The sequence below is a fragment of the Ammoniphilus sp. YIM 78166 genome (assembly GCF_004522215.1).
Taxonomy (GTDB): domain Bacteria; phylum Bacillota; class Bacilli; order Aneurinibacillales; family RAOX-1; genus YIM-78166.
This window is the reverse complement of the sequence record NZ_SDLR01000005.1, coordinates 115,344-346,029: the sequence shown is the minus strand read 5'-3', so window position 1 is coordinate 346,029 and position 230,686 is coordinate 115,344. Positions and strand designations below refer to the sequence as shown.

The following is a 230,686-nucleotide window of genomic DNA, read 5'->3' as shown; positions in this document are numbered from 1 at the left end:
CAATTTTAAAACGATGAATGGGAAGCTTCTGCAATTGAGACTAGGTAGTCATCTGAATCGATCACTTCAAGAGGAATGGAAGCAATTTGGAGAAGAAGCCTTTGTCTTTGAAGTGCTTGAGGTGTTAAAAAAGAAAGAGGAAGGCTACTTTGATGCCAAGGATGAGCTCAAAAAGCTGGAGCAAAAATGGTTAGATGAGCTTCAGCCTTATGGGGAACGGGGATATAATCGATGACTTTGGTGTAACTTCTTTATCACAACAGGCGTCTAATATTACGTGATAACGGAATATTGGATCCGGAGGGAATTCTATGCAAATCAAACCCAAATACATAGTAGCTGGATTGCTTGCCAGTTCTCTATTGTTTGCAGGAACTGGGTATACTAAAGCTTTGACCGAAAAAATTACGGCTCGTTTCGCCAATATCCAGCTTATTGTCAATGAGCAAGTCATTCAAACGAAAGCGGAGCCCTTCATTTATAATGGAAATGTGTATGCACCGGTAGCGACTGTTGCCAATATGCTTGGCATTAAGCAAGAATGGGACAATAGTGTTCCCGCCGTACGCTTTTCGACATCTCCTTTAAAACGCGATGAAAACCCGAATTGGGTTGGATATAGCTCAATGGGCGAAGGGATTTACCTGATTTCCATGAAGGAGTGGCCAGGGGAGTACACGCTAGATGATAAGGGGAAAAGAATAAAGATCCCACATACGGCGGAAACAGCCATCACTCATGTTACCCCCTTCTTAAATCTTACGGGACAAAGTTACCCCGAGGAATTTCTTGTAGTAGAAAGTGAAAAAAATGCTCCTCATTCGGTTTATTTTACGGTTTATCAATATCACGAAGGACAAGTAAGAAAAATATACAGCACGAAGCTCGAAGCTTCGAGTACTGAAAGCAACATTCATTTCACTCATGAGGGTGGACATATCGTTTATTTCCACGAATTCGAACATGACCATTTGGTTGATACGCAAGCCTATCGGTGGGATATGAATAAAAGAACTTATCAAAAAGTGAAAAAAATGATTAATGAATAAACCATTTGGGCCACATTTTTACAGATAATCTTCCCCAGAACATATGTTAAGATAAAGTGAGAGTGAAACAATATAAAGAGAAGGTGTAAGAGTGGGGAAGAGAATCGCGATTTATTTAGGTGGATTGGGCATTACATCACTAGGTATGGCCTTGATAATCCTGCCCATGGTCGGAGCTGGACCGTGGGATGCGGTTGCTGTTGGATTGACGAACCATTTTGGCTTTACCGTTGGCATGTGGTCCATTGTGGCTCAGACCATGGTGGTTTTGTTTACAGGGTGGATTGAGAGAAAGCGGCCTTCATTCGGCTCGTTTGTTACGATTGTGATTCGGAGTTGGATGTTAGATGCTTGGATATACCTTGTTTTAAAAGATGTTGATTTTACCTCTTCATGGGAAATGCAATGGATTAGCTTATTCATGGGTGTGACTTTAGCGGGAGTGGGCATGGGAATTTATTTAGAGGCTCGATTCCCTAGGGCGCCTATTGATGGGCTCATGATAGCGTTGCATAACCGATTTGGCTGGACGCTCACGGTTTCACGTACGGTGATTGAATTCTGTGCAGCCTTCTTAGGCTTTTTCCTCGGAGGTCCGATCGGTTTTGGAACGATTGTGGTTGTTTTCTTATTAGGAAAAGTGATTCAGGTTTCCAATCAGCAGACAAAAAAGGTGATGAGCAGGCGGAGAGTGCTTGTTCCCAAGCCATAGACAGGGGGAGGTCAATCACAATAGTGATTGGCCTCTCTTTTTTGCTACTAACATTCGCCACACGGGGACAGGAATGTTAAAATAGAGGATACTACTTATGGTTTAGAAGGTGGACATATGACATCAAACCGAAAACTGTTAGGCCATGTGCGAGTCGAAGGAGGAAAACTCCTGATGATTGATCCCGTTCATTTGGATCAATGGGAGTCTGGGGAATTTGATGAAGACGCATCAACTTATCCGACGTATGGTTACGATGAAGCGAGCCAACTGGCTTTGGCTGGAAAGGAACACGGGACGATTTTCCGTAACTTCGCTGTTCTCACACGTGCTCCCCAAGGGGAAATTCCCGTATACGGCCTATTTGATGAGCAAGGGAAGCTGCTTAGGATCGAGATGGAATTGGTAAAAGAATAATCCAAACAAAACCCAACAGGTAAACGCTGTTGGGTTTTCTCGTTCATATTCAGTTCATAATCGCGATTTATAGTATCCCTAAGAAGAAATTGAGAAATTTTAACAAAATTTCTCCGCGCTTCGTCAAGAACCTGTCCCTACGTTGCAAGGGGCAGTGAAACCGATTCACGATCCGGCTAAGCCAACCGTAACGGTTGTGTTGGGAAGTGAGGTTACGGAAGGGTTGGACTTCACGATACCTTACGAGATTTTCTCGCGGACGGGTGCCTTTAATGTGTATGCTGTGGCTGAGGATACCCAGGTCAAATCCCTAACGAGAGGATTAGATGTTATCCTGCACTATTCTTTTCGGGAAATGGATGAATTACTTTATGACATGCAGTTTGAAGGCAACCCGTTTCCGCTTGAAACCTACCTTCACCTCTTGTTGACTGGTTTATTGGCTGGGTTGGCCGCTTACTATACGGATTGGCGATTATTCAGGAGGGTAAGAACAGAGGAGTTTGACTCTGCGGCTCGAATACAAGGAGGAGAGGTTTGAGAAAAGAGGGGAAACCATGAATCATAACTATCAAACACCTTTGTTACTCAATCGAATGATCAGTTGGGAGCGAGAGTTTGCTAGTCAAGTGAAGTATTTAGAGAACCCAACAGGACTTTTCTTAGGGATTGATTTTCAGGAGAAGCAAGGTTACTTTTGCACACCGGTGGATTCTTTTCCGTTTGCTCGTACAGGAATGGATGGAATACATTACGCGTTATTAACCGATTTTGGCTTTGTCCAAACCTTGGATGAAGCGCCTGTGATACGTATATCACCAATGGATAGAGAGAAAATACGGCTGGTTGCACGGAATCTTTCCGAGTTCTTCTCCTTGCATTTCTTCGATGAGCTGCTGTTGCTAAATGAATTTACGAGCGAAGAGGACTACCTTAAGTGTAAGCGCAAGGAGGAAGAAAAAGATTTACAGTCAGAGTGGTTTGATTATGCACGCTGGAAACGGGAGAAAGCGTTGGTCATGAACGAAGTTCGAGACCAGTTTAAGCTTTCGCCGATTGTAAACGCGTTTCAATACATCCAGGAGATACGATCCGAACGGCAGGCAGGGGTTACGGTAACGACCGAAGATTCTCTAGGTGTACGGTCAATTCTTGCTGGAAAAGAATCGCTGCTTGCTTCTATACGTGATTTACAAGCTTCGGCTTGTTCTGATCGAAGCCTAGTTGAACGCCATGCACATGAACTTATTCGACTGGGACTGGTCCATGAGGCGGAGTCTTTGCTTATTCGTTTGTTGGGCTGATTCGGAAGTATACCCCGCTACCTATTTCGATCAACTTGCATTTCAGGTTGCCGCTAAAGTGGTTTTAGTTGCCGGTAAGAGGGCCTGAGTCGCTGATAACTGAAGAAAGTCGCCGGTAGACCAGGTATTCTCGCCGGCAACCCTTTGTAATTTCAGCCTTTTCATTTCGTCTTATTGTTAGGGGGTGTCTTATGAAAAACTGGCTGATTGTCATTTTTTTAACTTTATCTTTAATAGGATGTAATTCAACTCAAGTAAACCCCGATACGGAAGAATTTAGAGAACCTGAACCGACTGAGTGGGTCCAATACATGAAGCCGGTTCGTGAATATTTATACTATAGAACCCAGGCGGTCGTAAAAGGGGATATTGAGATCCTGTGGACCAGGTACCCGGATTTGAAGAACAATGTAGACCCAAAGACTGGTGTAAATAATGAAATATATGAAGTTGATTCCCTGCGAGCAAGTTTTAACTTGATTGACGCTAATTTTCACCCGGAAAGTTATGAACGAATGAAAATCCAAACAGTAAACGATAGGGAAGTCATTGTTTTGATTCACGGTGGTATTGGATATTTGAGAGAGGATCTTGATGAATCGGGAGGCGGGATATTAATTAAATTGTACATAGAGCATAAAGATAATCAATGGATTGTGGTTAAAACAGACGAGTATCTTATCCATGAATTCAAGGAATGGATAAAGAATAGTGAAGAATAGTAAAGGAGGGATCTGGTCGAGCACATTTAATCGACACTTGTAGCAGGAAAATATGATTTGCGAAGTGAAATTTATGGAGTAATTGCAACGGACACGTCGCTCCATGCCAAATACTGAAGAAAGGTGGTAAACAAACATGTCTAGATTACCACTGGTGCCGATTGAAGGTAGCCCGTTTCAGCAAGCCTTTGAAAATACACCGAAGCTCAGGTCAGCTTTTCTTTTAATGGATGAAGCATTAAAAGAGATTCTTGATCCTGTATTGATGGAACGGATCCGCCTGCGCAGCGCGGCGAACAACCATTGTGAATATTGACAAGGGGTTCAGTATATTGCTCTGGAAGAGCAATGGAGTGAGAGAGAACAAGTGGCTCTTGAATTGACAGACCACATTATGGCTTACCATGGACAACTGCCAGAAGAATTGTATCAAAGAGTAAAGAAGCACTTCACCGATCAAGAGATTATCGCTTTGTTTTGGCAGATCGGCAGCAAAAACGCAGCCAATTGGTTCTTGATAGCCATGCAAATAGAGCAGAATAAGAATTAAGTGTAGGTTCCCTTATTTCAGTTATTAGACAGATTAACATTGCGGATTTTATCCAGCGGTTGGATGCCTTAGGTGGTGCGGTTCTTTTTATCGGGGGATTTTTTAAAATGACCATCTTTTTCAACGCGGCAGTATCTGCTGTGCATTCCCTATTTAAAAACAAACGTCGGCATCTTTCGATTGTGTTGTTGTGGGTTGCCTCGATCGTTTTTGTAAACCTCTTTTTTGAAAACTATACTTTTTATCAAGAAGTAGGAATTGAGGTTAATCAATATTTACTGTATCCTTTCCAACTCCTGATCCCCGGATTCCTGCTTCTCCTCATTATCATTAAGAAGAAGGGTCAAAAATCCACTAAGAAAGAGGAGGGGCGACCATGATAGATCTCCAATAATTATTAAGTGCCCGTGTGATTCCCACCACTCTGCTTCTCGGCGGGGCTTTAGCCAGTCTTCTTTTAATTGGGGTTACGATATTTACCTTCCTACGATCTTTTTTAAAGAGTAAATGAAGTGTATCGGCGGGCAAGCCGTCAAGCGGGAAAAGAAGTGGTATAATCATCCATACAGATTATTATAGTTTGTGGCAAGAAAGGAATGAATGAATGAATATGAATCACGGCTACACGGCAAGGAAAGAAATTCAGGTATTATATTCGGACACCGACATGATGGGGGTCATTTATCATGGCAATTACGTGAAATGGCTGGAACTGGGAAGAACCCAGTTAATTGAAGATGTTGGTTACGATTATTTAGATATGGAACGAGCGGGTTATTATGCCCCTGTTTACAATTTGGAGATTACCTACAAGAAATCTATACGGTATGGGGAGCGTGCCTTCGTCCAAGCTTGGGTCGAAGAAAATCAAGGATTGCGAACCGTTTATGGATTTCAGATTGTGAACGGGGACGAAGAAGTATGTGCAGAGGGTTCCACCACTCACATCTTGGTGAAGAAAGACGGAGATCAATTCAAGCCTGTTAGCTTCAAGAAGGCTTTCCCGGAATGGTTTCAGAAGTATGAAGAGATTAAGAAGCAATCACGGTAGTAGGATCCTATAAAGGTCCCACCATGGCAACGGGCACCGTAACCGCCCTTCATTATATGATCTAATGAGTAGAGAGGGGAAACCCTCTCTATTGTTTTGGTCCGGCGAAAACAAACAAAGTCCTAGGATCACGTCATAGTGATTTCTAGGAATTCTCTACTCATCTTTAAAATATTTTGTCCCGCTGTACCGACGCAATCGGTTGGGCATTATCTTGCTCAGTGGCTTGAAGGGATTCGATGGTTTCTGCCTGATGATTCAGCTTCTCTTGCAATCGGGTATTTTTAAATTGTTGTTGCTGATTTGGTTGTTTACGACCTGGCATTGATATCCTCCTTTCATGAAATGCACGTCCTTCTATAATATAAACGCTGGGAAAGCTTTTATGTAAGATTCGGCTTCCTCATCAAGTAGAGGTCCTTTTATATTCTAAGACTAAAATACTGGCTAGCAGCCAAATACCTCCTCCTATCAGGCCGGCAATAACATCACTGGCATAATGAACGCGGCTTAAGACGCAGCTTAATCCAATTCCTCCCACTAAAAGGATACCAATCAGGAGCACATGCCAGGTGGATTTTCCCTTTTCCTTCAGGTTTAAGTAAAGAAGATAGCATAGTGTTCCGTAAAATGCCAACCCTACCATCGAATGGCCGCTGGGAAAACTGTAGCCATCTGCTTTAACCAGATGTTCGAGACCCGGACGTTCTCGTTTTAATAACATTTTCATCATCCAACTTAAAAGAAAACTCCCAGCCAGTGAACCGGCTAGAACACCTGCAGCCCATCTATCCTTTTGTTTCAGTAAGAGGTAGCCGACTGCAAGAAGCGCGATAGGGATCTCAACATAGGCAGTTCCGATATAATAGAAAACGACCGCAAGTTTTTCAAGGATGGAGTTAGAAGCGTCCTTAAACCAACCTGCGGCCCATTTATCGAAAGCATTGATTTCCTTATCCAAAAGGTCTTCGGTTACTAGGACTAATAAGAAAATTAAAATTAAGAGGGCCATCCATATCCATAATTTTTGTTTTTTTTCACCCAAACAATCATCGCTCCCGTTTTCTATTTTTGTCTTCTTTGTTTGTCACGCTTCTCTCTATTTTTACCTCCCGAAGTGGATTGTAGATGCTTCTTAAAAGTATGTGGTATTATATTGTATGAATTTATCTTCAAGCTAATTAAACGGTAAAAGAAAAGGAGGTGAATAGAGTCATGAACGGTCTAGGTCATACGGTTATGGGTGCTAGCTTTGGTGCTTTCGCCAGCGTCATGACTACAGGTGCAATTGACCTCCAAATGATTGCTATTTCAACTATTTCAGCTTCTTTCGCTGATTTTGATACTGGAAGTAAGGTTAGAAATAAACTGTCCGGGAATCCATTACGAACCAAGATAGCCCTAATTGCTACTGGTTTGGCTAGTACGGTTTATCACTTTTTGCACTCCTATAGTTTGACTTCTTTCAGTGTGTTAGCAAGTATGACTATTGTAATAGTTGGTTTATTTATGAATCATAGGCAAGCTAAGAAAACGTTTATCCATGTTATTGCTAGTGTGATCGGTTTTACTGGGCTTTATTACCATCAATACTGGGTAACCGGCTTAGCGATTTTTATTGCCCTTGCTCCACATGCCGCTCATCGAACGTGGACTCATAGTATTTGGGCCCTGATTGCGATGTATTTTATCTTCGACGGTGCACAAGAGGCTGGGGTAAAGGGAGCGTTAATTGGAGGTATGGCTGGTTACGTTTCTCATATTGTCGCTGATATGTTTACTGTTAATGGTGTGAAGCTATTTTATCCTCTGATCGATAAAAATTTTGGATTTAAGATTATGCATTCCAACCAACTATGGTTACAGTGGGGGATCATTGGTGCTACCATCGTAGCTTTTCTCGGGATTCTATTCATAACCGGAAAATTGGATGCGATTCTAAACCATCCTGTTATTAGAGTGTAAGCAAGGGAGTAAAATTAGACTCTCCCTATTTATCCCTAGCCGCTCTTGTTTGCGGTAAAAATAGGTAGGAAGGACCAACGAATGAAACCTCAATTGACCCTTGGGATCATTAAATCTTTGTGCGGCCAGGTTTCTTTTAAGACGGGAGAGGCATACTACCGGGCTAAAAAAGTGACGTTGACGAAATATGACCCGATTTCTTTCCTATACAATGGGAGGGTACAGGGTAACAGCCTCTTTGATGTACACGTGAAAATGGATCATAACGGGCATGTAGAGGCGGATTGCACCTGTCCTACGCTGGATTCTTATGATAAACACTGCCAACATGTCGCGGCGGTCTTGTTGTCGATCTATGAGCGTCAGCAGGATGGTTGCTTGGGCCCTGCCCCCCATAAGGAGTCGGCTGGAGATCATCAACTTACTGATCGGATGTTGGATTTATTCAGCGAGAGCCTGGCTCCTCAACGCTATTTCCGCCATATTAACGATACGAGACAAAAACTGGATGTAGAGTTTACATGCAGACCCGTAATTTACGCGGATAGGAAGTACTTATTCGGCATTGAGATCAAGGTGGGGCCCAAAAGGCTCTATACCGTAAAGAACATCGGAGATTTTCTCGACCACATCGAGAAAAGAGAGAGCCTGGTATTCTCCAAAAACTTTCAGTATGTTCCTACGCTGCACTGTTTTGAAAAAGAAAACGATGCCGTTATACAGCTGCTAATACAAATCAACGAACAGGAAAAGTTGTTTCGTGAAAGGCCTCAAGCGCAACGGATGCTCATCGTTCCGCCATCCTTCGGGGACTCCCTTCTTCCTTTGCTTGCCAGAGTGCCTAAGGTGCAGGTGAATCATGAGGGGCGGTCGTGGGATGGATTCCAAGTGGTGGAGGAGCCCCTGCCGCTTGTCTTTACATTTGACCAGCTAGAGAACGAAGGCTGTCAATTAAAGGTTGAAGGTTTGAAGAGAATGACAGTGATGGAGGCCTATGGGCTAGTCCTTGTTGATGGGAAACTGGTGAAGCTGCCGACCGATTTAGGCAGGCGACTATCTGAGCTTAAGTTCATGCTCGAAACGTCGGAGTACCCCCACATCCCGATTGCTTCGGAGCAGATCGACCTTTTTATGGAGAAAGTGATTCCAAGTTTGAGGAAGGTTGGTACAATCCAGATCACACCGGCTGTTTCCCATCGGATGGTGCAAACCCCGCTCAAGGCTAAGCTTTATTTAGACCGGGTAAAGGATCGGTTGTTGGCAGGATTAGAGTTTCAATACGGGGACATCGTGATCAATCCACTGGAATCTCGAGATCAGAAAGAGAGCAGAAGCCGTATTCTGGTGCGGGATGGGGAGCAGGAGCAACAAATTTTAGAGTGGATGGAGCGGAGCGCCTTTACCCAGACAGAGGCGGGCTATATCATGCATGACGAAGAAGGGGAATACGACTTTTTGTACCATATCGTTCCTCAGCTGGAGAAGTGGGTCACGGTTTACGCTACCACGGCCGTCAAGATCAGACTCGTGACGGGACACCTGGCCCCAAAGGTCACGGTGAATCTTGCCCCAAATCGTCCCAATTGGCTGGAATTTCACTTTGATATACAGGGGATTGCGGAATCGGACATTCAGCAGTTGTTAATGTGCCTTGAGGAAAAGCGCAAATACTTCCGGTTGACCAACGGTGCGTTATTGCCGTTAGAGAGCCAAGCGTTTGAGGAAATCCGATCCTTCATTGACGAGATGGGAATTCACCATAGGGAGATCAAGGGGACGAAGGCCCTGCTTCCCATCGTCCGCGGCGTTCATTTAATGGAGGCAAACAAACCAGGACAGGCCGTTCAATTCGGGAGATCCTTCCGTCAGCTGTTGGAAAACCTGAGACATCCAGATCATCGGGACTTCCCAGTGCCCCACAGTTTGGAACCCATCCTACGGGAGTATCAGAAGTATGGCTTCCAATGGATGAAAACGCTGGCTCACTATCAGTTCGGAGGGGTTCTGGCTGACGATATGGGGTTGGGGAAAACATTGCAAAGCATCGCTTTTCTCCTCTCCGAGCTTCCCGATATCCGCAAGCAGAAGCGTCCGGCGATCATCGTTTCTCCTGCCTCCCTTGTATACAATTGGCAAAGTGAACTTAAGAAATTTGCACCAGAGATTCGCTCCGTTGTCGTTGACGGGAATGGCGCCGAGCGCATGCGCATCGTTAGGGCGAAATCTCAGGTCGATGTGATGATTACCTCTTACCCGTTGTTGCGCCGGGATATTGAGGCCTATAGCCAGTCATTTTATCACACACTCATCTTAGATGAGGCCCAGGTCTTCAAGAATCACCACACGCAAACGGCGAAAGCGGTCAAGGAATTGAATGCCCAGTATCGATTTGCTCTCTCCGGAACGCCAATCGAGAACCGACTCGAAGAACTTTGGTCTATTTTTGATGTGGTGTTCCCAGCTTTATTTGCCGGAAGAAAGGCGTTCCATGGGTTATCCCGAGAGCGCGTGGCCAAGAGAGTCCGTCCCTTTTTGCTGCGTCGGGTCAAAAGCGACGTGCTTCAGGAGCTGCCAGAAAAAATGGAGTCGCTTCAGGTCACTGAGCTTCTTGCGGAGCAGAAAAAGCTGTATGTGGCTTATTTAGCTCAACTACAACAGGAAACCGTGAAGCACCTGGCGAAGGATTTTCAAAAAAACCGGATCAAAATCCTGGCCGGCTTGACCCGACTCCGCCAGCTCTGTTGCCATCCCGCTCTGTTTGTCGATGGCTACACCGGCAGCTCGGCTAAATTCGAGCAACTGATGGAGATTTTAGCGGAATGTCAAAGTGCCGGCAAGAGAGTTCTCGTCTTTTCCCAGTTTACAGCGATGCTGAGTTTAATTAGTCAAGAATTGGGGAATCAAGGCGTACCGTTTTTCTATCTGGATGGGAAAACCCCTACTGCTGAACGGATGGAACAGTGCAACCGATTTAATCTTGGTGAGCGAGACGTATTCTTGATTTCATTAAAGGCAGGAGGTACAGGGCTAAACCTGACAGGAGCAGATACCGTTATTCTCTACGATCTTTGGTGGAACCCCGCTGTGGAACAGCAAGCCGCCGACCGGGCCCATCGCATCGGGCAAAAGAAGGTGGTACACGTGATTCGCCTGGTCAGTCAAGGGACTGTAGAAGACAAGATGTACGAGCTCCAACAGAAAAAAAAGAACTTGATTGAAGAAGTGATCCAAGAGGGGCATCAGGAGCTTGCTGCCTTGAGCGAGCAGGACATTCGAGAGATTTTGATGATATGAGGTTGGTTGGCCGGTCGTGACACACAATCCCTTATTTCCCCCAAAATAGACACTTTTTCGAGCTAACGGAAATACAATCCTCTATTTGGCAGAAAAATATCAAAAAGGAGCCTCATTTCATATCAGAGGATCTCATGTCCGTAGGCGTCGCATGTCGATCGAGAAATGTAAAATGGAGGCTCATCAGCCTTTTTGCAGAAAAAATGGATCTTGGTTTTTAAGGTTTCTTTAAGGTTTATAGTTTATAATAGCTTTATGTCTAGGAGGTGCAGGATGAAGGTTGTTTTTAATAAATGGTTGTTAAGTTTTTTCGCACTATGTGGGATTATTGTCGGTATCGTTTTTGTTCAGGATTCTGTCATGAGTAAGGAAGCGTCCATTGCCATGGGATCGAGCAAAGTGGCCGCGTATGTCAATGGGGAGTCCATACAGAAAGAACAGCTTTTTAATGAATTGTACAAGCAGGACGGAGAAAGAGTACTAGAGGGATTAATTAGCCAAAAGTTAGTAGAACAAGAGGCCAAGAAATCCAATATCCAAGCAACAGAAGAAGAAGTCAATCAAGAATTGGATAAAATTAAAAGCGAATTAGGCGAGAACTACAACAATGCACTCACAGCAAGTCAAATTACGGAACAGGAACTTAAGGATAATATTGCGCTTAATGTCGTACAGAAAAAAATGTTTGCTGATAAGGTTACTGTTTCTGAAGAAGAAATCAATCAACAACTAGCTCAGTTTCCAAGTGAGATGCAAGAGAGTCAGAAAGAAATGGTCAAAGAGTACCTCCTCAATGGAAAGATACAGGAAGAAGCACAAAAATGGTTGGCAGAAGCACGTTCAAAAGCAAATATCCAAATCTATATGCAAAATTAATCAGGTACCTACCAAACCCGTCACTCAGTTGAGTGACGGGTTTTTTGGTGTGGATGTATTTGAGTTTCAACCCTTTGTTGACAATTTAGCGTTCGGTAACCGAAGCGGATTTGTTTGCTGCCAGGCGTTCGCTACTTGAAGTAATAAGGGTTCTGTATGATGGTCACCAATGAATTGCATGCCCATTGGGAGCCCTTTGCCGTTCAGTCCCATCGGCACGGAGAGACTAGGCATTCCGGTTGCATTGGCAGGAGAAGTAAACGGCATGCAGCGTTTCGTCACGTTTAGATTCAGCTTGACTCCGTCTTTTTCAAAAGAAGGAGGGGAAATCGGAACGGTAGGTCCAGCCAGCACATCGACTTCTGTGAATGCTTTTTTAAGGGCATGGAGGAGTACACGACGTACTTGCTGGGCCCTAAGGTATTGAGGGGCAGACGTCAAGACACCAGACTTAAAAAAGATTCGTACATCCGGGGCATACTCCCGCGAGCGAGTTTGCAGCCAACGATAGTGGTAAGCTGATGCTTCTCCGGTGGTAATGACATATCCCGTATAGGCGGACATCGATAATGCTGGGATGTGGAGCTCTCTTACTTGTGCTCCCAGCTGTTGCAACGTTTGAATCGCGTGTGAGAAGCCTTTCTCGACATCGGGATCTAAGCCTTCTAGGTAGAAGGTAGGGATTCCAATTTTCAGGCCGTTAATGCCTTTATTTAGAAGTTGGGTATAGTCCGGAAGAGGGGCGTGGATGCTTGCAGGGTCCTCGGGATCATAGCCTGCTATGTAGTTGAGCATCAAAGCCAGATCGGGCACCGAACGGGCCATGGGTCCGGCATGATCTAGGGACCAGGCAAGAGGAGTTACTCCCTTAGTGCTAACTAAACCGTAGGTGGGCTTTAAGCCATAGACGCCACACATTGATGCAGGTACTCGAATAGATCCGAATGTATCGAGGGGCCTGAGCCTGGTTTATGGTATACAGGAGGTGCTGTAGATAGGGAAGATCTGCTTCATAGACCGGTATCCCCTGTGCAGCTAAGCCTTGCTCTATCCAACGGGCGTCAAGCATATCGAATCACTCCTCTATATAGGCTACTATCACACTATGAAGTAACGGGAGGAAGGTGCTTATTTATGGAAAATGTAAATGGATTATGATAAGGTAATCCCATCAATCTACTCTATTAAATAGAAACGGTGAGCGTGTGGAAAAAGCGATCATATTAAAAGTGAACAGTGAAGAAGTGAAAAGGATAGGGCAATCAGACGCTAGACTGGGTCAGCTAATCTCATTCATTGGCGATCTGACCATCCCTTTACGGGACAATCGTTTCGAAGCCCTCGTAAAGTCTATTATTGGGCAGCAGCTTTCTGTCAAAGCAGCAGAAACGATCTATACGAGAGTCGAAGCCCTCTGCAAGAGAGTAACGCCTGAATCGATTATTTTAATGGAAGAAACGGAATTGAGGGCCGCTGGACTGTCTAAACCGAAAATTTCTTATGTCAAGGATCTAGCGGAGAAAGTGATGTCGAAGGAAGTGGACTTGTATCACTTGGACCAATTCGGCAATGATACCATCATTCGATTAATGACCCCGATTAAAGGCGTAGGAAAATGGACAGCAGAAATGTTCTTACTCTTTACCTTGGGGCGTATGGACGTTCTGTCGCTTGGAGATGTGGGACTTCAGCGTTCAGCGAAATGGCTATATAACCTTGATAAACAGGAAGACGGCAAGAAGTGTCTAGAGAAGAAGGCATCGCTTTGGTTTCCTTACTATACGGTTGCTTCGTTGTACCTATGGGAGGCGGTCAATAAGGGTTATGTAGATTCGTTTGAATCGCTGGAGGAGATTTCAATGGATGGAACCTCTGTCATTAATTAAAACTTCTTTGGCAAAAAATAAAGAAGCAGAGACGGGTTATGAAAAAGCATAAGGCCAATGGAGGGAAGTCATGAATAGGTCACTTTTATTTGGAGCCTTAGTTCCGCATCCTCCCTTGCTGATACCGGATATTGGTAGGGATGAGCTGGAGCTGATTGCCCAGACCCATGATGCTATGAGAACTATAGCAGCGGAGGTGGCATCCGCAGATCCGGAATTGCTCGTCATTATCTCCCCTCATGGGCCAATGTTTGAGGATGCCGTCACGGTGATGGGAGGTCCATCCTTAAAGGGAAACCTCCAAGCATTTGAATCCCTTGTAGCTATGGAGTTTCCTGCAGACGATCCTCTCGCTATGGCGGTAGTGGAAGAGGCTCAGGCTAGCGGCAGTCCAGTTTTTTTCATGGAGGACGATCTGAAGGATGAGTTTGACGTAGAGATGGAATTAGATTATGGAGCCTTAGTCCCTCTCTATTTCGCCCGAGAAGCGGGTTACGGGGGATCAGTGCTTCATATTTCACCTGGTTTTCTCGATGTAGAGTCCTTATACCGCGTCGGCATCCAAATTGGGAAGTCGCTGAGGGAAAGGGGGATTAGAGCAGTGGTTATCGCAAGCGGGGACAACTCGCATGCCCTTAGCCACGATGCCCCCGAGGGCTTCCGGGAGGAAGGACCAAGGTTCGATTCCATCGTTTCCGCCTGCATAGAGCGTAAATATTGGCTTGAGTTGCTAACCCTCGACCAGGAATTCCGGGAAAAGGCTGCTGAGGATACGATTCCATCGATGGCGCTGATGCTGGGAATGTTTGATGAGATCGAACTCACAGGAAGTGTCATTTCCTATGAGGGGATTACGGGAGTGGGGTATACGGTCGCCAAGATGTCTCCTGGCATAAGAACTGAATCGCTGCTTCCGCAGATCGTCTTCGTTCATCAAAAGAAGATGGAGGCTATCCGTAGCCAGGAATCCTTGCCCGTTCGCCTCGCCCGTTCGGCGTTGGAAACCTATGTGCGGGAACAGAGGGTGGAGGATTCACCAAACCCTCTCGCTCCCATGTTGGCTAAGCCTGCGGGCTGTTTTATTTCAATCAAGCGTCACGGGCAGTTAAGGGGATGCATCGGGACCGTTGACCCCGTTATGGATCATTTGGCTGATGAGATTATTCGTAATGCCATTGAAGCCGGTATGGAAGATGACCGTTTTTTTCCGGTAGAGGAAGAGGAGCTCGACCAGCTGGTCTATTCCGTAGATGTTCTTGGGGAAGAGGAGCATGTTCATGATCTAACACAACTCAATCCGAAAGTATATGGTTTGATTGTGATCCAAGGGGAAAAGAACGCATTGCTTCTTCCTGACCTGGATGGGGTAGAAACCGTAGAAGAACAGATTATGCTTACGAAAGAAAAGGCGGGTATTGGTGCGGATGAAGAAGTAGAATATTACCGATTTAAGGTCGATCGGTACCAATAGGCCAGCTTGGCACGCCGAGGACAAACTTATGAAAGATGACCCGGTATTGAATGCTGATACCGGGTAACTAATCCCTTTTTTGGATGAGTGTCGTGGACCGTTTTTCACATTTAGAGTGCCACTTGGAACGAGACCAAGAGAAGACGGTGGAGATCCGTTCTTTATTATTCCAAACCAGAAATAGGATCCGTGTGACCCCTACAGAAAGAAGGGCCACGATGGCGAATATACCGTATTGTAGAAGTGCCAGCTGGGATGGATTCCAAACGACAACGCAAAACCAAGAGATGAAGAAGCATAAACCGATATCCTCTCGATTTTGTTGAATGAAAATTTTCACCTTTTTTCCGGAAATCCATGAAAAGACTATGATTGTAAATACTGCCATACGTAGACCCTTGATCAGCCAAATGCCCAGTCGACTCCTCATCTATCGTATACCCGCCTCTTCATCCTTTTTTGTTAGTATGTGAAAAATGAAGAGTTTCTACCGGATGCTTCGGCGTGGATTCTAGCTGGGGATCATTCTATGTGAGGATCCCGCATGATTTTGTAAGCATCCTTTATAGCTTCAGATGATCGTACGCTTTTTATATGAAAATCCCCGGCATTAAAGTTGGTGCTTGATCACAGGGTGATCCGGGATACCTGATCGTTTCCCGAGAAAAAGTAAAGAAAATGACTCCATCTTAATTGTATCCATTACGGGATCGGGAGCAACTCATCGAGTATCGTGACCAAACCTCCGAGATTAGCTGGAATGGTTACAGGTACGTGAACAAACGATACCAACTTGTGAGCAAACGCTACTTTTCCGTGAGCAAATCAAAAATTTTGTGAGCATCCGCCCACGACGCGAGAGTGTTCGGGGCCAAATAAGGGTATTGACGAAAAATAAAAGCGGAATTACTTAAAAAATCAGCTTGGAATGAAAGCTTCTAAACCGAATTTCAGATTGCACTTCTAAAAAGTAGATCCAAATCAGTTCATTTCTCGAAAAAACATGAGACCAAACCGCGGATGAAAGGAGATTTTCATTGGAGACGGTGGCCAGGAGGGCATAGCTCTCCTGACCTGGGGGTTTCGTGAGCTAGATGCCCTCTTCATATAAAAAAAGAGCCGAAAATCTATTTTACCTCATAATCGCGGGAAGCATCTGCTTCCCCTGTGATACAAGGGAAACACCCGTCCCAACCACAAATGGAAGTCCCAATGACCCAGATGGGTTCTCCACATTGTTTGCAGCGGGCATCTATTTTCTTGCGCTTTAAATTGGCTTCGAGATTCTTGCTAATCACTTTGGCATTTTCACTGGGGTTGTTTGCGATGTACTTTTTAACAAATGATGAAGTGGAAATAGGAATCATTCGAGCCTCCTGTTTATCCTGATTATTCTTCTACTATTATAAGAGAAATCGTCCGAAACAGTTGGGTTGACTTTACGTCGACCCGTGCATAACGGAGGCTTTGGATGTCAGGGCAAATCAGTCGGAGTGGCTCAAATGCTGGGAGTGCGGCGAGCGTTTCGTGTTTGAACCGGGGGAACAACAATTCTTTAAGATTCGCGGGTTTGACCCTCCGAAGAGATGTCCGGATTGCAGAGAGAAAAAGTGGATGGGGGAAATGGGGATTGATTCATTTTAAGATTAGATGAATTGGAAAAATCAATCGACCCGCTTTCCGTGAGGAAGCATTAGTCCAGGATCTTCTCTTGGATGAGCATTACATCCGCCTCTAGACCTTCTATTTTGTCAGCAGCGATTGCTTGACGTTTTTCGAGTCTTTCCATTCGATTGACAAGGGGAGTTAACATCTCGACTTTGACATCAAATAAATCTGTTTTGACTCCAAGTATATCCCCTTTTAATTCATTTCGGACAACGTCTAGCTTTTGATCTAGTGCGTCAAATTTACGATCAAGTTGACTAATCCTGTGGTCGAGCGAATCAAACTTATTGTCAAGTACGTTAATCCTTTGGTCGAGTGAATCAATCTTATTGTCAAGTTGGTTAATCCTGTGGTCGAGCGAATCAAACTTATTGTCAAGTACGTTAATCCTGTGGTTGAGCGAATCAAACTTATTGTCAAGTACGTTAATCCTGTGGTTGAGCGAATCAAACTTGCTGTCAAGTTCGCCAATCCTATGTTCGAGCTTGATAATCCGATTGTCAAAGCCCACAAACATATGGTTTAGTTCGACAATTTGATGCTCTAATTGATCAAACTTTTGATCCATGGAAACTATTTTTTCAAAAATTTGATTAAGGAGTTTTTCCAAGCCTTCATCAGCCCCTTCTTTGAAAATATCGTACTCTTAATTTATACCACACCAAATGGACAAGGTAAATGTTGTGGGGAGGACGGCTTTTCCAGACATACAGTGGGGAGCATTAACAGTAGTCTAAGTGGAAAAAGTCCATCTAAAGGGTAAAGTTGATAGAACAAAGCATAGTTTACGTGGACTTTTTCCATCTATTTTGTTGTACGCCGCTATAGTCAAGGATTTCAAGGGTAATAAGTGGACTTTTTCCATCAACAGCCATGGCAACCTGCTCCCCACGAGAGATGGGTTAGATATGTCCTGGCGAGGCGTTTAACTTGGAAGGTTCAGTGGCAGAATTTATAGTGGAAATAAACAAAGAAACGGAGCTGTTAGACATGAAGATTACGAAATTTGAAACCTTTATTGTACCGCCGCGCTGGCTATTCTTAAAAATTGAGACAGATGAAGGCATTGTGGGCTGGGGAGAGCCTGTAGTGGAGGGAAAAGCCCATACAGTGCAAACGGCTGTCGAAGAATTGATGGATTATCTGGTCGGTGCTGATCCCTTGCGGATCGAAGATCATTGGCAGGTTATGTATCGCGGGGGCTTTTATCGCGGGGGTCCAATCCTCATGAGCGCGATAGCCGGGATCGACCAGGCTTTATGGGATATTAAGGGCAAGTTCTATAATGCTCCCATCTACCAATTGCTCGGAGGTGCTTGCCGGGATTCGATGCGTGTCTATTCCTGGATTGGCGGAGATCGCCCCAGCGATGTCGGGCAAGCGGCATTGGAGAAAAAGCAAGCGGGCTTCACCGCTATTAAAATGAACGCTACCGAAGAGCTACAATATATTGATACGCATGAAAAAATTGATCAGGTGCTCGAACGGGTCGCAGCAATTCGGGAGGCCGTAGGGCCTTATTTTGGCATCGGTGTAGATTTTCATGGGCGTGTACATAAACCGATGGCAAAAATCCTGGCCAAAGAATTAGAGCCTTACCGCTTGATGTTTATAGAAGAGCCGGTGCTTCCCGAAAATAATGAAGCGCTTCGTGAAATTGCTCGCCATACGAGTACCCCGATCGCGACAGGGGAGCGGATGTTTTCTCGCTGGGATTTCAAAACCCTGCTTGAGGGCGGATGGGTGGATATTATCCAGCCTGACCTGTCCCATGCGGGAGGAATTACGGAATGCAAAAAGATCTTTGCCATGGCCGAAGCCTATGATGTGGCAGTCGCCCCGCATTGTCCGCTTGGCCCCATTGCACTAGCCTCTTGCCTACAGGTAGATGCTACGGCTTACAACGCCTTTATTCAGGAGCAAAGCTTGGGGATTCATTATAATCAAGGAAATGATCTGCTGGATTATGTGCAGGATGCTTCCGTCTTCGCCTATAAGGACGGACACGTTCAAATTCCGCGTGGGCCAGGTTTAGGCATTACGATCAATGAAGACTATGTTCGGAAAATGGCGGAAGAGGGACACCGCTGGAGAAATCCAATCTGGCGCCATAAGGATGGCAGCGTTGCCGAGTGGTAGGTAAAGGAGACTGTAAAAGTCTCTTTTTTTTGGAGATGAGAAAGGGAGCCCACTTTTCGTGGGCCGATTGTTGGTTATTGAGGAACAATAAGCCTTACGATATCGGTTATTACTCGGTTGGGGCTCCACAGATTGTATTCGAAGGTTTCTAGGATCCATAACAGGAGTGCTCCCCCCATAATAACGGAATAGGCGTACAGCTCCTTTTTCTTTTGCTCGCGATGCTTGATGAGCTGAGGTAAATCCAATAGAGTCAAAAGACCAAATACGAGTAGTATACCAGCTACCCTCATATCTATAGTTCCTCCTATTTCATTTTTGTTGTTGTTGGTTCTAGGATTAAGCCTGATCTTCGAATACTTGACTTTACTTCGATGTTCAAGGCAACCTGCTTGAGATGAGTGTCCCAATCGCGTCCCATTTTGCGCCAGGCTTTAGGATGATACCTTCTTACGTCCCGACCAATGCCGAATATATCTGCTCCATGTTCCGCAGATTGACTGAATATTCCTTGGATAGACTTTTTCACCTTGGTTTCGACCAGTTTTTCAACTTGATTCATATTGTCCGGATCAATAAGGTCTTGTCCACCGGTTTGGTCACTGAGATTTCCTTCGATGAAAATTTTCATGCTGACCGTGATTTGGTCATTCTTTACGGAAGTCCGAATGTTGTTCTTCAGGTCGGTTACTTGGTAGGAAAAAAATTCGTCCTCCTGATCCAGAGGGATCGTCATGATGCCATATTTAAATTTTTTAAATACGACGTCGACGCCTAATGTCTCCGTACCTTCGATAAAATCGACCAGCTTATCGCCTTTCATTACAGCAACGTCGGAAAGTTCATAGGTTTCCACTTTTCCGCGGATCTTTTTGGGATTGATCACATCCAAGGTGGGATCGACACCGGGCGAGGTGAGTACATTCATTAAATCGCGGAGTGTCGTCCGCCTGGCATCGATCTGGCGCAGCTCGGAGGTATCGAGAAGGTCGGCAATTGCTTTGGCCGGGACATTCCCCAATTCAATCTTTTGGTTTAAGAGGTCTTCGGCCTTCCCTTTGGTAACGATTATATACGTTCCAGATCGGCTGTCCCTGTCTCTTTCGAACCACGTCAGGACAGGGGAAATTCCTTCCCTAGCCAATTCCTCCCCAAAAACGATAATCTGCATATGTGGCCAGTAGATCCGGCGAGGGGCGATTTGATTCAAGTTTCTCACCGCATCCATTATTGTATTTCCGTTGGCGGATAGACTCCAAGTGGGAAGCTCGGAACCGCCTGAGCCTCCTTGCTTAGATGGTTGTGGCTTGATAACCTGGGCTGTAATCTTATACCCTTGGTCATCCGCTTTATCCACACCGGCTCCAATGACCACTGCGACTTCGTTAAGCTCTTTTTTATCCCAACAGCCGCTTAAGAGGAGCAGAGAACAGAGTAGCAAGATCCATTTTTGCTTCACCTTTTCCCTCCTCCTTGCTGAGGCTTATTAGATGGCATGCGAGAGTTATTGGCGCCTGCGATTTCCTCCGGTCTCTGCTTCATGGCCCACCATGGGAACCGGACAAACAGATCCTTCCAACCTTTGCGATGGAAAGGGGCCACGGGAGAAAGAAAAGGTACACTAAAAGATCGTAGGGAGTTCAAGTGGATAATGATCAGGATTAAGCCGAAAAACAATCCAAAAGCACCCAGCATAGCAGTGAGGGCCAAGACGAAAAACCGCAGAAGCCGTGCCGCGATGGCAAGATTATAGGATGGCGTACAAAAGGATGCAATGGCAGTTATGGATACGGCGATCACCGTACCGGCACCAACTAAGCCAGCTTCGACAGCAGCTTGACCCAAAACTAAGCCACCTACAATGGATACAGCGGAACCAATGGTTTTGGGCAATCGAATTCCGGCTTCCCTTAAGATCTCAAAGGTTATTTCCATCAGAGCCACTTCGATGGCGATGCCAAATGGAACCCCTTCCCGTTGGCCGGTCAGCGCTATGAGCAGAGGGGTCGGGATCATTTCCTGGTGGTAGGTGAGAACGGCCACATAAAAGCCAGGCATGACGATCGACATAATGAAAGTAAACGACCGTAGTATTTTAAGAAAGGAGGCAATATCATACCGCTCATAGTAATCTTCGTTGGAATAGAGAAACATCCCTAAGGTGGAGGGAACAAGTAATCCGATGGGGGTTCCTTCCAAAAGAATCGCGATGCGCCCCTCCAGCAAGCCGGCAGCGATCCGATCCGGCCGTTCCGTATTGAAGATGGTAGGAAAAGGAGTGTAGCTTTTCGAATCCTCGATCATTTCCTCTATATAAAGGGACTCCAGTATTCCGTCAATTTCGATTTGATGAAGACGGTTTAACACTTCTTCCACGATTGCTTGTTGCGCAACGCCTTCGATATGAAGAACAGCAACAGGGGTGTTAGAGAGCTTTCCTATTTGCAATTTTTCGATTCGCAGACGATGGGTATTCAGCCGTCTCCGGACTAATCCAATATTGGTTTGCAGGGTTTCATTGAAGGATTCACGGGGGCCACGCACGACCGATTCATTCGTTGGCTCTGACACCGATCGCCTTTCTCCGCCGCCTGTTCCTGCACAAATCGCTTCCACATGGCTGTCGAGCAACACCAAACTATTCCCTCTCAGCAAGCATTGAATCGCGTCCCCTAGGGTGGAGATGATCTGCATTTGATGGGTAAACAGATCAAACTTGTCGGCATTCAATGGTAAAACGTACCCTTCCGAAGCTAAACGATCCAACTGAATCTGTAACTCCTTGATCACAAATTCATCGATTAGGGCGTTATCGATCAACGTATCTAGGTAAATCACGGCTGCTCGGAGCAGCCCCTTACTGTGTACAGGGCGAACAACCAGGTCGCTTTTGTCTCCGAAGAGAGCGCGGAACAGCTCCGTATTCTCCTCGAGATTAGCGGAAAGCGGTTGATTCAGCTCGGAAGCAAGCATGCCCGTTTGTTGATGTGACCTTTTATTCTTTTTCAATCTTTTATACATGTCGGTTTCCTCCAGGGTGTCCACCGCTGCCGAAACGAAGTCGTGCGGTGACGAGCAGGATCATTGGGATGAGAAAGGCAATGGTGAAGGAGTAATAAGGATACGTATCCTTGAAAAATCTGAAAATCTCCACAAAGCTTTCGCTGTTTAACAAGGCTGTAACAATCATGAGAACCCCAATTGGAACGGATAGGACACGGTAATCGGACAATCTCAGGCATTGGGCTAACCCTAATGTGGTGGCATAAAGAAATAACGTAATCTTGGAAAAGGATCCCATGCTCCACAGCAAAATCCCCAGTAAATCAAGTCTTTGCAGCTCACCGACCTGCATGTCTCGCAGGATCTGAAACGAGGGAAAGGTCAAACCTATGCTTCGCTCGGGACCAAATAGCGCAATCGGTCCGGTTACCGGACCAATAAACATCAGGATCAGAATCACCATGGTAAGCATGCTGAACCTTTTTAGTTTTTTTGTATTAGAAATGTACGGAAAAATCATGCCCAGTACGATAAATGTACTATAGAGCGAAACGAGGCTGAACGTGCCCATCAGCATGGGTTCCGGTCCATACTCCAGGATGGGAAGGAAATTCGCGTAATCCTTATCCTTCTGAGTCATAATCGATGCCATTATTCCAACGGGGATCATGGTAATGAGAAAAATCTGATTCGTTCTCGCCAGTACCTCTAAGCCACTTCGAACCGCATAAACAGCCATGAACACAATGGCCGAAAAATAAACAACAATCGGGGTTCGCGGGGTGATAGCCGATGTGTAGAATTCACCGAAACCGCGTAGCGCCAAAGAGGCATCGTGAAAAAAGTAAAAAACAAAGAGAAGAGCGATGATCTTCCCCAACCATTTTCCCAAAATATCCTCCGAATACTCGATCAAGGTACGCCCCGGAAACAGCTGGGCCAGTCTGGCCACCACATAGCCAATCATTAAGGCGGGCACGAGCGTCAAGAAAAGGGAAAGCCAGCTGTCTTTTCCTGCATGATTCAACAACACTGGGATGAATAAAAGATGTCCCATGATCGTTACACTTGCTACCCCAAGCATGAGGGCCTGGACAGTGGAAATTTTTATTTTTTCCATAAATGCTCCTGAGTTTTAAATTCGATGATTAGCTTTGGTTATTTTATCCAAGGTCCACGATTCTATTACATGAACGAACCTCTGCCTAGAGATGGACATATTCTGGAGTATATATGCTCCACGAACTAGGGGGAAATATGTCTACAATCCAAACCTTTCGCAACCCTGTTTTATCCCTATGGCAATCCGCCATTTCTAAAGCCGGAAAAAACGGGGTTTTCTTAAGCGCCAACGAGAATCGTATGAATCACTTTGTCCAGGTGGCCCAAGCTTGTATGCAAGGTAAAAAGGTGCCCTCATCAGACACCAAGGGAGACATCATTGATGAGTGTCTGAAAATCATTGTGGGTTTAGCCATCGCTGAAATCCATAGAGATGTTAAACGGTATACAGAACTTATGAACGAGTTTCAAATGTCTACCTGCGACCCTGGGTGGCTGGAGACGCTAAAGCTGTACTTGGAATTTAAGAAGCAAAAAGGGACGATACCCTATATTCGCTACCGTCAACTCTCAGATTTTATTATTCCTATTCCGAATACCCTAAAAATAGCCTGTATAGCGGATTGGGGTACCGGTTCACAAGCCGCTGAGTGGCTATTAAAGGAAGTCGTTGCCCATCAACCGGATTTGATCATCCATCTGGGGGACATCTATTATTCGGGCACCATGGATGAGGTCCAAGATCATTTTCTGTCTATCATCCAAAAAGTGGCTGGCAACATCCCTGTTTATACCCTATCTGGCAATCACGATATGTACTCTGGAGGGAAAGGCTATTACTGGTTGCTTAGGGAATTGAATCAGCCAGCCAGCTATTTTTGTTTGAGAAATGATTATTGGCAGTTTTTGGCTATGGATACCGGCTTACACGACAGCAACCCATTTACCATCTCGAATAACGTAACCTACCTGGATCCAAGTGAAGAAATTTGGCATCTTGATAAGTTAAGCACCGCAGGCAAACGCAAAACGATATTGCTGTCCCATCATCAGCTATTTAGCTCTCTTGGTGTGGGAAAGGATGAACTAGGTCAGCCAATTGGCTTTAACCCTAATTTGAAAAGCGCCTTCCACCAAGTGCTTGACCAGGTTTCCTTGTGGTTGTGGGGGCATGAGCACAATCTGATCGTATTCAATCCTTACCTTAATCTAAAGAAAGGCCGTTGTATCGGATCCGGTGCGATTCCCATGATGCTCGAACAAAGACCTTACAAACCCACCCCTAACCTCAACCTGCAGGGGCTAAAACAGCCACCGACCATGAACCTAAAAAAGGCAAAACTAAGTGTCAATCGGGACGGTTTCTATTTCCATGCTTACGCCATGCTTTCCCTTAAAGGTAGTGAGGCCATCATTCGTTACTATCAGGTGAATTCCATTCAGCGAGGTAAGAGTCGTTTCGTGTTTAGTGAGTCATTAGGGCCATAACAGGCTAAATCGTCTATTTTGCAAAAATATAGAATGTCAAAGGAGACAGCCCTGATCGGAGCTGTCTCCTTATTCAATCTTCATGGGAGAGACCTGAATCTAGCGATCACTAGAGATAGCAGGGGCAAAAACAAGCCAGATATGGAAACAAGTATAGGTAAAATATTTTTATGAAAATTACTAATAAAAACGTTGTTTGGACCGTATAGAATGGAGCCGATAACCAGGACGATTCCAAAAGGGAACGTAAGCTTTCGATAATCCTTTAGGTTGATGATTTGATTTAGACCCAGGCAAGTTCCATACAGCAAGATCGTTGCTTTAAAAAAAACCGATAATAACCAAATTCCGGTTACTACGGCTTCTATTCGCTGAATAAAATCCCCTACATTGATTTTTCTAGCTAAAGTGTAAGTTGAATAAATATGTCTTGCTGATGTCTCAACCCCAAGAATGAGGATACTAAAGGTCGCAAGTAAAACCAACAGGCCTCCTCCAATCCATGTCCCCACATAAAATGCTTGTTTTGCTTTAGGTATCCGGTTTACATAAGGGAAAATCATTAATAGAGCCACATTTTGGAGAAACGGGTATCCGATCAATGCATAGATACCTTCAACAATAGGTTTGAAGCCATCCCCCAGAACGGGTTGAATATGTTCGATGTTTATTTCTGGGAGTAGCAAAGCAAATAATATGAAAAAGAGTAATGCAATCCATGGAAAAAAGATCTCTGCCGCTCGGGAAAAGGTTTCTAAACCGAGGGATGCGCCCATAACCACAACGACGACAAACAGGGAAGCAATATAGAGGATAGGAGTTTCTGGAATAATTTGGGTAGCTAGAAAGTCTGACACATTTCTTATCGTACCTGCACCAGTAGTGATAAAAATGATGAGATAATAAATAGAGATCAAGGTTCCGATCCATTTGCCAAATAGTTTTTCATTTATTTCTATTAGCGTCATGTTTGCAAAACATTCGCCCAAACGAGTGTATAACCAGACTAAAACTAATCCGATAGCGAGACAGAGGCTTCCTGCAATCCAGCTATCTTGTTTCGCTGTACCTGCAAGCATGGAAGGAACCACTAAGATATTTCCTCCAAGATTTAACAAGATGGTTAGTAAGGTAAATTGTGAAGGACTTATTTTTCCGTTTTCAACCATATAGAGTCCTATCTCCTTATTCGGTATATGGTTAGTTTAACCAGTTAGGCATTATTTTATGGAATTTGCCGTTGAAACTATTAAAATTTTGTGAAATTAGACATATTGATCGCTTGAAACTTTTATATTAAAGTCAAAATAACAACGTTATTATTTTTGCTGTTGTTGTTTTAATATTTTTTAAACTTCCAATGGATTTAAAGCGTTTTCTTTCTACTAACCTCGCGGAGGAGAGCCCCCAGTGAAAGACCGTACGATCTCATATTCTATCCGATTGATGCTTTTTGGTTTTACTATCACTTCACTGCCTGTTATTTTATTAGGTCTTTTTTTCTATACTCATTCGTCGGGTGTGGTACAAAAGAATGTAAATGCTCAGAAAGAGTTAAGTGTTGCTCAAGTTCAGGCTCATGTTGAACAAATATTAAAGATGGTAGATCACTCCTCAACTCATTTTCTAGGTTCCTACACCGTTCAGGAAGTGATAAACAAACCTTTAGACCCACGTGAATTTAAGTTCTTTAATCAATTGAAATCTGAGCTGAATTATCTGCAGAGGATGGACACGGGCATTTCAGATATCACGTTGTTCAGTACGGCCGGCCATTGGTTCCTCAATAACAAGGGGATCTACCGTTTGAGTGATGTGCTTGATCCGGACTATGTCCATCTGATGAAACACCCTTCTTCATCCCGGTGGCTGGTCCGTGAGAATACCAGGAATGGGTCGTCCACTCAGGCGAGTTGTGGTCAAGAAATCCAGCTCGTGAAAAAACTCCCATTAACGGCTTTCGATCCTGTCGGTATGGCAGTCATTACTATTCCTGCTTGTTCTCTTGTTGATAAGATCTCCTTCGATTCAGAGCACGAATCGCTGCTTTTATGGGACGAAAATCAAAACGTGATTTGGACGCAGGGACGAGGCACCCTGGATACGGCCGTGATTCGTGAGAAGCTCGTCCAACTTACTCCATCTGAGGGACAATTGCCCATTTCGTTGGATAACCAAGAATACACAGCCACCTATCGTAAATCGGATTTTAACGGCTGGACCTACGTATCGCTTGTTCCGAAGGCCCATCTGAATCAACAGTCCCATGGCATTGGCTGGTTTACGCTGTCCTTATGCGCAGTTCTTTTGCTTCTTTTTATTTTCTTGTCCTGGATGGGTTCCAGGCGAATGATGCGACCAATCTTGTCCCTGTATCAGCTGCTTACTGATCAGCTCGAAGAGCCTGCTAAAGCGAAGCACACGGATGAGATTCACGTGATTGGCGACCAGGTTCAACGGCTGTTCCGCACCCAGCAAGAATTGAGAGAACAGCTGCAAGGACAGATCGAGCAGCTTAAAACCTTCTTCATGCTTAAATTGGTTCTGGGCGGGACCCATGAAGAGGAAGTGGCGGAAAGCATGGATCGATTTGGCATCCCCAGCGACTTTTGCCATTTGGCTGTTATGGCAACAGAGATAGAGAGGAAGGATACGTTTTCTCAAGATGAGGACCTGTTCATGTTTGCGGTCAATAAGCTGATCGCTGATCGGCTTCCTCAACATCAGCGTATGCAGCCGATTGTGATTGGCCGTACGCAAATTACCATTATGACTTCTCATGGTGAGCAAGTGGAAGCGTTCCGCCGAGAGCTATTTGCTTTTGCAGAGCAGGTACAAGAAGAAATTAACCAGCATCTGGCGGTTCCGGTTCAGATCGGAATCAGCTTAACGCACCAGCGGTTGAGCCAGATTCCGCGAGCTTATGAAGAGGCGGTAGAAGCCTTGCATTCACGCAAAAGGTTTGGCGAACAAACCATTATTGACTTCGCGGACTTAGGAGAAAATCACCCTCTCCATTATTTTTATCCCTTTGCGCTTCAAAAAGAGCTTTTTGATGCGATTAAGCTGGTGGATGGAGAGGAATCGAAGCGCTTGCTACGTCGGTTAATCGGGGAAATATGCGAGAATAACCCTCATCCTCACGATCGGCAGTTTAATGCCATGAGGCTTTTCATGAATTTAACCACACTGGCTCACAGCTACAACATTCAACCGCTGTTCATCAACGGACAGCAGAACTTGTTCGATGAGTTGTTCTCGCTTGATCTGCCGAACGAGGGGGAGCGTTGGATGCTTGAGTTGCTAATTGAACCGATTTTGATCGGGATCGAAGAACGTACGGAAGTACGCCATCTTCACGTCTCCAAGGAGATGGTGGAAATCATTCATCGTGAATTTGAGACGGATTTATCCATTGAAGCCTGTGCCGAACGGCTGCATTATAACCCTAGCTATTTGAGTACGGTTTTCAAGAAAAGCATGAATGTCCCGTTTAGTGTGTATCTCTCTCAATATCGTCATGAAATGGCGAAAAAATGGCTGATGGAGACGGACATGCCGGTAAAAGTGATAGCCGAAAGGTTGCGCTTTACGAATCCGCAAAATTTTATCCGTTCCTTTCGAAAATGGGAAGGGGTTCCGCCGGGCAAATACCGCGAGCTTCAATCACAAGGTCTACAACTTATGGAGAGTGAGGGGTGAGAAACCAATGTTTCAACAGGGCATGAGAAAGATTTTCGTCATGAGTTGCATCCTGGCTTTGATCCTGGTTTCCGTGGGATGTGGGGGAGAGCAGGCAGAGCGGGACTCCTCCCCAGCGGAAATCTCCATGATGCTGGCGCTTTACAGCAACGAAGTCCCATCTGATCTGCTTCGGCTTGCCCTGGAAGAGAAAACGGGTACAAGCCTAACCCTGAATTGGATACCCGATCCGATTTACTCGGATAAACTGAGATCTGCCTTGACGACAGGCACCCTTCCTATGGTCATCCAAGTCAAAGTGGTTGATCTGCAAAAGCCTGCCGTTGTTGGCGCCATTCGCTCCGGAATGTTTTGGGAGATTGGCCCTTACTTAAATGAGTATCCGAACATCCATCAGTTCATGAATCCCATGATCATGGACAGCGGGGCCTACTACGGGAAGTATTACGGTCTATACTGGGAGTTGCCGATGTCCCGCCAAGGAATCCAATTCCGCAAGGACTGGTTGGTTAAGCTGGGACTCCAGGAGCCCAAAAGCCTTGATGAATTATATCAAGTGTTGAAAGCCTTTACTATTCATGACCCTGACGGGAACGGCAAACATGACACCTATGGGCTGATTGACCGCAATGACTTAGTTTACGGGGCTTTTAAAAACATCGCTACGTATTTTGGCGCTCCCAACCATTGGGGATGGGTGAACGGCAGACTGACCCCAGATTTTATGACCATAGAGTATAGGAATGCGATGAAATTTATGAAGAGGCTTTATGAGGAAGGGATCATAAATCCAGATTTTACGATAACTAGTAAAACGCAGCAGGAAGACCGTTTTGCTTCGGGAGAAGCGGGGATGATGATTTCCAACCTGCTGGTTCTTTCCTCCAACAATCGAGTCAAGAAACAGGATCCTCATGCGGAAGTGGATATCCTTAATCGCATCAAGGGGCCATTAGGAGAGCGGACATGGGGAGGAACGGGTTTGGGGGGGCTGTATTTATTCCCCAAGACCAGTGTCAAGACAGAGACCGAGCTTCGCCAGATCTTGCAATTCTTTGACCAATTGCTTTCTGAGGAGGTCAACAACCTCATCACGTATGGGATAGAGGGACGGCATTACGTGAGGACGGAAGACGGTGCGGCAAAGGTAACGCCCGATACGAGAGACCTTCGGAAGCAAGAAGTGGAGGCCTACAATACCGCCTTTCGCACCTCGGATATCAGGTATCTGACTCAAGGAAGCATGGGTGAGCTTCAAAAGAAGATCTACCGATTGATTGAGGATAACAGGCAAATCGTGGTCCATGATCCTACAAGCGGCCTTCTCTCCCCAACTCGTGCAGAAAGGGGCGAAGCTCTTAGTAGAATCATTACCGAAGCCACGTATGATTTTATCCTGGGTGTCATGAATGAAGAAGGATATGAGCGAGCATTGGAAGAATGGCGAGCCAACGGCGGCGACCGGATCATCGAGGAGATCAATCAGGCGTATCAGGAAAAGATGAAGTAATGACACTCTCTACAGTCTCCATCGGCGGTCTAAGGCCAATAATCATGAGATATCCAACCAGATGATTATAGCAAAAGGAGCACGTGCTATCGATAATAGGGCCAAGGGCGTCCAAAAAGAGGGGAGTGTGCAGAGCGTAATAGAGTAAGAGAATGGTAGATTTATTGAGTGATAGATAACAAGGAGGTTTAATACAACATGCACCAGATCAAGAAAATGATTCGCGTGATACTTTGTCTGCTCTTGCTGGCTACTAATCTTCCCATGGTGGGGAATGTACAGGCAGAGGAAGCGGTTGTTTCATCTGATTACTCCGCCCAGTCTGATAACGCGAATGAAACAGAACTATCGCAAACCCAAACCCAGGCTTTCATTCTTAACGATGATTTCGAAAGCAGAACGCTTGGTGTCACCCCACCTGGGTACAGCTCGCTTCTCGAACAGTCCGAGATCAATAACTTGACAGTAGTGAACACCAAGGATCTCGCATCGAGAACCAATAGCTGGTATTCGCCAACGGAAACGGCACCTGCTTCCAATATTTCGCCGGAAATTGCGGGCAATTCGACGAATGTATTGTGGGTCAATGATAACGCGAATGCAGGTCGTAGAGGAAGCGTGGTCTATGAATTTACTCCGGTAACGGGCCAGACGGGAATCACCGCACAGCTCGATTTCATGGAACCCAAGGTGATCGGCGACTCTTATGCGTTAGAGTTAGTGGACAATAATAACAAACTCGCTCTATCCTTGAATGTCGGGTCTTCTCCCGTCAAAATCGAAGCGAACAAATGGTACACCGTGAAGTATGTGGCCGACATCAACAGCAATACGGCGGACTACTATATTAATGGCGAATACCAAGGCAATGTGAAATTTTCCAATCCCGTAAGCCATATTGCCAAGATTCAAGCCAGAACGGCAGGATCTTCTCTCGGGAGCCTGTATCTCGATAATATTATCGTCTGTGAACAAGCCGTCACTACGCCCCAAAATCTTAAGGCTGAAGGTGCAAACCGCCGTGTGGAGCTGACTTGGAATGCGGCTAGCGGGGTAGACGCTTACAATGTCTATCGCAGCGATGTCAAAGGCGGCGCCTACACCATGATTGCCAGTGGGGTGCCGGGCAACCACTATTCCGATACGGAAGGGTTGACCAACAACCAGTCTTATTATTACAAAGTAACAGCTGTGGGCGCCAACGGGGAAAGTGATTTCTCCAATGAAGCGGAGGGATACCCGAACAGCGTGGAACCCCCAACGGCGGATATCCAAAACTTTAAGGCTGTAGTCAGAGACAGTCAATTGACGTTAACCTGGGACGAGGTGCCTGGTGCCACTTTCTACAAGCTTCAGAGAAGCACTACGCCGAATGGTCCGTTCATCCCGTTGACGAAAGGCGACTCAGATAAGCTTACGGTTACTTCCTATTTGGATACGAAGCTATCCAACGGAACGGAATACTATTATGAGCTTTCGGCAGGAAATGTCGGCGGACTCGGTTCGACCGCGTTGCTGTCCGCTACTCCCGCGGCACCAATAGGCGCCCCTATATTAACAAGTGTCGTACCTGGAAACCACAAGGTGGACTTGGAATGGACCGCTGTTGCCAAGGCAACCCATTACGAGGTGAAACGAAGCTCCGTAAACGGCGGGCCGTATGAAGGGCTGAGCCATGTGAACGGGACAAGCTTCTCGGATACGACAGCGGAGAATGGCATCGTGTATTACTATGTGGTCACGGCGGCTAATACGGAACAGGTCAGCATGATCTCAAATCAGCAACAGGCTAAGCCTTACGTTCCTGTACCTGGTGCACCAAGGAGACCGGTTGGGGTTCAAGCAATGGCGGATGAAGGAAGCGTAAGCCTATCTTGGCCGCGTACAGCTGGTGCCGTTTCCTATCATGTAAAAAGAGCTTCGACAAGCGGCGGTCCCTATAAAACCCTAGCTTCCACACGTGAAACATCGTTTGTGGATGCAAAGGTTACCAATGGAACCACGTACTATTATGTGGTATCTGCCGTGAATCCGAAGGCGGAAAGCCCGGATTCAGAGGAAACCAAGGTTCTTCCTGCCAAAGTGCTTACGGTAGACAAGAACGCAAACGCAGATGGAATCCAAGTTTTCTCCACCGTTCAAGCAGCTGTGAATAGCATCCCGGCGAATAATACGGAAAGAACCGTGATCTATATCGCACCGGGAACGTATACAGAAAAGCTAGTTGTCGATCGACCTTATGTTAGCCTCGTCGGCGCAGGCATGGATAAGACCACCATCACGTATGGAGATTATGCCGGTACCGCGGTGACCCAAGGCAAGCCAGGTCATACTGGAAACACCTTCCTAAGTCAAACGGTGGCCGTCGCGGCAGATTATTTTACCGCAACTAATCTCACGATAGAAAACAGTGCAGGCCCCCGTTCGGAAGTGGCCCAAGCGGTTGCTGTGTCACTCAAGAGCGACATGGCGGTATTTGAATCGGTAAAATTAGTAGGCTACCAAGATACCTTGTATAACGGCTTGAATCCTTCTGGAAAAGGACGCCATTACTTCCGCAACAGCATCATCCAAGGGGATGTTGACTTCATCTTCGGGGAAGCTCCAGCGGTGGTGATGGACAATGTGAAGCTCGTGTTGGTCAGCCACACCGGTGGAGGTGGACATATCACGGCCGGGGCGCAAAGAAATACAACGGACAAAGGGTATGTCTTCCTGAATTCTCAGATCGTAGATGATCCTTCGGCTCGAGGTTTGTATGATCTGGGTCGGGCATGGAAGGATTATGCCAGAGTGAGCTTCATTAATACGTTGATCGATTCGAAAAACTTCCTCGATGCCGGTTGGGCTACATCTTGTGCGGGAAGCTGCAAAGAAAGCTTTTTCTCGGAATATAACAGCTATGGCCCTGGTGCGAAGCCTTACGCGCGACAAATCGCTACCCAACTGACAGGGGAAGAGGCTAGCATGACGATTCCACAAATTTTCGATGGATGGGATCCTTCCATTCCGGTCGTAATGCCGAAGGTTCAGTTGTCACCTGCCATCGTCGTCACATCCTTGACTTTTGATAAAAATACAGCCAACCAAGCTGATTTGGAAGTAACTGTCCAAAACAACGGATATGCTTTAACTCGCATCACGAGCGGTGAAAAGGTACTTCGAGCTTCCGATTATGCGGTTGACGGAAATATGATTACCCTTAAAACGTTTTACTTAGCGCAATTGCCAGAAGGTGAAACCACGCTTCACTTCCACTTTGGCGAGTTCTTGGTACCTGTGACGGTTCATGTCTTGGATACAAGCACAACGGATATCGGCAAACAGACGCTTGGCGTGAATGATGGTTGGGGCTCCTTTACGACGGGAACCACTGGCGGAGCAAATGCCGACCCATCCAACATCCATATCGTGACTAAGCGCAGCGAACTGATTCAAGCCTTAGGCGGAGATAACAGCAAGAATGCTGCCAACGCCACACCAAAGATCATCTACGTGAAAGGCACGATCGATATGAATGTAGATGAGCAAGACCAGCCAGTAGGGAAGGAATATTATCAGGATCCGGCCTATGATTTTGAAGCCTACCTAGCGGCGTATGATCCGGCTGTATGGGGAAGAGATTCCGTACCGACCGGATCGCTGGAAACGGCTCGTGCTGCTTCAGAAAAGAACCAAGGAAAGAATATCCAGATTCATATCGGCTCCAACACGACCCTTGTAGGGTTGCCTGGTTCAAACGCCAAGATTCTTGGCGGAAACCTCATGATTCAAAATGTGGATAATGTCATTATCCGAAACATTCAATTCGAGAACACGTTCGATTATTTCCCGCAATGGGATCCGACGGACGGCAGCACCGGAAACTGGAATGCAGCGTTTGACAGTATTACAGTGAAAGGCGCGACACATATTTGGATTGATCATAATACCTTTACGGATGGCGGTCATCGAGATCGAAACCTGGAGTATTTTGGAAAGCATTACGAACAGTATGACGGTTTTATGGATATTACAAATGCTTCGGATTTAATCACGGTTTCCTATAACTTCTTCCATGACCATGACAAGACTACGCTGGTCGGAGGAAGTGACAGCTATACCGCAGATGCAGGAAAAGAAAGAATCACGTTCCATCACAATTACTATAAGAATGTGACCCAGCGCGCACCACGGGTACGTTACGGTCAAGTTCACCTTTACAATAATCTTTATGAAGCGTCGCAAAATCACGAACAGTACCCTTATCTCTACTCCATTGGAGTCGGACATGAATCGAAGATTTACTCCCAGAATAACTACTTTGCGCTCGCAGAAGGAACACCGGCAACATCCATCGTTCAAGTATGGGGAGGTACTCAATTTACCGACGAAGGATCCGTTGTAAACGGACAGGAAGTCAACCTGGCGGAAGCCCACGGAACATTGAGTCCCGTGAACTGGACACCTACCTTGTATACTTCGATGGATTCAGCAGCCGACGTGCCAAGCATCGTTCAGGCTCAAGCGGGAGCGGGAAAATTACAATCGGGTAAGCAAACAGGGAGCAAGAGTACAAAGTAAAGGTATGCATGGGAACAAACCCCGCTACAAGTTGGCGGGGTTTGTTCTTGTGTTGAATTCCTTTTTCTGTGAAACTCGAGTAAGTGGAAAAAGTCCATCTATTAAGTAAAGATGATAGTAAAATGGTCCTGTTAGTTGGATTTTCTCCATCTATTCTACTTTAGACCTCCTTTATATATGGGTTTCTAGTTTAGTAGGTGGTCTTTTTCCATCTATTCAAGGTTAATCAGACACCTTTAATCTAAATAAGTGGTGTTTTTCCATCTAAATGAGAAAGAACAACGATCAACTCCACTTTCTTAATTAGAGAATGGGGTTGATATTTATTATCTTTTATCTTCCTTTTCAGCTTGCTCTTTCTGATATATGGCCTAGTACAATTCTTCCTCTGTGTAAGTAGCATTTATTGGGATTCTATTAATCACGGGACGAATGGATGGTATTTAAACCATTCTGTTGAGAGAGTGATTGTAAGAACCCCAATCTATTTATAGCTATCTGATCCTTTTTTATATTATTACTGATAATTATAAATTTTTTCTTTTTTGGAGAAGGAATTTCGTCTGAAATGGAGAATATATTAAACTAATAACAAATATTGACACTATTCATATAGGGAAAAAATGTCTAGGAAGGTCCTAAAAATGTTATCAACTGATACCCTGAGAGACCCGAATCTTGTATATTTTGTCGGGAATGGAAGTGTTCCAGTCAATACTGCAGTAGGCCACCTACACCCGCATATCGCTGTAGGGCTCATCATTGATATGCGCTCTTCACAAGTGCTGGATGCACATGTGACCTTGGCCAGCCCCTTAGCTGTTGATTTTATTAAGGCACAAATAATCGGGAGAACGTTTGAACAGGAATTTGATGAGATTATGAATTCAATGGAACGTTATCAGGGCCCAGCTCAAAAGGCCATTCTTGTTGCTTTGCGTTCCGCATATGACCGTTTTCGGAATTACACGCTTAAAATGAACAATTCAATAGGATCCGTTTAACATCAGGGTTTGTTGTATTGGTTACTCCATTGCCTCCCTTATAAGGAGTTAGTGTAAAAGTTACTGATGAGCAAAAGGCCCAACTATCTAGTGGCAGTATGTCCACTAGGCGGTTGGGTCTTTTTGTTTTCTTTCATCTTGAAAGGGGGTGGGATTGGATCAATATCATGGTTGCACAAGGTGTTTTGATGTTAGAAGAATAAGGAGGGTGAATTGATATGAAAAAATGGGTGTCTGGATTACTAGTTACAGTTTTGGCTGCAAGTTTAATTGGTTGCGGAAGCGGGGGGAATTTGTCATCATCGTCGGATTCAGGCGGTTCAACTGCAGGACGGCCGGACTTTTTGAAAATTGGCGGGGGAAGCACGGGTGGGGTATTCTTCGCCGCGGCAAGTGGATTCGCCCAATTGTTTTCTGAAAAGACAGGGAATATAAAGGCTTCTGCCCAAACCACTACCGGTGGTGGGCAAAACATTCTATTGATGGCAGACAAAGAGCTGGACTTAGCCATTGCGGATTCTCTTGTCACGCATCAGGCCTTTCATGGGGAAGAGAGCTTTGAGGGGAAAGCAAACCAAGAGATCCGAGCTATAGCGGGAGTCTATGGAGGATACTTTCAGCAAGTAGTTCATCCGGAAAAAGGCATTGAAACGTTTAAGGATTTTAAAGGGAAAAAAATGGTGGTTGGAGGTCCTAGCAGCGGAACGGAAAACACGACCCGGATTGTTTATGATGCCCACGGCTATAGCTATACCGATCGAAATGATCTGATTCCTGAGTACATTGGGATCTCAGCTGGTGCTGACCAAATGAAAAATAAGCAAGTAGATGGATTGAATGCGCTGGTTCCTTATCCATTCTCAACGTTTGTTGAACTTACTATGACCAATCAGGCAAAAATGATTTCCCTGGAGCCTGAAGCCATTGCAAAATTAACGGCAGGGGAATCGTTCTTTTTGCCCGCAACCATCCCTGCAGGCACTTATCAAAATCAGCCGGAAGACATCCATACCGTCATGCTTCAGGTTATGCTAATTGCACGGGAAGATTTGGATGAGGAATTGATATACGAATTAACCGGGTATATTTTTGACAATCTGGAGTACCTGCAGACACAGCATAATGCATTCAAGGAGCTGACGCTTGAAACCGCTGTCAAGGGGCTATCCATCCCTCTCCATCCTGGTGCTGAACGGTACTATCGTGAAAAGGGCGTTCTAAAGTAAAGGTGAATCTTGTGCCATTAAGGAGGAATGCCAATGAAAAATCCGGATCTGATATCCAGCGAGTTGCAGGAGGAGGTTTCGAAAAAGTATGACACGGAATCGACCTTTAGAAACCCTGCAGGTATCCTCGCAGCAGTAATACTCGCCTTGTCCCTGGCGATGGCTGTTTTTCACCTTTATACCGCGGGTTTTGGTTTGCTGGAAACGATCAGGCAACGTGCCGTTCACTTAATGTTTGTGCTTGCTCTCGTGTTTCTTCTTTATCCTGCTAGGAGAAAATCCAAAACGAACCGCGTTACATGGATGGATATGCTTCTAGCAATGCTTTCTATCATTTCTGTAGGGTACGTAGTGTTCCAGTATAAGGATATTCTGATGCGGGGAGGAATGCCTAATCAAGTAGATATTTTCATGGGCAGCCTCGCAATCGTTCTTGTATTGGAAGCGGTCAGGAGGGCTGTGGGAAAAGAGCTTGCCATCATTGCGATGGTTTTTCTGGCCTATGCTTACTATGGTCCCTACATGCCCGGGATTTTCGCCCATTCAGGTGCAAGTTTTAAGCGTCTTATCGATCATCTGTTTATGATTCCGGAAGGGCTTTTTAGTATCGCTTTAGGGACTTCTGCTACGTATATTGTTTTGTTTATTATTTTCGGAACGTTCCTCGAGCGCAGCGGACTTGGATTATTAATTCAAGACTTAGCTCTTGCTCTGGCGGGGAAGACCATTGGCGGACCAGCTAAAGTTTCGGTAATGACGAGTGCGCTGTTCGGTTCCATTAGCGGAAGTGCGGCCGCTAATGTGGTCACGACAGGAGCTTTTACGATCCCCTTAATGAAGCGAATCGGGTACTCCAGGGAGTTTTCGGGTGCAGTGGAAGCATCGGCTTCCACTGCAGGTCAGCTCATGCCGCCCATTATGGGTTCTGCAGCCTTTATTATGGCGGATTATCTGGGAATCCCCTATTCCACGATCATTCTAGCGGCCGTCATTCCAGTTGCACTTTACTATACGGGTGTATTTACCATGGTTCATCTGCGAGCTAGAAAGTTGGGGTTGAGAGGCTTATCTGCACAGGAACTCCCATTAATAAAGGAGGCATTAAAAGAAAGAGGCCATCTCCTCCTTCCTTTTTTAGCGGTTATCGTCCTGCTGATGATGCAGTATACTCCTTTATTTGTTGGGTTTTGGGGGATTATTCTAACCGTTTTGGTTTCTGCCTTAAGGAAAAATACGCGCATGTCGATTCAGGATATTCGGTGGGCTCTTGAAACTGGTGCTAAACGGACTGTGCCAGTTGCGATTGCCACTGCTAGCGTTGGCTTGGTGATTGGGGTGTCCACCTTGACAGGTGTAGCCTCTGCGCTAGGGAACTACATTTTACACTTTTCGCAAGGAAGCTTGCTCTTGACGCTGATTCTAGTGATGCTTATTTCCATCCTTATGGGGATGGGGTTGCCGACGGTAGCCACGTACGTGCTATTGGCAACGGTTGCTGCCCCAGTTATCGCTAAATTCGATGTCCCCTTGCTGGCCGCTCATTTCTTTGTCTTTTACTTTGGGCTGATGGCAAATGTGACCCCTCCTGTTGCTATTCCGGCTTATGCCGCAGCGGGTCTTTCGGGAGGGAGCCCAAGCCAAACTGGCTGGGAAGCATTAAAGCTAACGCTGCCAGCTTTTATCGTTCCCTATATGTTCGTCTATTCTCCCCAGATCTTATTTGTGGATTACACCTGGATCGGGGTAATATCCATTGGCTTATCGGCTATGACTGGCGTGATTATCCTTTCTTGCGTAATAGAAAATTATCTCGTTGCTCCTTTGTCCAAATGGCAGAGGGTCGTAATGCTTACTGCAGGCTTGTGCATGATCAAGCCGGGACTGCTCACCGATACGTTTGGAATTACCGTATTGCTTTTCATCTATTTTTTACAGCGATTCGAGCTGAATAAAAAAGCTGCAGTAGATATTTATCAAGAATGAAGGAGGAAAGATCATGATTGATGCAAAGACCTTGAAAAATGCGGGTCCCAAAAACAGGCTAAATGGGATCATTGACTGTGATGTTCACCCCCATCCGAAGAGTGTAGATGAAATCAAAGCATATATGCAGCCGCCATGGAGAGATCGCCTGCAGACAGCCAATACCAGAGGGATTTACATGAATCCTATTCATCCGAATCGCTTGGACTCCTTTACTCCGAATGGAGGCTTCCCTTGTTCGGATCCTGATTTCATGCGACAGCAACTACTGGATGAATATGGAATAAATTATGCCATTCTACTCCCGAGGGCTTTTGCCACGATGTATCCAAATCCAGAATTCGCAACAGCTGTTGCAGCCGCTTATAATGACTGGCTGGCAGATGTTTGGCTCGACCATAACAATGCGGATGGAAGATGCAAGGGATCAATCACGGTCGCCCCTCAAGATCCGATGGCAGCAGCAAAAGAGATTGACCGATGGGCTGATCATCCTCATATGGTTCAAGTCATGATCGATGGAGGCTCGAGGGCGCCATACGGGCATCGGCAGTTCTATCCTATATTCGAGGCTTGCGAACGCAACGGGTTACCTCTGGCCCTGCATCCAGGAACCGAAGGCGTGGGAATAAATGATTCTCAGATTAGCGGGTACCCGGCTACCTACATCGAGTGGCATACAGGCTTGATGCTGTCCTTCCAGGCACATCTCATTAGCTTTTTGACCGAAGGAGTCTTTGAGCGCTTTCCCAAACTCAAGCTTGTGCTGGTGGAAGGAGGTTCAGCATGGCTTCCACCTTTACTATGGAGACTAGATTCCGAATGGAAGGGGCTTCGCGAAGAAGTGCCGCGGGTAAAGAAAAAACCGAGCGAATACATTCGCGATCATGTCCGCATCACCTCCCAGCCCATTGAGAGCCCGGAGAAGCCTGAGCATCTCTTACAGATTTTCGAAATGATGGATGCCAAGAATATTCTCATGTTTTCCTCTGATTATCCGCATTGGGACTTTGATTCCCCGAGCCGAGCGTTTCCTAAAATGCCTGAGGATTTGAAACAGAGGATCTTTTTTGAAAATGCAAAGGAATTATATAATCTAGATTAATTGTGGGGGGAAAGGGACTTGAAAGAATATATAGTAGCCACGGTAGAAGAAATTCCTACTGGTGAGAAAAAGCATGTGAAAATTGAGGGAAGGTCCATATGCATCTTTAATGTCAACGGTGATTATTTTGCCTTAAGAAATAGCTGCCCTCATCAAGGTGCCCCTCTCTGTGAAGGGAGCGTCGGAGGGATGACCGTCTGTGAAAGCACAAGTCAGGGCAGTTTGGATCAATTAGTTTTTATCAAGGAAGGGGAGATCCTCCGCTGTCCTTGGCATGGTTGGGAATTTGACATTAAAACGGGAAAATCGATCAACGACCCTCAGAGGTGTCTAGTAAAGACGTATGATGTGAAAGTGCAGTCCCCGCCAGAGACCTTGCAAGCGGAAACCTATCCTGTTATCATCCGTTCGGATTATGTGATTGTAACAATATGAGCTCATATATGAAAGAGGTTCTTCAGGCGATTGAAGAAATCTTGCACTCTTAGACCACGGGAATCCCCTTACAGGGATTCTTTTTTCTGGTTTTTGAATGTAAACCTTGCTATACTATTATTACAAAAAATATTGTAATAAAAAAGGGGGCTCAGATGCGAACACTACACTTAACCTTAGAAGAAGCCCTTGAGATCTGCAAGGCCCTCGCCAATGAGCGCCGGATCACGATCCTGAATCTTCTCAGCGAGGGTCCTCAAAATGTAAACGATCTTTCAGAAGCGCTTGAAATTCCCTTCTCAACAGCAGCCGTCAACATCCAGAAGCTTGAAGATGCCGGATTGATAGCTACGGAGATCGTCCCCGGCCGTGGCAGCCAGAAGGTTAGCTCGAGGAAATATGACCGGATTGTGATCGATCTGCGGCCAGATGAGCCAAGCCATGAGCAGTCCATCCTCATTGACTTGCCTATCGGGGAGTATATTGACTGCGAGGTCGAGCCTACCTGTGGCCTAGTCAGCGAGTCTGGTATTATCGGCATTATGGATGACCCAAGGACTTTCTATGAAACCGAGAGGAAAGAAGCACAGCTGTTATGGTTCCGGGCTGGTTACATTGAATATCGCTTTCCTAACCGGATCCCGTATGGCGCTTTAGCAGAAGAACTTGAATTTTCCGCTGAGATCTGTTCGGAAGCCCCCTATCACAAGCTGGATTGGCCGTCCGATATCACCGTATGGGTCAATCAAGTAGAAATCGGAACATGGACGAGCCCGGGCGATTTTGGAGGAGAAAGAGGCTTCTTGACCCCCCAGTGGTGGCTGACCACCAATACACAATTCGGCTTATTAAAAAGATGGATGGTTAGCAAGCGAGGCACCTTCCTAGACGGGGTTCAGATTTCTAATATTACGCTGGACGATCTGAAAATTGAACATAAGCCTTTTCTATCCATTCGGTTCGGCGTCAAGAAAGACGCGATGAATGTGGGAGGGCTTAACCTATTTGGGCATCGGTTCGGCAACTATGAGCAAGGGATCATTATGAAGATTCGTTATTCTAATAAAGGATGATGAAATATTCAATTATTATATCTTTTTATATAATAATAAGTAGATTATTTTAGAAATCCTCTTGTTTTGGGGATTTTTTCTTTTTTATTATAATAATTATTGAAATAAAACAAGATAGTATGTTACAATAAAATTGTCAAAAACATTCTATTAATTTAGATAAAGGGGGACATTTATGAAGAAACTTAGCGGTCTTTTGGCGTCCATGCTAATCACGGCTTCCTTCCTTACCGCTTGCGGTACGGGCAGTGGGACATCGGGAACACCACAAAATGAAAGCGCTGGCAAGCAAGAGCAAGCCGGAAGTGGTGCATCTGAACCTATTAAGCTCAATTATTGGGTTCCATTCAGCGGCGGCGATGGCGATTTTATGAAGGAAATGGTCAACAAATTCAATCAAGAGAACCCCGACACGAATGTGCAAATCTTGAATTTAAAGAACGAGGAATATTATACAAAATTATCCACGGCCATGGTATCCGGACAGGCACCTGACGTGGCCATTGCCCATACCTCCAAGCTAGCCGAGCTCGTACCAACCGGAAACTTGGAAGTGATGGATACGATTGCCACGGATTTGGACTGGAGCTCATTTAATCCGAACATCCTCCAGGCAACTGTGTTTGATGGCAAGCATATGGCGATTCCGCTCGATACGCATGCTGAAATTATGTTCTATAACAAAAAAATATTAGGGGACGCGGGACTGCTGGATGCCGATGGGAAACCCAAAATGGAGCCTGGTGCTGAAGGGTTCGTGAACTTCTTAAGAGAAATCAAGGCCAAGGCGCCAGCGGACGTGATGCCATTGGCGACCACCTCCAAAGGAAATCAGCCTTATTGGTTATGGTGGACCTTATATAGCCAGATGGGGGGGCAATTGCTGACAGAAGACGGTAAAAAAGCGGACTTTAACAATGAAAAGAGCAAGCAAGCTCTTCAATTTTTAGCTGACCTGGTCAATGAAGACTTATGGCCGAAGAACATTAAGAACGGTGGAGAGATTTTTGCCGCAGGAAAAGGCGCCATCTCTCTCAATGGAGTATGGTCCACCGGAACCTTTGAGAAAAACAAGGACACCTTGGACTTTGCTGCTATTTCCTTCCCACAACTGTATGATCAACCGGCAGCCTGGGGGGATTCTCACACGCTCGTGATCCCTGTACAAAAGAATAAGGATGAGAAAAAAGCGGCAGCAGCGGCGAAATTCGCAAACTGGCTGGCAGACCATGGCGCGATGTGGGCGAAAGCGGGCCATGTGCCAAGCAAAATCACGGTTGCCGAATCCCAAGAGTTTAAGTCTCTCCCGTATCGTTCCGATTATGCCGAAGTGGCCAATGTGGTAGCCTTTTTGCCAAACTCTGATAAGGTAGGGCCCATCAAGGAAATCTTAGTGCCGAACTTCGATAAGCTTATGACCGGGCAGGCAACCGTCGATCAAGTATTAGCAGATGCTGAAAAGCAGGTCAATGAACTACTAGCTAAATAAAATCTGATGAAGGGGCTACTCCATCTGCTAGCCCCTTCTTTTACTAAAAGTAGGGGGTGAGTCTTGTGAATGTCCAACCCGAAGCTTCAAAACAAGAAGTAATGCCAGTTGAGAAAAGGCGAGGAATTCTAAGTGTTTCACTTCGGAATCATATCGCTGCTTGGTTATTCTTGATTCCATATCTCGTGCTGTATGTATGGTTTATGCTGTATCCGATTGTAAAAGGTTTCTATATCAGTCTTCACCAGTGGACGATTGGGAGGGAGCCGGTATTTATTGGCTTGCAGAATTACTCCTATATGTTTAAGGATAAGTACTTTTGGGGGGCTTTGTGGAATACGCTGTATTTTGTTATTCTTTCCACCCCCACGCTTGTCATCGTAGGCCTGCTCCTTGCATTAGTCGTTAATGCGAAAATGAAGGGGACAACGTTTCTTCGCTCTGCATTTTTCTTGCCGCACATCTTATCGATTTCTGTAATCAGTAGCATTTGGGTGTTCATGCTTCAGCCCTATACGGGTTTTGTCAACAGCATGCTGCACAAAATTGGAATTTCTCAGGAAATTTTTTGGCTGGATGATGTTCATTTGGCATGGATTTCGATCCTCATTGCTACGGTTTGGTGGACTGTTGGATTTAATATGGTGCTTTATTTAGCTGGTTTGCAGGAAATTCCCGAAGAATATTACGAAGCTGCGCGAATCGATGGAGCAAACAGTTGGCAATGCTTTTTACATATTACGCTGCCGTCCCTGAAGGGCGTAACGCTATTGATCGTCGTCCTGCAATCAATTGCTTCCTTTAAACTCTTCGGACAGCCCTGGCTGATGACGCAAGGAGGACCAGGCACGGCTACCCGTCCATTGGTTCAGTACATTTACGAGACCGGTTTCCGGAGCAATGAAATGGGCTTATCTGCAGCCATGTCCTACTTCTTGTTTGCTGTTATGATTGTGTTCGCACTTATTCAGTTCAAATTCTTGTCCAAAAAAGACTAAATAGGAAGGAATAGATGCCACATGCAGAAGCAGCGGCTGAGCATCGGAAGACTAGCACTTTATATTATCAGTTATTCCGTTATTATTCTATGGCTCGTACCTATGTTATGGATGGTCTTAACCTCAATCAAGCCGGATGGGTCGCCGGTGACCGTGTTAAGCGCATTGGTCACGCCTCCTTTTTCGCTAGAGAACTTCATTTTTATTACAGAAAGCGCTTCGATTTGGCGATGGACGATCAATAGTGTCTATATCGCTGTCGTCACGACGGTGGCCACCCTCACCGTCACATCACTAGCTGCTTTTGCGCTGTCTAGGATTCCTTTTAAGGGGAAGAAATGGGTGTTTTGGGTCATCATTGCCGGGCTCATGGTTCCAACAGAAGCGACCATTGTTCCGTTATTCTTGATGATGGTAGAAAATGGACTGATCAATTCTTACAGCTCTATTATTTTGCCAAGCATAGCAGCGCCGCTTGGGGTACTGATCCTCAAGCAGTTCTACGATAACATTCCCAAGGAGCTCGTGGAAGCTGCAACGATTGATGGGGCAGGGCTGTTCCGTGTTTACTGGAGCATTTTTCTCCCGCTATCCCGCTCTTCCATGGCGGCTTTAGCCATTTTTACCTTTATCAGTTCATGGAATAACTTCCTGTGGCCTTATCTAGCCATCACTTCGGAGGAAATGATGACGTTGCCGGTGGGCATCCCGTTATTTCAAAGTGCCTATACAGGAGAATTGACTCGGCCAATGGCGGCCAATATGCTGGCCAGCTTACCCGCGCTGATTGTCTTTATCCTGTTCCAAAGACATATTATCAAAGGGATTACCATGACAGGAATCAAGGGGTAACAGAAGGAGAAATGGAGGAGGAAGGATATATGAGGAAGCAGTGGAATTTGAATGGTATGTGGGGTTTTGAAATCGATCCAAAAAATGTAGGGGAAAAAGATCGATGGCATATAAAGGGGTTGCCGGCTGCGAGATCGGTAGACGTCCCGCACATTTGGCAAAGAGAAGGGGGACAATACCTTCATTATAATGGTGCGGCCTGGTACAGCCGAGGCTTCTCTGCTTGCAAGCAAGAGAGCAAGCGACTGATCCTGCACTTTGACGCGGTAGACTACCACACGCGAGTATGGATCAATGGAAACTATGCCGGTGAGCATGAGGGAGGCTTTACTCCTTTTGAGTTCGATATTACGGATCTTCTTTCACCTGAGGGAGAAAATACGCTCGCCGTTCGTGTGTATGACCCACAGGATAACGCGGAAATTCCGATTGGAAAGCAGGGGAGCTGGTATACGCGAGTAAGCGGGATATGGCAATCGGTATTCCTGGAGGAACGTGCGCAGCTTTATGTGCAGGATGTCAGGATCACCCCGGTTGTTGATGAGCAGAAGGCGCACGTCCGAGTGGAGCTCAATACGACACCTTGCGGACAAGAGAAGGTGCACTACGTGGTAAAAGATCACGTGGACCCGAAAGGGGAACTAAATTCAGGAGAGTTTAACTTAGAAGGTTCAGTGGTAGAATTTATTGTGGATATGCCGGAGGCCATTTTGTGGGAGCCTGACCATCCGCACTTATATGAGTTGACCATTGCCATTGAAGGATTAGATCAATCTTCATCAACTTTTGGCATGCGAAAAGTAGAACACCGCGATGGGCTGGTTTGCCTAAACGGAAAGCCAATCTACCTCCGCGGAGCGCTGGATCAGGCGTTTTATCCGGATACGGTTTATGTGGCACCTTCGGATGAATATATCCAAAACGAGATTCGTTTAGCCAAGGAAATGGGCTTTAACCTCTTGCGAAAGCACATTAAAGTAGAGATTCCGCGTTACCTCTATTGGGCTGACCGGATGGGGATGTTGATTTGGGCAGAGCCTCCGAATTACGTGAAATGGACGCCGCAAGGACAGAACCGCTTTAAGAAGGACCTGACGGCCATGATCCGGAGGGATTATAATCATCCATCCATACTGATTTGGTCGATTTATAATGAAGAGTGGGGACTAGAATGGGACCTGGCCAAGGATCCAGCGAAGCAAACGCATGTGGAAGAGCTGTATCAGGAAGTAAAAGAGCTGGATTCTACACGGTTGGTTTGCGATAATTCCGGATGGACGCATGTCAAAACGGATATTAATGATCACCATCGCTACTTTGTCTGCCCGGATCAGTTGGATGCATGGAAAAAAGATTTGGATGAGTTCGTTCTGGGTAATCCGGATCAGAATTTTGTCGGCGGTAGAAAGTCCAATGGTGAGCCGATTATCATTTCTGAATTTGGCATATGGGGGCTTCCGAGTATAGAGAAGCTCAAGCAGCACTATGGAGGAGAGCCCTGGTGGTTCGTTAACCAAGGAGAGGAGTCGCATCAGGAGGATTATAAGAAGCCGACGACGGCGGAAGCGAACTTTTCCAAGTTTGGGTTGGACCGGATCTTCCCAACGTTCGAAGAACTGGCGGTCTCCTCACAAACCCGGATGTTTCGAGCGGTAAAGTCGGTGGTAGAGGAAATGCGCAAACGTCCTGCGATCGCGGGATATGTCGTGACGGAGTTTACCGATATCGAGTGGGAAACGAATGGGTGGCTGGACTACATGCGGAATCCGAAGGAAGGATTCGAGAACCTAAAGGATTTCAACGGTCCCCTAACCGTCATGGTTGATGGGGTAAACCATAATGTATGGTGCGAACAGAATTTCCAAGGTGATATCATCCTTTCAAACCATGACCTCAAAGCTTTCGAGGGGACGATCGAGTGGAGAATAGCAGGAACCGGGCTAAGCGGACAGATTCCGGTTACTGTGCAAGGGGAAGTACATATTCATTTGCAGAAGGCCATATCTTTTAAGGTACCGACAGTCGAGGCTCCAGGATTCTATGAGCTGCATGTAAGTCTTCTCGTGAACGGAGATATATGGGCGAAAAATAGCGAAGAGCTGACCATTTCACCTATGGTAATCAACGGGAAGGAAGGCTTGACCTTAGTACCTTATCAGATGCCTGAATCGTTCGTTCAACAGCTGAGGGCTCAAGGGTGTACCATTGGCGAGTCGTTCGATAAGGAAACGGTCGTTGTCACCAATTGCCTCGATGAAGCGGTTCTCGCGTTTGCTCGTGAAGGCGGACATGTTCTTTTCATGGCTGAGCAGGGCGATCAGCTTACATCAAAGGGACAGTATACCTTCCGTCATCTTCCAGAAGGGGAAAGCTGGCCGAGAGCTTCTTCCTTTAACTACGTGAATCCGAACGAGTTTCCCGGTATTCCACTCCTGCCGGAGATGGGATGGGAAGTGGATGAGCTGATTCCGCATTACGTTGTTCCTTTTCATGATTATAAGATTGCCGGCGGGCGCCGAGCGATTCACTTATTCGGGAACCCCGGACTGGCGGAGTCTTGCGAGATCATCTCCGGGTATTTCCAAGGCTGGATCGGCCAGGTTGGAGGGTCCATTCTTCGCCACCATTACGGCGAGGGTTCAATTACCTTAACGACTTGGAGATTGACGGAGCATTATGGTATTCATCCGATTGCTACGCAGGTAGTGCATCAGCTGATGAAGATCAGCTTGAGGCAGCAGCAGAGCTCGGGTGCGGAAGAAGTGAGGCTGGCTTAATCTTCATCAACATAAAGGGAGGTCCGTCCTCCCTTTTGCATATTGAAAAAGAAACGGAGCTGAAGACATGAAGATTACAAAATTTGAAACCTTTATTGTACCGCCTCGCTGGCTCTTTTTAAAGATTGAGACGGATGAAGGCATCGTGGGCTGGGGAGAGCCTGTGGTGGAAGGAAAAGCCCATACCGTGCAAACGGCCGTGGAAGAAATGATGGATTATTTAGTCGGAGCTGATCCCTTGCGGATCGAAGATCATTGGCAGGTCATGTATCGCGGAGGGTTTTATCGCGGAGGCCCGATCCTCATGAGCGCGATAGCCGGGATCGACCAGGCTTTATGGGATATTAAGGGCAAGTTCTATAATGCCCCCATTTACCAATTGCTCGGAGGGGCTTGCCGGGATTCGATGCGTGTTTATTCCTGGATTGGCGGAGATCGACCAAGCGATGTTGGGCAAGCGGCATTGGAGAAGAAGCAAGCAGGCTTCACGGCCATTAAGATGAACGCCACGGAAGAGCTTCAATATATTGATACGCATGAAAAAATCGACCAGGTGCTAGAACGAGTCGCAGCGATACGCGAGGCCGTCGGGCCTTATTTTGGCATCGGTGTAGATTTTCATGGTCGTGTACATAAGCCGATGGCAAAAATCCTGGCCAAAGAATTAGAGCCCTACCGATTGATGTTCATCGAAGAACCTGTGCTTCCTGAAAATAATGAAGCGCTGCGGGAAATCGCCCGCCATACGAGCACCCCGATCGCGACAGGCGAGCGGATGTTTTCGCGTTGGGATTTCAAAAACCTGTTAGAGGGCGGATGGGTGGACATTATCCAGCCTGACTTGTCTCACGCGGGAGGAATTACGGAATGCAAAAAGATCTTTGCCATGGCGGAAGCCTATGACGTGGCGGTTGCCCCGCATTGTCCGCTGGGGCCGATTGCTTTAGCCTCTTGCCTACAGGTAGATGCCACGTCGTACAACGCCTTTATTCAAGAGCAAAGCTTGGGTATCCATTATAATCAAGGAAATGACCTGCTGGATTATGTACAGGATGCTTCCGTTTTTGCCTATAAGGACGGACATGTTCAAATCCCACAAGGGCCAGGTTTAGGCATTACGATCAATGAAGACTATGTGCGGAAAATGGCGGAACAGGGTCATCGTTGGAGAAATCCAATCTGGCGCCATAAAGATGGCAGTATTGCCGAATGGTAGACAAAAGAGACTGTTAAAGTCTCTTTCTTTTTGGGGATGAAAGATAAAAGAAGGGGAGTTCGATAAGGATGGCGAAATGGGGAGTAATTGCAGATGATCTGACGGGGGCGTCTGATGCTGGAATCACTTTTGCAACGCGTGGGTTCCAGACGTCCGTTTACCTATCGGAAGAGGGTTCAAGCCGCCAATTTACCGCGGAAGTTGCCGTGGCGGATACGGACAGCAGAGCACTTAAGTCCACCGAAGCCTATCAAAAGGTCAGCAGGGTGGCTGAAGAAATGAAGCAGGCAGGGGTGGAGCGGATTTATAAGAAAGTAGATTCCACCTTACGCGGCAATCTTGGTGCAGAAATCGATGCCATCCTTGACCATATGGATTATGAATTTGCATTTGTTGCCCCTGCTTTCCCTGCCCTCGGGAGAACCACGAAACACGGCATGCATTATGTACGCCAGAAGCCTCTTCATGAAACCGAGTTTGCCCGGGATCCGAAAAACCCGATGAAAAGCTCTAGCTTGACGACGATCCTAGCGAGTCAGACTCGCAGAAAAATGGGATTGCTCGATCAGTCCATCTTGGATGGCAGTGAGGAAGCTATCACACACTTTCTATTAAAGATGAAAGAAGATCAAATTGCCATCCTTGTGTGTGATGCAGAGACGGATTCCGATTTGCTAGACTTGGTTCGTAAAGTGGAACCCTTAGGGTTCCGGACATTATGGGTCGGATCCGCTGGCTTGACCATCCCCCTCGCTGAGAGTTGGAATACAGGCAGAGAAGCAAAGAAACAACCGATTTCCTTTCAGCCCGTGGATGGACCGGTTATGCTCGTTTCCGGGAGCCTATCACCGGTTACCAAACAACAACTTGAGGTGTATACGTCACGGCCATCCGTTCGATCTGTAGAAATTCAGCCAATAGCACTAATGCGGGAAGAATCCCGCCAGAGCGAACTAGCGCGCTGCCGCGAGGAGCTTGAAGCCGCTCTAAAAAGCGGAAGGGATGTGAGTTTGTCGGTAGCTCCTTGCCAACTTAACCCGGTGGAGGACTCGACCGTCCTGTTCGCGGAGACTATTTCTTCGGCATTAGGAACCGTTACGGCAGAAGTGGTTGAGAAGGTTTCAGTACAGGGATTGATTCTTACGGGCGGGGATACGGCCAAGGCGGTGTGCAAGAGCTTGGGGATCACGGAATTGCAGTTAATCCAAGAACTGGAAACAGGGATTCCGTTGAGCAGGGCTCCTGAAAAGGATCGATTATTTGTGGTGACGAAAGCGGGTGGCTTTGGCCAGGAAAGCTCTCTTTGGAATGCGAGGAACTTGTTGAAAGGGGAAATGACAGATGTATAGGCCGATGATTGGAATTACCATGGGGGACGCCGCGGGGGTTGGGCCTGAGATTATCATAAAAGCCTTAGAAGACCCATCCCTCTATCAAGCATGCAGACCTTTTGTGATTGGAGATCGCAGCATACTGGAGCGGGCCAAAAAGCTAGTGAGGAGTGAATTCGCTATCCTAGCGATTGAATCCCCCGAAGATGGCCGGTTCTCACACGGCGTGATTGATTGTTTGGATTTAGCTCTTGTTTCCGCTGATTTACCCTATGGGAGGGTATCGGCTGAAGCGGGACATGCAGCCTTCTCCTATGTGAAAAAAGCCGTGGAACTGGCTGACGCGGGCCGCATCGATGCAATTTGTACGGCTCCCCTGAATAAAGAAGCCTTGCATAAAGCCGGCCATCTTTACCCTGGACATACAGAAATCCTGGCGCAGCTTACAGGGACAACAGACTATGCGATGCTTCTATCGTCTCCTCAATTGAAAGTGATCCATGTAACCACCCATATCGGCCTTATTGATGCGGTCAAACAAATTACGGAACAGCGGGTGTACACCGTCGTCGCACTAGCGGATCAGGCCTTAAAGCGGTCAGGCTGTGAAAAGCCCCGCATTGCCGTCTGCGGGATCAACCCTCATGCCGGGGAGAATGGCTTATTCGGGTACGGGGAAGAAGAGGAAAAAATTGTACCGGCGGTAATTCGGGCCCAAGAAGAAGGCATTTGCGTGGTTGGCCCGCTTCCGGCTGATACCCTCTTCTATCGGGCGGTAAAAGGCGACTTTGATATGGTCGTCGCGATGTATCACGATCAGGGACATGGCCCGATTAAGGTGCTAGGCTTGGAGACAGGCGTAAATATCACCGTGGGGCTCCACGTGATCCGCACCAGCGTGGACCATGGAACAGCCTTCGACATTGCAGGAACAGGGAAAGCCGATGAATCAAGCCTGAAGGAAGCGATTCGCCAAGCGATCCTGCTTAGTCCTAAGGCGAGTAGGCTGACATAGGCGGTTACATCATCTGAGGATTGATTCATAAACATTCGAGAATCCGCCTGGTTCAGGGCACGAATCTCGGTCCTCAGGCGGTTTATATGAAAATCCCCGGCATTAAAGTTGGTGCTTGATCACTACTCGAGAAAGAGTAAAGCGAGTTAATTTGTATCCATTACGGGTTCGGGAGCAACTCGCCGAGTATCGTGACCAAACCTCCGAGATTAGCTGGAATGGTTACAGGTACGTGAACAAACGATACCAACTCGTGAGCAAACGCCACTTTTCCGTGAGCAAATCAAAAATTTTGTGAGCATCCGCCCACGAGTGAGAGTGTTCGGGGCCCAAAAAGGGTATAGACGAAAAATAAAAGCGGAATTACTTAAAAAATCAGCTTGGAATGAAAGGCTCTAAACCGAAGTTTAGATGGACTTCTAAAAAGTAGACCCAAATCACTTCATTTCTCGAAAAAACATGGATCCAAACCGTGGACAAAGGGGATTTTCATTGAGACGGTGGCCAGGATCAGAGCTAGATAAATGCCTTCCCAAATCAAAAAATGCAGCCGAAAATTTCATAATTATGGCATTAGAGCAATGAGGAAAGGGAGATAGCCACTGTGGGCTGTCTCCCGTGCTTTTTCCTATTCTTTTGTTTTTAGCCAATTGGAGAAATGCAAGAGAGTATCCGGATCGGTGAGTATACCGTCATGGTTGCATCCAGGAACGAGGTGTAGCTGAGTATTTGGATAACTACTAAGCACATTCGCATAACGATCCGCATAAAAAACCTCGTCCTCTTCACCCACCAATACTAAAGTTGGTTTTGTTAGCTTGGCAAGGGCGCGTTTGTAACTTAATGGAGAGCGGGAAAACAGTAGCCGATAGCTGAGCGACGTGACGATCCCGTCATGCAACTCCTCGGGGTGTTTGGTTACCTCCAAGGCAGGGAGCCCGTGCCAGCGCTTAATGCCAAATGCATGCAGGAAACTCAGGAGGATTACCCGTCCTAGATGGAGCTTTCTGTGTTCGTCTGCCGGTCGTTCTGTCGGGTTCCCTGCACCGAGGTGCGGGGCGAGAAGCAGGTACGAGTCAATGCTGTCGGCATATCGGCTGCTGGCAAACCGTATGGCTGTCCCCCCACCAGCCGAGTGGCCGGCCATCACCATGCGCGTCACGTGGGGAAGCTCAGTCTTAATGTGCTGAACAAGATCCGCAAGATCGTCCTCAAGCTGGCCGATATAATGGATGTCTCCCAGTCGTACAGCTTTAGCCCCATAGCCTCGAAGGTCTGGCGTAAAAACATGAGCAAGTCCGCTTGTAGACACCTGCTTGGAAAAAGTATATAGGTATTTGCTGTCTTCTGATATTCCATGAAGTAGAATGATGGCCGTCGGCGTTGGAACGGAATTTTCATAAAAGCGATAGTAAAGCTTGCTTCCATCGCGAGTAATATAAGACTGCAGATCAGGAACGGGGTGTTGGGACGGATTTACATACACCAAACAGGTTTCCTCCTATACGATGATGTATTAGTCTTCAATATCTATACTTTGAAATCCTGCTTCGATTGTTCGACAACGGGGTGGGATCAAACTTTATCCTTTTCCTTCCTTCTTCAACAGTTTATAATGTTAGAAAGTTGGCATTTTTATGTCATCATGAGGAGGCATCACCGATGGGCTCAATGCCAGTAAAGACGGATCAAGGGATTGGGAATCCAAGCATAAAAAGCTTGAGGAGAGAAGAGTGGACCGTACGCGGACTCACGTTTTCCTACTACGCTACCAATGCGATCCTGGTCGTGTTTTTACCTTTGTATTTTTCAAATCAAGGTTATCATGCAACGCAAATTGGTTTATTAATGATGTTTGGACCGTTCGTTGCGATGTTCTCGCAACCGGTATGGGGATATCTCAGCGATCGTTATCAGTCGATTAAAAAAATTATTATATTCCTCTGGAGTATGACGATCCTTTCTAGTGCAGGATTATTTTTATCCCATGGATTTGCCTTGGCTTTATTCTTTGTTGTTATGCTTTACTTTTTCTTTCTTCCGTCTAATCCTCTATTGGATAGCCTTGTCATCAAAACGACGATGAAAACCGGCGCTAGTTATGGCTCAGTGCGTCTCTGGGGTTCTATAGGATTTGGCGGGGTAGCGATTCTAGCCGGAATGGTCGTTTCCGTTTTCGGTATTGAAGTGATTCCAAAGCTGTACTACGGAATATGGGTACTTCCGATGCTGCTTTTGCTGTTTATGAAAAATGAATCTGGTTCGGGTCGCGGCATCTCTCTGACTGGATTACGGGCGATTGGAAGGAATACTGCCTTCCTTTGGTTTCTATGTTTAGTTTTTGTCCTGACCGTTCCTCACCGCATGAATGATTCGATGTTCGCTCTCTATTTAAAAGCTGCCGGAGGAGGGGATGCTCTAGTAGGCTGGGCGTGGGCGATCGCAGCCATAGGAGAGGTAATAGCCTTTGCTTTGGTAAGTCGCGTGATCCCTCACTATAACGAGTTGGGATTGCTCGCCTTTGTCGGCTTCCTCTATACCGTTCGCTGGACTTTGATGGGCTGGGTTTCTGATCCATTGCTTCTTCTTCTGCTGCAAGGAATGCACATGGTTACCTTCGCTATCTTTTGGATTACCGCCATCCAGTATGTTGTAAAGCTCATACCTGAAGAATTGCGTTCGACAGGACAGTCTTTGTTTTCCGCTGTTTTTATGGGCTTAGCCGGCATCACCGGTGGAGGGGTTGGGGGATGGATTATGCAGGAATGGGGCGGTGAAACAATGTATTTTGTTGGAGCATCCATGACTTTTCTCGCTACTGTACTCTTAATCGTTACCATGATCTCCTATAGAAAGACGGCAGTGGGGGACAGATAGGATTGGAATAATTTGGGCCTACTTTTTAGTGGGCTCCTTTCTTAGGTATGACGTGCATTCGGACCCGGCCTCTCTTTTTCTAGGTAATGCTAATAAGGGGGAGTTTTTAAGAATGGCAAAGCATTGAGCATAGATGTTATAATATTGGTAATTGATCGGAAGGAGTTGATGTTATTCTTTCAGTTTTTGATTTGAGAATGGTAAAAGTTAATTGACAAAAAGAAGGTTACCTGCCACCATCCCTCCCAACCTTTCCCTCTCTCATCCCACTTTTCCATATCTTAATGAAAGGCTACTTCGCTTTGGATTTTGATTTTAGCTAAAAGGGGGATACTGATGTTTTTTACCTTAAATTAGTCTTTTTGTTTACTCTTATCCTAAGTCACTTTCTACTAAAGCATCCAAAAATGATAGGCTACATCGGGGAGAAGAAGATTCAAAGGAAGCTAAAGAAACTAGATCCCAGTCAATATATTGCCCTGCACGATATCATGATCTCGACTTCAGAAGGGAAAACTAGTCAGATTGATCATATTGTTTTATCCCCGTACGGTATTTTTGTGATTGAAACGAAGAATTACCAAGGATGGATCTTTGGGAAGGATCAACAGCAGTATTGGACACAGACGATCTATAAAAGAAAGGAGAAACTTTTTAATCCGGTATGGCAAAACAAGGGTCACATTATAGCATTACAAGATCTCCTCTCTGATTTTCCTACGGTACCTTATCATTCGATCATCGTATTTGGCAATCAAGCCAATCTCAAGGTGGAATCGACCTCCCCCGTAATTTATGCCTCACAACTTATTTCAACCATCCAAAAATATCAGGACCAAACGCTACAAGACCAAACGATTCATGCCATCCACCAACGCATTTTGGGGTCGAACCAGACGGATAGAAAAAGAAGAAAAGAACATGTCAACTCGATCCACCAGAAAATGAAGGAGACAACGTTAAAGGTGGCCGAGCTTATTTGTCCCCGATGTGAAGGAGAATTAGTAGAAAGAAAGGGTAATTTCGGCGATTTCCACGGCTGTTCTAATTATCCCAGATGCCGGTATATCGTAAAAGAGAGAAAGGTAGTAGGAATGAATTCTTATAGAAGATAGAGTTTGAAGGGACATATGTCTTCCTCGAGGAATATTGGAGCACTGCATGCAATCGTGGGATCAGAGGAAGAACACCCGACATACGATATGGCTCGCATAAGAGCGCTAGGCGTTTGCTACGACATTCGCCATGCGCTGATGGGAAACCGAGAAATGGAATTTGTGGAGAATGGGTTGGATGATAGCTCTGCGGCGAGGGAGCAGGATAATTGAGGATTCAGATGATTTAGATTGATGTCTAGATCTATTTTCCGTATAGTTAACATTAGGCAGGATAGGGATAAAAAAGGAGACAGTCACTCATGATTACGTTAGAAATGCTGCATGGACAAGACATACAACGCTATATTGAACAGCTCGCTTTGTTTCGGGTAAAGGATTTCAGAGAGTTTCCATACCTGTACGTGGGAGACCTTGAGCGCGAAAAAGGTTATATTCAACATTATACGAAAAACGAAAAAGCCTTACTGGTTGTTGCAAAAGAGGATGACCAAGTCATTGGAATTTCTTCCGGTATTCCCTTAGAGAAATTCTTGGGTGAAGCCATTACCGAGCAACTCGCAAGCATCGGTTTGGATTCTAACGATTTTTATTATTTTGGCGAGACGATTCTATTGCCGGAATATCGGAAAAAAGGCGTAGGCCGAGACATTTATAAAATGAGGGAAGAATACGCGCGGAGTATAGGATATTCCGAGGTTTGCTTCATGGCCGTGGTCAGGGAAGAGGATCATCCGCTTAGACCCATGGATTACAAGTCCCCAGAAGACTTCTGGCTTCATATGGGGTATGAAAAATTGGACATCACGGCCGATTTTGCCTATCCAACCGTCCAAGCCAACGGACAAGTGGAAAAAGCCAACAATAAGATGGTATTTTGGAAAAAGCATGTAGGATAGCAGGTTGAGACCTTCCGAATTTGGGAGGGCTTGTTCCATAGAAACGGATTGAAGGGATGAAATGAGCTGTGGCGGGTCTGGCTATTGGTAATCATTACCGGTTGGTGAGCGAAAGTGCGGTATTCGTGAGAATCAGGACTCGACAACAAGATTCGCACCTCTTTAAGTGAAATGGCTACCGGATTGTAAGTAAACTCCTTAAATTCGTGATCAAAAGTAACTTCTAATTTGGAATCATTCCAGTAACATGAGTATCTTGGCACAATATGTGAGCAACGGACCTAATTTTGTGAGGATATGAAAAAATTCGTGAGCATCCACTCTAACTCTGTGAGACTCAGCATGGCTCGGCTTATTATCCTGCCACTAATTGGATGGATAATGAAAAAATAAGCACTTTTTAGTAAAGATCAGCCCTATGCGGTTCAAGGAACCCATGTAATCAAGAGCTCAATAAAAAAAATCGATCCCAAATGAACCGATTTTATAAAAAGTAAATGTAATTGGAACAGGGTCAAGCGGTATTTAGTCGATCACATTTATTGCGAAAGTTGCCTATAATGACCTTCTCACGAACGAAGAAGGAAATAAACTCGTTTCGGATTTTGTACGCTCCAAAATTCGGGAGATTGTGAAGGATCCCGAAACAGCCGATAAGCTGATGCCTGACCATTATTATGGTACTAGGCGAGCGATTATTGATACGGACTACTTTGAAACGTATAACTGTGATAATGTCAGTTTAGTAGATGAAAAGAAAGCGCCGATTGTGTCTTTAAAGGAAAAGTGGAAAAATGGGGCGGCGAACCGAACCTGTCTTGGATTAGCGTCAGTAGGATTCCCGAACCTATTTATGAGTACGGGACATGAAAGTCCTTCCGTACTAGGAAATATGCCGGCTGCGGATGCAAGGGATGAAAGCCGTGGAACAATCAGCAGCTGCTTTAAAACGTGCATTAGGTAGGTAAAAAGAATAGGAATGCAAGAAAGGACACTTCCCATGATGTGTCCTTTTCTTGTTTTATTATTTTAATCTTTGCCTTCTCATCCATTGAGAAGCCGCCCATTTTTCCCCCGTGATCACTGGTGCGCTGCCGTGTAAAGTTCGTTCATTTAAAGTAGGGTCATGATAGAAGTACTCAAAATATACTGCCATCCCTTTTTGCGGATAAACCGAAAAGTTCAGCTTGGGGAAAAAGGTCTCGCCGCCGTCGAGGGGATCGTTCAGATACATTACCAGCGTGCTAATTCGGGGGTTGCTGACGGATTTATTAGAGAAAAAATCAAAATGAGCCTTATACTCTTGTCCGATTTTATAATTCAAGATGTGAAGACCTTCACCATGTTCTATTGGTATATTCATAATCTGAGACATCCTTCTTTCGACTCTAGCAACAAGTTCGTTTTCGTCTCCTTCTAAAAACAGACCGCTACTTGTTCTTAAATCATTCACCTCACGGACAGCCCCAATTCTTGAACGCTCCATTTTGTGTCTTGACAACTCGATGAGAGCATCGCATTCTTCCTCACTTAATACATTACCTAAAATAACAATAAGGGGTTCTTCTAGCTTGGCTATAATGTTAATTTGTCTATCCTCTGTTTGAATTTTATTTCCACTATGATTAAAAATAGTAGGTTCCCTTGTTGTTATGTTATTGCTGGTTAGATCATGAATCGTTAACTCATTTATTGTCGACTCATTCAGTGACATCTCTCATCTGCTCCTTGAAAAAGGTTGATTATCTTCGACTCGATATATTTTACTATTATGAAAATTAAAAAATAAATAGACCTATTTGAGAAAATATCATACTATCGTTGGCTTGCGGTACGCGTCTCGGGAGCTCATCTGATATAATATCTTCATAGATTGGACCGGGTAGAAGAATGGAGTGATAAACATGTCAAAGCTGCCGATCGTAGAGGTTCTGCCGGAATTGAAAAAAGTGCTTCATTCTGGTGTTAACGCCGTCCTTATTGCAGCACCGGGAGCGGGGAAAACGACGCAGGTTCCGCTGGCACTTCTGGAAGAACCGTGGCTGCAGGGAAGGCGGATTCTGATGCTGGAACCGCGCCGTCTGGCGGCTAGATCCGCTGCTACTTATATGGCAATGCTGCTTGGGGAACAAGTAGGAGAAACGGTAGGGTATCGAGTCAGGCTGGACACCCGGGTTAGTGCCAGGACCAGGATTGAAGTTATTACTGAAGGCGTTCTGACTCGGATGCTGCAGGCAGACCCGGCTTTAGAGGAGGTCGGAGCGGTAATTTTTGACGAATATCACGAGCGAAGCTTGCAAGCGGATCTGGGTCTGGCGTTCTGTCTGCAATCCCAGGCGGTACTGCGCGAAGATCTGAGGATCCTTGTGATGTCGGCAACACTGGAAGCCGAACCTGTGGCCAAGCTGCTAAAGGATGCGCCGGTCATCATCAGCGAAGGCCGTAGCTTCCCGGTTAACACGCATTTTCTGGATCGTAGAATTAAAGGTCCGCTGGAGCCAGTAGTGGCACAAAAAATTGGAGAAGCTCTGGAAAGTTGCCAAGGGGATATTCTTGTTTTTTTACCAGGAGCAGGGGAAATCCGAAGAGTGGAAGCCCGCTTGAGGGAGCAGGAGTGGGGAAAAAACATTCGGATTGCACCGTTATATGGAAATCTGCCTCAGAAAGAGCAGGATGAAGCGATTGCTCCTAGTCGCAGGGGGGAGCGAAAGGTGGTTCTGGCTACCTCGATTGCGGAGACCAGCCTAACGGTGGAAGGTGTAGAAGTTGTCATCGATAGCGGCTTGATCCGTGTCCCGAGGTTTTACCCGCGTACCGGTATGACGAGGCTGGAGACGATACAAGTCACACGATCATCGGCAGATCAGCGGAGAGGGAGAGCCGGACGGTTGGGACCGGGGACCTGCTACCGCCTCTGGACGGAAGAGGAGGACAGGCAGCTTGCGTTTTCTGCCAACCCCGAGATTTTGCAGTCTGATCTGTCACAACTGGCGCTTGAATTAGCAGCCTGGGGAGTTTATGACCCTGCGGAGCTGGCCTGGATGAATCCGCCTCCCCAAGCCGCTTTGTCAAAAGCCCGCGAATTACTGATGCATCTTGGTGCATTGGAGGAGGACGGAAGGTTGACCGCCCATGGAAGGTCCTTAGCGGAGTCTGGTCTTCATCCGCGGTTGGCTCATATGATTCTAAAGGCTATACCCGTAGGACTAGGAGGTTTGGCTTGCGAGGTCGCCGGGCTTCTGAACGAGCGTGATCTTTTGCGAGGCGTCTCGGATGCGGACTTTCGTTTAAGGCTAGAAGCGCTACATGAAGCGAGAAGGGCTCTTCGGGTGGGAAAGGGAGAGCCGGGAGATCTGACGATGGCTAAACGGATCCTGGGGGAAGTCGATACCTGGAAGCGGTATTTTGGGATCCATGAGGGTGGAGAACAATCTGCGGAAGCATGCGGAGTTCTTCTTGCTTTCGCCTATCCCGACCGTATTGCCCAGCAAAGGGGGGCAGGAAGCTACCTTCTTCGCAACGGCAGGGGAGCCGTATTGTTGCAAGCGCAGAAGCTTTCGAACAGCCCCTTCCTCGCGGCAGCGGAACTCGATGACCAAGGAACAGACAGCCGCATCTTGTTGGCTTCACCCGTGTCGTTGGATGATCTTAGGTTATATTTTGGGGACGAAATTCAGAAAGAATCGCTTGTATACTGGGATCGGGGGGTTCAGGCCGTACGCGCCCGAAGTCGGGAGAGACTGGGTGCGCTTATTCTGAAGGAGATTCCGCTTGTCCATCCGGATCCGGAGGAGTGTTTATCGGCTATCCTGGAGGGGATAGGCAAGGAGGGCTTAAACCTGCTGCCTTGGACAAAAAACGCGCGCCAGCTTCAAGATCGGCTGATGTTCATGCATCAGCATGTTCCGGGGTGGCCGGATCTGTCGGATGCTGCCCTACTGGCCACGCTTCGGGATTGGCTCGGCCCTCATCTTTACGGGATGAAGAACGCGAATGATCTAAAAGACCTGAGCCTCGTAAGCTTATTGGAAGGTATGTTCCCGTGGGATCAGCGCCGTGAATTGGATGAATGTGCTCCGTCACATCTTACTGTTCCCAGCGGTTCCAAGATCCCTGTGGATTACAGTGACCCCACTTCCCCGGTATTGGCTGTCAGGCTGCAGGAAATGTTCGGTCAAGAGGAAACCCCTCGAATTGCGCGCGGCAAAGTACCGCTTACGTTACATCTGCTATCGCCTGCTCGCCGCCCAGTCCAAATAACCCGAGACCTAGGCAGCTTTTGGCAAACCACCTACTTCGAGATCAAAAAGGACCTGAAAGGACGCTATCCTAAGCACTATTGGCCCGATGATCCGACGAAGGCGGTAGCGACAAACCGGACGCGTCCGGGATGAAGATATCGCCGTTCGGATTATTTTTAAAGAGCAAAAGTTCAGGTTTCGTAAGAATCTGGCTGCCTCAACCAAAATCGCACCGACTTAATTGAAATGACTATAGGATCGTGAGCACAAGGTTTGAATTCGTGACCAAACAGATCCTTAAATCTGGAATCATTCCAGCTACGTGAGTATTGAGGCATAATTTGTGAGCATCCGGGCTAACTTTGTGAGTATATGAAAATTTTCGTGATCATCCACCCAAACTTCGAGAGTATTAGCACGGCGCGTCTTATCATAGGTCTCTTATTTTGGGAGATGGTGAAAAAATAAGCATTTATAGCAAAGAGAACACCCCGAATTGGGATATAAAGATCCGAATGACCATGAGCCGAGCAAAAATGGACCCTAAACCATCCGATGTCCCAAAAAAGTAAAAGACCCATTCGCTCATTTTCTTGTTATCGAACGGTTGCCAGTATATGATGCAAACATTTGTTGTTTTCGTTATTGCCATTCTTCATTATGAACAAACAGAAATAGACCACCCAGTGAGCTGACGACTCTGTGGTCTTCTTCTTACTTCCTGAGGCGATCCCTTCATGGAAACGTCTATTGTGACCGGTAGTGTTCGTGCACTGTCGGTCTCTTTTTACTTTGGAGATAGAGAAACCCAGAGGAAAGCAGGATTTGCCATTGATCCGCTAGTGAAAGGGCATGACAGCTACAAACTGTAGTTAGAGAAGCAGGGTTATCAACAACGACTGATTCAAAAGTCATAATCCATATAGGGCAACCGCCATGCGACAAAAAAGGGATTGACCTTCACGCATACGTAAAGGTGTAAAGTGAAGGTGTGGAGGTGAAAGGATGGAATACACCGTACAGAAGCTGAGTCAGTTGGCAGGAATTAGTGCCAGAACACTTCGGTATTATGATGAGATTGAGATTCTTAAGCCGGCAAGAATAAACACATCAGGATATCGGATTTATGGTCAGGAGGAAGTGGATCGCTTGCAGCAGATCATGTTTTATAAAGAATTAGGCGTTAGTCTTGATAGGATAAAAGAAATAATTAACTCCCCTTCTTATGACGAAGCTCAGGCACTAAGGGAACACCATCAACAGCTCCTCGACAAAAGAAAGCAGTTAGATGTATTGATTGCCAATGTGGAAAAAACAATGGCTTCTATGGAAGGGAGAATAATCATGAAGGATGAAGAGAAGTTTGAAGGATTTAAGCAGCAGTTGATTGATGACAACGAGAGGAAGTACGGGAAAGAAATACGTGCGAAATATGGTGAGGATGTCGTTAAGCAATCTACTGATAAATTGAAGAACATGACGAAAGAAGAGTATGAAGAAGTGAACCGTCTAGCGGTTGATATCGTATCGACACTTGCTGAAGCTTTTGCCCATGGCGATCCAGCCAGCAACCTTGCACAAAAAACAGCGGAGTTGCATAAGAAGTGGCTAACGCATTACTGGAGTGAATACAGTAAGGAAGCGCATGCGCATCTTGCTCAAATGTATGTAGATGATGAACGGTTTAAGGCTTACTATGAGAAGCAAGCCGGTATGACAGAATTTTTAAGGGACGCGATCTACATTTATACCGGTATATCAAAGTAGTCAAGGATACATGTGGATGAATCGACGGGGAGGGGCGGATGTTTTCGCTCCTCTTTGCGTTTTACAAATAACGGGATGGATATGAGAAACTAACGTTGGAAGACTTGAATTAGAAAAAAGGGGTATGAAGTACCTATTGTTGTTATATAAGTGATATACTGTTGAAAATGCCATCTAAAGCGAGGAGAGGGGATAAGAGTGTGGTTCCAAGCCTTTAGTAATCAGCACGAAGAAACTATAATACAAGCATGGCTATCAAAAATAGAAGATAATTTCCCTGGAGTGTATAATCTTCAGGATTTATACCAGAATGGAAAAAAAAACATAAGGTTATTAGTAGATATACATATACCTTTAAAAGAACATCCTCTATTCGAAATCGTCCCTATCATGTGTAAATATCATGCGCAACGAGGTACTCCTGTCGAGCATGTGCTTCACAGTAGCCATATGTGGAGAGAAGCACTATTAGAAACCATTTGGTCCTATCACAATGACAAGATGATCTCTCAAGATGAGGCATGGAGAATCACCCCGATTATGCACAAAAGAATTGATGAAGTTCAAAGGATTATCTCCAGGTTGTACTGGGATTATGCTCAACAAGTGATTCACCAAAAGCAAAAGAAGATTGAGGAGTTGCATAATGACCGCTTGAGTCTGTTAGGCAAAATGGCAGCATCCATGGCTCATGAGATTAAGAATCCTCTTTTTGCTATTGAAGGATTTCTCAAATTGATAAAGAATGATTTGACTTGTTTATCTTGTAGTTCTCATTCCAAAATGCGTACTTATATTGATGTGATAGAAAGAGAATTTGAAGGATTGTATGGGCAAATTACATCGTTTCTAAGTTTCTCCAAAAATAGCGGAACCGAAGAACCTTATATAGAATGTTCTATGAGGGATCTCATGGAACAAGTGTTGAGGCTCATACAACCGCGGGCTGTGAATGAAAATGTTGAAGTTGTGCGAATTAATGAAAGTGATTCGAAGATTATTGTTCAAAAAGTTGCGATTCAGCAGGTATTATCTAATGTAATCAATAATAGCATGGATGCTCTGAGTACCGTAGATCACCAGAAAAAAATTATCGTTCGAAGCTGGGAAGATCTCGACAAGTTTTACATAAGTGTTTCTGATAATGGACCTGGCATACCTGAAGAACTGAAAGAATCCATTTTTGAACCTTTCGTAACCAGTAAGAAAAACGGAACAGGACTTGGATTAGCAATCTGTAAACAAATTATGGAGAAAAATATAGGGGATTTAGATTTTACTTCCTGTAACGGGGAAACCGTATTTACACTATCTTTTGTTAAAAATTGTGGACTTTCCGCATCTAATAAGGAATTGGCCTGAATTTTCGTTTGTAGATAACGAGGGCTTTTAATAGTGGTAGAAAGTCCATCTATTCAAAAAAATGGGAGATAAAAAGGAAAAATAAGTGGAAAATTGACAACTAAAACCACGAATATAGCCTATAAAATAGGATTCTAAAGTTAATAGCTGGCTTATTTCCATCTATAAGAAGAAATTTTCTTCCTTTTTAATGAATAGGTGGAGTGTTTCCATTTATCCATCTTTGTTTTTATTAGGTGTCTACCACCAGTTAACTTTTTTGATGTTTGTCTTTTAAAATACCCCGGAAGGGGTATTTTCTACGCTATCGAGGACCAAAAGTTAGGAGCCAGTTATATGGGGCTCCTGTTCTGCTGTTTACTTCCATCGTCTTACCGGTGATTCTGGATTCCTCGGCCAGAGCCGCCAGCTGATGACTCATAAAGATGTTCTCGAAGTCCTGCAACTCGGTACGCGCTTGTTCTCTTACTTGCTTGACGAAGGCCTGAATTAAGCCAAAGTCCCCGCCCGCATGCAGTCCAAACGATGCAGGGTTAACGCCTATGCGTTCTGTTAGTTCTCCAAATCTAGTGACATGAATCTCGTTTTTTTCCATCTCTCCTGATATTTCCCCTTCAGATCCTAAGATCCGTATCATTCGGGTTAAGTTCTTCGTGAAGGCGCTCATGGTCAATGTAGCCGTGGCTCCTTTTTCAAATTGAAAGAGAACGGTTTGATGATCCACAACATCATTGTCACATCGGTACACACATCGCCCGTAGGGACCTTCCTTCAATGCCTTCCGTCTTCCTTCTAAAGACAAGTCTTGAGTGATCGTTGAAACGGGCCACCCTATGTTTTCTCCCAGGTACAGGCTTTTTGCTGAATAGGGACAGCTTTCCTCTATTTGGCACCCGCTTAAGCAGTGCTCAGTGGATCCTGGGGGGGCCTTATCCTGCTTGAAATGAACGAGGCTGCCAAAGGAGGAGATCTGGGTACAGCGCTGATTGATTAGATGCAGGAGTATATCAAAGTCATGACAGCATTTTGCCAGGATCATAGGGCTTGCCAAATCGCTGCGTCTCCAATTTCCACGGACAAAGCTATGAGCAAAATGCCAATAAGCTACATTCACATCTAATGAAATATGGCGAATATCCCCAATGATATTATCGTTCAGCAATTGCTTTATTTTCTGAATAAAAGGTGTAAACCGCAGCACATAACCAAGCATAAGCTGCTGAGTTGTTTCTAATGCGGTATCGATCAAGTTCAGGCATTCGTCTACGTTCGGGCTCATCGGCTTTTCGACTAGAACCGCGTACCCTTGACGCAAGGCTTGAATGGTTGGACCGTAATGCATTTGATCTTGAGTGGTTACCAGCACCGCATCACAAAACTTCGGTTGGGCCAAGAGGTCTTCCCAGCTACTAAAAACTTTGTCATCGGCTAAATCATAGTTTTGGACAAAGGATTCTCTTCTTACGGGATTAGGCTCAGCGACAGCAACCACTTCCATCTCATGTGGGGAGTGCAATGCATAACGGCTATAGGTATTTCCTCGATCACCGGCACCTATGATCGCAACCTGTACTGGCATGTTTTCCCCTCCTTACCTGGTAGGTTTATAACTAATTATTATAACGCATATAGATATATATTATTACAATGAGCCAGTTTATTCAACGATACTCGCCCAGAAAATACTAGGTTGGATAATTAAGGTACAACTTTAAAGTATTCTTAGATTCAACAGGACGGGAGGAGTTTGTTTCTCACGCAGGGTAGGCCGACCAAAAACGTATGTACAACATTTAATGGCTCAAAACGCATCCGAGTTAATCGACATCCTCGAACGTGGAGGAAAGCTTTATGTTTGTGGAGATGGCAGCAAGATGGCGCCTGATGTGGAGAAGGAATTGACGAAAGGGTATCAATGTGTACGTGAAGTTGGAGAACAGGAAGCTGAAAAATGGTTGGAACGTCTTGAGGCGAATGGAAATTATGTGAAAGATGTGTGGTCGGGAATTTAAGAGGAAAAGCCCTCCATGAACTGGAGGGCTCTACTATTGAAACTATTTAAATTGGCACTATCTAATAAAAGGAGTAATAGATTTTGCTAATTCGACTAGGGCAAGAAATGGTGCTGCAACGGCAAGTGCTAGACCTTTCTTGGCGTAAGCGCAAGTAAGAATCTAGGGGTGATGAAAAGTGACTAATGGCAATAACGAACAACAGTTTCTAAGTTCGGTGGGATATTCCCGCCAATTTCCATACTTCTGGCCATACTATCCATATCCTTTCGGCTATTATGTTCCCCCGTTTTATAATCCAATAGCGCAAAACCCATTACAACAGCAAGCCCCATATCAATCATGGACTCAAACGTATCAACCGCCAATTCCTTTTACGCTTGGAACACCAGCTCCCATACCAATTCCGCAGACACCTCATATGGTAATCCCCCATACCCCGTTCCCTCATATTAGAATTCGAAAATAAGGTTTTCTCATGTTCGAAATGTCAAATGGATGTGTTCACAGTCTTCCTTCCTAGGATCAGGAGGTATAAACATAGGAAATGGTATGAGTACGAATGGCTTTTTTTCCTTAACGAATATGAATGCCACACTCGTAGACCACGAAACATCACACAATTTATGAATGGTTAAATCTTGTTTCATTACTTATTGTATTCGACGACCTTCTCAAAGATATTATCCGACTTATTATTTTTAGGGACTTGGGATGCTTGTTGATTTAAGATCATGTACAGTTCTTGCTTCGTAATCGGTTGGGCATGGGGCATGAGTTCATACCCAAAATCACCATTGGATTCTACCGTTCCGACTTTAACGTCAGAGATGTAGGCGATTCCTTTTCGTCTTAAGCGCATTTCCAATTGCTCGTTTGTAATTCTAAGCTTTTTCAGGTTTTCTGGTATAATTTCTCCATTATGAATCACGAGTGTGGCTTGGCCAATAAAATACTGTTCAAACTTTCGGAACCTCAACTGAAGCTTTTGAACGATGATTAAAAATAAGATGTATACACTTAAAATGATTACAATCTGCCATAGTTTATTTTCTTTAATCACGTGTCCCATTGTTGTCCCAATGGCTAAGATAATGATGATTTCTAGATGAGTCATTTGAGCAATTGACTTTTTCCCAGCGATCCTTAACAAAAGCGTTCCAACGACTAAGAGTATTACCGAATCCAAAATATCATTGCTATTCATATGATTTAAAATCACCTATACATGAGTTATTTGTTATAGCTTTGACAAAACGAGCATAGATCAAACTTATGTTGGGCAAATTACACACTATGTTGGGGTATTATCATATGCGATTACGTGACCGTAAACGCTCTTTATTTAGCAAAGAAGGAAGGTCGAAATCAGACAAGAGTATTCGCGAATAACAAGCCGACAATCAAATGATGGTCGGCTTGTTCCTTTGTCTTTTTTGTATGCGGCAGGATTATTAAGGATTATTAGAGAGGAAATACAAAAACCAAACGGCATGATTCTGCTCGTCTGACGCTGCTCTTTTGAACCGTTCTTTTATATACTGGTCTTGAGTCTTATCGGCAATATCTAAATAGAAATCTACTGTTTCTTGTTCATCCTTAAAAGCTGCCCTAAGTCCTTCCTTATAAGTCTTGGGACAAGCCTCCGTTATTTGAGGGGTAGGCTGTCTCCCTGTAAGAGAAAAGTAAATACGAGAAAACTCTTGAAAATGACGAATCTCATCTTTTCGGATTTCTTGTATTTGACTTTTTTCTAAGGGATTACTTGCATTCCTGGCAATTTCAGCATAACAGTGAATGGCACTAAATTCTCCATTTATCGCCTTCATTACATCATGAATCAAACCTGTATCGGGTAATAAGCGATATCCTTGATATAAATGCAAAAGAAATTCCTCCCCAATGGTTGTATTTAGTCTATTTCTATTCACAAGATTCTCAAATGTAAATTGTCCGCATAATCCTATTTAGGTTGTTTGTTATCAAGTACCACTAGTTGCGAAGTGGAGCTTTTTGCGATCATCTTTGTATGGTGAACAAGGGTGATAATATCTTTGTAAGCATGTTTTGCCCCCATGACTAATAGCGGTACCCCAATGAAATCAACCCTTAACCAACGGGAAAACATCCCCCCAAAGGTCATAGGAAGGGGAACGGTAGGGGACGTATTGGACAAAATGATTTTTTCATGTAATAACTGTTCCTCATGAAGCGTTCGAATAAAATTTTCTATACCCGGAATTAGGATTTTAGATCGACCTCTACCTATTGTATAGACGGAATTCCCCTCTTCATCCACCCCATGAAAATAGAACTTCCCCCGATCCTTGTATCTAAGCTTATTAAAATGGTGTGCAGACAGTATTTCTTCTTTGGTAGGTTCCCTTGTTTCATCCAACTTTTTCAGGTGGTAAGAGGCAGCTAAAACCGTCGAGTGCGTTCCACCAAAATCATTATAAATAAAGATCACTATTTTATTCCTCCAGAGTATAGAAATACAATTCACCCTTATTTTGGTAAAAAAATCGGAAAGTATAACCATGCTGATGATAGGAATATTGGATAAGAAAGGAAGTTAGCTCGTGTTCTAAGCGGAAAATTGTCAGAGGATATGAAGGATCTCAAAGCACTGTTTAGTCAAACTCCTGACTTGATCATAAGGAATATTCGTCTCGCATTGACATCCGCCCAAAGGTTCAAATAGACAGTATTGGAATCATGCAGTAAACCTCCTCGGGTAGCAATATTGTGCTATCTTTACGCAAATTCAACTAGATGAAAACGCATTCTGATCTTTTAAAATAAAGATAAGACTTTAGCGTTCAACACCATAAGAGGAGGTTTTGTATGAGTCAACCACAGCAACATACGGGAGAAATTAAACCAAGGATGGAGAAAAATTTTAGCAGTATCTTTAAATTTTTCTTTTTTAGTTCCATCGGCATTTTCATGTTTTTTATTCCTATTTCCATCGGCGGCAAATCAACCATTCCCTTAGATCACCTTGTAACCGCTATCAGGGCTGCAGTACCCACCTTGGCTCCCATTTACGCGCTTTTTGTCATGCTGCTAGGTAGTATTTATCCATTTATCACCAAGACATGGAACAAGGGTGCCGTCAATACGGTGTTTACCGTGCTGAAGGCGTTGGGCTTTATCGTCGGACTGATGCTTTATTTTCACGTGGGTCCCGCCTGGTTGTTTGAAGCCGATTTAGGTCCTTTCCTTTTTGAAAAATTGGTGATCCCCGTTGGGATATTGGTTCCTGTTGGCTCTGCTTTCTTGGCTTTATTAGTCGGATATGGATTAATGGAATTCATTGGAGTATTCTGCAATCCCATCATGAGACCGTTGTGGAAAACACCTGGGAGATCCGCCATTGATGCTGTTGCTTCTTTTGTTGGAAGCTACTCGATTGGTTTATTGATTACGAACCGAGTATTTAAAGAAGGGAAATATACCGTTAAGGAAGCTTGCATTATTGCAACCGGATTTTCAACCGTTTCAGCCACCTTTATGATTATCGTGGCGAAGACCTTGGATATTATGGATCTATGGAATTTATATTTCTGGACGACATTAGTCATTACGTTTATCGTCACAGCCATCACCGTCCGAATTCGACCTCTAAGCCGAAAGAGTGAGGATTACTTTACAGAAACAGGGGACCCGGATCCGGAAACGAAAGGTCCTTTATTACAGACGGCTTGGGAAGAAGGGATGAAGGCAGCTCAGCATGCACCTGGATTAGGACCCAACATCCTGAGAAATTTAAAAGACGGCTTTGTCATGACGATGGGAATTCTGCCTTCCATTATGTCCGTTGGACTAATCGGCCTTGTCTTGGCAAAATTTACGCCTGTGTTTGATTGGTTAGGCTATATCTTTTATCCCTTTACTTGGATTCTACAAGTACCCGAACCCTTATTAGCGGCTAAAGCATTGTCCGTTGGCATTGCCGAAATGTTTCTTCCGGCCCTGTTGGTAGCGAGTGCCCCGTTAGCGACGAAATTTATCATTGCCGTTGTATCGGTATCATCTATTTTATTCTTTTCTGCTTCGATCCCTTGTATTTTGTCAACGGAAATTCCGATTTCGATACCGGAACTGATTGTCATCTATATTCAGAGGGTGATCTTGACCTTGATCCTTGTTACCCCCATTGCCATGTTTATACTATAATTTGAGCTAAGCCATTCCTTTTGTCCTATGGGCAGATGGATGGCTTTTTATGCATGTGACATTATTGATGGAGGAAGAGAACCGTAAATGAAACAAGATCCATTGAAAGCCGCATTTTCTCACTTGCTCCTTTCGGGAACGGTTGTACACGAGGCTGCATTTTCTAAACTGCAAGAAGTATATGGCCTATCCATACACCCTCATCTCGTGATGGTTGTTTCTATTGATCGTTATCCTGAGCTATCGGCGGGAAAGGGATTAGCGTGGACCATCGAAGTGGGCCATACTGTAGCCGATGCCGTTTGCAAGGCCATCAACATTCCTTTTGTTTGGGCATGGGTTTCGGAAGGAGTCCTTGCATTACTTCTGGAAATTACGGCGGAACCGCTTACCAAGGAGAAGGTGAGGGAAGCGTGCTGGAAGATGGCGAGAGATATCCAATGGTCAGCGAACGGTGTGGATATTCCTGTATCCATAGGCATTGGCACCTATTACGATGATCCCTACATGCTTTACCATTCTTTTGATGAAGCCAAGCGTTCTATGGTTGACCGGTTTTTCCAGGGAAAGCAGATGATCTTCCAATTTGAGAAGAAAGCGAACGTAGAGGAACTGAGACAGACATCTTTTAGCCAACAGGAGAAAACCGAGCTATTGGCACGAGTCCGGATTGGTGATGAAGAAGGGACAGTTTCGATGCTGAAAATCCTTATGGAGAGAATGGCCCATGCCTACAAGTTTAATGTGGATATGTTTAAGTCGGAAGTAGTGGATTTGGTAATGTGGATGTCTAGATTTGCCCTGGAGACTGGAGTAAGTCCGGCTACCATTCTGTCAGAAAACGCTCATTTTATTCAGGATTTATACCAAACCATTCGTTATGACAAATTTGCCCAGAAGGTGTGTGAATACGGTTATCGCCTTACGGAGCAGGTTGCACAAACCCAATCGGCCGGGGTGTCGCCCGTGATTCGGCAAGTGATTCAGTATATGAAGGAGAACCTGGAAAAGAAAATGGCTTTAGATGAATTAGCACGATTTTGCTGTTTGAGTAAATACCATATCAGCCATTTGTTTAAGAAAGAGATGGGCATAAGCATGTTGGACTTCGTTAATCGAATGCGAGTTCAAAAAGCTTGTCTTTACTTAGAACAAACGGAGTTAACCGTACAGCAAATTGCCCATCAAGTGGGGTTTGAGGATGCCAATTACTTTAGCCGAATGTTTAAAAAATACACCCAGTATAGTCCTACTGAATATCGAGAAGTAAAAGTAAATCCATAATATAAAATAAAAATCCAGATTTGTTGTGAAAACATAATAAAAAAGCGATATCAATAGACTGAAATCTTCAGGATTTAAAAAGTCACTCTTCTATTTTCTCATCCTAGATGCTTATAGAATGGAGGTAAGAAAACTTAAAGGAGTGACAAAAACGAATGACAACAACGGAAAATAAAAGAGTCTATAGAGCGCCACGCGGTACAGAATTAAATACAAAAGGATGGGTGCAGGAGGCAGCCTTACGCATGCTGATGAATAACCTTGACCCGGAAGTAGCAGAATGGCCGGAAAAACTGGTGGTTTATGGCGGAATCGGAAAAGCGGCGCGCAACTGGGAAAGCTTTGATGCCATCGTCGAGACGTTAAAGAATCTTGAAGATGACGAGACGATGCTCGTTCAATCTGGGAAACCGGTTGCCGTATTTAAATCTCATCCGGATGCGCCTCGTGTACTCCTTGCCAATTCCAATTTAGTTCCTGCTTGGGCAAACTGGGATACCTTCCACGACCTGGACAAAAAAGGACTCATGATGTATGGGCAAATGACCGCGGGAAGCTGGATTTACATTGGAAGTCAAGGAATTGTCCAAGGAACCTATGAAACCTTTGCGGAGTGTGCAAGACAGCATTTTGGAGGAAGTTTAAAAGGAACGATAACGGTTACAGCTGGTTTAGGGGGAATGGGTGGCGCGCAGCCGCTTGCCGTGACCATGTGTGATGGGGTGGTCATCGGGATTGACGTGGATCGCTCGCGAATTGAAAAGCGGATTGAAACTCGTTATACAGATATCCTGGTAGAAACGCTAGACGAAGCGATTGTACGTGCGGAAGAGGCGAAGAAAGAAGGACGAAGACTTTCCATTGGGTTGCTGGGGAATGCAGCCGACATCTTGCCGGAGATGATCAAGCGCAACTTTATTCCGGATATTATTACCGATCAGACATCGGCGCATGACCCGTTAAACGGATACTTGCCTGCCAGTATGAGCTTAGAAGAAGGAGCCGAATTGCGCAAGAATAATCCAGAGGAGTATGTCAAGCGTTCGAAAGCAAGTATGGCGGTTCATGTGAAGGCGATGCTGGAGATGCAGGCCAAGGGCGCTGTAGCTTTTGACTACGGGAACAATATCCGTCAAGTCGCTTACAATGAAGGGGTAAAGGATGCCTTTAATTTCCCTGGATTCGTTCCTGCTTTTATCCGTCCACAATTCTGTGAAGGCAAAGGTCCCTTCCGTTGGGTAGCCCTATCGGGTGACCCGGAGGATATCTATAAGACAGATGAAGTTATTTTGCGAGAGTTTGCTTATAATACGCATCTTTGCAACTGGATCAAAATGGCCCGGGAGCGTATTGCCTTCCAAGGCCTTCCTGCCCGCATTTGCTGGTTGGGTTATGGAGAGCGCGCCCGATTCGGAAAAATTATCAATGATATGGTACGCAGCGGTGAGCTAAAAGCCCCGATTGTTATTGGTCGCGACCACTTAGATTCCGGTTCTGTCGCATCACCAAACCGTGAAACAGAAGCGATGAAAGACGGAAGTGATGCGGTGTCTGACTGGCCGATTCTCAATGCCATGATTAATGCTGTAGGCGGAGCAAGCTGGGTATCGCTTCACCACGGAGGCGGAGTAGGGATGGGGTATTCCCAGCATAGCGGTATGGTGATTGTCGCCGATGGTACGGAAGCGGCGGAGAAACGCTTACAGCGCGTTCTTACCACCGACCCTGGGATGGGTGTCGTTCGACATGCGGATGCCGGATATGAATTAGCCATCGAGACAGCGAAAAATAAAGGGATTCACATTCCCATGCTAAAGAAATAGGGAGGGAAAAACAATGAATAAAAGACCGGTATTGCTTCGTCACGCTGCCCAACTCATTACTCTTCAGGGAACGTCTGAGCAGCCGGTAACAGGGAAAGCGATGAGCGATTTACACATCATTGAAGATGGAGCCGTCTGGATCGAAGACGGCTTCATCCAGATGGTGGATACCGACGAAAGTGTAACCGCTTTTTACCGGGATCGCCTTCATGAAGCCCATGTTATCGATGCCACAGGGAGGGTCGTAACCCCTGGACTCATTGATGCCCACACGCACCTTGTGTTTGGCGGAAGCCGGGAACAGGAGTACGAAATGCGTTTAGCCGGAAAATCCTATATGGAGATTATGAACGCGGGCGGGGGGATTCACAACTCCACCCGTGCCACGCAAGCGGCTAGTGAAGAGGAATTATATGAGCTGTCGTACAAGCGTTTGAATCGCTTTTTACAATACGGGGTAACGACGCTTGAAGCGAAGAGCGGGTATGGCTTGACCCTGGAGCATGAAATGAAGCAACTGCGGGTAGCCAAGCGTTTGCATGAAAGCCATCCGATCGATATCGTTTCTACGTTTATGGGGGCGCATGCTGTACCTGCTGAATATAAACAGGACCCGGATCGTTTTGTAGACATCGTAGTAAACGAAATGATTCCGGAAGTGGCGAAAAGCGGTCTGGCTCAATTTAATGATGTCTTCTGCGAACACGGAGTGTTTACACCGGAGCAATCGGAGAGAATCCTGCGAGCGGGGATGGAGCATGGATTGCTTCCCAAAATTCATGCGGATGAAATTGAACCCTATCAAGGAGCGGAGTTGGCAGCTAGATTAGGGGCGGTATCAGCGGACCATCTTCTTCGGGCATCGGACGAAGGGATCCGGCAAATGGCGGAAAAAGGAGTGGTTGCTGTTCTGCTCCCAGGAACGGCGTTCTTTTTAAAGGCAGAAGCAGCCAACGGACGCAAAATGATCGATGCCGGTGTGGCCGTGGCCCTATCTACAGACCGAAACCCTGGATCTTCTCCTACGGAAAATTTGCCGTTCATGATGAATTTGGGATGCCAAACGATGGGGATGACCCCAGCCGAAGTTGTAGTCGCGACAACAATTAATGCAGCGCATGCGATTAAGCAAGCCCATCGTGTAGGAAGCTTGGAAAAAGGGAAAGTGGCAGACTTAGTCGTGTTTGATGCGCCAAACTATGCGTATATGCAATACCACTATGCCGTGAACCTGGTGGAGACCGTGATAAAAGCCGGACAGATTGTGGTGGAGAAAGGGAGATTAACTGATGACTTATCCGTATCCTCAGCTTAAACCGCCTCTTTTCCGCTGGTCCCGTGCAGAAGGAAACGAGCCCAAGGTGAACGAATGGATAAGAACGCTCACCGGTGAAGAGCCAACCGTTGATTTTGGCTCCGTGGATGTGACGATTCTTGGGATTCCCCTTTCCCGTTCTTCCATCAGTGCGTCTGCTGCGAGCGAAAACCCAGAGGCGATGCGCCAGGCCTGGAAATCCTTTCATCCTTACCATTTGGAATATGACGTTGATTTAACCCCACTGCATGTGTTGGATCTGGGGGATGTGCGTATGCATGTAACGGATATTTCCCTTTCGCACCAGCGGATTACTGAAGCCATGGTTTCCATGCGCCAACACCATGCTCACGCACTTCCGATCATGTTAGGGGGAGATCATTCCATTACAGCCATGCTGGTGAAAGGCTGGAAAATGGCCCATGCGGAACAGCGAATCGGCATCTTGCAGCTTGATACGCATTTTGATTTGCGCAGTCTCGAGGATAATGGACCCAGCAATGGGACGCCGATCCGGAATCTAATTGAAAGTGGCACCATCCTGGGGGAGGATGTTTATAATATAGGTTTACATGGATTCTACAATGCGAAATCCTTGAAGGAATACGCAGATCAAGCGGGCGTAAATTATGTAACCTTGCGTCAAGCAAGAGAGAAAGGGATTTCTTCCACGATTCAAACGGCATTAGATCAACTGGCGGCTAAAGTCGATGTCATTTATTTGACCGTTGATATGGATGTACTGGATATTGCCTATGCGCCTGGAGTGCCAGCGGGAACACCGGGCGGCATGCGGACGGATGAATTGTTTGAAGCGGTTTATCTGGCGGGAAGGCATCCTCGGGTTCAGGCCATGGATATTGTTTGCCTAGATCCTTTTCGTGATGTGGCGCTGACCACTGTAAAAGCAGGGGTTCATGTCATGCTCACGTTTTTAACAGGATTTGTACAAAGGAAAGGTTATTAAAACCATAAAGTGGAATATTAGGGTCAAATCCTTCTTCTGCAAGGATTTGGCCTTTTCATATAGAAAAGGAATTTACTATGAGAAAAGACGAAAGGACGTTTCTATGCGCCTGCTAATTGCTGATCGAGACTCGATGGAACGGACAGGGCTTGAATGGCTCATTACTTCTTATTCGATGAGATTTTCTGAAATTCGCCAATCCGGAGATATGGCGGCGCTCATAAAAGAACTGGAAGAATATCAGCCGGATATCCTCATTGTAGAGTTGGAAATGATTCCTTCCGGTAGTTGGGATATCTTTATTCGTGCTGCAGAGAGATATGCAGGGGCGATTATTGCTTTAACAGCTGAAGCCGTTTTTGAGCGAGCCTGGCAAGCTATACAGCTGCAAGCCACAGGACTGCTAATCAAACCCTTATCACCGGATCGGATCAGACAGACTCTCACGGCAGTCGTACGCAATAAACGAAAAAAAGAAGGGGAACGAGCAGGAAGCGAAAAGGAAACCCTACAGCACCTGTATCCTTCTTTATTTTACGATACCGATGTACCCTTATCTGAGGGGATGGGCATGATGGTTGTGCATCCGGAAGATCGAGAGGAGATCAGGGAGCTTGCCGAATGGATGGAGAATTATTCCTTTGTCCAGCAAGCTCATATTTTGCCGTTGCGTGAACATATCGTCTGTCTGTTGCCTGCTTATACCAGTGAAATGCTGTATCAAGAAGCACAGCGGTTGGTCAGGGAGGCCCTAGGGAGAACCGGAAGCAAATTGTTTATCGCTCTTTCTCCTATAGGTCATCCTTCCAATAGCATCCATACCTGCTATGAGAGAGCCTTGCAGGCCGTTAAAATGATATTCTTCAAAGGACATCAACAAATTGTTCTGATTCAAGAAGTACCTGTTTTTCTTGACATGGATCCATTTTTAACGCCTGCAGAACAGCGAGTGTGGATGGCGATGCTTGAAGAAGGGGATAAAGTGGCGATCAAGCGATGGCTGTACGAGCAGTTTACTGAATTTCCGGAAGGATTTCCTGAGCCCGAATTATTGCGTATCCGTTTAACCAGCATCCTTGCGCACTTACGCCGTTTCATGCAGACCTATCAGCTTGAAAAAATCCCTCAAGTGGAAATCCGCTATCAGGAGATTTTCCAGACCATTCTACATGTTCCCGTTCTGTTTCGAATTGTACAGGAAATTCTTTTATTTATTTATGATATTCTTCAAGAGGCAAGCAACCAAAAGGAGCATGCCCACGGAGATTTTATCGAGAGAGGTCTGCGTTATATCGATGAACATTTTCACCGGTCTGATCTGAGTCTAGAAGAAGTAGCAAACTATGTACAGCGAAGCCCCAGTTATTTTAGCCATATGTTATCCGTGAAAAGGGCTCAGACCTTTCGCCAATATGTAACCGATGTGCGTATGAAGCAGGCTAAGCATCTATTATCTACATCATCGTTAACCGTTCGTGAAGTCTCTTTTGCCGTAGGGTATGATGATCCGAATTATTTTAGCAGGTTATTTAAGGAATATACGGGCTGTTCGCCTAGAGCTTGGAGACAAAAATAAATCCCGTCGCCTGGCAAAATATAATAAAAAATGGTTATTGACAGCTTAGCTTCTATGGAGTAATCTGGATATAGAGATTAGTAGATTGCTCCATTTAGTTATTAGTTATTTAGAAAAGAGCTTGGCGCAAAAGAAACCATTTTATGTTTTCTTTTGGTGCGAAGTTTTTTGTTTTTTTTATTGGAGGAAAAAACTGTAAATCTATATAAAATACTTACACTTGAATTGTAAGTGAATTCAGCAAGGGAAGGGAGTCCAATGGACAATCGTAAAGATCTGAGATTCGCCGACCATACGAAGTTTTCCTTGGGAAGATTAACTTCATTAATGGTTCTCTTACAACATGATGCTGAAATGAGCAAGGTTATTGAAAATGAGATGATTAGCAGGGAATATCGCTTTACAGTAGGGAAGGTCGGTGCGATGGATCTTACCAAGGTTGTAGCGGCGTTAGAAACAAGCGCTAAATCGAATAAAATCATTGATGCCAACTCTTACCGTGAAGTCCATTCGCTGTATCATGCGATCATCGAAGCCCTTCAGGGAGTGGGCAGAGGTACCATTCAATTTGGAGAGATCTTGCGAACCGTAGGGTTAACCTTTTGTATTGCAAGAGGCCAAGTGGATGTCTCAGGTCAGGCTGGGGAATGGCTGAGTGTTTGTATTTATGGAACGATCGGTGCTCCACAAAAAGGGTTTGAGCATGATGTGTTGGGATTTGGGTATAACCATATCTAATATAATTATACTAGTTTAGTTAGCCTATAGTGATTTAGTGATCAGGGGGCTATACCAAGACGAGAGTTTTCTTGGTGTAGCCTCCTTTTTGTATTCTATTTTATTTAACTAACAAAGGAGATAAGATCACGATGACGATTCAATTAAATGGAAACCAATTGACTTTAGAGCAAATTAGAGAAGTGATTACGAATCGACAACCGGTAGAAATAGCGGAAGAAGCTTGGAAAAAAGTGGAGAAAAGCAGGGAAGTTGTTGATAGGAACGTATCGCAGGGGAATGTGGTATACGGCGTGACAACCGGATTTGGGAAATTCAGTGATACCAGTATTTCTCGCCAGGACGTGGAGGATTTGCAATTGAATCTGATTCGAAGCCATGCTTGTGCCGTCGGTGAGCCGCTATCGGAGGAGGTAAGCCGGGCCATGTTGCTGCTGCGAGCGAATGCACTGGCAAAAGGGTATTCCGGAATCCGAAGAGAAACCTTGCAACTGTTGGTGGACATGATCAATCATGGCATCCATCCGGTCATCCCCAGCCAAGGCTCTTTGGGAGCTAGCGGTGACTTGGCTCCGTTATCCCACTTGGCCCTTGCAGTTATTGGTGAAGGAGAGGTTGTATATAAGGGGAAGAGGCTAGATGGTCTTGAGGCACTTCGTCAAGCGGGATTAAAACCAATTCGTCTGCAAGCTAAAGAGGGGCTAGCTTTAATTAATGGTACCCAAGCTATGACGGCGATTGGCGTGATGGCCTATTTAGAAGCGGAACACTTGGCCCTCTTAGCTGATGGGGTTGCGGCCTTAACCTTGGAAGGCTTAAGGGGTGTAGTGGATGCTTTTATGCCGGAATCCCATTTGGTTCGCCCTTATCCGGAACAAAGACAAGTAGCGGAGCGAATCCTCTCTTATATTGAAGGAAGCCAGCTTACGACGAGGCAAGGGGAGCTTCGCGTTCAGGATGCCTATTCCTTACGCTGCATCCCGCAAGTACATGGTGCGATTCAGCAAGTGCTCGCGTATGTCAGAGAAAAGCTGCTGATTGAAATGAACTCAGCCACAGATAACCCGCTTATTTTCTCTGACTCTGGAAAAGTTATTTCTGGCGGTAACTTTCATGGCCAGCCTATTGCCTTCGCGATGGATTTCCTTGGCATAGCCGTGGCGGAAATCGCGAGCATTTCAGAACGACGAATTGAACGTCTCGTCAACCCGCAGTTAAACGATCTTCCTGGATTCTTGAGTAACGATCCAGGGTTGCAATCCGGTTTAATGATTACCCAATATGTCGCAGCCTCCCTGGTCTCTGAGAATAAAACCTTGGCACATCCATCCAGTGTGGATTCAATCCCTTCTTCTGCGAATCAGGAGGATCATGTCAGCATGGGAACGACGGCTGCTAGGCACGCTGCGATGATTATTAACAACAGCCGAAAAGTATTAGCCATCGAAGCGATTTGTGCGGCACAAGCTGCTGACATTCGCGGCAAGGAGAAACTAGCTCCGAAAACCAAATGCCTGCATGACGCTATCCGTGCCGTGGTTCCGATCATTGAAAAGGATCGTGTATTCTCCAAGGATATCGAGAGTCTATCCGAACGGATGAAAGAGCGAGAGTTTGTCATCGATCGTAGTATGGTAACCGTTTAAGCTGCTTTAAATAGAATTCTAGCCGGGATTCATTCCCGGCTCTCTTTAAAAGATTGTGTGGAAGCGCTTAAGTCATAGTTGTAGAAAGGGTGGTTTTATGTTCAATGCGGTGGTGGTTTCTGTCCTTGTCATGTCCCTATTAAGTCTTTTCCGTGTGAATGTGATGTTTGCCATTTTAATAGCAGCGGGTGTTGCAGGTTTAATAGAAGGGTTGTCTTTGTCCGAAACCATGAATATGCTCATCTCCGGGATGGGTGGACAAGCCAATACGGCACTAAGCTATATCATGCTTGGGGTATTTGCTGTGATGATTGGATATTCAGGAATTACGGGATTTCTTGTAAAAAGACTTGTAAGCATTTTAAAAGGAAAACGTTTTGTTATGTTATTGACGATTGCTGGGGTCGCCTGTATGTCTCAAAATGCCATTCCGGTACACATTGCTTTTATACCGATCTTGATTCCCCCTTTGTTACATTTATTTGATAGAATGAAGGTCGACCGACGAAGCGTCGCCACCGCATTAACGTTTGGATTGAAGGCGCCCTATATGATGATACCAGCAGGGTTCGGGTTAATCTTCCATGGGATTATTTCCGATGAAATGAAAGCAAGCGGGATGGAAATTGGGCTTTCCTCTGTTGCTTATGCGATGTTAATACCGGGATTGGGAATGGTTGTTGGGTTGCTGATTGCCATATTTATCTCGTATAGGAAAGATCGGGAACTGTCATTGGATGAACAAGCGATGATAGATTATCAAACGACTAATGAGATTGCTGTTGCAGAAGAGATGGAATTGACATTTACTTACCGTCATTTCTTTACGATCATGTCGATTGTCGTTGCACTCATCGTTCAACTGTTAACGGATTCCCTTGTCTTGGGAGCAATGTCTGGGATTGTACTCATGTTTTTATTTGCAGTTGTCCCATTCCGAGAGGGAGAGAAGGTGATTTCGGAGGGAATCACGATGATGGGCATGATTGCATTCGTGATGCTAATCGCCTCCGGCTATGCCACGATTTTGAAGGAGACTGGAGCTGTGGAGGATCTGGTGCAAGCCGCAACGGGTATCTTAGGAAGTAGTAAACTGATTATTGCTATCATGATGCTACTAGTGGGACTTTTAATAACGATGGGAATTGGGTCCTCATTCGGAACCATCCCTATAATAGCGGCCTTATTCGTGCCCATTTGTGCAGCAGTAGGGTTCTCGCCATTGGCAACTGCAGCATTAATTGGTACAGCGGGTGCTCTTGGGGATGCAGGATCACCTGCTTCTGACAGCACGTTAGGTCCCACGGCAGGGTTAAACGCAGATGGTAGGCATCATCATATATGGGACACTTGTGTGCCTACATTCTTACATTATAACATCCCCCTTATTCTATTCGGGGTCCTGGCTGCGATGATTCTGTAGATATGATACATGCTTAAATGATTATGTCATGTTCTGATGCGGGTTAAAAGATAATAGATTATTAAAAGCTAAGAGAGTTGAGTGTAGGCGTTCCATACAGCGAATTTTAGTCGAATTCCCCCGTGTAGAGTCGGATGGAGGAGGAAGGGATGAAAGCAATCGTATACGAGAAGTACGGACCGCCGGATGTACTTCAGCTGCGAGAGGTGGCCAAGCCTGTACCGAAGGACAACGAGATATTAATTAAGGTCTATGCTGCAACTGCTGCAGCGGGGGATTGGCGCATACGCAAGGCAGATCCTTTTCTTGCGCGGCTGTTTAACGGTCTGTGGAAACCGAAAAGAGTAAATATTCTCGGATTTGAACTGGCGGGAGTGGTAGAATCGACAGGCAAAGGCGTTACTCGGTTTAAGCCGGGGGATGCTGTTTATGGCGCCTGTGGATTCGAATTTGGCGCGTATGCTGAATACAAATGCCTGCCCGAGAACGGCGCAATCGCGCTCAAGCCCGCGAACATGACGTTCGAGGAGGCGGCCGCAGTTCCAGTTGGAGCCTATACCGCCTTGCAATTTCTTCGCAAAGGCAACATCCAATCCAGCAAGCGCGTGCTTGTCTACGGTGCTTCCGGAAGCGTCGGGACGTATGCAGTACAGCTTGCTAAGCATTTTGACACGGAAGTGACCGGAGTATGCAGTACGTCGAATGTGGAGTTGGTTACATCGCTGGGTGCCGATCGAGTTATCGACTATACGAAAGAGAAGGTTACCGATCATGGGCCGACCTACGATATCATTTTCGATACGGTTGGGAAAAGTCCATTCCGTGCTTGCGTCAAGCGTCTGACACCCCACGGCTTCTACCTACGAGCGGTCCATATGAGCCCTCTGCCTATCTTTCTAGGGCTATGGACCAACTTCACAAGCAAGAAGAAGGTGATCGGAGGAACAACGAAGGAGAACGCAAAAGACTTGATATATCTTAAGGAGTTGATCGAGGCCGGTAAGCTGCGTTCGGTCATTGATCGCCGTTATCCGCTGGAGCAAGCAGCAGAGGCTCACCGCTATGTGGAGCAGGGCCATAAGAAAGGTAACGTGGTTTTAACCGTTCGACCAGGTTGAAGGCAATGGCTTTTGCCGCTTTTCTTACAGAGAGATTAAGTTCAATAGCTAAATATCAGAGACAAAAGGCTGCCATTGAAAAGGCAGCGTTTTGTGTTATTGGAGAGGTGAAAGCAAGTTGCTATGTTAACAGGTAAGCCATCCTTTCAACCGAAAAAGAAATTCAACCGACGATTATCGATAGTATGGGAAGGGGGTTGGCTTCCTTCCCCCGCATTATGCTGCGCTAAAGGGGAGCATTACTGTAACTTCCATCTCTTCAAAACGTATTACAAATTATAACAAAGGGAGATTCTTGTACGAGGAGGAATGAAAGTGAAACAAACACCAAAGATTTTATCTTTCTTAATGATTGTATTGCTTATCTTAAATGGCTGCAGCCCAACCGATGTGCATAAGGAGGATGATCTATTCCAATATAAAAATTCTTATGTTGGAGATAACGGGGCTGTTGGGAAGATCGCTTCCCGATTACCGAATCCAAATGGTGAACATCCAAATGGAATGGAACTCCAAACGAAAGAAGAACCTTTTGGAATCATTCTAAATTATATCGAGGCTGAAAAAAGCGATGGTATGGAAACAAACTACAAAGAACTTGCTCTATATAACGCAACCTTTATCCTTGCATTAGTCCATAACGCTGAATGGGTTCAATTTAATTTTGTCGAAAAAGAGTTCATTGTGACCAGAGAAAAGTTACACAGTTTATACGAAAAAGACATCAGGCAGTTTAATAACGAGGAGGAACTAAGAAAGGTCATTATTGAAAAATTAGAGGATGAAGATAGAGTTCATTCGTTTTTTAATTAACGGGAATTCGGACGAATAAATAAACCCTAATCTCTTGGTTGATTTCAAGAAGATTGGGGTTTTTAGTTATCTTTTTTGTTGCAAACTCAATAATTTTATAGTAGATTATTTTTATGTAATTATTGCATTTGCAATAAAAATAGGAGCTAAGGAGTTCATGATGAAGGAAATTCTTCGTGAAATTGGGATGATTGCAAGGGCATTAGATTCTATAAGTAATATAGAATTTAAAGAATATGACCTTACAAAAGGGCAGTATTTGTACCTTGTGCGAATCTGTGAAAACCCAGGAATCATTCAGGAAAAGTTAGCTGAGATGATAAAAGTAGATCGAACAACCGCATCACGTGCAATCAAAAACCTCGAAATGAATGGCTTTATCGAAAAGAGAGAAGATCGACATAACAAAAAAATTAAGAAACTGTTTCCGACAGAGAAAGCGAAGGGGGTATACCCTTTTATAAAAAGAGAAAATGATTACTCCAATAGCGTGGCATTAGAGGGGTTTTCCCATGGGGAAGTAGAAACCATTTTTACACTTCTTCAGAGAGTAAGAAAAAATATAGAAAAAGATTGGGAACATGTTAAAAAGGGAAACAAGAGAAATTATTGATCAATAGAGGAGCGACATATTTATGACTATAAATATAAAACCGTGCACCCTTGAAGATTTACGCACACTACAAGAAATTAGTTATGAAACATTTAAGGAGACATTTGAGGATCAGAATTCACCTGAAAATATGAGTGCCTATTTGGAACGGGCATTTAACTTCAATCAACTAGAAAAAGAATTATCCCATCTTTCTTCGCAATTTTTTTTGGTTTATCTTCATCATGAAGTTGCTGGGTATTTAAAGCTGAATACGAATGATGCTCAGTCTGAAAAAATGGGGGATGAATCACTTGAAATCGAGCGGATTTATATAAAGAAAAAATTTCAAAAACATGGACTTGGTAAACATCTGCTAAATCAAGCATTGGAAATGGCGACGGAGAGTAATAAAAAGAAAATTTGGCTAGGTGTATGGGAAAAAAATGAAAATGCTATTGCCTTCTACAAGAAGATGGGGTTTGTTCAAACGGGATCTCATTCTTTTTACATGGGGGATGAAGAGCAAATGGACTTTATCATGACCAAAACACTCATGTAACTCTATTTTAAAAAACTTTAAGGAGAGACTTATGTATATTCCTTCACACTTTTTAATTGAAGATGTAAACATTGCTTATAAGGTTATGAAAGAATACAGCTTTGCGACCTTATTCTCTCATCATAACGGAATACCCTTTGCTACACATTTACCTTTAATTTTGGATCAGGAAAATCAATACTTATATGGACATTTTGCCCGTCCAAATCCACAATGGAAAGATATTCAAAATCAGGTGGTTTTAGCAGTTTTTCATGGTCCGCATTGCTATATCTCCCCCTCATGGTATGAGACGAATAAAGCAGTGCCAACCTGGAATTATGTGACGGTTCATGTAAACGGAGAAATCGAACTTATTGACGATGAGCAGCAGTTAATGGAGTCCTTTCATGAAATGGTACAGAAGTACGAAGCCCCTGGTAGTCCATACCGATTGCAAGATGTGGACGCTGACTATGTGGGAGGATTGAGCAAGGGTGTTCAAGGATTTAAAATGAAAATAACCAAGATTGAGGGCAAAGCAAAGTTAAGTCAGAACCATCCAGTAGAACGACAAGAGCTTGTCATCCAACAACTGGAACGGAGCTCAGGTGAGAATGAACGAAAGATTGCCACTCTCATGAACGCAAACCTACAAAGAATGAAGTAAGGATGAGCCGACTATGCTCCAAATCGAACAAACTTTCCTATCGGCATGAAAAGCTTCCGATAATGATGGATACTACATCTCCGAAAGGGCTTCAATAGAAGCTATTCTTATATCGGAGTATGAGGAGTCTACATGGTGAAATTTCTACTAGGATGTGTTAAGATATTGCTAAGGATTTCCATACGCTGGAAGTCCTTGTCTTTATGCTATTTTTTAAGGAGGCGAACATGATGTCAGTAAGTATGAAATTCTGCAGAGGTTATAATCCATCCAGGGGGTGTATCTATGATGAACCATAGTTATAACCATCCATTAAGGAGTGGGTTAGTCAAGCAACTGGTTTTTATTGATGAAAATCGAACCGAGTTATTGAATCAATATCTGTCTTCTGCTCCAACTCGGGATAGGAATCTCAAATTTTTCGAACAGTATGTTTCGGAGATTGAACATTTGATTTCCAGTCTTGGAAATCAGGCTTCAGCTTGTTTAAATAAAGTCTATATCGGAACCGAAGTCTCCGTATTGTATGAAGATGATCAGTTTACCGATCAGTTCACCATTTGCTTTCCAGAACAGTCGAATCCTGAACAAGGTTGTATATCCTTTCTATCCCCAGTAGGCAATCAGCTTTTATTAAGAGAACTGGGGGAGAGAGTCGTTTTATGTACTCCGACTGGTGAAACTTCGGTAGTCATCCAGAACATCCAATACAATGAAGGGATGGTCTGGTGATGAACCATCATTTGCAATGGACCCAGGAATCGATTCCCAACGTACCCGATGATAAACAGATCCAATTTTTACAGTCTAACCGCAAAACAACATCGATTACTTGGGTCGGACATTCTACTTTTTTGATTCAAACCGGTGGATTAAATATTCTAACAGATCCAATTTGGACCTCTTTTATGGGCTTAAAGAGAAGAATTTCCGCCCCGGAGATCCATCTGGACGAATTGCCAGCCATTGATGTGGTGTTACTTTCTCATGGACAGCATCTTTGGTTGCACTTCCATACCTTTCACCGAATAAAGGGAGATCCCCTCTATTTAGTACCTAACGGTTTGCAGGAAGTATTTATTGGAAAGGGGTTTAATCATGTCAAAGAAGTATCTTGGTGGAACCACTTTGTAAAGATTCCTCTTCAATTTACCTTCGTTCCTTCTCATCGTGGAACAAGGAAAAGTCTCTTCGATGAAAAAAAATGTTCCACGGGGGGATGGATATGTCATAATCCTAAGACAAAGGAACATATTTATTTCGCTGGAGATACCGGATATTTTCCGGGTTTTACTGAGATCGGGAGGAAATATGCTATAGATATTGCAATCATCCCCATTGGGCCTTCTAAACCCCAATGGTTTCGCAAAACAGATGTTATGCCCTTAGAAGATGCTGTTCAAGCCTTTATAGATGTGCAAGCTAAACAGTTCATTCCCATGCAAAATGGAACCGTTGCATTCAGCGAATCTGAACAGGAGTTGTGGACGAGACTAAGAGACGAATGGCGTAAGCGTGGTTTGCTAGATCATACGTTGAGGCTCTTGCGACAAGGAGAAACTTGGAAGATAGAAAGCAGCCCTTCCAATCCCGGTCCAGGAGGTGGTTATCTACAATGAACCGCAGCCTCCTCTCACCTAGCCAATGGACGTATGTCTGGATGGGAGTAAAGGATGTTCAAGATTTAGAAGATATGAAGGAACAAATCAAAAACCAAATAATCGATCCGAGCATGGATTGGAAGACCCGGATGGATCTTTATTCTCAGATTCGATTGATAAATGAGCATATCATACAATCAAATCAACGTACTTCTTATTGAAATGTAAGGAGGTTGTTCACCTTTAGTGAACGACCTCCTTCTTGTTTTACGAATGGGACATTCGAACACGTCTTCAAAGGATTTACCGGGTTGTGGGTGCAATAGTTTAGGAAGATTTTTAGTCATCCGAAGATAACTGAAGTTATACTAAAATTTTTATATTGCACTTATGGTTATTAAAACCTACAATGAAGATGTTTTATCTCATACCTCGATAATTTAATAGGTGATATGGATGTTCAGTGATTTATTTATCAATACTTGTATTATCGTTTCACTCATTTTCTTAGTGAGTCGTTTTTTCAACCAGTATCATCCGATTTCACCTGATTCCCCATTGGGTGTTAAGTTGGTTTTAAGTGTCCTTTGTGGTGTGTTAGGGATTGTATTAATGAAATTTTCCATTCATGTTAATCCCACTACAATAGTGGACTTACGCCACATTGGTATTATATTAATTGCAGCCTATTGCGGTTTTTTTCCTTCTGTTATTGCGGGATTAATTGTAGCTATAGGGCGATTGTTGTTACTGGATGTCACGCATAATGCCATGGAAGCCTCGATGGTGATGTTCATCTTGGGGATGGGATGCGGTATCTTGTTTAACTTCACTACTCGCTGGTCTGTCCTTCAAAGACTGATCCTCATGAATACTTTCTGTATGACGGCCATTTCGTTCTTAATCGTACACATGTTAAATCATGATATTGAATTCAATCTATCTACTTTTTGTTATAAGATTTTGCCTATTCACTGGTTTTTTTCCTTTGTGGCGATGTATTTTTCCTACTATACCATGGAGTATATTCGGGCTAGAAACTCCATCTTTAAAAAGTTGGAAAAGGATTCTGCTACGGACTTTTTAACGAGTTTGAATAACCAACGACAATTTGAAACGTTGTTCAACGCCTATATGTTCAAAGCCAAGCAACAGCAAAAGAATCTAACCCTTCTCCTTCTTGATATTGATCACTTTAAAAAAATCAATGATAGGTATGGACATGAAGCGGGAGATGCTGTATTAAAGGAGATCGGGGTCATCCTGCAAAAGGCTACCCGTCTAGGGGATATTGTGTCTCGAAACGGCGGAGAGGAATTTTCTATCATTTTACCAGATCAAACGAAAAGCCAAGCCCAAAATATAGCTGAACGAATTAGGAAAACGATGGAGGAACATTATTTTTTATTACCAACTGGCCTAAGTATTCAGATTACCGTTTCCATTGGCATCGCAACCTATCCCGAAACCTGTGAAACGAAAGATTTGTTTAAAAAAGCGGATGAATCCTTGTATAAAGCTAAAAGCTTAGGTAGAAACCTTGTAGTTGTACAAGATTCACTATAAAAGAGGATGAAAAGAGGGTGTCCCAAAACTTATGGGACACCCTCTGCTTTTTAATTAGTCAGAGGCAAGTGACTGTAAAACCATCTTTTGGCTAGATTTCGACTTAAAGGAAGAGTACATAGAATAGCCATGAGAACAACGGAACCTGAAATCAAAAGGATCTTTTCTGCATCCGATCACTGCAATGATAGCGGTTGAAACAAGGATTTGCTTGAATTTTACAAGTTCCGAAACAAATAAAGCCGACATCTAGATAGACTACGTAAAAATAGTCATCAGGTTGTCGACTTTTTTGTAGTTGGGATTCTCGCCTTCTGCAGTCAATGGCTAAAACTACCTCCCTCTCTGTTCTCCCTTGGTAAAGAAAAAGATAAAAATACCAAGCGAAAGTGCGGCCATGAAAATGAGGTCCTTGGATGGTGTTAAGTCATTGGAAGCCATTTTGCACACCTCTTTCTATTCTTTCCCACACCCTGGGGTGGTGTTTAAACTGTTTCTTGAGAATTGCGCGTAATGCCTTAAATCTTTTGACTACATTTAAGTTCGGTTCATTTCTTGGAATACCAAAAATGGGACCCGTAATGTTAATGGTAAACCTGCCGGGACCAATAAAAGCACCTTGAACATTAATCTGGTTCACAAGTAATAACAGTCCGATTGTTACGCTTATTCCTCTGATTACGAGATTCTCTACTGCGCTTCCTGATTTGCTCACAAGGCGTCCCGTTCCTGTTATGGGCCCGCCGACGGTCACACGAAACCCTCCAGAAGAAATAACAGTGGAACTAATCGTGATTTGGTTAATGAACAGTAAATAAGCAGTTGCAAGATCAACGGTCCGCTGTATTTGAAGAATGCTCAGTGTTTCTTTTTCCCGTTCACCCTTTTTCATTCATAACATCCACCCTCTTATTCACTGTATTCCAATCCTCGATTTTTGGCATAAGCATCTATCCAATAAGGTATTAGAAGGAGAAAATGTAATGAATGATCGCTAGCTATCATAAAAGTCTAATTAGGATACTAGAGGCGGATTCCTAAATGGGTTCATGAGCTAGGTCTACCCTGTTGAACCCAGTTTAATGTGCGAAAGGAATGAGTGATCTTGGATACGGTTATTGGAAAAAGTGTGATTCGAAAAGAAGCTAAGGAAAAAGTAACCGGGTCGGCAAGATATACGAATGATTACTCCTCACGCGATATGCTTCACGCAAAGATGGTGACCAGTCCTTACGCTCACGCCATCATTAAGGCTATCGATACGAGTGATGCCTTATTGATTCCTGGAGTGCGGGCGATTCTACTAGGGCAGCCGTCTCCCTTGACGGGAGAAGAGATGCGAGATCGGCCGCCGATTGCTTATGGAAAAGTTCGCTACTATGGAGAGACCGTGGCGCTTGTTGTAGCTGATAGCCCGGTCATAGCCAAACGGGCGGCTGACATGATCCGTGTTTCCTATGAACCACTTCCTGTGGTGAACTCCCCTAGGCAAGCACTCGAGCCAAATGCCCCTCTCGTTCATGAGAATGTCATGAGTTATCGACGAATTGAAGGGGTCTATCCAGAGCCAAATTCCAATGTGGCGAGCCGAACGAAAATTCGCAAAGGAAATGTAGAAAAAGGATGGAAGGAAAGCGAAGTTAAGGTGGAGGCCCATTTTTCCTTTGCGCCATCTGATCACGCGGCGATGGAAACCCGATGTTCATTTGCGGAAATTCAATCGGATGGAAAGATTATCATCACGACTTCCTCCCAAGCCCCCTTTATGGTGAAAAAACTGATCAGTGCTTATTTTGGAGTGGAAGTAGGGAACATTATCGTTCACACACCGCTCGTTGGAGGGGCTTATGGGGGCAAGGCCTCTGTCCAGTACGAAATTCTCACGTATATGGCCTCAAAAGCAGTTGGAGGCAGACCCGTCAAATTATTGTACACAAGAGAAGAGGATATGACGACAGCTCCCTGTCACATTGGTCTTGATGCAACCGTAAAGCTGGGCTGTACACGGGACGGTAAGCTCAAACTAGCGACCCTTCTTTATTTATTTGATGGAGGGGCCTATTCGGACAAAGCCATTGATTTAAGTCGAGCGGCCGCTGTGGACTGTACGGGTCCTTATCATATTGAACATATTTGGTGCGATTCGTTATGTGTGTATACCAACCACCCTTATCCTGCACCCTTTCGAGGCTTTAGCCATTCGGAAGTGCACTTTGTCTTTGAGCGGACGATGGATATCCTGGCCCAAAAGCTGGGCATGGACCCTCTCGTCTTACGTGAAAGGAATGCTATTCTTCCAGGACATCGGACGCCTACGCAGGTTCTTCTGAATACCAGCAATGTTGGGAATTTGCCTGAATGCATTCGACGATTGAAGGGTCATATGAATTGGGAAGAAGGGCAGCGAATCGATCTAGGGAACGGGAAAGTGCGAGCGAAAGGCATCAGCTGTATTTGGAAAACTTCCACGATTGATACGAACGCGAGCTCCGGTGTCATTCTCACGTTTAATCCGGACGGCAGCGTAAACCTTATGTCTGGTGTGATCGAAATCGGCACGGGAACCAAAACCATTCTAGCCCAAATCGTAGCAGAACGGCTAAAAATGCCCGTGGACCAGGTCCATGTCCGGATGGAAGTAGACACCCAGACCACACCGGAACATTGGAAGACGGTTGCGAGCCGAGGAACGTTCATGGCCGGAAGAGCCGCCTTGGTAGCAGCTGATGACGCCATTCGACAGTTAAAGGCGATAGCCTCTTGTGTCTTGCGGTCTCCTGTGGAGGATCTTGTGGTTGCCTTCGGTAGAGTCTTTTTGCGTGATGACCCCAAAATGGGATTGGACTTAAAGGATATTGCCTATGGTTATACCTACCCGAATGGAAATGCTATTGGGGGCCAAGTCATTGGGAGGGGAACCTACATCCTTAGGCATATGACTCTATTAGATCCAGAAACGGGGGCAGGGAAGCCAGGGCCGGAGTGGACCGTGGGGGCCCAAGGGGTGGAAGTTGAATTCAATACACTAGATTACACCTATCGAATTGTTAAAGCGGTCTCCGTCATTGATCTCGGAAAAGTGTTGAATGAAAAAGCGGCAAGGGGCCAAGTGATGGGGGCCATGAGCATGGGATTAGCGTTCGGCGGCAGGGAAACATTCGTATTTGATCAACAGGGAAGGGTCCTGAATCCGCAGCTGAGGACCTACCGGCCACTTCGGTTTGGAGAACATCCGGAGTATATCGTAGATTTTGTGGAAACGCCGCAGTTGGATGCTCCTTATGGGGCAAGAGGTGTAGGGGAACATGGTTTGATTGGGATGCCTTCCTGTTTGGGGAATAGCTTGTCGGTGGCTGCCGGAGTGTCTTTGCATCACTTGCCATTGATTCCTGAGGTAATCTGGAGAACGAAAGAGAAGGGGAATGCCAAATGATCCCCTATGACTTCAACTATTATCTGCCCTCATCGATCCGAGAAGCAATAGAGATTTATCATTATTTAGAAAGCAAGGGCCAAAACCCAGTCTATTATGGGGGAGGTACGGAGATCATTACTCTGGGACGGCTCAATCTTGTTCCAACAAGGGCTGTCATTGATATTAGGGATATTCCCGAAAGCCAAATCCTTGGCACCCATCATGATCATATCTCCCTTGGAGCTGCCTTGTCCTTGACCCGCATTGAAGAAGCTAATGTTTTTCCGCTCTTGACTAAGATATCCAGCGAGGTTGCGGACCACACGGCTCGTAATAAAATTACGCTAGGCGGAAATATTTGCGGACGGATTTTTTACCGGGAGGCTGTTTTGCCTTTTTTACTTACGGATAGCGAAGTCCTGATTGCTGGTCCAAGAGGAGTCCATTATTTTCCCCTACATGAGCGTTTTGACCAGCATCTTCGGTTGGATAAGGGAGAATTCCTGGTTCTACTTAGAACGAAGAGAGAAGATACAGGCTTGCCCTATGTTGCTATCAAGAGGCGACAGCAATGGGAGACAGGATATCCCTTAGTTACGATAGCGGCCATAAAGAAGGAATCGCATATTAGAGTTGCTTTTAGTGGGGTTTGCCCATTTCCTTTTCGTTCTAGAAGATTGGAAGAGGAACTCAACAATCCAGAACTCCCTATGAACGAGAGAGTACGTTATGCCACTCGGCATCTTCCCAGTCCCATTTTGAATGATGTAGAAGGATCCTCTGATTTTCGACTGTTTGTTATTCAGAATCTCTTGGTGGAAATATTAACTACGCTGGGAGGGGATCGTGATGCAAAAATTTGAAGGCGATCATATCTCGTTACATCTTGAAATTAATGGGGAAACCAAAAGGGTATTTGTTAGACCGGCGAATACGCTTTTGTACGTGCTTCGAGAACAGCTCGGGCTTACAGGAGCGAAGCCCGGCTGCTTAAATGGAGACTGTGGAGCCTGTACGGTTCAAATAGATCGCTTACCGATGAAATCTTGCCTGATGCTTGCTATCGAAGCTCGGAAGAAAAAAATAACGACAATTGAAGGGCTAAAAAACACTCCCCTACAGCAAGCTTTTATTGACCATTTTGCTTTTCAATGTGGTTATTGTACACCTGGCTTCATCCTGAATGCCCATGCACTCCTTACCCATCATCCCCAAGCTAGCGACAGTCAAATGAAGGAATGGCTAGAGTCAAATATTTGCAGATGTACAGGATATAAAGAAATTGAAGAAGCCGTGAAGTCCGTGATGAACCAAAATCATCCCAATAAAATGTAGGTCTTAAAAGTGTGATGGCGACGTAAACGATCTTGAGGAAAATGACCGAAGGCTATCAGAACAGGTAAAAGGTCCATTCGATAAGGAATGGACCTTTTCCTTTACCCATCGAGGGTTTTCCTGCATGATTAGATTTTCCGACGGTTTTGCTATGAATATAAGAAAGACTAAATCCGTAATGAGAATGTTGGATGGGTCTGGTTTTTGAAATTAAATCTTAAATCTTCTTTATTGGTTATTTGTGGTAAAATATAATTTGAGAATAGCTAATAAAAATTAAAAGCCAAGGAGAAAAAGATGACAATAGGTGCATTTTCTGTAAGTCTAAATGTTAAAGACATTATGGTATCGAAAGAGTTTTACGAAAAGCTTGGGTTCCATGTATTGGCTGGCGACATGACAAAAAACTACTTAATCATGCAGAATGACGATTGCACGATTGGATTGTTTCAAGGAATGTTTGAAAAGAATATGTTGACCTTTAATCCGGGGTGGAATAATAAAGCTGAAGAAATCAATCCGTTTAAGGATGTAAGAGTTTTACAAGAAGAATTACGCAATAAGGGAATAAAGATCATTAGTGAAGCAGACGTAAAAACGGAAGGACCAGCCCATATTTTTATTGAAGACCCCGATGGAAATCCAATTCTTATAGATCAACACAGATAGGTTAAAACGTAACCTTAGTTTTTAGAAAAAAAGAAAACCGCTGAAGAGCGGTTTTTTCTTTTTTGGCAACAAAGCATTCAGGAGGGAGTCTTTTTTCTCCCAGTTCTCCTGATGAACATTTGTTTAAGATGAATGAGAGACTACGGAATTTAGAGAACGAAATTAAACTCCTGAAAGATGTGGAAAGATCTAGAAACATCATCGTGGAAAACTTGAACATTGAGAAACTTATTGTGGACAAGGTAAATTATGAAAATAATATAGGCACAATTGGAATTAAAGAACTAGAAGGGAAACTGAACATAGGGGCCAATTATGAGACAGATTCCCCTATAGCTAAAATGAATGAAAAGAACAAAGGTTTATTAAAGAAACAAGATCAAAAAGGAAATCTAAACAACGGCAATACCGTTGGCGTGAATAAATCTGATTCGAGTGGACCAACAATCCATTTAAAAAATAGAAGTTCATCAAATTAGCAATTGTGTTTAAGAGGCGCTTTGCAAATGGGTATCTAAAACATGAGGTTGTAGAGGTAGAATCTGTAAAGCAATAGAGAATTGATTTTTCCGATCGTTATATAAGTAATTCCGAGGACTACGATTTACGTCTTTTTAATAAAAGTAACTTTAGCTTTTTTGAGCTAAAAGTCGCTGAAAAAGGTTGCCTATATGAAAGGACTATGACAGAATGAATAAAAATAACGAATGGAGAAAATAAAACGGTGTCTATGTTGCCAAATTGCCCAAAATGTAATTCAGAATACACTTACGAAGACGGAAGTCTTTTTGTTTGCCCAGAATGTGCTCATGAATGGAATTTACAATTGGAAACCCAAAATAGTGAAGATAGAAAAATCATTAAAGATGCAAATGGAAATGTCTTAAACGATGGCGATTCTGTTACAGTAATTAAAGACCTTAAAGTAAAGGGAACTTCTTTGATTGTAAAAATTGGTACAAAAGTTAAAAATATTCGTTTGATTGATGGAGATCATGATATTGATTGCAAAATTGATGGGTTTGGAGCTATGAAATTAAAATCGGAGTTTGTAAAAAAGATATAAATGCAGGTTTAGGAAGCCCTCCGACATGGAGGGCTTTTACTCTTGCTGCCTCACTTTTCTTTACTGCTTGGTTAAAAACGGAGAATCATATCAGAATACAAAAGTGTTGGTTTTTACGACGGGTCTCGATCGTTCAAAAATGGCTATGAATGAATGCAAAAATCGTACATAGATATTGGAGAATATGTCATTAGAAGGTGAGACGGGATAAAGTAGATGTTTCGTTGGAACTGCAGTGTTAGTGCACTTATTTAGCTCTATAGGCTATAATTGCCGTTTTTAAAGCGGCATAACTTCCAATTGTAGCATAACCATAGAACCAGCCCATAAAGATACCTGCTACTAAGTTGTTTCGATGACTTATGAATATTGAAATGATTAACCCAAGTAATAGTGCTATTGAAGGTACAAATTTTTTGGGTACATGTAAAAAAACTTTAATTATTTGAGTAAGAATCATAATGACAGGGACTGCAACTACAGCATCCCAAAAGTTTGTATGTATTGTCGGAAATAGATTCATAAGACCACCTCATAAAATAGTGTTGATTTATTTCCGGATTTTAAACATATTTAGTAAAAAAAACCACCGAAGTGGTCTTTGAAATAACAGATGTTCTGTGAGGTTAGATACAAAAACCAAACCTACCAAGGCAAATAGCATTTCAGTTGTTTGAAATGCTATTCAGAGGCTGATTACACATCAAATTCTATATCGGATATTTTAAATGGATACATTCTTGAACTGAAACGACCAGTCAGCAAATTTTCTACTCTAGCAAGGACATACCAATCTTTTTTCTTTTGGTTCCAAAAAGGTTCACTAATATCATTGAGTTTACGACCATTAAGTTTTTCATCATAAGAATGAGTTATGACTATTCCTGTTCTTACTATTGAACAAGTTTTTATCGCTAACATTTGATCCATCTCCTTAAAATTAATACTTTTAGGTTACTGAGATAGGATCAATCGTTAGCTGTCTCTTCCTTGTAAAACGTAAATCTAATAAATCGTAAATAAAGTTTAGAAGAAAAGACAATAGAAATTGTTAACCAGTTTATGTTGATGTTTGTAAAAATAACTTTGATATCGGTACATTTATAGGAACCTATATCTCTTTTCGTCTTTGTCCAACCGTAAACCGAAAGAGAGACAATCCCTAATACAATTGATAGCGATGAAGTGAGGAGTTCCCAATCAAATAGGGAAATGATAATTTCCCATTCCATTAGTTCAAGTCTCCTTTCTTAATACAATGACTTCATTATAGGAGAGGACAGACTAATTAAACAATAAAAAATAATTAACAAAACTAGTTAAATTCTATAGCGATTGTGTAGACTTCATGAAGATAAAGAAAAACATGAAGTCAAAAAGAAAAGGGTAGAGCTGATTGACGCCAATGTTTTATTCCGTCAGCGGGGGTCTATACTTTAATATGGAGATGTGTGGGTACCTCTTTTGTTTTAAGGGTCAAGTCTACTACATTATAGATGGAGGAAATAATAATGTTCAAGAGTGGTAATGTAACTCTAATGGTAGCTGATTTGAAAAAGGCAGTACAATTCTACGTTGAAACCCTTGGATTGAAATTGCAATACGAAGTCGAAGGACATTGGGCGCAAGTTGAGACCTCTGGGCTAACAATAGGGTTACACCCCATCAGTGAGAACGGCTCCCCTGAACAAGGGAAGTCGGAGAGTCTGTCAATCGGACTTGAACCGGAGGATTTCAATCATACGTTCGAAATATTGAAATCTAAGGGGATTGTCTTTGCTGAAATAATTGATGAAAAGGCAACCCGGCTCGCCTACTTCAGTGATCCTGACGGCAATCCCCTTTACTTGTTTGAGATAAAACCTGAAGCGGGAGTACCCGAAATGTAATTAAAAGCAAAGGCCTTTTGCAGGATTCCATTGGTTGAGAGCCATACGATTCGTGATTCGCCAGAACGAACGAAATCGGCTATGAATAATTTTCTATACACGGTGGGGATTTCATATTTGCCGCTACATGAAAAGGCAGTGGAGACCGCCAAGGAAGTAGGTACAGTAGAAGTCAAACGGGACAAGAAAAAAAGCAGTCTCCTAAACGCTTATGAAAGTATTCAAAAAGAGATGGATAGGGGGAGACTTGGTTTCAAACGTAAATATGTAAGATGTTAATAATAATGGGGAGAGAATTATGGATGTATCTATCCGAAACGCACACCTAGATGAGTTCAGGAAGGCTGCATATGCAGCCTTCCTTCTTTTTTGAAATTGTATTTCTCAGAATTAACTCTGTTTGAAATATTTATTGCTCCATTTGTAATGAGCGTAAAAGAAGGTAAAAAGAATCCCATCGGATAAATAAGACCATCCTAGATTCCACCACATCTGATGCTTTATGAACCCAACTTTTAAAGCAAGGTATTCAATGAGGATGGCAAAAGTCGACCAGTAGAAGATATGGCGTGTCATCCTTAAAATAGTTTGCTTTTGAGGAAGGAGTTGAAGGAATAAGAATGTCGTAACAAAATAGATCCCAAATGCATTCATCATCTCTATCCAAAACAAATGCTCTTTAACCCTCACAGGATATTCCCATAAGGGTCTTGTGACCATGAGGAGGTCCGTTATAAAGGCTAATATCACAGCAGTGTAACAAGTGGAAATATACAAAGGGATTTTCTTTTTATCAGCAAAAATCAGAAATAAAATCCACGAAGTAGAGAATAAGACAATAGAAAATCTCATGTTGCGCTGGTCCCCTGTTTATTAAGGTAGTAATACTAATTAGTTTTACCGTTTTATGAAGGAAATAATTTTGATCTTTATTATTGAGCTAAAGGGCATCGAGAGCTTCATAGAGCGTACTCTCGTTTTTTGGTTTTGCAACATTTAAGATTTTCTTAAGAAATTCTGTAGGTTTATTTAAGATTTTGAAACGATAATGATACTTATGAAATCTCTTAAAGGAGTGAGGTATATGATGAGTATAACAAAGGAGCGTTTCACGTTTTTAAATAAATTTATTGAATCACCAGCACAAGTGGGAAGTATAACCCCTAGTTCAAAATTCCTTGTAAATAAGATGTTTGAGAATGTATCTTGGGATAACCTTGACACCATTGTTGAATTAGGTGCAGGGACCGGAGTGTTTACGAGCCACCTATCTAAACATAAAAAGGTTTCAACAAAGGCAGTCATTATTGAAAAAGATAATCAAATGAGGCGAAATTTAGAGACAGCTTATCCCTCGTTAACCTTTGGATCAGACGCAGAGAGGCTAGATCTATTACTTCATAAACTTAACATTCCCCGAGTGGATTGTATTGTCTCCGGTTTACCGTTTGCTAACTTTCCACTAGAGCTTCGAAAAAATATCATGAAGGCTATATCCAAAAGTCTCAAGCCGGATGGTCTGTTTATTGCTTTCCAATATTCCCTGCAGATGAAAAGCATGTTAAAACAATACTTCGATCATGTGGAAGTTGGCTTCGAGCTGCGTAATATTCCACCTGCTTTTGTTTATACGTGCGCAAAGAAGAAAGAGGGAAATTAGAATGGATATAGACGTAATCTTACAGGGGGTCGAGCATTATGGTTATGCTGCTTTATTTTTCTTTTTGTGGCTAGGGATCGTGGGGATGCCAATTCCAGATGAAGTGATTGTCATGAGTGGTGGTTTTATGACTTCCATGGGGATATTAGAACCTCTACCGGCCTTTTTTCTTACGTACGCCGGGGTCGTATCAGGACTTACGATTGGATACTGCGTAGGAAGAGCCATTGGTTTTCCAGCCCTTCATTATATGATGAGAAAGAAGAAAATGGGTAAATATATGGAGAAGGCCCATGACCTAATTAAACGCTATGGGGCTTTTTCATTGGTTCTAAGCTACTTCTTACCCGTTGTTCGTCATGTCGTTCCGTATATTGTAGGAATGAATAAAATGCCATTTTATCAATATGTCCTATTCTCTTTTTCAACTGGCTTCTTTTGGACATTGGCTCTTTTCTTCACCGGAATGTATTTTGGTCAATCTATAGATGTTATTAGCCATTATCTTACTCAAGTTGGATGGATAGCCATTTCTGTTTGCGGCATCGCGGCTCTATTGATTTTTTTGGTTAGTAAAATAAAGAAAACGGGTGAACAAGTGGAATGAAAGATAAAGAATCCATACTCATTATTGATGATGACAAAAATATACACAAGCTTATTGAAGTTTATCTAAAAAACGAAGGATTTCACCTACTTCAAGCCTTCGACGGATTGGAAGCATTGGAAATTCTGAGCAGAGAAGATGTTCAACTTATCATCCTTGATATGATGATGCCAAAAATGGACGGAATGGAAACATGTATGAAAATACGGGAGACTAAGAACATCCCAATTATCTTTTTAACCGCTAAGTCCGAAGACACGGATTTAATTCGGGGCTTGTCTATCGGTGCTGATGATTACATGACGAAGCCCTTTAATCCCTTAGAATTGGTCGCTAGAGTAAAATCTCATCTTAGAAGGTATTTGACGCTGGGTCAAAGGGACATCGGTGACAACAAAGATGAAATAAAAATTGGAGAATTGGAGATTAATAGAAAAATGCGAGAGGTTACAGTTAGAGGGATAGAAGTAAAATTAGCCCGCAGGGAATTCGATATTCTAGAGTTGTTTGCTCGAAATAAGGGTATTGTCCTAAGCATTGAGCAAATATACGAAAAAGTATGGAATGAAGCATTTCTTGGCTCGGAGAATACGGTAATGGTTCATATTCGAAAACTGAGAGAAAAAATCGAGGAAAATCCCAAAGAGCCCAAATACATTAAAACGGTTTGGGGTGTGGGTTATAAACTTGAATCGTTTTAAGGAGCAGAAGTACTCATGAGAATTGTTACCAGACTACTCCTGATTATAACTATTTGTTTTGTAGTATCGTTTTTATTCTTTTATTCATACGCTATTTGGTTTTTAAAAAAATATCTCGAAGGCGGAATTATTTCGCCTGTTGAACACAACTCCATTATCATCACTGGTTTTTTATTGGCCGTTGGCTTATTTATCCTTATATTCATCTTCAGTATTCGAAGTAAAATTAAGTATATTGAATACATGGAAGAAAATATCCGGAATATGGCTGATGAAAACCTTGGTTCTACCATGATTGTGAAAGGAAAAGACGAATTGGCAACACTTGCCAAAAGTATAAACGGACTTTCGTTGGCATTAAAGCAAAAAATAGATGAAGAGCGAGAAATCGAAAGATTGAAAAGTGAACTGATCACGAACATTTCTCATGATTTGCGCAGCCCTCTGACTACTATTATAGGATTCCTACGCATCCTCAAAGATAAAAAATATGAAGATGAAAAATCCCATGATATTTACGTAAATACAGCATTCGAAAAGGCTGAGCGATTAAAAAGACTAATGGATGATTTATTTGCTTACACAAAGTTAAATCATAAAGAAATCCAATTATACCTTATGGACATTAATCTAAAAGATATGCTGATGCAATTTATTGATGAAATGAGTGTACCTGGAGAACACCAGCTTGTCATCAAAAGTGAATTTCCAGATAGTCCCGTCCCCATTCAAGCTGATCCTAGCCAATTGCTACGGGTTTTTGAGAATTTAATGAGTAATGCCGTAAAGTATAGCGTTAAACCTGGAACTATCCATATAAAATTAAAAATACAAAATGAGTTTGCCATTATTGAAATTGGAAATAAAGGAGATCCGATTCCGGAAGAGGAATTACCCAGATTATTTGAACGGCTTTATAAGCTGGACAAAGCGAGGTCTGTTGATGATGACAGCTCTGGTCTTGGGTTAGCCATCTCAAAAAGCATTATAGAAATGCACGGTGGACAAATATGGGCTGAGTCTTCAGGTGAATACCTTGCAATTAAAATTAAATTAAAATTGTCGTTATACGTTAATTAAAAATAAACCCTTCTCAAACCTATGAGAAGGGAAACCTATGGAAACGTTTATGAAATTAACAACTTCTTGTCAGGTTCAATATGAATATGAACATGGGAAACATGATGTTTTTCTGACATCATCTTTTCAATTTCATCACAGATGGCATGACACTCCACAATATCCCTACTAGGGTGAACATGGATCATTACACCTACAAAGATATCTTATCAGTAGAATTATTCAATCCATCTGCTTTTAACAATGCCATATCAAGTGGGTCTAGAGAAACGTTTTTTTATCGATCAAAATACTCTTTGCTATTAGAAAAAAGATTGAATGCAGGAAACTTTTTAAAAATGGTAATTCAGTCTTCGCTCGAAACGCAATCGGACCCTATTCGTATGTTCAAATATTCAATGTGAAATAAAAGAAAAGACGGCTCTCTATTCAAAGAAGTTGAATGAGAGTCGTCTTTTTTATTCCATGATCAATTCATCGGTTTTGGTGATTTGGTTTTCCCAGCTAATCCGATAGATCTTTACGCCGACAAGTTTAGCCTTCCCGTTTTCGGCTTTATGAATCCTTTCGGTAAACTCCCGCGTGGCTTCATTGAAAGTTAGATGACCCTCAACTGGCTCGATCTCACGGGAAAATACTTTGGAAATGGCGGTCTTCACTTTGTCGATCTTGTATCCATTGATAAATGTACCCTTAGAATTTCGCTCCAACATATAAAACATATCAGCGTGAACCATGCCCGAGATCGGATATAACCTTCCTTCACTCTCATTCTTAGGAATATCAAGCTCTTTTTGATTTGTAAAATTGACAACCTTGTTATATAGTGAGCCCTCTCTCATGAAATTGTCATCCCTCAACGCATAAACATAGTCCAGGGGATAATATTGACGTCCGAATGTACCCATGTACTGTGGCGCGCTTCCTACCCGATCAAGGCTTTCAAAACGAACCGAAGGAGGATTATTGCCCCATTCTTGACTAACTCCCAACATATTCGCGATAGTAGCCACGGGCGCATAAACATTACCATTATAGACAAACGGCTCGGCTTTTGTTTCGATCGTCTTTCCGTTGACGATTAGCTTGATATTGGCGAAAGTCACTTTGATGTTTTTGGTGTACGACGAATAGGCCAACGCGGATCCTCCCAATAATAGAGAGGACGCGATAACCCCTAAAGTAATCTTTTTTGATAGTTTCACTAAAAAAAACACCTCCAATTTTTAGACGAACCAGTAGCCAAAAAGTTGCCGCCAATGGCGGGTAGGGAGTTTATTTTAGATATCATATTTTAGGGGGAGTACTAATAAAACACGGAAAACATACACTAACATGGTCTATCTTAGTTCTTAGGATGTTAATCTAGTTCATTTATACTAGCCACACTGTATTATTTAGTCTGGAAAAATATGTAATAAGTAATATTTAACTATAGTAAACTATGTTGGTATAATATGTATATCGTTATCTTAATAATTCATATATTGAGATAATAATAACAGAATATGTGTTGAGACAAGGAAATAGGCTTTTAGGTCCTGTCTCTTTTTGTTCATCACAATCAGGTACGGAAACAGTTAGCCTTTAAAAAATTGTAAAGGAGACAAGAAATGAAAATCAGAAGAGGGTATTTAAGAATTTTATATTTGGTTTTGACTTTAGCTTTGTTCATTCCATCTATTGCTTCACCGGGAATGGCAGCTAATAATATGAACGGAGTAAAAGAAGGTGCAACGGTTAAAGTAGATAAAAATTCACCTACGGGCTATACGGCCACTTTTGTTTATAAGGACCCCTTAGCTGATTATGTCGTCTTTAGTGGAGATTTTAGATTTTATAAACCAGAGGAAAAAGATCTTAAGAAGTGGTATTCGCCTTACCAATGGGAACCAGGCATGCTCCCTGCTAAGACCGATAGATATGAAGAGAAGATGACAAGGATTAAGGGTACTGATTTGTGGATGATTAGTTTGCCCATTCCAAGTGGTTCATTCTGCTATCAATATAAGGTAGCCTATGCATTTAACGGGAATGACAAGGATATAGATATCACGATTCCAGATCCGGCTAATATAGCGCCTTTAAGCAATCTGGAGCGTTATCCTAAAGAACATAGTGTTGTTTACGGGATGTTTGATAAGCACAAACAGATAACAGACAATTCAATTTTACTCCCAAGAAAAGATGCAAAAGTTGGACAAGTTCATTATGTTCCATACACGGATATAAATGGAGATAGTAAATACTTAGGCGTTTATCTCCCTTATGGCTATGACAAAAACAGAAAAGAATCTTATAAAGTGATTTATCTTTCCCATGGTACAGGTGGAGATGAAACGGAGTGGTTCGCTTTTGCAAATGCAGGCAATATTATGGATCATTTGATTGCAGAAGGCAAAGTAGAACCTGCAATAGTGGTTGCTATTGATAATAACGATTATCCTCCAACAGCTTCAGTTTTGCATACATCTGATACTCCATGGGATTACCAAGAAGGAGATATATCGGATAATCTATGGGATTACTCTATGATTAACCGAAATTTCTTTAATAAGGTTCTACCCTATGTAGAAGAAAACTATAATGTTTCAGAAGAAAGCGACGATCGTGCATTTGCTGGATTATCAAGAGGAGGCTTTTTAACTTCCATTTTATATGCTGAGAACCCTACTGAATTCGGGTATTTTGGGATACTGAGTGGCGTTTGGAAAGGACTTATTGAGGCTGGTGCTTTAGATAAGTATAACGAACTGGATGCCCCAAAAGTCATACTGGGATATGGTGAGTATGATAATGTTATTAGTCAAGCTGACATTCATGCTTTCCATGCTAAACTTAAGGCACTGGGAGTTGATGTGGCTGAAAATCCTGTGTTTGGAGCACATGACTGGTTTGCATGGTCTCAGCTATTTGAAGATTTGGTGCAAGATTTCGTAGGGAAATAGGATAGAGTAGACATAAATGCTGCCAATGATATGGAAGAATATCGTTGGCAGCATTATTTATTGAGGGGCAGGGTGTCATCCTACTTCCTTTTTGTTGTTGAAGTAAAGGATACTCAATGTCAGATAATAAATGGAGTTAGGTTAAACAATGGTTCCGCATGTGTATTTTGTATACTGGAAAATGTATATACTATACATGAGTTAAAGGGGGAGGGACATTGTGTTTTTTAATTTTGTCATTGGGTTTATTATTCCTTGGATTCTTGGTGTATGGATATATAAAAGAAATTCTATAATTGTCATATTAATAGCACCAATAGGGGTAGTTGCCGCCACAGTAATAAATGAATGGGGGTTTAATTATCTTTGGAAGTTCAAACCCTTCCTAAATAACCAATCACTTTCTGCTTTACCACTTGATTTAGGAATTTATCCTGTCCTTGCATGTTATTTTATTTATTTAGTTAATCGAGGAATTGGAAATAAATATACTTTACTCTTACTCTTCGCTATTTTTATTACTTTACTTGAATGGATTGCTGTAAAAAGTGATAGGGTTATTTATTTAAACGGCTGGAATATTGGATGGACATTCTGTGTCTATTTACTCACTTTTATGGTCATTTACAGATATTATAAGCTACTGCAAAATAAAAATTATTTAAAAAGGCAAGATAGTTCAAGGGTGGTGAAACTATCCATATAGCTATTGAGTTAACGGGAGTCTATTGCTCAGGAAGGCTTCTTATGCAGTATTCTTTCTTTTTTGTTGCAGGCAGTAATTCTAAATGGAAATGAATTAATTTTTAGTTTAGGTAAAAAATATAGGTAAAATTTCCCGTGCGAGGTAATCAATGCATATCATAGGGCAGATTTTTTGGATACTTGCAGTTTGGCGCTGGGGTGACTGGAGGAATTGGGAGAGATATCATTCCACAATGCTCTACATGATTGCCATTTCCTTATTGTATGATGTACTTTCGTACCAGCATACTCTGTGGGAGTTTAAAGATTTTTGGTTGCCGACCCACACTTGGAACAGTATTGTTGTAACATTTATTGGTTTTCCTTGTTCTGTATTAATATATCTTTCTCGTTTTCCTCAAAATTCAATTGTAAAACAGATCAGACATATTATTTATTGGATATTAATATATTCAGCCATTGAGTTATTTTTTGTTTCGATCAATTTATTTGATTATCATAATGGATGGAATTTTGGATTGTCAGTTTTGTTTAATTGTGTGCTTTTCCCGATGTTACTATTGCACCACAAGAAACCATTATTAGCATACTTACTGACGGTTCCAATAATTTTTTGTTTTTTAATTATATTTGATATTCCCATTAGTAAAGTGAAATAGATACATGAATTAATTTCCTTTGGTATCAACCGAAGGAAGTTTTATTGCATGAGTGCTTATTAAATCAAGAGTTAAATAGAACGAGAAAAGGCTTTCCAATCTAAGGGAGCCTTTTTATTGTACTGTAGGCAGATTAGCGAAACAATAATTAATCTAATCAAATTATTTGTATCCGCATATTGGATCTAATAAGAAAAGTCCATGCTTTTTGACATGGACTTCTTACTGGGTTCATCTACGTCTTGGATTTCGTATAAAAAACTAAAAATCTTCTTCAACAGGAAACATGCTTGGATGTTCAAGAGTATCTGGTAGATCTTTGCCTACCCCACGGCGAATCAATTCTTTCATGATTTCAAAGTTTTCATGCTCATAATGAGCTGTTAGCTCTGCAAGTTCCTCCACGGATTTTTTGCTGTAATCTGTCATGAAATTTCACCTCGTTTATGGAAAGTTATGGGATAATTTTTTTCGTTAGGTGTTAAGATAACCATAAATTAGGATATCAAAACAAAAAACGGAGTGAAAAAAGTGAATTATTTTCCGAAAAAATTGTTTGATCAAATTAAACAATGGAATGCCATAAGAGAGGAACTGGACGATAAGATTGACTTTATTTATGAACTTATTGATTGGGACAAAACGGATAATAAGGAGGAGTTATTAAATGAAATCAAGGGATTAAATACTCAGCGGGATGAACTTGATGATTTGGTTGATGTAGCGTATGAACAGATAGATAGATACATTTACAATCAAGCTATATAGTACCTAAAGATAGGAATAGTATGTTTTTTTCATAGTGTCGATCTTACGGTTCACTGTTCAATTCGTTTTGTTGGATGGCCTTTTAGCCTATATTCGGGAGGCAACGAATAGCTACAATGCTACCTTTTACTTTTTTTTCCTTTCTTCTTGTCTTAGCTTTGGTGACTTCGTTTTTTCTCAAGCGAAACATTGCTCAACTACGGACGGGAAGTGAGAACAATGTAAGGAAAGCTTCTTAATTAGAATCAATCACAGATAATCCCAAGGTATGATTAAAATGGAAAGCTGATTTCCGGACTAAAAATTGAAGTGTTGCATTTTAAGTTTTGAAGAAGTAGACTATGGTATAGAAAATTCCATATATTTCGGGAGCCCGTGGAATCGAGCTGAGAGGATGGCTAATCTGCCATTGACCGTTGAACTTGTTGGGTAATGCCAGCGTTAGGAAACTAGTCATGAGTCAAATCATAGGCACTTTGCTTACGCAAAAGTGCCTATTTACGTTTTTATCAAGCCCGTAATTGAACTAATACTTGGAACTACAATAAAGGCACCGCATAGAGGGAGGACCCAAATATGAACGAACAACAAATCCTTATTAAAAATATCCTAGCTTTTATAGAGAGTAACGATTCTTCCGAAGAGTCTTTTAATCAGTTAGCCTTAAATCTATTTCGATATCAGTACAGTCAAAATGCTCCTTTCCGGTCGTTTTGTATGCAGAAAGGGAAGACCCCTAGAACCATCAAATCGTGGAAGGATATCCCGGCGGTACCGATCAATGCTTTCAAAGAATGTACCCTCAGCTGTAAGGATCCTGATAGGGCAGAGAGAATTTTCATGACGAGCGGGACAACGAAAGGAATCAGCGGGAAGCATTTTCATCCCACCATGGAAGTGTATGATCAATCCATGTTGGTGAATTTTAAGAAGCGATTCATGGGAGATACGGAGCGGATACGCATGGGGATTTTATTTCCGATCGAAGAGGCGATGCCAAATTCCTCTTTAGCCCATTATCTTGCGTTGGCCCTTCGCGAGTTTGGAACAGACGACAGCCAGTATTTAATGGGAGATAAGGGGATTCTCGTTGACCGTTTGATTGAGGAACTAGAACGAGCGGAACGGACGGGAGAACTTTATGCCTTGTTAGGGGCGAGCTTCAGTTTTGTGCATATGTTGGAAGAGTTGGAGCGTAGGGGTAAGTCTTATTCACTGCCGCAGGGAAGCAAGGTTTTGGATACAGGCGGATTTAAAAATCAGTCCCGTGAGTTGGAACTGGATGAGTTTTATACTTTGCTGTCTCGTTCTTTAGGAATCAGCCGGGAACATTGCCTAAATATGTACGGCATGACGGAACTTAGCACTCAATTTTACGATTTCGGCAATGAGACGGTGCCTTCCGTAAAATCCGGTCCGTTTTGGATTCGAACCCGCGTCGTAAATCCTCTAACCGGTGAAGACGTACCGCGCGGGGAGAGAGGGGTGCTCATCCACTGTGATCTCGCCAATTTTAATTCGGTGACCACCATCCTAACGGAAGATATGGGGATGGAGAAGGAGGACGGCTTTTTGCTATTAGGGAGGGCTAAAGGAGTAGAAGCAAGAGGCTGCTCCATTGCCGTCGATGAATTTATTCAAGCAACAAAGGGGATGCCTTCATGAGAGAGATCGCAGGGTATATTCCCTCCATCGGGGAAGAGAAAATCGAAACGAAAATCTTAACTTTTCAAGGAATGGATGGTCCTGTGGAAGTGGAGGTTCCTCTTCTAACCATCCAACAGATGAACAAGGTAGCGGATAAAGTCAAGCATGCAAGTTCCGATGTTCTCAAAAGCTTCACCACATCGGAAATCGTACACATCATTGATCAGGCCATTGAACGCTTGTTGGACAGGCAGTCGCCCTATCGAAAAAAGGCGGAACAGCTTCTTCCCGCTGTCACGGGCTATGATGCCGAAATGATCCGGCTTGGGTTGACTTCTTTTTTAAAAACGTTCAGAAAGCCGCAACTCCAGCGTTTTCTAGTGGAGGATTTTGGGAATCCTTTGCTGCTTGACGATTTTCAACCCCGTCCCAAAGGGGGATTTTCCAAGGCCGTCGGTCCACAGTTGGTGGTCCATGTTTGGGCGGGGAATGTTCCTGCCTTACCTCTATGGAGTCTCATTTCCGGATTGCTGGTGAAGGCAGGGAACATCGGAAAAGTATCGAGCGCGGAGCCTTTATTTGCCGGTTGGTTTGCTCAGGTTTTAGTAGAGGTTGAACCTCGTTTAGCCGATTGCCTGGCGGTGGTTTGGTGGAAGGGCGGGGACGCCGAACGGGAAAGTTCCCTGTTTCGCCAAGCGGAAGTCGTCGTGGGCTATGGCAGTAACCCATCACTAGAGGCGCTTTCGAAACAAGTGCCTGTCACCACCCGATTTTTGTCGTTTGGCCATAAAATGAGTTTTGGATGGGTCTCTAAATCCTGCCTCGATCCGAGAAAGTCTTGGGAAGTCGCTCACCAGGCCGCCATCGACATCATGCGCTTTGACCAGCAGGGATGTTATTCCCCGCATCTCTTTTATGTGCAAAAAGGGGGGAAGATCTCTCCTAGGGAATTTTCCAGGTATCTGGCGAACGAATTAGCTGCTTTAGAAAAAAGATATCCACGTCGAAAGCTGTCATTGGAGGAAGTGACTTCTATAGCCAGTTGGCAGCAGCAGGAGGAACTGAGTTTACTTTCCCATCCAGACAAAGAAATCATGGGCGGTGATTCAGGAAGCTGGGCCGTGGTATATGAGGAAAACGGAGTATTTTCTGCAAGTTGCCTCAATCGAGTAGTCAAAGTGGTCGCTATAGATCAGATTGAGGAGTTGATGCCGCTTATCTCCCCTTATCGATCTTTTTTGCAGACGGCAGGGGTAGCGGCCAGTCCAAAGGAGCTCTTTCATGCCGCTCATTTGCTTGGACAAGCGGGAGTTACCCGGATCACGTCCTTAGGCAAGATGACCTCTCCGGAGCCGGGATGGCACCATGACGGCCGCTTTAACTTAACGGACCTTGTACAGGTGGTCGATATTGAACGTACAGCGGAAGACGTGGCGGAATCATTTGCCCCGTATATCGATTAGGAGTGAGGAGATGAGCTTTTTAACGATTCAGGAAGTAACCTATGGATATGAAAATAAAGGGCCTGTCCTGCAACATATCCATTGGTCCATTCCCCAAGGCGAATTTCACTGTCTTCTAGGGAAAAGCGGGTGTGGCAAGACCACTCTGTTAAAATTGGCTTCCGGGCTCTTGCATCCCGACGAAGGGATCGTTTCCCTTGATGGTCAACAAGTGAAGGGCCCATCCCCTTCATCCGGATACGTATTTCAAGCGCCGACTTTATTGGAGTGGAAAACAGCGCTTGAAAATATCCTGCTCCCCATCTCCTTGAAGCGGAAACCGACTCAGGAAGACCATGATTATGCCAGGCATTTACTTGATCTGATGGGTCTGTCAGGGTATCAGGATCAATATCCCAAACAGTTATCCGGCGGTCAGCAAAGTCGCGTGGCGATAGCCAGAGCGCTGATCCAGCGCCCCGCTATGCTATTTTTGGATGAACCTTTTGCCGCTTTGGATGCCATCACCCGTGAAGAGCTTCAGGATGATTTGCTGCGGCTTTGTCAACTGAACCAGACAACGGTTTTATTTATCACCCACGATATCGCTGAGGCGGTTTACCTATCGGACCGGGTCACTGTGATGGCTGAAGGCAAACTGGTGTATGAATTAGAGGTCCCCCTGCCCAAGCCGCGCCATGTAGAAATGAGAGTACAGCCGTCCTTTAGCCAGCTTTGCTGGAGCATCCGGCAGGCCATGAATGGAGGCCGCAAATGAACAAAACCTCCTTTTATTCCTTGCTCCTTCTTGGCCTCCTCTTAGCTATATGGGAGTGGATCGCAGGACATATGTCTGAGCTTGTCCTTCCGGCCCCCTCTGTCATTCTCTATACACTGGGAGAGGGGCTGATCAGCGGCTATTTTCTCCCGCATATCCTACGAACCTCTGCAGAGGTCTTACTGGGGCTCTTCTTCGGTTGCGCCTTTGGATTTGCCATCGGTGTGATAATGGGAGAAGTGGAAATGCTGCGAAAGCTGTTATTTCCTTATGTCATTGCTAGCCAAGCGGTACCGAAACTGGCACTAGCTCCCTTATTTATCCTTTGGTTCGGGTTTGGGATGACATCCAAGGTGGTCATTACGGCTCTAATCTGTTTTTTTCCGTTGCTTGAAAACACCCTGACCGCGATTCACTATACGAACGGCCAAAAGCTTGAATTATTTAAGGCATTAGGAGCCAGCCGTTGGCAGACCCTCACGCAGCTCAAAATCCCTGCGGGTTTGCCCGGCATTCTGTCCGGACTTCGGGTAGCCGTCGTCTTGGCGGTTGTTGGGGCCGTTGTGGGTGAATTTATCGGGGGAAGTGAAGGTCTTGGCGCCCTGATCATTGCCTCCCAGGGGATGATGGACACACCGCTGATGTTTGCGGTCTTGATTTTACTTACACTTTTAGGCATGACCCTTTATCAACTGGTAAACTTGTTAGAAAAAAAATGGCTGAAAACTTATTTAGAGGAGACCAAGAGATGAAAGCAAAAAACATTTTTACTTCCTTATTTCTATCCATGTCCGTTTTACTATCTGCGTGTGCAGGCAGCGAAACACCGAATCAAGCGGCTCCTGTTACCGAAACACCGGAGAAGATCAGGATGGCAAGCTGGAGCAAGCCGATTACCGAACAAACGAATTTGCTCGTGGATCAAGAGAAAGGATTTTTTAAAGATAAGGGATTAGAGATGACGTTTATTCCCGGAGCCGGTGGGGGAGATGCGATTAAGAACATTCTGTCAGGTCAAGCCGATATTGCCTTTACAGACCCTGGATCGCTATTCTTTGCCCTGGACAAAGGGGAGAAGCTTCGCGTGATCTACAACATCTACCCGCAGAATGTGTTTAATGTCGTTTCGTTGAAAGAGAACAACATCACCAAACCAGAAGATTTGAAAGGAAAAAAGATCGGGGTCTATAGCTTAAGCAGCGGGACGAGACAAAATCTATTAGTTCTCCTCCACCAAGCAGGTCTTACCGAAAAAGACGTTACGATCGTAGAAACCGGATTGCTTAACTTTGCTCCTTTAATGCAGGGACAGGTCGATGCCACGGCTGCCACGGATACCGGCCTGCTTATCGGTAAACAAAAAGGGCTTGGCGACGTGAACGTGCTGGAGGTGAAGGATTTTCTGAATGTTCCTAGTGACGTTTTCGTTGTCACAGAAAAAGCCTATCAGGAGAAAAAAGAGCTGCTGGACAAGTTTCTGGAAGCTTACCAGATCAGCGCCCAATGGATGATTGAAAATCCGGAGGAAGCCGCATCGCTTGCGGTCAAACATGCCATTGATGGGAAAGATGAAAACATGAACCTGGAAATTATCAAGTTGCGAAATGCCTCCAGCCTTTCTCCCGTGACGGAGGAGAAAGGACTTGGCGCGTTGGAAACAGAAGTGCTTCAGCAGGCAGCAGATACGTATAAAAAATTAGGTCTTATTGAGCATGACCTCAATATGTCTGATGTGGTCATAGATCTATCGTCCAACCAGTAAGAGGAGGAGAAGGATGAATCTTCAAGGCAAAGTGGTATTGGTAACGGGATCTAGTCGGGGAATTGGGGCGTCCATTGCGAAAGGTTTTGCCCGAGAGGGGGCGACAGTGGCCATCAATTATGTGATAAACGAATCAGCAGCCGACCAGGTAGTCCAATCCTGTTTGGAAGCAGGAGGAGATGCCTGGGCGATCCAGGCTGATGTTACTTCGGAAGATTCCGTTAAGATGATGATTGAGGAAATCCTGCTCGAAACGGGAAAAATTGATGTGGTGGTCAATAATGCGTTTAAACCCTATACGTTCAATCCAGATCAACGCCGGATGGCTTGGGAGTTAAAATGGGAGGATTATCAGTCGCAGTTGGATGGAGCACTGAGATCCACCTATTATGTGTGCCAGGCGGTCATGCCCGTCATGAGAAAACAGGGGCGTGGAAGCATCATTAATATGGCCAGTGATTTGGTGGAACGACCCATTGTCCCCTATCATGAATATAATACGGCCAAAACAGCACTCATCGGATACAGCCGAAATTTAGCTGCCGAACTGGGTCCCTTAGGCATTCGGGTAAATTGCATAGCACCTGGGTTGGTCTATCCAACAGATGCCAGTCGCGAAACCAAAGAAGAAGTCAAAGAAATGCTGATTGCTCAGACGCCTTTAAGAAGAATAGCTACACCTGAAGACGTTGTAGGACCCGTCCTTTTTTTTGCATCGGATTGGAGCGGGTTCATTACCGGCCAGACCTTATTGGTCGATGGCGGACTGATGATGAAGTAAATGACCAATAAGGAGTAAAACGAATGCTTATCGAGAAAATCATTGATACATTAGATCGTGTACGAACTACGAACCCGCTGGTGCACAATATAACTAACGTGGTGGTAACCAACTTTACCGCAAATGGCTTATTGGCCCTAGGAGCTTCCCCGGTAATGGCTTACGCGAAGCAGGAGGTCCAAGACATGGCGAGCATCGCAGGAGCTCTCGTGCTGAATATGGGAACGTTGAACGAAACGGAAGTCGAAGCCATGGTGCTTGCCGGACAAGCAGCCAATGAAAAAGGGGTTCCCATATTATTTGACCCAGTTGGTGCCGGAGCGACTCCCTATCGAACGGAGACAGCCCAAAGAATCCTACGGGAAACAAAGGTATCGATTCTGCGAGGAAATGCAGCAGAGGTAGCTCATGTGATAGGCGAGCAATGGAGCATCAAAGGGGTAGACTCCGGTGAAGGCCATGGGAATGCGATCTCCCTAGCCCAAAAAGCAGCGGCGCAGCTAAACCTGGTTGTGGTGATTACAGGAAAAGAGGATGTGATCACCGATGGACAAAACACCTATGTGGTTCGAAACGGAGATGCTTTGCTCACCAAGGTGACAGGGGCTGGGTGCTTATTGACATCCGTTATAGGCGCATTCGCTGCGGTGGAATCTGACCTGTTGATGGCGTCCGCTTCCGCGCTGGTTAGTTATGGGGTAGCAGCGGAAATCGCTGCAAACAACAAGAGAGAAGAAGGTCCCGGGAGTTTCCAAATCGAGTTATTAAATCAATTAGCCAAAGTCAATGGGGATCATATTAGGCAAATGGGATTGATTGATAAACATTAGAAGAAGTTCCGCACTCCTATGCGGTCTATCCGAATATCATTGTCGGAATCAATGAAAGGGTGGTGGGCTGGAAGCCTGGTCCAGAAGAGTACTACATCATCACCCACAAAACGGATGTGAAGTAATCGGTTTGCAATTGGTCAAAGTACGCCTGCTTCAGCTTGTATTCGTACTGTTTCTCCTATCGCTGATAACCCTCACGCTTAAGCGGTAAGATTGATGAGCGATCGGATTATCGAAATGAAGGATGGTAGAATTGTAGATGAGTTTGCCAGCCGCAATATTACGAGTGAAGAGCGCCATGAATACACACGTAAGTTAATGCGGTAGTGAGTTAATGTTTCACAACAAAAAGGGATACAGATTGTATCCCTTTTAAGTTTGCTGAGAGAGACGTAGAAAGGAACAAGGAAGAGAATGACAATGCTATTTCTGCCGTGCTACTACTTGTAGGGTTGTCATTCGAAACTAGTGGCAAAGACTTAGAGATACTTTGACAAGGGATCGAGACCTTTTGGTCATTCCCGCACTTCTTATTAAAAAGTAATGGTTTCGATTTATTGATTTTCAGCACTTTACTTTTTGAATAAAAAAAGATAAGATATGTAAAACAAAACGTAATGATAATGTTTATCGAAAGGGTGGTAGAAGGTGGCTAAAAAGTCCAAAGTAGTTAAAGAACAGAAAAGAGAAGCGCTTATCGCTAAATATGCAGAACGAAGAAGAGAGTTGAAGGCGAAGGGAGATTATGAGGCTCTTCGCAAGCTTCCCCGAGACTCCTCTCCTACTAGGTTAACCAGAAGATGTCAAGTTACGGGTCGACCCAAAGCGGTACTAAGGAAATTCAAGCTATCCAGGATTGTGTTCCGTGAGCTTGCCTACAAGGGACAGCTTCCAGGAGTGAAAAAGGCTAGTTGGTAATGGGTTGACGATGAAACCTACAACCCCAGTCATGATCCTTAGCGGGTACATGGGCAGCGGTAAGTCTTCCGTAATTAGGCAGATTCTAACTAGGGAAACTGGCACTGACTTCGCTATCATTCAGCATGAACCTGGTTTCGAAACCCTAATTGAAAAGATTGATCAAAAAAGAAAAATAAAAAGAAAGCTCGTTCAATCTCTACATGTCACCCAAACCTATTCAAATAAAGACTTATTGGTTGCCGTCGATACTCACACGAAGGAAGCAGATTATATTATTGTAGAGTTAAATGGAACCTCAGCTCCGTTTAAGATAGCTGAATTACTGAATGAAAACTATATCGTGGATGCCATTATCAACGTTGTAGATGCTAAACATTTTTGGCTTGATTTTACCTCTGATAGCCTCCTGGTTGATCATCAAGCTGAGGAGCAGGCGGTGATGGTCACTAATCGATTAACTGAACAGATTGAATATAGCAATGTTCTTGTTCTCAATCAATGCAACGGCCTGAGTGAGGAAAGATTACAAGAGCTCGAATGGTTTTTGGGAAAGTTGCAGCCGCATGCTAAAGTAGTGAGGACCTCGTATGGTTTGATCGGTCCTACAGAGCTGCTCCACACTGGCCTATTTGACGCGAAGGACATGAGAGGTGCGGTGGGGTGGATGACGGAAATACTTCAGAAAAGGAGGCCTCTTCAGCTTGTCGGCAGATATGGAATAGGCTCTTTTGTTTATGAAAAGCAGATACCTTTTGATTCAGACCTTTTTTATCAATGGATAGAGGAGCTTCCACAGGAAATTTTGAGAACTAAAGGAGTGGTTTGGCTCGAAGGAGAAGAACATCCCCTGGTCTTGTCTCAATCTGGCCCCTCAATATGCATTGACGAAGGTCAAGAAGGGGAAGTTGCTCTGTTCTTCCAGGTTCAAAAGGATCGATTTACCTCTATAATACCAATTAAAACCGAACTAGTTTTTATTGGAATTGACTTAAATCGAGAGGAAATTATTCAAGCGCTGGATTCGTGTTTGGTTCTGCCTGTAGGAAGTCCCAGATGCGATTTAGTTGACAGAATTTAATTAAGCTGCTTCTTTCAGAAATTCACGAGGAGCTTCAGTGGGACGGTGTCTATTGCACCACTTTGTTATTTGTTTACAAGCAAAGGAGGTCATAAGAAATGGAAGGACTAGAAATAAGCCACATCAAACAGGTGAGCAGAAGCGAGATCCCGCTGGTATTGGATTTTACCATGGAAGTCATCCGGGAGGTATTTCCAATGTTTGATCCGCAGATCCCTCCGAAGGACCTGCAGAAACTCGAAGAAACCTATCTTCTGCCTGAAAGAGCGGCCTTTTTTGCTGCTTATTCAAAGGAAGGGAAAGTGGTCGGAACGATAGCTGCCCGTCCCTATGACGGAAGAATTCCGCAATTAATGGGGTGTTATGACTTGACGACAACGACCGAGATTGTCCGATGCTTCGTTTCTTCGGAATTTCGCAGGACGGGATTAGGTTCTAAGCTGGTGGCCAAGCTTACGCGTTTTTGCAAGGATGTTGGGTATGAAACACTTTATCTCCATACCCATCAGTTCTTGCCAGGAGCCGTAGACTTTTGGCAAACTCAAGGGTTTGTGATTACGTGTGTGGGAAATGATCCAAAATGGCAAACCGTCCACATGGATAGGAGTGTATCAGGACAAAGATAATGAATGGGTTTCAGCCTTTTTCTGATAACGTTTCTTTAAATAATGGAAACGCCCGAATAAAAACAACGCCCGCCAAAGATCATCTAGAAAAATGCCAATCCAGACCCCGATTAGTCCCCAATTTAAAAGGATTCCAAGACCATAAGCAGCGACTAATCGGACAAACCAAGTACCAATGGCGGTGGAAATCAGAGGCCATTTGGTATCACCTAGTCCATTTAAGGTTCCAGTCAAAACGAGATTGATAGCTTGAAATATTAGTGAACAAGCATGGATCTTTAATACCATATCCACTAGTTCAATGACTTCCCGGTTGTCTGTAAAATGCTGTGCCCCCCATGAACCAGCGAAAAATAAAAAGAATGAGAAGGTTGACATGAGGCAAACAGCAAGCAAAACGGAATAATTGCTGTAGATGAATGCTTCTCTGATTTGCCTTGCTCCATAGCTTTGCGCAACTAAGGTGGTGACTGCTACGGTGAATCCTGTCCCAATGACAAATGAAAAAGACTCCAAATTTCCAGCGATTTGATGAGCCGCAAACGTAGTGGTTCCCAATGATAAAATCAGACTATAATAAATGACTTGGCCTAGGCGCATAAATAGTCGTTCAAAGGCGATGGGTGTACCCATTCTAATAATTGCCCGTAATGTTTGCCAATCATTGAACCATTTATGGGGTAAATCCATCCCAATTTTGGAAGGACTTTTTTTGAAGTATGAAATAAGGATGAATAAACCTGCCAACCGAGCAAGCACCGTGGCGATGGCAGCTCCTGTTATACCTAAGCCTGGAATAGGGCCGAGACCGAAAATAAGCAAGTAGTCTAGGGGAATATGAATCACGTTCATCCAAAAGCCGGCTTTCATCGGGGAAACCGTATCTCCTATACCTCGGAGTAAACCGCTATAAACGAACATGAGAGAAATGATAATCGAAGGAACGGCTACGATTCTGAAATAAATAACTCCATCTTTTAGAATATCAGCCTCTGCCCCCATCGCTTTGAGTATAGGCTCAGCCAAAAACAAACTAATAACCCCGACGAAGAGGCCTATAAGGCAGGCTAATAAGATCGATTGTTTGGCCACGCTTCGTGCTTTTTGTATTTGATTAGCGCCGAAATATTGGGCAACCATGACCGTGCTGACCGTTCCAATGGCAAGAAATAGAACAAAATAAATGTTTAATAAAATTTGTATAAGTCCAACGGCCGCCACAGAGGATAACCCCAATTTTGATACAAAAAGGGTATCGACAAACCCTACAATAAACTGCAGGATATTTTCCACGATGGCCGGAAGGGCGAGGGAAAAAATAAAGCTTATTCTTTTCACCATTTTGTTTCTCCTCAGAGCTCCTATAATCGTCATTGTTCCTATTATAGTATAAGAAAAACGAAAAAGGGTATTTTTCTGGTATCAGAGGGCACAAAAATTCGCTTTGAAGCGGGATCAGATCAACGGGAGTGATTGGTAATGGATAAGAAAGTGTTTATGTACTCTCAACCTGGCTGACCTCCATGTTTTGCAGCCAAGGCTTGGCTATCCAATCAGGATATTCCATATGAAGAATGGGATATCCAGCAGAACTCTACATATATGGAGGAGTTTCGTAAACTAAAAGCCAGAACAACACCAGTTTTTTTAATCGGAGATGTCGTAATCGCTGGATTTAATGTTCATAAATTGAAAAGGGCCTGGAATGTGCATAAAAGGTAGATGAATTGACAGATTAGTAAAAAATTCTTATACTTTAAATCGTAATAATTATCATTTGAGTGTAGTAAAATTAATAATAAAGTAAGGTAGATTGATGAAAAAGCAGGGGGCACGCTCTGCCTTTTCTATTCTTTGTTTAAATCGTAATATTTATTGTTTACCTAGAAGGTACACCCGAGGTGGAGAGGGAGACGGGCAGCAATCTTACATAAGTTATCCTATCAAGAGGATCACTTTTCACCGTCACCTTAAAGTCCGATAGGGATATCTAAAACCTATTTTGGAACAAACAATAGTTCCTTATTTCTAGATAAATAGGTAAATGAGATCGCTAGTTAAATTGAGGTGAGAAGAATTGGAACCGTGGTATGAATGGTCTTTTCAAGAAGATTATCTAAAGATTTACGCCCATCGTGACGAGAATCAGGCGATGAGGGAGTTAGAGAAATTATTAACCTATATCCCTCATAAGCCTAGACAAAAGGTTTTGGACTTATGTTGTGGACAGGGACGACATAGCCGCTGGTTAGATCGGCAGGGTTTTGATGTAGTCGGGGTTGACCTTTCTTCCGTATTATTACAGGAAGCGATTAAAAATACACTAGATCTCCCCGTTCAATACATGAGAGCTGATGCTCGAAGAGTACGATTTAACGAAGAAATGGATCTTGTTGTTAACTTGTTTACCAGTTTTGGTTATTTTGATGAGGATGAAGAGAATGAACAGGTGTTGCACGCGGTAAGTCGTTCCTTGAAACCACGCGGATATTTTTTATTGGACTATTTAAACCCTGACTTTTTAACAACAAATTTAGAACCTTTTACTCAAACCTTCATGAAGAATATAGAGATTTTACAATATCGAACGTTAACAGAACAGTACGTACACAAAAGGATTATTATCAAGGAAGATGAGACGGAGAAGAGTTATGAGGAAAAGGTTAAATTATACCGTTTAGAACAATTAGTACCTATGTTGGAACGAAACCATTTACACCTCCAATATGTGTTTGGTAATTATGACACTAGCGGGTTTATTGCATCGACTTCTCCGCGTATGATCTTAATCTGCAGAAAAAATAAAAATTTATAGCCTATTATTATAATGGTGGTACCTACTTACCTCATCCCAATATATCGATCTGGTTACGGAATTCGATTGGATTATCTATGGGTTTGGCAGATCGTTCATGATTTATATGGGTATGGAATGTAGAGGTAAACACTTGTAAATTAGGTATAAAACTGGCAGTCTACCATTTTTGTCTGAGGGAAGAACCCAAACGTATATGTATTGAAAATTATAACTATAATGATTTGCAATTCCTCTACTTAAATAGGAATGGTATCTATTATCACAAAGGAGGTTCTATGGATAAAAACATTAACTGGAAGTTTCTTGAAACGGAATATGGACTCATCGATCAAATACGAAGAGATGCTGTGAAACGGTGCTCACTCTCCGATTTAGTAGAAAGAGAAACCGCCTATTCCTTTACTCAAGAGCTAATGCCCCTTATAGGTACTAAGTATCCGGAGGTGGTTGCCACGCACTTCACCAGCTGGTTTGGCGCAGTGTGTGCAGGGTTACAAGCGATGGTTTCTTTATTTGATGTTGTCTCAGAGGTCCGGTTAGAACATTTAACTTTTCAGTTACACATGGATGAAAATCAAAGGAAAATTTCATTTGCTCATAAGAGGACAAAGGTAACGAAGGCCCCAGAAGAAGAAGGTTTACGTAATGAATGGCGATCGCAAATTTATGATCATTTTTATGCGAATGAGGTCAAGCCCATTATCAAAAGTCTATCTGCTGTGGCAGAAATAAGTGAAAACCACCTTTGGGCCCAGTTCGCAACCCGACTCCATAATGAAAAGGACAAATGGCTAGCTCATGACTTGTTTCTTGCACGCAGACAAACCATAAACAATGACTTCTATGCGTTACTGAAGGACCTGGATCTAACGCGTTTAGAGCTAAAAAGCAATCCATTCGACGTATCCTTCAAGTGGATCGAGGATGCTACAGTACCGGATAAGCAGATTCGTCAACGTTCCACATGTTGTCTGGCTTATAAGAGGAGTAACCATCCTGGACACTGTTATAGTTGTCCAAGAATGAGTGCCGAAGAACGCGAAATCAAGAAACAGCTGATACAAACCCAAGGCTAGCAAAAAGAGCTAGAGAAGGGACATGGATGATTGAAATGATAATCTTGAACTAGGTGGGAATCGGAGTCAGTCGAAGCTTTTCACTGAATGGGTCCAGTAAGAATAGTGAATGGATAGACTTTGTGTTTGACAACTATCCAATTCATGGAATATAATTACAATAATTATTCGTAATCATTTCGATTTAAAAGGAGGGACAACGATGTATCAAAAAGATGAAATAGGGAATAAAGTACCCGTTACTGTACTCACCGGCTTTCTAGGGGCTGGGAAAACAACACTATTAAACTATATTCTTACACAAGATCACGGACAAAAAATTGCTGTCATTGTAAATGAGTTTGGAGAAGTCGGGATTGATAACCAACTGGTGGTTGGAGCAGATGAAGAAATATTTGAGATGAATAATGGTTGTATTTGCTGTACCGTCCGCGGGGACCTCATTCGCATCTTAGGAGACTTAATGGATGCGAAGTTAGGGAAGAGTGATCGTCAGGTAGACTTTGACCGTGTCCTGATTGAAACGACTGGACTGGCTGACCCCGCCCCGGTTGCACAAACTTTTTTCGTGGATGAGGAAATGGCGAGCTTTTATACCTTGGATGCCATTGTCACTTTGGTTGATGCAAAACATGCGGAACGACACTTAGATGAAGGTCATGAAGCACAAGAGCAAGTGGCCTTTGCGGATGTGATTTTATTAAATAAAGTTGACCTAGTGGATGAATCTTGTTTGAATCAGTTAGAGCATCGTTTAATTTCAATGAATTCGGCAGCTAAAATATATCGTACACAGAATAGTCAGATTGACTTAAACAAGATCCTAGGCATTTCAGCTTTTGACTTGGATAAAAAATTGGAAGTTGATCCTGGTTTTCTGGAAGAAGAAGACCATGACCATGATGACACAGTCTCATCCATTGTACTCCGCGAAGAAAGGCCTTTGGACTTGAAGAAGCTGGAGAAGTTAATTGGGAAGTGGATCCAAGATTTTGGCGAGAACATGTTCCGCTACAAAGGGATTTTATATATCAAGGATGTAGAGGAAAGAGTGGTATTCCAAGGTATTCATATGTTGTTTGCCTCAAACGCCGATCGCAAATGGAAATCGGTTGAACAGAAAGTGAGTGAAGTCGTGATTATCGGGCGCGAATTAGACCCAACCTGGTTCCAAGAACAGTTCGCTCAATGTGTAGCGAGTTAATCAAGCGTAGCCAATCATAATGTAAGCCGAGTGTAGATATGATCCGCTCGGCTTTAAATGCGAAATTCTAAAGACGGTCTTTGTAAATCTCGCGCATGACGTGACGCAATTCAGGTAAAATGATGCGTGTCATCGCAAGCCGAACGGCACCGGAAGACCCGGGCATGGAAAAGATGGCGGTATTCCCGCACACGCCGGCGATGGCACGACTTAATATAGCGGCTGAGCCGATATCCTCCGCAAAGCTAAGATATCGAAAGATCTCACCAAATCCAGGCATCTCTTTATCTAGACTATCTCGTACAGCTTCATAAGTTGTATCTCGAAGCGCTATGCCTGTACCACCATTCAGCAATACAGCTTCGATTTCCGTTCGGTTACTCGCTTTTCGCAGCAGGGATTTGATTTCTGCATATTCATCTTTCACAATCTGGTAATCCACAAGAGAGTACCCATTTTCTTTGAGTAGTTCCATTATCAGCTGTCCACTCTTATCCGACTCTTCTGTTCTTGTGTCTGATACGGTAATGACCAAGCATTTTACCGAATCGGGAGCTTGACGGCGATGTTCTTGGACTGACATACTGCATTCTCCTTTCCATATAAACCGTAATTATTCCTATTATATCGAATTGTGGGTGCACTGGATAGAGTTCTTTTAATCAAATAATGTGGAACCATGTGCAGGTGAGGATCATCTGTTATGAGAGATCGATAAGTGGGGTTGTAAGAGGGGTAGAGAAGGAGTGGATGCAATCCATTCGAGTAGTAGAATGCGTAAGTAAATCGGAATAATTATGAATATATCATTCAAGGAGGGACATCCCCATTGGTAAATCAATGATTAAAGAGACCTTGGGGATTGAAAACATTGCCATATGACACATAGAACACAGACTCCAGTTATTGAATTACATGATGTGAGCTTTGGGTATGATTCTGCCTCTATGGTGTTGGAGGATATTCATCTTGCCATGAACCAAGGGGATTTTCTAGGCCTCGTTGGACCGAATGGTTCAGGTAAGTCAACCCTCATTAAGATCATGTTAGGGTTGATAAAACCCCAACAAGGCGAGGTGAAACTGTTTGGTAAACCGATTCGATCCTTTCGGGATTGGAGTCGTATTGGCTATGTATCTCAAAAAGCCAATAGTTTTAACACAGGATTTCCTGCAACCGTATTTGAAGTAGTTTCTACAGGTTTGTTCGGCAAAATGGGTTTATTCAAGTGGATAGGAAACCAGGAAAAGGAATGGATAGATCAGGCGATCGAGAGGGTTGGACTTGGGGACTTAGCAAAGCGAAATATTGGGAGGTTATCTGGAGGTCAACAACAGCGTACGTTCATCGCCAGAGCCCTGGTTAGTCAACCTGAACTTCTCATCTTAGATGAACCTACGGTAGGGGTTGATGCTGAATCAGAGCGACGTTTCTTTGACCTCATTGAAAAGCTTCGAGTAGAGTTGGGGATCACCATTTTGTTAGTCAGTCATGATATCGGCGCCATCACAAATAAGGTAAGCCAAGTCGCCTGTCTGAATAGAAAACTTTATTATCATGGAGATTCACGAGATTTTGTCCATCAACAAACACAAATTCTTTCCGCTGCCTATGGACAAGAAGTGCGGATTTTGCAACATACGCATTAAGCAAAGGGAAGGAGCAGTGATAAAAAGAATGATACATGCGTTAATGAATTTTGAGTTTATGCGAAATGCTTTAATATCCGGAGTCCTCATTGGATTCATCGCTCCGGTTCTCGGAGTATTTGTTGCAGTTAGGCGAATGTCTGTCATTGCGGATGCCCTTTCTCATATTACACTATCTGGGGTGGCTTTCAGTTTATTGTTGGGGAAACATCTTTCTTTTTTCTCCGGATTAAATCCTGTCTATTTAGGCATTTCATTTTCTGTGGCCGGATCATTAGGAGTAGAGCAACTTCGAAAAGTTTACCGGCATTATCAAGATATGGCCGTTCCCATTACCTTATCTGCCGGAATCGGGTTTGGTGTCGTATTTATTTCACTCGCAAATGGATTTAACGTAGATTTGTACAGTTACCTGTTCGGGAGTATTACGGCCATTTCCCGATCGGATATGTTTACGGTTCTTCTTACGGCTATCCTAGTACTTACGGTGGTTCTCTTATTCTATAAAGAGTTATTTTCCTTATCCTTTGATGAGGAGAATGCCAAGATCAGCGGGATTCCCTCAAGGAGAGTCAATTTAATTTTTACCGTCTTACTGGCACTGGTGATCGCTTCATCCATGCGGATTGTGGGGATTTTACTTGTTTCTGCTTTGATCGTCTTGCCGGTTGCCGCCAGTATGAAAATTGCCAACAGTTTTAAGCAAACGTTCTTCTACTCGATCTTGTTTGCCCAATCTTCTGTGTTGTTTGGCCTTTATGTTTCGTACATATGGGATTTAGCGCCAGGGGGTACGATTGTAATTATTGCCCTGTTGATCTTATGCGTAGTGATTTCTTTTAAGAAATGGGTATTGAAATCAGTCTAATAATCGAAATGATGGTTCGGACCGGGAAGGTCACTTCTACTTCTGCACCTTGTTGGTGCATACGTTCTGCCAGCTCTTTCGTAAATTTACATAAATGAGGGAGGTCGGCAATCCAACCTTCTTTATGATACTGATCCAGCTGCTCGGTTAAACGGCTCATGTTAATCCCTTTTGCCTCACGAATTAAACGGGTCGTTAATCGAAAGGTTCCAATAGTCGTTTGGACCTGAGGCTCTGCATCTGAGTGAATGGTTATGGGATGTTTGACGTTGCAGATCCCAACGGAGTCTAAGGCAAAGAGAAAATCATTAGGTTTGTTTTGTAGATCCACCATCGCTTCTTTAGAGGTGGGTTTAGACCCCTTAACGGGTGGTACAGAACCAAAGAGTTTATGCCGTTCTTCTTTTGTAGGTAGTATAAGCGGTTGATTGGGTATCATTGTGTCTCCTTATTCTGGTCTTATTTGTGCCCTCATCATGTAAGCACTATAATAGTTATATTATCGTAATCATTATTATTTATAAAGTATAAAATGTAAATATATTTGTTATAGAAAGGAATGATAACGATAATGGACAAGCCTTTGCCTGAGGTGTATGTACTTACATGCTTCTTGGGGAGTGGTAAAAAACCTTATGATGACTCTGACCTACCTCCCGGCGGTGGAGCTATTAAGAGTAAAGTGTAGTAAAATTAGATTAGATTGTTTTCAAGTAGGAGAGGTTAATCATGTTTTATAAATTGAAAGCATGGGCTAAAAAGTTAAAAAGTCAGGTTTTCGTACTTTACTTTGCTTACAAAGATAATCGCACTCCTTTGTATGCAAAGGTATTTGCTATTTGCGTTGTCGCTTATGCTTTTAGCCCAATTGATTTAATTCCCGATTTTATCCCTATATTAGGCTATCTGGATGATGTGATATTGGTTCCTCTAGGCGTAATGTTTGCGTTAAAGATGATACCTGAATCGGTTATTGCGGAATGTAAGATGAAGGCTGAAGAACTCATGAAAAAGGGTAAACGAACAAACTGGTTTGTTGGAAGCCTATTTATCTTAGTGTGGATATTAGCGGCTATATGGATAGCTCTTATTGCAAACCGTTATTTATTCCGTTAACGAGGATCGATACTTCGAAAAAGAGCTGTCTCCCAGCTCTTTTTTTAACAGCTAACTTCGTAATGACGACGAGGTATGACAATAGTGGTGCTAACTTAACTAGGCCGCAATTGAACTACTGATATCGATAGCAATGAACGGGATGCTTCGGTATCCCTTCCCTCTTTCGGTGCTACTTTAACAGGCAGCATGTTGAATAAAGGTTTTAGCTTATTGTTCCGAAGGACGGAGATCGATAGCGGGGGAACGGGTTCGACATACATCCCCTGCTTTATTGTTACTGTGGTATGGGCGGTTTCCTTAAGGCTTAAATTTGAGACCATGATATGAGTGCGAGCTATGTTTCAAATAGGAGGACAGCATGGACGAGTTTGAAAAAATGATGACAGAATTCGATGAATGGGCAGTGGATGCAAAAGAGCAGATAAAGGCTTCAGGACAAATCAACCCATCGAGATTAGATGCTTTTATTAAGATTATAGAAGATTTGGTCAAAATTAAACACGAGAATGCTAACAAACTATTCGAATTACGGGCTGCTGCGGAAGAGAAAATTGTTAGGTTGGAGTATTCTAAAGGCGGAGAAACGATCCACCGTGGTTTTTATTGTCCAAGCCCAGTTCAGGATTTAGTCATTGGCGGCTTGAAAAGAGGCAGATTGTTCAAAAAGAAGATACCTGAGTTTGGGAATTACTCGTACGAATATGGCTTTGATAAGGACGGCAGACTGCTTCGAGTAAAGGGTGTAATTGAGTTTTCAACGAAAGACAGTGGGTTTAACGAAGAATATTTAATCTACATCGGAGATGTGGTTTACGGTTTTGAATTTACACATTTAGGCGAACTAGAAGTGGTGTCCAAATGCATTTACGATAACGGAAAATTGAAGAAGTATGAACGAAGTGTGTGTGGAATAGAGAAATTTTCTGACCTTCATTATGAGGAGTACAGGTATCAGGGCGAGTTACTATCGGAAGTAGATTTCTTCTTCAACATTACACCGCAATTGGGGTTATATGAAAAGTACCGATTTCGAGTGGAACATGATGAAGATGGAAATATCATTCGATTGGTTAGCGGTAGTAATTCCTTGTGAAAATGTTCCATTGAACAAAATTCATCCACTATATATGATGGAAGAAAAACTTGGAGTCGAAACATAAATGAAGCTTTTTGAAGAATTTAAAACGAAAAAGTTATTCTATATATGGAACTTCATTCTAGCTTGTATGGTTCTTTCCTTCTTGCTTTTTAGAGGGTGGATTTATCAAGGTGGATTTCTATATTTTTATATATTTTTAACGCTTGCCATCACTATGACACCATTTGTAGTCTTTAAAAAGGAATACGACGGTTACAAAAGACTGACGGGAACCTTGTTAATAATAGTAGCTCTAGTTGTTGGTTATCGTGGATATGTTGATATCCCAGCTTTTGTTAAGGACGACTTGATTACGGTTCAAGGGATACCCAAAGAGCTTGAAAAAACGGGATCGAAAATGACAAGGAAGTTATATGTAACAATAGAAAACGTAAAATTAGCTTTACCCAGCGGAGTTGAAGATGATCTTAAGGACAGATGGGTCATTGTTGAGTATCTTCCTTACTCAAAAACCGTTATAAACTATGAAATATTATCAATAGAAGAAACGTCAAAAAAGGTTAATAATGGAGATAAAAACCATGTTTTCTAAAGCTTCAATAAGTAACTCTTTGTTATTGGGTGGGTACTCTTTTCTTCTTTGGTGTTGGACGATGATTCTTTCAGGGGATATACCCGTTTCTATTTCTATTGGGGAATTATGGTTTACCTTGATAAGCATATTAACTTTTGCAATCATAGGCTTATTCAATACTAAGAAAACGAATGATCCATACTTATCTTTGTTATTATTAAGTCTCCCTGTGTTTTTGTGGGGATTTTCAATTGTACAAGATTTGACTTATCATTATCACATTTATTCCACAATAATTAGTATTACTGGATTTATTGTTAATCTTCTAATAACTGGTCTTTTATTATTAAAGATTACGAATAGAGTAATAAAGGAATAGGATAGATCGCCATAGATATGACTACAGTCAAATCATTATGACGGCACCCCTGGAATCCTCCAACTTGGGTACTATGTTTTGATTGTCCTTAGCATAATCTTTGTATTTATAATTCGTTATTGCGCTAAGGGATTCGTTAACTTTGGGAGCAGTCGCCACGGCTGCTCCTCTTTACGTTACGCAACTAATGGGTAGGTAGTTGAGGAAGGTTGGAGGATTATCCATTAGGGTAAACATATACATAACGAGTGAAATTATTATGAGGATGGATTAGATTATGGGCATTATTTCGTTAATCAGACCGCTTAAGAAATTGGTTAAATCACCTTATGGAACGACAAAGATACGACAAAAGGTTTGTAAAATTAGCAGTTCTAAAAAGTGTTTTAATTAAATGGGATTTGATAGCATAACGGTTGCGATACATTCATCTTCCTATTTATTGCTATTGGGAGGATCGTTCAAGAATATGGTATGAATGAGTGTGAATATTCTAACATAGATATTGGAGGAAGATATGTCATTAGGAGGTGCATTATGGCGAATCCAATTGTCGTTAGATCCTTGGATGAAATTAAGTTTTGGTCTAGGATCATGAAGGAACATGCTTTATTTTTAAGCTTGGGATTTACCTATCAACAGACACAATTAATTGCAGAAGCCCAACATTTCATTAGCCTCTTTGAACGAATAGAGGAAAAGTTAGCAAGACTTAATGTAAATGCGGATTTACAGCTTATTCAAGCCTTTAACAATGAGGTTTATCAAGCAGCCGTTGCCATTTGGGGTTACAAGAGAAAAGTATTAGGTTTAGTTATACGCTGCGAAATCCCAACACAAAACAACTATCCATTATTAGTTGACCATGTCAGCAGAGAAGCAAGTTATTTTGCCAAACGGTTAAGAGATCTCAACGAAGGCAGACTTGCACCCGAACCTGACACCATCATTCAAGAAAATTTATTTTTCCTTAAGATAATGGCTGATCACGCCAAATTTATTGGACACCTATTAGATCCTTCCGAAAGAAAACTAGTGGAACAAGCGAGAGAATTTAGCCATGATTTTGATCAATTGGTTTTTCAAGCCATTGATTTGGATTCTATGCGTCCACAATCTGAAACTGTACCACTTCTGGATCAGTTTTTGGATCAAAACAGAGTTTCAGTTGTTTCGCTAAGGGATTTTAAGAAAACAGCAAGAGAATTAATAGAGGCTTGTCGAATTAAGAGCAATATTCATCCACTCTTGGCAGATCATACATTTAGAGAAGCAGAGAGATTTTTGGAAATAATAGATTTATTTGAAGCGCATCTATCGAAAACGAAAAAGAAAAAATAGACTTGTTCATCGAGGGCTGCATCGACAGCCCTCTATTTTGCTGAACTTTTGGGCAGAGCCTATTTTTTAAACTTTCCTAGCTCTATAGTTACAGGGACCGCTTGATTCGGAGTGGGTGCACAACATAAAGACATATCTCTCGGGTCTCCGGCTGATTCAAACTCGGAATCCTCCTTCGTATAGAATATCTCCCAAGCATTGTTATCGGGGTCATAAACCCACACTTTATCCTGAACCGCATAGCAACAAGTCGTTCCCATCTCGTCAATGGTTAGAAGTCCAGCTTCTCGCAATCTTTCTCCCATAGCTAACACTTCTTCCGTGTTGTTCACCTGGAATCCTAAATGGTTCAGCGATCCTTTTTGTTCAAAAGGTCTTACATTCAATGAGAAGTGTAGGGCTGGTTCGTCGAGTTCAAACTTCGCGTAGTTATCTTTCACCTTTGTGGGCTCTGTGCCAAAAAAAGCACGATAAAACTTTAAAGATGCTTCCAAGTCACTGCAATTCACAGCCACATGCATTCTTTTAATCATGGATAATAACCTCACTTGTATGATATTTATTTACCTTCTTTTGCGAACTGCTCCATACGAGCCTTAATTTGGTCCCTAACGGTACGGAATTGAGCCATAATTTCCTCTTCCGTTCCGGTTGCTTTCGCGGGGTCATCAAAGCCCCAGTGCCATCTTTCCGCTTTATCGTTACGAACCACAGGGCAGTTGTCATGAGCATGACCACATAAAGTGATAATATAATCTGCACGTTTTAATGTTTCAGGGTCAATGACATCGGAAGTATGGTGGCTAATATTTACCCCTGCTTCTTTCATGACTTGGACAGCACGAGGGTTCAAGCCGTGGGCTTCAAGCCCTGCACTTTGTACTTCGTATTTATCCCCGGCAACGGCTTGTAACCAACCATGTGCTATTTGGCTACGGCAAGAATTCCCTGTACATAAAAAGTAAACAAGTGGTTTTGTCATGTTCTTTTCCTCCAATGAAGGGTATTTTTAATAAATAATATTGAGCCATAGATATAGACCCAAAAGGGTGATAAATAATGTGGGTATCGTCAGGACAATTCCAGTTCGGAAGTATTGACCCCAAGTGATCGTAATATTTTTTCGAGACAATACGTGGAGCCAAAGCAACGTAGCTAAAGAACCAATAGGTGTAATTTTAGGTCCCAGGTCCGAACCGATCACGTTGGCATAAATTAAGGCTTCACGAATGACACCTTCTGTTGCTGTACCTTGAATGGCTAAGGCATCGATCATAACGGTTGGCATATTGTTCATGATCGAAGAGAGTAGGGCTGCGATAAAGCCCATTCCCATTGTTGCGGAGAATAATCCGTAATCTGCTGTCCATTGAATTGCTTGACCTAACATATCCGTTAAACCTGCATTTCGAAGTCCATAAACGACGACGTACATACCAATGGAGAACACAACGACAGCCCAAGGCGCTTCCTTAACGAGTTTCCAAGTATTTACTTTCTCACTACCCTTGGCTACAATAATGAAGAAAATAGCTGCAATTCCAGCGATAAAGGATACCGGAATGGCTAAAGTTTCACTTAAAAGGTACCCGAACAGAAGAACGGCTAAAATAAGCCAAGACAAACGGAACAACCTCATATCTCGAATGGCTTCGTGTGGCTTTCTTAATTGAGTCATGTCATAAGATTCTGGTATGCTCTTTCTAAAATAGAAATAAAGCACTCCTAGACTGGCGAATAAGGCAAAAAAGTTAGGCACAATCATTCGGCTTGCATATTCTAGAAATCCGATACCAAAGAAATCAGCCGATACGATGTTGACTAGATTACTCACAACAAGGGGCAATGAAGTGGTATCTGCAATAAAACCACTCGCGATAACATAAGCGATAATCATTTTCTCATCGAACTTCAACGCCCGAACCATCGCCAAAACGATTGGGGTTAAGATAAGGGCTGCTCCATCATTGGCAAAAAACGCGGCTACCGCTGCTCCAAGAAAAATGACGTACACAAACATTAATTTTCCGTTTCCCTTTGCTAGGCGAGCCATATGCAAGGCTGCCCATTCAAAATATCCAATTTCATCTAATATTAATGAAATGAGGATGATGGCCACGAATGCTAATGTGGCGTTCCAGACGATCCCGGTTACGGTCCATACATCTTGGAGTGTAACCACGCCAAAAGCTAGGGCAAGCAGTGCCCCGACGGAGGCAGACCAACCAATAGAAAGACCTCTAGGTTGCCAAATGACAAAAACTAAGGTAATGGCAAAAATAATAGCTGCTAACATGTTTTCTCTCTCTCCTTACGTTAGGCGTCGCAATTTACGAGGAGTCCTTTTTCCTCTAGCTCCTGGAATTTCCCTGAAAGGTCGGGAAGATGGCTTAGCGAAAAACCAATCACGTCGAATTGTTCGCGGTTTAACGAATAGAATACCCATTGACCTTTTCGAGTTTCCTTTACAAGCCCTGATGATTTCAAACGGTACAGATGCTTCGAAATCGCGGGTTGGGAGATGCCAAAGATAGGAACTAACTCACAAACACAGCATTCACGTTGATGTAGCAAAGCGATGATTTGAAGACGTGTAGGATCTCCAAGTGCCTTGAGTGAATCTGCTATTTTTTCGATTTCCAACGAACATCCCTCCTCACGTTTATTATCATAATATAACCATATGGTTATATCAATATGTAGAAGATTTTTTTACACAAACTTTACAAAAGGATTTGGGCACAAAAGAACTAAAAAAATAGTTGCATTTTACAAACAATGATGATATAAATAGATTAGGGGTAAAAAGATTGGAAAACATTAGAAGCTTATTTCAAGTCATGACTAGACGTTTTGGTCTTCTTAATAAAAATTGTTGCTCAGTGGGAGGAATTGAACTTTCTTTAATTCATAGTCATATTCTTTACGAAATTGAACGACAAAATCAACCTTCCATGCAACAAATAGCCGACACATTATCCATAGACATTACAACTTTTAGTCGCCAGATTCAAAACCTGATCAAGATGGGATTCGTTCGAAAGAGACCTATGCCAGAGGATAAGCGAGTGTATATTCTTTCCTTAACCACCGAAGGGAAATTTGTTGCTACCGCCATTGATACAGAAATGAACCAATATTTAAACGAAGTGTTTTCGCACATGAATGAGTTTGAAAGAGAGACGGTCATTCGCTCCATTAAACTTTTGAATGAGGCCATGTCCAAATCATCGGTTTGTTGTAAGCCAATAAGATGAGCAAGATGAACTCTTGCTCAAAAAACTGCTTCAATACTTGCAAAATACAAATAAAGGAGTGATTATGAATGGATAATTTTTATTCCGTTGAGAAGATGGTTGAACAAAAAATGAAGGAAATGGAGCCGTATTATTCATCTCCCATTGAACGAAGAAAGCCGACTCTTTTTATTAGGATTTTTGAATGGTTTCAATTAAAAGAAGCGGAGACCGTTAGTTGTGAATCTTGTTGTTAATCAAAGGAGGTGAGTTAACGATGTGGTTGGAGATTATGAAAAGCTTTTTGTATATTGTACTAGAATTAACCCTACTCTTTGTGGCGATATCGTTTGTAATTAGTCTTCTACAAGGGATTATTCCTTACAACAAGATGGAGCAATGGCTGGAGAAAAGCCATCCATTCATAAGTGCAGGTGTAGCTTTATTATTTGCCTTCCTTACACCTTTCTGTTCGTGCTCAACGATACCCGTCGTTGTCAATCTGTTCAATTTGGAATCGTCATGATCTTCTTGTTTGCCTCACCCGTTCTCGACCCCACTATTCTGACCTTAATGACAGCCATCTTGGGGGTAAAGATAGCGATAACCTATACCCTAATTACCTCTGTTTTATCTGTGGTGATTGGCATCTCCCTCGAGAAGTTAGGATTTGAGAACCAAGTTAAACAAGTGATTTTGAAAGGCTATCAACCGACAGAGAAGAAATTTGATGTAAAGCTCGCTCTTGCTGAGACGTTGGATTTAATGAAGAAGGTATATCCATTTTTGCTTATTGGTGCAGCCATTGGTTCGGTTATTCACGGTGCCGTTCCTACGGATTGGATTACAACCTATATGGGAGGTGATAAGTGGTGGTTAGTTCCTCTTGCTGCCGTCATTGGAATCCCGCTGTATATTCGACTTTCGACCATGATTCCTATATCACAAATTATGATTGCAAAGGGTATGGCGTTGGGTCCTGTAATGGCACTGATGATTAGTTCAGCTGGTGCTAGTCTACCAGAATTAACCTTGTTGAATAGTATCTTCAAGAAGAAATTGGTAGCAGCTTTTATGGGTTCCGTGTTTTTAATGTCAACCATATCCGGGTTCTTGTTTTATGTGATCTAAAAAAATGGAAGGAGGTAATGATGATGCGTATGTTTAAAAATTGGTTTGGTAAGAAGGAAAGTTCCTGCTGTGATATCAAAATGGAAGAGGTAAAACCGGAGGAGAACTGCTACTCAAACGAAAAAAACGACATTTGTTGTGGTGCGAACCAAGAAAGAGATCAGGTTTACCCTGACTTGTTGCGCCAGAGCAAGTAAGGGTATCAAACGGTTGGTTGTATATGCTATATAGAGGGGTCGTTCTGTTCGTGGGAGCGGTCTTTTTTGTTCTTGGCTTATTACGGGGATCGTTAGCTTCCTAGGGCTGTTCGGCAGCCCATCTATCAAACGGGGGACAGGTGCTTATAATAATGATGGAACCCTTAAGGTTGGCGCTCAAGTTCTTTATGAAACCTCTAAGAACGCACAAACCGTAACTCTAGATGTCATAACCAGCAGCTCAGGAGCTTAAACCACCGGTGTTGGCATAGGTAATATTCTAAACCTGAGACAAAAAGGCTATGATAAAACACCGCTTGCCATGCGATTTATTGGAAAAATTACAAATACTGACCTGAATGGACAACTAACCAGCAGCGGATATCTTCAAGTAAAAGGTAAATCGAATTATTCGGAAATGAATATGAAATTAGAAGGGATCGGAGAAGATACATATGCGTTGAGGGATCGCACGAAGGATAGCCATGGTGCTTGGTCGGAATGGGCATACCGAAGCCTTACCATTGATACCGTTGCACCCGTAACCACCGACGATGCGCCGAATGGCTGGGTCAATAAAGATGTAACAGTGAACTTTATGGCTAGTGATATGGATTCAGGTGTGGCAGTAACGTATTACACAATGGATAATGGAGCTCCACAAACGGGCCAATCCGTTACCATTACTTCAGAGGGCATTCACAGCCTTACTTATTGGAGTGTGGATCACGCCGGTAATGTAGAAGAGAAGAAAACGGTTTCGATCCAATTGGATAAAACCGGACCAACGCTTCAGGTCGAATTGGATCAAACGATCCTTAAACCTGCTAACAATAAGCCTGTTTCAGTAACGGCATTCGTTGATTCAAGTGACAGTTTGTCGGGGATTGATTCTGTTGTGTTGTCTTCGATTATTCCAAGCGAACTTGATGATGCGTCCGAACCATTGGTGGGAGATGCTACGTACGATACGTTAGATCAGACGTTTACGTTGCTCGCTAAAAAAGCGAACAAAAAGGCTGATCTAATCTATAGCATAACGTATACAGCATGGGATAAGGCAGGAAACCAGACAGTCACTACCGTTACGGTACGAGTACCTCACAATCAGTCAGAGAAATAAAATTAGGTATACTCAAAGGGGTTGTCCCAAAAGTAGATGATTTCTACTCAGGGCAACCCTTTTTACCTTTAATATTTTTAGGTGCAGTGGACGAACGAATTCTTCTTATTCCTGCAGAAGAAAAAAGGCCCGCAATTTATAGTTATTTGTTTTTGGCTGGCTTGCCCCACCATCCCTTTTTCCTAAAATACCAAGCAATGCCTGCTCCTAATCCAAACATGAGGATCAGGGCATAGACATATCCATATCTCCATTTGAGTTCAGGCATGGACTCGAAGTTCATACCATACATCCCAGCAATAAACGTCATCGGGATGAAGACCACACTAACCAGCGTCAAAGTCTTCATGATGGCATTCATATGATCGGATTTAAGGGAGATCTGCAGGTCGAAAATTCCAGAGAGGGTTTCCCTGAATGTGTCGAATGCACTGACTACCCTTGAGAAATTATCTTTTAAATCCTGGAAGTAATAACCACTATCTTCATTGATATAGGGAAAGTCCGATCGCCCGATGGTTTTGATGACATTTTCTTGGGCCTCTACGACCTGTCTCAGATCATGCAGCTTAACTTTCCACCGATAAACCTGGTGACCGATTTCATTGGCAAAAGGGGTTTGGAATACCCGCCTTTCAAGCTCTTGAATTTCATCGGAAATGTTATCGACAACTTTTAAGTAATACATGGCTACCTTATCCAATATGTGATAAAGAAGATGACCAGGAGTGGACATGTGATCCGGATGGTCGCGAAAATCCTCCTTGAGTTTAGAGAATAAGGAAATATCATTTTCCTCTTGGTATGTAATCACATAATTTTTACCGGCTAAAATGGAGATTCTTGCAATGGAGTAGTCCTCCTTGATGGCTGCGCTTGATACGAAAGCATAGTTCTTGTAAATATCTACTCTGGGAATTTCAGTAAAGGAGTTCATGGCTGCATTGGCAAGAGGATGTACATTCAGTTTTTGAAGATATTTTTGCAAATCATCTTTCTTTGAAGGATCTAAATGAACCCAGGTCACTTCACCGGGTGGGGTCGGTTGATCGCTGGTATCTTCCTCAGTATTAAAGAGTAGCATAGGATTTGGTAAATGATTCTCGTGGTCAAGCTGCATATTCATAATTCCTTTCAGATTGGAGGAAATTAATCTTAGTATGAGGCAAAGCAAAAGGGACTATGAATGGGGGAAACACGAGGATGGAAGCGGAGAGTGAAAGCTTTTTAAAGTTATTGAAGAAAGGGAATAAATCCTCAGCCATCGCAATGGGTGGAAATGCCGTGATTGCAGGAGCAAAAGGAATCGCTGCATCCATCAGTGGAAGCGGTGCGATGTTTGCTTCATCCATGCACTCCTTGGCGGATGCGCTTAATCAAGGCTTTGTCTTTGTCGGAAGCGTGCTTGCCGAAAAAAAGCCAACCCGCCGATTTCCGACTGGATTTGGGCGCGTCATTAACATTTTCTGTATGATTGCCGTGATAGTCGTCACCATCATGGCCTACGAAACCATTCGCGAGGGTTGGCACCTGCTCCAGCATCCTGTTCATACCGGTAGCGCCTTCTGGCTTAATGTTGGCGTCCTGATTTTAAATCTCTTGATCGATGGGGGCATTTTAATCAAAGCTATGAAGGAAATCTTAGTTGAAGCGAGAGTGCAATCGAAGGGACTGGGAATCATCGCTGCCTCATTTAAACACGTGGGCCGTTCAGCCCCTCCAACCCGTTTGGTATTTTATGAAGACTTGGTGGCCGTTACAGGAGCACTATTGGCACTGATCGCGGTCGTAATTACCGCCTTTACTGTTTTTGCTGCGTTGGACGGTGTCGTCACGATTCTGATCGGCTTATTGATGGTTGGTGTAGCCTTTCGGGTTGGCTATGACAATATGGTTGGCTTAATCGGTGTAGCAGCCCCAAGGGATGTGGCAGAAAAAGTATCGAAGATTATTCTTTCGGATCAAGATGTCACAGACATAAACAATATTCGAATCACGCAGGAAGGACGTTATTATCACGTCGATGTGATGATTGAACTGCGTGAAGGCTTATCCTTAGCCGTGGCTGACGATATTAAATTCCGTGTCCAGGATCAGTTGATGGCTGACCCTGACATTACCGATGTCGTACTGGGCATTATTGAGGACAACGGCGTAAAAGACTGGACACCGGAAAGCTTGAATCAGTTCGGATAACCTGGATCATGACGGCCACCTTTGTGGTTATTTGTATTCATTAGTGGTTGGTAATCAAAAGTGAAGTTTTCGTGAAAATCGGGCCGCAACACCTTGATTTTCACCTCCTTAAGTGAAATCATTACTGGACCGTGAGCAACATGATTGAATTTGTAACCAAAATCCACCTCTTATTTGGAGTCATTCCTGCTACATGAGTATCTAGGTGTAATTTGTGAGCAACCGCCTCAACTTCGTGAGTATATGAAAAAATTTGTGATCATCCACGCAGTACAGCTTAAGATCATCCCGTTATTGGGTGGATGAGGAAAAAATAAGCCCTTATTCGTAAAAAACACCCCGTATTCCGGTCAAAGAACCCAAATGATTACGAGCTGAGCAAAAAATGGACCCTAAAATCAGCTGAATCCTAAAAAAGTCGTCGTGGAACGGGGGATGCTAGGTACGGTAGGCTGGATCAGACGTTTACCTTGATCTTACCTCAGCATGGGATAACCAGACAGTCACTACCATTATTGTACAAGTACCTTCTAATCAGTCAGAGAAATAAAATAGGATAAATACAAAGGGGTTGTCCCAAAAGTAGATCATTTCTACGGAGGGCAATCCTTTTTAAGAATGAACGTCATTTTAGATGAATTCTAACGCTATTAGGTCACTTCAGCTCCTGATTGCAAGGAAGGCACTCTCGCAACTGAGCTCAGTCAACGTCCATAACAAGGTATTATTTGTTGTATATCGAAAGTAAATTACAAGCATATAAATGGAGGTTACTATGAAACCCAGAATTACTGTGATTACACTTGGCGTCGATGATTTGGAAAGATCCTTGCAATTTTACCGAGATGGAATGGGGTTGCTGACAGAAGGAATTATTGGTAAAGAATTTGAACATGGTGCAGTGGCCTTTTTCGACTTACAAGCAGGGTTAAGGCTCGCAATTTGGAAACGCAAGGACATCGCTCACGATACAAAGCTTATTCAGACTGGACCAAGCCCTACTGAATTTACCATTGGACACAATGTAGGGAGCAAAGATGAGGTTGATAAGGTAATGGAACAGGCCAAGAAGGCGGGTGCTACTATTACGGTTGCGGCACATGATACTTTTTGGGGTGGTTATTCAGGCTATTTCCAAGACCCTGATGGTCATTTATGGGAAGTAGTCTGGAACCCACAGTGGGAAATCACAGAATAACTACTGCCTGTGGTTTAGGCCGAATTAGATAATGTTTAACGTTAAAATACCCAAGATTCAACTGTGAACCATAACAAGAAAAAATACGAGAAGACAATAAATAATAGCCAAAAGAGGAGTTTTCTCACTGTACAGACTCCTTTATGAATCTTAACAGGTCTTACGGGGTAACTAATGGTTACTCTTTTTTTCGTTTTCTCATTTTCAAAGGAGTGCAGCCTTGTTGCAGTCAATAATCATTTTATAATCGAAAGGATCATTTTAGAAGAAAGTTTTCGAAAGATGATATAAATGGTCCTTATATAGTTGAAAGGATAGGTGTCATTTCATAGACGGAAGTTATGACACGAGATGATTATAGCGCAGATCTCCTGCAACCGACATAATAAGTTTGGTAGAAAGAGACTAACGCATCATCAGGGTCTAATTCATTCTAATATTGAAATGAAAGGGGTGTCATAATGCAAGCTAAGTCAAAGAAAGCGATCAGCCAATTACTGAGTTTCATCATGCTTTTCACCTTAGCCTTTAACAACGTCGGTGCATTGGCCAGCGAACCATCGAACAGCCGAAAAATTGACGTATGGGATTTTGGAGGAATCCAAACCTAGGGAGAGTTATACAACAATCATATTACTGCGGAGGTTCTTAACAGTAAAACGACTATTAAATCCGGTACCTTTGTAACCACTGCCTTTGGAGATTTAACCCTAGCGAATCCGGTTACAAGTGATAGGTCCTACTATTATGAGTCAGATGGAACTACCGTCGGTGTAAATTCCTCTGGATTCTGGGGGACTCAAAAGAATTATATGGCCACTCTTAAGGATGTGACGAATTACAGATTTTCCAATGAAACCAAGGTGGTAAGCACGTCCACTTCTGATATCTCGATGGGGAAACAGGTTAGCTTAGATGTGGTGGAAAACCAGCTAGTCACCATCAGTGGTAATCTTAAGAGCTTTGACAACAGTTACAATGTAAGTAATGTACAAATCAAATGGACTCCTCCAGCGGGCACCCTTGCCTCAGCGGTTACAGCTACAGTGAATACACAGGCTATGACCTTTACAGCGGAAGTTCAGGATGGAGTAGGCGTATACAGCCGTTATTTCTGGGGTCAACGATTATGAAATTGTGGATGGCGGGAGTATCAATTTAAGCGCTGACACCGTGCAGGATACCACAAAGGATATTCTGTTTGTGAACCAAATGGCTCTAGAGCCCTTTGTTTGGGTTCCAACTTTGTATGTGGGCGACAGCTCGAGGCCCCATAATTTCAGTACAGTGAAGGATGCTCTTGCTGCAGCAGCCCGAATGAACCCAACAGATGAAGCTCATAGAATAACCATTCATATTGCACCGGGTGTATACAGGGAACAGCTTATCATCAAAACTCCTTATATTACGCTTGTAAATGCAAATCCCAATCCAACCAGCGACCCAAGTACGCAGGTTAAAATTACGTGGTATTACGGTATTGGGTACAAATATTAAAGCATCGGTTCTGACGGTTTCGAGCTAAGCATCGGGCCGATACAAGGTGTCCATCCGAATCCGAAGGCTACCCCCATGAGTCCAATGCTCCAAACACTTCTTTTGCCGTTAAATAAGGCATGGAGCCGATATTCTCGGTTAAACCAGGTCATGCGCAACCATCCTAGCAAGTGAAAGCCAAACACAACAACGAGTAATCCTAAGATCTGGGTCAAGAGCTTTTGGTAAGTGGACAACCATTGTCCTAGCGTTGATGCTGACATCCCCAGCAAGGAGCAACATTAAGGTTGCTCCTCCATTTTGTCCAATAAAATAGGGTTTAAGATTTCCTAACGATGTAATAGTCCAGGGTTAGAAATTTCATTCCAAATAGCCACATGTGATGTTTCGCCTGAATGCTTCCTTTGGGTGAATGCGGATCTTTCCACACGGTAATGGTTTCGTTAATAGGAAGACGGATGGCTTTCTGATTGAAAACAAGGTACACGCCTTGATCTCCTGTTGCCTGTTCATTGGGCCATGAGGTTAAGATGAGCTCTTCTCCAGGTCCATGCCGCAAGCATAGTATGCTTGTCATTTGGGAATAGGGAAGGGGAAATGCAATGTTCATATAGCGCGTACGTCCTGACAAATGCGTGGAGTATAAGGCGGCGTAAATGGCCTTTTGGGTTTGAGTGTAGGTGCGTACCCAGGCTCGGACATTCTTCCTGCCGTCTTTATTGTCTTGAATCGGCAGGATTTCGCTCTTCACCTGCTGTTCACTGGTTTCCGCTTCTAGTGGGAAGTTCATTTGCTCTAGCCATTGACTTATGAATTTATAGCTTCTGGCCGGAAGTTGAAAAGCTCTGCTCCAGTATGGCGCTAAACGCAATTCATAGTGATCCGTGTGTTCATAGAAATCAATGATATCGGGGTCAAGCCGTTCGGGATGAAAGGGTGGGCTGTGGTAATCCTGCAGGTCATCGATTAATCCTGTCGGCTTTTTCTTGGGTTTTCGGTCGAGAACGTCCAAATGAGTGAAGACGTTGGCTCCAATTTTTCCTCTTCCTTGTATGCGGCTAAACGGGATTCCAGCCGTAGCCTGATCCATCAGCGTTGCGTGCCAAGCTAAGACCCCCAAAAAAGAGAAAAGAACCGCATTCCCCCAACCATGGAATAAGATCATCGTCGAAATCGAGAGGGTCGGTTTTCCGATCCATTGTCCAAACCCATAGGCGACAGCTAGCGCCATGGTCATCCAGATGACCCCGCTGGATAGAATATGAAGTCCCCTTGTCCATCTCGTCGCTTTGGGGATCACATAAGCAAAGACAAGGATACTATACAGGATTAGCGTTAAGGCGAAGATGACGACGGACACCCACTCCAGCATGGAGGAGTAGGTCATACCAAGCGCAATAAGGATGGGCGCCATACAGCCAAGGCCAACCACGATACTAGATAAGAATCTGTTCGGTTGAGTCTCATGCAAGAAGCCGAACAACACGGGAGCGACAAAGCCGGCATAGTGAAAATGATTAACAGTCAGCAGCATGATTTGTCCTTTGAATCCTAGCAGGGGAAAGCCAAATTGGTGTGCAACTAACCATACACCGCCTATACTGATATACAGGAAGCCAATAGACTTGGACACGTCTGCTAAACTTGCTGAACGTTTGACGAGAAGGAAAACGCCTAAGCCAGCAATCAGCAGGGTTACCAAACCCCAAGGAATCGAAAGTAAACCCGCAAAGATCCCTGGTGATAGGATAAATGACCCTGCTAAGGCTACTGCACCTAGTGGTATCAAGTAGATGAGGAGTTTCAAAGCGATAACTGGCTTATTTACCGCAGAATCTACTACTCTATACAAGGTTAACGGCACGATGACAAAAGCTGCGAATAAAATGATTCGTTCCGTGTGGTCATAATGCGGAATGAACCAAAAACTGAACCATAACAACATACCCGCAGGAACGTAGGAATGGATGATTTGGATGAGATGACTTGGCAAGATGATTACCTCCGGATATACAGTTAATGAATGGACACATATCCAGTCTCTTCAAGAATGATTTGGCCCTGTCTAGATAAGATCCACTGGATGAAAGGCTCGATATGAGGATTGACACTTCCTGCCGTCACGACATACATCTCCATGGCAGCAGGATAAGACCCATTCCGAATAGACTCTTTGGTCGGGGCAATGCCGTTTATAGCAAGGTTGCGTATCTTTCCATTGTGGGCCATCTCTTCGGAGAAATAACGGAAAGAAAACCCGATGGCATTCTTTTTGTTTTGATATTCCGCAACTTGATCCATGATTCCGCCCATCCCGGCCGCCACTCTTTCGGTAGTGGGCTTCATAATCGCCTGATTCCCCATAAAACGGATGAGCGCTTGTTGACTGCCGCTTTCTTCTGGCCTTTGGAAGGCTTCGATGGAATCGTTTCTTCCACCAACCTCTTTCCAATTTCTAATGTTTCCAGAGTAGATTCCTTGAACTTGCTCAACGGTTAAGGAATGAACTGGATTATCAGCATTCACGAAAAAAACGAAGGCTTCTTTTCCGATCGGGGTCATTTTCAATTCTTTTCCTCTTTCTTTCGCTAATTCCATATACTTATTAGATGGCTGTGGAACGAAAATCATATCGACCTCACCAGATAGTAATCTTTCATAGGCATTTGAGGTTTGGGTGGACATGACTTCGCTATGATAAGGGTCATATTCTCGTTTCGGATAAACGGCCTGGACAAACCCGGCATAAACTGGATATAACGCGGTTGACCCATCTAATCGCGGAAGATTCTCCTTGATTTTAAAAGTAGATTCCTCTTGGAGGCCAATCGCTTTGGTCCTTGGGAGATTGGGCATGTATTCGTATAAATTCACATCTTGTTTGGTGAGAATTTTTAGGCTCTCCACTCGTTTCTGATTGAATTCAAAGATACCCACACTGATCAGACTCAAACTGATAAACGATAGGAAGCTGATTTTAAACCATTTTTTCTTTCCTTGCCCCCAAATAGCCAAATTAGAGAAAATAGCTACAATCACAACGACGGTGATGACAAAAGGCATATAAAAGGGCCCATGGCCTGAAAAAGCAGCAAACAGCATGCCAAAGAACCCAAGGATGGCTAAGGCAGCTGTTACCAAAATGGAACCGACAATTCTCATGGTACTCCTCCTCATTTTTATTTGCAGGAACACTCTCATTCTACCGCAGAAAGCCATAAGGATGGGAGTACCAATTATGTTTAGTACCTGTCTTCAATGGAGTGCAGCCTTGTTGCAGTACCCATTCCAGTTGCTTGATATATAATGAAGATAACAAAGTAGATAGAAAACTAAGGGGGATTGTAACTATGTTTAAAGAAACCGTGTCAACAGAAGAAGAATTACGTTCCATTATTGGCTACCCAAGTGAACTGGTTCAGAAAAAAGTGATTCATGTTCTAGATGAGCATTGTCGAGAATTCATTTCAAAATCTCCATTTCTAGTGATGTCAACCTCTGATCATCAAGGGATGTGTGATGTGACTCCAAGAGGAGATTCACCGGGATTTGTACATATACTCAATGAGAAGCACCTGATTATTCCTGAAAGACCGGGAAATCGCCGAATTGATTCGATGAGGAATATCCTTTCCAATCCTAGCGTAGGGCTTCTTTTTATCATTCCGGGTTTGCAAGAAACACTAAGGGTAAATGGGCGTGCTTGTTTAGTTCGTGATGAACATCTACTTCAACAATTGAAAGCCAACGGGCGTCCCCCAGTCATAGCCATAGGGGTGGAGATCAGTGAATGTTATGTTCATTGTGCAAAAGCGTTCATAAGGTCTGATCTCTGGAATCCAAACTCCTGGTTGGATCAAGAGAAGCTACCTCGTGCATCTCGAATGTTAGCAGACCATGCAAACATGGCTGCCGAATCAATAGCAGATCTATTGAAAGAAAGCTATACGAAACGACTTTATTAATATAAAGAAAAGAAGTCCGCAACGGTACGGACTTCTTCAGACTGTAGAGAAAGTAACGATATGTTATATTCATGCAAATTGGCGGTTTTTTCGTAATTTGGTTGTTCAGCTATCGGGTTAATAATCATTAATATCTCCTTTCTACCTGTAACCATTGTCTCAATGATTCACCAAATAGATTAAATGCAATAACGACAAGAAAAATTATTACGCCTGGATACATCATAAGCATCGGGTGACTTCGAAAATATGGCTTACTATCATTAATCATCATTCCCCATTCCGCATAGGGTGGCTGTACCCCCAGCCCAAGGAAGGACAGACCTGAAATTGATAAAATAACACCACCGATATCCATGAAAAGTAATACAATTACAGATGCTAAAATTGTAGGAATGATATGTTTTATGGCAATTTTAAGTGGGCTTGTTCCACAAATACGTGCAGCCATAACAAACGAACGTTCCTTCACACTTAGTACCATCCCTCGAACAAATCGTGCGTAAAAGACCCACTGCACACAGACCATTGCTAAAATTAAATGCCCATAGCTAGGACCACCAAGCATCCCGACAAATGCTAACGACAATAAAAAGTTTGGAAAAGCCATCAACATATCACAAATCCGTATAAACCAAGCATCTATAATTCCTCCCATATATCCCGCAAAAACACCTATTGGCACACTAATACAGAAAGTAATGCTCATCACGATAAACGCAGTACTCAAAGATGTGCGTGCACCAAATAATAAGCGCGACAGTTGACATCGCCCTAAATGATCTGTACCAATTGGAAAGTCCTTAGAAGATGGCTGTAGTTTTTGTGTCAAATCTACAAAATTTGGATCATTTGGAGCTAGTAAGGGTGCAAAAATAGCTACCGCTGTAAATAGCACAAGTACTGTCGCACTGGCCATTAATATAGAATGCCGGCGAAATGTCTCCATTTTATCGGTCACCTGCCAGTCGTATACGAGGATCTAGCAAGCCACAGAAAATATCTACAATTAAATTTATTAGGACAAAAGCCATCCCTAATAGTAAAACGCAAGCTTGGATCATTGGATAATCCTGATTGACAATAGATTCTACTAATAATTTCCCCATACCTGGCCAAGCAAAAATGTTCTCCACGATAAACGTTCCACCAAGCATATTACCAAAGCTCATGCCAAGGCCAGTTAATGTTGGGGAAGCTGCTTTTTTAAGAATATGCCGCCAAACAATTGTACGCTCTTTCAAACCACGTGCCTGTGCATATAATACAAACGGCTCCTTCAACACTTCGATTGTACCGGCTCTTATTAAACGTAAATAGGTTCCAATATAACCAAGAGCCAATGTCGTTGCTGGTAACACAAAGTGCGCTACTGATCCCTTTCCAAGTACGGGTAATAGGTTCAGCTGTACAGAGAATAAGTACATGAGTAAAAACCCTAACCAAAAGGTGGGTAACGACACACTACTAAAAGCAAAAAGCTGCGTCAATCTATCAAACCATTTCCCTTTATGTAAAGCAGATGTAACGCCTAGGGGTATACTACTAACAATAATCAAGATAAACGCAACTGATGTCAACTGCATAGTTGGTATAAAATGAAGCATTATTTCGTCTAAGACCGACCGCTTTGATATAAAGGATGTTCCAAAATCAAACTGCAATATATTGGTTAACCATTGTATATATTGCGTGACAAGTGGCTGATCTAGTCCCATTTCAATGCGTATTGCTTGGACAGTTTCCTCAGAAGCTTGAATATTAGATACGCGTAAATACGTTAATACAGGGTTACCCGGAATTAGCTGCACGAGTAAAAATGTAATGATCGACAAGCCAAAAATAGACGGTATGGCTCCTAGCAATCGTTTGCATATAAAGAGAATCATAAGTCCACACCTCTCTGAATAACAAACGCCCATTCCGAAAAGAAATAGGCGAATTTCGTTTAGTTTATTCTATCAATCTTTGTTGTTGGTATTTCTACTTCTTGTGGCAAGAAGTTTACGCCCGTTATATTTTTCTTGTAAACTGCGATATTTGATTGATAGGATATTGGTAAATAGACAGCTTCTTCATGAAGCATCGTTAAAATTTTATGATATTGTTGAATACGATCTTCTTCATTTGTTGTTAATAATACTTGCTTAATACGCGCATCTAACTCTTTTTTAAAGGATAAACCCGATAATGCATAGTGATCTGGACCACCACCAGAAGAATTGGTTGTGATGGAAGCTAAATAAGAGTGCGGATCAAATGGCACAGCCCAAGTTGCTGTGAATAATATATCATAATTGCCATCAAATGCCGCTGTCCAGAATGTATTTAATTCTTGACTCGTTAATTTTACATCGATGCCAATTTTGCGTAAGTCTCCTTGAGCAAATTCCGCAATTGACTTTTGAATATTATCCGTACTTATCAATAACAGTTCGAGCTGTAAAGGTTGACCGTCCTTTTCTCGGAATTCCTTACCCTCTACAGCTTTCCAGCCAGCTTCATCTAATAAAGCTTTTGCTTTTTCCACATCATACTCATACGGATCAACTGCTACATCTGTATAAGTTAAATTTTGCGGGAATAACGTATCTGCTTTGTTTTCTATACCATAGAAAATATGATCAATGATCGCATCCTTATTAAAAGCGTGCTGCAGTGCAAGTCGTATGTTTTTATTACTCATTGTTTCACGATTCGTATTGAATAATAGTGTACGTGTAGCCGTTGGATCTGAAATCTTTGTTTCGTATTTTCCAGATTCTTTTAAAAACTTAAATGAATCTTGGCTAATGACACCATTGCCAAAAATCATATCCAGTTCACCTTTTTCAAAGGCTAGCACCCGAGATTCACCGTCTGTAATTACTTTGACAACTACTTCGTCTACTTGAGGTTTTTCACCCCAGTAATGATCGTTACGCTCAAAAATAGCATACTCATTTTCTTTGTGCTCTTTTAATACCCATGGACCTGTACCAATAGGCGCAGTTAAGCCATCCTTAAATGTATCACCACTTGCTGGGAAAGCTGACTCTGCAACAAAACGTAGTGGTCGCACATATGTTAATTCTTGAAGCGTTGGATAATAAGCATTATGTAAAGTCAACTTAAATGTATAGTTATCGATTACCTCTGTTATATTAATCTGATTAATCAATTCAATCCAATCATGCTGCTCACGGTTGGCAAGTACGGTATCAAAATTTTTTTTCACGATTGCTGCATTAAAAGTAGAGCCATCAGAGAACATCACATCATCGCGCAAATGGAATATATACTCTTTTCCATCCTCCGACACATTCCAGCTTTTTGCTAACCACGGCTTAATTTCTCCACCTTCACCATAATAGACAAGTGATTCATACACCATTGCTTGCGAGTAAAATTCGTTTGGAAAATAAGTGTGGGGATTTAAATCACCAATATCCCCTGACCAAGAAAAGGTAAATACTTTTTTGTCACCTTTTGTAGCTACTGTTTCTTTTGCATCCTGCTGCGAACATGCAGCAAGTGATAAGAAAACAGTCATCACAATGAGAAAAACTGCCAATATACTTCTTTTTTGCATCTTTTCACCCCTAATTTTTTCATAAAAAAAAGTATTTTTAACCGATACAGTTAAAAATACTTTAAAATTCTATATTAAATATTTCTCACAGTACCTCCCTATACACCGTAGGTTCAATGGTATCTCCATAAAATAGGCAGGTCTTCTGACTGAGGTTCAACATCTTTTGCGTCTTCCCAGATATCATGATCCAGTGACCTTTACAAAAGACTTCCCTTTACAGCGGCGGGACCGTATCGGATTTTCACCGATTTCCCTTTTAAGTATCTATTTATCATAGATACACCTATTCGACACAATATTTAATTTTCGCTCAACTATCTTACAATAAATAGCTCGAAATATCAATAAGATATATTTCTTTATAAATATACGGGTTTATCGACAGGCTGAAGAAGTCCGCAAACGTAAGGACTTCTACGCAAATGATTCTATTTTTAAAAAAACAAATATTTATACATACTAAAACCAATAGGAATAAGAACAATTAAGGGGGAAACTACCGTGACAAATAAAAATGAAGTGAAAAGAGAGTTGTCACTAGAGGAATGTGAAGAGTTACTCAGAGCATTAAAAGCCCGTTTTGAGAAAAACATGAACCGCCATCATGGTCTTGAATGGTCTAAAGTCCAAGGAAAGCTGGAAGGGAGTACTGAAAAAATGTGGTCGCTCCATGAAATGGAGAGAACCGGCGGAGAACCGGATGTTGTTGGATATGATGAGACGAAGGACGAATACATATATTATGATTGTTCAGCGGAAAGTCCTCAAGGACGCAGAAGTGTTTGTTATGACCGTGAAGCGCTGGAGTCAAGAAAAAAACATAAACCAGAAAATAGCGCTATGGATATGGCAACTGCCATGGGCATTGAGCTCCTAACGGAAGAACAATATCGAACGTTGCAGAAACTTGGTAATTTCGATAGGAAAACGTCGAGCTGGGTGCAAACCCCCTCTGATATTAGAAAACTCGGTGGTGCTCTTTTTTGCGATTTTCGCTTCGGACATGTCTTCGTGTATCACAACGGTGCGGACTCCTACTATGCGGTCAGAGGGTTCCGTGGATCTTTACGGGTTTAAATGTTGCCCAAGTAAAATAAGGGAGATATAGATATCATGGAATTCTGGGAATCAAGTTTTATAGAAAAACAAACGATGTGGGGTTTTGAACCTACAGAATCCGCTATCCTAACAAAGGACTTTTTCCTTGAAAGGAATGTTAAGGATATGCTAACTGTCGCTTCCTTTTGATACAGGAAGCTTTTTTATGTTGCTATAGATAAAAACTATAGATGTCATAGTTACCATATATTTCAATTATAATTTTAATTCGATTATGATTTAGAAAAATAACCCAAGTGAAAATAAAGGAGGTTGTTTGAATGGATGATAGGAAGAAAGTCGCTATTAAATTTGATGAAATTGCAAGTCAATATGATAATCAAAGAAGGGAACTGATTCCTTGTTTTGAGGAATTTTATTCTATTCCTGTAACGATTGCGGATATAAACGATGACTCTCCAAATATATTGGATATAGGAGCAGGTACTGGACTCTTCTCAGCTTTTATGTTGAAGAAATACCCAAATGCAAACCTCACTCTTATCGATATTTCTGAGAAAATGTTGGAGGTTGCGAAGTCGCGCTTCTTGAATCATCCAAATGTGAAATATATTACTGATGATTACACAAAATATAATTTTGATGAAACTTATGACCTTGTCATTTCTTCCCTTTCTATTCATCATCTAACGAATACAGAAAAAAAGGATTTATATCGTCATATTTTTACCACCATGAAAAGTAACAGCTTGTTTATCAATGCAGACCAAGTTCTTGGTGATACTCCATACCTTGACTCTCTTTACAAAGAGGAGTGGAGAAGAAAAGTTGAAAATAGTAAGTTATCTAAAGAAGAAATCTTGAATGCATATGAAAGAACAAAACTAGATAAGATGTCAACTTTAGATGAACAATTGAATTGGTTGAAGGAAATCGGATTCACAGATTTGGACTGTATTTATAAAAACTTTAATTTCGTTGTTATCCTTGGAAGGAAACCATTCGTCTGTTAGTCTTTTCAAGAAGGGCAGTTGGGTTACCCCGATACTAGACTGGACATATGGTATAATTAGGATAAAAGTGGTGGGGTGAAATATGAAATCGAACCTATGGGAAAAAGAGGGGTTTTCAATTTCTACTGATAGGGAACTATTAGACAAACAAGTAATTTTTAATTACTTAAATAGAGAATCGTATTGGGCAAATGGAATACCGATGGAAATCATAACTAAATCCATCGAGAATACTTTTTTATGCTTTGGCGTTTATGAGGGTAATCCTCAAATTGGAAAGGCAAAGCAAATTGGCTTTGCAAGGGTAATTTCTGATTTAGCTACATTTGCTTATTTAGCGGATGTATTTATTTTAGAGCCGTATCGTGGGAAAGGATTATCTAAATGGTTAATGCGTGTCATTGTAGAGCATTCAGAACTCCAAATGGTTCGTAGATTTATGCTGGCTACGAATGATGCACATACCTTATATTCACAATATGGGTTTGAACCTTTGAATAACCCAAGTCTGTTCATGCAAATCGTTCGTAACCATATTTATCAAAAGAATAGTTGAGGTGAACCCTATGCTCAATATGATTATAGGTATTGCTCTTCTAATTGGTGGCGGGTACTTTTTGTTTAAGTTCTTGGGAAATTCTCCAAGCCTCAAAAAAAGAGATGAACACAGTAAGAAAAATCCTTATGATGACTCTAACCTACCTCCCGGCGGTGGTGGCGGTCAAGGCAGCATCTAGGTTTGATAGGGAAGCATTCTAACGATTGCTTCTTTTTTTTGCATTTCAAAAGGTGATCTATAGAGAGTAAGCGTGTCTCATCCTAATTTAATTATAGCATATAAAAAAACGTCAAAATAGACTGTTTATTCTCACTTATTACTGCTAAAATGCAAGAGACTTTAATGAGAGTGGTTGGAGGGATAGCATGGGTGCTTTGGTTCTCGGGTTTCAGGAGATGGAAAACAAGCAGCTTTTGCTTGTTGGCGGAAAAGGGTTTAATTTAGGAGAATTATCCAACATTCCAGGAATACATGTACCAGAAGGATTTTGTGTTACGGAACGTCTTGTACAAGCCAACGTGATTCGCGAAAAAGAAGATATATACTATCTTACATTTGAAGAACTTCACGAAGTGGTGAACACATATAAACTGGGTTACCAGATCATCAGCCAACGAAAAGATGAGTACAAATTATTTGAAAAACTCACTCCACCACGAGTGATCACGTCTGATGGTGAAATCATAGCAGGTGAGTATAAACGAGAACATCTCCCAGCCGAGGCGATAGTAGGTCTAGCGGTTTCTTCCGGAGTGGTAGAGGGACGAGCACGCGTCATCTTACGCCTGGAAGACGCCAATCTAGAACATGGAGATATCTTAGTTACTGCTTTTACTGACCCTAGTTGGACACCCTTGTTTGTATCCTTAAAAGGCCTAGTCACGGAAGTTGGGGGACGGATGACCCATGGCGCAGTGATCGCACGTGAATATGGCTTACCCGCCGTTGTTGGGGTGGAAAAGGCCACCAAACCGATAAAAGATGGTCAACGAATTCGCGTGCACGGAACAGAGGGGTATATCGAGATCTTGTAGAAAGTTGATGTACGGATGAGTCCATCTTAAGTTCTATTATCCCAAGGATCTTTCATCCGGGACACTTCACATTTCTAAAGCATCGGGAAAAGGAAAAAAAGCTTCAACACGCTGAAATATTGACAAATTCTATATATAGGTGTAAAGTTCATTTCAATTACATATCTTGTGCGAATGGGTTCCTTGCTGTTAATCAAGGATGAAAAGGGAAGTTCGGTGAAAATCCGACACGGACCCGCCACTGTGATAAGGGAGTTCTTATCCTCTAATGCCACTGATCCATCAGGATTGGGAAGGCGGATAAGAATGATGATCTTTAAGTCAGGAGACCTGCCTGTTTCACGTTTAAGCAACGAACCTACGGGAGCCTAGGGAGGTGTTGAAATGGACATTCCATGGGCTTATTCTCATGCAGTGAAGCATTTCTTCCCTTTTTTAGGGGAGAAGTGCTTTTTTTGCGTTTAAAAGCTAAATCATTATCAGGAGGATTTCATGATTACCATTATCAAACGAAACGGAACGGCAAATTCCTTGGATATCGAAAAGCTTAAAATCGTAGCCCAGTTTGCGTGCGAGGGGCTGGAGAATGAAGGCTATACGCCGGAGCGTTTGGTCAAAGAAGTGCAAATTCAGCTAAAAGACCACATGTCTACAAGGCAAATTCAGAAGACCCTAATCCAGACGGCTGTAGAACTGACTTCGATCAGCGAACCGAAATGGCAGCAGGTAGCAGGAAAGCTTCTCACTTACGATGCTTACAAGGAAGCCAGTTTGAATCGCGGCTACAGCGCATTTGGATATGGCGATTTTTTTGAGTTGATCCAGGATTTGACAGAAAAAAGATGGGTTGGCTCGTATATCTTCGAGGGCTATACCCGCGAGGAGATCGAGGAGTTGGGTCGCTATATTCGCCCGGAAAGAGATTACCTGTTCACTTATAGCGGTCTGAAGATGATTTTGGACCGTTATGTAATCAGGGGATATGATAGGGAAATCCTAGAGCTGCCGCAAGAAATGTTTATGGGCATTGCCATGCACCTGGCCTTATCCGAAAAAAATGAGGAAGATAAGATCGCGTGGGCAAAAAACTACTATGACCTATCTTCTACGCTGCGGTTTACCTTTGCGACTCCTACGATGAGCGGCGCTAGAAAAGTACACCATCAGTTATCCAGCTGCTTCATTGATACCGTGGAAGATAGCCTTAAAGGGATTTACTCCAGCATCTCCCATTTTGCGGAGGTGTCCAAAAACGGTGGGGGTATGGGGCTTTATTTCGGAAAAGTCAGGGGTAGAGGATCTGATATCCGAGGGCATAAAAATACAAGCGGAGGGATCATACCCTGGATTCGCTTGGCCAATGATACCGCGACCTCTGTGGACCAATTGGGCCAGCGAAGTGGGAGTGTATGCGTGTGGACGGACATGTGGCATGCGGATCTTCTGGAGTTCCTGAAGCTGAAAACAAATAGCGGGGACGATCGGGCGAAAGCGCATGACGTTTTTCTGGGATTATGCGTGCCGGATCTGTTTTGGTGCTTAGCGGGAGAAGATATGGATCAGCTTTGGTATTTGTTTTGTCCGCATGAAATTGAACAGCTAATGGGTTTTCGATTGGAGGACACATGGGGCGAAGAATGGGAAGAGAAATACCAGGCCTGCATTCGTAATCAGAGCTTGAGGCGCACGGAAGTGAAAATCAAAGAGCTGGTCAAGCTGATGCTGACGTCCCAGCTAGAAACCGGCACCCCGTTTGTTATGAATCGGGATACGGTCAATCGATTGAATCCGAATGCTCACCTGGGGATGATTCGCTCTTCCAACTTATGCACAGAGATACTGCAGAATATGAGTGCAGGAGAGTATCTAGAAACCCGTGCTGAGACGGCAGACGGGGATGAGGTAATCATCACGAAGGTCAAAGCGGGAGATTTTGTAACCTGCAATTTATCGTCCACCGTCATAAGTCGAAACTTAAAGGTTGAGGAACTGAAGGAAGTGGTCTTTGCGCAGATCAGGGCCATGGATGCTGTCATTGATCAGAATGAATACCCATTGAAAGAGGCTGAAATCACGAATAAGAAATATCGGGCGGTCGGCTTAGGAGCCATGGGGTATCATCATGCCCTGACGCAGCTTGGAATCGCATGGGAAGACGATGAGCATTTAAGATGGGCAGATGAGTATTTTGCCAAGTGGTCCTATTATGCCATTCAAGCGAGCATGGAATTAGCCAAGGAGCGTGGAGCCTACCCTGGATTTGAAGGAAGCGATTGGCATACAGGAGCTTATTTCGATAAGCGGGGATTATCCGGATGGCAGTATGGGCTGGATTGGGATGAGCTGAAGAGGCAGGTGCAAGTCTATGGGGTCCGCAACGCCTATTTGATGGCGATCGCGCCGACGGGCTCCACATCGGTCATTGCTGGAACAAGCGCCACCATCGATCCGATCATGGATAAGTATTGGCTGGAAGAAAAGAAGGGATTGACGATTCCACAAACGGCGCCCGATTTATCCTCCGAAAATTTTTGGTTATATAAAGAAGCTCATCGAATCAATCAGGGCTATTCGATTTCTGCCAATGCGATTCGCCAGAAATACATCGACCAAGGGCAATCCTTCAATCTTTACATTAACCCGGAAGAAACCAGTTTGCGCCAAGTCTTCAATCTGTACTATGAAGCGTGGAGGTCAGGCGTGAAAACTGTATACTACGTGCGTTCCAAATCATTGGAAGTGGAAGAATGCGTAAGCTGCTCAGCTTAGAGAAGGGATGGATGAATTGTGGAAAGCATGACCTTAAGACCGTTGTTCAATCCTCATGGGGATACTGATATTTCTAAGAAAAGAATCATGGGAGGGAATACTACCAACCTGCAGGAGTTTAACCGTCCTAAATATGAATGGGCGATGAGATGGTATCGTACATCGATGAATAACTTCTGGATACCAGAAGAGATTCCAATGAGTGCGGATGTCACCGACTATCGGAACTTGCCTGACGATTACAGAGAGAGCCTGGACAAGGTTCTATCGTTCCTGATTTTTCTTGACAGCCTTCAAACGGCTAATCTGCCAAACATCAACGATTATATTACCGCAGCGGAGGTCAACCTTTGTCTCACTCTTCAGGCGGCGGATGAAGCCATTCACAGCCAGAGCTACAGCTATATTCTGGACAGCATATGCCATCCCCATGAGCAGCAGAAAATCCTCTATCAGTGGAAAGATGATCCCCTGCTTCTGAAAAGAGTCTCGTTCATCGGGGGGTTATACAATGAGTTTATCGAGCAACCGAGTGAATGGGGCTTGATCAAGACCTGCATGGCCAATTTCATTCTGGAGGGCCTTTATTTCTACAGTGGGTTTGCTTTTATATACGCCTTGGGACGATTGGGAAAGATGAGCGGCACCGTCCAGGAAATCCGTTATATCAACCGGGATGAGCTCACCCATCTGGTCCTGTTCCGCAACATCATGAAGGAAATGAGAAACGAGAATCCTAAATACTTCACAGAAGAGCACCTGGCCGAATTGCGCGGCATGGTCAAGCAAGCCGTTGAAAATGAAATCGAATGGGGACATTACGTCATAGGGGATAAGGTCGAGGGGCTGAATCAGCATTTGGTTGAAGCCTATATCAAGCATTTAGCGAATGAAAGATTAAGGATGCTAGATTTCGAGATTCTCTATCCGGAAATTACGCAGGATCCGCTGCCGTGGATCTCTAAGTTATCCAACATTAACGGAATCAAGACCGACTTCTTTGAAGCCAAAGTTACGGCTTATACGAAGGCCGCAATTGTGAAGGATGATTTATAGGATCACGTTTCAACCGTTTGAGAGGGGACAGTAACGGCTTGTTATCACTGCAGGACAAGATCTAAGATATCAACTTTGGATGAACAATCGATCACAAATGTGGAACGTAGATATAAAAACTTTACATTCGTTGTTATACTTAGAAGGAAACCATTCGATAACCTATTCATTCGATACTGATCGATGAATAGGTTTTCCTTGTGTATCGATCGTGATCTGATCAAGGTCCCGCCTACAAGAACTCTGGTTGAATAGAAAGGAGGAGTACCATGGAAGATGCCATTATGTGGGGACCCTTGCTTGTAAAGTGGAAGTGGGTGGTCTTGTTGGTTTCCGCAGGGGTGGGGTATGGGTTCATCAAGCTGAGGTTAAGAGGGTTTGAGCAGGTTGAAAGAGCAACTTTACTTGACACCCTAAGCCACTCCGTGTGGATGAGCATAGCAATTTGGAAATTTAGCTTCATCCTCTTTCAACCGATGTCCGTGATCGCTTATCCCGTGACCATCGTTTACTTTACAGGGGGTTACAAAGGTTGGATCCTTGCTGTGATTTCTGTATTTTTCTATCTTCTTTATCAATCTAACAAACAGAAGATCTCGATGAACCTCTATATATCCTTGCTAGGGCTTGGTTATGGAGGCGCTAGCACCGTTTATCATGGAGTTTCGTGGGTGATAAATGATAGTAATCCATTTTTTTACCTCGGTGAGATGTTCTTATCTTTATTGTTTACATGGTGGTTTTTTCGAAAGGAATCGGTCAGTCAAGCTTTTGATGGTATGATCTGGTTTGGGATTAGCCAAATTTTTATTCATTATTTTAAGGATGTCCATGTTGGGATGTGGTGGGGGTTATCGAGAGATCAGCTCATCTTTCTCGTGATTTGTCTGATTTGTTTTATCGGATCAGGTCGTTCAAGATTTACTCGCACGGGTTAGGAGGTATGGATGATGGTAAGAAATATGTTGGCACTTCTAGTTTTAATCGGTTTAGTGATTTGGGGAGTGTATGATTCGGGCAAGGACTCGCAAGTAAGGGGCAAAGAAGAGCTTACTCAAGAGGAAACAAAGGTGTCGGTAGGTGTAAAGCAAGGGAACCTAGCTCCAGATTTTGAACTGAAAACTTTGGATGGCAAGAATATCAAACTCTCAGATCTGCGGGGCAAGCGTGTGGTTGTCAATTTGTGGGCTACCTGGTGTCCGCCTTGCCGCGCGGAGATGCCGGATATGCAAGAATTCTATGAAACCTATAAGAATAAAGGCATTGTGGTCTTAGGAGTCAATCTGACGACAAAAGAAAGACAACCAGAAAGCATCGCCAAGTTTATTGAGCAGTTTGGTCTAACCTTTCCTATCTTACTAGATGAGCAGGGTCATGTTGCGGATCTCTACCAATCGGTCGCCATCCCTACAAGCTATATCATTGATAGCAAAGGCATTATTCATCGGAAAGTGGTAGGTCCAATGAACAAGGAAATGATGGAGGACATGTTATTGAGTCTGGATTGACGGGGTATGAATGAAGGTGGAGGAGCAGTCTCTGAGGCTTTATCTCCACAATAGGGAGACAAAGCCTAGAAGTATCGGCTATTTCATTTTAGTTATTGGAATCTTAAAATAAATGATTACAAAGATAGCAAAACAGAGACATATGAACCACGCCCACTGTGGTTTGGTATGGTGTAGGCGCAGCAAAACGAACATAACCATCCAGACTACAAATGAAAATAAAATCGTTCAACCATGATGATAGGTCAAAACGGAAGGCTAAAAGAAGAAGTAAAAATGTTATAACAAATGGTAAATAAAGACAGATTTCCTTTAACAATAAGATGTATCCTCCTTTATTTTGCTTTTAGTATGTGCAATTTTCAGTCTTTATTTCCAAATGTTGGATTAGAATGAAGTGAGTCTCAAAACACAAAAATAGCTAGGCAGCAAAAGGAACTTCTGCAACCTAGCTATTTTTACATTCATAATTGTTAGATTCTGATCTTTGTTCCATCAAATTTTGTAAGAGAAAACCCATGGAAGTATTGGTTATAAGTTTTTCTGTAATCCCTAAGGATACCAATTGCAATCTTTTCTCCAAGTACTAGACCATTGATATCACTCGTTCGAAAGTGAATCCCAGCAAAGTTACGACCAAGTGCAATATTAGAGGCAAGTTTATTCAGCTCCCCACCGACAGAAAGGGGTGGTCCTTGATAGGGCAATAAGGACTTTCCATCGGGACTGGACACAACGGGGTCAGGAATGATAAAGGATTCATTAAAGAAAGCTTTCAGCATCGTTACCATTGCTCCGATAAATGATGCATGCCCGCTCGGGTAAGCTGGATGAGTAGGGCTGCCTTCTGCATAAGCTTGTGGTAATAGATAAGTTCCATATTTTTTATATATTTTGGTCAATGCCTTTGAGTTTAGCACCTGTGGATGAATAGGGTAATCTCGAGCACCAATTAAGGTGTTATGAATTCTTCCTCCAAATTCTTCAGGACGGAGACGACGATGGACGAGCCATTTCTGGAACCAAGTTGCTTCTAAAGCAGGGCGTGCCGCTCTTGAAACAAAATCTAAAATATGGGGAGGTCCAAAGGTTGCGAATCCAACTTGTGTTTTAGAATGAAGGTAAGGATTATTTGGATCCATTGCAGCATTTCCATAACTAAGGAGAAGTAAAGCAGCGTTTAAACCACTTTCAACGGTAATATCAACATGAACAAACTGTCCTAAATCTCTTCCATTTCGAAAATAACGAGGTTTAGGATCAAAGACGTTTGGACTTGGAGGTAAAGAGCCGTTTTGTACGCTCAACCAATCCTGATATTTTGTTAAATGGTCCACACCTGGAACTGTAGTTCGATACCGTTGAACAATAGTAGTTCCAAGATAAGGAATATTTTTCAAAAGGAATTGCGAAACATAAGGACCTTCTAGAGCTCCTGGTAGATGATCCCGAAATATAGTTTGTGGAGTGACTTTTCCTTTCATTTTAGGTCCCTTAAAGTCCTTTAACTTAGAAAGTTCTGCTGCAGCTGCAAGTATAATCGGATTCTTATGATATTTAGCAAAAGGAACATCACGTGCTAGTGCGCTCCAGTATAGCTCAACCATTTCCGCAGCAATCTCAGCACTACGAAAAGTTCTCCTCCCGAAAGGGGAGAGATTTCTGCCGGAAGATTCAGCAGTTTGGATTGTACCTATAAGGCATGGTTTCTTGGACTTTAGCAAACTGCTGACATTGTATATCAATGCCACGGAAAAGAAGGTTTACCGTCACACAAAAAATTGGTCCAATGTTGAAATCAAAGACTTCTATCCTAAATTAAATAAGGAAGAAATCCAAGTGAAACTCAATCAACAATATAAAGATAAGGCTATCCAAGTTGGGTCTTTGGTTATTACTTATTCCTATTATAGAAAACGCCCGGTTCTAGCTTATGTGGTCCGTGTTAATCAGGATTATCAATTCGTAAATGCGAATACCGGTAAGACAGAACAGATGATAAGTGATGCAAACCGTCAATTGTACTGGATTCTTCAACAAACATTTTAAATACGTAGTTGATTCCGAGGGAAGCCCAAAAGTAGAGATAGATCTGACAAGGCTGTGGCGGGTTCGAGCTATTTGTACTACTTAGCGCTTGGTGAGCAAAAGCTTAAATTTGTGACCAACCGAAGTCTCTAATCTGGAGTGTTTCCAGTTGCGTGAGCATCGAGCCACCATCCGTGAGCAACCGCCCCAACTTTGTGAGTATATGAAAAAATTCGTGATCATCCGCTCTATCTTGGTGAGGATGAGCACGAAGAGGGTTAACATCCATCCACTATTTGGAGCAATGAAGAAAAAATAAGCACTTTTTTGGAAAAAAAACACCCCTAGTCGTGGAAAAGATCCCAGAAGAGAACGTTCAGATCAAAAAATTCAACCCAAATGAGTCTAATTCCCCAAAAAGGCTAAGCCCTAACCAGACATCCCCGTCTGGTTTTTTTATTTGTATATAAAAGCTTTCAAAACTGAAAGGTACGATTTCAGTACTGCAATGAACGGGTCACGTAAAAGCAAATTTCCCACGTTCCATCAGGGTAAACCATTGGCGAGCTTCTTGCAATTCAACTGTTTAGAAAATTCACTATTAAAAGAAGGGAGAGAATCTATCATTAAGATCGAATATGTGTATACCTTTCAACTTACAAGAGAGCAGGTCTGGAGCTGTATCCAGGATGAAGAAGCTCTAAAAAAAGCGATACCTGGGTGCAAGACGTTCCAAAAGCTAGCCGAAAATGAGTATTCCATTGAAATGGGCCTTAGTGTGGGACCTGTTAAAGGGGTGTTTACGGGCGAGGTCAGACAGACCGATCAAGAAGCGCCTTCGTTCTATCGCTTGCACCTCAAGGGGAAGGGGAAGCCTGGCGAAGTCGATGCGGTTGCGGATATGCAGCTTCAGGACTGCGAGGAAGGGACTCAGATCATATGTAGCGCGGATGTGAATGTAACCGGGGTTCTGGCTTCTGTCGGACAACGGATTATGAATGGAGTCGCGAAGCTCATGATGGGCCAGTTCTTTAAGTCCATGGATAAAGAAATGAAGCTAAAGCTGGGAGCATAAAGTTTACGGAGGTGGTTCAAAGGTGGAAGCGGGAAAAAGAAAGGTTTCTGTCAACGTAAACGGCGAAGGAAGAAGCGCCGAGGTTGAGGCTAGGCAATTGCTCGTTCATTACCTGCGCGATGAATTACATCTCACAGGAACCCATATCGGTTGTGATACCAGTCAGTGCGGGGCTTGTACCGTTCTGCTGAACGGGGAGGCGGTCAAGTCCTGTACCGTCCTTGCGGTTCAAGCTCAAGGAGGGGAAGTGACCACCGTAGAGGGCTTGGGGAACCGAGAACAATTGCATCCGATCCAACAGGGTTTCTGGGAAAAGCACGGATTGCAGTGCGGGTTTTGCACGCCGGGCGTCATGATGGCTGTCGTCAGCTTGCTAGAGGATAACCCTAACCCTACCGAAGAAGAAATCCGCGAAGGCCTAGAAGGCGTCATTTGCCGCTGTACCGGGTACCAATACATCGTAAGTGCTGTACAGCACGCGATCCAGCTGATTGCACAAGCCAAAAGCGAAGAGGTACATATGGGAGGAGGAAGCTAGCATGGGAGACTGGATTGGGACGAGGGTCAAACGAAAAGAAGACCCCAAGTTGCTTACCGGCAACGGTTATTTTACCGATGATATCAAGCTTACGGGTATGTTATTTGCCGCTGTTCTCCGAAGTCCATATGCCCATGCGCGCATCAAACAGATTCAGGTTGATGAGGCCCTGAAGTTGCCCGGAATCCAAGCGGTGTATACGGCAAAGGATCTGATTGGAAAAGTAAAAGCGGTTCCAACGATTTGGGCGGTGCCGGATTGCGGGTTGAAAAATAAGGCGCGAAGCCCCCTTGCCCTCGAGAAGGTTCATTATGTTGGGGAGGGAGTTGCTTTTGTTGTCGGGGAAAATCGTTACGTGGTAAAAGATGCGTTGGAGCTGATCGAAGTCGAATATGAGGAACTTCCTGCTGTCGTCGATCAAGAGACGGCTTCGAAGGAAGGAGCGCCGCTGGTTCATGAGGACGTCGAGCGCAATATCGCTTTCCACTGGCAACCCACAACCGTTCCAGACGAAGTGTTTACTCAAGCGGAGGTCGTTGTGAAACAGCGCTTTATTGAACAGCGCGTCGTTCCAAGTCCTATGGAAACGCGGGGAGCTGTCGCTCAGTATAATGCGGGAAGCGGAGAGATGACCATTTGGTGTACCTCTCAAAATCCGCATATTCACCGCATGACCTATTCCGAGATCCTTGGCATCCCGGAGTCTCGTTTGCGGATCATTGCGCCAGATGTGGGAGGGGGATTTGGGGCCAAGATTGCCGTTTACACGGAGGAGGCACTGACCGCCCATGCGGCAAGGGACTTAAAGCGCCCCATAAAATGGATCGAAGACCGTCGCGAGCATTTTGTAGCGACCAATCACGCTCGCGATGAGATCATCGACGTAGAGCTGGCGGGAACGAAGGATGGAAAAATCACGGCCCTGCGTGTACGGAACACCGCGAACCTAGGGGCCTATGTGTCCACCATGGGTGCGGCCGTCCCTACGCTTTGCTTCGGTTTAATGGCACCTGGTGCTTACGATATCCCCAAGGTAGGGGTTGAAGTCTGCGGTGTGTTCACGAATACCACGCCGACGGACGCTTATCGTGGGGCAGGAAAACCAGAAGCCACCTTCCAAATTGAGCGAATTGTCGATGTATTCGCGGAAGAAGTGGGCCTAGACCCCATCGAGGTGAGAAGAAAGAATTTGATTCCGCCGGATAAAATGCCTTACCCAACCGCCATGGGCTGCTTATACGATAGCGGAGATTATCATCACGCTTTGAATGTTGCGTTGGAAAAGATCAATTATGAAGATTTTCGTAAAGAACAGGAAGCCCTTCGTCAGCAGGGACGCTACGTGGGAATCGGCTTTTCCACCTATGTCGAGCTTTGTGGACTGGGACCTTCAAAGGTCGCTGGGGCCACGGGTTTTCAAGGCGGTCTGTGGGAAAATGCCACGGTTCGCGTTCATCCTACCGGCAGTGTATCCGTCTTTACCGGGATTTCTCCGCATGGTCAAGGAGAGGGAACCACCTTCGCTCAAGTGGTGGGGGAAAAGTTTGGCATACCGATAGAAGATATCGAGATTGTCCACGGCGATACCCAGAGTATTTCCATGGGCTGGGGAACCTACGGCTCTCGGTCAACGGCAGTAGGCGGAGCCGCCGTTTCGATCGCTGCTGACCGCGTCCTGCAAAAGGCCAGAAAAATTGCCGCGTTTGAGCTTGAAGCCAACGAATCGGAATTGATCTTTGAAAAGGGCGTGTTCTCCGTCGCTGGAAGTCCGGACAAGAAGCGGACCTTTAAAGAGATTGCGAAATCTGCTAACTTTGCCTGGAATTTGCCAGAGAAGATGGAGCCTGCTTTAGAAGCCCAGTCCTTCTTCGATCCAGAAAATTTCGTGTACCCCTATGGCACTCATATCTGCATCGTGGAAGTCGATGGGGAAACAGGGGAAGTGGAGCTGAAAAGATATATTGCCGTCGATGATGTGGGACGCGTCATTAATCCGATGATCGCTGAGGGTCAGGTTCATGGTGGCATCGCTCAGGGAGTAGGGCAGGCGCTATGGGAAGGCGCTATCTATAGTGAAGGCGGCCAGTTGCTCTCGGGCACCTTTATGGACTATACGATGCCGAAGGCTCGATTCTTCCCGACCATCGAAACAGCGTTTACCGAAGTGTTATCTCCGGTGAATCCCCTAGGGGCTAAGGGAGTGGGAGAAACCGGGACAACCGCGGCTCCGCCAGCTGTAGTGAATGCGGTTATGGATGCGTTGAAGCCGTTCGGTGTGAGAGACTTAGCGATGCCGCTCACTCCAGAAAAGGTCTGGAAAGCCATGCAGAAGGGGAGGTAGAAGGTGTGATACCAAGCTCGTTTGATTATATCCAAGCCACGACCGTGGAGGAAGCCATTCAGCTGTTGCAAGAAACGAATGGGGAAGGGAAGCTGATTGCAGGCGGTCACAGTTTAATTCCGTTAATGAAGTTTAGATTAACGTCTCCGAGCAAGCTAATTGATATCGCTCAGATTGCCGAGCTGCGCGGGATCAAGCTCGAGAATCAGCGGCTGATCGTAGGGGCCCTCACGACCCATCGGGATCTTTGCAAAAGTTCACTCGTACAGGAGCAGATTCCAGTGCTAGCCGAAACCGCGCGGCAAATCGGAGATTTGCAAGTGAGAAGCCGTGGAACGGTGGGAGGCAATATCGCTCATGCGGATCCCGCCGCTGACTTGCCTGGTGTGGCTCTCGCTCTGGATTGTACCGTTACCTGGCACGGTGAGGAGGGAACGGAGCAAGCTCAAGCCGAGGACTTTTTCCTAGGTCCGCTCATCACGGCTCTTCCTGAAAATAGTGTACTTACTTCTGTAAGTTTCGCCGTACCTCCCAAGCATGCCAAAAGCGTGTACCTGAAGTTTCCCCACCCGGCCTCGGGGTACGCCGTCATTGGGGTTTGTGTCCTCGTAGGGAAGAACGAACAAGGTGCGATTGATTTTATTCGGGTAGCGATTAACGGAGTGAGCGATATGGCTTACCGTGCCGTGAGTGTAGAAAATGCCTTGCTGGGAGAGCAAGCGACAGAAGCCAATGTGTTAAAGGCTGCCGCTCAAGCGGCTCGGGATGCAGAGATGGGTGAGGATTTATTTGCCTCTGCTGAGTACAGACAGCAGCTTTGTCGCGTATACACCAAACGCGCTCTAAGTCAGGTTTTGCTTTAGGAAGCCCTTCGTCATAACCCTCAACGGTCTTACCGACCGTTGGGGCTATGACAAAAACCAATTTCAGGGGTGAATAGCCGTGGTACGCGGAGAATTAAAAGAGATGATCGAAACCGTTGAAGAAAAGAAAAAGAGGGGATCGAAGCTCGCCTTAGCACGTGTCATCCGGGTCATCGGCTCTGCCTACCGAGGAGAAGGAGCCATGATGCTGATCGATGACCAAGGCAAGACCATGGGCATGATCTCTGGCGGGTGCTTGGAGCCGGATGTGGCCCAAACCGCGTTGCACGTGATGGAGCAAGGGACCTCCCTCATCAAATCCTATACCTTGGATGAAGATCTGATGTGGGGCTTAGGTTTGGGCTGTCCCGGAACCGTCGAAGTGCTGATTGAAGCTATGCCGTTATCCGATCCCCCACTGGACGCTTGGATAAACGGGATGAAGGAAGAGCAAGCAGGGGTGTTGATCACCCTATTAGATCGTGAAGAGGGAGGGCGACTTTATGTTCCTGTCTCGGGGGAAGAACCGGTGGGAAGCCTGGGAAACCCTCATTTCGATACACTCGCTATTAAATACGCTCGCAACAAACTAGGGGAGCAAAATCCAAAATCTGAATCTCGCATGATGGGCCCTGAAAAAGGGAGGGAAGCCCGATTATTTTTTGATGTCTATCAACCGCCTGCGAAACTGCTCATTTTTGGTGCAGGGCACGACGCCATCCCTCTTGCAGCGATGGGTCATAGTCTAGGATTCCAAACCACCGTAGTAGATCCTCGGTTGGATTATAATACACCTTTTCGGTTTCCCCATGCGAAAAGAATCTTGGTCCATCCTGCTTCGTTTTCGACGAAGGTCAAGGTCGATTTGCAAACCTATGCCATTATCATGAACCATCACCTGGAACGTGACATCGAGGCTCTTCATTATACCCTTCAATCCCAAGCGGCGTACATTGGGGTCCTGGGCCCTCGCTCCCGGAGAAACGGAATGCTGGATCGTTTAAAGCAAGAGGGGAAATGGTTTGCGCGGGAACGATTGGAACATATGTACAGCCCGGTAGGTCTCGATATTGGGGCTTATTCCCCGGAGGAAATTGCGGTAAGTATTTTGTCTGAAATCGTGGCCGTTCGAAACCGGCACAGCGGAGGATTTTTACGTGATCGAGCCCTAATTCACCATCCTTCGAGTAAGGAGGAGCATACCGCATGAAGCCACGCGTGGCCGCGCTGATTCTTGCGGCGGGTGCCTCTTCGAGGATGGGGAAGCCCAAGCAGCTGCTGGATCTGGGAGGAAAAACGATGCTCGAGCATGTACTGTCCCCTGTTCTGCGCATGGACTTTGCTGAAATCGCCACAGTCATCGGCCATCAGGCGGAATCGATTCAATCCCGTCTTTGCATTCGGGATTCGCGCTTTCGATGGGTCCTAAATCCCCACTATGCGAAAGGACAAAGCACCTCCTTACGAGCGGGAATTGAGGCTTTAGCCGATCATTGCCAAGGCGTCATGGTATTCCTTGGGGATACCCCTTGGATTGAACAGAAAACGATGCAAGCGGTATTCGATAAAGGGGGAGAATTGCTCGCGTTCACCGAAGGCCCGTTCGTGGTCCAGCCGGTATTACAGGGAATGCCAGGACATCCTGTATTTTTTGGCCGGGTGCCTATGAAGCTTTTTTCTCAGTTACAAGGAGATCGAGGAGCTAAACCCTTGATCCGTCAAATCAAGGACCATTACCTGCTCCCTGTAGCCGACGAGGGGGTTCTGCAAGATGTGGATACACCGGAAGATGTCGTTCGTCTTCTTAAAAAATAATGGATTGAGGTGGGACATTTGACACGGTATGAATATGGCGGCGATGAATTTATCTTTGTCGAGCTGGCCGAAGAAATGACCTTGGAAGCAAATTTCCGCGGGATGGCGATTACAAGAAAGTTAAGAGATAAGGCCCTGCCTGGCGTGCTCGATATTTGCCCTTCGAATGCTTCTTATATGGTTCGAGTGGACCCTGATGTTCTCCATCCAGACCTCTTGATTCAAGAACTCAAAGAGCTGGAGAAATCAGCGTCAGACTTAGACGATATCGAGATTCACTCCCGTCTTGTGGATGTGCCGGTATGGTTTGAGGATCCTTGGACCCACGAGGCCGTTATGCGGTTCCGCGATCGACATCAAGACCCCCGTGCCACCGACTTGGAGTATGCGGCACGAGTGAACGGGTATTCCTCGAAGGAAGATTTTATTGAGGCGATTACCAGTTATCCCTTCTTGGTTTCCATGGTCGGTTTCGTACCCGGTTTGCCGTGGTGCTTCCAGATGGTCCCGCGTGAACAGCAGATTGAAGTACCTAAATATGTCCGTCCACGAACGTATACACCGGAGAGGACCTTTGGCTTTGGCGGGGCCTTCGCCGTCATCTATCCGGTTCAAGGTGCCGGGGGATACCAAATGTTCGGGGTAGCGGCAGCACCGATCTTCGATAAGGACCAACGTTTACCTGACTTTCAAGATTCCATGACGTTCCCGCGTCAAGGGGATATTTTCCGCTATCGTTCGGTTCCTCAAGAGGAATACGAGGCGCTCCGCAAGCAAGTGGAGGAAGGAACCTTCCGTTACCGCACGAAGGAAATGAGCTTCAGACCAAGTGAAGTGATGAAGGATCCCAAGGGCTTTTCCGAAAATGTGTTGAGGAGGTTATATCATGATTAATGTCATCAAACCAGGTCTGCAAACGACCGTCCAAGACCTTGGCCGCATCGGCTATTATGACATTGGGATGCCGCCTTCGGGAGCCATGGATACCTACTCCTTTACCGCAGCCAATTGGCTCGTGGGCAATGAGGAAAACGCAGCTGCCCTCGAGATTACGTATATGGGTCCGGAGCTGGAGTTTCAGTCCGATACGACCATCGCACTTACGGGAGGCGAGATCCCGCCCAAAGTCAACGGCCAGCCGATCCCGATGTGGGAAACCGTCGAGGTCACAGCAGGAGATACCCTGAGCTTTGAGTTTATGAAAAGCGGGGCCCGCGTTTACCTGGCAGTAGCGGGAGGGATCGATGTTCCCCTTCTCATGGGATCTCGTTCCACCTATACCCTATGCGGCATTGGCGGGTTTGAAGGACGGGCGCTGCAGGCGGGAGACTGCTTGAAGCTCGGCAGCCATCCAACCAAGCCCATCCAAGCAGGAACGCGGGTGTCAGCCGAATTCATCCCCACGTTTTCCAAACAGCACGAAATCCGTGTTGTGCTCGGACTGTGCAGCTATCGCCTCACGGATGAAAGCAAGGACCGCTTTCTCACGTTAAATTGGACCGTGACGCCGGAGGCGAATCGTATTGGCTATCGGTTTAAAGCAGAACGCCTGCATTTTGTTCCCCGGGAACAGCCTTTTGGAGCAGGGAGCAACCCTTCAAATGTAGTGGATCTCGGCTATCCCATTGGCTCTATTCAGGTTCCGGACGGCGTAGAGCCGATTGCCCTATTGAACGATGCCGTGACGGGGGGCGGCTATGCGACCATTGCCACGATTATCAGCACTGACCTGAATAGGATGGCTCAAGTCAAAACCAACGATCAAGTTCGCTTTACTTCCGTTACCCTCGAGGAAGCCTTGCAGGCACGCAAGGAACACAAACAAAAACTGCAAAGACTGAAAGCCCAAATCGAAAAAGAAGGGAGAGGCTTTTAACATGACGCTAAACCGATCCGTCGTTTCTCCTATTCCCGGTGTATTCTACCGCAAGCCGAGTCCAGAACAAGAGGATTATGTAAAAGAAGGTCAAGAGGTGAAAGCAGAGGACACCATTGGATTAATCGAAGTGATGAAAAATTTCTACGAAGTGAAAGCAGAGGTCGATGGGATTGTAGAAACCTTCTCGGTGGCCAATGAAGAGGTTGTTGATGCAGGGCAGGCCTTGGCTGTGATCCGGCCCCTATGAGTTACTTTAAAAAAATCCTCATTGCCAATCGAGGCGAGATCGCTCGCCGAGTCATTCGTACCTGCAAGCAGTTAGGCATTGCGACCGTTGCCGTTTATTCCGAAGCGGATGCCGAAGCCCTCTTCGTAGACGAGGCTGATGAGGCCGTCTGTATCGGACCGGCACAAGCGAAAAAAAGCTACCTGGATATTGATAAAGTGATCGAGGCGGCGAAGCAAACGGGAGCCACGGCTATTCATCCTGGATACGGGTTTTTGTCGGAGAACCCGAACTTTGCTCGTCGATGCGAACAAGAGGGAATGACCTTTATTGGACCTTCTGCTCGGATCATCGAGCTGATGGGCAGTAAAATTGAGGCGCGCCGCCAAATGCAAAAGGCAGGGGTACCCGTCGTACCCGGCTGGGACGGACAGCTGGAATCGGTGGAGATGGCTGTAGAAATCGCCAACCGACTCGGCTATCCCCTCATGTTAAAAGCAAGTGCCGGGGGTGGGGGCATCGGGATGCATCTGGTTCAGGATGAGGAAGAGCTCATCAAAGTGTTTGGTTCCACAACGCAACGCGCCCACTCTTTTTTTGGAGACGGCACCCTTTTCCTGGAAAAGTATATTCAAAACCCCCACCATATCGAGGTTCAGGTCGCCTGCGACGCGTATGGCCATGCGGTTCACTTGTTCGAGCGGGAATGCTCGGTGCAAAGAAGAAACCAAAAGGTGGTTGAGGAAAGTCCCTCTCCCTTCTTAAGTCAGACCACACGGGAGAAGCTCTTGGCTGCAGCCCTGAAAGGGGTAAGGGAGATGGGATACACGAATGTCGGAACGATGGAGTTCATTGTCGATGAAACCGAACAGTTTTACTTCTTGGAGATGAACACGCGCCTACAGGTCGAACACCCGGTAACCGAGGAAATCACAGGGATCGATCTGGTCCAGCTTCAGATCCAACTGGCGGCGAAAGAAAAGCTCGCATTTAAGCAAGAAGACATCGAAATGAAGGGTCATTCGATCGAATGCCGCCTCTATGCCGAGGATCCTCGTACCTTTTTTCCTTCCCCTGGTACGATCCAAAGTCTCACCTTGCCTGAACGCGAGGTGAGATTAGACTTCGCCGTGAAAGAGGGGAGTGTCGTCTCTCCTTATTATGATCCGATGATCGGAAAGATCATTACCAAAGGAGCGGATCGGGATGAAGCTCTACGCCACATGGAGCAGGCTCTATCGAGTCTTCAGGTAGAAGGAATAAAAACCAATGTGACCTTACTTGAAGCGGTGATCCAGCATGATCAATTTCGCAAAGGCGTGTATACGACCCGTTTTCTAGATGAGCTTCTCACCCAAAAGGAGGTGTCGAAAGGTTGAAAGTAGACTTGAATTGCGACATGGGGGAGAGCTTCGGCTTATTTTCGATGGGCCAAGACGAGGACATGATGCCGTATATTTCTTCGGCCAATATTGCCTGCGGTTATCATAGCGGAGATCCACATGTCATGCGTAAAACGGTGGAGCTTGCTAAGCAATATGGCGTGGGCATTGGGGCTCATCCTGGTTTTCCGGATCTCTTAGGCTTTGGGCGACGACATATGAATTGCACCCCTTCTGAGGTAAAAGACTATATCACCTATCAGATGGGAGCGTTGCGCGAATTTGCATCGGCGGCTAAAATGAAGCTGCAGCATTGTAAACCACATGGGGCGCTTTATATGATGGCGATGGAGGATGAGACCCTTGCCAAGGCTTTCTTAGAAGCGATTGCGGCTGTAGAGGAGTCGGCCGTGGTCTATGCGTTGAATCAATCGGCCGTAGTGGACCTGGCAACGAAAATGGGAATTCCGGTGGCCAGGGAGGTTTACTCCGACCGGGAGCATACCGCCAACGGCTCCATCGTTCTCACCAGAAAGGGAGTGGCCATTGATGACTATGAACATATGGCCCAACGCGTCGTTCGAATGGTCAAGGAAGGGGTGGTCGTCACCCATACGGGGGAGGAAACCACGCTAAAAGCCGAGACCGTCTGCATCCACGGAGACACGCCAGGGGCACCCCTGCTCGCGAAAGCCATTGTAAAGGCACTAAAGGAGATCCATATCCAAGTGGCCAGCATTAAAGAAGTGTTAGGCGTAAGCTGTTGAGGATTCAACAGCTTTTTTATTATTCAAATATTTGTTAATATAGAACTAACTTTTTCTTTTAGGAGGCCTACCCAAGTTGATTGTATGGAGTGAAATACTAGAATCCATTCCACCGTCGGTGGATGTGGCTTGCACCATAGCGGAGGCGCTAGCCCTATTTCAAACCATTCCTCACAAGCTTGCGATGGTACAACAGGAAAAACGTATCGTCGGTTATATCGACGTATCCTCCATTCTGGAGCAATTACGGAGTTCACTTGATATCCAACAGGTTATTCGGTATGACCAGGATATGTTGATGGTGCCCGAGCAAAGTCCAGTGGAATTCTATCATAATATCTCTGTGGTACTAGGAGTGAATGAAAAAGGAGAGATTACAGGCTTTATTCGGATGGAAGAGGCGCGAAGCAAGCTCAATGAAACGAAGCTCGAGCAGATGAACCGCATTCTGAATGGGGCCGGCATTGGGATTGTCACCACAGATTCCCATTTTCATATTTCTTTCGTGAATGAAATGGGAGAAAAGATTCTAGGAGTGGACCGTTCTTTTCTGATGAACCGCAATTATAAGATTCTACTAGAGACCAATCGGGATCTAGGAGAAGTTCTAAAAGGAAAGCAGTTGTTTAACGTGGCTTCTTCGTTCAACTTCAAGCAAATCATTGGGAACTGCTCTCCGTTTGTTGTCCAAGGTCAAATCTCGGGTATGGTTCATATCTTTGGACAGCGAGAGCAATGGGAAGAAGGGGTATCCGAACTCGAATTCGTTCGTCACCTGTCGGAAGATTTGCAAGCGATTTATTCGTCCTCCAGAGAACAAATTCTTGTCGTGGATGGCACGGGAAAAATAATTCGGATCGCAGGTACGTTTCTTAAGGAGTATTGGATGACGGAGGATCCGCAGGATCTGATCGGCCGAGATGTGAAAGAGTTAGAAAAGGAAGGACGCTTTGGGCCAAATGTCGTAGAATTATGCAAGCGAAAACAAGGCAAGGTCAGCAGTATCCAAGAAACCGTCGAGGGAAGAAAGGTCTGGTCTGTCGCCAATCCCGTCTTCCATGGAGATAAGCTGGAAAAAGTGGTGATCATCTCCCACGATATGACCGAGATGGATCGTCTTCGCCAAAAGCTCGAGATCGCCCAACAGCAGTCCGAAAGCTATAAACACGAGTTGGAAGATCTAATGGAAAGGACAGGGCAGCGAAAAACCCTCCTTTATCGGTCTCAAATTATGGAAGATACGGTGGATGAAATGCGCCGAATCGCTTCCGTAGATTCCACCGTGATGCTATTTGGGGAATCTGGCGTGGGGAAAGAAGTGTTTGCGCATGCCATCCATGAAAGTAGTAAGAGAAAAGACCAGCCTTTTATCCGAGTAAATTGTGGTGCGATCCCTGAAAATCTCATTGAAAGCGAGCTGTTTGGTTACGAAAAAGGGGCTTTTACCGGTGCAGATTTAAAAGGAAAGCCGGGCTTTTTTGAACTGGCCCATAAGGGAACCCTGTTCCTCGATGAAATTACCGAGCTGCCACTTAATATGCAAGTCAAACTTCTGCGCGTGTTACAAGAGCGAGAGATCGTTCGCGTGGGAGGGATTCGTACGATTCCGATTGACGTTCGCATTATTTCGGCCACGAACCGTGACATACGGGAGCGGGTCGAGGAAGGTCAATTTCGCGAAGACTTATATTACCGATTAAATGTCATCCCCATTTCCATTCCTCCTTTGCGTGATAGGCCTGGCGACATTGCTTCGCTAGCGATGCATTTCTTGCAAAAATTTAACCACACCTACGAAAAAGAGAAATCCCTTTCCCGCGAAGCCCTAGAGATTCTAGAAAACTATCACTGGCCAGGAAATGTAAGAGAGCTGCAAAATGTCATGGAACGGATCATCGTGACGACTCGCCACGATTACATTGAAGGACATGATATTCTCCCCATCCTTTACGCGGATCGAAGCAGCAAAAAGATAAAACCGATGGTTTTCGACCTGATGCCCATGAAGGATGCAATTGCCGAGCTTGAGAGCCAGTTGATTCAACTCGCGCTGCGCAAGCACGGATCAGCGGCAAAAGCATCCCAAATCTTAGGCATAAGCCCTGCTACGATCAGTCGACGCATGAACAAAAGTAGGTAAGGAGGATTCCTTTGTATACGCTGCCAGAAACCCGTTTTGATTTTGCCGGAGACGAGTACATATTCGCCGAGATTTCTCGCGACATGAGCCCATTAAGCCATTTTAAGGCCCTTGCCATTACGAATGAATTAACTAGAAGACAGATTCCTGGCATTCTAGAAATCTGTCCATCCAATGCTTCCTACTTGGTTCGTTTTAACCCAGACTTGATCCCTGCACGAGAGCTTCTAGATGACCTGAAGGAGATCGATCTGACGAAGAGCAACCCCTTAGAGCTTCATCTGTCCTCAAGGATCGTCGAAATCCCAACCTGGTATGACGATCCCAAGACAAGGGAATATTCTCGAAGATTTAAAAATAAGCATCATCATCCCGAACTAACCGACTTTGATTATGTGGTCAAAATCAATGGCTACCGCGACAAGAAATCTTTTATCGAAGCGCACTCCTCCCTTCCTTATCTGATCACAATGATGGGGTTTATGCCGGGAGCCGGATGGCAATTTCCGCTGGGCAGTGAAAAAGAGAGGACGATCCAGGCCCCAAAATATCTCAGCCCTCGAACCGATACTCCTGAACGAGCCGTTGGTTTAGGCGGGGGGTTCACCTTTTTATATCCTGTTGCTGGACCCGGAAGCTATCAATTGATTGGCCGTTCTGCCGTTCCCACCGTTCGCGTATCCCCGAACCCACCCGACATCTTTTTCTTGGCAAGACCGGGAGACTTGTGGAAGTACCGTTCGATTGATGAAAAAGAGTACATGCGAATTCAGGAGGAAGTGGCATTAGGCACTTACACCTACAAGCAAAAGGATATTGAGTTTTCGGTAGGTGATTATCTCAAAATGGAAAGAAGCTATATCGAAGCGCTATTGGAGGGTTTCTCGTGATCAAAATTCGGAAGCCTGGTTTACATACCACGGTTCAAGACAGGGGTCGCCAAGGAAGCTATCATTTAGGAATCCCCCCATCCGGGGCTGCCGATCAATATTCTTTTCTGCTGGGCAATCTCCTTCTTGGTAATCCAGATCATTGTGCTGGTCTTGAAATCACACTGCTGGGTCCAGAAATCGAATGCCTAAAAAAGACATGCCTAGCGATTACGGGTGCCCCCATCGAATGTCGCTTGAATCGGCAGCCTGTTCCGATGTGGGAGCCGATCCTCGTCCAAGAAGGGGATATCCTTAGCTTGGGCAAAGTAGACCAAGGGGTTAAGAGTTATATCACCTTTGCAGGAGGGATTCAGGTTCCGGACGTTCTAGGCAGCAAGTCCACTTTTGTCTTAGGTAACCTAGGCGGCTATCAAGGACGAGCGGTGAAGGAGGGGGATGAATTAGCGATCGGAGATCCCCTGCCAGAAGTTTTTAAGAGAGTAGGAAAAAACATTCCGACTTCCTGTCTTCCTTTATTTGAAAAAGAAAAAGAACTGCGAGTAGTCATGGGGCTATCGGGTCACCGCATCTCGGATGAAGGATTAAAAGCCGTCCTCCAATCGGACTGGCAGGTGGGGCTAGAATCGAATCGAGTGGCTTATCGCTACAAAGGAAACTCCATCTCATTCAAAAAAGTGGAGCCTCCTTTTGGGGCAGGGACCCGTTTATCCAATGTGGTCGACATCGCCTACCCGATTGGCGTAGTAATGGTTACCAATGAAGAAGAAATGATCATCCTCTTGCGAGACGGAACGTCAGGCGGGGGCTTTGTTACCATTGGCACCGTCATCAGCCCGGACTTGGACCTTGTTGCCCAATCTAGACCGATGTCGTCGACTCGTTTTATTGCGGTTACTACGGAGCAAGCGATGGAGGCGAGACGAGAAAGGAGTAAGAAGGTTAGACTTGTTTCTGAGCTGCTTAAGGGAGATTGAGGACGATGATTTTCAGGTAAGGTGGAAGTTAATGGTATTTTTTATTTGTTTATGAGAAAATAGAATAGAGATATGTTTATCGTAGGTACCAAGGAGGAGAGCCATGATTCGTAAAAGTGGACAAATGTACACCTATAACGATTACCTATCTTGGGATGATGGCAAGAGATCGGAACTCATCCATGGTATTTTTTATAATATGACGCCTGCTCCTTCACGAAAGCATCAGGAGATCGTGGGTGAATTGTTTGCAGAATTTAGAAATTACCTAAGAGATAAAGAGTGTCGGGCATATGTAGCTCCTTTTGATGTTCGATTGCCTATTGGAGATGAACAGGATGAAGACATTCATAACGTGGTTCAACCTGATATTGTTGTGGTTTGCGACAAGTCGAAGCTGGACGATAAGGGGTGCAAAGGCAGCCCTGACTTAATTGTTGAAGTATTGTCTCCAACAACGGCGAAGAAGGACAGGAATGAAAAACGAAAATTATATGAACAAGTAGGGGTGAAGGAGTACTGGATTGTTGACCCTCTACATGAAACCATTGAAATTTTAACTTCGGTTCATGGAAAATATGGTCATGCAGAAATTTATTCAAAAGAAGATCAAGTAAAGGTTAGCCTATTTGAGGATTTGAGTATTGATCTGCAGACTGTTTTCAAGGAGGTATAGGTGCCATCAAAAGAGAAAACCGCCTGAGGGCGGTTTTTTCACAACTTCATTCAAAAAACGCCAGGACAGAAGAAAGCAATTCAACAAAAGGTAGTCCTACTAAAAATAGAATAACTTCATATGCTAGGAAGTTCAGCTACCATCAAGCGATGGAGATAAAGGAAGAGCTTATATGGATAGGTGATGGTGCGCGACAGCCAAGTCTATTATCTCCGAAAAGGCGATCAATAATGGAAGGGGATGGAATCATGAAACTGGAGACGAATGTAGAAGGCAGCTTTTATGTAACGATTGCCTGCATTGATTGTGATCAGTGCAGACAGTTGGCACCGGAGACGTTTTCGGAGGTAAGCGGCTATTCTGCGGTGATCAAGCAGCCTATTCATCCAACGGAAAAAGCCAAAGCCTTTCAAGCCCTCCTGGCTTGTCCAACGGGAGCGATCCATAGCGAGGACAAAGAGGGCCTGCGGGAAGCCATGCAGGATTTTCCTTTGCTGATAAACGATGGGGTCTATTATTGCGGCTTTACCTCCCATCGCTCCTATGGCGCCAGTAGCTATTTGATCGTTCACCCGGATGGAAACTGGCTGGTGGATGCTCCCCGTTGGCATCCCCATTTGGTAGAAAATATTGAAAAGCTAGGTGGCATAAACTATATTTTCTTAACCCATCAGGATGATGTCGCCGACGCGGCACGTTATGCCAGTCACTTTCAGGCAGAACGGTTTATTCACGAGAAAGAACTTTCGGCACAGCCTGATGCCGAACATATCATGAAAGGAACGGAACCGATCTCGTGGCACCCCGATTTTCGGTTGATCATGGCCCCTGGACATACTCCTGGACACATGCTGCTCCTGTATCGCCAGCAGTTTTTGTTTACGGGGGATCACCTCGCGTGGGACCGGGATCAAGAGGATCTAACGGCTTACCGGGATCACTGCTGGTACTCCTGGACCGAACAGACTCGTTCCATGCAGCGACTTGCTGAAGAAACCTTTAGCTGGATCTTGCCCGGCCACGGGGACCGCATCCATTTGCCTCCGCTTCAAATGAAAGAAGCGATGAACAGACTAGTAAGAAGGATGCAGAAACAGTAAATGTTATTATGGAGTGGGACTAATTGAAGTGATTACAGGAACGTGAGCAATAGGCACCAATTCGTGACCAAAAGCAGCTTCTAATTTGTAATCCTTCCAGCCACGTAAGCATTTAGCTATAATTCGTGAGCATCCGCCCAAACTTTGTGAGCATATAAAAAAATTTGTGACCATCCACTCTAGCATCTTGTAAAGCAGGGCAGCTCGGGCCCTATTCGGGGGGAATGATGAATAAATAATCGCTTTTTAAGGAAGAAAACATCCCGTATTGACTTCAAAGGGGCCAAATCATCATGAGACGTAGAAAAATCGACCTCAAATCAACGGATTTCTGAAAAAAGTAAAAGAGCCATCATGCTAGTATTGAGTTATCCACCAGGTCAGCATCCTACAGCAAAGCAAAGCCCATCGTCTTTTAAGAGAAGATAGGCTTTTTTCTTTTATATCAAAAAAATGGTTTCGAATCGAAGTTTAATTCATCCTAGGTCACATCAGACTGCCATATTTGCGCTGGGCTATTTTTTCATAGGAGTACACATGATGACGAACATTCTACTTGTGGATGACGATATCTTAAAGCTAGTATGTATCCACTTATCTGAGCAAGGTTTTAGAGTATTTAAAGCAAAGGACGGAATGGAAGCTTTACAGTTCCTTAAGAAGGAAATCTGTCATTTAGCCGTTGTGGATGTGATGATGCCTTTTATGGATGGCTATACTTTAACAAAAAAAATTCGAGATCAGTATAATATCCCGGTCATCCTCTTAACCGCAAAAAATCAAATCGAGGATAAAGAGCAGGGGTTTCAAGCAGGTACAGACGACTATCTGGTTAAGCCGTTTGAACCCAAAGAATTAATCTTTCGTATAAAAGCCCTGTTGCGGCGATATGATCATCAACTAGACGAATCCATTGTGCGCATAGGCAGCACCACGATAGACAAAAAAAGCTATGAAGTTCAGACCGGAGACCGGACTATACTTTTACCCTTAAAGGAATTTGAACTTTTGTATTTTCTCATGTCAAACCCTATGCAAGTGTTTTCCAGAGACCACCTCATTGAACAGATATGGGGTTTAGATTATGACGGGGAAGAACGAACCGTCGATGTTCATGTAAAAAGAATAAGAGAACGTTTTTCCAAGTTAACAGATGATTTTCAAATTAAAACCGTACGAGGGGTTGGATATTCACTGGAGGCAAAGCGAACATGAAATCTCTTTACGTAAAATTTGTTCTCCTTACCTTTGGAATCATGATGTTGAGTAGTATTCTTGCTTTTTTAATCTCCAATTCGTATTATCAGCAAAAATTAAAACCCTCTAACGATCAAAAAATAACAGATATTGCACAATCTATCGCTTCGTATGTTGACGGACACCCACATATCAACTTAGCAGAATACCTAGAAAATATTTCTTCAATGGGATATCAAATCTTCCTGACTGATGATTTTGGTGAAGAAGCTTATTTTGGCGCACCATTCAGAGAAACAAATATCTCTGTTTCAACTAAAGAGTTTGTACTAAACGGGAATGTTTACCATGGGATTCTTCATTTTCCACAACAAATGTTTGTAACGGGCTTTTTTGCTAATGAATTGAAGTATACCATTGGTGTTCCTTTAAGACATAATGAAAAAAATTATGCTCTTTTCCTCAGACCGGATATTAAACTTCTTTTTAATGAGATGCATCGTTTATTTGGCTTCTTGCCTTATAAAGTATTGTTTATATTTGGGAGTTAACTAATGATAAGCAGTTTAAATGAGATTCGTAGACCAATAAAAAAATCGCTATCAAGGAATTTTTTATATTCAACTTTAATATTTATCGTAGGGGTTATTTTAGGCATAATTTCCAAGGTGCTTGATACAACCCCAAGTAATTTATTACCCTATTTTCTTGAAATATTAGATTTTAGGAACTTTTTTTCTCGCATGGGGGCTTGGATTTTCCTTGCGGTAGTAATATCTGTGTATAGCAAATCACCTGTTAGATCTGCCATAAATGTTTTTTTGTTTTTTGTAGGCATGGTAGGTAGCTATTATCTATACACAGTTCTGGTAGCTGGATTTTTCCCTAAATCATATATGATGATTTGGATTGTCATGACTGTTATTTCGCCATTTTTGGCTTTTGGTTGTTGGTATGCAAAAGGAAAAGGTATAATTGCTGTTTTTATTTCATCCGTTATTTTTATGTTTATATCAAGACAGTCGTTTGCATTTGGATTTTGGTATTTTGGTATTAAAAATAATTTGGAATTTTTACTCTGGATAGCCACGATTTTTGTTTTATATCAGTCTCCAAAACAAATAATCAAGGTGGTGACTGTAGGATTGCTTCTCTACTTCCTTACTGCTCAAATCAATTTATTTTGGGGAATGTTGTAGCGTCTATGTTCACATTATTCTTAAATAGATTGTGAAACAATTGAAAGAGCAACAAAAATCGTTATCGACTTTTTGAACGTATTATCATCTCAAATGATCACAAAAAACGGAAGCAATGATTTGCTTCCGTTAGAAAATCAGGATAGGCAAAAACGGATCTAATCGAATCTATCTCTTTCTTGAAAACTTCTTTAGACCCGATCCCTGAGCCTTTAGAAAAGTCCACCTTGTTTCTCCAAAACCACCTGTTTGGTTTATTAATCGAAGTTCTGTATTAGAGACAACCTCAATTCTTAACGTTCCACGACCAGTATTTACTCCACGAGGAACATCGACCCAGCTGCCCGAAATCTCCAAATCTTCAGTATCTAAAGTTCCGCGAAATACATTAGTAAAAGAAGTGCCACTACCAGCATCGCTGAGTCCAGCCCACCAAATTATTCTCCCAACTTGTCAAATATAGTAATGTGCTCCAGTGCTAGATCTCCATACCCCAGTTAATGACTGTTTGGTGCGCGCCTTTCTAACTTGTTTTTTCATTTCATACCTCCACTCGTTTCTAATAAATCTTCTCCATAACATATGAATGTTTATTTCGACTTGATTAAACAATTGCATATCATTACAAAAATTGGGTTTTCTTAACTGTATCTCATCCAGAGAGGGAGTTTTGACACTAGCTTAGAGAAAACTTATTTGGTTTTCGGGAAATCCATTACCCCTTATGCTGAGAACAATTTGTACAACTACACGGATCGTTAAATCCTTATTCACTTAGGGTTGGCGGTCTTTTTTGTTTGCTTGGCTTTATTGAGTTAATGGGAGTCCATAGTTCAAAAACAGTTGCTTATCTGCATCCGTTTTTTGTTACTCAAATATAGGGTTGGTTAATGCAAAAAGACTCAAAATTACGGTAGTTTAAAAATTATTAATACTGTAAAATTTATCTAAATCTAAATTAGGAGGGAGTTATTATGGAACATGAACTAAAACATTAGATAATAGAGAAGTTGAAAAGTAGAAGCAGTAATACATAGCAGGAGAAACACTTATGATGACTCTAACCTCCCTCCTGGCGGTGGAGGCGGTCAAGGGAGCATCTAGGTAGAGTTGAAAGAGAACCTGTGTTACTCTTTTATTTTCTCTTTAACTAATCCGCCAAAATAGTTAATATCCTCATTCTGGTCACGAAGGAAACAATCCGAGAGTTGAGTAAGTGCATCGCTGTCTAGAGCGAAAAAATCGGATAAGGCGTTTGTACCTTCCGCAACCGAGCGTCTTACTTGTTCGTTGGGGTGAGAGCTTAGTATCAATAACCTTTCAACAAACCAGGTGAGGGAGTCTGTATCGATTTGGTATGGTAAGGTATCCAATGCTCTGATGATGTTGTCTATGTTGTCTGTTTGTATGGCCATTTGCAAATCATGGGTCGTGTATAGATTTAAATCTGATGAATCTACTCCCGTTTCTGCTATATAAAGATGGTCAAGAAATTCTTTAAAAGTGGGGGAGAGTAAGACTACTTGATCAGGATCTAAATAGATAACGGTCGGCTCAGTTTTAGTGTTTCTATAATCTAATGCGATAAAAGAATGGCCATCACCACTAAGGATAATGATCCCCTCGGGTAAATCCCACTCTTTAATCAAGTAGGGACTGCTCAGTATGCTTGTCCCCTCACCAATGCCTCTGATATGATCGATATAAACCGAATGATCACTCCATGAAGTAGGAACTGGTGACGGATGTGCATTATAAAGAATAGATCCGCCATTCTGTTTCTTTAAAATAGAGATATAGTCTATCGGTAATTGAATATCAAAGAAAGCTTCTGCTCTTTCAATATCAGAATCAGTAAGTGGTTTTAGTTTGAATTCATCTTCCTCAATATCTGATCTCCAGATCATCATTCTTCTATCCCTTCTATTTCGATGAACTCACTAACTGACAAGAGGGGAGGAGGTAGGGTGGCGTAGATCCCCCCCCCTCAGGTAAGGTTGTCCGCAGCCAGCTTCATTGTCCGTTCAACGGCCAACGGCATTGACGTGTCATCTGATGGATGGTCACCCACATCGCCAGTTTTTCATAAATCGCACGATCAATATGAGATTCCCTCACAATTTTATTCCCCTGAATGTAAGCATCGAGCAACGCTTGGCTCCATAACGTAAGAGGAACCTCACTTTAGGTACAAACATCTTTTTTACTGTTCTTCTTCCCAAAATAAATCATCTAATGTTCGAGATAAGGCTTTACAAATACATATGCACAAATTTAATGAAGGGTTATATTTTCCAGCCTCGATTAATCCAATGGTGTTCCTAGAAACTCCGACAATCCTAGCCAATTCTTCCTGTGACAAGTCGGTTAAAAAGTAACAGGATTTGAAGTAGGTAGTATACCATTGGTTGGTCTGAACTTACCTTTCGTTATAGATAAGTACCTATAGCACTACCCCTTCATTGACGGAGGTACTGGAGAACGAACTTGTACACTAAAAATAAATCCTCGAGCCTTAGAAGAAATAAATAGCGTTGAATTAATCTTTGGATAGGTTAATGATTGTTGTCGCATTTCATTTCTTTTTCAACAAACGAGTTTAACTATTATTAGTAGGCGATACCTACACGTGATTTTACATAATCGCTTGTTTTTATCTGTCTATATGTAAATTCTGCTGTATCCGGTACGGATATTTCAACTCCACCTTCCGGCAAAAAATCTCGCTCTACTCGATATTTGCCTACCTTTTCTCCATCCGGCAAGTACGTAGGACAGACAATCGTCCATTCAAGGGTTGATTGTTTGAGAATATCGTATACTTTATGATGTTCTTGCGCTGCACGGGTTGACTTACGCTTTGATTCACTTGACTGATAACGTAGAGAATCTGGCGTGGTTCTACTTTGCAGGATACCTGCAGTTCCTATTGTTATTATCCGTTTTATACCTTCGTTTTCCATTGCTTCGATAATAACTGGCATACTTTCTGATAGCGTGGTTGTGCCATCAGTATTTAGTGCACTAATAACTACATCAATGCCATGCATTGCACGTTTGATATCATCTTTATTTAATACATTCCCTTCAATAATGGTTAAATTTTCATTATTTATTTCAATCTTCTCTGGAGTGCGAACTAATGCAGTAACTTGATGTCTGTCCTGCAGGGTATAAGTAACGATTTGACTTCCAACTCGTCCAGTTGCACCTAAAAGTAAAATTTTCATAAGAACGAGCCTCCTTTTGCAAATAATAATATTATACAATAAAAGTTATTTTATTGTCTTTTTCAACGGGGATCTAGAGCGAAGTAGGGACAGTTAGTAGCAAATTGTAATTTCGTTTGCTTGGCGTCATTGAGAGACGGGATTCGATAGCTCAACAACAAAAAGCCACACCCTTGCAGTTGCAGTAAGGAGTGGCTTTTTCTTCATTGAGGCCACAAAGTCTTATCATCCCTTCATTGAAAAAGATGTTACGTATGCAGAAAGTAGGGATTAAAAAATATAAGTAATCATTATGCTATTGGTTATCTTTCGTCTGACAACGAGGAAGGGAGATATTGGTATTTAGGATTTTATAATGATGAGGCAAGCGAAGAAAATATAAAGGAAATGTATTCAAGGATTTTTGCTACGATTGAGACTTACAATTAATGCTTTATTTAATGAGACTGGTTATTTCCAAAGGGCTGCTTCGGGCAACTCGTGTTTGTTATTCTGCTTATTGGGCAAGTTACTGAAACATCCAACTGATGGGAACGTATAAAAAGTAAAACAATTTTATCTAGTTGGAGGAGAGAAAATGCGTATTGTATTTCTAATAATGATACTACTTACATTAAGTACCACAGGTTGTACAGAAAAAAATCCCCCACATTATGTAGGTACTCCTGTTGTTTCACAAGAACAAGCAAAGGAGGTTGCTGAAACTCTATATAAGATTAAAGATGTGAAGAAAATAGAGTTGAGACACCTTGAAGAAGTTGAATTGGAAGGAATGCCAAGTGAAGCGAAAAATCTCAATCCAATTTATTATGTTATTTCAGGAAAGAATGCAGATGGAACGCAGACAATTGCATATGTATCTTCTGGCAATCCAGAACATCATTTTCAAATTTTATATACTGAATAAAACATGGATTTCTTCAAACCACAAAGGATATTCTTTATTCCGTGAACGGGAGTCGTTACTTCGATAACACAACAATGGAGTGTTACGGAAACTGCTTTTATTATTAAGTATCAAATGTCGTTTTTAATGTGAGGAGGACTAATTGTTAATGAAAAAGATAACCCTTCCTTTCACTCCAGAAAACCTTAAAAGTTTATTAACCGAAGTAATATCTAAACAAAGTACATTTACCCATCAGGATTTAGCGGAGTGGTGTTGGGATTATACAGTTGAATTAGAAGATGTTGATTTTGAAAATGAATATGAATATGATGCAATTTCTGTTGCAAGAGATATAGAGTGTCAGTGGGACTTATATCTATGCAATTCTTATAAGTGGGAAGAACTACAAAACTTAGATATGTCCAATGTCCTATTACCTTATGAATGGTTTGTAGAATGGTTAAATAAACTGGAGTCGGTTAAATAGTTTAGTTCGTTTCAAATCCCCATTTTTTCAACTAACGGATTTCAACAATAAAAAATAGGTGACTACTCAGATCACCTATAAACGTTTAAAAATCCTATATTTATTAGTTATCTAGAGATATTTCAGCAAGAACATTAATACCATCTAGAACAACAAGAGTGGCATCTAGAGCATGTTTTTTTACTTCATCTAAATCGGCTTGATCCTTAATTTCGTATTCAAGATGGAAAGCGGCTTCTTTTTGTGGATCGAACCCCCCAGATCCACCATAACCCCTATGCTGCATCTTTTTATACTTTGTATTTGTTTCCATTTTCATAAGTGATTCTAATTTCTCATTAGGTCGAACTACCACCTGTAAGCCAAAAGGATGGTGACCGGGATAATCAAATTTGCTTGTAATTGGTTTATTGCTAATGTTCTTGATTCTAAAATCGTATCGAAGAATCTTCTCGCTTTTAATTAAAGTGGTTTCGATATGAGTTATTGTGAGGTCCTTTTGATTTTTAAATCCCACAAGCAAAATCAAAGGTATACAAAGTAATAATAATGTAATTAACTTCTTCAATTTTTCCTAGTCCTCCTTCTTTTATTTGGGTATAGTGTTCCACAGTTATTGGTTTTTATTGTATATTTGTATTTCGATAGCACAGGGACGGGATGGCATCCGTCCCTCGCTTTGTTGCTCCGGGAAGGGCAGTTTACGAAAAAATAGGACTATATTAGTCCTATTTCAATTTGCACCACGACCCGAACTATTATTATTGATACGAGTGATTGACTCACTATTATATTGCTCTGACATGACATTTGTTTGGTTGGAATAATACCGCTCGTCATAGTGGTTTCTGGATTTTTTCCGTTTGTCGTAAAGATAACCGAAAAGAAGCATAAGGACTATTACTATAAAAAAGTAACCAAATACTGACATCCAATCCCTCCTTATAATCTGTATTACCATATTTTGTTATTGTACTACTGGGAATCGTTACTTCCAGAGGGCTACTTTGACAGCCGTTTTTCATTTCTCAACATAACGGGGGTTAATGAAATAAGTGTGACTTTTGATTTTATTTGGCGGTGTTTTTTTAAGATTATTTGTCGTATTAATACGTCCTTCTTAAGAGGTAGCAACAAAAAAGTGAAAACCATTGCAGGAGTATTAATAAGAAAAATCCGATACTTCACGCATCGGATTTTTTTGGCTATCTTTATTATGGAGTTAAATATCGCTAATTACAGCTTTCTTTGGCTGTAATCCTTTTGCTTTATTTTGATCATTTATCTGTATTAATTCATGTGTGAAAGTAGCTGTATCAATAATAAGCTTATTATTCTTTAATTTTCCATTCTCTTCTTTTAATTTTCCCTGGAACTGACCAACCACAAAATAGCCAAAATCGTCTTTATCTGGACGATTACCTTTTTCATCAGTCAAGAATAGAAACGAATAAAAAGTTGAGGGACGTGAATGTGAATTTTTACTCTTATAATAAACCATCTGAAAGATGAATAAGTATCATAGGAACGATTGCAGTTATGGTTGGAGCAATCTTAATAGCTTCTTATTCCTATATGAGTTATTTAAAAGTGACAGAAGCGGTTAATGGTTGTTATGACCTAGGTGGTGTTCCAATTATCGAAAAATCTGGGTTAAGAATGACTAACTTTCACTGCAATTTGGAATAACTTATTCAACGAGGATCGATAGCGGGGGGAAGGGAGGCACCCCATCCCTTCTTTTGCATTTGTGAGAATTATGGTTCATGGTACAATGGTTGAAGTCGACAAAATCATTTTTGAATGGGGGGCTGGGTGATGGTAAGGGGTCTCATATTGTTTGTTAGCTTGTATTTTCTATTTAATTTGCTTCCGCATGATGTAATCGTTCAGCTTTCCTCTTTCTTGCAAGTAAAGCCACACCATGTAGAGCATAAATTTAGTGTGGTATTGATGTTAGGTTTCTTTCTTTGGCTGGTGATAATGACGATTCGATTAAGCTATCATTCATTTTGCAAAAAGAAGCCTGTCATTCTTGAAGAGAATAACTAAACTCTCTCCAAGCTAACGATCTTATTTAACGGAATTAAGCTTTTTACCAAAGTTTTATTTCTTCTCTCTATGATTTCGATATAATCAGTTCCAACATGAACTAATCCCGCCGTGAACGTTCCTCTAAAGGTTGTTCGAATACTAACCCGAATCGTACTTGTTCTAGCAGCTAATGCATGAAGAAAAATTTGATCTAACGTAGAAGGGACAAAGAGCTGACCCGTTACGCGTATAAATTGTCTGCCTACACTTTGGAGCAACCCGGGTTCACTAGCAAAGTCCTTGGCTACCAAGGAGACATTTCGACCTACATGCCGGCGAAGCCGCTGTAGTAGCGTTAGGCGAATCTTTAGCTGTCGACTCATCTGTATACACCTCCTTTTTTCGAAAGTTACCAACAGATTATGCACTTTGGCCTAATGTGGGGTCTGCCCAAACGTGAAAAAGCCTGACTTTTCTTCCTAGTGGAAAAAGGTCAGGCCTACTTCTATTTCAGGTCGAGGGTTTCAATTCCGTAGATGGCGCCCCGCAGGTTGATCTTAGACACGCTGATCAGCTGGTTCTGGTGGTAGAACAAGAAGTCCGACTCCCCGGTTAATTTATGAACCTTTACCGGCTCCCAATCGGAATATTGGTATTCAATGATCCGATTTTTGCTGGCGAGGTAGAAGCGGTCTCCCGTCAGATGGAAGGCAACGTCGCTAAAACTTCGCTGAAGGTTCGTGACATAGTGCATGGAGGAGGTGAAAATGGTTCCGGCTCCATTAAAAATGTATCGGCCATCTGGTGACAAGCGCATCAACGGACTCATGGCATAATCACCGTGGTAGGGAGAATCTTTAACGTCTATAAATTGACCCTTGCTAATCTGAAACGATTGCATGTCCCTTGGGGAGCTATCGGTATCGATACTGATGATCCGATCGCCCTCGGGATGGAGCTGTAAATAGCTGCCCTGACGGATCAAATGGGAGGCTATTTCGAGCTTTTTGTCCCGGGAATAGCTTTTGATCCTCGTCCATTGCCCGGATCCCGATGAAACATAGAGGACACCATCAGCGACAACAAGATCAAAAGGATCGATGTCGAGTTCAAATTGATCCATTATTTCCCAGGCAAGGGGATTGATGATCGCAATCGCTCCTGTTTGCTCGTTATCCCACCAATACGAGCTATGGCTTCGTGTGGCTAGCGCTACATAGAGCTCGTTGTTAGCATAAAACAGTTTTTCGGGCATCAAAGGAAGCCTCAGAAAGCTGCTTTGTTTGGTTTCATAATTGATGCGGTAAATGCCTTTTTCCTCTTTATTAATCACATAGAGAATAGGGTCCACCGGGTGAAGGAGGGCATCCTTCACATATCCGTTCACGGTCATCGCCAGCTTGCTGTCTGGCGGCGTCAATTCTACAGGCTGCTCGGCTGCGGGTGGCACGGGGGATTCATGCACGGGTTGCGATGCAATTTCTGGATAAGGAATCGTCGGGATCGAGGCCAAAGGCATCTTGGTTAGCTCATCGATCCACGGTTTGGCATGGTCGATGGCTATGGCAAAATTCAAATTTCCCTGCTCGTTTCCGAAGGAGGTCATGCCCACCACCAAGCCGTTCATCGCAAAAAGAGCACCCCCTGAGCTGCCGCTGGTAATCGGAGCGGTGATCTGGATCATGTCTAAAGTAGCCCCTTCTGGCGTAAAGGGAATTTTGCGAATTCCGCTCACCAGCCCATTGGACAAGGTATTAATAAGTCCTTCCGGACTCCCAATGGTGACAATTGGATCGCCTTTTTGCACCATACGGTAGCTGCCAAGCGGGGCAGCTTGAAGTTTCAGCTCTTGGCTTACTTTGAGTATCGCCAGGTCGAGGTCCGCATCATAACGAACCAAGCCCAAAGCTTCGATTTCGGTTTCATCCTGCGTAACGATGCCAATCGACCCCGCACCTTCCACGACGTGGGCATTGGTGAGCACCAGACCGTTTCCAATGCTAATCCCACTGCCTAACGAAAATTCCTCCCCGTTTTGATCATAATTGACAATCATAACCACACTTTTTTCACCCAGGTCAGCAATATCCCGGAAGGAAAGCGGTTTTCCTTCGACTGGCTGCTCCGAAGAGGGCAATGAAGGAAGTTGAGATTGGGGGGTCGCCTGGACCGGTCGGGGCTTTAGCTCTTGCATCCCGCTTTCGGTTAGATTTTTTACAAACTGCACTGCCTCTGCGCGGGTCAAAGCATCCTTGCCTTTAAAGGCCTCGATACTCATCACGCCGGGCACCTTCCCTTTCGCATAGCCTTTGCTTAACACGTACTGGATGGCCTGTGGTCCGGTAAAATGAACCCCATCCACCCCGGCGATCAGTTCAGCCACACGCTCTCGATTCAGCGCCAGATTTCGGATTTCCACCTTTTGGTAGCCCTGAGCAGGGTAGTTTCGACTTTGCGCAAAAAGGTAATAGGGATCAGACCAGTGTCGAGTTGCTTTAAAGCTGTGAAGTCCAGCAGGTTGGTAGGCCTCAAACAGCATCACCATAAACTCCGCTTCACTCACTTGCTTCGCAGGTCGGAAGGTCCCATCCGGGTAGCCCTTCACCATTCCCGTGTTCTTACCCCAGAGGATGGCGTTCTCAGCCCAGTGGGCGGGCGGAACATCCTTGAATCCCGTGGCTAAGGTCGTCGCATGGGACGAAGAGGGAAACGAAGGGAAAAATATAAAAAGTGCTAAAACCAAGGGTAGCCATGACTTCATGCGTCATTCCTCCATATCAAACTAGTAAGCCTAGTATTCCATAGAGGAAAAGTAAAGTCAGCATGAAATTGCTGGGGAATCGCTCTTGATGGTAGTCCCCATTTCCACCTTCATACCTATAAATCATATATAATCAAGTCTGTCATTATCAAAATTTTTAAAACTTTGTATGCTGTTATTAGGGTGATTTTATATAATTTATATAGAATATACCTTGTGTAACCGCTTAATAAGAGGATTTTCTAATTTGAATTCATAAAATTATATACATTTATGAATATTTGGTGTTGACTATATATTTAATAATTGGTATTATTTTCTTAAATCATATATGATTTGATTTTGACTTTGATAAAGTTTAAAACCATGTTACCAAAAGGGCAGTAGAAATACATGAAAACCAATACGTGTGGGAAAGGAGGGAATCATGATTATTAAGGAGAAGGAACGGGGAGAGACGACAGAATTCGTATACACCTTACTGAAGGAAATGATTTTTGGCTGGCATTTATCCCCGGGACAGAAGATCAATATTAGTCTCTTAGGCAGGGAGATCAACGTAAGTGCCATTCCTTTAAGAGAGGCACTATCTCGCCTTCACTCTGAGAATCTAGTAATCTTTGAGCCAAACAAGGGTTATCGCGTGAGTGATATTTTGGATGAAGTGAAGATGGAGCAGATGCTAGAAGCCCGTATCCTATTAGAGACGTATGGGGTTCGCAATATCATTCGTTTCAACCGCTTAAACATAGTAGAGGAGCTGTCCCGTTTAACGGAAAAGATGATGTCCATTAAAATTGGGGCTTCCTATAGGGAAGTTCTTGAGTTTAACCATTATGATCATCAATTCCACTATACATTGGTTGCTGAAGGCGGAAATTCTTTTATTACAGAGGCTTACCAAGGTATGCACTGCCATCTCCATATTGCCCGGTTTTACCACGTGAGAGGTGAAGTGGACCAACGAGAGGCAGCGATGGAACATTGGGAAATTATCGAAGCGATCCGAACTCGCGATATTTATAGGGCGGAGGAGGCTTTGGCCAATCATATCTTAGATGCTAAAGGCCGTCTAATGGAGAAATATAAGAGGAATAAAATGAATTCCTTAGAGTAGCCAGAATGCTTAGCGCCGGCTGCCGTTTCGCAAAGTATAGGGGAGGAGAAGAAATGAGAGTATCCAAACAAGAATTGATAGAATTAATCGAGACCAAGTTACATAAGGCCGGTCTGAGTAGGGAGCATGCTGAAGGAGTAGCAGATGTGCTTGTGTTTGCTGATTCAAGAGGGATTCATTCCCATGGGGCCATTCGAGTAGAGTACTACTGCGAGAGAATTGCTAAAGGCGGCATCAATGTGAATCCCTACTTCTACCTAGAAAGAACAGGACCGAGTACAGCTGTGTTTCATGGGGATAATGGCACCGGTCATGTCGCTTCCAAGTTGGCTATGGATGAAGCGATTAACATGGCCAGAGAATCTGGAATTGCTATGGTAGGGGTGAAGCGAATCTCGCATAGCGGGGCTCTAGCTTACTTCGTGCAACAAGCGGCAAAAGAAGGGATGATCGGTATTTCTGTTTGCCAAGCAGATCCTATGGCCGTTCCCTATGGCGGTGCGGAGCCATATTACGGGACCAATCCAATTGCCTTTGCAGCGCCGGGAGAAGACGGAGAGATGATCACATTCGATATGGCAACGACGGTCAAGCCTTGGGGCAAGATTCTACAGGCCCGTGCAAATGGAGATTCCATTCCTGAAACATGGGCAGTGGATGAGCAGGGGAATCCGACGACAGATCCCTTCGAAGTCAGCGGTTTATTGCCTATTGCAGGACCTAAGGGCTTCGGATTGGCCATGATGGTAGACATCTTATCCGGGGTATTAATGGGGCTTCCGTTCGGAAATCGCGTAAGCCCTTTGTATGGGGATCTTTCTCTGGGACGAGATCTTGGGCAAACTCATATTGTGATTAATCCAGCCTTCTTCACGGCTGTCGATGAATTTAAGGGAAATATCACACAGAAGATGCAGGATATTAATGAGATTAAGCCCGCCCCAGGTTTTGAGCAAGTCTCTTATCCTGGCCTAGGAAGCAAACTCAGGGCTGCGGAGAGTGAACGAGTAGGAATTGAAATTGCAGATGATATCTATCGATATCTGGTCTCTGACGTTATTCATAGTAATAGATACGAGAATCTAGACGCTTTTGCCAAATAAAGAGGACGGAGGGCGAGTAATGGAAAAATACGGGCATTTTATTCAGGGGGAATGGCATGAGGCTGAAGCTTATATGCCAGTACTGGATAAGTATTAGGATAAGCTCTTGGTGAAGTAGGAAAAGGGACAAGGGAAGAGGTGGATCGCGCCATCACGTCAGCTTACGAGACCTTTAAGCAGGTGAAGTTTAGTCCCTTTGAGCGCTACGAGATCCTTAATCGCGCGGCGGAAGGCGTGAGGAGAAGAAGGGACGAACTTGCACTTCTCTTAATTAAAGAAGCTGGCAAGGTAAGAAAAGATGCCTATGCGGAAATTGAGAGAGGGATTCAAAACGCTGATCGCCTCAGCAGAAGAGGCTAAGCGAATCTCAGGGGAGGGTGTTCCCCTCGGACAGCCTGGAAATGAGAATAAGCTCGCTTTTAACATACATGTACCAGTAGGTGTAATAGTTGCAATCAGTCCTTTTAATTTTCCGTTTAACACCATAAGATTGGACCAGCGATAGCAGCAGGAAATGCTGTAGTACTAAAGCCTGCAGCCGCGACTCCACTGATTGCATGCAGGTTAGCAGACATTTTTAATGAAGCTGGGCTTCCTGCAGGGTATTTCAACCGGATTAGTAGTCGGAAATCCGGAGGATCAAGGTACCGACATTGGCCCCATGATTTCACAAAAGGAAGCCGAGCGGGCAGAAGCATGGATTCAGGAAGCGATCTCTCAAGGGGCCCGTGCTTCCTTTGGCGGCAAGCGGGTTTCTTTACTTCGAATTTGCAGCTTGCGATGAGGGCTGCCCAGGAACTGGAGTTCGGCGGCGTGATCATCAATGATGTATCGACTTATCGGGCGGATGTGATGCCCTATGGCGGAGTGAAGGATAGCGGGATCGGCAAGGAAGGACCGCATTATACGGTCCAGGAGATGACCGATGAACGATTGGTTGTCTTAAACCTATAGCAAAGGATGTCATGACTCATGAGAACAACGTGGGATTATTATTCTACTGGAAGAATTGTTTTTGGAAACGGTTCAATCCAGAGGTTAGGCTCCGTGATCGACCGTTTGCAAGCGAAGAATGTTTTGCTGATCACAGATCCAGGAGTAAATAAGGCAGGCATTACGTATCAAGTGACGGCTGCCCTTAGAAATCACAGCATCGATTTGACTCTTTATGATAAGGTGGTTCCCGAGCCTCCCGTTGATACGATCATGGAATGTTACCGGTTTGCCGCTTCTCAGGTGAAGCCCGATGTCATTATCGGCTTGGGTGGAGGAAGCAGCATGGACATGGCAAAGGTGGTTGCCCTATTGCTGGCGCATGGGGGAAGCCCTTTGGATTATGCGGGAGAAAATCAAGTGCCGGGTCCTATCACCCCGTTAATTGCCATTCCGACGACTGCGGGTACAGGCTCGGAGGTAACCTCCGTTGCCGTTGTGACCGATGTTGAAAATAACCTGAAGGTAGGCATTTCGGACAATTACTTGCGACCCTCGGTCGCGTTGCTCGACCCTGAATTAACGATAGGGCTTCCCCCTTATGTTACGGCTTGTTCAGGAATCGATGCCCTTTCTCATGCCGTTGAGGCTTATATGTCCATGGATTATAAGTATATTCAGGCCGAGGGAGAGCCCTTGTTCCAAGGCTCGTTCCCCTTATCGAACGTCCTTGCTCTTGAGGCCATCAAGCTCATTATTAAGAACATTACCTTAGCCGTGCAGCAAGGCTCCAACCTTGAAGCAAGAAGCAATATGATGCTAGGCAGCTTATTGGCAGGATTAGCTTTTTCGAATACAGGAACGGCCATAGCCCATGCTTTGGCTTACCCTCTAGGCGGACTGACCAAATCGCCTCATGGGGAATTGACAGGATTGCTGCTTCCCTATGTGATGAAGTTCAATTCGACCGTAGAAGTGGAGAAGATGAAAGAGATCGCTGAATTGCTGGACATTAATACCGGTCAGATGAATCGTCAGGAGGTGGCCCAATCGGTCTTTGAAGCGATGCTTCAACTGCTTGATCATATCGGGCTTCCGAAGACCTTATCTGAGATTGGGATAAAGGAAGAACAGGTAACTGAAATCGCCAAAAAGGCTTTAACCATTGAACGTCTCATTCGAATCAATCCGCGAAGGCCCAAGCTTGAGGATTTTGAAGACCTGCTTAAGCTAGCCTTGTAAGCACCAAAGGACTTTCAAGGGAAAGGAGGAATGCTTACACTTTGTGAAATCAGATAATTTTAATGTTTTCAAAACTTCAGGTAACTATAAAGGTTGTTCTAGCGAGTCGTAATGAATAGGGATGCTCATTAAATTACACAAAACTCTGAGGAGGTAAAGAATATGATGAACTATATCTGCATTACTGGAGCAAAAGTCTGGGACGGCCTGTCGGATTCGGCTTATCCTGCCACCGTTATCGTTAGAGGTAACCGAATCGAATCGGTGATCCCTGGAACTGAAGTACCTTCTGATTTGCCCGCAGACCGTATCGACGGAACGGGCATGACCTTGATGCCCGGTATGGTTGAAGGACATTGCCATCCGAGTTTTACCAACATCAAGAGCATGACTGAACTCGGTCAGCTTAGCAACGAGGAGCACATGCTGTTGACAGCGAAGAACCTGCAATTGCTTCTTAGCCATGGATTTACCTCGATCTTTGAAGCGGCTTCAGCAAAACCCATGCTGGGTGTCACTGCTCGAAATGCAATTAATGAAGGCATGATCGCCGGACCACGGATGCTTGCAGGAAGCCCTGAAATGACGACCACTGCAGGGTTGGGTGATGAGCGTAAGCGTCACATTTATCAGGAGAGCTTTGGTTTGATTGCGGATGGTGCAGATGAATTCCGCCGGGTGGCTAGGGAATGCATTCGTGATGGCGTTGATGTGCTGAAGATCAATATTTCGGGTGATGAATTCATCAGTCATGCCCGAGCAGAGATTACTCCACTCGAAGAGGAGGAACTGGCCGCAGTGGTTTCCGTTGGCCATCGCTATGGTAAGTTAATTGCCGCCCATGCCCGTTCCTCTCAAAGTGTGAAGATGGCGGTTCGGCACGGGGTAGACTGTATTTATCACTGTGATTTCGCGGACGAAGAGGCGCTAGACATGCTCGAATCGGTGAAGGATCGAGTCTTTGTTGGGCCAGCCTTTGGTCTCGTTCATAACAGCACGATGGGCGGTATGTCGCCACAGGTGGCCGAAAGTATGGGATTGTTCCGCAAGTTTGAGGCTACTTGCAAGACCTATAAGGAAATTCGTAAGCGTGGCATCCGAGTTGTGGTGGGTGGGGATTATGGTTTTGCCATTACGCCTATGGGGCAAAATGCCAGGGATATTGAACATTTCGTCAACTTCTTTGGCTATACTCCAGTCGAGGCGCTGAAGTGTGCGACAACCGTTGGAGCTCAGCTCATGCAAATGGGACACGAGCTAGGGCAGATCAAAGAAGGGTTCCTAGCCGACATGCTTCTTGTTCGAGGGGATGTTACTGAGGATGTCTCACTTCTTCAGGATCGCGACAATCTGGCGATGATTATGAAGGACGGGAAAATATGGAAGGATCCCCGCAGCGCAATTGAGACACTTCAAGGCTTGATCATTGCAACCGTATAAAGGGAGGGAACGATGAAAATGCTTCAGAGCAGGGATTACTGGGATGGCCAATTACGCATGGCGAAAATTCTTCCGGACTTTGGCGCGTGGCTTGAATGCCTTGAAAGTCGAAGTCAAGCAGTGTCAGGTCAACTGTCATTAGTTCGCCATATGTATGGCTCCGATCCGCGCCAATGGCTCGAACTAGGGGGGAATAACCAGCCAGGACCTGTAGTCCCCGTTTTTGTGCATGGCGGGTACTGGCGTGCACTGCGAGCTGAGGATCACCGTTGTGTGCTGCCTGGTCTAACGGCGTTAGGCCCAACGGTTGCTAACTTGGAATACAGATTGATGCCAAGTGTCCGAATGGCGGATGTAGTCAGCGATGTGAGGGAGGCGATTGCCCGGCTCTTGACTCTCCTACCAGATGGAACAAAGCTCTGCCTTGTTGGTCATTCCGCAGGCGCACATTTATCGCTTGCCGCGATTCAATCGCGTGAAATCGCGGATCACTGTGCGGCAGTTGTTGCTGTGAGCGGGGCATTCGACCTGGAACCAGTCAGTAGGTCCTTTCTGCAGGAGGAACTGTCCTTGACGGACACCGAAATCTCTGATTGGACCATCCGTGACATACCGCATAGCGTACAGACAGCCCTAATCGTCGGAGAAAAAGAGACAGCAGCGTTTCACGAACAAGCTAGTAGGTTGGCCGAGCGGGGCCGGGCAGCGAAGGTCGTGGTGGGCGGGGCTCATCACATGAGCGTGCTCGCCAGCTTATTCAATAGGGATTCGTCACTGGTCCGAGCGTTATCCGCCTGGCTTGTCGGTGCCAGCCTTCCTCATTTCGTTGAGGGAGAAGGCGAAGACCAACTGAAACCTATATAAAAAGATTAAGCCCTTTGGAGGTTCATCCAAAGGGCTTTTGAATTGTGTAGATCTCTTGTCTGACCCGCAAAAGGTCAAATGGAACAAGCCATTCGTGTTGATTTGGTCAAAAATATAGGGGTTTTTTGAATATACACGATTTAGAAGATTGATTATAATCATAAGTAAATAACAGGCTGGAGGTGAAAAACACCGAGTTGCTTTTGTTGATAGGGGGAAGAAATTGTGGAATGGACCATTCGAATCCAGGATGTGACTTGTTCCTTTTCGATTATGGGTGCCCATGTCAGAGGGATAGACCCGGGTTGGAAATACAGAATTCATCATCATCCTACATTTGAGCTTTTGCACTGTTTGGAAGGCACCTCGTCGATGCGGGTGAATGGAAGGAAGATTTTACTTGATAGTGGAGACTTCATCCTATTGAGGCCAAATGAGATCCATGACTTGGAAAATGATTCTCCGGAAACGTGCAAATATTTTACTTTTCATTTCGACATGGATGATCCTGAAATAAGAAAGCTGTTATGCAGCGGAAATGGTTTAATCCCTTCTGCTGGGGAAAATGCAACGGAATTGAGAGACCATGTGCATCAATTTATCAAGCTGATAAATGAAGCTGGTTCAAGAGAACCGGTAAGCTCTAATCCAGCCATGCCGACCATGAAGCTGTCTTCGATGGAGATTCTGAAGATTCAATCTCTTCTGCCCGAGATTCTATTAGATTTGATTTCGGTGTTTGACTCGATGGAGGGTTCAGGAGATGTGCAATCCAATCGAGCCGTCCGCTCGAGAGAACATGTAGAACTGGCATGCAAAATTGCAAATCTGTTGGAACAGAATACAGAGTCCTCCGTTCGAATCCAAGATATAGCAGAGAAATTGTGCATTAGCCTTTCTCTTTGTAATAAGGTATTTAATGATGTATACGGCCTGTCGCCCCGCAATTATCTGACGAGAGTCAAATTGAACCAAGCGAAGAGGTATTTGATAGATTCGGAATTGGCGGTGGAAGAAATTGCTGACCGTCTGGGTTTTGCTTCGATCAGTCATTTCAGCAGACAGTTTAAACGATGGACAGGCGTATCGCCATCCGCTTACCGGCATCGCCAATTTGTTGGAAGTTAAAAAGTTAGTGAAAAAAACGAAAAGGAGTGGATTTTTTTGAAAACATATCGAGTGGGAATTATTGGCTGCGGGAAGCCGCAAAAAATACAGCCGGGGGTTTCGGCGGGTTACCGTATCGCCTATTCGCATGGAATGGCCTATCAAGCAACAGAGAGGGTCGAGATCGCAGCCGCTGCGGATGTTGTGGAAGAAAATGCGAGAGGCTATGCAGATGCTTTTGGGGTTCCAGCTATTTATACAGATTACAAGGACATGCTGCAAAAAGAGCAGCTTGATTTTGTGAGTATATGCACATGGCCCTCCTTGCATGCCCAAATGGTAGTGGATGCCGCGGAAGCGGGGGTGAAAGGGATTCTTTGCGAAAAGCCAATGGCTTTAAATATGGAAGAAGTGCAGCAGATGCTAGACGTTTGCAAGAAACATGAGGTCGTTCTGCTGGTGGCTCACCAGCGCAGGTATCATCCTATTCATCAATATGTCAAACAAGCCATTGAGGCTAATAGGATCGGAAAAGTCACCAGGCTCGAGGGATGGGTCGGCAAGGGCTGGGATCTCATGTCTTGGGGTACGCACTGGGTCGATATGCTCCGTCATTACTTGAACGATCCTAAGGTTGAATCCGTGTTTGCCAAAGCCGATTGGACGAAACAGCAAACCCGGTACGGTCACCCCGTTGAAGATGAAATGCTTCTGCAAATCTCGTTTGCTGGAGGGGCAACCGGGTATATTAATCTGACTCCAACAGCTCCGGAGGTTGCGGGCACGCTAATCGTCGGTACGGAAGGCATCATCGAGACAAATGAAGGCGGAGTGGTGAAGGTCATCAATAAGGATGGAATCACGCTGCCCGAGTTAGAGCAGCAAGCCACCTGGGATAGCGTGTATATCGATCTCGTCCTCGATCTGATCAATAGCATCGAGACGGGTCAGCCTTCGATCTGTTCCATAGAAAATGCAGCGGTATGCACGGAAATTTTGATGGCTGCCTATGAATCTGCCGTGACCAACAAAAGAGTAACATTGCCGCTGGAAGCGCGGGACTTTCCTCTGGAACGGGTGTTTGCAAAAAGCTAATTATAAAAGGATGAGCGTAAAACCGCTTTAATTCGGGAGGTTATGATATTGAAAGAGACGATCGTTGCGGTCCTTGGAGATTATTATCACAGCCGAGAAGCGCTGCAAAGCACATTAGAGCAATCCATCCAAGGATTAGAGGGCGAATACGAAATTTCTTACCTAACGGTACAAGAGCTGGCCGGTGCTTTAGCGGACCGTCCTGCAGCTGTGATCTTTTCTGCTGAAAACCGAGTGAACCCGCAGGACAAAGAGGTACGGCGCTGGATGGATGATGGGGCAGCCACCGCGATAAGGAATTATGTAGAAGATGGAGGAAGCTGGCTGGGGTGGCATTCCGGTTTGGCCAGTTACGATGAAGTGAGGGATTATGTTTCTCTGCTTCGTGGACAATTTAAATACCATCCAAAGGAGCATCAGACGGTTACTTATACCCTGAACCACAACGACCTGGGTATAGAGGATCATCATAGTTTCTCTGTTAAAGACGAGCACTATTTCGTAGAATGCGATGAATCTAACACTCAAGTTTTTCTCCATTCTTCCTCTGTAGACGGGGACTCCATTGCAGGTTGGTACCATTCAGTTGGCCAAGGGCGTGTATGCTGCTTCACCCCTGCCCATACTACGGAAGCATTACAGCATCCGTCGATGATCGCCATGCTATCGCAAATTCTAAAATACTTGCGCTCAAGCTGAGCTTTGCCTTGCTTATGCGGCGTTCGAACACGAGACGAAAAGTGAATATGCACTGCACTAGGCCCACATTGTTTATCGGTTGTACAAAGTCTTAGGTAGATGTTATAATGACAATTGTAAGTAAAGTCATACCATTTCTAATATTGTTAATAAAATGATACGGGAGACGGAATCATGCTAAAAGATTTGCAAAGTACGACCACATTACATAATGGCGTGAAAATGCCATGGATAGGTTTAGGCGTTTTCAAAGTGCAAGACGGAGAGGAAGTTGTCAATTCTGTAAAAGCTGCCCTGGAAGCAGGCTATCGGAGCATTGATACCGCGGCGATTTATAAGAATGAAGAAGGCGTAGGGAAAGGGATTGCTGAATCTGGTGTTCCTCGGGAAGAGCTGTTCATTACCACGAAGGTCTGGAATGCCGACCAAGGTTATGAAGCTACTTTAGCGGCTTTTGACCGAAGCATGGAGAAATTAGGTTTAGACTATTTAGACCTGTATTTGATTCACTGGCCTGCTCCAGCTCTTGGGAAATATATTGAGACATGGAAAGCCCTCGAGAAGCTCTATAAAGAAGGACGCATTCGCGCCATTGGCGTGAGCAATTTTAAGATTCACCACCTGGAAGATATTATGGACAATTGCGAGATTGTCCCCATGGTCAATCAAGTTGAATATCATCCGCGTTTCAATCAAAGGGAATTGCATGCGTTTTGCAAAAAGAATCAAATCCAGATGGAAGCCTGGTCTCCCTTAATGCAGGGTGGTCTGCTTGAAGAACCGACCTTGGTCGAGATCGCAAATAAATACAATAAGTCAACGGCTCAAATCATTATCCGCTGGGATATGCAAACGGGAGTCGTAACCATCCCGAAATCCACCAAGCCTCATCGCATCGCAGAAAATGCGGATGTCTTTGATTTTGAACTTACGCCAGAAGATATGGATAAAATCAATGCCCTCAACCAGGATCAACGCATGTTTGCTGATCCTGATGAATGGAACCGGGTTTAGTTAAAAAAAGCCTTACCTTTCACATGATGAAAGGTAAGGCTTTTCATTTAATGGACTTCGGGAACCAGGAAAACACAGCCGAAAATAAGATACGATGCCTAAGGGAAGTCTTGGCAACATATAAAAAAAACCAAAACCTAAGCCACTTGATCCTTGGAAACGGATATCGTAACATTCCTTCCTGCTCCCAGTCCTACGATGAACTGTAGTATGCTGACCGTCAAGAGAAACAGAAGCGATGTATTCCAAGAGTGAGTAAGATCGTGGAAAAATCCAAATAAGATCGGTCCGCCAGCAGCCAGCAAGTAGCCAATGGATTGTGCCATTCCCGAGAGTTCTGCTGCTTGGTGCGCGTTCGTTGAGCGAAGACCAAAAAGAGTAAGGGCAAGGCTAATACTAGAGCCTTGTGCAAGTCCGAGCATAAGAATGCTTAGTGTTAGCCATTCGGTGTGACCGCTGAGAAGACCCGTGTATCCAACGATGTACAGAATGGCAGTAACGGTCACAATGCCGCGCTGGTTAGGAAGACGGGCGGCAAGCAGTGGAACACCGAATGCAGCCGGAAGACTGATAAATTGCATCATGGAAAGCATCCATCCTGCGTGTGATAAGCTGATTCCCTTATCGTAAAGGACTTCAGGTAGCCATGCGATGGCAGAGTAGAACGCTATCGACTGCAGCCCCATAAACAAGGTAACCTGCCAAGCCACTTTGGAATGCCATAAGGGACTCCAAGCCTTGATGACTTTCATCGGGACTTTAGGGGGAGTGTGTCTTAGCTGTCGAAACCAAACCATAAAAGTAATGACTGATAGCCCGGCCCAACATAAGAGAGCGACCCGCCAGCCATAGCCCAGACCTTGGGCGATAGGCACACTCACCCCTGAGGCGATCGCCGCCCAAATACTCATAGTCAAGGTGAAGCTGCCCGTAAAGAGTCCAATGCGATGAGGAAATTCACGCTTAATGAGACTTGGCAGCAACACATTCCCTGCGGCAATGGCTAGACCAAGCATAGCGGTCCCTAAGAATAAGCTGGCCACTGATGGCACAGAACGAAGGATGATTCCCAATGTCAAGATGAATAACGCCGCAAGTAGTGTAGCCTCCGTACCGAACTGTCGAGCGAGTTTGGGCGCAAGAGGAGATAGGGCGGCGAAACCGAGCAGGGGAAGAGTGGTGAGCAACCCAGCCATAGTATTGGACATGTGGGTATCTTCTATGATGGTACCGACCAGCGGCCCAACTGCCGTTATCGGAGCTCTAAGGTTTGAGGCAATCAGCAAGATTCCGAGAACTAGAAGCATTAGCTCAATTCGGGAGCGCTTCGCTGAGTGTGACATAGGTATGGAATCTTTTTTCATCTTGTTCATAAATTAAAGCGAATATAAAAAGGAAAGCAGAGCACGGTTTACTGCATCAGGAGCCTCTACGGTTGTCCAATGTCCGCAATTTTCAATGACTTCCAGTCTAGCATTCGGGAATCCTTGTAGGAGCTTTTTGGCCATGGGAAGAGGGGTTACCCGATCTTCATCTCCAACAATTAGTAGAACCGGCACTTGGACCTGCCCGTGATTAATGGCCCTACCATTGGCTAATGCTCGACAGGCAGCCGCATAGCCTTCTGGATTGTTCCTCTGCAGCAAGTCACGGACGAGTCCAATGGTGGCAGCATTCGCATGTTTGGAGTAAGAGGAAGTTCCTCCTTCAATGACCGCATCAGCCACGGTATCCATCCCATTTTCACGGACAAGGTTGGAGCGATCATAGAGTCCTTTTTTCCCCGCTTCCGGAATTTCCAGCAATCCGCCCACTAGAGTAAGGCTTTTTACGCGGTCAGGATAATCAACGGCAAAGTGCTGGGCAATCAGGGTTCCCATGGAATGGCTGACCAGATGGGCCTCTTTGATTCCTTCTGAATTCATTAAGTTCTTTAAATCTTCCACGAAAACTTCAATAGAATATTCCGGAACTGACAGCTCGGTACGACCAGCTCCACGGAGATCATAAGCCGTAGTCTGGAAAAAGCGGGATGTCGCATTCACCTGGCTATTCCAGATATTAAGGCTTCCGCCCAGCCCATGGATGAAGATAATGGATTCTCCAGTCCCTTTGGTTTCAACATTGAAATTTAAATTTTGGATTTGCTTAATCAAGAATTCAGCCTCCTCTGATATAATGGTGATACGGAAAAAATTGGCTTTACCAATTCCAAAGTAATATTACAACTTATTTCCTATTCAGTCAACGTAAAATATATAATTTATTCGGAAAATTGGATATTGACTAATTTTTTGGTCAACCCTATACTTTTTATTGGTAAGGCCAATAGGGAGGACTTAGAACAATGGACATCCAAAATCTACCGAATAAGGCTTTTTTGGAAATTGCTAAAACCATACAGCAGCAGTTAAAGGAGGGGCTGCTTCGTCAAGGGGATAGACTGCCTTCGGAGCGGGCATTAGCTGAAACGCATCAAACCAGTCGGGCAACCGTGAGAGAAGCCCTTCGAGCACTGGAAATTATCGGCTTGATCGAGAGCAAGGTTGGGCATGGTACGTTTATAAAATCAGAAAGTATTCCTGCCAACGATCAGTTGTTCACAGAAATTGCAAATGAAACCAGCCCCTCAGAGGTGTTTGAAGCCCGGTTTTCCATCGAGCCCTATTTAGCGGAGTTGGCAGCCGTCCGAGCGACTCAAGAAGATTTAAAGACACTTGAGCAAATTCTCGAAGATACAAGGGATTGTATTGACTTTGAGGAGCTGACTCGCGACATTTTCCATAAGTTCGAGAGATTGGATGGCCAATTTCACTATCAAATCGCTTTGGCCGCGAAAAATTCGTTCCTCTTGCGAGTCATTGACATCATTAATAGCGTGCGTTTGGAAAAGTTGTGGGGCACCCTGAAGGAACGCAGCCTAACCAAGGAAAGGATGAACACCTATTTTAAAGAACATTGTGAAATTTTCAAGGCGATAAAGGATCGTGATAAGAAAAAAGCGGCTCATTATTCACTTGTCCATCTGAAAAATGTTCGAAATAATATGTTAGAAGAATAGGAGGAAGAGGTCAATGTATCTGAGTACCTTTATTCATCATAATCAATCTAGATATGGCTACTTAACCAATGACAAAAATTCCATTATAGATATTCTGAAAGCAGAGAAAGTCATGTTCCCTTCCACAATCCTGCCGCTTGAATTGGTCGATCTCATTGGAGACCCTCAAGCCATGGAAAGGGTAGAGGAGATTCGAAAACAACTAGCAAGCCAGCAGCCAGAAGATTTTGTGATTCCTTTGACAGAGGTCAGGCTTGCGGCCCCGATTCCCCAGCCTAAACGCAATATCATTTGCCTCGGGATCAATTATCGTGAGCATGCTTATGAATTTGGGAAGACGACAGATGATTCCAAGGCCATTCCGACTCACCCGATCGTTTTCACGAAAGCGACCACAACGGTAATCGGTCCGGAAGAGCCCATTCAATCCCATCCGGACGTGACGCAAGAATTGGACTATGAGGCCGAACTGGCCATCATTATTGGTAGGGAAGGTTCGAATATTTCTAAAGGCGAAGCCTATGACTACATTTTTGGCTATACGATGGTCAATGATATTACCGCACGGGATTTGCAGAGGGATCATAAACAGTGGTTCTTGGGGAAGAGTCTGGATACTTTCTGTCCTATGGGGCCTTATATAGCAACAGCAGATGAAATTGGTAACCCAGCGATGCTTGAGATTCAAAGTCGCGTGAATGGAGAAGTACGTCAGCAATCGAATACCGAATTGCTCATCTTCGACATTCCCACCATTATTGAGACAGTCTCGAAAGGAATTACCCTAAGGCCGGGAGATATTATCGCCACTGGAACGCCAAAGGGAGTGGGAATGGGATTCGAGCCGCCCCGTTTCCTGAAGGCAGGAGATGTTGTAGAAGTGGAGATCGGAAGTTTAGGCGTTCTTAGAAATCCGGTAGCTTAAATGTTAAGGGGATGGCAGATTAAGCAAAATGGAGCCATTACCCAAAGGAGCAGCCATAGGAGAACCGCCCCATTGGGGCACGTCTGTTGTACGTGACCGATAGTGTGACCGCACTGTCGGTCTCTTTTTGCTTGCTTCGGGGATACCCCCTTAGGTTTAAGGACTGTCCCTTTTTATATACGCACAGGTTCAGGGCACGAAACGCGAGCTGCTTTACGATAACGTTCACAGGAGCCGAAATGGAGGAGTCATAGTAGCCGAATGATGCACTGAAACTGTTAGGGAGTGGAAGTGGAGGAATCATAGAGGCCGAATGATTCACTGAAACTGTCGGGGAGTGGAAATGGAGGAGTCATAGTAGCTCAATGATTCACTGAAACCGTCCAGGAGCCGAAATGGAGGAGTCATAGTAGCCGAATGATGCACTGAAACTGTTAGGGAGTGGAAGTGGAGGAATCATAGAGGCTGAATGATTCACTGAAACTGTCCGGGAGTGGAAATGGAGGAATCATAGTAGCTCAATGATTCACTGAAACTGTCAGGGAGTGGAAATGGAGGAGTCATAGTAGCTCAATGATGCACTGAAACCGTCCAGGAGCGGAAATGGAGGAATCATAGTAGCTCAATGATTCACTGAAACCGTCCAGGAGCCGAAATGGAGGAATCATAGTAGCCGAATGATTCACTGAAACCGTCCAGGAGCCGAAATGGAGGAGTCATAGTAGCCGAATGATTCACTGAAACCGTCCAGGAGCCGAAATGGAGGAGTCATAGTAGCCGAATGATGCACTGAAACCGTCCAGGAGCCGAAATGGAGGAATCATAGTAGCCGAATGATGCACTGAAACCATCAAGGAGCCGAAATGGAGGAGTCATAGTAGCTCAATGATTCACTGAAACCGTCCGGAAGAGGAAATGGAGGAATCATAGTAGCTCAATGATTTACTGAAACCATTCGGGAGTGGAAATGGAGGAATCATAGTAGCTCAATGATTCACTGAAACCGTCCAGGAGCCGAAATGGAGGAATCATAGTAGCCGAATGATTCACTGAAACCATCAAGGAGCCGAAATGGAGGAGTCATAGTAGCCGAATGATTCACTGAAACTGTCAGAGAGTGGAAGTGGAGGAATCATAGAGGCCGAATGATGCACTAAAACCGTCCAGGAGCCGAAATGGAGGAGTCATAGTAGCCGAATGATTCACTGAAACCGTCCAGGAGCCGAAATGGAGGAATCATAGTAGCCGAATGATGCACTGAAACCATCAAGGAGCCGAAATGGAGGAGTCATAGTAGCTCAATGATTCACTGAAACCGTCCGGAAGAGGAAATGGAGGAATCATAGTAGCTCAATGATTTACTGAAACCATTCGGGAGTGGAAATGGAGGAATCATAGTAGCTCAATGATTCACTGAAACCGTCCAGGAGCCGAAATGGAGGAATCATAGAGGCTTAATCCCCTAATTATGGAGGCCTCCTCGTCAAGCTGACTCATTTGTAGTTTTGTTAAGTTCAATAATTGATTGTTGAGGAGCAGTGTGGCATCACTGTTCCTTATTGCTGTTTAAGTATATTAAATAACGATTATCACTGGATTGAATAAATTGGAAGGTGGATTGCATTTTGCTGCCGGGGTGTTATCGCTCGTAGGATCTTTCCTGATTGCCTCTACCATGTTGAGTTATTTTGAATGGTCAATGGCTGGATGGGAGCCAGATCTTTCGTTCTTGGCTTATGTCACTATAATATTTAGCTTTGACCGGAAGCACGCTTTTAGCCTTAGATAAGACTCTAATTAATCCCTTTTCGTTTTTCTGTTCACATGGGTTTAATACTTGGATGCGAAGGGAAGCGTGGGAATGTATATTGCAAACCATTTCAGGAGGGTTAATCATGCCTGTCAAACTTGCGATTGTTTATTACAGGTTATTCGAGCACAATGGGCTGCTTCTGCCGGTGAGGAGGCTGGAGCCGAAGTTAAAATCTTAAAGGTTCCTGAACTCGCTCCTCAATCGGTAATCGAAGGGAATCCTGCTTGGAAAGCTCATGTAGAGGAAACGGCATGTATCAACACCGTAACACCTGATGATATCGTATGGGCAGATGCCATCATCTTCAGCACTCCTACTCGATTTGGAAATGTGGCATCCCAAATGAAGCAATTTTTAGACACGACGGGCGGTATCTGGTTCCATGGTAAAACCGTTAATAAAGTCGTAAGCGCGATGACTTCTGCTCAAAACGCTCACGGCGGTCAAGAGGCCACCATCCTTAATCTATACACCACCATGTATCATTGGGGAGCTATTGTTGTCGCTCCGGGATATACGGATGCTTCTTTGTTTGCTGCTGGAGGAAATCCGTATGGTACCAGTGTATCCGTTGATCAAAACAATCAAATGGTTGGGGATGTGGGGGCGTATCAAAACGCCGTTAGGCATCAAGCTAAACGCGTAGTTACCATTGCTGAGTGGGTTAAGAAAGGTATGCAGTAATTTAGTTAATTATTTATGAACGAAAACCACAGCGCGAACTGTGGTTTTCGTCTGTTGATTGCGAGTCTTTGTAAGTTAACCGGTAACTGAATTTTTTCGCATGGGGCATCCCTTCTTAAATGGATGACCCGGACATTAAGAAAGGATGATGTTTATGTCTATGCGTGTTTTTTCAACAGATCAACAGGTATCAGGTGGGTTTGACGAAGGAAAACTCGTGGAGCAGAAGCCGATTGGATTTCCAGGTGAAGGATCAACTGTCGATCGTGTAGGAACCCTATTTTATTGGGCGTGGTTTCAAGCAAAAGAAGATGCATACCTCCCTCCTCATCCACATCGAGGATTTGAAATCATTTCGTACCTTCTTAAAGGAAGAGTACATCATCAAGATACCCTTGGAAATGAGAGAACCCTTAACACTGGGGGCTTACAGGTGATGCAAACAGGTAGCGGAGTTCAACACTCCGAGAAATATGAAAAAGGTACATCGGGGTTTCAAATTTGGTTTGAACCATTCATGGGAGAATCCAACTATGCTACCCCAACCTATGCTGATTATGAGGATCACGAACTGCCAGTAACAACAAAAAATGGTATCACCGTTAAAACCATAGTTGGCCATCACTCTCCCGTTCATTTAGTTGCTGACTCCAAGATGTGGGATGTCACGATATCCGCTGGACAAAAGTTCGAGCATGATATACCTGACGGCTACTCCATCGCCAGCCTTGTTGTTGAAGGGAAATCGAATTGGCATTTTCAAAATGAAACCAAGTCAGTAGATTCACATATGTTTGTCGTAGTTGAAGCGACTTCACTTCATTCTTTAAAAATCGAAGCAAGTACAAACGAGGATACCCGCTTAATCCTTATTCAAATTCCAAGTGTACTCCCTTATCCCTCCTATAAAGAGGTCAGGATAAGAGCTAAAGTGAAAAAAGATGAATAGGCTACTCTCCTACCGTTTGTGAACTACTCGCCATTTTCAAACAGCATTACCATAAACTCGGCTTCACTCACTTCGACGGTCGGAAGGTCCCATCCGGGTAGCCCTTCATAAAGACTTTGGAATGTCCTAACGGGAGATAGCGGAATAGGTCTAGCTCATAGATAGCCTTTTCACCAATTCATAAAATGCTTGTGAGGTGGGGGAAAACAAGTCATCTTTTCTTGAACAGAAGTAGATGGGTCTCTTAAGATCTATGCCCTCTATAAAGACACGCCCAATTTCTCCTTTTTCGATCATACTTTTCACTACAAGAGCAGGAGCTAACATGGCTCCATATCCCTCTTGAATGGTTTTTATGGACATATTCATCCCATTATATCGTAGGGACATCTTCGGTGGAGAGATATCATGGATTCGGCATAGGGCTAAGAGTTGTTCCCGAATACTACTTCCTTCCTCCCGCATGAAGAAAGGTTCTTCCATCATTTCTCCAAGGCTCGCCTCTCTCGAATCTAATTGGTGACCCTTTGGTACAATAAACCAAAGTTCATCGTCGAACAGCTTTTCATAATGAATATCTGGATGCTTCGATATACCTGCTATGAAAGCCAAATCAGCTTCATAGTGTAATAACTGCCTATTGGCTTCACTAGAATTGACAACAGTTAAGATAATATCAATATCTGGATTTACTTTCTTAAAAGAAGCCACCCATCTTGGGAATAAAACATTAGCAGGTAGTCCAGTCGAAGCTAACTTCAATGTTCCAATTTTCCCCTCCCGAAAGTCATCGATCTTCCTTTCTAATTCTTTCTCCACAGCAAATAGACGTTGGGCGTGGAGAAAAATCAATTCACCAGCCTCGGTCAAACGTATACCTCTTCCATACGCTTCAAGAACTTTTAATCCAATTTCTTTTTCCAGCTTACGAATCTGAGCGGTCACGGAAGGCTGACTAATGGCAAGGTGAATAGCTGCACCCGTTACACTTTTTCTATTAGCAACCTCAAAAAATACTCTCAATGCATGTAAATTCATCGTCACTCCTTAAGATATATAGATATCATCTATGAATACTATTAAATTATATATTAGACTGATGATTCCTCGCAATTTATGATGATGTGAGGAGGTGTTTATCTTGAATGATGTAACTGTTGAAATGTTAATCGCTTTAGTTGGATTGGGTTTCTTAGCTTCTTTTATTGATTCTGTTGTGGGGGGAGGGGGACTCATTTCTATTCCTGCTCTCTTACTTACCGGACTTCCTCTTCCAATGGTATTAGGAACAAACAAGCTGGCTGCTACAATGGGTTCATTGACCAGTACCATTTCTTTTATCCGTTCGGGAAAAATAAACTTTCACTTGGTAAAATACCTCATTCCTTTTTCCTTGATAGGAGCGGTCTTAGGATCCATTACGGTCCGACAAGTGCCATCTTCTTTTCTGAAGCCATTAGTCATTTTTCTGCTTATTGGAGTAGCAATATTTACCGTGTTTAAAAAAGATTGGGGAAAAAGTTCCACGTATTCAGGAATAAACAAAAAGACAGGCTACATCAGTACTTTGGTTGCGTTCGTTATCGGTTTCTATGACGGATTCTTCGGAGCAGGAACGGGTTCATTTTTGATTTTTGCTTTTCTCTCGCTTGGATTTGACTTTGTAACTGCTGCGGGAAATGCCAAAGCATTAAATTTTTCTAGTAATGTGGCTAGTTTAATTACGTTTATCTGTTTAGGTTCTGTTAATTTTTCATATGGATTAATGATGGGGTTAGCTATGGTTGTAGGGGCGCTAGTTGGATCTCGAATTGCCATCCGTAAAGGTACAAATTATATACGTCCACTATTTATTGGAGTAACGATTGTTTTGATCGGTAAGCAATTATGGGATGTCTTTTAATAAATACGAGAGGAAGTAAGACGAACCCTCGATTGTCTTTCCTGAAAAATATCCAGCAAGAACAAAAGCGAACTTGCTACTATAAAAGGAAGATCTAGTAACCTGCTTGCATCTGTCTTTTTATTTGTTCCGATCGGGGCAGCAGAATAGTGCAATCATACTTATAAGGACATACGATCCACTATTTGAGTTGAAAAGGGGAGTTTCTCGATAAAAGCGGTCTATTGGTTCCGTTAATTCTTCATTTTAGAGGATCTACTTTTGAATTTTGATGAAATAAAGGAACGTATGTCCGTGAACTCCTCTAAAATGAGGTTTTATGGATGGAAATAATTTTTGCATTAGGGGCAGCCTTATACAATTCATAGATATCATCATCCCCCATGACTAGAGAACCGCAAACAAATGAAAAAATGAAAGGCTGTATTCTAGTCCACACTGATAAATTCCTTCGTCTACTTCTCTTAACCAACGACCGCACCACACTTTTAAAGTTTTCTCGGCTAATATCGGCACTTTAAAGATGATCAGAAATTTTTTGTTGTATCCAGTGGCTTGCTGAATATACAGGGATAATTATGACAAATGCATGCAACATCTTGCATACACTGCAAAAATTTGCAGATAAAGAAACAAAAAAACGAGTGTTATTGTGATAACGATTATAAGGAACTTTTTGGTATTAATCTTGCAATAGAAAAAAATAGATCTATTAAATTTACGTGTACAGAGGGATGAAGGGAGCAGCTTACAAAGCTTTCGAATCCAACAATTTGACCGGTTTCACGAGGAAGGGGCTAAGCTGATTGTTACGGACATTAACATGGATCGTATCAATTGCGCGGTTCGCCCTACGCGTTAGGAGGGGTTATTAATGATGAAACGATTCCCCAGTTAAAAGCGGAAGTGATTGCCGGGGCGGGCAAGTTACATTTACCGTCAATAATACGGGCTCGTTCGTTTGGTCCTGTCTACCCCGATTATTAATCAACCGCAGGCGACGATCTCGAGTGTCGAAGCGAATGTCAAGCGACCGGTAGTCATTGACAATATGATTGGGATCCGTGATATGATGAATCTCTGCCTGTCTCTTGATCACCGCGTCAGACAGGGAGAATGAACGAAGCACAAATTGGAGTACTGGAGTCAGTGCCTTCCTGCTCCTGCCCAACCTGCATGCATGATTCGTAAAATGTGGTTAGATGATCCCGATTCTTAAAAAAGAACGGGAGGGGGAGGATACAATGAAGCAAATATCTGGAAAAGAAATGGTAGCTATAGGATTGATGTTATTTGCCCTGTTTTTTGGTGCGGGCAACCTCATCTTTCCCCCAGCTCTCGGGCAGGCGGCGGGTACAAGCCTTTGGGTTGCCATGGTGGGATTTTTGATTACCGGGGTAGGGCTGCCGCTTTTATCTGTAGCCGCCGTTGGGATGGCAGGGGGCAGTTTGCAAGCCTTAGCTAATCGGGTTCATCCTGTTTTTGGAATCGTATTTACCATTGTTGTTTATTTGGCCATCGGTCCGCTTTTCGGTATTCCGCGAACCGGTACAGTTGCTTTTGAAATGGGAGCTTCCCCTTTTTTGCCAGAGGAAATCCGACTGCAGCCCTCAGCACTTTTTCTGTACTCGGTTGTATTTTTCGGCATCACATTTTGGTTTTCTATCCATCCGTCCAAGCTTGTCGATCGAATCGGAAAAGTATTGACACCCCTATTGTTGGGAACTATCGCTTTATTGGTTATCAAAAGTTTCATCTCGCCGATCGGCGAATTGGGAAATCCGGAGCCAGCGTATCAGGAAGCGCCTTTCTTCAAAGGGTTCATTGAAGGATATTTAACCATGGATACGATTGCTGCTCTCGTATTCAGCATGGTTGTTATTTCCGCCATTGAAGAACGGGGTATAAAGGACCATAAAGTATTGGCGGCAACGACGTTGAAGGCCGGAATGATCGCCGGGGTGGGTTTGGCCCTTGTCTATCTTTCCCTTTCTTTTCTTGGAGGCTCCAGTTCTGAAATCCTTGGTGTTTCCGAGAATGGCGGGGAAATTCTCTCGAACGTAGCCTACCTGCTATTCGGCTCGTCCGGTACCATGCTGCTTGGACTGGCTGTAACGTTGGCCTGCCTAACGACATCGGTCGGATTGGTTGCAGCATGCGGGAGATTTTTTGCGAAAATTTTTCCCGCCGTTTCCTATAAAATAATCATTAGCATATTGACTCTTTTTAGTGCATTGCTGGCAAATATCGGTTTGACGCAGATCATCAAACTTTCTGTTCCTGTCCTGATCGGCATATATCCGCTCGCGATCGTGCTGGTCCTGCTGTCTTTTTTTCACCATCGCTTTAAAGGGCACGCAGAGGTTTATCAAGGAGCTTTGATCGCAACTATTTTTGTCAGTCTTGTGGACAGCCTGAGTCAAGCCGGTCTTAGATTGGAAACGATCACTTCGATTTATCAACAATATCTCCCACTATATGTGGTAGGCATTGGGTGGGTCATTCCAGCTTTTGGCGGGGCTGTTTTAGGATACCTCGTGGCTAGACTCAAGAGAAAAGAAGGGAAAGCAGAAAGAGATCCCGAGGAAAAGGTGGGTTAATAACAAGGTGATGGATGAAATGCAAGTCAAGGTGTTATTCTACAATCGTCCAAGTGTGTTGGTCCGTTTGGTGGGTTTATTATCAAAACCAGGACTCAATATAGACAACATGGTGGTCAAACCTTCCGAACAACAAGATTTATCTAATATGTTGATTATGGTCGAGGGGAATCAAGAGGAACTTCAACTTATTTTTAAGCAAATAGAAAAACTGGACGATGTTATCAAAATTGATCGAGTAGATTGATTAGTTGATAATAAGATTCCCCCTTCTAATAAATGTTATGGGGCTTCAACCATAATCCTGGAATGGACACCTTGACTGCTAATGTTCTCTGGGTTTTCGTGGAATGGTTAATGATCAAAAAACATTAATTACTCAGGCTATAACCTTTTTGGAAAACCAATAACCTCCTTTGGTACAGCACCAAAGGAGGTTATACATGATTCGCTTAACCTATAACAATCTGAATGAATTGTGAATGTATATTTAAGTACTGGAATTGATACTTTCCTGAGGCTGCTTCGATAGGCACTGCTGTTGCTAAACGGGAGGATAACACAATAATAAATCAACTCTTTCATAATCTCAAAGTTTTCGTGGTTATAATGAGCGGTTAACTTTTGCTGTAATCAGCCATGAAATTTCATCTCATCATTGGAAAGTTATGGAATAAGTTTTTCTCTTATGTGTTAAGATAACCACAAATTAGGATATCAAACAAAACGAGATGGAGTTGATTAAATGAATTTTTTTCAGGGCGAATTGTTTGATCAAATTAAGCAATGGAATACCAGAAGAGATGATCTGGACGATAAAATTGACTTCATTTATGAACTAATTGATAGGGACGAAACGAATCGTAAGGAGGATTTATGGTTAGAAATCAAGGTATTGAATACTCAACGGGAGGAATTGGATGATTTAATCGATGCAGCGTATGAAGAAGTAGATAGAGTCCTTTACAATCCAGCTATGTAGTTATCTAAGGCACGGAATAATTACTGTTTATCATAGACAAAAAAATAACAGAGAAAAAATTCTACTGAAGATCCAATGCATTAGTCTTTTGGGTTATGTTGGAGAATATTACTAATAAAAGTATTGCCATTCTATTGGATTTATGGTTAAGTGGGATTGTGTATTACAATTGTATAGTCTTCATTAGGTGCCCTAATATGGGAGAATAGGGAAGTTTTGAAACAACGCGGAGCCCGCCACTGTAGTCGAGGAGCTGCTGCAATGCCACTGGGAAACTGGGAAGGCGCAGCATGTGAGGAATCGGAGTCAGGAGACCTGCCTAAGAGAAGTTTGCAAGTAGGGTATGGCACAACCCCAGCTTATTTGAAGCTGGGGTTTTTTGCGTGGTCGGGAGTTACCAACAAAGGGGGAAGCATGATGCAAAAACTAAAGAAAACGATGAGCTTGATTGATGGGTTGGATACTCAAGTGCAGAAACAAATGGAACAGCACTTAAATAGGCTAACAAAGCCACTGGGAAGTCTTGGGGTATTAGAAACACTAGCCATTAAAATAGCCGGGATAACCAAGAACCCACGACCCGATATTGATCCCTCTGTGGTCGTGGTCATGGCAGCGGACCATGGTGTAACGACGGAGGAGGTGTCTGCTTACCCATCCGAGGTGACGCAGCAAATGGTATGTAATTTTTTAGCTGGTGGGGCAGCGATCAACGTTTTGTCTCGAGTCTCCCATGCCTCCGTACAGGTTGTGGATGTGGGTGTAAACGGAGTGGTGCAACTACAAGGCTTACTGAACAGGAAGGTACGATACGGTACCCATAACATGGCTCAAGGACCGGCTATGACAAGGGAGGAAGCGGTCGAAGCGATAGAGATCGGGATCGAGGTAGCAGAAGAAGTGATTGAGAAGGGCGCTAGGCTGATTGCGTTGGGGGAAATGGGAATTGGAAATACGACGGCGAGTAGTGCGATGCTCGCTGTTCTTGGACAGATCCCAGTTGAGCAAGTGGTTGGACTTGGAACGGGAGTGGATGATGAGGGGAAAGAAAGGAAAATTAAGGTCATTAAACGAGCGATCGAGGTCAATTCACCCCACCCGGCCGACCCGGTAGATGTATTGTCTAAAGTAGGAGGGTTAGAAATTGCAGGACTTGTGGGTCTTGTATTAGGGGCAGCCGCGGCACGAATTCCTGTATTGGTGGACGGTTTTATTACGGCCGTGGCAGCACTAACCGCGGTTCGAATGACTCCTGACTGTGGGCATTACCTCATTGCCTCCCATCAATCTGTGGAGCCAGGTCATGTCCTAGTGAATAAACTTTTAGGATTGCAACCACTCGTTCATTTCAACCTTCGTCTTGGGGAAGGAAGTGGAGCAGCGGTTACCCTTCCTATTCTGAGATCCGCCGTACGAATTGCACATGAAATGGCTACTTTTGAGCAAGCCGGTGTATCTGGTTCATTGGATGAGTTAACCCAACGCGGTGTAGATGAAGTGGCGGTTACGGTTCATTTACCCATTGAGACCCGCCATGAGTTTCAAGCGCATCACAGACAAGGTGTTTATCAGGCGATTTATAGTCGCCGCGATGTCCGTTCTTTTTTAAACCATCCAATCGAGGAGGAGAAGCTTAGAAGAATTTTGGAAGCAGCCCACCATGCACCTTCCGTAGGCTTCATGCAGCCATGGAATTTTATTGTGGTTCGTTCTCAAGAAGTGAAGCAACAGCTACATCATGTGATTTCAAGAGAAGTAGAGGTGGCAGGAAGATATTTTGAGGGTCAACGGGCGCTATTGTATCCTAAACTAAAGGTGGAAGGTATCCTCGAAGCCCCTGTTACCATTTGTTTTACCTGTGACCCTGTAAGAGATGGAGAACATGTACTAGGGCGAAATACCATACCTGAAACCGATGCATACTCGGTAGTGTGTGCGATACAGAATCTATGGCTTGCTGCACGGGCAGAGGGGCTTGGGGTTGGATGGGTCTCGTTTTATAAGAAGCAGGATATACGAAGGATTCTCCATATTCCCCCCCATATTGAGCCCATTGGTTTACTCTCTATTGGATACACAGATCAATTCCAAGATCAACCCGAGTTTGAGACTGTAGGGTGGAATAAACGGTTGCCTATTGATAACTTAATTTTTAAGGAGCAATGGGATAAACAATAACGCTATTGGATGTTATTCAGGGATGCTTGGACAATAAAATACATCTACAACGTACATTTACGGGAAGAACGCCGAAGAGAACTTTATTAGAAATTTCTAAGGAGCTGAGAGGCTCCTATTGGGTATCAATGGTTCAGCATCCGTCCCTTGAGTTCGTTGCTGTGGTAGCGGGAGTTTAGCGCAATAGGATGTATCATTAATCTACCTGGGACAGATTAATAATTGTTGAATGGGAGAAATATTGGTATGAACTAGACCAAACCATAATAGCGATATATGGATGCCAGCATCCTCCTTTGTGTTGCTGCACTAAAAGGAGGATAGATTGAAGTATGTTAAATAAAGAGCATCTTCTCCTATTAATAGGAAGATGCTCTGATAAATATTAATCCTTAGCTATTTCATCTCTGTCAATCGATTGTGGGGGTTGTTCCATCCAACCATGTTTAATCATAATGTTTACCCCATCTTCTACATACTGTCCAACCTCTGTATTAAGTCGGATATAATGAGTTACCAAATCCCTTCGTGTTGTTGTAGAAATCGCTGATCCATAGTTACCCATTCCACTTGAATTTAAAGAAAATGTATGAAACATCATTAGTTTATCTGAAAATGCTGGAACGGTAGAGTCCATTACATCAGAATCCCACGTCATAGGTACAGGTAGGTCATTTTCAGTTAGGAGGGAATCAAAAATTTCTATGTGTTTGGTTGAAATCTTTTTTCCTCTTACCATATAATCACGAACATCGGCTGTCTTGGCTACTTGACTAAATCCCATTACCACTGCTTTACCGATAGCATTGGTTTGTATGTTGTGGTGTAGTTGCATAATTTCGATAGCAAGTAACGGCTTTCGTTCTCCAAACCAACCTGTGAGGAAACTTTGATGTTTAACGAAATCAACTGATTTTGGAGTTGTAATATATGGCGGTCTTATATATATCCCTTTTGAAAGCTGTACACCAACTGCTCTATGCTGTAACTCTATACTGGAAGCAATACACTCTGAATAATAGTCGCGGACATCAGACCTTGCCGCTAAAGATAACGCAAGTGTATCAGAAGTAAGTCCCATTTTGGTCATATGGTAAACATAATTTAAGTGGAACGTATCTGAAAATAATCTTGGCGCTTTTAAGTCCACATCTTCGGTTGTAAAACCAACAGGAATAGGATAATTTTCATGATTAAATATATCGGTAATGGTTTGAATGTGCTTTTTAGATAAACTCAAGGCATATTCTAAAACTGATTTTATTTCTGTATCCTCTGTTTTCTCCAAAAAGAAGGAGAGAACGCAGCTACTAAGAGAGTCATGCATGTAATTAGTCCACAGATTAGCTATCTCAGTTGAAGTAAGTCTAATATTATGTTCAGTTTTCAAAGTAGTTTCCTCCAAAACACGGTTTAGTTATCCAAGTATTTACAGTATCTCACTATTAACGGTAATTATTAGTATCTCTATTTCAATAATAAAAAGGCTCACCACTTGGAAGGTGAACCTTTAAGGAGATACTTTGAAAACTTACACAGGATATTCTGAACTAATTTTCTGCATTCTATTCAACTAACCGGGGATCGTTACCTCGGAGTAGTCGTCACGGCTGCTCCTTGTTTCATTACTAAGCTATCGGGCAGTTTAACGAAACAGTACCAATGAATATTAGAAGATGTGGATGTTTGGAGTACGAGATTGTGATACATCGAGTTGATTTTAAATAGTGGTAAAAAGTCCACTTATCCGAAAAAATAAGAGGAAAAAAAGCAAAATAAGTGGAGAATCAACAACTAATGCTTGAAAACATCAAATAAATATGGCTTTCAGAGCAAATAGTTGGAGTTTTTCCACCTATATGATGAGGTTTCTATTTAATTTTTAATCATAGGTGGAGAATTTCCATCTATTCATCCTTGGTTTTATTACATGTCTACCATCAGTGTACTTTTGCCAATTATTATCTTTAAAAATACCCTGTAGGGGGTATATTAATTTTTAGTCATTTATTAAACTAAAGGGATTCGATAGCGGGGAAACGCGACTAGCATTCGCCTCCCTACTTCGATGTTACGGGCAGCGATTAATCCAGGTAGCCCTTCACCATACCCGTGTTCTTGCCCCAAAGGATGGCGTTCTCAGCCCAGTGGGTGGGCGGAATATCCTTGAATCCCGCTGCTCGTCGTAGCATGGGACGAAGAGGGAAACGAAGGGAAACATATAAAAAGTACTAAAACCAAGTCATGCGTCTATTCTTCCATATCAAACTAGTAAGCCTAGTATTCCATAGAGGAAAAGTAAAGTCAGCATGAAATTGCTGGGGATGATAATGACCAATGAGGCTCGACTAAAATAGAGGATCAACGTGGACAGCCAGGGCACAAAGCAATGACTAACCTACTTATCATGACCCTGCGATCTTTGTTATGGTATTAATGAATCAAAGGTGTCAGTATACGATACAATCATTGAGGCGTTACGCCGATGGGGCTGTGAATCAAGCGGAGGATAATCCGGTTATGTTGCTAAGCGTATGCTAATACGGGTAACAACCGGAGTCCGTTCCGGTTATTTGGCTTCAGAGCCCTCATATTGATAATCTAACTGCTAAACAACCGAATTCTCGTCCGCTTAACCTATCATGGTAAGGCACTCTAAGCTAAATAACCTGAAGCTAGTCCGATTAATGGCCTGCGTGCTTCATTTGAAATAACATAACGTTGGACTATACTATTTCTTTAATTCATATTATAGACTGTCAATAAAATCATTTGGATTTTAGGGGTGTGGTTATGAATCAGACCATCTTAGTCACAGGGCTACCGGGAATATTGGCTATCCCGTTGTTTGTGAGTTAGCACCAAAAAAAGAAAGTGAGAGTGGCCGTACGCAGCGTGGAAAAGGAGAGGGATAAATTCACCCGTCTGGACGTGGAGCTTATGGAGTTTGACTTCTTGAGACATCACACTTTCGAGCACGCTCTAGATGGAGTTCAGAAGGTATTCCTCATGCGTCCTCCTCAATTGGGAAAACCGAAACATGATATGCAGCCGTTTATGGATGAAATGAAAAAAAGGAAGCTTGAGCATATTGTGTTTGTTTCCTTGATGGGAGTTGAAAAAAATCCCATTGTACCTCATCGGAAAATCGAGGATATGATCCGGGAGTCTGGAATCGGCTATACCTTTTTAAGACCCGGCTTCTTTATGCAAAACTTAAATACAACCCATCGGGATGGAGCGAACCAATCTATGAAGAAGAAACTTTTAAGTAGCTTCTTATTTGTTGTAGGCGCAATTCCTTTACTATTTACTCCTATAGTCTTAATGGCCAACATTATGTCGTTGGCAGGAGAGAGGACGGGGAACGAAGGGTTTTTTACCCTATTTGTTGTTTATTCGTTTATCGCTGTGTCGAGTACCTATTTTCTCACGTATCTTGGTTGTTTAATCTATCGATTTACAAGGAAGGGCAAGGAAAAACCTGTGCTGTTATCCGTCATTCCCCTGTTCCATCTTGCCTTAGCGGTGGTGTTGTTCAGTTTATGGAGTTCTGGTAGCTAACCTTGAGGGACTTATTTCCACTAGAATCCACTTCCTAAATCAGGTAGTGTTTTGGGGAGAATCGACATTACTAGAGGAAAGGCAGTCGTCCCATTGTGAAACGGAATAAATATTGGATTCCCCTTATTGCTCTGCTGGTATTGTTGACGATCTTTTCTTTCTTTCAGAATCGGATGATCCGGGAGCAAAAACAACAGATCGCATGGTACCAAGAGAAAAATGACCATACCTTTCTATATCTCCTAGAAGACAGCCCCTCCCTTGTTTCATTGGCCGGACAGCTTGAGAAACTGAGCAAGGTGGATGAAAACGATGAGGAAGCCTTTTGGGATCTGCTCTCCCATGCGAAGAATATGAATCAAGCATGGGAACAGGTCTATACAAGCTGATACATCTAAGCGATGACAATTCCCAGCTCTTGAAGATGGAATACGGTATTAATCAGCAGGTGATGTCTTCAGAGTTGCAAAAAGGATCTCTGGATTCTAGCTTTTAGAGCTGACACAAGAAATGTCCTTCATGTTATGGGATACCAGTTCAAGGATAGAGCTTCCACTAATTTGGATAGTAAAACGAGAGAAACCTTAAAAGGGATCTCAGAACAATTCCTGTTGATTGATCGCAATATTAAAGAGTACCAACAATTGGCGGGAGGACGTTGGGGGGATGTCCGCTTCCAGGAGGAGTTTAAACGAAGATTTTTGGTAGACATGAGTCCCTATCTTGAGTCGATCAAAGACCTCTCTGAAGAATACCAGTCCCACGTTTCCACTTCTGTCAACCAAGGAAAATAGCATTCGGCTTGACGGCAAGGTGGCATAGAATCCATATTAGCATGAATGAAAAAAGTTGCCTCAGGATTAATGAGACAACTTCTTTTTTGTATTGGGGTCTCCACTTCTGCCAATTCCTTTTCCACCGTCGAAGTTATATATATCCTTATCGTGGAAAAGATGGTAGAAAGGATAATAAAATGGGGGATTTCAATGACTGTACTCCTTTGGGTTTTGCTGTTGGTTTTGGTGGTCGCGTACTGGGCTAGTCTAAAAATAGGAATCAAGAAACATCCGGACTTGCCCGCTGAAGAAGGAAAAAAAGTCATCTTAATTGTGGTCGACTCTCTTTTGTCGGAGCCGTTAGAGAGCTTGATGGCTCAGAACAAGGTGCCGGCTTTTTCTTTTTTGAAAGAAAAGGGGAGCTACTCCAACCGGATGGTTAGTTCTTTTCCTACCATGTCAGTCACGATCGACAGTACTTTACTGACCGGTACATACCCCGATAAGCATCGTATCCCGGGTCTTCGCTGGTATAGCTTGAAGGAGAAACGTCTGATTCATTACGGAGATGGGGTTTTTCCAACGATAAAAAGCGGGATCAAGACGGTGATGAACGACGGCTTGTTTCATTTAAACAATACGCATTTAAGTACCCAGACACGAACCATCCATGAAGAATTGGCTGTTTCAGGCCGATCCACCGCATCGATTAACGCCATAGTCTATCGTTCGAATCATATGAAAGATCTAGCCATTCCATGGCCTTTTTCCAAAATCCAAACCAAGGCCCCAGACTATTTTGTACTTGGCAATTTTTATCGATACATGTCTTCGGGATTCTTCCCATTTATAAATTACTATGGAGTGAATAACCGGGTTTCTATTCAACATTTGGTAAGAATGATACGAAAGGATCAGCTTCCGTCTTTTACGGTGGTTTACCTGGCGGATTTGGACCATGAATCCCATAAGCAAGGTGAGCTGTCAAGCGAATCGGTTGTTCAGGTCGATCGTCAGCTTCAGGAGGTCTTTCATGCTTTTGGCAAATGGGATGAAGGCCTTGAAAAGTGTGTTTTCATGGTTATGGGAGACAGTGGGGTCTCTCGAATCAAAAACGATAAGAAGGAAGCCATTGTAGACTTGGATCAAACATTCAGTAAGATGAGAGTCGCTCCGCTAGGGAGCTCCGGCCCCACAGATGAGATGGCTCTGGCTGTGAATGAAAGAATGAGTTACATCTACCCCTTACAGGATCAGGTGGAACTCCAGGCTATGGTCAAGGAGCTTAAACATGACGAGAGGCTTGACCTGATTAGTTGGAAAGACAAGGACTGGGTAAAGGTGATGCAAGGGGGCTCGGGTAAAGAAATGCGCTTTCGCAAGGGGAATACCTTTGTGGATGAATATCACCAGCAATGGGATATAGAAGGGGACATGGAGGTTCTAGACTTAAAACGCGCCCCTAAGGAGGAAGCCATTGGATATGGTTCCTATCCTGATGGGTTGATGAGACTTTATGCTGCTCTCCATTCCCACGAGGGAAAATTCCTACTTGTGACTATACAGCCGGGTTATGAAATGAAAGGCACAGGTTCGCCGACCCACGTGGGGGGCGGATCGCACGGAGGCCTCCATGAAGTGGACAGTTACTTTCCCATTTTTATCGCGGGCACAAAAGAAAGACCAACCTATAACCGGATTGTAGATTTGAAGGATTTTATTCTGAGGCAAATGTAACCCCGCCGAGAGGAATCATCCCTAGAAGAAGACCTCAAGTAGAGGTCTTTTTATATTTTCCCGCCACCCCGACCTTTTATCCATTTTGTGTTATGCGTAACTTTCATATAAAAGTGAGTCTGCATCTGGTGGACAAAAAATCAAGGCATGTAAAAAAACTGGGTTGGATGATATCCTAATAGAATATCATCTCAGAAAGTCGAATGTCTTCTGCTGGTATACAAAATATAGAGTAAAGTGCCCTGTTGAATTTGCTGAAAACCCTAAGTATTATACTGTTTATAGAGAATATTTATAATCTTATCAAATACTTGATGGAATTTTGTCTTTTCTATGTAGACAAAATAATGGGGATGTGTTAACTTGGATACAGGAGTTTTTGGTGAGTTTGAAACTATTCATGATTAAATTTTGTCCTCTCCAGAGACACAAACATCTGTGTATAACAACGAAAATTCAATCAATAAAATGATTCGATGCAAACGGTTTCAGATTTCGCTCAAGATGAAGAAGGAGTTTATGCGAAAGTGAAAGTAAGGAGGAATGTCTGATGAAAAAGGTCTTAGTAACGGGGGCTTTAGGTCAAATTGGTTCAGAATTGACGCTGAAAATGAGGGAGATTTACGGATCTGACAATATCATTGCGACAGATATTCGAAGAACGGACAGCGACGTGGTCCATTCAGGTCCATTTGAGATTTTAGATGTGACAGATGAAAAAGGGATGTTTAACATAGCTAAAAAACATGAAGTGGATACGATTATACATTTAGCTGCTTTATTGTCTGCTACAGCTGAAAAAAAGCCTCTTTTAGCCTGGCATTTAAACATGGGCGGATTGGTGAATGCTTTAGAAACGGCACGAGAACTCCACTGTCAATTTTTCACCCCTAGCTCCATTGGTGCTTTTGGTCCAAGCACTCCTAAAAACGGCACTCCACAAGACGTTATTCAACGGCCGACTACGATGTACGGAGTAAATAAAGTATCCGGAGAGTTATTATGTGACTATTACTATCATAAATTTGGGGTTGATACGAGAGGGCTTCGATTCCCGGGATTGATCTCCTATGTTACACTCCCTGGCGGGGGAACAACCGACTATGCAGTAGAAATTTTTCATGAAGCGATAAAAAATAAGAGATATACTTCTTACCTTGCTAAGGGCACATTTATGGATATGATGTATATGCCTGACGCTTTATATGCCATCATAGCATTAATGGAGGCTGATGCCTCTAAGCTGAAACATCGGAACTCTTTCAATGTATCTGCTATGAGCTTTGAGCCGGAGCAAATTGCAGCCGAGATCCAAAAGCATATTCCGCAATTTATTATGGATTATAAGGTCGATCCTGTAAGGCAAGCGATTGCCGACAGTTGGCCTAATACAATAGATTCAACTTGCGCTAAGGAAGAGTGGGGATTTAAAACGGATTTTGATTTAGAGAAAATGACGGAGGATATGTTGTTTAAGCTGAGGTCAAACCCGCTTTTAGTTACCGCCTAGATAGACTGCTAGCTGAGTTTTCGCACGATTAATCATTTAAACTATGGGGGAAAGAAAAATGAAACGTTTACTGGAAAAGTGGAGTCAATGGAGTCTGGTAAAACAAATCATAGTTGGTTTGATTTTGGGTATTATACTAGCGGTTACGATCCCCGAAGCAGCCCAACCTGTTGCCATATTAGGAACTTTATTTGTAGGTTCTTTGAAAGCGATTGCACCAGTGTTGGTACTCATCTTGGTTATGTCAGCCATCGCTCAACACAAACGTGGTAACCAAACGAATATGAAGTCCATCATTGTCCTATACCTTATTGGAACCTTTGCAGCTGGATTAATCGCCGTGATCATAAGCTTTATCTTCCCTGTAAGCTTAACCCTTGCAAAGGGTGCTGAAGGCTTGACGCCTCCTGGCGGTGTCGTAGAGGTTCTCCAAACCTTACTTCTGAACGTGGTTGATAACCCCATTAAGGCCATTTATAATGCGAACTATATTGGTATTTTAGCTTGGGCCATCCTGCTTGGACTCGCGTTAAGAAATGCCGCAGATACGACAAAAACGATGATTACTAATTTTGCAGATGCCGTGTCTAAAATGGTTAGATGGGTGATTATGCTTGCCCCATTCGGAATCATGGGGTTGGTATTTGAATCTATTACGGCCAATGGAATGGAGGCGTTACTAGGCTACGGGAAATTACTTGCTGTTTTGATTGGTTGTATGTTAATTGTAGCACTGGTTGTCAATCCCATCATTGTGTATGTCATGATTAGACAAAACCCTTACCCGCTTGTTTTGAAGTGCTTGAAGGAGAGCGGCATTACCGCATTCTTTACCCGAAGCTCAGCTTCAAATATTCCTGTAAATATGAGATTATGTGAAAATTTAGGCTTGAATAAGGACAGTTATTCGGTATCCATTCCGTTAGGTGCAACCATCAATATGGCTGGTGCCGCAGTTACCATTTCTGTTTTGACGCTTGCCGCGGTTCATACCCTTGGCATTCAAGTGGACATCCCTACAGCTATTATCCTCAGTGTACTATCAGCGATATCCGCTTGCGGGGCTTCGGGGGTTGCTGGTGGATCCTTGTTACTGATTCCTCTAGCATGCAGCTTATTTGGGATCCCGGCAGATGTCGCTATGCAGGTAGTCGGAGTCGGCTTTATCATTGGTGTTTTACAAGACTCGTTTGAAACGGCGCTTAACTCATCTACGGACGTCCTTTTCACAGCTGCAGCTGAATTTAAAGAAATGCGTAAGGCAGGAAAAGAAATCAATATCAACAAGGTAGCATAAAGAAGGCAGTTGGCCATAATATATTTAGGAATGTGGGTGTCCCCAATGGGGATGCCCACTTTTTTACATTAGCGACGATATCACTGAAAGAATCTCCATATATGCTCGGTTGCTTTTGGACCGCGGGGATCGGTATAGGAACCTTCATCACTTCCACCAGACCATTTATGCTCTAATCCTTCGATCATCCGAAGTTGGACTAAGGGGTATCCACTTTTATCCTTATAGATATATTCTTTATAGTCTCGTCCATTTTCCTGGGCTTGGATAGGACTTTGAAAATGGATAGGTACTCGTCCATGACCCCCTTCAATGCGAAAATTCGTTTGCGCCCATTGGATAAAAACGTGATCCCCATTGATTCGACGTACGATGCTATCATCCGTGCCCTGCAAAATAAGAACAGGTAGGGTTCTTGTTCCTCCTTCTTCTTTATACGCCTTTTTCATTTCCTCAAATGCCTTGTCACCACATGCATACGGATCTTCGACACCCTTTTCCATCACAGAAACAGCATCGTGAAAAATATGTTTAAGATCAGCTTTGTTATGCGGCTTCGCTGCATGGTAGGGTACACCAGCACAGATGGCAATTTTACTAAATATATCGGGATAGGTGGCTCCGAGAATGGCAGTCATGGCCGCACCAGCCGAGAAACCAGCAGCATACGTCTTTTTCTCATCAATATGTATTTGATATTCCTTTTTTAAAAAACGTTTTACTTGGTCGATGATTCCAATGATGATTTGAGGTTGCCCTTTGTCACGATGTTGATTTTCATCAAAAAACCAATTCCAGCAATCTGTTGCATTTAATTCCTCATAATAGTCCCTAAAAAATGGGTTCATCTTTAAATGCTGATTTACCCAATCTAACCAACCCGGAGAAGACTGTAGAACATTCTTTTTTAACATCAGCCCATTTTGCCGAATAGAATCCCTTAACAACCTTACCTGTAAAGGGGTCAGCAAATAAAAAAGGTAAGGATTAAAAAGCAAAGTTCTAAAAATAAACCAATCCGCAACATTATTCATTTCCGGGTATAGGACAATAAAGTTTTCTTTTTCAGCTAACTCGTTCATTTGCGTTCCTTTTGCAAACGACTCTGGAGTTTGGCCACAACCATGAAGCATGACGACCAAAGGGACTGGCTTTTCACTAGAGTGACTTCGTATACTTTTAGGTATATAAAGTCTGTAGCTAAAAATATCGATATCTTGATTAAAAATGGATTGAGAATAACTTTCTGAATCAAATGTTACATACAAAAATTCCGGGAATTCCTTTTGCGAATGGTCGATGAGTATGGATTGAGGCATACGAAGAATTCTCCTCCTACTAATATCAATCTTTCAATCTAGCCGGTCCTTAATCAACCAAATATTAACATAATTAGGGAAATTGTTAAAGATTTTTGGCTAACTATGAGATTAGAAAGCAAAAAGCTTTAGCTGAAAATTTAAGAGATTGATTTGGTAGAACAGAGGGGGAGGAGTATGAATAGCTATCCTGCTTGGCAGTTGCGGACACTAGATCCCTTATTTGCCCTAAAACCGCAGTGGTGAAAAATGGAGGGATCCTTTATTTCATAGAAATATGGTAGGAAAGAGCTTAAACTCCTAAAATAAAGGAACCCATGTCCGTTTGCGCCTAAAAAGGCCTGAAGGGACATCAAATAGCGGAACCTTTTGTCCGACTTAACCGGTTGAACTTCCCTGATATTGCCTACTTCGGGATACCCTTCAGGTACTTCGTTCCCTTCTAGGCTGATAAATCCGTCTTGCTTTTTACTGAGAGCAAGCTCTTGAAGTTTTCCTTGTAATGAAATAAGAGGGTGGATTCGAGTAATACCACGACCATGGCGATTGGGAGAAGTTCAGGGTCCACGAAGATATGGAAGGCCAGAATGTTTACGATCAGCGGCAGGAGCATGAGCAATGCTAAAGGGATGAATCTTCGCGTTAAAATCAGCAATCCACCCAAACATTCAACGGTTTTCACAAGCGCGAGTAAATATCCAGTACCTAAAAACTCCATCGCTTTAGGACTTGTAGGAAATATAGGTTCAAAACCAAACCATACCAAATATCCGTTTAGACCAGCTCCCAAAAAGATAAGAGCCAACAAAACTTCGCAGATGCGATAAAAAGCACGCTTCATTCCTATTCCCTCCTCGCGCAAGATTGACCAGGTGGTCATTACATGGTAAATTATAGCTAAAACTGACCGTGTGGTCAATATAATCATAACATCACGAATGGAGCGAAATCATGAATCCAATATGAAACGATGAAACCGACGTGAAAAAAAAGCAACTGCTTCAGGCGGGACTAGAGGAATTTGCGGAGAAGGGCTATGATCTGGCATCTACTAACGCGATCATAAAAAAGGCAGGAGTGTCGAAGGGGCTTTTATTTCATCATTTCCAAAATAAAAAAACACTGTTTCTCTATATTGGAGAACGGTGTATGGAGTATTTTTTTTCTTATTTGGAAAGTGAATCTTCTTCTATTTCGGCTGATCCGCTAGAGCGATTAAGAGACCTAAATTTGGTAAAAATGAAGCTTTTTATACAAAAACCCCTCATCTATCACCTAGCTATTTATCTATTAGTGGTAAAATCGGAAGAAATTCAAGAAGAAGCCGATCGGTTTGAACAGCGCTTTAATGAGCGATATTTTCGTTTCTACCTTAATGGGATGAATACGGAAATCTTGCGCAACGATATTTCCTATGAAAAAATACTGGCTATTATTTTTGAATCGGTCGAGGCTTTAACCAGAAGATATGTAGAAAAATACAAGCAGGTAGACGACAAAGCACTAGCTCTATTAGAAGAGCTATATGAAGATTTAACGGATTATATTGATATCTTAAAATATGGGATTTATAACAGATAGAAGGATCAACGAATGAAACTTCAATTGACTCTTGAGACTACCGTGCTGCAAAAGGCAGACAAATTAACAAAGTAAGCTATTGAACAAATCAAACGTAAAATATAGTTAAATTCATGCCTAACCGATGTGGTTTGGCTTGTTGGAAAAAAAGGGATTTTAAAGCCATTACCTTAAAAATCCCTTTTTTTGTTCGCTTTCCGCATACACATTTTGCGATCGCAAATGAATGATACTTTTCGTGCGGCATTGTCTCATTTTATTAGCTTGAGCGACCTGATGACCGAATTTTCTTATCGAATATATTTCAGTTAACTTCATAAAAGTGAGCAATAGGCACTCGATGAGTATGGCAGACCAGTAAGGGGCACGTCTGTTGTACTGACCGATAGTATTCGAGCACTGTCGGTCTCTTTGTTTTTGTCGTGAATTATTAATTCCAGTATACATTGGGGAAAGAAAATGATAAGTAGAGGGTTAAGTAATAGGGGATTGGAAAGGGGACCACAATGTTCGCCCTTCCAACCTACCTTTTCAACTACTGCGCCGGACTTCTGCTACTGCCTAACTTGTAGATATATGCGTTTTCAATATAGTGTCCATTAATCATATTTCGAGATATCCTTATTCCATTGGTTAGTTCAGGGGAGAAGGTCAGCCCGTTTCCTAAACCTTGGATTAGGTCGTTGGATGGACTAAGTACAGCCATTCAACATCAAGTTGAGTTTTTAGACCGTAACACAATGCTCGGAGTGTATCTTTATCATTTTGGTTACGGTAGTTTAAATAGTGTCTTTTTTCCTTTATCAGTAATTGCAAAAGCATTCACCGAAACCAGTTTAATATCTCTACGCTCACACAAAAAAGCTAATCGATCAGGGAGTTTAGGATCACCAATTTCAAGATAGAGAGTATGTTTATCGACAATTCCCTTCTGATCTAAAGACTTCAGAATCTGCTTCATTAGAATCATTATTAATCACCTTTATATACTTGTTTATGTAGTTTGGTATCAACACAATGTCCTATGTTGTCGGGAATAAGAAATTCATGAAAATCATTAGTTTGTTCACAGTCTTGGCAAACTAAAATTTCCAGTGTGTTCATTTCCTTGCCAAATGACATGTCACATTAACGAATAAGTATGTCATAATTAAATTTTAATACTTTATATAAAAATTAATAGACTGCAATTTATGTCTTTGTGGGACAAGGTGAGTCCCTGAATAAAACACAAAAGTTTTTCTATATCCGCGAAGATGGTTGTACAATATCATCTGGGATGAAACCAAAAAGGGGACTACTTAAGAGAGAGTTGAGGAATTAGTAAACAAGTATGCTGGACTAGGCTAACCTAAGTGACGCATGGACCATCCCCAATCGAAATGCCTAAGGCTTGGAAACCAATCTTTTCCGAATGGATTCCGTCAAATGAGTATGATGTTGCTGAAATGCCAGCCATAGAAGCCTATATTGATCCTGATCCACATCATGCCGATTCATCCAATCAAATTTGGCTTGCAGTTATACTTAATTACAAATTAGAAGAAAATGATAAAGTAAAGAATATCTATTAGCTAATAAAAGGAGTCTGTTCATAATGGTAGGAGTAGAAATTGATTTGGTTGTTACAGATAGTTTAAAAGCATTGGAATTATACGAAAACATATTTGAAGTCGAACGTGTTGAGGTTTCAGATTTACCCAAAGGTACAAATGAAGTAGTTTTTACCCTTTACGGCGTACGCTTTCACATGTTGGATGAAAATCCAGAATTTCAATTGATAGCACCAACCCAAGCCGACCCAAAAACCATTTGGTTTAACGTCTCTGTCCCTGATATCAAGGAAACATTTACAAAGGCAATGAGTTTGGGGTGCACGGAGATACAACCAGTTACTGAGTTACCTGATTACGGAGTGTCAAATGCAATATTTATGGACTCTTTTGGCTATGTATGGATGCTTCACCAAATCCATAAAGTAGTGAGTCATGAAGAGCGTATACGACTTTGGGAGGAAAAAAGAAATAATTAATTAAACAACCCGAATGTCTCAAAACCAAGTAGTTTGGGACATCGCTTACGATTCATAAGATTCTAAAGGGAGCATAGTTAAGGAGCCAATGTGGCTCCGTTTTTCTTTGTTCAGCTATGGTCCATTTACAGGAAATTGCAAGATTAGTTCACTTTCTTTCAAGTCCTTTTTCAAAGGCTGCGAGGTGATTCATTGAAGCGTCATGTAATCGGCTGAAAACCAATCTAACATCGTTTGGTATCTGATATCTTAGGAACTTTTCATACATCGCGATGTTTTCTTTCTCCCCTTGAACACCTGCAGCAAAGGCTGCCTTAATGTTATCAGGAGTAGAGACGAAAGACTTTGATATATCTTCAGGTAAAGGAACCTGATAACGTTCAAAGAGTGGTAATAATGCATTAATATGCCTTAGTTCGGCTTCTTTAATTTGTGCAAAAGTAGGAATATATCCAAAGGTTTCTAAAATGTTATCATACCTAGATTGTGCCAAGTATTCGTCCTGTAGTGCGTAAGTCAGCATTTCAGATATGGTTAACAAAGTAGCATTTAGTGCTCCTTTAGCACCGTAATTCTCAATTTGCCGTTTCTTATGCGTTACATTTGTGGATTTAAAAAAAAAATAAAAACCATACAGCGTGATTTTGTTCATCTGATGCTGCACGTCGAAATCTTTCTTTAATAAAAGTATCCTGTGCTTTATCTGCTATATCTAAATAGAAATCAACGGCTTCTTGTTCATCTTTAAACGCAAATTCGATTCCAGCTTTATAATTGTCTGGACATTCCTCAATGATTTTATAAGTCGGCTGTCTTCCTGTTAAATTTATATAAATCCTGCTGAACTCTTCAAGATGACGTTTTTCGTCTTTTTGTATCTCAAGTATTTTTGTCTTTTGATCTTGTGTAGGTGCCATCTTAGCTAACTTTTCATAACATGAAATGGCACTATATTCCCCATTAATTGCTTTCTGAATATCATTTATTAGTTGAGTGTCATTTGTTGCTCGAAAATAATCATTATAAAATTGTCCACCATAATTATAAACATATTGATTGGAATACATGGGAAACCCCCCGGTTGCTAAAGTTTTCAACCTATCATATGCGTATTCGTTAGGTAGGTGTCTACGTTCATTTTTAGTTCGAGAGAAACGGGCGCTTATCTCATAAATTTGTCATTCAAAACGGAAAAACTCTATACCTTGGATTACTTAAATTAGCAGTTCCTATCGAGCTTATTATGGATCGACAAATCATGATATAAATTCAATTTCTTGTAAGGAACTACTCGATATAGAGTATTAGGATCCAGTTATTAGCAAAACATAAATTGGGTTTTTAAGGATACTTTCATAAAGGAGTGTCAACTATGATCTCTATAAACGGAAAGACCGCGCTCATTACGGGCGGAGGCAGAGGAATTGGACGAGCCACGGCGCATGCCTTAGTAAAAGAAGGGGTTCAGCTTGGACTCATCGGACGGAATGCATCTCATTTAGATCGAGTGCAGGAGGAGTTAACGGTTTATGGAGTCCAAGTGTCAACGGCAACAGCGGATGTGGCGGATCTAGAGTCAGTAGAGAACGCCGTCGAGAAAATCAGGTCCGACTTAGGCGCTATCGATATCTTAATTAACAATGCAGGGATTGCTAAATTCGGAGGCTTCCTTGATTTATCTCCTGTTGAATGGGAAAGCATCATCCGTGTGAATCTGATGGGCGTATACAATGTTACCAGAGCGGTTTTACCAGAAATGATTGAGAAAAAAGCAGGGGATATCGTAAATATTTCTTCTACGGCGGGTCAAAAGGGAGCTCCTGTTACAAGTGCTTACAGCGCCTCGAAATTTGCGGTGTTAGGCCTGACTGAATCCCTGATGATGGAGGTAAGAAAGCATAATATTCGGGTCACAGCCCTTGCTCCTAGTACGGTGACGACGGATTTAGCCAATGAACTAAATTTGATTTCGGGGGATGTCGATAGAGTCATGCATCCTGAAGATCTGGCTGACTTGATTGTAGCAGGCTTAAAGCTTCACCCGCGAGTGGTGTTAAAAACAGCTGGTCTATGGTCAACGAATCCTTAAGTAGGGTAAAGTAGGAACGATAATAGGTTCCTGCTTTTTTAGTTTAGATAGAAATATAGAGGGATTGGGCCTGCTTAACAAGGGTCTTGAAGATAAAGCTCTTTGCCATTCTAACATTCATGACCAAAGCGACTTTGAACTATTCCCTAACTTCATGATCGACTAGACTACAACTGTATCAATTATACATCTGCAAGTATAGGTTTATAAATTAAACCCACACGGCATGAAGGAGCGATGGTTGTCCAGTCATTACCTATGGTGGCGGAAGAGGGGAGGCGTATTAGTTTTTTAGCATCGACATTCTGACATTCATGACCAAAAAGAAATAGACCACCTATGAGCCAACAACTCCGTGTAATAAAAAGCTTTACCTTGTCTAGGAGATAAAGCTTTTTGTCATTCTGAAATTGATGAATCCTTTTAATGATGTAAGAGTTATACAACGGTTAGCTTAATAAACGAAACAAAAAACTCGGTTCCTAAACATCGTAAGGAACCGAGTTTTCTATGGTGTAAACTGCATTTTTCTGATGCTCCCTTTTTTAATTCATGATTTTATATATTGTAAGGATTAATCGTATATTACATTTTTTCCTTCTTCAGTTAACTTTTTTAATGATGCAATCATATGATTAATTTCTTCATCGGAATGTCTTTCCCATGTTCCCAATTCGGCTAAAATTTTTAAAGGTGATTTAGACCGATAAGAACGTGTGGGATTTCCAGGAAAACGTTTATCAGTTAAATTCGGATCGTTTTCAAAATCACCTAATGGTTCTACGATGTAAATTCTTTCTTTCGAAGTAGACTTTGCTAATTCGGCACCCCATTTCGCTGCTTCTAATGTCCCAGTGAAATAGATAAAGTTTGATTTTTTATCTTGGTAATTTGATAAGTGTTGCGGTTCTAAAAGGTCTCCAATTTTAAGTTCTGCTTTAGTACCATGAAAAAAAGGACCATGATCTAAGACATCTTTATTATCATTCATACGGATACACCTCTTTTTCAGTTTTGTAAATAATAGTATAATGTGGGATCAATTGTAAGTAAAGTCTATAAAGAATTGCGAATTTGTAGTATAATGGAAATAGATAATATACCAATTGGCAATATGGAACGAGTTCTCAATAAAAAGAGGGTCGTTCCATATCTATTTACTTAGAAGAGAGTTTTTTTCAATTGCTTAAATACGGAAAATAACTCCGAATGAGGAAAGAGAACGTATTTATAGAAAATGGTCAATTACAGTTGAGTAGAAGTCACATAGAAAGGAAGTGGATTAATGCAGAAAATAAAATATGGAATTATGAGCACTGCACGAATTGCTGATAAGCAGGTAGTTCCCGCCATTCACTCCGCTGCCAACGCTGAGGTTATCGCTGTCGCCAGTCGTGATGAGAAAAAAGCGAGGATGTTTGCTGAACGCCATCAGATACCGAAAGTATATGACAGCTATGAGAAATTACTCGAAGATCCCGATATTGATGCGGTATATATTCCGTTACCTAATCATCTACATGCAGAGTGGACGATACGTGCTGCCGAAAAGGGAAAGCATATCTTGTGCGAGAAGCCAATCGCATTAAATGCCAAACAGGCTATGGAAATGGTCGAAAGTTGTAAACAGCACGGCGTAAAATTCATGGAAGCTTTTATGTATCAATTTCATCCTCAATGGAAGAGAGTGAGGGAGTTGATAGATAAGGGTGAAATCGGAAAGGTGAAGAAGATTAATGCAGCCTTTTCGTTTTTATTAAACCAACCTAACGATATACGTCTTGAACCGTTAAAGGGAGGAGGAGCACTTTATGATGTTGGCACTTACTGTGTACATGTAAGTAGTCTCTTATTGGGTGGCGAACCATCTCAAGTACAATCTATTGCAAAATTCTCTAATCAAGTTGACCTGACGCTTAACGCCCAACTTGTTTTCCCGAATGATGTAATGGTTCAGTTTGACTGTTCATTTGAATATGCCCAAAGACAGTTTGTTGAAATTGTAGGAGAAATTGGAGTAATTAAGGTTACTTTGCCATTTAGACCTGACAAAGGGGTACCAGCCATCGATATTTCAGGTCATCTTGGTCATCGAGTGGAAACATTTGAAGAGTATGATGCCTACACTCTTCAAATCGAACATTTTTCCTCTTGTATCCTTTACGATCAGAAACCATTTTACTCTCCGGAAAAATCCATTGCAAATATGAAAATAATTGATCAAATATACAGTATGGCAGGGAAAAGAAACAGTGAGTAATCGACTAACCTAAAACAATACACCTGGAGGAAAACCTGTGCAGGAACTCATCCATGAATTATTAGTCTTTCGAAAAGAAAGAGACTGGGAACAATTCCATACACCCAAGGATCTCGCGATCTCAATCTCTCTAGAAGCAAGTGAATTACTAGAGAACTTTCAGTGGAAGGAAAGCCAAACGGCAGTGGAACAGAACCTTCCCAAGATCAAAGAAGAGCTGGCGGACGTTCTCATCTATGCGTTATACCTCGCTCATGATTTAGATATCAATATTCAGGAAGCGATCGAAGAGAAGATCGAGAAAAACAAACAAAAGTACCCGGTGGGAAAAGCTTTCGGATCCAATAAGAAATACAACGAGCTCTAATTTTTTGCCGGCATTATAACGCGAAAATCGGTCGCATTAACGAAAAAGAAGTCCGGGCTGGGGTTTTCCTAAAATCAACAAAACATATGTTCGTATCATTTTCATTATGATATAATAGACTAGTACAATAGAATCGGCTCCTCATGGGTGGTCGGCTCATCCCTGTATGAAAGGGGGTGAGAATATGGTGTCAGTATATGATGCAATAGATTTAGCATTAAATCTAGGCATGTTCACATTAACATTCGTTGGTGTCGTCATTGCCATTCTGACATTCATGACCAAAAAGAAATAGACCACCCGTGAGCTGACAACTCTGTGGTCTATTTCTTCGACATTGAGCCAATCCCCTTTTTGGGAACGTCTGTTGTACGTGACCTGTAGTGTTCCAGCACTACAGGTCTCTTTTTTATTTTGTGACTTGTTAATTTTATTATACATTGGGGATAGAGAAATGTAAAATAGAGGCCGCGTAAACCTCATGGAAAATGAACTCCAAAGAGTAAGAAGACACCACTTGATAAAAATCGGGGAAGTAAATAATTCTTGTGGAGAGGAGTTCATAACAAAACATGAGACAAGCCTTAGAAGCCTCGTGGCCATACTCTAGTATTTTAGGTATAGGGGCAAGCAAGTTCAAAAGGTACCTGAAAAGAAGCAACCGTCCGTCCAAATCCGTAAGTACTTAACAGGAAACGGGGTTGTCTTCTCAGGTTGATCCAATCGGCTTGGGGGGACAACCTCGCCATCATTAAAATTTGAAAATTTTTACACCAGAACATCTTCTGCATTAGAAAGCAAAAAGCTTTACCTCCAGTCTTGGAGATAAAGCTCTTTGGCCTTCTGACATTCATGACCAAAAAGAATAGAACAATGGGCTGTAGCTCTGAACTATTCCCTAACTTGATGATCGACCACAAGCTAGCAACTCATGGTCTATTTCTTACTACCTGAGCCGCGCCCTGTTTGGGGAACGATAGTCTTATATTACAGCTTGTAGTAAAGTTAAGTTAGTGAAACCTAACCCGGATAACGCGATTCTAAAACGACGACATGGCCTTTTAAGCGATCCCAGGTGACACGAGACATTTGAAGAAATATCGGTCTATGGGAGTCATCCCAACCTTTGAGAGGATGCTATAAATATGATTATCCGAATACAACTGATGCTGGCAGTTTTGCTGGCCATTACCATCCCGGTTTTGTTTACGGGATACTATCTCATTCATCAGTTGGAGGAGTCCTTGCTTCAAGAAAAGGAAGCGCGGCTGATCTCCATTGCCAGAGGACTTGACAATATGTTTATTGGGACATGGAATGATCTGCTCGGGGAGGGTCAGTTGACACGAGAACAAAAGTTAGCGGTGCTTAATGAAAAGCTTCAGCTGATATCGGATCGAGTGGCTGCAGATAATCCTGGGGTGGGAGTCGGCTATTATTCGAAAGAATTAGACGCGGTGGTCACCTACGGGCCCAGCCACGAATTAAAGCATAAGATTGGCGTTTCGATCGGGGCCGACCATCCCGGTCGGCTTGTTCTGGAGGATGGTCAGCCGAGAGTATATACGGGTGAGCAGGTTCGAGGCTACATCATGAATGCGATGGTTCCGCTGCAGCGCGAGGGGGAGATTATCGGGTACGTTTGGGCAAACGAGCTTATGAGCGATATCCAAATGCAACTCGCTGACATGGAACGGAAAATTCTATCGATCCTTGCGATCGGGGGACTCATCAGTATTCTTTGCTCCCTTTATGCAGCCAACCGAATTGGAGGGAAGATAGACCGGATCATCGGGGCAATTCAAAAAATCGGGGACGGCGGCGACTTATCCAAGCGAGTGCCGGAAGAGGAGGGAGAGCTTGGTCGCATCCCTCAAGCGGTGAATGAGCTGCTCCACCGAATTGCGAGGATCAAGGGCCATACGGATGCGATCGTGAGCAGTGTAAGCGATGGAATTATTACGCTAGATCGGGAAGGGAAAGTGACGGAGTGGAATGAGGCCGCCGCGCAAATCACAGGATATTCGATAGAGGAAATGATGGGAAAACGCTACGAGCTCATTTTTCCTCCGGGTGTGCAAGCCGCTCAGCAGAGCGCTTTGCTTCGGACGCTGCAAACGGGAGAAGCCTATGCTTCTATTGATCTTGAATTTCCGTCCCGAAACGGCGAGCTGATCCCGATTAATAGCAGTACGGCGTTTCTAAGAGATGCTAAGGGTCAGGCGATGGGGGTTGTGGTCGTTTTTCGGGATTTGAGAGATCGAAAAAAAATGGA

229 protein-coding genes, 11 pseudogenes and 3 riboswitches (2 of these 243 only partly in view) are annotated in these 230,686 nt (G+C 43.5%); of the genes and pseudogenes, 180 read left to right on the top strand and 60 right to left on the bottom strand.

Annotated features, from left to right (window positions below):
• The 11 genes from EIZ58_RS22845 to EIZ58_RS22800 form a co-directional block, all read left to right on the top strand.
• A protein-coding gene (locus EIZ58_RS22845; protein ID WP_134703223.1) for a GIY-YIG nuclease family protein crosses the window boundary here: on the top strand, positions 1–235 show its 3' portion. Its footprint begins 110 nt before the window's first position; the window shows 235 of its 345 coding nt (coding positions 111–345); its start codon lies beyond the left edge, outside the window; it ends in the stop codon at positions 233–235.
• A gap of 76 nt (positions 236–311) precedes the next feature.
• Positions 312–1,049, top strand: a complete 738-nt coding sequence (locus EIZ58_RS22840) for a stalk domain-containing protein (protein ID WP_134703222.1) — start codon at positions 312–314, stop codon at positions 1,047–1,049.
• 91 nt (positions 1,050–1,140) lie between these two features.
• Positions 1,141–1,761, top strand: a complete 621-nt coding sequence (locus EIZ58_RS22835) for a YczE/YyaS/YitT family protein (RefSeq protein WP_134703221.1) — start codon at positions 1,141–1,143, stop codon at positions 1,759–1,761.
• 117 nt (positions 1,762–1,878) lie between these two features.
• On the top strand, positions 1,879–2,178 hold the full coding sequence (locus EIZ58_RS22830; protein ID WP_134703220.1) for a hypothetical protein: 300 nt from the start codon (positions 1,879–1,881) through the stop codon (positions 2,176–2,178).
• A 154-nt stretch (positions 2,179–2,332) separates the two neighbouring features.
• Positions 2,333–2,719, top strand: a complete 387-nt coding sequence (locus EIZ58_RS22825; protein ID WP_134703219.1) for a type 1 glutamine amidotransferase family protein — start codon at positions 2,333–2,335, stop codon at positions 2,717–2,719.
• A gap of 16 nt (positions 2,720–2,735) precedes the next feature.
• Positions 2,736–3,482, top strand: coding sequence for a hypothetical protein (locus tag EIZ58_RS22820; protein ID WP_134703218.1), 747 nt, complete (start codon positions 2,736–2,738; stop codon positions 3,480–3,482).
• A 191-nt stretch (positions 3,483–3,673) separates the two neighbouring features.
• Positions 3,674–4,204 (top strand): hypothetical protein, encoded by a 531-nt coding sequence (locus EIZ58_RS22815; protein WP_134703217.1) that lies wholly within the window; start codon positions 3,674–3,676, stop codon positions 4,202–4,204.
• A gap of 136 nt (positions 4,205–4,340) precedes the next feature.
• A complete protein-coding gene (locus tag EIZ58_RS22810; RefSeq protein WP_134703216.1) occupies positions 4,341–4,520 on the top strand; it encodes a hypothetical protein in 180 nt (59 codons plus the stop codon).
• Positions 4,521–4,583: 63 nt separating this feature from the next.
• Entirely contained in the window at positions 4,584–4,754 is a 171-nt protein-coding gene (locus EIZ58_RS33745) for a carboxymuconolactone decarboxylase family protein (RefSeq protein ID WP_167577900.1), read from the top strand.
• A gap of 14 nt (positions 4,755–4,768) precedes the next feature.
• The gene (locus EIZ58_RS22805) at positions 4,769–5,134 is read left to right on the top strand and encodes a GerAB/ArcD/ProY family transporter (protein WP_134703215.1); all 366 of its coding nucleotides are present in this window, start codon (positions 4,769–4,771) and stop codon (positions 5,132–5,134) included.
• A 230-nt stretch (positions 5,135–5,364) separates the two neighbouring features.
• Positions 5,365–5,805 carry an acyl-CoA thioesterase gene (locus EIZ58_RS22800; protein ID WP_134703635.1) on the top strand — a complete coding sequence of 147 codons (441 nt, stop codon included), beginning with the start codon at positions 5,365–5,367 and terminating at the stop codon, positions 5,803–5,805.
• 166 nt (positions 5,806–5,971) lie between these two features.
• Here EIZ58_RS22800 and EIZ58_RS33740 read toward each other — a convergent pair whose 3' ends face one another.
• The gene (locus EIZ58_RS33740; protein WP_167577899.1) at positions 5,972–6,130 is read right to left on the bottom strand and encodes a hypothetical protein; all 159 of its coding nucleotides are present in this window, start codon (positions 6,128–6,130) and stop codon (positions 5,972–5,974) included.
• 81 nt (positions 6,131–6,211) lie between these two features.
• A complete protein-coding gene (locus tag EIZ58_RS22795) occupies positions 6,212–6,850 on the bottom strand; it encodes a phosphatase PAP2 family protein (protein ID WP_134703214.1) in 639 nt (212 codons plus the stop codon).
• Between the two features lie 170 nt (positions 6,851–7,020).
• Here EIZ58_RS22795 and EIZ58_RS22790 point away from each other — a divergent pair, with 170 nt between their 5' ends.
• The 3 genes from EIZ58_RS22790 (at position 7,021) to EIZ58_RS22780 (ending at position 11,940) form a co-directional block, all read left to right on the top strand.
• Positions 7,021–7,770, top strand: coding sequence for a metal-dependent hydrolase (locus tag EIZ58_RS22790; protein ID WP_134703213.1), 750 nt, complete (start codon positions 7,021–7,023; stop codon positions 7,768–7,770).
• Positions 7,771–7,851: 81 nt separating this feature from the next.
• Positions 7,852–11,064, top strand: coding sequence for a DEAD/DEAH box helicase (locus EIZ58_RS22785; protein ID WP_134703212.1), 3,213 nt, complete (start codon positions 7,852–7,854; stop codon positions 11,062–11,064).
• A 273-nt stretch (positions 11,065–11,337) separates the two neighbouring features.
• Positions 11,338–11,940, top strand: a complete 603-nt coding sequence (locus tag EIZ58_RS22780; RefSeq protein WP_167577898.1) for a SurA N-terminal domain-containing protein — start codon at positions 11,338–11,340, stop codon at positions 11,938–11,940.
• A 66-nt stretch (positions 11,941–12,006) separates the two neighbouring features.
• Here EIZ58_RS22780 and EIZ58_RS22775 read toward each other — a convergent pair whose 3' ends face one another.
• Together EIZ58_RS22775 and EIZ58_RS22770 are read right to left on the bottom strand one after the other, a co-directional pair.
• Positions 12,007–12,858 carry an amidase gene (locus EIZ58_RS22775; protein ID WP_134703210.1) on the bottom strand — a complete coding sequence of 284 codons (852 nt, stop codon included), beginning with the start codon at positions 12,856–12,858 and terminating at the stop codon, positions 12,007–12,009.
• Positions 12,815–13,009 carry a hypothetical protein gene (locus tag EIZ58_RS22770; RefSeq protein WP_134703209.1) on the bottom strand — a complete coding sequence of 65 codons (195 nt, stop codon included), beginning with the start codon at positions 13,007–13,009 and terminating at the stop codon, positions 12,815–12,817. The genes EIZ58_RS22775 and EIZ58_RS22770 overlap by 44 nt, the downstream gene beginning before the upstream one ends.
• Before the next feature lie 136 nt (positions 13,010–13,145).
• On the opposite strand from EIZ58_RS22770, the gene EIZ58_RS22765 reads away from it, so the two are divergent.
• Both EIZ58_RS22765 and amrA read left to right on the top strand, forming a co-directional pair.
• Complete coding sequence (locus EIZ58_RS22765; RefSeq protein WP_240689332.1) at positions 13,146–13,826, top strand: DNA-3-methyladenine glycosylase family protein; 681 nt, start codon at positions 13,146–13,148, stop codon at positions 13,824–13,826.
• Between the two features lie 70 nt (positions 13,827–13,896).
• A complete protein-coding gene (gene amrA / locus EIZ58_RS22760; RefSeq protein WP_134703208.1) occupies positions 13,897–15,297 on the top strand; it encodes an AmmeMemoRadiSam system protein A in 1,401 nt (466 codons plus the stop codon).
• 67 nt (positions 15,298–15,364) lie between these two features.
• On the opposite strand, the gene EIZ58_RS22755 is transcribed toward amrA, so the two are convergent.
• Both EIZ58_RS22755 and EIZ58_RS22750 read right to left on the bottom strand, forming a co-directional pair.
• Positions 15,365–15,685: a hypothetical protein gene (locus EIZ58_RS22755; RefSeq protein WP_167577897.1), complete on the bottom strand. Its 321-nt coding sequence runs from the start codon at positions 15,683–15,685 to the stop codon at positions 15,365–15,367.
• Positions 15,686–16,424: 739 nt separating this feature from the next.
• The gene (locus EIZ58_RS22750) at positions 16,425–16,664 is read right to left on the bottom strand and encodes a hypothetical protein (protein WP_205672312.1); all 240 of its coding nucleotides are present in this window, start codon (positions 16,662–16,664) and stop codon (positions 16,425–16,427) included.
• A gap of 100 nt (positions 16,665–16,764) precedes the next feature.
• On the opposite strand from EIZ58_RS22750, the gene EIZ58_RS34575 reads away from it, so the two are divergent.
• On the top strand, positions 16,765–16,941 hold the full coding sequence (locus EIZ58_RS34575; RefSeq protein WP_134703206.1) for a zinc-ribbon domain containing protein: 177 nt from the start codon (positions 16,765–16,767) through the stop codon (positions 16,939–16,941).
• Positions 16,942–16,990: 49 nt separating this feature from the next.
• On the opposite strand, the gene EIZ58_RS22740 is transcribed toward EIZ58_RS34575, so the two are convergent.
• Complete coding sequence (locus EIZ58_RS22740) at positions 16,991–17,575, bottom strand: hypothetical protein (RefSeq protein ID WP_167577896.1); 585 nt, start codon at positions 17,573–17,575, stop codon at positions 16,991–16,993.
• A 380-nt stretch (positions 17,576–17,955) separates the two neighbouring features.
• Between EIZ58_RS22740 and dgoD (EIZ58_RS22735) the strand changes: the two genes are divergently transcribed.
• Positions 17,956–19,104, top strand: coding sequence for a galactonate dehydratase (gene dgoD, locus EIZ58_RS22735; protein WP_134703633.1), 1,149 nt, complete (start codon positions 17,956–17,958; stop codon positions 19,102–19,104).
• 74 nt (positions 19,105–19,178) lie between these two features.
• Here dgoD (EIZ58_RS22735) and EIZ58_RS22730 read toward each other — a convergent pair whose 3' ends face one another.
• The 4 genes from EIZ58_RS22730 to EIZ58_RS22715 are packed head-to-tail and all read right to left on the bottom strand — an operon-like array spanning position 19,179 to position 23,227.
• Entirely contained in the window at positions 19,179–19,397 is a 219-nt protein-coding gene (locus tag EIZ58_RS22730) for a hypothetical protein (RefSeq protein WP_134703204.1), read from the bottom strand.
• 14 nt (positions 19,398–19,411) lie between these two features.
• Positions 19,412–20,563 carry a Ger(x)C family spore germination protein gene (locus EIZ58_RS22725; RefSeq protein WP_134703203.1) on the bottom strand — a complete coding sequence of 384 codons (1,152 nt, stop codon included), beginning with the start codon at positions 20,561–20,563 and terminating at the stop codon, positions 19,412–19,414.
• On the bottom strand, positions 20,560–22,125 hold the full coding sequence (locus tag EIZ58_RS22720) for a spore germination protein (protein WP_134703202.1): 1,566 nt from the start codon (positions 22,123–22,125) through the stop codon (positions 20,560–20,562). The genes EIZ58_RS22725 and EIZ58_RS22720 overlap by 4 nt, the downstream gene beginning before the upstream one ends.
• The gene (locus EIZ58_RS22715) at positions 22,118–23,227 is read right to left on the bottom strand and encodes a GerAB/ArcD/ProY family transporter (RefSeq protein ID WP_134703201.1); all 1,110 of its coding nucleotides are present in this window, start codon (positions 23,225–23,227) and stop codon (positions 22,118–22,120) included. The genes EIZ58_RS22720 and EIZ58_RS22715 overlap by 8 nt, the downstream gene beginning before the upstream one ends.
• Before the next feature lie 137 nt (positions 23,228–23,364).
• On the opposite strand from EIZ58_RS22715, the gene EIZ58_RS22710 reads away from it, so the two are divergent.
• On the top strand, positions 23,365–24,657 hold the full coding sequence (locus EIZ58_RS22710) for a metallophosphoesterase family protein (RefSeq protein ID WP_167577895.1): 1,293 nt from the start codon (positions 23,365–23,367) through the stop codon (positions 24,655–24,657).
• 80 nt (positions 24,658–24,737) lie between these two features.
• Here EIZ58_RS22710 and EIZ58_RS22705 read toward each other — a convergent pair whose 3' ends face one another.
• Positions 24,738–25,826 carry a GerAB/ArcD/ProY family transporter gene (locus EIZ58_RS22705; RefSeq protein ID WP_134703199.1) on the bottom strand — a complete coding sequence of 363 codons (1,089 nt, stop codon included), beginning with the start codon at positions 25,824–25,826 and terminating at the stop codon, positions 24,738–24,740.
• Between the two features lie 241 nt (positions 25,827–26,067).
• Here EIZ58_RS22705 and EIZ58_RS22700 point away from each other — a divergent pair, with 241 nt between their 5' ends.
• The 17 genes and pseudogenes from EIZ58_RS22700 to pdxA all read left to right on the top strand — a co-directional run bounded on the left by EIZ58_RS22700 (position 26,068) and on the right by pdxA (position 50,936).
• Positions 26,068–28,359 carry a helix-turn-helix domain-containing protein gene (locus EIZ58_RS22700; protein WP_134703198.1) on the top strand — a complete coding sequence of 764 codons (2,292 nt, stop codon included), beginning with the start codon at positions 26,068–26,070 and terminating at the stop codon, positions 28,357–28,359.
• Between the two features lie 22 nt (positions 28,360–28,381).
• Positions 28,382–29,869 carry an extracellular solute-binding protein gene (locus EIZ58_RS22695; protein WP_167577894.1) on the top strand — a complete coding sequence of 496 codons (1,488 nt, stop codon included), beginning with the start codon at positions 28,382–28,384 and terminating at the stop codon, positions 29,867–29,869.
• Positions 29,870–30,067: 198 nt separating this feature from the next.
• Positions 30,068–33,118 (top strand): annotated as a pseudogene (locus tag EIZ58_RS22690) (pectinesterase family protein); the annotation flags it as partial.
• 21 nt (positions 33,119–33,139) lie between these two features.
• Positions 33,140–34,432, top strand: a complete 1,293-nt coding sequence (locus tag EIZ58_RS35235; protein ID WP_370297800.1) for a pectate lyase family protein — start codon at positions 33,140–33,142, stop codon at positions 34,430–34,432.
• Between the two features lie 644 nt (positions 34,433–35,076).
• Complete coding sequence (locus EIZ58_RS22685; RefSeq protein ID WP_167577893.1) at positions 35,077–35,436, top strand: DUF3870 domain-containing protein; 360 nt, start codon at positions 35,077–35,079, stop codon at positions 35,434–35,436.
• A gap of 218 nt (positions 35,437–35,654) precedes the next feature.
• Positions 35,655–36,662 carry a TAXI family TRAP transporter solute-binding subunit gene (locus tag EIZ58_RS22680; RefSeq protein ID WP_134703194.1) on the top strand — a complete coding sequence of 336 codons (1,008 nt, stop codon included), beginning with the start codon at positions 35,655–35,657 and terminating at the stop codon, positions 36,660–36,662.
• 33 nt (positions 36,663–36,695) lie between these two features.
• Entirely contained in the window at positions 36,696–38,645 is a 1,950-nt protein-coding gene (locus EIZ58_RS22675; RefSeq protein WP_167577892.1) for a TRAP transporter permease, read from the top strand.
• A gap of 13 nt (positions 38,646–38,658) precedes the next feature.
• Positions 38,659–39,750, top strand: coding sequence for an amidohydrolase family protein (locus EIZ58_RS22670; RefSeq protein WP_134703192.1), 1,092 nt, complete (start codon positions 38,659–38,661; stop codon positions 39,748–39,750).
• Positions 39,751–39,768: 18 nt separating this feature from the next.
• Positions 39,769–40,185, top strand: coding sequence for a Rieske (2Fe-2S) protein (locus EIZ58_RS22665; protein ID WP_134703191.1), 417 nt, complete (start codon positions 39,769–39,771; stop codon positions 40,183–40,185).
• Positions 40,186–40,340: 155 nt separating this feature from the next.
• Positions 40,341–41,258, top strand: coding sequence for an ArsR/SmtB family transcription factor (locus EIZ58_RS22660; RefSeq protein WP_134703190.1), 918 nt, complete (start codon positions 40,341–40,343; stop codon positions 41,256–41,258).
• Positions 41,259–41,433: 175 nt separating this feature from the next.
• On the top strand, positions 41,434–42,747 hold the full coding sequence (locus EIZ58_RS22655) for an extracellular solute-binding protein (protein WP_134703189.1): 1,314 nt from the start codon (positions 41,434–41,436) through the stop codon (positions 42,745–42,747).
• 65 nt (positions 42,748–42,812) lie between these two features.
• Positions 42,813–43,745 (top strand): carbohydrate ABC transporter permease, encoded by a 933-nt coding sequence (locus tag EIZ58_RS22650; protein WP_240689325.1) that lies wholly within the window; start codon positions 42,813–42,815, stop codon positions 43,743–43,745.
• Positions 43,746–43,766: 21 nt separating this feature from the next.
• Positions 43,767–44,597 carry a carbohydrate ABC transporter permease gene (locus tag EIZ58_RS22645; protein WP_134703188.1) on the top strand — a complete coding sequence of 277 codons (831 nt, stop codon included), beginning with the start codon at positions 43,767–43,769 and terminating at the stop codon, positions 44,595–44,597.
• A gap of 29 nt (positions 44,598–44,626) precedes the next feature.
• Complete coding sequence (locus tag EIZ58_RS22640; RefSeq protein ID WP_167577891.1) at positions 44,627–47,374, top strand: glycoside hydrolase family 2 protein; 2,748 nt, start codon at positions 44,627–44,629, stop codon at positions 47,372–47,374.
• Positions 47,375–47,441: 67 nt separating this feature from the next.
• Complete coding sequence (dgoD, locus tag EIZ58_RS22635) at positions 47,442–48,590, top strand: galactonate dehydratase (protein WP_134703186.1); 1,149 nt, start codon at positions 47,442–47,444, stop codon at positions 48,588–48,590.
• A 68-nt stretch (positions 48,591–48,658) separates the two neighbouring features.
• A complete protein-coding gene (locus EIZ58_RS22630; RefSeq protein ID WP_134703185.1) occupies positions 48,659–49,939 on the top strand; it encodes a four-carbon acid sugar kinase family protein in 1,281 nt (426 codons plus the stop codon).
• Positions 49,932–50,936, top strand: coding sequence for a 4-hydroxythreonine-4-phosphate dehydrogenase PdxA (pdxA, locus tag EIZ58_RS22625; protein WP_134703184.1), 1,005 nt, complete (start codon positions 49,932–49,934; stop codon positions 50,934–50,936). Before EIZ58_RS22630 ends, pdxA begins: the two co-directional genes overlap by 8 nt.
• Positions 50,937–51,564: 628 nt before the next feature.
• On the opposite strand, the gene EIZ58_RS22620 is transcribed toward pdxA, so the two are convergent.
• Positions 51,565–52,422, bottom strand: a complete 858-nt coding sequence (locus tag EIZ58_RS22620) for an alpha/beta hydrolase (RefSeq protein ID WP_240689390.1) — start codon at positions 52,420–52,422, stop codon at positions 51,565–51,567.
• Between the two features lie 176 nt (positions 52,423–52,598).
• Here EIZ58_RS22620 and EIZ58_RS22615 point away from each other — a divergent pair, with 176 nt between their 5' ends.
• The 5 genes from EIZ58_RS22615 (at position 52,599) to EIZ58_RS22595 (ending at position 56,791) form a co-directional block, all read left to right on the top strand.
• Positions 52,599–53,813 carry an MFS transporter gene (locus EIZ58_RS22615; protein WP_240689323.1) on the top strand — a complete coding sequence of 405 codons (1,215 nt, stop codon included), beginning with the start codon at positions 52,599–52,601 and terminating at the stop codon, positions 53,811–53,813.
• A 362-nt stretch (positions 53,814–54,175) separates the two neighbouring features.
• Complete coding sequence (locus tag EIZ58_RS22610; protein ID WP_167577890.1) at positions 54,176–54,928, top strand: NERD domain-containing protein; 753 nt, start codon at positions 54,176–54,178, stop codon at positions 54,926–54,928.
• Between the two features lie 3 nt (positions 54,929–54,931).
• Positions 54,932–55,141 carry a DUF6904 family protein gene (locus EIZ58_RS22605; protein ID WP_167577856.1) on the top strand — a complete coding sequence of 70 codons (210 nt, stop codon included), beginning with the start codon at positions 54,932–54,934 and terminating at the stop codon, positions 55,139–55,141.
• Positions 55,142–55,230: 89 nt separating this feature from the next.
• Positions 55,231–55,827 carry a GNAT family N-acetyltransferase gene (locus EIZ58_RS22600; RefSeq protein ID WP_134703180.1) on the top strand — a complete coding sequence of 199 codons (597 nt, stop codon included), beginning with the start codon at positions 55,231–55,233 and terminating at the stop codon, positions 55,825–55,827.
• 631 nt (positions 55,828–56,458) lie between these two features.
• Positions 56,459–56,791: an NAD(P)/FAD-dependent oxidoreductase gene (locus EIZ58_RS22595; protein ID WP_134703179.1), complete on the top strand. Its 333-nt coding sequence runs from the start codon at positions 56,459–56,461 to the stop codon at positions 56,789–56,791.
• A 60-nt stretch (positions 56,792–56,851) separates the two neighbouring features.
• On the opposite strand, the gene EIZ58_RS22590 is transcribed toward EIZ58_RS22595, so the two are convergent.
• Entirely contained in the window at positions 56,852–57,541 is a 690-nt protein-coding gene (locus EIZ58_RS22590) for a 2OG-Fe(II) oxygenase (protein ID WP_134703178.1), read from the bottom strand.
• Between the two features lie 190 nt (positions 57,542–57,731).
• On the opposite strand from EIZ58_RS22590, the gene hrpB reads away from it, so the two are divergent.
• The 4 genes from hrpB (at position 57,732) to EIZ58_RS22575 (ending at position 63,197) form a co-directional block, all read left to right on the top strand.
• Positions 57,732–60,221 (top strand): ATP-dependent helicase HrpB, encoded by a 2,490-nt coding sequence (hrpB, locus tag EIZ58_RS22585; RefSeq protein ID WP_134703177.1) that lies wholly within the window; start codon positions 57,732–57,734, stop codon positions 60,219–60,221.
• A 584-nt stretch (positions 60,222–60,805) separates the two neighbouring features.
• Positions 60,806–60,940, top strand: coding sequence for a hypothetical protein (locus EIZ58_RS34920; RefSeq protein ID WP_255438373.1), 135 nt, complete (start codon positions 60,806–60,808; stop codon positions 60,938–60,940).
• Positions 60,941–61,073: 133 nt separating this feature from the next.
• Positions 61,074–61,835 (top strand): MerR family transcriptional regulator, encoded by a 762-nt coding sequence (locus EIZ58_RS22580; RefSeq protein ID WP_134703176.1) that lies wholly within the window; start codon positions 61,074–61,076, stop codon positions 61,833–61,835.
• A gap of 198 nt (positions 61,836–62,033) precedes the next feature.
• Positions 62,034–63,197, top strand: a complete 1,164-nt coding sequence (locus tag EIZ58_RS22575) for a sensor histidine kinase (RefSeq protein ID WP_134703175.1) — start codon at positions 62,034–62,036, stop codon at positions 63,195–63,197.
• 304 nt (positions 63,198–63,501) lie between these two features.
• Here the strand turns inward: EIZ58_RS22575 and EIZ58_RS22570 are convergent, their stop codons facing one another.
• Complete coding sequence (locus EIZ58_RS22570) at positions 63,502–64,776, bottom strand: Gfo/Idh/MocA family protein (protein WP_134703174.1); 1,275 nt, start codon at positions 64,774–64,776, stop codon at positions 63,502–63,504.
• 172 nt (positions 64,777–64,948) lie between these two features.
• Here EIZ58_RS22570 and EIZ58_RS22565 point away from each other — a divergent pair.
• Positions 64,949–65,209 (top strand): annotated as a pseudogene (locus tag EIZ58_RS22565) (hypothetical protein); the annotation flags it as partial.
• A 182-nt stretch (positions 65,210–65,391) separates the two neighbouring features.
• On the opposite strand, the gene EIZ58_RS22560 reads toward EIZ58_RS22565, so the two are convergent.
• From EIZ58_RS22560 to EIZ58_RS22545, 4 genes are all read right to left on the bottom strand, one after another.
• Complete coding sequence (locus tag EIZ58_RS22560) at positions 65,392–65,577, bottom strand: hypothetical protein (RefSeq protein WP_134703173.1); 186 nt, start codon at positions 65,575–65,577, stop codon at positions 65,392–65,394.
• A gap of 281 nt (positions 65,578–65,858) precedes the next feature.
• A complete protein-coding gene (locus tag EIZ58_RS22555; protein ID WP_134703172.1) occupies positions 65,859–66,416 on the bottom strand; it encodes a DUF421 domain-containing protein in 558 nt (185 codons plus the stop codon).
• Positions 66,417–66,663: 247 nt separating this feature from the next.
• Positions 66,664–67,038 carry a ferritin-like domain-containing protein gene (locus EIZ58_RS22550; RefSeq protein WP_134703630.1) on the bottom strand — a complete coding sequence of 125 codons (375 nt, stop codon included), beginning with the start codon at positions 67,036–67,038 and terminating at the stop codon, positions 66,664–66,666.
• Between the two features lie 134 nt (positions 67,039–67,172).
• Positions 67,173–67,679, bottom strand: coding sequence for a DUF3189 family protein (locus EIZ58_RS22545; RefSeq protein ID WP_134703171.1), 507 nt, complete (start codon positions 67,677–67,679; stop codon positions 67,173–67,175).
• Between the two features lie 377 nt (positions 67,680–68,056).
• Between EIZ58_RS22545 and EIZ58_RS22540 the strand changes: the two genes are divergently transcribed.
• From EIZ58_RS22540 to EIZ58_RS22455, 18 genes are all read left to right on the top strand, one after another.
• Positions 68,057–69,391, top strand: coding sequence for a YjiH family protein (locus EIZ58_RS22540; protein ID WP_134703170.1), 1,335 nt, complete (start codon positions 68,057–68,059; stop codon positions 69,389–69,391).
• Positions 69,392–69,478: 87 nt separating this feature from the next.
• On the top strand, positions 69,479–70,675 hold the full coding sequence (locus EIZ58_RS22535) for a helix-turn-helix domain-containing protein (RefSeq protein ID WP_134703169.1): 1,197 nt from the start codon (positions 69,479–69,481) through the stop codon (positions 70,673–70,675).
• 155 nt (positions 70,676–70,830) lie between these two features.
• Entirely contained in the window at positions 70,831–72,498 is a 1,668-nt protein-coding gene (gene hutU / locus EIZ58_RS22530; RefSeq protein WP_134703168.1) for a urocanate hydratase, read from the top strand.
• A gap of 13 nt (positions 72,499–72,511) precedes the next feature.
• A complete protein-coding gene (gene hutI / locus EIZ58_RS22525; RefSeq protein ID WP_134703167.1) occupies positions 72,512–73,813 on the top strand; it encodes an imidazolonepropionase in 1,302 nt (433 codons plus the stop codon).
• The gene (locus tag EIZ58_RS22520; protein ID WP_134703166.1) at positions 73,788–74,780 is read left to right on the top strand and encodes an agmatinase family protein; all 993 of its coding nucleotides are present in this window, start codon (positions 73,788–73,790) and stop codon (positions 74,778–74,780) included. The genes hutI and EIZ58_RS22520 overlap by 26 nt, the downstream gene beginning before the upstream one ends.
• Positions 74,781–74,883: 103 nt before the next feature.
• Positions 74,884–76,356 carry a helix-turn-helix domain-containing protein gene (locus tag EIZ58_RS22515; protein WP_134703165.1) on the top strand — a complete coding sequence of 491 codons (1,473 nt, stop codon included), beginning with the start codon at positions 74,884–74,886 and terminating at the stop codon, positions 76,354–76,356.
• Positions 76,357–76,614: 258 nt separating this feature from the next.
• Positions 76,615–77,094 carry a histidine utilization transcription antiterminator HutP gene (gene hutP / locus EIZ58_RS22510; protein WP_134703164.1) on the top strand — a complete coding sequence of 160 codons (480 nt, stop codon included), beginning with the start codon at positions 76,615–76,617 and terminating at the stop codon, positions 77,092–77,094.
• A 131-nt stretch (positions 77,095–77,225) separates the two neighbouring features.
• The gene (hutH, locus tag EIZ58_RS22505) at positions 77,226–78,740 is read left to right on the top strand and encodes a histidine ammonia-lyase (protein ID WP_134703163.1); all 1,515 of its coding nucleotides are present in this window, start codon (positions 77,226–77,228) and stop codon (positions 78,738–78,740) included.
• A 97-nt stretch (positions 78,741–78,837) separates the two neighbouring features.
• Entirely contained in the window at positions 78,838–80,163 is a 1,326-nt protein-coding gene (locus tag EIZ58_RS22500) for a Na+/H+ antiporter family protein (protein ID WP_134703162.1), read from the top strand.
• A 149-nt stretch (positions 80,164–80,312) separates the two neighbouring features.
• Entirely contained in the window at positions 80,313–81,281 is a 969-nt protein-coding gene (locus EIZ58_RS22495; RefSeq protein ID WP_134703161.1) for an NAD(P)-dependent alcohol dehydrogenase, read from the top strand.
• Positions 81,282–81,596: 315 nt separating this feature from the next.
• Positions 81,597–82,094 (top strand): DUF4825 domain-containing protein, encoded by a 498-nt coding sequence (locus EIZ58_RS22490; protein WP_134703160.1) that lies wholly within the window; start codon positions 81,597–81,599, stop codon positions 82,092–82,094.
• Between the two features lie 160 nt (positions 82,095–82,254).
• The gene (locus tag EIZ58_RS22485) at positions 82,255–82,707 is read left to right on the top strand and encodes a MarR family winged helix-turn-helix transcriptional regulator (protein WP_134703629.1); all 453 of its coding nucleotides are present in this window, start codon (positions 82,255–82,257) and stop codon (positions 82,705–82,707) included.
• A gap of 22 nt (positions 82,708–82,729) precedes the next feature.
• Positions 82,730–83,248, top strand: a complete 519-nt coding sequence (gene paiA, locus EIZ58_RS22480) for a spermidine/spermine N(1)-acetyltransferase (RefSeq protein ID WP_134703159.1) — start codon at positions 82,730–82,732, stop codon at positions 83,246–83,248.
• A gap of 31 nt (positions 83,249–83,279) precedes the next feature.
• Positions 83,280–83,897: an FMN-binding negative transcriptional regulator gene (locus EIZ58_RS22475; protein ID WP_134703158.1), complete on the top strand. Its 618-nt coding sequence runs from the start codon at positions 83,280–83,282 to the stop codon at positions 83,895–83,897.
• Between the two features lie 285 nt (positions 83,898–84,182).
• Positions 84,183–84,629, top strand: a complete 447-nt coding sequence (locus EIZ58_RS22470; protein ID WP_240689321.1) for a GreA/GreB family elongation factor — start codon at positions 84,183–84,185, stop codon at positions 84,627–84,629.
• A complete protein-coding gene (locus EIZ58_RS22465) occupies positions 84,629–85,516 on the top strand; it encodes an MBL fold metallo-hydrolase (protein ID WP_134703157.1) in 888 nt (295 codons plus the stop codon). Before EIZ58_RS22470 ends, EIZ58_RS22465 begins: the two co-directional genes overlap by 1 nt.
• On the top strand, positions 85,513–85,719 hold the full coding sequence (locus EIZ58_RS22460; RefSeq protein ID WP_134703156.1) for a hypothetical protein: 207 nt from the start codon (positions 85,513–85,515) through the stop codon (positions 85,717–85,719). Before EIZ58_RS22465 ends, EIZ58_RS22460 begins: the two co-directional genes overlap by 4 nt.
• Before the next feature lie 235 nt (positions 85,720–85,954).
• Positions 85,955–87,064 carry a diguanylate cyclase gene (locus tag EIZ58_RS22455; RefSeq protein WP_134703155.1) on the top strand — a complete coding sequence of 370 codons (1,110 nt, stop codon included), beginning with the start codon at positions 85,955–85,957 and terminating at the stop codon, positions 87,062–87,064.
• Between the two features lie 427 nt (positions 87,065–87,491).
• Here EIZ58_RS22455 and EIZ58_RS22450 read toward each other — a convergent pair whose 3' ends face one another.
• A complete protein-coding gene (locus tag EIZ58_RS22450; protein ID WP_134703154.1) occupies positions 87,492–87,956 on the bottom strand; it encodes a hypothetical protein in 465 nt (154 codons plus the stop codon).
• Between the two features lie 213 nt (positions 87,957–88,169).
• On the opposite strand from EIZ58_RS22450, the gene EIZ58_RS22445 reads away from it, so the two are divergent.
• The 6 genes from EIZ58_RS22445 to EIZ58_RS22420 all read left to right on the top strand — a co-directional run bounded on the left by EIZ58_RS22445 (position 88,170) and on the right by EIZ58_RS22420 (position 93,549).
• Positions 88,170–90,497 carry a xanthine dehydrogenase family protein molybdopterin-binding subunit gene (locus EIZ58_RS22445; RefSeq protein WP_134703153.1) on the top strand — a complete coding sequence of 776 codons (2,328 nt, stop codon included), beginning with the start codon at positions 88,170–88,172 and terminating at the stop codon, positions 90,495–90,497.
• On the top strand, positions 90,494–91,342 hold the full coding sequence (locus EIZ58_RS22440; RefSeq protein ID WP_134703152.1) for an FAD binding domain-containing protein: 849 nt from the start codon (positions 90,494–90,496) through the stop codon (positions 91,340–91,342). The genes EIZ58_RS22445 and EIZ58_RS22440 overlap by 4 nt, the downstream gene beginning before the upstream one ends.
• Positions 91,329–91,814 carry a (2Fe-2S)-binding protein gene (locus EIZ58_RS22435; RefSeq protein WP_134703151.1) on the top strand — a complete coding sequence of 162 codons (486 nt, stop codon included), beginning with the start codon at positions 91,329–91,331 and terminating at the stop codon, positions 91,812–91,814. Before EIZ58_RS22440 ends, EIZ58_RS22435 begins: the two co-directional genes overlap by 14 nt.
• 297 nt (positions 91,815–92,111) lie before the next feature.
• Positions 92,112–92,483 (top strand): VOC family protein, encoded by a 372-nt coding sequence (locus EIZ58_RS22430; RefSeq protein WP_134703150.1) that lies wholly within the window; start codon positions 92,112–92,114, stop codon positions 92,481–92,483.
• A gap of 62 nt (positions 92,484–92,545) precedes the next feature.
• Entirely contained in the window at positions 92,546–92,962 is a 417-nt protein-coding gene (locus EIZ58_RS22425; RefSeq protein ID WP_134703149.1) for a hypothetical protein, read from the top strand.
• Between the two features lie 245 nt (positions 92,963–93,207).
• Positions 93,208–93,549: a zinc ribbon domain-containing protein YjdM gene (locus EIZ58_RS22420; RefSeq protein WP_134703148.1), complete on the top strand. Its 342-nt coding sequence runs from the start codon at positions 93,208–93,210 to the stop codon at positions 93,547–93,549.
• Positions 93,550–93,796: 247 nt separating this feature from the next.
• Here EIZ58_RS22420 and EIZ58_RS22415 read toward each other — a convergent pair whose 3' ends face one another.
• Positions 93,797–94,072, bottom strand: a complete 276-nt coding sequence (locus EIZ58_RS22415; RefSeq protein WP_134703147.1) for a hypothetical protein — start codon at positions 94,070–94,072, stop codon at positions 93,797–93,799.
• A 173-nt stretch (positions 94,073–94,245) separates the two neighbouring features.
• Positions 94,246–94,470 (bottom strand): hypothetical protein, encoded by a 225-nt coding sequence (locus EIZ58_RS22410; RefSeq protein ID WP_134703146.1) that lies wholly within the window; start codon positions 94,468–94,470, stop codon positions 94,246–94,248.
• A 590-nt stretch (positions 94,471–95,060) separates the two neighbouring features.
• Between EIZ58_RS22410 and EIZ58_RS22405 the strand changes: the two genes are divergently transcribed.
• Both EIZ58_RS22405 and EIZ58_RS22400 read left to right on the top strand, forming a co-directional pair.
• Positions 95,061–95,438, top strand: a complete 378-nt coding sequence (locus tag EIZ58_RS22405; protein ID WP_134703145.1) for a VOC family protein — start codon at positions 95,061–95,063, stop codon at positions 95,436–95,438.
• Between the two features lie 33 nt (positions 95,439–95,471).
• A pseudogene (locus tag EIZ58_RS22400) lies at positions 95,472–95,717 on the top strand (DNA alkylation repair protein); the annotation flags it as partial.
• A 111-nt stretch (positions 95,718–95,828) separates the two neighbouring features.
• Here EIZ58_RS22400 and EIZ58_RS22395 read toward each other — a convergent pair.
• Positions 95,829–96,290, bottom strand: a complete 462-nt coding sequence (locus EIZ58_RS22395) for a CBO0543 family protein (RefSeq protein WP_134703144.1) — start codon at positions 96,288–96,290, stop codon at positions 95,829–95,831.
• Between the two features lie 235 nt (positions 96,291–96,525).
• On the opposite strand from EIZ58_RS22395, the gene EIZ58_RS22390 reads away from it, so the two are divergent.
• Genes EIZ58_RS22390 through EIZ58_RS22375 form a run of 4 tightly spaced genes read left to right on the top strand, consistent with a single transcriptional unit; the run spans position 96,526 to position 99,486 of the window.
• Positions 96,526–97,098, top strand: coding sequence for a class I SAM-dependent methyltransferase (locus tag EIZ58_RS22390; RefSeq protein WP_240689319.1), 573 nt, complete (start codon positions 96,526–96,528; stop codon positions 97,096–97,098).
• A gap of 1 nt (position 97,099) precedes the next feature.
• Positions 97,100–97,705 (top strand): DedA family protein, encoded by a 606-nt coding sequence (locus tag EIZ58_RS22385; RefSeq protein ID WP_134703142.1) that lies wholly within the window; start codon positions 97,100–97,102, stop codon positions 97,703–97,705.
• A complete protein-coding gene (locus EIZ58_RS22380) occupies positions 97,702–98,406 on the top strand; it encodes a response regulator transcription factor (protein ID WP_134703141.1) in 705 nt (234 codons plus the stop codon). The genes EIZ58_RS22385 and EIZ58_RS22380 overlap by 4 nt, the downstream gene beginning before the upstream one ends.
• A 15-nt stretch (positions 98,407–98,421) precedes the next feature.
• On the top strand, positions 98,422–99,486 hold the full coding sequence (locus tag EIZ58_RS22375) for a sensor histidine kinase (protein ID WP_134703140.1): 1,065 nt from the start codon (positions 98,422–98,424) through the stop codon (positions 99,484–99,486).
• Positions 99,487–99,533: 47 nt separating this feature from the next.
• On the opposite strand, the gene EIZ58_RS35230 is transcribed toward EIZ58_RS22375, so the two are convergent.
• Positions 99,534–99,689, bottom strand: a complete 156-nt coding sequence (locus EIZ58_RS35230) for a cation transporter dimerization domain-containing protein (protein ID WP_370297799.1) — start codon at positions 99,687–99,689, stop codon at positions 99,534–99,536.
• A 255-nt stretch (positions 99,690–99,944) separates the two neighbouring features.
• A complete protein-coding gene (locus tag EIZ58_RS22365) occupies positions 99,945–100,691 on the bottom strand; it encodes a stalk domain-containing protein (RefSeq protein ID WP_167577888.1) in 747 nt (248 codons plus the stop codon).
• A gap of 408 nt (positions 100,692–101,099) precedes the next feature.
• On the opposite strand from EIZ58_RS22365, the gene EIZ58_RS22360 reads away from it, so the two are divergent.
• The 3 genes from EIZ58_RS22360 to EIZ58_RS35225 all read left to right on the top strand — a co-directional run bounded on the left by EIZ58_RS22360 (position 101,100) and on the right by EIZ58_RS35225 (position 103,798).
• Positions 101,100–102,434: an alpha/beta hydrolase gene (locus tag EIZ58_RS22360; protein WP_134703137.1), complete on the top strand. Its 1,335-nt coding sequence runs from the start codon at positions 101,100–101,102 to the stop codon at positions 102,432–102,434.
• A 220-nt stretch (positions 102,435–102,654) separates the two neighbouring features.
• Positions 102,655–103,140, top strand: coding sequence for a CBO0543 family protein (locus EIZ58_RS22355; RefSeq protein ID WP_134703136.1), 486 nt, complete (start codon positions 102,655–102,657; stop codon positions 103,138–103,140).
• 148 nt (positions 103,141–103,288) lie between these two features.
• Positions 103,289–103,798 (top strand): CBO0543 family protein, encoded by a 510-nt coding sequence (locus EIZ58_RS35225; protein ID WP_370297784.1) that lies wholly within the window; start codon positions 103,289–103,291, stop codon positions 103,796–103,798.
• Positions 103,799–104,059: 261 nt separating this feature from the next.
• On the opposite strand, the gene EIZ58_RS33735 is transcribed toward EIZ58_RS35225, so the two are convergent.
• The gene (locus tag EIZ58_RS33735) at positions 104,060–104,227 is read right to left on the bottom strand and encodes a hypothetical protein (RefSeq protein WP_167577887.1); all 168 of its coding nucleotides are present in this window, start codon (positions 104,225–104,227) and stop codon (positions 104,060–104,062) included.
• 93 nt (positions 104,228–104,320) lie between these two features.
• On the opposite strand from EIZ58_RS33735, the gene EIZ58_RS22350 reads away from it, so the two are divergent.
• The 11 genes from EIZ58_RS22350 (at position 104,321) to EIZ58_RS22295 (ending at position 114,434) form a co-directional block, all read left to right on the top strand.
• A complete protein-coding gene (locus EIZ58_RS22350) occupies positions 104,321–104,566 on the top strand; it encodes a hypothetical protein (RefSeq protein ID WP_167577886.1) in 246 nt (81 codons plus the stop codon).
• A gap of 576 nt (positions 104,567–105,142) precedes the next feature.
• Positions 105,143–106,231, top strand: coding sequence for a LuxE/PaaK family acyltransferase (locus EIZ58_RS22345; RefSeq protein ID WP_134703134.1), 1,089 nt, complete (start codon positions 105,143–105,145; stop codon positions 106,229–106,231).
• Positions 106,228–107,676, top strand: coding sequence for an acyl-CoA reductase (locus tag EIZ58_RS22340; RefSeq protein ID WP_134703133.1), 1,449 nt, complete (start codon positions 106,228–106,230; stop codon positions 107,674–107,676). The genes EIZ58_RS22345 and EIZ58_RS22340 overlap by 4 nt, the downstream gene beginning before the upstream one ends.
• 10 nt (positions 107,677–107,686) lie before the next feature.
• Positions 107,687–108,433, top strand: a complete 747-nt coding sequence (locus tag EIZ58_RS22335; RefSeq protein ID WP_134703132.1) for an ABC transporter ATP-binding protein — start codon at positions 107,687–107,689, stop codon at positions 108,431–108,433.
• The gene (locus tag EIZ58_RS22330) at positions 108,430–109,185 is read left to right on the top strand and encodes an ABC transporter permease (RefSeq protein WP_134703131.1); all 756 of its coding nucleotides are present in this window, start codon (positions 108,430–108,432) and stop codon (positions 109,183–109,185) included. The genes EIZ58_RS22335 and EIZ58_RS22330 overlap by 4 nt, the downstream gene beginning before the upstream one ends.
• Entirely contained in the window at positions 109,182–110,195 is a 1,014-nt protein-coding gene (locus EIZ58_RS22325) for an ABC transporter substrate-binding protein (RefSeq protein WP_134703130.1), read from the top strand. Before EIZ58_RS22330 ends, EIZ58_RS22325 begins: the two co-directional genes overlap by 4 nt.
• 13 nt (positions 110,196–110,208) lie before the next feature.
• Positions 110,209–110,976, top strand: coding sequence for an SDR family oxidoreductase (locus tag EIZ58_RS22320; protein WP_134703129.1), 768 nt, complete (start codon positions 110,209–110,211; stop codon positions 110,974–110,976).
• Positions 110,977–110,999: 23 nt separating this feature from the next.
• Positions 111,000–111,806 (top strand): hydroxyethylthiazole kinase, encoded by an 807-nt coding sequence (gene thiM, locus EIZ58_RS22315; protein ID WP_134703128.1) that lies wholly within the window; start codon positions 111,000–111,002, stop codon positions 111,804–111,806.
• A 651-nt stretch (positions 111,807–112,457) separates the two neighbouring features.
• Positions 112,458–112,727 carry a 30S ribosomal protein S14 gene (gene rpsN, locus EIZ58_RS22305; RefSeq protein WP_134703127.1) on the top strand — a complete coding sequence of 90 codons (270 nt, stop codon included), beginning with the start codon at positions 112,458–112,460 and terminating at the stop codon, positions 112,725–112,727.
• Positions 112,728–112,737: 10 nt separating this feature from the next.
• The gene (locus tag EIZ58_RS22300; RefSeq protein WP_134703126.1) at positions 112,738–113,808 is read left to right on the top strand and encodes a CobW family GTP-binding protein; all 1,071 of its coding nucleotides are present in this window, start codon (positions 112,738–112,740) and stop codon (positions 113,806–113,808) included.
• 98 nt (positions 113,809–113,906) lie between these two features.
• On the top strand, positions 113,907–114,434 hold the full coding sequence (locus EIZ58_RS22295) for a GNAT family N-acetyltransferase (RefSeq protein ID WP_134703125.1): 528 nt from the start codon (positions 113,907–113,909) through the stop codon (positions 114,432–114,434).
• Here EIZ58_RS22295 and EIZ58_RS22290 read toward each other — a convergent pair.
• On the bottom strand, positions 114,420–115,775 hold the full coding sequence (locus tag EIZ58_RS22290) for an MATE family efflux transporter (protein WP_240689318.1): 1,356 nt from the start codon (positions 115,773–115,775) through the stop codon (positions 114,420–114,422). The two genes, EIZ58_RS22295 and EIZ58_RS22290, sit on opposite strands and share 15 nt — an antisense overlap.
• A gap of 189 nt (positions 115,776–115,964) precedes the next feature.
• Between EIZ58_RS22290 and EIZ58_RS35220 the strand changes: the two are divergent.
• The 4 genes and pseudogenes from EIZ58_RS35220 to EIZ58_RS22270 all read left to right on the top strand — a co-directional run.
• Positions 115,965–116,156, top strand: a pseudogene (locus EIZ58_RS35220) (glutaredoxin family protein); the annotation flags it as partial.
• A 355-nt stretch (positions 116,157–116,511) separates the two neighbouring features.
• Positions 116,512–117,249, top strand: a complete 738-nt coding sequence (locus EIZ58_RS22280; protein ID WP_134703123.1) for a class I SAM-dependent methyltransferase — start codon at positions 116,512–116,514, stop codon at positions 117,247–117,249.
• 278 nt (positions 117,250–117,527) lie between these two features.
• A complete protein-coding gene (locus EIZ58_RS22275) occupies positions 117,528–118,328 on the top strand; it encodes a (2Fe-2S)-binding protein (protein WP_134703122.1) in 801 nt (266 codons plus the stop codon).
• 202 nt (positions 118,329–118,530) lie between these two features.
• Complete coding sequence (locus EIZ58_RS22270) at positions 118,531–119,532, top strand: CobW family GTP-binding protein (RefSeq protein ID WP_134703121.1); 1,002 nt, start codon at positions 118,531–118,533, stop codon at positions 119,530–119,532.
• A gap of 67 nt (positions 119,533–119,599) precedes the next feature.
• On the opposite strand, the gene EIZ58_RS22265 is transcribed toward EIZ58_RS22270, so the two are convergent.
• Positions 119,600–120,115, bottom strand: a complete 516-nt coding sequence (locus tag EIZ58_RS22265) for a MogA/MoaB family molybdenum cofactor biosynthesis protein (RefSeq protein ID WP_134703120.1) — start codon at positions 120,113–120,115, stop codon at positions 119,600–119,602.
• Positions 120,116–120,410: 295 nt separating this feature from the next.
• On the opposite strand from EIZ58_RS22265, the gene EIZ58_RS22260 reads away from it, so the two are divergent.
• Entirely contained in the window at positions 120,411–121,181 is a 771-nt protein-coding gene (locus tag EIZ58_RS22260; protein ID WP_134703119.1) for a metal ABC transporter ATP-binding protein, read from the top strand.
• Positions 121,182–121,209: 28 nt separating this feature from the next.
• Complete coding sequence (locus EIZ58_RS22255; RefSeq protein ID WP_134703118.1) at positions 121,210–122,049, top strand: metal ABC transporter permease; 840 nt, start codon at positions 121,210–121,212, stop codon at positions 122,047–122,049.
• On the opposite strand, the gene EIZ58_RS22250 is transcribed toward EIZ58_RS22255, so the two are convergent.
• Positions 122,021–122,488 carry a GTP cyclohydrolase, FolE2/MptA family gene (locus EIZ58_RS22250; RefSeq protein ID WP_205672310.1) on the bottom strand — a complete coding sequence of 156 codons (468 nt, stop codon included), beginning with the start codon at positions 122,486–122,488 and terminating at the stop codon, positions 122,021–122,023. The genes EIZ58_RS22255 and EIZ58_RS22250 overlap by 29 nt on opposite strands.
• Positions 122,489–122,778: 290 nt before the next feature.
• On the opposite strand from EIZ58_RS22250, the gene EIZ58_RS22245 reads away from it, so the two are divergent.
• The 4 genes from EIZ58_RS22245 to EIZ58_RS22230 all read left to right on the top strand — a co-directional run bounded on the left by EIZ58_RS22245 (position 122,779) and on the right by EIZ58_RS22230 (position 126,561).
• Positions 122,779–123,165: a YkvA family protein gene (locus EIZ58_RS22245; protein WP_134703117.1), complete on the top strand. Its 387-nt coding sequence runs from the start codon at positions 122,779–122,781 to the stop codon at positions 123,163–123,165.
• Positions 123,166–123,526: 361 nt separating this feature from the next.
• Positions 123,527–124,261, top strand: coding sequence for a hypothetical protein (locus EIZ58_RS22240; RefSeq protein WP_134703116.1), 735 nt, complete (start codon positions 123,527–123,529; stop codon positions 124,259–124,261).
• Positions 124,262–124,328: 67 nt separating this feature from the next.
• Positions 124,329–124,859 carry a hypothetical protein gene (locus tag EIZ58_RS22235; protein WP_134703115.1) on the top strand — a complete coding sequence of 177 codons (531 nt, stop codon included), beginning with the start codon at positions 124,329–124,331 and terminating at the stop codon, positions 124,857–124,859.
• Between the two features lie 898 nt (positions 124,860–125,757).
• Positions 125,758–126,561 carry a DUF2935 domain-containing protein gene (locus EIZ58_RS22230; RefSeq protein WP_134703114.1) on the top strand — a complete coding sequence of 268 codons (804 nt, stop codon included), beginning with the start codon at positions 125,758–125,760 and terminating at the stop codon, positions 126,559–126,561.
• Between the two features lie 59 nt (positions 126,562–126,620).
• Here EIZ58_RS22230 and EIZ58_RS22225 read toward each other — a convergent pair whose 3' ends face one another.
• From EIZ58_RS22225 to EIZ58_RS22210, 4 genes are read right to left on the bottom strand one after another with little or no spacing between them, the layout of a single operon-like run.
• Positions 126,621–127,094, bottom strand: a complete 474-nt coding sequence (locus tag EIZ58_RS22225) for an ArsI/CadI family heavy metal resistance metalloenzyme (protein ID WP_134703113.1) — start codon at positions 127,092–127,094, stop codon at positions 126,621–126,623.
• A 26-nt stretch (positions 127,095–127,120) separates the two neighbouring features.
• Entirely contained in the window at positions 127,121–127,543 is a 423-nt protein-coding gene (arsC, locus tag EIZ58_RS22220) for an arsenate reductase (thioredoxin) (RefSeq protein ID WP_134703112.1), read from the bottom strand.
• A 27-nt stretch (positions 127,544–127,570) separates the two neighbouring features.
• Positions 127,571–128,857, bottom strand: a complete 1,287-nt coding sequence (locus EIZ58_RS22215; protein WP_134703111.1) for an arsenic transporter — start codon at positions 128,855–128,857, stop codon at positions 127,571–127,573.
• 20 nt (positions 128,858–128,877) lie between these two features.
• Positions 128,878–129,204, bottom strand: a complete 327-nt coding sequence (locus EIZ58_RS22210) for an ArsR/SmtB family transcription factor (protein WP_134703110.1) — start codon at positions 129,202–129,204, stop codon at positions 128,878–128,880.
• Positions 129,205–129,371: 167 nt separating this feature from the next.
• On the opposite strand from EIZ58_RS22210, the gene EIZ58_RS22205 reads away from it, so the two are divergent.
• The 6 genes and pseudogenes from EIZ58_RS22205 to EIZ58_RS35370 all read left to right on the top strand — a co-directional run bounded on the left by EIZ58_RS22205 (position 129,372) and on the right by EIZ58_RS35370 (position 132,248).
• On the top strand, positions 129,372–129,818 hold the full coding sequence (locus EIZ58_RS22205) for a MarR family winged helix-turn-helix transcriptional regulator (RefSeq protein WP_134703109.1): 447 nt from the start codon (positions 129,372–129,374) through the stop codon (positions 129,816–129,818).
• Between the two features lie 68 nt (positions 129,819–129,886).
• On the top strand, positions 129,887–130,054 hold the full coding sequence (locus EIZ58_RS33730) for a hypothetical protein (protein ID WP_167577885.1): 168 nt from the start codon (positions 129,887–129,889) through the stop codon (positions 130,052–130,054).
• 20 nt (positions 130,055–130,074) lie between these two features.
• A pseudogene (locus EIZ58_RS22200) lies at positions 130,075–130,928 on the top strand (permease).
• Between the two features lie 23 nt (positions 130,929–130,951).
• Positions 130,952–131,125, top strand: coding sequence for a hypothetical protein (locus EIZ58_RS33725; protein WP_167577884.1), 174 nt, complete (start codon positions 130,952–130,954; stop codon positions 131,123–131,125).
• Between the two features lie 133 nt (positions 131,126–131,258).
• Positions 131,259–131,585: pseudogene (locus EIZ58_RS22195) on the top strand (pectate lyase family protein); the annotation flags it as partial.
• Between the two features lie 129 nt (positions 131,586–131,714).
• On the top strand, positions 131,715–132,248 hold the full coding sequence (locus tag EIZ58_RS35370; RefSeq protein ID WP_483296332.1) for an OmpL47-type beta-barrel domain-containing protein: 534 nt from the start codon (positions 131,715–131,717) through the stop codon (positions 132,246–132,248).
• A 142-nt stretch (positions 132,249–132,390) separates the two neighbouring features.
• Here EIZ58_RS35370 and corA read toward each other — a convergent pair whose 3' ends face one another.
• Complete coding sequence (gene corA / locus EIZ58_RS22190) at positions 132,391–133,332, bottom strand: magnesium/cobalt transporter CorA (RefSeq protein WP_167577883.1); 942 nt, start codon at positions 133,330–133,332, stop codon at positions 132,391–132,393.
• A 98-nt stretch (positions 133,333–133,430) separates the two neighbouring features.
• Here corA and EIZ58_RS22185 point away from each other — a divergent pair, with 98 nt between their 5' ends.
• The 5 genes from EIZ58_RS22185 to EIZ58_RS34190 all read left to right on the top strand — a co-directional run bounded on the left by EIZ58_RS22185 (position 133,431) and on the right by EIZ58_RS34190 (position 137,139).
• Positions 133,431–134,444, top strand: coding sequence for a cation diffusion facilitator family transporter (locus tag EIZ58_RS22185; RefSeq protein WP_240689316.1), 1,014 nt, complete (start codon positions 133,431–133,433; stop codon positions 134,442–134,444).
• Between the two features lie 775 nt (positions 134,445–135,219).
• On the top strand, positions 135,220–135,642 hold the full coding sequence (locus EIZ58_RS22180) for a VOC family protein (RefSeq protein WP_134703106.1): 423 nt from the start codon (positions 135,220–135,222) through the stop codon (positions 135,640–135,642).
• Positions 135,643–136,103: 461 nt separating this feature from the next.
• Positions 136,104–136,253 carry a hypothetical protein gene (locus EIZ58_RS34200; RefSeq protein WP_205672308.1) on the top strand — a complete coding sequence of 50 codons (150 nt, stop codon included), beginning with the start codon at positions 136,104–136,106 and terminating at the stop codon, positions 136,251–136,253.
• A 219-nt stretch (positions 136,254–136,472) separates the two neighbouring features.
• Positions 136,473–136,775, top strand: a complete 303-nt coding sequence (locus EIZ58_RS34195; protein WP_205672306.1) for a hypothetical protein — start codon at positions 136,473–136,475, stop codon at positions 136,773–136,775.
• 40 nt (positions 136,776–136,815) lie between these two features.
• The gene (locus tag EIZ58_RS34190) at positions 136,816–137,139 is read left to right on the top strand and encodes a hypothetical protein (protein ID WP_205672304.1); all 324 of its coding nucleotides are present in this window, start codon (positions 136,816–136,818) and stop codon (positions 137,137–137,139) included.
• Here the strand turns inward: EIZ58_RS34190 and EIZ58_RS22170 are convergent.
• Genes EIZ58_RS22170 through EIZ58_RS22160 form a run of 3 tightly spaced genes read right to left on the bottom strand, consistent with a single transcriptional unit; the run spans position 137,136 to position 140,301 of the window.
• Positions 137,136–137,402: a cytochrome c biogenesis CcdA family protein gene (locus tag EIZ58_RS22170; protein WP_134703105.1), complete on the bottom strand. Its 267-nt coding sequence runs from the start codon at positions 137,400–137,402 to the stop codon at positions 137,136–137,138. The genes EIZ58_RS34190 and EIZ58_RS22170 overlap by 4 nt on opposite strands.
• A 56-nt stretch (positions 137,403–137,458) precedes the next feature.
• Positions 137,459–139,132 carry a YndJ family protein gene (locus EIZ58_RS22165; protein ID WP_134703104.1) on the bottom strand — a complete coding sequence of 558 codons (1,674 nt, stop codon included), beginning with the start codon at positions 139,130–139,132 and terminating at the stop codon, positions 137,459–137,461.
• Between the two features lie 23 nt (positions 139,133–139,155).
• Positions 139,156–140,301 (bottom strand): PstS family phosphate ABC transporter substrate-binding protein, encoded by a 1,146-nt coding sequence (locus tag EIZ58_RS22160; protein ID WP_167577882.1) that lies wholly within the window; start codon positions 140,299–140,301, stop codon positions 139,156–139,158.
• A gap of 188 nt (positions 140,302–140,489) precedes the next feature.
• Here EIZ58_RS22160 and EIZ58_RS22155 point away from each other — a divergent pair, with 188 nt between their 5' ends.
• Entirely contained in the window at positions 140,490–141,104 is a 615-nt protein-coding gene (locus EIZ58_RS22155) for a pyridoxamine 5'-phosphate oxidase family protein (protein WP_134703102.1), read from the top strand.
• A 127-nt stretch (positions 141,105–141,231) separates the two neighbouring features.
• On the opposite strand, the gene EIZ58_RS22150 is transcribed toward EIZ58_RS22155, so the two are convergent.
• The 3 genes from EIZ58_RS22150 to nikA are packed head-to-tail and all read right to left on the bottom strand — an operon-like array spanning position 141,232 to position 144,675.
• Positions 141,232–142,053, bottom strand: a complete 822-nt coding sequence (locus tag EIZ58_RS22150; RefSeq protein ID WP_134703101.1) for an ABC transporter permease — start codon at positions 142,051–142,053, stop codon at positions 141,232–141,234.
• A 1-nt stretch (position 142,054) separates the two neighbouring features.
• Entirely contained in the window at positions 142,055–142,993 is a 939-nt protein-coding gene (nikB, locus tag EIZ58_RS22145) for a nickel ABC transporter permease (protein WP_134703100.1), read from the bottom strand.
• A gap of 59 nt (positions 142,994–143,052) precedes the next feature.
• Positions 143,053–144,675 (bottom strand): nickel ABC transporter substrate-binding protein, encoded by a 1,623-nt coding sequence (gene nikA, locus EIZ58_RS22140; protein ID WP_134703099.1) that lies wholly within the window; start codon positions 144,673–144,675, stop codon positions 143,053–143,055.
• 118 nt (positions 144,676–144,793) lie between these two features.
• Positions 144,794–144,980, bottom strand: a riboswitch (cobalamin riboswitch).
• A 199-nt stretch (positions 144,981–145,179) separates the two neighbouring features.
• Between nikA and EIZ58_RS22135 the strand changes: the two genes are divergently transcribed.
• The 10 genes and pseudogenes from EIZ58_RS22135 to EIZ58_RS22095 all read left to right on the top strand — a co-directional run bounded on the left by EIZ58_RS22135 (position 145,180) and on the right by EIZ58_RS22095 (position 153,676).
• Positions 145,180–145,755 carry a DUF4256 domain-containing protein gene (locus EIZ58_RS22135; RefSeq protein ID WP_134703098.1) on the top strand — a complete coding sequence of 192 codons (576 nt, stop codon included), beginning with the start codon at positions 145,180–145,182 and terminating at the stop codon, positions 145,753–145,755.
• A 36-nt stretch (positions 145,756–145,791) separates the two neighbouring features.
• Positions 145,792–145,908: pseudogene (locus EIZ58_RS22130) on the top strand (SAM-dependent methyltransferase); the annotation flags it as partial.
• 149 nt (positions 145,909–146,057) lie between these two features.
• The gene (locus EIZ58_RS22125) at positions 146,058–146,750 is read left to right on the top strand and encodes a class I SAM-dependent methyltransferase (RefSeq protein ID WP_134703097.1); all 693 of its coding nucleotides are present in this window, start codon (positions 146,058–146,060) and stop codon (positions 146,748–146,750) included.
• Between the two features lie 82 nt (positions 146,751–146,832).
• The gene (locus EIZ58_RS22120) at positions 146,833–147,306 is read left to right on the top strand and encodes a GNAT family N-acetyltransferase (protein ID WP_134703096.1); all 474 of its coding nucleotides are present in this window, start codon (positions 146,833–146,835) and stop codon (positions 147,304–147,306) included.
• A 10-nt stretch (positions 147,307–147,316) separates the two neighbouring features.
• A complete protein-coding gene (locus tag EIZ58_RS33720) occupies positions 147,317–147,487 on the top strand; it encodes a hypothetical protein (RefSeq protein WP_167577881.1) in 171 nt (56 codons plus the stop codon).
• 319 nt (positions 147,488–147,806) lie between these two features.
• Positions 147,807–148,343: pseudogene (locus EIZ58_RS22115) on the top strand (PEP-utilizing enzyme); the annotation flags it as partial.
• Between the two features lie 159 nt (positions 148,344–148,502).
• Positions 148,503–148,694: riboswitch (cobalamin riboswitch) on the top strand.
• A 141-nt stretch (positions 148,695–148,835) separates the two neighbouring features.
• A complete protein-coding gene (locus EIZ58_RS22110; RefSeq protein WP_240689314.1) occupies positions 148,836–151,112 on the top strand; it encodes a ribonucleoside-diphosphate reductase subunit alpha in 2,277 nt (758 codons plus the stop codon).
• 27 nt (positions 151,113–151,139) lie between these two features.
• A complete protein-coding gene (locus EIZ58_RS22105; RefSeq protein ID WP_134703624.1) occupies positions 151,140–152,168 on the top strand; it encodes a ribonucleotide-diphosphate reductase subunit beta in 1,029 nt (342 codons plus the stop codon).
• A gap of 269 nt (positions 152,169–152,437) precedes the next feature.
• A complete protein-coding gene (locus EIZ58_RS22100) occupies positions 152,438–153,106 on the top strand; it encodes a hypothetical protein (RefSeq protein ID WP_134703095.1) in 669 nt (222 codons plus the stop codon).
• 12 nt (positions 153,107–153,118) lie between these two features.
• Positions 153,119–153,676, top strand: a complete 558-nt coding sequence (locus tag EIZ58_RS22095; RefSeq protein ID WP_134703623.1) for a peroxiredoxin family protein — start codon at positions 153,119–153,121, stop codon at positions 153,674–153,676.
• Positions 153,677–154,149: 473 nt separating this feature from the next.
• Here the strand turns inward: EIZ58_RS22095 and EIZ58_RS22090 are convergent, their stop codons facing one another.
• Positions 154,150–155,283 carry a vanadium-dependent haloperoxidase gene (locus EIZ58_RS22090; protein WP_134703094.1) on the bottom strand — a complete coding sequence of 378 codons (1,134 nt, stop codon included), beginning with the start codon at positions 155,281–155,283 and terminating at the stop codon, positions 154,150–154,152.
• 103 nt (positions 155,284–155,386) lie between these two features.
• On the opposite strand from EIZ58_RS22090, the gene EIZ58_RS22085 reads away from it, so the two are divergent.
• The 20 genes from EIZ58_RS22085 (at position 155,387) to EIZ58_RS21990 (ending at position 174,769) form a co-directional block, all read left to right on the top strand.
• The gene (locus tag EIZ58_RS22085; RefSeq protein WP_134703093.1) at positions 155,387–155,725 is read left to right on the top strand and encodes a hypothetical protein; all 339 of its coding nucleotides are present in this window, start codon (positions 155,387–155,389) and stop codon (positions 155,723–155,725) included.
• A gap of 487 nt (positions 155,726–156,212) precedes the next feature.
• Positions 156,213–156,779, top strand: a complete 567-nt coding sequence (locus EIZ58_RS22080; protein WP_240689313.1) for an SRPBCC family protein — start codon at positions 156,213–156,215, stop codon at positions 156,777–156,779.
• A 22-nt stretch (positions 156,780–156,801) separates the two neighbouring features.
• Positions 156,802–157,317 carry a (2Fe-2S)-binding protein gene (locus tag EIZ58_RS22075; RefSeq protein WP_134703092.1) on the top strand — a complete coding sequence of 172 codons (516 nt, stop codon included), beginning with the start codon at positions 156,802–156,804 and terminating at the stop codon, positions 157,315–157,317.
• Between the two features lies 1 nt (position 157,318).
• Entirely contained in the window at positions 157,319–159,658 is a 2,340-nt protein-coding gene (locus EIZ58_RS22070; protein WP_134703091.1) for a xanthine dehydrogenase family protein molybdopterin-binding subunit, read from the top strand.
• A gap of 5 nt (positions 159,659–159,663) precedes the next feature.
• Positions 159,664–160,521, top strand: coding sequence for an FAD binding domain-containing protein (locus EIZ58_RS22065; protein WP_134703090.1), 858 nt, complete (start codon positions 159,664–159,666; stop codon positions 160,519–160,521).
• Between the two features lie 79 nt (positions 160,522–160,600).
• Positions 160,601–161,731: an XdhC family protein gene (locus EIZ58_RS22060; protein ID WP_240689312.1), complete on the top strand. Its 1,131-nt coding sequence runs from the start codon at positions 160,601–160,603 to the stop codon at positions 161,729–161,731.
• Positions 161,728–162,336, top strand: coding sequence for a nucleotidyltransferase family protein (locus EIZ58_RS22055; RefSeq protein WP_134703089.1), 609 nt, complete (start codon positions 161,728–161,730; stop codon positions 162,334–162,336). Before EIZ58_RS22060 ends, EIZ58_RS22055 begins: the two co-directional genes overlap by 4 nt.
• A gap of 9 nt (positions 162,337–162,345) precedes the next feature.
• The gene (locus EIZ58_RS22050) at positions 162,346–163,230 is read left to right on the top strand and encodes a 5-oxoprolinase subunit B family protein (protein ID WP_134703088.1); all 885 of its coding nucleotides are present in this window, start codon (positions 162,346–162,348) and stop codon (positions 163,228–163,230) included.
• Positions 163,223–164,212: a 5-oxoprolinase subunit C family protein gene (locus EIZ58_RS22045; protein WP_134703087.1), complete on the top strand. Its 990-nt coding sequence runs from the start codon at positions 163,223–163,225 to the stop codon at positions 164,210–164,212. The genes EIZ58_RS22050 and EIZ58_RS22045 overlap by 8 nt, the downstream gene beginning before the upstream one ends.
• 1 nt (position 164,213) lies before the next feature.
• Positions 164,214–164,462, top strand: a complete 249-nt coding sequence (locus EIZ58_RS22040) for an acetyl-CoA carboxylase (RefSeq protein WP_134703086.1) — start codon at positions 164,214–164,216, stop codon at positions 164,460–164,462.
• Positions 164,459–165,820 (top strand): acetyl-CoA carboxylase biotin carboxylase subunit, encoded by a 1,362-nt coding sequence (locus tag EIZ58_RS22035; RefSeq protein WP_134703085.1) that lies wholly within the window; start codon positions 164,459–164,461, stop codon positions 165,818–165,820. Before EIZ58_RS22040 ends, EIZ58_RS22035 begins: the two co-directional genes overlap by 4 nt.
• Entirely contained in the window at positions 165,817–166,590 is a 774-nt protein-coding gene (locus EIZ58_RS22030; protein ID WP_134703084.1) for a LamB/YcsF family protein, read from the top strand. The genes EIZ58_RS22035 and EIZ58_RS22030 overlap by 4 nt, the downstream gene beginning before the upstream one ends.
• Positions 166,591–166,666: 76 nt before the next feature.
• Positions 166,667–168,730 carry a sigma 54-interacting transcriptional regulator gene (locus EIZ58_RS22025; RefSeq protein ID WP_240689310.1) on the top strand — a complete coding sequence of 688 codons (2,064 nt, stop codon included), beginning with the start codon at positions 166,667–166,669 and terminating at the stop codon, positions 168,728–168,730.
• A gap of 11 nt (positions 168,731–168,741) precedes the next feature.
• Positions 168,742–169,620: a 5-oxoprolinase subunit B family protein gene (locus EIZ58_RS22020; protein WP_134703083.1), complete on the top strand. Its 879-nt coding sequence runs from the start codon at positions 168,742–168,744 to the stop codon at positions 169,618–169,620.
• Positions 169,617–170,597 carry a 5-oxoprolinase subunit C family protein gene (locus EIZ58_RS22015; protein ID WP_134703082.1) on the top strand — a complete coding sequence of 327 codons (981 nt, stop codon included), beginning with the start codon at positions 169,617–169,619 and terminating at the stop codon, positions 170,595–170,597. The genes EIZ58_RS22020 and EIZ58_RS22015 overlap by 4 nt, the downstream gene beginning before the upstream one ends.
• A 103-nt stretch (positions 170,598–170,700) precedes the next feature.
• On the top strand, positions 170,701–171,273 hold the full coding sequence (locus EIZ58_RS22010) for a Uma2 family endonuclease (protein ID WP_134703081.1): 573 nt from the start codon (positions 170,701–170,703) through the stop codon (positions 171,271–171,273).
• Between the two features lie 248 nt (positions 171,274–171,521).
• Entirely contained in the window at positions 171,522–172,373 is an 852-nt protein-coding gene (locus EIZ58_RS22005) for an MBL fold metallo-hydrolase (RefSeq protein WP_134703080.1), read from the top strand.
• Between the two features lie 540 nt (positions 172,374–172,913).
• Positions 172,914–173,588 (top strand): response regulator transcription factor, encoded by a 675-nt coding sequence (locus EIZ58_RS22000; RefSeq protein ID WP_134703079.1) that lies wholly within the window; start codon positions 172,914–172,916, stop codon positions 173,586–173,588.
• On the top strand, positions 173,585–174,121 hold the full coding sequence (locus tag EIZ58_RS21995; RefSeq protein WP_240689309.1) for a hypothetical protein: 537 nt from the start codon (positions 173,585–173,587) through the stop codon (positions 174,119–174,121). The genes EIZ58_RS22000 and EIZ58_RS21995 overlap by 4 nt, the downstream gene beginning before the upstream one ends.
• A 3-nt stretch (positions 174,122–174,124) precedes the next feature.
• Complete coding sequence (locus tag EIZ58_RS21990) at positions 174,125–174,769, top strand: hypothetical protein (protein ID WP_134703078.1); 645 nt, start codon at positions 174,125–174,127, stop codon at positions 174,767–174,769.
• Between the two features lie 1,127 nt (positions 174,770–175,896).
• Here EIZ58_RS21990 and EIZ58_RS21985 read toward each other — a convergent pair.
• From EIZ58_RS21985 to EIZ58_RS21970, 3 genes are all read right to left on the bottom strand, one after another.
• Positions 175,897–176,679, bottom strand: coding sequence for an SMI1/KNR4 family protein (locus EIZ58_RS21985; RefSeq protein ID WP_134703077.1), 783 nt, complete (start codon positions 176,677–176,679; stop codon positions 175,897–175,899).
• Between the two features lie 293 nt (positions 176,680–176,972).
• Positions 176,973–177,131 (bottom strand): helix-turn-helix transcriptional regulator, encoded by a 159-nt coding sequence (locus EIZ58_RS21975; RefSeq protein ID WP_134703076.1) that lies wholly within the window; start codon positions 177,129–177,131, stop codon positions 176,973–176,975.
• Between the two features lie 247 nt (positions 177,132–177,378).
• Entirely contained in the window at positions 177,379–177,999 is a 621-nt protein-coding gene (locus EIZ58_RS21970; protein ID WP_134703075.1) for an NAD(P)-dependent oxidoreductase, read from the bottom strand.
• A 577-nt stretch (positions 178,000–178,576) separates the two neighbouring features.
• On the opposite strand from EIZ58_RS21970, the gene EIZ58_RS21965 reads away from it, so the two are divergent.
• A complete protein-coding gene (locus tag EIZ58_RS21965; protein WP_134703074.1) occupies positions 178,577–178,906 on the top strand; it encodes a hypothetical protein in 330 nt (109 codons plus the stop codon).
• Between the two features lie 148 nt (positions 178,907–179,054).
• Positions 179,055–179,375, top strand: a complete 321-nt coding sequence (locus tag EIZ58_RS21960; protein ID WP_134703073.1) for a hypothetical protein — start codon at positions 179,055–179,057, stop codon at positions 179,373–179,375.
• Between the two features lie 103 nt (positions 179,376–179,478).
• Here EIZ58_RS21960 and EIZ58_RS33715 read toward each other — a convergent pair whose 3' ends face one another.
• Positions 179,479–179,943, bottom strand: a complete 465-nt coding sequence (locus EIZ58_RS33715) for a hypothetical protein (RefSeq protein ID WP_167577879.1) — start codon at positions 179,941–179,943, stop codon at positions 179,479–179,481.
• A 654-nt stretch (positions 179,944–180,597) separates the two neighbouring features.
• On the bottom strand, positions 180,598–180,813 hold the full coding sequence (locus EIZ58_RS21950) for a hypothetical protein (protein ID WP_134703072.1): 216 nt from the start codon (positions 180,811–180,813) through the stop codon (positions 180,598–180,600).
• A gap of 380 nt (positions 180,814–181,193) precedes the next feature.
• On the opposite strand from EIZ58_RS21950, the gene EIZ58_RS21945 reads away from it, so the two are divergent.
• Positions 181,194–181,427 carry a hypothetical protein gene (locus EIZ58_RS21945; protein WP_134703071.1) on the top strand — a complete coding sequence of 78 codons (234 nt, stop codon included), beginning with the start codon at positions 181,194–181,196 and terminating at the stop codon, positions 181,425–181,427.
• Here EIZ58_RS21945 and EIZ58_RS21940 read toward each other — a convergent pair.
• On the bottom strand, positions 181,424–181,792 hold the full coding sequence (locus tag EIZ58_RS21940) for a hypothetical protein (RefSeq protein WP_134703070.1): 369 nt from the start codon (positions 181,790–181,792) through the stop codon (positions 181,424–181,426). The genes EIZ58_RS21945 and EIZ58_RS21940 overlap by 4 nt on opposite strands.
• Before the next feature lie 122 nt (positions 181,793–181,914).
• Positions 181,915–184,170, bottom strand: a complete 2,256-nt coding sequence (locus EIZ58_RS21935; protein WP_134703069.1) for a trypsin-like peptidase domain-containing protein — start codon at positions 184,168–184,170, stop codon at positions 181,915–181,917.
• A 427-nt stretch (positions 184,171–184,597) separates the two neighbouring features.
• On the opposite strand from EIZ58_RS21935, the gene EIZ58_RS21930 reads away from it, so the two are divergent.
• The 10 genes and pseudogenes from EIZ58_RS21930 (at position 184,598) to EIZ58_RS21885 (ending at position 194,784) form a co-directional block, all read left to right on the top strand.
• The gene (locus tag EIZ58_RS21930; protein WP_134703068.1) at positions 184,598–185,287 is read left to right on the top strand and encodes a GntR family transcriptional regulator; all 690 of its coding nucleotides are present in this window, start codon (positions 184,598–184,600) and stop codon (positions 185,285–185,287) included.
• Positions 185,288–185,340: 53 nt separating this feature from the next.
• Complete coding sequence (allD, locus tag EIZ58_RS21925; RefSeq protein ID WP_134703067.1) at positions 185,341–186,390, top strand: ureidoglycolate dehydrogenase; 1,050 nt, start codon at positions 185,341–185,343, stop codon at positions 186,388–186,390.
• Positions 186,391–186,409: 19 nt separating this feature from the next.
• Positions 186,410–187,344 (top strand): annotated as a pseudogene (locus EIZ58_RS21920) (aldehyde dehydrogenase family protein).
• Positions 187,345–187,362: 18 nt separating this feature from the next.
• Positions 187,363–188,565 (top strand): hydroxyacid-oxoacid transhydrogenase, encoded by a 1,203-nt coding sequence (locus tag EIZ58_RS21915; RefSeq protein ID WP_134703066.1) that lies wholly within the window; start codon positions 187,363–187,365, stop codon positions 188,563–188,565.
• A 162-nt stretch (positions 188,566–188,727) separates the two neighbouring features.
• Positions 188,728–190,005 carry a metal-dependent hydrolase family protein gene (locus EIZ58_RS21910; protein ID WP_205672302.1) on the top strand — a complete coding sequence of 426 codons (1,278 nt, stop codon included), beginning with the start codon at positions 188,728–188,730 and terminating at the stop codon, positions 190,003–190,005.
• A gap of 12 nt (positions 190,006–190,017) precedes the next feature.
• Complete coding sequence (locus EIZ58_RS21905) at positions 190,018–190,869, top strand: alpha/beta hydrolase (protein WP_134703065.1); 852 nt, start codon at positions 190,018–190,020, stop codon at positions 190,867–190,869.
• A 225-nt stretch (positions 190,870–191,094) separates the two neighbouring features.
• Positions 191,095–191,997 (top strand): AraC family transcriptional regulator, encoded by a 903-nt coding sequence (locus EIZ58_RS21900; protein WP_134703064.1) that lies wholly within the window; start codon positions 191,095–191,097, stop codon positions 191,995–191,997.
• A 36-nt stretch (positions 191,998–192,033) separates the two neighbouring features.
• On the top strand, positions 192,034–193,071 hold the full coding sequence (locus tag EIZ58_RS21895) for a Gfo/Idh/MocA family protein (protein ID WP_134703063.1): 1,038 nt from the start codon (positions 192,034–192,036) through the stop codon (positions 193,069–193,071).
• 48 nt (positions 193,072–193,119) lie between these two features.
• A complete protein-coding gene (locus EIZ58_RS21890; RefSeq protein ID WP_134703062.1) occupies positions 193,120–193,770 on the top strand; it encodes a ThuA domain-containing protein in 651 nt (216 codons plus the stop codon).
• A gap of 174 nt (positions 193,771–193,944) precedes the next feature.
• Complete coding sequence (locus EIZ58_RS21885; protein ID WP_134703061.1) at positions 193,945–194,784, top strand: aldo/keto reductase; 840 nt, start codon at positions 193,945–193,947, stop codon at positions 194,782–194,784.
• Positions 194,785–194,921: 137 nt separating this feature from the next.
• On the opposite strand, the gene EIZ58_RS21880 is transcribed toward EIZ58_RS21885, so the two are convergent.
• The gene (locus EIZ58_RS21880) at positions 194,922–196,091 is read right to left on the bottom strand and encodes a CynX/NimT family MFS transporter (protein ID WP_240689308.1); all 1,170 of its coding nucleotides are present in this window, start codon (positions 196,089–196,091) and stop codon (positions 194,922–194,924) included.
• A gap of 69 nt (positions 196,092–196,160) precedes the next feature.
• On the bottom strand, positions 196,161–196,940 hold the full coding sequence (locus tag EIZ58_RS21875; protein ID WP_167577878.1) for an alpha/beta fold hydrolase: 780 nt from the start codon (positions 196,938–196,940) through the stop codon (positions 196,161–196,163).
• Between the two features lie 191 nt (positions 196,941–197,131).
• On the opposite strand from EIZ58_RS21875, the gene EIZ58_RS21870 reads away from it, so the two are divergent.
• From EIZ58_RS21870 to EIZ58_RS21855, 4 genes are all read left to right on the top strand, one after another.
• The gene (locus EIZ58_RS21870) at positions 197,132–197,845 is read left to right on the top strand and encodes a FadR/GntR family transcriptional regulator (protein WP_134703058.1); all 714 of its coding nucleotides are present in this window, start codon (positions 197,132–197,134) and stop codon (positions 197,843–197,845) included.
• Positions 197,846–197,858: 13 nt separating this feature from the next.
• Complete coding sequence (locus tag EIZ58_RS21865; protein ID WP_134703057.1) at positions 197,859–198,770, top strand: fumarylacetoacetate hydrolase family protein; 912 nt, start codon at positions 197,859–197,861, stop codon at positions 198,768–198,770.
• 1,861 nt (positions 198,771–200,631) lie between these two features.
• Positions 200,632–201,267, top strand: coding sequence for an NAD(P)H:quinone oxidoreductase (gene wrbA / locus EIZ58_RS21860; protein ID WP_370297779.1), 636 nt, complete (start codon positions 200,632–200,634; stop codon positions 201,265–201,267).
• A gap of 154 nt (positions 201,268–201,421) precedes the next feature.
• Positions 201,422–202,216 (top strand): pirin family protein, encoded by a 795-nt coding sequence (locus EIZ58_RS21855; protein ID WP_167577877.1) that lies wholly within the window; start codon positions 201,422–201,424, stop codon positions 202,214–202,216.
• A gap of 150 nt (positions 202,217–202,366) precedes the next feature.
• Here the strand turns inward: EIZ58_RS21855 and EIZ58_RS21850 are convergent, their stop codons facing one another.
• On the bottom strand, positions 202,367–203,254 hold the full coding sequence (locus EIZ58_RS21850) for a LysR family transcriptional regulator (RefSeq protein WP_134703055.1): 888 nt from the start codon (positions 203,252–203,254) through the stop codon (positions 202,367–202,369).
• 103 nt (positions 203,255–203,357) lie between these two features.
• Between EIZ58_RS21850 and EIZ58_RS21845 the strand changes: the two genes are divergently transcribed.
• Complete coding sequence (locus EIZ58_RS21845; protein ID WP_134703054.1) at positions 203,358–204,119, top strand: TSUP family transporter; 762 nt, start codon at positions 203,358–203,360, stop codon at positions 204,117–204,119.
• A gap of 319 nt (positions 204,120–204,438) precedes the next feature.
• Here the strand turns inward: EIZ58_RS21845 and EIZ58_RS34570 are convergent.
• Positions 204,439–204,525, bottom strand: a pseudogene (locus EIZ58_RS34570) (MBL fold metallo-hydrolase); the annotation flags it as partial.
• A 316-nt stretch (positions 204,526–204,841) separates the two neighbouring features.
• On the opposite strand from EIZ58_RS34570, the pseudogene EIZ58_RS21835 reads away from it, so the two are divergent.
• Positions 204,842–205,103: pseudogene (locus EIZ58_RS21835) on the top strand (leucine dehydrogenase); the annotation flags it as partial.
• On the opposite strand, the gene EIZ58_RS35365 reads toward EIZ58_RS21835, so the two are convergent.
• Positions 204,991–205,248 carry a hypothetical protein gene (locus EIZ58_RS35365; RefSeq protein WP_483296333.1) on the bottom strand — a complete coding sequence of 86 codons (258 nt, stop codon included), beginning with the start codon at positions 205,246–205,248 and terminating at the stop codon, positions 204,991–204,993. The pseudogene EIZ58_RS21835 and the gene EIZ58_RS35365 sit on opposite strands and share 113 nt — an antisense overlap.
• Before the next feature lie 115 nt (positions 205,249–205,363).
• Here EIZ58_RS35365 and brnQ point away from each other — a divergent pair, with 115 nt between their 5' ends.
• From brnQ to EIZ58_RS33705, 5 genes are all read left to right on the top strand, one after another.
• Positions 205,364–206,719 carry a branched-chain amino acid transport system II carrier protein gene (gene brnQ / locus EIZ58_RS21825; RefSeq protein ID WP_134703052.1) on the top strand — a complete coding sequence of 452 codons (1,356 nt, stop codon included), beginning with the start codon at positions 205,364–205,366 and terminating at the stop codon, positions 206,717–206,719.
• 10 nt (positions 206,720–206,729) lie between these two features.
• Positions 206,730–206,966 carry an acetolactate synthase small subunit gene (gene ilvN, locus EIZ58_RS21820; RefSeq protein WP_167577876.1) on the top strand — a complete coding sequence of 79 codons (237 nt, stop codon included), beginning with the start codon at positions 206,730–206,732 and terminating at the stop codon, positions 206,964–206,966.
• Between the two features lie 498 nt (positions 206,967–207,464).
• Positions 207,465–207,701, top strand: a complete 237-nt coding sequence (locus EIZ58_RS21815; protein WP_134703050.1) for a hypothetical protein — start codon at positions 207,465–207,467, stop codon at positions 207,699–207,701.
• Positions 207,702–207,869: 168 nt separating this feature from the next.
• A riboswitch (cobalamin riboswitch) is annotated at positions 207,870–208,038 on the top strand.
• 80 nt (positions 208,039–208,118) lie between these two features.
• Entirely contained in the window at positions 208,119–209,879 is a 1,761-nt protein-coding gene (cobT, locus tag EIZ58_RS34185) for a nicotinate-nucleotide--dimethylbenzimidazole phosphoribosyltransferase (RefSeq protein ID WP_205672298.1), read from the top strand.
• 26 nt (positions 209,880–209,905) lie between these two features.
• A complete protein-coding gene (locus EIZ58_RS33705) occupies positions 209,906–210,058 on the top strand; it encodes a hypothetical protein (protein ID WP_167577875.1) in 153 nt (50 codons plus the stop codon).
• Between the two features lie 206 nt (positions 210,059–210,264).
• Here the strand turns inward: EIZ58_RS33705 and EIZ58_RS21805 are convergent, their stop codons facing one another.
• Positions 210,265–211,269, bottom strand: a complete 1,005-nt coding sequence (locus tag EIZ58_RS21805; protein ID WP_134703048.1) for a DUF3231 family protein — start codon at positions 211,267–211,269, stop codon at positions 210,265–210,267.
• A 1,484-nt stretch (positions 211,270–212,753) separates the two neighbouring features.
• Between EIZ58_RS21805 and EIZ58_RS21800 the strand changes: the two genes are divergently transcribed.
• The 6 genes from EIZ58_RS21800 (at position 212,754) to sstT (ending at position 218,763) form a co-directional block, all read left to right on the top strand.
• Complete coding sequence (locus EIZ58_RS21800; protein ID WP_134703047.1) at positions 212,754–213,443, top strand: SDR family oxidoreductase; 690 nt, start codon at positions 212,754–212,756, stop codon at positions 213,441–213,443.
• A 95-nt stretch (positions 213,444–213,538) separates the two neighbouring features.
• Positions 213,539–213,832: a hypothetical protein gene (locus EIZ58_RS21795; protein ID WP_134703046.1), complete on the top strand. Its 294-nt coding sequence runs from the start codon at positions 213,539–213,541 to the stop codon at positions 213,830–213,832.
• A 171-nt stretch (positions 213,833–214,003) separates the two neighbouring features.
• A complete protein-coding gene (locus EIZ58_RS21790; protein WP_134703045.1) occupies positions 214,004–214,237 on the top strand; it encodes a hypothetical protein in 234 nt (77 codons plus the stop codon).
• 192 nt (positions 214,238–214,429) lie between these two features.
• The gene (locus EIZ58_RS21785; RefSeq protein WP_167577874.1) at positions 214,430–215,956 is read left to right on the top strand and encodes an alkaline phosphatase family protein; all 1,527 of its coding nucleotides are present in this window, start codon (positions 214,430–214,432) and stop codon (positions 215,954–215,956) included.
• A gap of 550 nt (positions 215,957–216,506) precedes the next feature.
• Positions 216,507–217,466 carry an L-threonine 3-dehydrogenase gene (locus tag EIZ58_RS21780; RefSeq protein ID WP_134703043.1) on the top strand — a complete coding sequence of 320 codons (960 nt, stop codon included), beginning with the start codon at positions 216,507–216,509 and terminating at the stop codon, positions 217,464–217,466.
• Between the two features lie 58 nt (positions 217,467–217,524).
• Complete coding sequence (gene sstT, locus EIZ58_RS21775) at positions 217,525–218,763, top strand: serine/threonine transporter SstT (RefSeq protein WP_134703042.1); 1,239 nt, start codon at positions 217,525–217,527, stop codon at positions 218,761–218,763.
• Positions 218,764–218,843: 80 nt separating this feature from the next.
• Here sstT and EIZ58_RS33700 read toward each other — a convergent pair whose 3' ends face one another.
• Complete coding sequence (locus EIZ58_RS33700; protein WP_167577873.1) at positions 218,844–220,082, bottom strand: extracellular catalytic domain type 1 short-chain-length polyhydroxyalkanoate depolymerase; 1,239 nt, start codon at positions 220,080–220,082, stop codon at positions 218,844–218,846.
• Between the two features lie 442 nt (positions 220,083–220,524).
• Positions 220,525–220,923 (bottom strand): hypothetical protein, encoded by a 399-nt coding sequence (locus tag EIZ58_RS21765; RefSeq protein WP_134703041.1) that lies wholly within the window; start codon positions 220,921–220,923, stop codon positions 220,525–220,527.
• A 140-nt stretch (positions 220,924–221,063) separates the two neighbouring features.
• Here EIZ58_RS21765 and EIZ58_RS21760 point away from each other — a divergent pair, with 140 nt between their 5' ends.
• Positions 221,064–221,663, top strand: coding sequence for a TetR/AcrR family transcriptional regulator (locus tag EIZ58_RS21760; protein WP_134703040.1), 600 nt, complete (start codon positions 221,064–221,066; stop codon positions 221,661–221,663).
• 769 nt (positions 221,664–222,432) lie between these two features.
• On the opposite strand, the gene EIZ58_RS21755 is transcribed toward EIZ58_RS21760, so the two are convergent.
• A complete protein-coding gene (locus EIZ58_RS21755; RefSeq protein WP_167577872.1) occupies positions 222,433–222,624 on the bottom strand; it encodes a hypothetical protein in 192 nt (63 codons plus the stop codon).
• Positions 222,625–223,045: 421 nt separating this feature from the next.
• Between EIZ58_RS21755 and EIZ58_RS21750 the strand changes: the two genes are divergently transcribed.
• Together EIZ58_RS21750 and EIZ58_RS21745 are read left to right on the top strand one after the other, a co-directional pair.
• Complete coding sequence (locus EIZ58_RS21750; RefSeq protein WP_167577871.1) at positions 223,046–223,237, top strand: hypothetical protein; 192 nt, start codon at positions 223,046–223,048, stop codon at positions 223,235–223,237.
• Between the two features lie 23 nt (positions 223,238–223,260).
• Entirely contained in the window at positions 223,261–223,695 is a 435-nt protein-coding gene (locus EIZ58_RS21745; RefSeq protein WP_134703037.1) for a VOC family protein, read from the top strand.
• Positions 223,696–223,843: 148 nt separating this feature from the next.
• Here EIZ58_RS21745 and EIZ58_RS35215 read toward each other — a convergent pair whose 3' ends face one another.
• On the bottom strand, positions 223,844–224,359 hold the full coding sequence (locus EIZ58_RS35215) for a DUF2202 domain-containing protein (RefSeq protein WP_370297778.1): 516 nt from the start codon (positions 224,357–224,359) through the stop codon (positions 223,844–223,846).
• Positions 224,307–224,762: a ferritin-like domain-containing protein gene (locus tag EIZ58_RS35210; RefSeq protein ID WP_167577870.1), complete on the bottom strand. Its 456-nt coding sequence runs from the start codon at positions 224,760–224,762 to the stop codon at positions 224,307–224,309. Before EIZ58_RS35210 ends, EIZ58_RS35215 begins: the two co-directional genes overlap by 53 nt.
• Positions 224,763–225,067: 305 nt before the next feature.
• Here EIZ58_RS35210 and EIZ58_RS21735 point away from each other — a divergent pair, with 305 nt between their 5' ends.
• Positions 225,068–225,784, top strand: coding sequence for a 3-ketoacyl-ACP reductase (locus tag EIZ58_RS21735; protein ID WP_134703036.1), 717 nt, complete (start codon positions 225,068–225,070; stop codon positions 225,782–225,784).
• A 574-nt stretch (positions 225,785–226,358) separates the two neighbouring features.
• On the opposite strand, the gene arr is transcribed toward EIZ58_RS21735, so the two are convergent.
• Positions 226,359–226,775, bottom strand: a complete 417-nt coding sequence (arr, locus tag EIZ58_RS21730) for an NAD(+)--rifampin ADP-ribosyltransferase (protein ID WP_134703035.1) — start codon at positions 226,773–226,775, stop codon at positions 226,359–226,361.
• Positions 226,776–227,069: 294 nt separating this feature from the next.
• On the opposite strand from arr, the gene EIZ58_RS21725 reads away from it, so the two are divergent.
• The 4 genes from EIZ58_RS21725 to EIZ58_RS21710 form a co-directional block, all read left to right on the top strand.
• Positions 227,070–228,044 carry a Gfo/Idh/MocA family protein gene (locus tag EIZ58_RS21725; RefSeq protein WP_134703034.1) on the top strand — a complete coding sequence of 325 codons (975 nt, stop codon included), beginning with the start codon at positions 227,070–227,072 and terminating at the stop codon, positions 228,042–228,044.
• Positions 228,045–228,081: 37 nt separating this feature from the next.
• Positions 228,082–228,411, top strand: a complete 330-nt coding sequence (locus EIZ58_RS21720) for a nucleotide pyrophosphohydrolase (RefSeq protein WP_134703033.1) — start codon at positions 228,082–228,084, stop codon at positions 228,409–228,411.
• 184 nt (positions 228,412–228,595) lie between these two features.
• Positions 228,596–228,706: a putative holin-like toxin gene (locus tag EIZ58_RS34560; protein WP_240689305.1), complete on the top strand. Its 111-nt coding sequence runs from the start codon at positions 228,596–228,598 to the stop codon at positions 228,704–228,706.
• An 850-nt stretch (positions 228,707–229,556) separates the two neighbouring features.
• Positions 229,557–230,686 carry the 5' portion of a PAS domain S-box protein gene (locus EIZ58_RS21710; RefSeq protein WP_134703031.1) on the top strand. 676 nt of this gene lie beyond the right edge of the window, so only the first 1,130 of its 1,806 coding nucleotides appear in the window; the start codon lies at positions 229,557–229,559; its stop codon lies off the right edge, out of view.

Bases quoted from the DNA above. Each gene is read 5' to 3' on its own strand.
- EIZ58_RS21990 (WP_134703078.1), top strand. From the start codon at position 174,125: ATGATAAGCAGTTTAAATGAGATTCGTAGACCAATAAAAAAATCGCTA.
- EIZ58_RS22780 (WP_167577898.1), top strand. From the start codon at position 11,338: ATGAAGGTTGTTTTTAATAAATGGTTGTTAAGTTTTTTCGCACTATGT.
- EIZ58_RS22295 (WP_134703125.1), top strand. From the start codon at position 113,907: ATGGAAGGACTAGAAATAAGCCACATCAAACAGGTGAGCAGAAGCGAG.
- cobT (WP_205672298.1), top strand. From the start codon at position 208,119: ATGCAAAAACTAAAGAAAACGATGAGCTTGATTGATGGGTTGGATACT.
- EIZ58_RS22160 (WP_167577882.1), bottom strand. From the start codon at position 140,301: ATGAGAATTGTCGGTTCCATTTTGGTAACAGCTGCCTTAGCCATCCTT.
- hutU (WP_134703168.1), top strand. From the start codon at position 70,831: ATGACAACAACGGAAAATAAAAGAGTCTATAGAGCGCCACGCGGTACA.
- EIZ58_RS22300 (WP_134703126.1), top strand. From the start codon at position 112,738: ATGAAACCTACAACCCCAGTCATGATCCTTAGCGGGTACATGGGCAGC.
- EIZ58_RS22230 (WP_134703114.1), top strand. From the start codon at position 125,758: ATGGCGAATCCAATTGTCGTTAGATCCTTGGATGAAATTAAGTTTTGG.
- EIZ58_RS22045 (WP_134703087.1), top strand. From the start codon at position 163,223: ATGATTAATGTCATCAAACCAGGTCTGCAAACGACCGTCCAAGACCTT.
- EIZ58_RS22095 (WP_134703623.1), top strand. From the start codon at position 153,119: ATGGTAAGAAATATGTTGGCACTTCTAGTTTTAATCGGTTTAGTGATT.
- EIZ58_RS22670 (WP_134703192.1), top strand. From the start codon at position 38,659: ATGATTGATGCAAAGACCTTGAAAAATGCGGGTCCCAAAAACAGGCTA.
- EIZ58_RS22680 (WP_134703194.1), top strand. From the start codon at position 35,655: ATGAAAAAATGGGTGTCTGGATTACTAGTTACAGTTTTGGCTGCAAGT.
- EIZ58_RS22405 (WP_134703145.1), top strand. From the start codon at position 95,061: ATGTTCAAGAGTGGTAATGTAACTCTAATGGTAGCTGATTTGAAAAAG.
- EIZ58_RS33720 (WP_167577881.1), top strand. From the start codon at position 147,317: ATGCTCAATATGATTATAGGTATTGCTCTTCTAATTGGTGGCGGGTAC.
- EIZ58_RS33725 (WP_167577884.1), top strand. From the start codon at position 130,952: ATGCGTATGTTTAAAAATTGGTTTGGTAAGAAGGAAAGTTCCTGCTGT.
- EIZ58_RS22375 (WP_134703140.1), top strand. From the start codon at position 98,422: ATGAGAATTGTTACCAGACTACTCCTGATTATAACTATTTGTTTTGTA.
- EIZ58_RS21940 (WP_134703070.1), bottom strand. From the start codon at position 181,792: ATGAGTCGACAGCTAAAGATTCGCCTAACGCTACTACAGCGGCTTCGC.
- EIZ58_RS21935 (WP_134703069.1), bottom strand. From the start codon at position 184,170: ATGAAGTCATGGCTACCCTTGGTTTTAGCACTTTTTATATTTTTCCCT.
- EIZ58_RS22120 (WP_134703096.1), top strand. From the start codon at position 146,833: ATGAAATCGAACCTATGGGAAAAAGAGGGGTTTTCAATTTCTACTGAT.
- EIZ58_RS22640 (WP_167577891.1), top strand. From the start codon at position 44,627: ATGAGGAAGCAGTGGAATTTGAATGGTATGTGGGGTTTTGAAATCGAT.
- EIZ58_RS22675 (WP_167577892.1), top strand. From the start codon at position 36,696: ATGAAAAATCCGGATCTGATATCCAGCGAGTTGCAGGAGGAGGTTTCG.
- dgoD (WP_134703633.1), top strand. From the start codon at position 17,956: ATGAAGATTACGAAATTTGAAACCTTTATTGTACCGCCGCGCTGGCTA.
- arsC (WP_134703112.1), bottom strand. From the start codon at position 127,543: ATGACAAAACCACTTGTTTACTTTTTATGTACAGGGAATTCTTGCCGT.
- EIZ58_RS22265 (WP_134703120.1), bottom strand. From the start codon at position 120,115: ATGTCAGTCCAAGAACATCGCCGTCAAGCTCCCGATTCGGTAAAATGC.
- EIZ58_RS22470 (WP_240689321.1), top strand. From the start codon at position 84,183: ATGATGAACCATAGTTATAACCATCCATTAAGGAGTGGGTTAGTCAAG.
- EIZ58_RS22815 (WP_134703217.1), top strand. From the start codon at position 3,674: ATGAAAAACTGGCTGATTGTCATTTTTTTAACTTTATCTTTAATAGGA.
- EIZ58_RS22100 (WP_134703095.1), top strand. From the start codon at position 152,438: ATGGAAGATGCCATTATGTGGGGACCCTTGCTTGTAAAGTGGAAGTGG.
- EIZ58_RS34200 (WP_205672308.1), top strand. From the start codon at position 136,104: ATGCAAGCTAAGTCAAAGAAAGCGATCAGCCAATTACTGAGTTTCATC.
- EIZ58_RS22155 (WP_134703102.1), top strand. From the start codon at position 140,490: ATGTTTAAAGAAACCGTGTCAACAGAAGAAGAATTACGTTCCATTATT.
- EIZ58_RS22390 (WP_240689319.1), top strand. From the start codon at position 96,526: ATGAGTATAACAAAGGAGCGTTTCACGTTTTTAAATAAATTTATTGAA.
- EIZ58_RS35210 (WP_167577870.1), bottom strand. From the start codon at position 224,762: ATGTATTCCAATCAATATGTTTATAATTATGGTGGACAATTTTATAAT.
- EIZ58_RS21815 (WP_134703050.1), top strand. From the start codon at position 207,465: ATGAATTTTTTTCAGGGCGAATTGTTTGATCAAATTAAGCAATGGAAT.
- EIZ58_RS21735 (WP_134703036.1), top strand. From the start codon at position 225,068: ATGATCTCTATAAACGGAAAGACCGCGCTCATTACGGGCGGAGGCAGA.
- EIZ58_RS22005 (WP_134703080.1), top strand. From the start codon at position 171,522: ATGAAACTGGAGACGAATGTAGAAGGCAGCTTTTATGTAACGATTGCC.
- EIZ58_RS22385 (WP_134703142.1), top strand. From the start codon at position 97,100: ATGGATATAGACGTAATCTTACAGGGGGTCGAGCATTATGGTTATGCT.
- EIZ58_RS21885 (WP_134703061.1), top strand. From the start codon at position 193,945: ATGCTAAAAGATTTGCAAAGTACGACCACATTACATAATGGCGTGAAA.
- dgoD (WP_134703186.1), top strand. From the start codon at position 47,442: ATGAAGATTACAAAATTTGAAACCTTTATTGTACCGCCTCGCTGGCTC.
- EIZ58_RS22215 (WP_134703111.1), bottom strand. From the start codon at position 128,857: ATGTTAGCAGCTATTATTTTTGCCATTACCTTAGTTTTTGTCATTTGG.
- arr (WP_134703035.1), bottom strand. From the start codon at position 226,775: ATGAATGATAATAAAGATGTCTTAGATCATGGTCCTTTTTTTCATGGT.
- EIZ58_RS22455 (WP_134703155.1), top strand. From the start codon at position 85,955: ATGTTCAGTGATTTATTTATCAATACTTGTATTATCGTTTCACTCATT.
- EIZ58_RS21765 (WP_134703041.1), bottom strand. From the start codon at position 220,923: ATGAAGCGTGCTTTTTATCGCATCTGCGAAGTTTTGTTGGCTCTTATC.
- EIZ58_RS22260 (WP_134703119.1), top strand. From the start codon at position 120,411: ATGACACATAGAACACAGACTCCAGTTATTGAATTACATGATGTGAGC.
- corA (WP_167577883.1), bottom strand. From the start codon at position 133,332: ATGCTACTCTTTAATACTGAGGAAGATACCAGCGATCAACCGACCCCA.
- EIZ58_RS21785 (WP_167577874.1), top strand. From the start codon at position 214,430: ATGACTGTACTCCTTTGGGTTTTGCTGTTGGTTTTGGTGGTCGCGTAC.
- EIZ58_RS22655 (WP_134703189.1), top strand. From the start codon at position 41,434: ATGAAGAAACTTAGCGGTCTTTTGGCGTCCATGCTAATCACGGCTTCC.
- nikA (WP_134703099.1), bottom strand. From the start codon at position 144,675: ATGCAAAAAAGAAGTATATTGGCAGTTTTTCTCATTGTGATGACTGTT.
- EIZ58_RS22440 (WP_134703152.1), top strand. From the start codon at position 90,494: ATGATCCCCTATGACTTCAACTATTATCTGCCCTCATCGATCCGAGAA.
- EIZ58_RS22720 (WP_134703202.1), bottom strand. From the start codon at position 22,125: ATGTATAAAAGATTGAAAAAGAATAAAAGGTCACATCAACAAACGGGC.
- EIZ58_RS22170 (WP_134703105.1), bottom strand. From the start codon at position 137,402: ATGTCAGCATCAACGCTAGGACAATGGTTGTCCACTTACCAAAAGCTC.
- allD (WP_134703067.1), top strand. From the start codon at position 185,341: ATGAGAGTATCCAAACAAGAATTGATAGAATTAATCGAGACCAAGTTA.
- EIZ58_RS22800 (WP_134703635.1), top strand. From the start codon at position 5,365: ATGAATCACGGCTACACGGCAAGGAAAGAAATTCAGGTATTATATTCG.
- EIZ58_RS21855 (WP_167577877.1), top strand. From the start codon at position 201,422: ATGTCTATGCGTGTTTTTTCAACAGATCAACAGGTATCAGGTGGGTTT.
- EIZ58_RS22090 (WP_134703094.1), bottom strand. From the start codon at position 155,283: ATGGTTGAGCTATACTGGAGCGCACTAGCACGTGATGTTCCTTTTGCT.
- sstT (WP_134703042.1), top strand. From the start codon at position 217,525: ATGAAACGTTTACTGGAAAAGTGGAGTCAATGGAGTCTGGTAAAACAA.
- EIZ58_RS22415 (WP_134703147.1), bottom strand. From the start codon at position 94,072: ATGAATCTATTTCCGACAATACATACAAACTTTTGGGATGCTGTAGTT.
- EIZ58_RS22600 (WP_134703180.1), top strand. From the start codon at position 55,231: ATGATTACGTTAGAAATGCTGCATGGACAAGACATACAACGCTATATT.
- EIZ58_RS22695 (WP_167577894.1), top strand. From the start codon at position 28,382: ATGAGAAAGATTTTCGTCATGAGTTGCATCCTGGCTTTGATCCTGGTT.
- EIZ58_RS22775 (WP_134703210.1), bottom strand. From the start codon at position 12,858: ATGTGTGGCGTCTATGGCTTAAAGCCCACCTACGGTTTAGTTAGCACT.
- EIZ58_RS22330 (WP_134703131.1), top strand. From the start codon at position 108,430: ATGAACAAAACCTCCTTTTATTCCTTGCTCCTTCTTGGCCTCCTCTTA.
- EIZ58_RS22430 (WP_134703150.1), top strand. From the start codon at position 92,112: ATGACAATAGGTGCATTTTCTGTAAGTCTAAATGTTAAAGACATTATG.
- EIZ58_RS22820 (WP_134703218.1), top strand. From the start codon at position 2,736: ATGAATCATAACTATCAAACACCTTTGTTACTCAATCGAATGATCAGT.
- EIZ58_RS21725 (WP_134703034.1), top strand. From the start codon at position 227,070: ATGCAGAAAATAAAATATGGAATTATGAGCACTGCACGAATTGCTGAT.
- wrbA (WP_370297779.1), top strand. From the start codon at position 200,632: ATGTATATTGCAAACCATTTCAGGAGGGTTAATCATGCCTGTCAAACT.
- EIZ58_RS33700 (WP_167577873.1), bottom strand. From the start codon at position 220,082: ATGCCTCAATCCATACTCATCGACCATTCGCAAAAGGAATTCCCGGAA.
- EIZ58_RS21880 (WP_240689308.1), bottom strand. From the start codon at position 196,091: ATGCTTCTAGTTCTCGGAATCTTGCTGATTGCCTCAAACCTTAGAGCT.
- EIZ58_RS22435 (WP_134703151.1), top strand. From the start codon at position 91,329: ATGCAAAAATTTGAAGGCGATCATATCTCGTTACATCTTGAAATTAAT.
- EIZ58_RS21960 (WP_134703073.1), top strand. From the start codon at position 179,055: ATGAAAAAGATAACCCTTCCTTTCACTCCAGAAAACCTTAAAAGTTTA.
- EIZ58_RS21780 (WP_134703043.1), top strand. From the start codon at position 216,507: ATGAAAAAGGTCTTAGTAACGGGGGCTTTAGGTCAAATTGGTTCAGAA.
- EIZ58_RS22290 (WP_240689318.1), bottom strand. From the start codon at position 115,775: ATGGTGAAAAGAATAAGCTTTATTTTTTCCCTCGCCCTTCCGGCCATC.
- EIZ58_RS22345 (WP_134703134.1), top strand. From the start codon at position 105,143: ATGAACGAACAACAAATCCTTATTAAAAATATCCTAGCTTTTATAGAG.
- paiA (WP_134703159.1), top strand. From the start codon at position 82,730: ATGACTATAAATATAAAACCGTGCACCCTTGAAGATTTACGCACACTA.
- EIZ58_RS22515 (WP_134703165.1), top strand. From the start codon at position 74,884: ATGCGCCTGCTAATTGCTGATCGAGACTCGATGGAACGGACAGGGCTT.
- thiM (WP_134703128.1), top strand. From the start codon at position 111,000: ATGCTTATCGAGAAAATCATTGATACATTAGATCGTGTACGAACTACG.
- EIZ58_RS34920 (WP_255438373.1), top strand. From the start codon at position 60,806: ATGGAAACGTCTATTGTGACCGGTAGTGTTCGTGCACTGTCGGTCTCT.
- EIZ58_RS22500 (WP_134703162.1), top strand. From the start codon at position 78,838: ATGTTCAATGCGGTGGTGGTTTCTGTCCTTGTCATGTCCCTATTAAGT.
- EIZ58_RS22275 (WP_134703122.1), top strand. From the start codon at position 117,528: ATGGATAAAAACATTAACTGGAAGTTTCTTGAAACGGAATATGGACTC.
- EIZ58_RS22000 (WP_134703079.1), top strand. From the start codon at position 172,914: ATGACGAACATTCTACTTGTGGATGACGATATCTTAAAGCTAGTATGT.
- EIZ58_RS22180 (WP_134703106.1), top strand. From the start codon at position 135,220: ATGAAACCCAGAATTACTGTGATTACACTTGGCGTCGATGATTTGGAA.
- EIZ58_RS22080 (WP_240689313.1), top strand. From the start codon at position 156,213: ATGAACGGGTCACGTAAAAGCAAATTTCCCACGTTCCATCAGGGTAAA.
- EIZ58_RS22335 (WP_134703132.1), top strand. From the start codon at position 107,687: ATGAGCTTTTTAACGATTCAGGAAGTAACCTATGGATATGAAAATAAA.
- EIZ58_RS22460 (WP_134703156.1), top strand. From the start codon at position 85,513: ATGAACCGCAGCCTCCTCTCACCTAGCCAATGGACGTATGTCTGGATG.
- EIZ58_RS22410 (WP_134703146.1), bottom strand. From the start codon at position 94,470: ATGTTAGCGATAAAAACTTGTTCAATAGTAAGAACAGGAATAGTCATA.
- EIZ58_RS22340 (WP_134703133.1), top strand. From the start codon at position 106,228: ATGAGAGAGATCGCAGGGTATATTCCCTCCATCGGGGAAGAGAAAATC.
- EIZ58_RS22360 (WP_134703137.1), top strand. From the start codon at position 101,100: ATGAAAATCAGAAGAGGGTATTTAAGAATTTTATATTTGGTTTTGACT.
- EIZ58_RS21995 (WP_240689309.1), top strand. From the start codon at position 173,585: ATGAAATCTCTTTACGTAAAATTTGTTCTCCTTACCTTTGGAATCATG.
- EIZ58_RS21910 (WP_205672302.1), top strand. From the start codon at position 188,728: ATGATGAACTATATCTGCATTACTGGAGCAAAAGTCTGGGACGGCCTG.
- EIZ58_RS22645 (WP_134703188.1), top strand. From the start codon at position 43,767: ATGCAGAAGCAGCGGCTGAGCATCGGAAGACTAGCACTTTATATTATC.
- EIZ58_RS34560 (WP_240689305.1), top strand. From the start codon at position 228,596: ATGGTGTCAGTATATGATGCAATAGATTTAGCATTAAATCTAGGCATG.
- EIZ58_RS21970 (WP_134703075.1), bottom strand. From the start codon at position 177,999: ATGAAAATTTTACTTTTAGGTGCAACTGGACGAGTTGGAAGTCAAATC.
- EIZ58_RS22785 (WP_134703212.1), top strand. From the start codon at position 7,852: ATGAAACCTCAATTGACCCTTGGGATCATTAAATCTTTGTGCGGCCAG.
- EIZ58_RS22225 (WP_134703113.1), bottom strand. From the start codon at position 127,094: ATGATTAAAAGAATGCATGTGGCTGTGAATTGCAGTGACTTGGAAGCA.
- EIZ58_RS22840 (WP_134703222.1), top strand. From the start codon at position 312: ATGCAAATCAAACCCAAATACATAGTAGCTGGATTGCTTGCCAGTTCT.
- EIZ58_RS22395 (WP_134703144.1), bottom strand. From the start codon at position 96,290: ATGAGATTTTCTATTGTCTTATTCTCTACTTCGTGGATTTTATTTCTG.
- hutP (WP_134703164.1), top strand. From the start codon at position 76,615: ATGGACAATCGTAAAGATCTGAGATTCGCCGACCATACGAAGTTTTCC.
- EIZ58_RS33735 (WP_167577887.1), bottom strand. From the start codon at position 104,227: ATGACAGATTACAGCAAAAAATCCGTGGAGGAACTTGCAGAGCTAACA.
- EIZ58_RS22035 (WP_134703085.1), top strand. From the start codon at position 164,459: ATGAGTTACTTTAAAAAAATCCTCATTGCCAATCGAGGCGAGATCGCT.
- EIZ58_RS22535 (WP_134703169.1), top strand. From the start codon at position 69,479: ATGAAACAAGATCCATTGAAAGCCGCATTTTCTCACTTGCTCCTTTCG.
- EIZ58_RS21915 (WP_134703066.1), top strand. From the start codon at position 187,363: ATGAGAACAACGTGGGATTATTATTCTACTGGAAGAATTGTTTTTGGA.
- EIZ58_RS21965 (WP_134703074.1), top strand. From the start codon at position 178,577: ATGCGTATTGTATTTCTAATAATGATACTACTTACATTAAGTACCACA.
- EIZ58_RS21850 (WP_134703055.1), bottom strand. From the start codon at position 203,254: ATGAATTTACATGCATTGAGAGTATTTTTTGAGGTTGCTAATAGAAAA.
- hutI (WP_134703167.1), top strand. From the start codon at position 72,512: ATGAATAAAAGACCGGTATTGCTTCGTCACGCTGCCCAACTCATTACT.
- EIZ58_RS21745 (WP_134703037.1), top strand. From the start codon at position 223,261: ATGGTAGGAGTAGAAATTGATTTGGTTGTTACAGATAGTTTAAAAGCA.
- EIZ58_RS22125 (WP_134703097.1), top strand. From the start codon at position 146,058: ATGGATGATAGGAAGAAAGTCGCTATTAAATTTGATGAAATTGCAAGT.
- EIZ58_RS21985 (WP_134703077.1), bottom strand. From the start codon at position 176,679: ATGATGATCTGGAGATCAGATATTGAGGAAGATGAATTCAAACTAAAA.
- EIZ58_RS22325 (WP_134703130.1), top strand. From the start codon at position 109,182: ATGAAAGCAAAAAACATTTTTACTTCCTTATTTCTATCCATGTCCGTT.
- EIZ58_RS22235 (WP_134703115.1), top strand. From the start codon at position 124,329: ATGAAGCTTTTTGAAGAATTTAAAACGAAAAAGTTATTCTATATATGG.
- EIZ58_RS35225 (WP_370297784.1), top strand. From the start codon at position 103,289: ATGCATATCATAGGGCAGATTTTTTGGATACTTGCAGTTTGGCGCTGG.
- EIZ58_RS22730 (WP_134703204.1), bottom strand. From the start codon at position 19,397: ATGAGGGTAGCTGGTATACTACTCGTATTTGGTCTTTTGACTCTATTG.
- pdxA (WP_134703184.1), top strand. From the start codon at position 49,932: ATGTATAGGCCGATGATTGGAATTACCATGGGGGACGCCGCGGGGGTT.
- EIZ58_RS22040 (WP_134703086.1), top strand. From the start codon at position 164,214: ATGACGCTAAACCGATCCGTCGTTTCTCCTATTCCCGGTGTATTCTAC.
- amrA (WP_134703208.1), top strand. From the start codon at position 13,897: ATGAATAGGTCACTTTTATTTGGAGCCTTAGTTCCGCATCCTCCCTTG.
- EIZ58_RS22630 (WP_134703185.1), top strand. From the start codon at position 48,659: ATGGCGAAATGGGGAGTAATTGCAGATGATCTGACGGGGGCGTCTGAT.
- EIZ58_RS22245 (WP_134703117.1), top strand. From the start codon at position 122,779: ATGTTTTATAAATTGAAAGCATGGGCTAAAAAGTTAAAAAGTCAGGTT.
- EIZ58_RS22150 (WP_134703101.1), bottom strand. From the start codon at position 142,053: ATGGAGACATTTCGCCGGCATTCTATATTAATGGCCAGTGCGACAGTA.
- EIZ58_RS22660 (WP_134703190.1), top strand. From the start codon at position 40,341: ATGCGAACACTACACTTAACCTTAGAAGAAGCCCTTGAGATCTGCAAG.
- EIZ58_RS22790 (WP_134703213.1), top strand. From the start codon at position 7,021: ATGAACGGTCTAGGTCATACGGTTATGGGTGCTAGCTTTGGTGCTTTC.
- EIZ58_RS21755 (WP_167577872.1), bottom strand. From the start codon at position 222,624: ATGAAGCAGATTCTGAAGTCTTTAGATCAGAAGGGAATTGTCGATAAA.
- EIZ58_RS22540 (WP_134703170.1), top strand. From the start codon at position 68,057: ATGAGTCAACCACAGCAACATACGGGAGAAATTAAACCAAGGATGGAG.
- EIZ58_RS21865 (WP_134703057.1), top strand. From the start codon at position 197,859: ATGTATCTGAGTACCTTTATTCATCATAATCAATCTAGATATGGCTAC.
- EIZ58_RS22485 (WP_134703629.1), top strand. From the start codon at position 82,255: ATGAAGGAAATTCTTCGTGAAATTGGGATGATTGCAAGGGCATTAGAT.
- EIZ58_RS22830 (WP_134703220.1), top strand. From the start codon at position 1,879: ATGACATCAAACCGAAAACTGTTAGGCCATGTGCGAGTCGAAGGAGGA.
- EIZ58_RS22070 (WP_134703091.1), top strand. From the start codon at position 157,319: ATGGGAGACTGGATTGGGACGAGGGTCAAACGAAAAGAAGACCCCAAG.
- ilvN (WP_167577876.1), top strand. From the start codon at position 206,730: ATGGATGAAATGCAAGTCAAGGTGTTATTCTACAATCGTCCAAGTGTG.
- EIZ58_RS22270 (WP_134703121.1), top strand. From the start codon at position 118,531: ATGTATCAAAAAGATGAAATAGGGAATAAAGTACCCGTTACTGTACTC.
- EIZ58_RS22555 (WP_134703172.1), bottom strand. From the start codon at position 66,416: ATGAATAGCAATGATATTTTGGATTCGGTAATACTCTTAGTCGTTGGA.
- EIZ58_RS22185 (WP_240689316.1), top strand. From the start codon at position 133,431: ATGAATGGGGGAAACACGAGGATGGAAGCGGAGAGTGAAAGCTTTTTA.
- EIZ58_RS22710 (WP_167577895.1), top strand. From the start codon at position 23,365: ATGTCTACAATCCAAACCTTTCGCAACCCTGTTTTATCCCTATGGCAA.
- EIZ58_RS22590 (WP_134703178.1), bottom strand. From the start codon at position 57,541: ATGTCACTGAATGAGTCGACAATAAATGAGTTAACGATTCATGATCTA.
- EIZ58_RS22450 (WP_134703154.1), bottom strand. From the start codon at position 87,956: ATGAAAAAGGGTGAACGGGAAAAAGAAACACTGAGCATTCTTCAAATA.
- EIZ58_RS22255 (WP_134703118.1), top strand. From the start codon at position 121,210: ATGATACATGCGTTAATGAATTTTGAGTTTATGCGAAATGCTTTAATA.
- EIZ58_RS22465 (WP_134703157.1), top strand. From the start codon at position 84,629: ATGAACCATCATTTGCAATGGACCCAGGAATCGATTCCCAACGTACCC.
- EIZ58_RS22380 (WP_134703141.1), top strand. From the start codon at position 97,702: ATGAAAGATAAAGAATCCATACTCATTATTGATGATGACAAAAATATA.
- EIZ58_RS22240 (WP_134703116.1), top strand. From the start codon at position 123,527: ATGGACGAGTTTGAAAAAATGATGACAGAATTCGATGAATGGGCAGTG.
- hutH (WP_134703163.1), top strand. From the start codon at position 77,226: ATGACGATTCAATTAAATGGAAACCAATTGACTTTAGAGCAAATTAGA.
- nikB (WP_134703100.1), bottom strand. From the start codon at position 142,993: ATGATTCTCTTTATATGCAAACGATTGCTAGGAGCCATACCGTCTATT.
- EIZ58_RS33730 (WP_167577885.1), top strand. From the start codon at position 129,887: ATGGATAATTTTTATTCCGTTGAGAAGATGGTTGAACAAAAAATGAAG.
- EIZ58_RS22110 (WP_240689314.1), top strand. From the start codon at position 148,836: ATGATTACCATTATCAAACGAAACGGAACGGCAAATTCCTTGGATATC.
- EIZ58_RS22495 (WP_134703161.1), top strand. From the start codon at position 80,313: ATGAAAGCAATCGTATACGAGAAGTACGGACCGCCGGATGTACTTCAG.
- EIZ58_RS22250 (WP_205672310.1), bottom strand. From the start codon at position 122,488: ATGATACCCAATCAACCGCTTATACTACCTACAAAAGAAGAACGGCAT.
- EIZ58_RS22750 (WP_205672312.1), bottom strand. From the start codon at position 16,664: ATGATTCCTATTTCCACTTCATCATTTGTTAAAAAGTACATCGCAAAC.
- EIZ58_RS22755 (WP_167577897.1), bottom strand. From the start codon at position 15,685: ATGGCAGTATTTACAATCATAGTCTTTTCATGGATTTCCGGAAAAAAG.
- EIZ58_RS21750 (WP_167577871.1), top strand. From the start codon at position 223,046: ATGCCTAAGGCTTGGAAACCAATCTTTTCCGAATGGATTCCGTCAAAT.
- EIZ58_RS21945 (WP_134703071.1), top strand. From the start codon at position 181,194: ATGGTAAGGGGTCTCATATTGTTTGTTAGCTTGTATTTTCTATTTAAT.
- EIZ58_RS21870 (WP_134703058.1), top strand. From the start codon at position 197,132: ATGGACATCCAAAATCTACCGAATAAGGCTTTTTTGGAAATTGCTAAA.
- EIZ58_RS22570 (WP_134703174.1), bottom strand. From the start codon at position 64,776: ATGCCAGTACAGGTTGCGATCATAGGTGCCGGTGATCGAGGAAATACC.
- EIZ58_RS22055 (WP_134703089.1), top strand. From the start codon at position 161,728: ATGAAGCCACGCGTGGCCGCGCTGATTCTTGCGGCGGGTGCCTCTTCG.
- EIZ58_RS33740 (WP_167577899.1), bottom strand. From the start codon at position 6,130: ATGCCAGGTCGTAAACAACCAAATCAGCAACAACAATTTAAAAATACC.
- EIZ58_RS22810 (WP_134703216.1), top strand. From the start codon at position 4,341: ATGTCTAGATTACCACTGGTGCCGATTGAAGGTAGCCCGTTTCAGCAA.
- EIZ58_RS21905 (WP_134703065.1), top strand. From the start codon at position 190,018: ATGAAAATGCTTCAGAGCAGGGATTACTGGGATGGCCAATTACGCATG.
- EIZ58_RS22715 (WP_134703201.1), bottom strand. From the start codon at position 23,227: ATGGAAAAAATAAAAATTTCCACTGTCCAGGCCCTCATGCTTGGGGTA.
- EIZ58_RS22580 (WP_134703176.1), top strand. From the start codon at position 61,074: ATGGAATACACCGTACAGAAGCTGAGTCAGTTGGCAGGAATTAGTGCC.
- EIZ58_RS22320 (WP_134703129.1), top strand. From the start codon at position 110,209: ATGAATCTTCAAGGCAAAGTGGTATTGGTAACGGGATCTAGTCGGGGA.
- EIZ58_RS22105 (WP_134703624.1), top strand. From the start codon at position 151,140: ATGACCTTAAGACCGTTGTTCAATCCTCATGGGGATACTGATATTTCT.
- EIZ58_RS22770 (WP_134703209.1), bottom strand. From the start codon at position 13,009: ATGCTTGACGCCCGTTGGATAGAGCAAGGCTTAGCTGCACAGGGGATA.
- EIZ58_RS22615 (WP_240689323.1), top strand. From the start codon at position 52,599: ATGGGCTCAATGCCAGTAAAGACGGATCAAGGGATTGGGAATCCAAGC.
- hrpB (WP_134703177.1), top strand. From the start codon at position 57,732: ATGTCAAAGCTGCCGATCGTAGAGGTTCTGCCGGAATTGAAAAAAGTG.
- EIZ58_RS22705 (WP_134703199.1), bottom strand. From the start codon at position 25,826: ATGGTTGAAAACGGAAAAATAAGTCCTTCACAATTTACCTTACTAACC.
- EIZ58_RS22475 (WP_134703158.1), top strand. From the start codon at position 83,280: ATGTATATTCCTTCACACTTTTTAATTGAAGATGTAAACATTGCTTAT.
- brnQ (WP_134703052.1), top strand. From the start codon at position 205,364: ATGAAGCAAATATCTGGAAAAGAAATGGTAGCTATAGGATTGATGTTA.
- EIZ58_RS22685 (WP_167577893.1), top strand. From the start codon at position 35,077: ATGTTATCAACTGATACCCTGAGAGACCCGAATCTTGTATATTTTGTC.
- EIZ58_RS21930 (WP_134703068.1), top strand. From the start codon at position 184,598: ATGATTATTAAGGAGAAGGAACGGGGAGAGACGACAGAATTCGTATAC.
- EIZ58_RS22550 (WP_134703630.1), bottom strand. From the start codon at position 67,038: ATGAAGGCGATAAATGGAGAATTTAGTGCCATTCACTGTTATGCTGAA.
- EIZ58_RS22520 (WP_134703166.1), top strand. From the start codon at position 73,788: ATGACTTATCCGTATCCTCAGCTTAAACCGCCTCTTTTCCGCTGGTCC.
- EIZ58_RS22010 (WP_134703081.1), top strand. From the start codon at position 170,701: ATGATTCGTAAAAGTGGACAAATGTACACCTATAACGATTACCTATCT.